This window comes from Emticicia fontis, from assembly GCF_054779675.1.
Genome location: NZ_BAAGXU010000015.1, coordinates 1 through 162,833 on the forward strand (window position 1 = coordinate 1; position 162,833 = coordinate 162,833).

The following is a 162,833-nucleotide window of genomic DNA, read 5'->3' on the forward strand; positions in this document are numbered from 1 at the left end:
TGCCAAATTATTCTAAATCGATTATGAATTATAACAAATATAATTTTTAAACATGTTCTAGTTCGATTAAACTCCGAGCAACTCGGTGCTGTACTTCGTGTAACTCTGTAGTTAAATCACTCACCCGAGCTCAATTCATAACTGTATTGAAAAAAATCTGTCACTACATTCGATTTTAACTTAGGTTAAAATTATTGTCAGGTCTATCTATGACATTTGTATCATAATCTTAACGATAACAACAGCACAGATTTTTAAACCATTAAATTCAATACTAAAATGAAAACTCAAATTACAACCAAAAACATCTTATTTATTACAGGCGCTTTCGTTCACAATTCTTCATGGCAGGAATGGCAAAAATATTTCGAAAGCAAAGGATATAATACCATTGCTCCAGCTTGGCCATATAAAGATGCGCCAACTGCAGCAGATTTACGTAACAGACAACCTAACGATACTGATTTAGCAGCCTTAACCTTAGATGAACTAGTAAATCACTATGCCAATATTGTCAAACAATTTCCTGAAAAACCAATAATTATTGGTCACTCATTAGGAGGTTTAATCACTCAGATTTTAGTAAATAGAGACTTGGCCGCTGCCGGAATTGCCATTCACCCGGTTGCTCCTCAAGGTATTATTCCTTATGAATTCTCATTTCTGAAAGCAGGATGGAAAGTACTAGGTTTATTTACATCATTAAAAAAGACTTACTTGATGTCGTTTAAAGACTGGCAATATGCCTTTGTGAATGGTATGCCATTGGAGGCGCAAAAAGAAGCTTATGAAAAAAATACAATTCCTGAATCAAAAATAGTAGCCAGAGGAGGTTTAACAAGCGCTGCTAAAGTTGATTTTGCTAAACCTCATGCACCCCTACTGATTACCTCAGGTGATAAAGATACCATCATCCCGGCTCACTTGAATATGCGTAACTACAAAGCCTATAAAGAGTCAGGCTCGGTACTGGATTACAAAGAATTTAAAGGCAGAAACCACTTTGTGCTAGGTCAACCGACCTGGAAAGAAGATGCAGATTATATTCTGGATTGGATTAAAAAACAATAATTGTTTGTGCCATAAAAGTAGAAGAGGAGAAACCTGAATGGCTTCTCCTCTTTGCTTTATTACTCTTTCAAACTCTTCAAATAAGCGATGCTCAATGGCACATTCACTAATTCTTTTTCGCTTTCATCTTCGATAAAGAAGTGTTTGATACCAACTTTGTTTGCTTCTTTAAAAATGTTCTTCCAATCTGCTTGTCCAGTGCCCAAAACTACGTCATTCTCAGCAGGTGTATGTCCTGAAAAATCTCCTTTAATACCTTTTTTCAAATCCTTTACGTGCATCAATTTCCAACGGTTACCATATTTTTTTAATAAGGCAACTGGGTCACCACCACCGTGAATGGTCCATAATACATCCATCTCGAATGAAACGTATTCTGGGTTCGTATTTTTGATGATATAGTCCATAAAAGTACCGTCTTCGTATGGTCTGAATTCATAGCCGTGGTCATGGTAGCAGAAAGTAATGCCATTTTCTTTGAGTACTTTACCTGCATAGTTGAAATCTTCTACTGCTTTTTTAGCTTCTTCAATTGTAAAATTATCACCTTTATGAGGTATCCAGGCACACATCACATAGCTTGAACCTAAAGCCTTCGCTCTTTTAACAATTTCTTCTGGTTTTCTTAACTCTTCATAACCTGTGCCAGTAGAAGGGATTTTGATTCCACGATCATCACACATTTTCTTAAATTCTTCCAATGTCATGCCTTTCGCTCCACCACCTTCAATTTCGGTAATGCCCAAAGACTTGATAAGGTCTAAAGTGCCCGGCACATCTTTTGGCATAACATTACGATAAGTATAGGTTTGTACAGCAAACGCGGCTTTGTATAATGGTTTTTTCTTTTGTGCATTTGCGCCTTGAATAAATAACAGGCTTAGGAAGCTGTAAAAAAGGATTTTTTTCATAGTGAATCAGGCGACTATCGCCAAGGTTTATTATAGTTTAAAGATTTTTCTTTTTCATTTCACTTACCGCATAGTTTGCTGCGCGAGCTGTCAATGCCATATAAGTCAAAGACGGATTCTGTGTTCCGGTAGAGGTCATACAGGCACCATCGGTTACAAAAACGTTTTTGCAAAGATGCAACGCATTCCACTTATTAAGCAAAGAAGTTTTTGAATCATTTCCCATTCTTACCCCTCCCATCTCATGAATATCTGAACCAGGATTAGATTTTCCATCGACAGCCTTGATATTGGTAAAGCCCGCCTTGGTAAACATTTCAGTAAATTGCTCTATATAATCCTGTACCATTTTTACATCATTATCAGTCCACTCGGCAGAAGTAACCAGTTGCGGAATACCATAAGGGTCTTTCAATGTTTCGTGTAATCTTACATGATTTTTCTCAATAGGTACACACTCACCCATCATCCACGAACTCACATTCCAATGATTGTTCAATTTAGGGAATAATAAATGTGTTTTCAAATCTTCTCCAATTCCTTCACGGCTTGAATAAGAACCTCTGCCGGCACCAACTCCAGCAGCATAGCCTCTTAAGAAATCGGTTTCTTGCGAATAAAGATTTCTGAATCTTGGTACATAACCATTACTCGGGTTTTTACCATCGGTAGTCTTATCCAGAAAGCCTTCATATTCTGCCGAAATTTTGCCTCTGTAATTATGCCAGGCGATAAACTTACCCAAAAGACCATTATCATTACCTAATCCATCAGGAAAACGATTCGAAATCGAATTCAGTAAAATTAAGTTAGAATTCAATGCTGAACCATTTACAAAAATGATTTTCGCATAATATTCAATCATTTCTTTGGTGTTGGTATCAACCACTCTTACGCCTGAGGCCTTATTTAGTTTTTCATCAAAAATAATAGAGTGAACGGTCGAAAAAGGTCTCAAAGTCATATTACCGGTCTTGGCTGCCCAAGGTAGGGTAGAAGCATTGCTGCTGAAATATCCACCATAAGGGCATCCCCGATTACACAAATTACGATGTTGACATTTGGCTCGACCTTGTTTCATATGAATAGGCTGAGGATCAGTTACATGTGCACAACGCCCTTGAATCACATGGCGCATATTATCATATTCCTTCGAAAGAACCTTTTTTAGATGCTGTTCTACACAATTCAGTTCAATTGGTGTGAGAAATTCTCCATCTGGTAATTCCTGCAAACCGTCTTTATTACCTGAGATACCTGCAAATTTCTCTACATGGCTATACCATGGGGAAATATCCGCATAACGGATAGGCCAGTCTACAGCAAAACCATCTCGTTTCGGCCCTTCAAAATCCAGATCACTCCAACGTTGTGTTTGGCGGGCCCACATTAAAGATTTACCACCCACATGATACCCACGTGTCCAGTTAAAAGGCTTTTCTTCTACAAAAGGCTGAATACCATCCTTCAAAGCAAAGGGTAGCGTTTCTTCTCTTAAAAAGGCCGCTCTGTTTTTGGGATATTGACTTCTGATATCTAATGGTACTTGCCCACGATGCTCAAAATCCCATGGGTTTTTCATCGCAGTCGGGTAGTCAGTAATATGTTTTATCTCTCTTCCGCGTTCAAGCACTATTGTTTTTAAACCCTTTTCACATAATTCTTTTGCAGCCCAACCACCACTGATACCCGAGCCAATTACGATGGCGTCATAAGTATTTTGTTTTTTTGCATCTATTGCCAGATTTGCCATTTTTTTAACAAGTATAGGTGAATAGCTTATTTTTTAACCGATACGCAGCCATAATAATGTCCAGGAGCCATATTATAATGCAGAAACTCAGTCTGAACATATTCAGAAGTAGTATAGCCCAGAATGGTAAGATTTTTTATAAGGCTATAAAAATCCTTTAATCTGGTATCTTCACCTTTCTCAAACCCAAGTAATATCTGTTGTTTTTGTTGAGTATCGCACTCAGCAAAAGCTTTACCAAATTGTTTTTGAGCAATTGCATCAGTAGAAATTAATCCACTCTTTACATTCTCAGATACAGGCGCTTCGTAACAGTCTTGTAGCATTTTTTGTAAGAATGCAGGTACTCCCAAAGATTTCGCACCTTTTGTATCCGATTCAGGAATGATGGTTTCGACAATAATTTCTAGCATATGCTGCTCAATAGTTTCGAAGATATTGGTGCCCATAGATAAAGAACTGGCATTCCATCCATTAGTGGCCCAAGCAGGAATTGAGACAAGCCCGCCCAAGGCTAAAGTCAGGTCTCTGATAGCTATACGTCGGTTCATAGGGAGAATATTTGGATTCCTAAATTTAATCTAAAATTTAATTCTTTTAAGTTTTTATGAGACAAAAAATAGTTTTTTATAGATAGAAGAACCCGATAAAGCATTCATAATTCCTTACAATACTTCTTGAAATCATATTTTTCAAAATGAAACCAGCGTATTAGAAAATTTCGTATTATTAAATAATTTTTTGATGTGTGTTGTGTTATTAACCTGATTAAAAATGAAATAAACTATGGAAAAATCATTGCATTGGACAAAAAAAGCTTTTAACCGAACCATTGAATTTAAGAACGACAAAGAAGAAATAGTAGGAGATGTTGCTTTCAAGTTATTCGGTAGAGAAGTGGAAGCTGTGTTAAATAATAAAAAATTCAGGTTCGATATTAATGGATTTATAAAAAAGGAGGTGCTGGTATCGGATGAAAATAATTCAGCAGTGGCAAAAATCAATCTTAGTTTTAGAGGTAAAGCAGAGGTTATGTTGGCCGATGGGGAAAGATATGCATGGAAACGCAATGATTTCTTTATGAAAGAATGGGAGTTGATTCATGACTTGCCATTTACAGATAATGACCCTGTGGCCATTAACTACGAGCGTGAAAGAAATTTCTTCAACCAAAAGGGAGATATAAGCATATTAGAATCGGGAGAAAATACAGAGTTATTGACTCTGATAGGGTTCTTTATCGGATTTTATTTTTTACGCCGAAGAAGAAAAGCTGCCACGGTTGCTGCTGTGGCGGGTTAAAACTTATTAAACCAATTTATCTCGAATTGCTTTTGTAATAGCTTCACCCTTAGAATTTACGTGGAGTTTCTGATAAATGTGCAGAATATGTTTTTCAACAGTATTGATACTGATGTCATAATGGTAGGCGATAAGTTTATAACTGTCGCCTTCAACTAATCTTTGTAGAACTTCAACTTCTCTGGTAGTCAAATCATAAGGATTGGTTTTGAACCCATGAAAACTAGAGAGTACTTTTAATGCAATTGATGGACTCATCGCACCTCCGCCATTATATACCTCTTTAATGCTTTCAATGATTTTATCGCCTGGTGTTTTTTTTAAAAGATAGCCAACGGCTCCTGCTTTAATAGCTTCAAAAATCCGGTTGGTATCATCAAATACTGTGAGCATCAATATTTTCGGCATTTTCATTAGCTTTTTAGTTAGTAAAGCTGTTGCTTCAATGCCAGTCATATAAGGCATTTCTATATCCATCATAATTACGTCCGGTTTTTCAAGTCCTACTTCCAATAATATGTTTGCCGGATCCTGATGTGTTCCAACCAGAATCATATCTTCACACGATTCAATAACCCACTCTAATGTTTCGCTCAATTGAGCATTATCTTCATAAATAGAAACTCTTATCATTTGATCTGATGCAATAATATAGTTAGCAAAATTAGGAGTTTAATTAATATGAATAAATGGCATATTTATGTGATAGAAAAACTAAGTTTTACGGAAGAACCTGATTCAGGAGAGGAAGAAATATCTATTTTGGCACCAATTTCTGTGGCGCGTAATTTCATGTTTTTTAGTCCGTTTCTGGTAGTATTTAACAAGGGATCGAATCCTTTACCATTATCCTCTACTACTACTGAAATATCTTTTTTATCTTTTAAAAAGTGCACAATCGCCTTACTTGCTTCTGAATATTTAATCAGATTATTAAGTGCCTCTTTCATAATCAGATACAAATTTCTGCGAATTTCCATAGGAAGCGCCAACTGCCCTATCTCTTCGTCTACCTTAAATTCAAGATTGATATTTTTTGATTCTGCCAAGGGCAATGCATATTCCCGAAGACGGAGCAAAAGTCCTTGCAAAGAGTCATGCACCGGATTAACAGACCAGATGATTTCATCCACGGATTCCATCATATGCTGGGAATCTGAATGAATCTTTGTAAACATCTTGTTGCTTTTGTCGTTGCTGGTATTGGCGGTCTGATTTTTAGCCATTCCACTAATCATCAGAATACTACTTAGCGTGCTGCCAATTTCATCATGTAGGTCAGAAGCAATTCTATTGCGAAGCTTTTCGGCCTCTTGTAAACGTTTCAACTTATTTCTGTTTAAAACGAATATAGTAAATAAGCCAATTAAAAGTACTAGTAATATTGCACCAATAATAATACTTTTATTTTGTAAAGATGCTTTTGCATTTTTTTCATTGAGCAGGGCTATTTCTTGTTCTTTCTGCCTGGTTTCGTACTTGGTTTGTAATTCTTCGGTGTTTTTGGCAGTTTCCAATTTAAATGTTGAGTCCTTTGCTGCATCAGATTGAAGTTTGAACTCGTATGCTTTCTGATAGTTTTTTGTATCAGCATAGAAGACAGAAATATTTTCAGTAATACTATAAAGCGTATGAATATCTTTTAATTGTTTAGCCAATTCAAAGGATTCTAAATAGTATTTTTCTGCCAATACATTTTTATTTTGTTTTGAATATAAATCTCCCAGATTATGATAAACTATTTTTAAAGATTCTGTTGCTTCCAGTTCTTTACTGATTTTCTCACTTTTTTTTAGATATACCTCTGCTTTTGCAAATTCGTTTTGAGCAAAATATAAGCGACCCAAATTGGTTAGAAAATCAGCCTGCAAGAGGGTATAATCAGCTTCTTCTGCATTTTTCAGTCCTTGTTGAAAGTAAGCAATAGCTTCTTTTGGCTTTTTCATGAGTTCATAAAGATTTCCCAGACTATTTTCGGCAATAGCAATGTATACTTTATTATTATTCTCTAATTCTATTCGATACGCCTTTTTATAATATTTCAGGGCTTCATCGTACTTTTTAAAATGCTGCAAATTGTTGGCAATCCTGTCATAAGGACTACTTTTAAGTGGTCTAATGTTATATTTCTCCTGATATTCAATCAACTGCATAGCGTATTTGGTTGCATTATCCCGGTCTCCCAAAGCTCCATAAGCTATGCTGATATTATTTAAAGCATTCTGAAAGGTTTTTTTAGGAAGTTTGTATTTTTCTATAATCGCATTGCATTTCAGGAAATAATCAAGTGCTACATCATATTTTTGCTTTGAAAAGGCAAAAAAACCTCTTGAATTCATAGCTCTGTAGAAGCCTGTTCCATAGTTGAGTTTTTTACTTAAAGTTTCTAATGCAGTAATGCCTGAATCAGCCGTTATGTACTCACCATGCTGGATGCTTTGAAAAGTAAGCTCACTCAATGCTAAAACATAAGTGGTGTCTTGCTTTTGAGTATTTAAGAAAATTTTGAGAGAATCTATTGTTTTAGGAAATTGCCCGAATAAGTGAAGGCCAAGGAAGCAAAGAAAGAAGCAGAGTATATTTGTTTTTTTCATAATAGGCGTCTATTTGGGTTCGTATCATAAACACAGGCTAATGATTCAAAAATAGAGTTTTTCATGAAAAAACTTTCATTTATGCAAAGAATTGATAAAATATAAAGCATTATAGCCAAATCACCTCAATGACTTCTTCTCTTGTTACAACAGTTGTATGTTTAACTTTTGAGTTGCGCTTTAAGACAATAGAATTGTGTTTTACCCGATGAGCATCCTGTGAGAGTACAAGATAGGGCGTTTTTTTATAGAATACCGTTACAACCTCACCTTCTTTAACGGCAATCTCAACTTGCTGCTCATTTTCAGAAATTGATAGTGTTCTGGTAATATTTCTGGTTTCTAAAGGCTCTTTGGGTGGATTCTGAATTAAATCCAGCGCTTTAGCCGCGTTTGGAATGCCGTATCCGATGAAATTATTACCAAAAGGGTAGAGGCTTGCAGATTTTTGAAGATAACTTTTGATTTCTTTATTTGTCAGTTTAGGATTTGCCTGTAACATACAAGCCACAAAACCTGTAATAACCGGAGCAGCTAAAGAAGTACCATAGAGTGAATAACATGAAACATTAGGTTTGAGGTATTCTAAAAAATCAGGGCCTATACTGCTATAACCCATCTTTAGACCAACTTCATTCGTTGCACCTACGGCGATAGTCCCTTTAACATCTGCTGGGGTAGAAATAATCCGCCAGTCACGATCGTCACCTTCATTACCGGCAGAAACTACGACTATCATGCCTTTTTCTTCTGTGGCAATTTTTGCAGCCTTCGCTATAATGCTGGTATTCCCATTCATCTGGTCAGGTTTATAATCCTCTTTAGGGTTTGAGAATCCTTTTGCGTAGCCTAAGGAAGTATTGATTAAGCGAACACCTAAACTATCCATCCATTCCATGGCTGCTACCCAATTATCTTCTTCTCCCCGAAATTCTCTGCCTCCTGTATCGGTGCGAGCCAGATAAAATTTAGCCTGTGTAGCCAAACCAAACTGAAGTTTTTCATCTTCTGATTTGCCTGTAATGGCAGTCAATACCTCTGTACCATGAAAATCTGATGAGGTCTCTTTTTCATCAAAATGATTCACTTTTTTAGGGTTTACATAATCTCTGATTCCTAAAATGCGATTTTCTGTAAACAGATGTCCTAAAGGAAGCGATTCACTGGCACCGTAGTACCCAGCGTCAATTACACCAATGGTTATATCTTTGGCATTTAAGCCAGCCTGAAGAAAACCCTCAATCCCGATCTGCTTCATCACATAGTCTACCCGTAAATCATCTTCAGCTTTCAAGTGCTGTTTATCCTGATTTATCTTAGCTATCAGGAATTTGCCTTCAATCTGAATAATTTCCTGAACAAAAGGAAGGCTTTTAATGTATTGTATCTGTGAATGATTCAGATAAGAAGAGATACCATTCAGCCATTTGGTTTCGGTTATGACTGAGATCCCGTTAGCTTGTATTTGATTAATATATTGCTTATTAACAGGAAAATCGGTTGGTTGAATTTCTTGAATACCTAAATTTCTTCTGTTTTCTTTACATTTTTCTGATATAGCAGCCTGAGCATTTAATTCTTTGTCTTTGAAAAGAACCCAGTATTTTTGCTGCGAAAATCCTTGTAAAGAAACGAGAACAAAAAAAATAAAATATTGACTAACCCTTGCCATACCTGTCCTGTAATTCATAATTTTAAAAATCCGATTCCTGCTTTGTCATGCCTGGCGTAGCAATCTATCAACAGAGTTTTATTAAAAACGATATTTAATTGATAAATTTAGCTTAAAATATTCATAAAATAAACCCAAACTACTAAGATTACCTATAAAATCACCCAATATGCGCTACGAACCAATTGATTCAACTTTATTTTTAAGCAATCGTAAACGCCTGAATTCATTATTAAAACCAAAGTCAATGGTAATTGTTTTGTCGAATGACGTGATTCCGAGTAACGCCGACGGAACCATGGGTTTCAGACAGAATAACGATTTTTTCTATTTAACCGGTATTGATCAGGAAGAAAGTATGCTGGTTTTGTTCCCTGACTTCCCCGATGAGAATTTCAGAGAGATACTTTTATTGCGTGAAACCAGCGAACATATTAAAACCTGGGAGGGAGAGAAACTGACAAAAACACAGGCAACAAATATTTCTGACATCAATAAAGTAGTATGGACTAATAGTTTTGACTCAATATTACGGAAATTGGTTTTTGAGGCAGATCAGGTTTATCTGAACATGAATGAACATGATGGGGCAGACTGGAAGTTTCAGAGCCGGGAAAGAAGATTTATTACAGAGTTTCAACAGAAATTTCCACTTCATAAAGTTGAGAGATTAGCCCCCTTATTGCGACAATTAAGAGTAATCAAACAACCATTAGAAATTGAACTGATGAAAAGAGCCGTAGAGATTTCGGCTAATGGCTTTAAAAGAATGGCTAAATTTCTGAAACCAAATGTGAGAGAGTATGAACTAGAAGCGGAATTGACGCATGAATTTTTGATGAATCGTTCTCGCGGTCATGCTTTTCATCCCATTATGGCCTCTGGTGCAAGTGCTTGTGTGTTACATTATATCACGAACAACAATATTTGTAAAGACGGAGAAGTTATATTACTAGATTTTGGTGCCGAGTATGCCAATTATAATGCTGATATTACCCGTTGTTTGCCTGTGAATGGAAAATTTTCTCCAAGACAAAGGCAAGTATATGAGTCGGTTCTGAAAATCCTGCGATTGACCAGAAACATGATTGTGAAGGGAAATACGATGGATAAATTGCGCAAAGATGTGGGCAGGATAATGGAATCTGAACTGATTGAATTGGGATTACTCAATAGGAGTGATGTGGAACGACAAAACCCCGATGCGCCTTTATACAGAAAATATTTTCCACATGGTATTTCACATCATTTAGGACTTGATGTGCATGATGTAGGGAGCAGATATGAAACCTTTAAGCCTGGGATGGTTTTTACCTGTGAGCCGGGTATTTATATACCAGAAGAAAATCTGGGTATCCGATTAGAGAATGATATTCTGATTACTCAAAAAGGGAATATTGATTTAATGGAAAATATCCCGATTGAGGTAGAAGAAATAGAAGAATTAATGAATAGTTAATGGCCAATTTTAGGCTTAATGCGAAAAAGAAATAGATTTAAGCTATCTTTGCGACCCTTATAATTTGATAAATATGTATAAGAAATTGCTTTCCTTTAAAATTGTTTACACAGCTTTATTAGTTTTCTCTGCTAATTTATTATGGGCGCAAAGTGCCGATGAACTGGTTTTTAAGCAAAAAATGGATTTGACTAAGGGAGAAACCACTGCTCAAACGGCCTTGACTATTGCACAATCATTTATAGGACAACCTTATAAAGCCGGTACACTTGATGCGCCGACCAAGGAACAATTAGTTTGTAATCTGAAAGATTTTGATTGCTGGACTTTTGTTGAAACTGTTTCAGCGATGGCTTTTACCAAGCATTCAACCAAACCGACCTTTTCTGCATTTTTGAATAATCTTAAGAAATTAAGATATAGAGACGGTCAAATAAATGGCTATGCTTCGCGTCTACATTACTTTAAAGAATGGGCCATCAGAGCGGAAGAAAATAAGTTGGTCCAGGACATGACTGAAATGATAGGGGGGATTCCTGCTGAAAAACAAATCAATTTCATGACTACCCATAGAGATTTATACCCTCATTTACAAAGCAAAGAAACCTTTTCAGCGGTTGTGAATTACGAAAACAATTTGAATAAATACGATTTTTATTATATCCCGAAATTGAATGTAAAAAAACTCGAGAGCCAGATTCAAGATGGGGATATAATCGCTATCACTTCAAATATCGAAGGGCTTGATTTTAACCATGAAGGGTTTGCCATTCGAAAAAATGGAAGAATTCATTTATTGCACGCCTCACAGGAAATGAAAAAGATAGTGATTTCTACTGAGCCTTTAGCTGATTATCTGAATAGATTCAAGAAGCATTCCGGTATCGCAGTTGTGAGATTACTCTAAAAAATAAGCCCCTCAGATTTCAAATCTGAGGGGCTTATTTTTATTCTATTACTTGTCCATCTTTCATTACCAGTTTCACATTTCGTATTGTTTTTATATTATCAGTTGGATTACCCTCTACAATCACAATATCTGCCAATAGTCCGGTTTTTATTCTGCCTACCTGTTTTTCAATATGAAAGGCATCTGCATTAATGCTTGTAGCTGATTTCAATGCTTCGATAGGTTTCATGCCGTATTCTACCAGCATTTCTATTTCGCGGGCATTGTCTCCGTGTGAAAATACACCTACATCGCCGCCCATACATATTTTCACACCTGATCTCAGGATTTCTTTAAAAGTTTCTTTTTTATGTTTGATTCTTTCAGGGTCAGGGTCAATTCCTTTTTTCCAACCTCCGTATTGTAAAATGGCGTCCCCTGCTGCAAGAGTAGGGCAGAGGTACACTTTTTTTTCTGCCATCAATTTCCATAGTTCCGGTGTACCATTATCGCCATGCTCAATCGTTTCTACGCCTCCTAGAATGGCTCTTCTCATTCCTTCGGCAGTTGAGGCATGAGCAACTGTTGGCCTGCCTGAGCTTCTGGCAATCTCAACAATCAATTTAATTTCATCCAATGTAAAAGTAGGAGCGGCTTCACCTCTTAATCCCCAACGATAGTCTGCATATATTTTTATCAAATCAGCTCCTTTACCTATCTGATTTCTTACTTTTTTTATCAAATCATCGTGTCCGTCGGCCTCTTCAGCGCCTTGTGGTACTTCAATATCAGAGCCAAATCCTTTCGGAGCATAGCTTCCGGTTGCTACCAGAGCTTTGGTAGCAATTAATAACCGTGGCCCTAAAATAACATTTTCACTGATTGCTCTTTTTAATCCCACATCATCAAAATCAGCACCCTCTGTTCCTAAATCTCTTGCGGTTGTAAAACCAGCTCTTAATGTTCTTTCGGCATGTTTCACTGCTCTGGCTGTTCGGTAAGAACGAGATTCTTTTAAAACCTGATCATTCCAGGGTGTTTCGTTATAAGGATGCAAAAACAAATGTGTATGTCCTTCAATTAACCCTGGTAGCAAAGTGCCATTTTTGAATTCGATTATTTTGGTGTCTTTACTTAGATTTTTTTCAATTTCAGTTTGTGATGCAAATTGTTCAATTTTGTCTTCTTTAATTAGCACACCATAGTTTTCATAGATTTTCTCTCCATCAAATATACGTGCGGGTTTTAAATAGGTGGTAGTTTGAGCAATTGTATCAATGAAAATCGAGAAGAATAGAAGGATTGTAATAAGTATAGATTTTAACATAAAGTTTTGATTTTATAGGTTGAGATAAAATTTTAGCCACAGACTTTAATAGAATAGATTGATTATTGCCGGAACCTTTTCAGACCTATCAACCCAATGGTTATAAAGAGAAGCCCCATGGCAAATTTGAAAGTGGTAACGTCGGGAAGAAAGAAACCGAGTGTCAGAATAATGATGCCACAAGTAATTGCCACATAGCTGGCATAGACAGTAAGCTTGTTTTTATCCATGTATGTATAGGTTAGGGTATAAATTTGAAATTTATTCAAAAATAAAATTTTATTTAATTCTTTTACCTAAAATTTACATTTTTACAAAATAATCTTAATCTCTATGCTAATCGGAATCGGAGGTGTCAGTAGGTCGGGCAAAAGTACGTTGGCTAATCTTTTAGTAAGCCATTTTCGTAAAAATGGCAAGAAAGCAATTATTTTCCATCAGGATGATTTTGTGTTTCCGGAAACCCAGATTCCTAAAATCAAAAATAGAACCGATTGGGAGTCTCCACATTCTATTGACTTTGAGTTGTTTAAAGAAGTGCTTATTCTTTTCAGGGAAAAGTTTGATGTGGTAATCGCTGAAGGTTTATTCGCTTTTTATGATGAATCTACAGATGCACTTTTTGATAAAAAACTCTTTGTGAAAGTATCAAAACGGACATTCTTGATCAGAAAATCGATGGATACAAGGTGGGGATATGAACCAACTTGGTTTATTGACCACATCTGGAATTCATTTCAGAAATATGGTAAACCACCAGTGGCTATAAAAGATATGCTTACCGTAAGCGGAGAAGATGAATTTGATATGGAGAAGGTGATTAAGTATCTGAATAAAGAAAGTGTCCAGTAAACAATTATGGGACATTGATCCGCCATTTTTTCAAAGTTTAATTTTTGAATTTGTTGGTTTTAACAGACCTTTGCACTCTCATTAAAAAACACCTCAATGAAACTTATAGACGGAAAATTAATTTCGGCTCAGGTCAAACAAGAATTAAAAGAAGAAGTAGAAAAACAAAAAGCCAATGGTGGTAAAATTCCTCATCTGGCAGCTATATTGGTTGGTAATAATGGTTCAAGCGAAACTTATGTGGCAAGTAAAATCAAGTCTTGCGAAGAAATAGGTTTTAAATCAACACTTATAAGAAGAGACGAGAGTATTACGGAAGAGGAGTTATTACAGGTTATCAAGCAATTGAACGAAGATGAGGATATTGATGGATTCATCGTACAGTTGCCATTGCCAGCACAAATAAATGTTGAGAAAGTAATCGAAACTATCGAGCCAAGAAAAGATGTTGATGGCTTCCACCCAATTAATATCGGGCGTATGGCCAAAGGTTTACCTGCCTATATTTCAGCTACGCCTTATGGGGTATTGGAGTTGATTAAAAGATATAATATTGAAACTGCAGGGAAACATTGTGTAGTAGTAGGAAGAAGTCAGATAGTAGGCTTGCCAATGAGCATTCTGATGCAAAGAAATACCTACCCAGGCAATTGTACAGTTTCGTTAGTACATAGCCGTACACAGAACCTTGCAGAAATTACCAGACAAGCTGATATTTTAATTGCAGCTTTGGGTAAACCCGAATTTATTACAGCAGATATGGTTAAAGAAGGAGCGGTGGTCATTGATGTTGGCTTAACACGTGTCGTAGACGAAACAAAGAAAAGTGGTTTTGCGTTGAAAGGCGATGTGAAATTCGACGAAGTAGCGCCTAAAAGTAGCTATATTACCCCGGTACCTGGTGGAGTAGGGCTCATGACGGTAGCTGCTTTGATGTATAATACTTTACTTTCGGCTCGAAGAGAGATTTATCAATAAAAAAATAGAGGCTTTACCGTAGTAAGGCCTCTATCGTTTTATATGAAATAATTTTAATGATTAATATAAAGTTGATGGGTGATACATTTACCTTTTGCCAGCTGTAATTCTACAAAATAAACACCATCTTTTAATTTCTCAACATCAAATTCTTGTTGGCTTCCATTCTGAAGATTTTGTTTTTGAATTACTCTTCCCTGTGAATCTTTTAGAAATGCGGTGGTCTTCATAATCGTCATCATTTTATTGTTATAAGAAAAGGAGAAGCAAAAATTTTGCCTTACTATGCTATAGACGAGCATTTGATTAAAAAATGTTGCATGGGTTTAATCAGGTAGCAAATTTTGACCTTGTGGATTATATAATTTAACGATTTAATAACTAGATTGTTTTAAATTAACCGATACATTCTGTCAAACAACCGATTCTTTTATTGGAGTCCTAAGTAGGATTGTATCTTTAACTATGTTTCAATTGAAGAATGTTTGGCTTTTTACGCATATAGTTGGCTGGATAACCGTTTTTAGTCTGACCACACTTTTTTTGTCGGAGAACAGAAGCTTAGGTGAGGTTTTACTAAGGCCTAATCTCTGGCTATTTTTTGTCATTTATATCGTATTATTCTACCTCAATACGCTCTGGCTTATTCCCCGGTTTTTCTTTTCAAAAAAATACCTGAATTATTTTGGTATTATCCTTTGCTTATTAGCCGGAATAGCGATTCTTAAACCCTTTGACAGGTTGGCTTTTCAGAGAAATAGTGGAATGAATGAAATGCATGATAAACCTCATTTCAGGGAATTTGATTCACCACCTCCACCGCCAGAAGATAGACGTATTTTTGAAGAGCCTAAAAGAGAACCTCCAGATGATTTTAGGAGAGAGCCAGGACCCTCGCCAAAAGAAAGCAGTAATAAAATTGATGTAATCAGTATTTTTTTATTTGGCTTGATTTGGGCTCTAGGAATGGCATTGAAAATTAGTGAACGCTGGCGGGAGACAGAACAAAGAGCTGTGCAGGCAGAAGCAGATAAAGCAAACGCTGAATTATCGTTTCTGAAAGCACAGATTAATCCGCATTTTTTATTCAATACACTCAATAACATATATTCTTTAGCTGTAACCAATAATAAAAATACCGCTGCTAGTATTATGAAATTATCCCAGATTATGCGGTACGTGACCGATGAAGTATCAGAAGATTTTGTGCCCCTACAAAGCGAAATAGAATGCATCAGCAATTATATTGACCTGCAAAGGCTGAGATTGAGTAAAAAAACGGAAGTAGTTTTTGAAGTGACTGGAATTACAGATTCAAAAAGCATTTCACCACTATTATTAATGACATTTGTTGAGAATGCTTTCAAGCACGGGATAAGTAATCATGAGAATTCGATCATCGAAATTAAGATATTTGCAGATGCGCAAACTATTCAATTCGATTGTAAAAATACTTTATTTACTACCTCCCGCAAAGTTGAAAGAACAGGAATAGGGCTATCAAATACCCGTCAGAGATTATCTCATTTGTATAAAGATAGGTACTCATTGAGAATTGATGATAAGCAGGATTTTTATAGTGTAGAATTAATTATTAAAGCATAATATGAAATTGAGATGTGTAGCGATTGATGATGAGCCTTTGGCTTTGGAACTAATGAAAGAATATATTTCAAGGTTCTCTGAGTTGGCATTGTTACAAACGTTTGATGATGCTATTCTGGGAAAAGAGTTTCTGAAAGAGAATCAGATTGATTTACTTTTTGTGGACATCAATATGCCAGATATTACCGGACTTGAACTGGTTGAGTCATTAGAAAATCGACCTATGGTTATTTTTACGACAGCACACCGCAAGTTTGCTGTGGAAGGTTTCAATTTAGATGCGGTTGATTATTTACTAAAACCAATCGACTTCGAAAGATTTAGCAAAGCCGTAAAAAAAGCAACGGAGTATTATGGTTTCAAAAATAATCAATCAGTTGACATACCTGATTATATCTTTGTGAGAGCAGAATACAGAATGGTTAAAATAGAGCTAAATGCGATTGAATATATAGAAGGATTAGAGGATTATATCAAGATTCATTTAATGGATGTTCCCCATCCGGTTCTTACCCTTATGTCTTTAAAAGGGATTTTAGAACAGTTGCCTGCCAACTTATTCAGCCGTATTCATCGGAGTTATATTGTATCAAATAGTAAAGTGAAATCTGTTTTAAAGAAGAATGTGCTTTTAACTTCTGGAATTGAATTGCCCATAAGTAATTCGTATCAGCAATTTGTAGAAGATTGGCAGAGGAAATAATCAATTCACCGATACAAATATTTGATTAACCGATACATCTGATTTACGTGCAATTTTATTCTTCCTTTCAACGTCTGTACTGTTATAAAACGAAAAAGAATACTATGGACAGAAAAGATTTTTTGAAAAGAGGTTTAGGCTCATTAGCTATTATCCCATTATTTGCGGCATGTAAAGAATCAGACGTAACCCCGGATACCACCAGTACAACTGGCACAACAGGTTCTACATCAGGCTCAACTAATACTGGTTCATGTACTACCACTGCTACTGAAACAGAAGGGCCATTTCCTACCCATACCCCAGGCTCTTTGGTAACAAATGATATTACTTCAGATAGAACCGGAACTAAATTGACTGTAAAAGTTACGATCCAGAACAAAAACAATAGTTGTGCAGTATTATCAAATGCCTTAGTAGATATATGGCATTGTGATGCAGCAGGAAATTATTCAGAATATGGTGGTTCGGGTATGCAAACCACTAATTATACGAATGTGCATTTTTTGAGAGGCAGACAAACAACCGATGCAAATGGTTTAGTAAGCTTTACTACTATCTATCCGGGCTGGTATTCAGGAAGAGCTACACATATTCATGTACATGTGTATAATAGCAGCGGAAAATCTTTACTAGTTACTCAAATCGCTTTCCCAGAAGATATTAGCAAAGTGGTATATGCCCAAGGCGTTTATGCGAGCCACGGACAAGCCGATACGACTAATGCCAGAGACAATGTATTCAGTGATGGAACTTCAACAGAAATGTCGACGGTAACTGGAAGTGCCGCAGCAGGTTATGTACTTACTCACACAATAGTTGTGAATGGATAATTCTTAAGCGAATGAACAAATTTAATTTTTAATCACCGCAGTGGCGGCCGCCCATTCACTAACTCACTCAATCACTAAATAGATGAACAATGGCAAAGGGAATTATTCGCTTGTGTTATAAGAAGATTATAGATGTTCATGCACAAAAACAATGGGAGAAGGCTGTTTTCGAGGATACCTTTAAGGAGTTTTTTATGCAAGCACAATTCTATAATCAGGAAGAAAAGTACCGCACTTTTCAAGAGTTGATAGCGAATGTTCCTGCTGCCGATAAGCTTCATTATTTAGTGAGTACAGCTGCAATTAATCATATCAGAAAGTTAAATGATCTGATTCCTGATATTGTCAATGCACATGAACAATTATCTCTGCCATTTAAGAATTTCCGGTTTGAAATTATACAATCGCATACAGAACGTAAAGAAGAACATCAAATAGCGATATACTTTTATAGCGAGTCTATCACCTGGATTGATACTATTGATAATCACTTATTGATTGCCTTTGGAAATAAGAATGAAGCAATAAGTAATGGAGAAGAAATTCAAACAGATTTAATGGCCTTGCAATCCATGCTAAGTATTTCATCCTTTCAAAAGATTTAACACCATGCTTACTCAAACCGAAGGGCAGATTTATCTGGCCAATAATAGAGGTATTACTAACCGAAAAACTTTCAGAAGCTTCCATACTTTTAATCATGCTGATTATTTTGATGAAACCCGTAAGCCTTTTGGCAATCTGATTGCGTGTAATGATGATACTTTGGCGCCAGGAAATGCCATTATTACAAATGTGGATAGAGCATTACTGATAATTATTATTCCGGTAGTAGGTTGTCTGGAAATCATAGAAAATCATGATAATAAGGTTTTTGTGGATGCTGGCCAGGCATATAGTTTAAGACTGAATAAAGATGACTATTATCAGATTGTAAACCCGTTTAAAGATCAACTGGTTAATTTTCTACAAATCTGGCTTGAAGGTGATTCTGTCAACGAGAACTTAAGAAATGGGCAAATAACTTTTGATATTGACACTCATAAAAACCAATTACAAGCTATCGGGGGTGATTGTTATATAGGCAAATATTCGGGTAGGGAAGAGGAGGTATTAACCATTAAAGGTAATAAAGGTATTTTCGGCTTTGTGATTGAAGGTGCGTTTGAGTTTCAGAACCGATTGCTTGAAACGAGAGATAGTATCGCCTTATGGAATGAGGATGACGAAGAGTTACAAATAGAATTTGAAGCACTCTCAAATGATGCCATTATTCTGATAACAGAAGTGGAAATTAAGGACGGAAACTCATTTTAGTGGTATAGAACTTCCCTTTCTGGAATCTGAAATAGATTCGCCCCACTCTAATCACTGTCATTTCTTTGATATTGGCAGGATTTAGTATATCGTCCTCTAAAGTATGAATACTTCCATCAGTCTTTTTAGCAATCTGTACATAGTCTGATTGGAAGGCCAGGTTTTTCTCATACGTTTCTCCGCAAAGGATGATATGTGTTTTCTTTTTTAGTTTAGAAAGATTTTTCATATCCTTCACACCACTGCTATTATCGGCTATCATCACAATTTCATCAACTTCCGGAAAGTTCTTTTGTGCAAAAAGTAATGCCTCAATATTATTCTCCGATTTGTCTTTATTGTTTTCGGTATTATTTATAGCAGCGAACATTGTATCCCACAATAGTAATTCATCTTTTTTCTTTACCATAAACATCTTGCCCGGCAATCGGCCTCTTGTTTCATTGCCCAGACTATCGCAATCAGTAAAGAAAATAATCCCTTTAATACTATTATTATCAACATTTTCCATCATCCAGTCAAACACCTGGGTAGTATACGGAAACATACTGGAGGTCATATCACAAACCAATACTACATTTTTCCATTTATCTACATTTCTGTCAAGTGCTTCATATGAAGTCAATTCGTAGGTTTTTCCTAATTCCCTTACTTTCATAATTTTATCACTCATCGAAACCGAGGACGCATTAAGAAAACGGATTTCTTTGTCTACCAATTCAGCGTGCTTTTCGGTAGGGGCAGCAATTTTTCTTGATGTCAGCTTACTGACTTTCAGATTTGTTAATGGTTCAGATTCAGTATTTTCAGTTTCTCTGGCTTGATCGGTAGATAATGGAGCCTTGGCAGTTGCTGGAATTGGATTTGATTTTTTTTCTTTAGGTAATTCTATTTTAGTATACGTCTTATCAATAGGTTCTTCTTGTTTAGGTTTAATTTCGGCGGTAGGTGTTTTCTGTGCAATAATTTCTTGTCTGGTTGGCTGAGGGTCATCGCTTGTAAACCAGTAATAACTTAGCCCGACTATTAAAACAACAACACTTGGAATAGAGAAACGTAAGAGATTATCAATCATAATTTTACGTTTCATTTTTTTCCAATCATCTGGAGAATTTTCGGGGTGGAAATTATTCAATTTCTCCCTGATAATCCGATGGAATTTTTCTTCTTCTGACATGACTACAATCTTTTTGTTAATTTCTGACGAAGTAGGCCATTGGCTAAAGACAGATTCGCTCTTGAAGTACTTTCTGCAATGTTCAACATCTCGGCAATTTCTTTGTGAGAGTATCCTTCAATAGCATACAGACTAAAAACTACCCGATAGTTGGTTGGTAAACTCTGGATAGCCTTCATAATATCTTCAGAGGAGAGCTTAGCATAAACAGACTCGTCTCCATAATTTGACTCAGCAATATTCTCGTTTAATTCTGCTGATTGTTTATGAATATTTTTTCTATAGTGATCTATGGCTCCGTTAATCATAATTCTCCGAAGCCAAGGTTTGATACTTTCAATATTATCTATTTTGTTGAGATTTTTGAAAACTTTTAAGAAACCATCATTCATTATTTCCAAAGCGTCTTCTCTGTTTTCACAATAGCTCAAACAAGCGGATAAAGCAAACCCGTGAAAATGCTCATAAAAAATTTTCATGGCTTTTTCATTGCCTTTCTGGCAGTCGGCGACAACCTCCATCAAACTATTTGAGGTCAATAGCTTTTTTCTGGTTAAGGTTTTTAAGTAAATTTCTGCTGTCTGAGTTATCACGGGAAATTTACGATTGAATAGTGAAACTATTTTTAATAAGACGTAAATAACCTGTCAAAACGCTGTGTAAAATAATTATTTTCCTTAAAATTTAGTAGAATCAGGCTGATTTTACTTTCAGAGAGATAATTATTCTAGTATATATTATGACCGAGCCTGCGGTCGGGCTATGCTTCTGCTCTTTTTTGGAAAGACATAATCAAAGCCATTCTGCACTTTCAGATTATAATCAAAAAACTCTAAAGCCCTTTGTAAATGAGAGCGGTTGATGGCGATAAAATACGGGTGCTTGCCTTCACCTCTTCTCACCAGCCGTGCGTCTAATTTAAAGATTGTGCCTTCTGGATAACTAGATACTAATTTAGCAGGGCAACTTACCTTAATGTCGCAGGGGACTTGCTGACCATTAATGGTATTGAGTCGCATACGTTTTTTACCAGGGTCATAATACGACTCGGCAAAAACGTCCAGAAAGAAAATTTTGTTAAGTTCAGGAACTTCGTCCAGTAGCGACAATTGCATCAGCTTAAGGCGTTTAGATGTCATGATACATTATACGAGTATCCATGAATAATGCAAATCTATACAAAAACTCGAAAATATTCCAAAGTGGTATATGTTTTTTTGCGCAAAAAGCGTACCTTTGCGCATCTTTTTTTGAGGCATAAACAAAATGGCAGAAGTTAAGATTTTTTCAGGTACTACATCAAAGTATTTAGCCAGTCGAGTAGCCGATTATTATGGCAAAGACTTAGGCGGTGTAAGCATCAATCATTTTGCTGATAGTGAAATTTCAGTAAGTTTTGATGAATCGGTCAGAGGGTGCGATGTTTTTCTGGTTCAGTCAACCTTTCCACCAAGTGATAATATCATGGAATTGTTGATGATGATTGACGCCGCAAGACGTGCCTCTGCTCACTATGTTTGTGCGGTTATCCCTTATTTCGGGTATGCCAGACAAGATAGAAAAGACAAACCAAGAGTGGGTATAACGGCTAAGTTAATTGCCAATATGTTGACAGCAGCAGGTGCTGACCGCGTAATGACAATGGACCTACACGCTGGCCAGATTCAGGGTTTCTTTGATATTCCGGTTGACCATTTAGAGGGTACTTCCGTTTTCGTACCTTATTTAAAAACCCAGAACCTCCAGAATCTTAAGTTTGCTTCTCCTGACGTTGGTGGGGTATCGCGTTGTCGCAAGTTTGCTTCTTATTTTGATGCAGATATTGTGATTTGTGATAAACACCGCAAAAAAGCCAACGAAATTGCTTCAATGCAATTGATCGGAGATGTAGAAGGATCAGATGTAATCCTTGTTGATGACCTGATTGATACAGGTGGTACTATCTGTAAAGCTGCAGATTTAATTCTTTCGAAAGGGGCTAAATCAGTACGCGCATTCTGTACACATGGTGTGCTTTCGGGTAAAGCGCACGAAAATATTTCTAATTCTGTATTAGAAGAGTTAATCGTAACTGATACGATTCCTTTAAAATATGATAATCCTAAAATTAAGGTTTTATCGGTTGCCGAATTGTTTGGCAAGGCTATTGGAAGAATCAGAGATAATGGATCTATTAGCACTTTATTTATAAATTATCAACAGAATTTAGGTTTCTGATAAGATTTTATTGAGAACTTAAATTCATTAATTAAATTTTAAAAAAATGAAAAAAACTGAGATTGTAGGGTATAACAGAGCGAATCTCGGACGCCAGGCTTCACAGGAATTACGTGGGCAGGGAATGGTTCCGTGTGTATTATATGGTGGTACAGATCAGGTATCGTTCTACGCTCCGGCTTATTTATTCCGTGATTTGCTTTTCACTCCTGATGTTTACGAAGTAACTATCAATATTGAAGGTAAAGTTTATACAGGTATTTTACAGGATTCACAATATCACCCTGTAAATGACCAGATTATTCATGCTGATTTCTTGGAAATCACTCCGGAAAAAGTTATCAAAGTAGCGGTTCCGATTAAATTGCACGGTCCGTCAGAAGGCCAAAAGAAAGGGGGTAAATTAGTACAGAAAATGCAAAAACTACGTTTGCAAGGTCCTGCTAAGAACATCCCAGATTACATAAACGTTGATATCAAAGATTTGGATCTAGGTAAATCTATTAAAGTTGCTGCTATTACAGAAATCGAAGGTGTAAAAATCCTTGACTCTGCTAGCAATCCGGTAGCGTTTATTTCAATTCCACGTTCTTTGCGTCAATAATCGCATTGAAATTTCTTGCTAATAGATACGATAGCGGGTTGGTAACATCCCGCTATCTTTTTTGATTAATTGCTACAACCACTCATATCTGCCACAAACGTAGCTCCAACTTGTGTCTGAAAACCATTAGATAAGATAATACTTTTATTGGCGTGCATTTTTATCAAAGATGTATTGCTCATAATCTGTCCATTAAAATTAATACTCTCAGAGGCAGAATAATCGTAATTACCACTCGGAATATTTTTTGTCAGATTCATTACAGATTGGCATTCATTGTTTTTAAGTTTCAAAATCCAGAAATCATCATCACCACGCCAGCCTGTTACGTCTCCATCACTGTTAGAGGCGGTATTCCCAGCTATCAGGTAACCATTATCAAAAGTACTTACCATACAATTGGGCTCGTCATGCCCACTACCGCCGTAGGTTTTTTGCCAGCGTATATCTCCATTTATCGGATTGAGTTTAAGTACCCAAAAATCAGCGCTGCCATGATTGCCTACCGGGTCGCCATCGCCATTGGCAGAATAAGATTCCCCAACTACTAAATATTCCCCATCTACCATTTGAAGGATCGATCGGGCATATTCATTTTTTACACCTCCGTAGCATCTGCTCCATATTTTTTGACCAAGGCTATCTATTTTTACCAGCAAATAGTCTCTATTATCAGGGTTATCAAAATCAGCATGGTTTTCAGCCGCATCTAAGTCATGCGAATAAGTTTCACCTGCAATCACAAAACTACCGTCTGAACATTGGATCACCGATTTGGCATACTCATCTAATGTACCACCAAATGTATTTTGCCATTGTATTTCTCCCTCTTTATTGAGTTTGACTACCCAAAAATCTAAACCTCCTTTATTAGTAACCCCTACTAAATCTTCAGAACTTGAATATCCAACAAAAACAAATCCACCGTCACGGGTCTTAATGATATTGTGTGCATGATCGCTTTTAGTGCCACCATAAGATTTTTGCCACAAGACATTACCAGCTCCGTCAATTTTTAATAATAGTGCATCAAATTGTCCATGATTCCCTAATATCAGGCTGTCATTAGACTCAGAATAACCTGCCACTACATAAGTATCATTATCAGCTTTACAAATTGAAAAAGCATATTCATTACTTGTGCCGCCTATACTTTTTTTCCATTCTATTGTTCCATTTTCTGTAAGTTTAAGGAGCCAGTAATCGTTATGCCCGTAATTTTCAGTAATATCATAATTGACAGAATTGGTATGACCAGCACAGATGAATTTATGATCGTTAGTTTCAATCACAGAATTAATATAATCTTCACCGCTACCACCTAAAGATTTTTTCCATTGCAATTCTCCATTTTGATTCAATTTTATCACCCAACCATCAAAAAAGCCATAGTGATTGCTTAGGTCAAAATTATCTGACTGGGAATGGCCGCCAACAAAATATCCACCGTCATAGGTTTCAACCACCGAAACCGCCTTATCATAAAAGCTACCACCATAGGTTTTTTGCCAATCGATGATTGGTTGCTGAGCTGAGGATGAAAAATAGATTAGGAAAAGGAGGATGTAGAGTAGATTTGACTTCATGCTTTGCAGAGTTGGTGTTTTAATTGAGCGCTCAATAAAATACTGGGCTGTAAATTTAGGATAACCAAAATTATAGGTAACAGTAGTATAATTTAGATTAATTCTATATTATTTATTGAGTGGCTATTTCTGATACTATTTTACCAATGAATATTTAGATTTAGGTCAAAAAAAATCTTGCCACGCAAAACGGTGACAAGATTGCTTACTACGACAGTTATTTACGACTTAAATATAAAATCTTTGTTGTGTGGATTCTTAGTATTGTAGTACTTTATTGACTTCGATCATGACAAAAGTATCATCAATCATATTTCTGAAATGTTCTAGCTCTTTGGGGGTAAACATCAGATAAAAATTGTTCATCGGTGTTCGCATACCCATTGTTCTGCCATTACAACATAAATCTCCGGCTTCAAAAATGGTGCTTTCATCGTTAAACATTCTCCTGAATTGTCTTAAATCTTCTTCCGAAAAAATGAATAACTGATTATTAAAAACCAGATTATATCTTTCACAACACTGGCATTTACCTATGTATCCATAGGCGCACGAACCGAGTATTAATAGATTGTGATTAGTCATTTTTATCGTTGTTAATTTTCTTTTTTAAAAATTCGCCAAACTTTTCTTCAGCATAGCCGCAAATCAGATAGTCGAATTGACTCAACATTGGCTTGCCTATTAAGAAAATCCGCTGATTATGCATATAGTCAATAATGTCCACGGCTTGGTTAAAAAATGACTGTCTGTCTGTTGTTTTGTGTGATTTTTCCATGAGATTATTTTTGTCTTGAACTGTGATTTACTTTATTTTTAGGATTTACCTGATTTTATTGCATTATCCTTATTCTTAGAATCGATATTCAAAATATCATTTAAGTAATCCTATGAATCATAAAATCAGGTTAATCAAAATTCAAGACATTTAATTACTCAATACTTTCTTATGCTCACAATCCAATTTCTCACAGTGTCCATATAATAATAAATCATGTTGTGTAATTTCAAACTGCATCATTTCACCTATCATTTTCTGAATCTGTTGCAGACGTGGATCGCAAAACTCTTTTACCTGCTGGCAGTCTAAACAGATCAGGTGGTCATGTTGACGGAAATTGGCTGCTTTTTCATACTTGGTTACATTATTACCAAACTGATTTTTTCTGATCAGGCCACATTCAAGCAAAACTTCCAGGTTATTATAAATTGTTGCCCTACTCACGTATTGTTTTTTATCAACCATAGTTTTGTAGAGGTCTTCTGCATCAAAATGGTCGTGGCGAGAATAAATTTCTTCCAGCATCATCATGCGTTCTGTGGTTTTTCTTAGTCCTTTTTCTTCTAAGAAAATCAGAAACTTAGCCACTGCTTTCTCGTAATGTATATCTTTCATTATAGTTTCTTTCCAAAATCACCGCTTCAGGTGGGTGTATAAGTACTTTGTTCTGGCTGTTAAACTACTTTTCTCTAGCAGCGTGATACAAAGGTAAAATCTTATTTAGAATTAATCCAAATAATTTTACTATTTTATTTTTAATTAGTCTAAATAAGGTATACATTTGCAGCAACATTTAACCACTGAAAATTTTTTGAATGATGAGTAAACAAACACCTAAAAGAATGAAGTCATTTTTTACAGTACTATTATTGATATGTAGCGGATGGGTTTTCGCTCAAAACGGAACCCTAAAAGGAAAGATTATAACTAATGATGGCAAACCTGCCGAATTTGTAAATGTTATTATCAAAGGAGCGAATAAAGGAGTAACTGCTGATACTGAAGGAAATTACCAGATTAATAATCTGAAACCAGGAGAGTATACAGCTCAAGCAAGTTTTGTAGGATTAAAAGCCGAAAATAAAAAATTCAGTATTAAAGCAGATGAAACTGTTACGCTTGATTTTGAAATGGAAATTTCGGCCAACCAACTACAGGAAGTAGCAGTCGTGGCTAACCCAAGTAAATATGTAACTGACTACCCGTCTATCTCTCTTCGACTAAAAACACCACTTTTAGAGGTTCCACAAAATATTCAGGTAATTACTAAACAGGTAATTCAAGACCAACAGATTTTTGATATGCTGGAAGGGGTAACACGTAATGTAAGTGGTGCAACCCGAGTTGAGCACTGGGATATCTATGCGCAAATTAACATGAGAGGTTCACAGATTGCAGGTTTCAGAAACGGCATGAATGTGCAGTCTACCTGGGGACCATTGGTTGAAGATATGAGTATGGTAGAGCGGATTGAGTTTGTAAAAGGCCCTGCTGGATTTATGCTGGCTAATGGCGAACCAAGTGGTTTTTACAATATCGTGACTAAAAAACCTACGGGTATCACTAAAGGAGAAGCAACTATGACCGTTGGTAGCTTTAATACTTATCGCTCAACGTTGGATTTTGATGGTAAATTATCCAAGGATAGTAAAATATTATACCGTCTGAATCTGATGGGACAAACTAAAGGCTCCCATAGAGATTATGAGTTTAATAACCGTATTTCGGTTGCACCGGTTGTAAAATTCCAATTTACTCCAAGTACTTCATTGACTGCTGAATATACGTATCAGTTCAACCAGATGTCAGTGATTGGTTCGAATTATGCCTTCTCTAAAAAAGGTATGGGAGATTTGCCTGTAAACTTTACTACGGCTGAGCCTAATATGGATCCAACTAATATAAACGATAATACATTCTTCCTTACATTGGCTCATAGTCTTAATAGCAACTGGAAATTAACAGGACAGTTGGCATATATGAAATATAGCCAACAAGGTCAGTCTTTATGGCCCTCAGGCTTTTCAGCCAATGGAGATACGCTTTATAGAGGGGCATCTATATGGGATGTAATGGGTATTACCAAAGTAGGTCAGTTCTTTGTGAACGGTGATGCCAAAACAGGTTTCGTAAACCATCGCATTTTAGCAGGTTTAGATATGGGGCAAAAAGATTTCTACCATGACTGGAATCAGGGTGGCGGATTCTCTGGCCCTAATGGCTTTAACATCTATAATCCTGTTTATGGTACGGTCCCGGTTTCCTCTTACCCTAAATATGACCGTAGTTTAAGCTTACGTCAAAGAGGAGTATATTATTCACAAAGCTATGCCGCTATCTATGCACAGGATGAATTACGTTTCTTACAGGATAAATTAAGATTGACTCTTGCGGGACGTTTCACTAAAGCACAAAACAATGACCCTTATTCAGGTTTTGTATCTGCTGAGAAATTTACACCACGGGTAGGTTTGAGCTACTCAATCAACAAAAATACAAGTGTATATGCCGTATTCGACCAGGCGTTTGTGCCACAGGCTGGCGCTGATGCCAAAGGAAAAGCCTTCGACCCAATTACAGGGGATAATAAAGAAATTGGTATCAAACGTGAGTGGTTAGGTGGTTTATGGTCATCGTCAATCTCTGCATATAATATCACTAAAAATAATGTATTGACTTCTGATCCTAATAATCAATTCTTCTCGATTCAGTTAGGACAAACCCAAGTAAGAGGGATTGAATTTGACCTTCGCGGACAAATTGTTCATGGATTAGACTTGACATTGAATTATGCCTATACTGATGGTAAAGTAACTAAAGATACTGACGAGAAAAAAGTAGGTGTACAGATACCAGGAACTTCTAAAAATGTTGCCAATGCGTGGTTGAGCTATAAGGCCACCAATGGTGTTCTACAAGGGTTTGGTATCTCATTAGGAGGACAGTATCAGGCCGGACGTTCGTCGTGGTATGTGTTTGATGGCTCGAAACAAGGCTTGCCAAACTATTTTAAAATGGATGGTGCTATTTCGTATCAGGCAAACAAATTTGCAGTTGCACTTAATGTCAATAACCTGACAAATGCCTACCTGTACATGGGTGGATATTATGAGTATACTCAGTTCTTCTACTATCAGACAGAAGCAAAAAGGAATTTACGACTATCAGTTAATTACAAATTTTAAGAGGAATGACTTTTAAAAAAGCAATTGGTAAAATACACCTCTGGCTCGGACTTGCGTCCGGGCTAGTAGTATTCATTATTAGTATTACTGGGTGTATATATGCCTTTCAATCCGAAATTCAAGACCTGACACAATCTTATCGCTATGTTAATGTTGAGAACAAACCTATGTTACCACCCTCAACATTGAAAGCCCTTGTTGAGAAAGCAGTACCCAATAAAAATATTCACAGTATCACTTATGAGCGCCCTGGTAGAGCTGCCATAGCAACTATTTTTCATTTCGAACCAACCTATTATTACCTGGTTTATATTAATCCATATACTGGAGAAGTATTGAAAACCAAGAATATGGATCAAGATTTCTTTCACTTTATTCTTGATGGACATTTCTACTTATGGCTTCCAGACTCAATCGGGCAACCGGTGGTAGCTTCTGCAACTTTAATTTTTGTTGTGCTTATGATAAGTGGAATGATTTTGTGGTGGCCTAAAAATAAATCGGCCACTAAACAAAGGTTCTCTATTAAATGGAATGCCAAGTGGCGCCGTGTTAATTATGATTTGCACAACGTATTAGGCTTCTATGCTACATGGGTTGTTATTATTCTCGCCGTCACAGGTCTTGTGTGGGGTTTTCAATGGTTTTCCAATGCCTATTATTATGCACTCTCCGGTGGTAAACAAACTAAAGAATATTATGAGCCGGAATCAGGTAAGGCACTTGTTAGTAATACAACAGAGCCTGCCATTGACAAAATCTGGAGGAAGATGATTGTGGAAACTCCAGGCGCACAAACCATCGAAGTTCACCCACCTGAAACGGCTAAATCAACCATCGTTACTGCTACTACCACAGATGCAGATGTTTATTGGAAACATGATTACCGTTATTTCGATCAATATACACTCAAGGAAGTATCCGTTTTACACCCTTATGGTCGCTTGAAAGATATTTCAACTGCCGATAAAATCATGCGTATGAATTATGATATACATGTGGGGGCTGTATTTGGCCTGGCAGGTAAAATACTTGCTTTTTGTGCCAGTCTGATTGCTGCCAGTCTGCCTGTTACGGGCGTATACATCTGGTGGGGGAGAAGAAAGAAAGCTGCTAAAGTGGTAGGTAAATCTGCTATCTCAAAATCGCAAGTTTTAAAACCTAAATATTCCTGATCCAATATATAGGTTTCCACTAAGCTAATTCACAATCATATTTAAACTTTTAAAAATAAACTTTATGAAAAATAAAATTATGGTATTTGCCTTGCTGCTAACGCCTTTTTTATCACAGGCACATGGATACTGGCTGGAAGTGAAAGGCTCGGGTAAAGTTGGAGAACCAGCAAAAATTCAGATTTTCTATGGAGAATACCTGAATCAAGGAAGAATGAAGGGCAAGTCATTAGACAAAATGAATGAAATAAAACTCTTTGTGATTGATGAGGCAGGTAATCGTATTGATGTGCCAACAGTTCAAACAGAAACACATTGGGAGGGAACTTTCACACCAAAAACTGAAGGCAACTATCAGGTGATGGGTATCAATGAAACAAGAGAGGTGCAGGATTGGGTAAAACACAATTTGGGTATCGTAAGACCTATGCAATACCTACGCACCAACTATACAGTTGGGAAAGCCACAGCTGCGACCAAACCAAACAATTATCTAGATATTATTGCGTCTGAATCTGATAATGGTATTAACCTCAATGCCTTCAAAAATAATGCACCTGCAGATAAAGTGAAACTAACAGTTATCAGCCCGGATGGTTGGGAGAAAGTAAAAGTAACCAGCGAAAGAGGTCGCGCATCATTTACCCCGAATATCAAGGGCGTTTATTTGATAGAAGCAGAATGGATTGATAAAACACCAGGTACTTATAAAGATAAACCATATGAGTCAATCCGCTACCACTCGGAGACAACTATAGAAGTAAAATAATTGAGTGAATGAGTGATTGATTTGGTGATTAAAGTTAAATTTTACAATATGAACTGATAATAACTGAGTTAAATAATTCAACTACTCACTCATTCATTCAATCACTAAATTATTCCAACAGCCATGAAATTCATCACAGATATAAATAATCCTACTCAATTGCAAAATCTGAGCGATGAACTCAAAAAAGTAGGTATATCCTCTTTCAGAATTGATTTCGGAGCGAATCATATATTAACCATTGATTACGATTCGGTAAAAGAAGATGAAATTGAATGTGCCGTGCGTAAAGCCGGGTTTAAATGTGTTTGTTTTAAAAAATGCAACTATAGAAATTGAGTGAATTAGTGATTTAGTGAACGAGTAATTATTAAAAGGGAAATCAAAGTATGTTTTCTGATAATTATTCACTCAATCACTAAATCGCCCAATCACTAAATATATCCAAATCAATATCTAAAATTAATTAATAATGAAAAAAACAGTTATCTTATTATTGGCGAGTTTAAGCTATGGTGCCTTTGCTCAGAAATCGGCCGATATTGCAGCTATTAAAGGGCAATGTGGTTGTCATGAAGTAAAGTTTGATTATGCAGAAACCTTTACTCCAAACAAAGAATACAAACTAAAAGACCAATACCATGCGAAAGGAACTGAGTATGTATTTGTAGTAGAAGAGTCAAAAGACAAAATTGTTATTCAACACTTATTGGCTATAGGCGATACAATGGTAGTGAAACACTGGCGTGAAGACTGGACTTATGAAGATCCGAATTTGTTAAGCTTCTACAAAGAAGGTGTTTGGAAATATAGCCAATTTGAAAAAGGCTCTGTTAAAAAAGGATGGACACAAAAAGTATATGAAGTAGACGATGCCCCTCGTTATGAAGGTTTTGCGCAATGGTCACATGCAAACGGTAAACACCTTTGGGAAAGCAAAGTAGATGCTCCGCTTCCACGTCGTGAGTATACTAAAAGAAAAGATTATAACGTATTGAAACGTGGTAACAGAATCTATGTAACAGACGCAGGTTATTTGCACGAACAAGATAACGACAAAATCTTAAGAAAAGATGGCACTGATTTATTAATTGTACAAGAGAAAGGTATCAACGATTATAAAAAACTGAGCAGCGAAAAAGATTGTGAAGTAACCAAAAAATGGTGGGCAGAACACGCGCCTTTCTGGGCAGATGTGCGTGCTGAATGGGCATTAGTTTTTGACCAACACAAAAACGTTACTATCAAACAATTTGTGAGAAGTAAAATGTTGAGCGAGCATTTCTCAGCTATAGAAAAAGAGAAAAACGATTCAGCGACTAATCGTAAAAAAATCAAGGAAGTATTAAATCAATTTGTAGTATACAATGATGAAGTAATAGGAAAGAACTAATCATTCAATCCTGATTTATCTGACGGTCAGAAACCTCTCGTGAATATCATGGGAGGTTTTTTTATTAAACAAAACATAAGGCATTCACTATTTTCCTTTAAAAAGTGACTCAACTTATTCGAAGCGATTAATCTGGTTTTGTAAATTATTTTTTTGCACTGAAAAACAACTATAATTGTAGAACAGAAAGGGCGTAATCGCCAATAATATAAGTCAAACTCAAATAATTAAATAAAAAACATTTATGGCTGTCAAATTAATTTTAGTAGTTGTTCTTGCACTATTTGGAATAATCAGGTTTATAACAAATACCAATCATAAACTTCAAGGTAAAAAATTTATAGAAGGGCTTGAAAATGATCCAGAACATCTGGAAAGCTATATTCAGGAGTTGACTTCTTTAAGTGGAAAACAACGGACAAATACAAATAAGCTTGACAGGATTGATACAATTTTGGTTGGAGTTAAAAGACAAATGGACGGATTAAGTATATTAAAAATCTTAAAGATTTCAGACCTTAGCTACCTTGTTCTTACGCGGATTATTCTCCATGACCACATTCCTGGAACCTCAAGAAAAGATGAGGTAATACATGATTTGCATTACTTGATTTCATTTAATCCAGAAAATGAAGAATTAAAATTAAATTCAGATTATCATTCAACTTTAGAGGATAAAAATTTAAGATTTGATTTTGCAAGGGCATTTATCGAACAATATAATCAGATTTAACCAATACCATTAAGTCCTTTCACAGGAATGTATAAGATATTCATTAAATAAATATCTTATACATTCTGCCGATCAATAAAAAAAATACGTATTTCTACGCTTGTGACTTTCGTTTTCAATAATTTTAATTCTATTTTCTCTTCAATTATGGCATGAATAATGCTAATATCTAACCAACACAATTAAGCTTTCCTGACCTATCCATCATAACAACTATTAGAAACTCATTTAAAATACTATTGCATGAGAACAAAATTATTGTTGTTTTCAAGTATACTAATTTTGTCAGGAAATTTTATTTTAGCCCAAACAATTCAGAAAGATTATATAGACGGAGAGGTCTATATCAAGCTAAAAGAATTCCCAAAAATTAATCTGAATCTTCCAAACGGCGCCGTAAATATGGTTGCTGAACTGCCTTTTTTATCCAAAGCCAATCATATTTCTAATACTCTTGAGGCTAAACGCAGCTTTTATTTCTCCAATTCAACTGATTTGCAAAGAGTTTATCGGGTAAAAATCGGAAACCCAAAACTAATCCATCAGTATATTAAAGAAATTGCGAAAGAGAATAGTGTAGAATATGTTGAGCCTGTGCCTTATAACCAGATTATTTCTGTTTCTAATGATGCAAAAAGTAATAATCAGTATTATCTCGATAAAATTAAGACTTATGAAGCATGGAATATATCACTGGGTGGAGTTGACATTGTTGTGGCTGTAATAGATAATGCCATTCAGGTAAATCATGTGGATTTGGCCGGAAATATGTTAGCCGGAACTGATATATCAGATAACGATAATGACCCTTCTCCTCCAGATTCAACTTTCTTTCATGGAACTCATGTAGCTGGTCTGGTGGGTGCTGTTACTAATAATGGTATTGGCATAGCCTCTGTTGGGTTCAACAGAGTTAAAATTCTACCCATAAAAGCCACGCCCAATAATGCTTCTCCAGAGAATGTGTATCATGGTTTTGAAGGTATTTCCTGGGCGGTTTCTCATGGAGCTAATATCATTAATATTTCATGGGGTGGAGGTGGTTATTCACAAACCAATCAAACGGTTATTAATAATGCATACGCTTCGGGGGTAATGATTGTTGCGGCATCGGGTAATAATGGGCAAAATACGACTTATTATCCTGCGTCTTATAATCATGTGGTTTCGGTTGGTAGTGTAACTTCTCTTGATGAAAAAAGCTATTTCTCTAATTATGGGACAACAGTCGATCTGGTAGCCCCCGGTAGTGGGATTTACAGTACGGTGCCAACCAATAAATATGATTATTGGAGTGGAACATCTATGGCAGCGCCTATTGTAAGTAGTGTATTTGCCTATGTATGGTCGGTAAAACCTCACCTTAATCAATCAGAATTAGAGAATCTGATTAAAAGTACCTGTGATAATATTGACGCCCAAAATCCCAATTATATCGGTTTACTAGGGAGTGGCAGAATAAATGTATTAAAAGCTATTTCCTGCATGGAAGATAATATTCAGCCTGTTATTACTCCAGCTGCTACAAGTGTTCTATGTCCAGGTGGAACAATTCAATTGGTTTGCAATACGATTAACGGAGCCACTTATCAATGGAAAAAGAACGGAGTGAATGTGGGCACGAATCAATCTACTTTTACGGCCTCCGAAACTGGACAATACACGGTTGTTATTAGCAAAAATACCTGCGGCATTGCCGCCTCTTCGGTAAAAGTAAGTGTTGTTCCAGCCACTGTTGCAATTAATGTGGGTCTTAAGATGGCTTGCGTCGGAGATTCAATTCTGCTGACTGCGCCAAATTTAGAAGGGGTAAATTATCAATGGAAAAAGGATAGCAATAATATTGGAATTAATGCTTATCAGTTTTATGCCAAGCAAAATGGTAATTATACAGTTGCTTTAACCGGAAATGGCTGTACAACCAATTCGCCTGCAGTAAGCCTTTCTTTTATCACCCTTAATCCGACTATTACTTCTGATAATTCAACTATTCTTTGTATCGGACAAACCACCCGGCTATCTGTGAATGCGGTTAATAATACTTCCTATCAATGGTTAAAGGATAATCAGATTATTAATGGAGCTACCAGCTTAACCTACGAGGTATCCGATGCAGGAGAGTATGTGGTGGAACAAAAATTGGGGCAATGTCTGGTAAAATCGAATAAATTGGTTGTGAGTATGACTACGCAACGCGCGTCAGCTCCGATGGTAACTAATAAAGAAATCTGTGAGGGTTTGAGTCTGAAAATTGGAAATGGGCTACAAGTTAGTGCGAGTACGTGTGTTGGTTCAATCACTAATACTTATGCTTATTCGGGACCTGTAATTGGTTATGATGGTAATGAACAAACGGGTAATAATCCCGCCATTACAGTAAATGATTTGGGTACAAAGGTTGTAGGCAAAGTAAGGGTTACCATTGTTTTCGATAAAAAAGACCAAGGAGGCTTAAATGATTGTGGCTCACCGCATTTGGGAAGTTTGCCCTACACAGATGAAATATCTTTCAAATTACAATCACCGAATGGTACTATTGTTACGCTTTTGGCAAGTGGTACTTATAATTATTATGTATATAACGGACAAATAACGCTTACTTTTGAAGATGGAAAACCTGCTATATCAGCCCAATCTGCCCCAACTTCGGGTTCATTTGCGCCAAATCAAGCTTTATCTGCATTAAATGGTCAATTAGCTAATGGAACATGGGCTTTGCTCCCTAATGATAATTCAAGTGGTGATCCATTATGTGTTTCTGGATTTAGCATTGATATTCAGGTAGATAATGTGAATCTACCAAATACTTTTACCTGGTGGTCCTCTTATTATGGAGGCACTTTAATAGCTTCAGGCAATGAGTATGTTCCGAATGAGACTTTATTGGGCACCTATACTTATTATGTGCAAAACCAATGTTCGGGTGTATGTCCGAGCGATAGATATTCTGTTACGCTCAATATTGTTCCGGCAAATACTACTCCTCCTTCTATTATGGCCTATACCATTAGTTCGGCACAATCTACCGAGATAAGCCCTTTGTTACAAAATGCAAACTTGAGTAGTATAAATCCAACAACTATTCAAAATGGGAATAATTCAAAGATTATTTCAGACAGGGCGCCACTGATTGACCCAATCACAATTTGTAGCGGGACAAGTATTATTTTATTAGGAGCTGATTGCAATGGTACGTTCCAATGGTCGAATAACGAAACTGGAATAGGCATTATTACTAGCCCAACCGCAACCAATACTTATTCTGTAAGGTGTAAAGAACAATCATCAGGTTGCTGGACACCGTATAAAGACCAAAGTATTTTTATCAAACCAGCCGATGTAATGATAAGTAATAGTATTCCCCAAAAAGGCTTACAGACTTTTGTCGGCAAAAATGTCTCTGCTATCAATGTAGTGGATTCACCGTCTGCAACTACAATTAAAGCTGACAACTCCATTTTATTCCTTCCTGGATTTTCGGTTAACGGCAATAGCACTTTTGTAGCCAATATTGAAAATACTTGCAGTAATGAAGAGGAATAAAGTACAAAAAAAACTTAATTAATTAATAATTTTCAATAGTTTTTCTATAAAAAGAATATTGTAATGTGTTGATAATAAGAATTTTAAGTAGATGTTCGTATTTCTGCCCTTGAATTTTCAAATTATCACATTTTCTAATTCAACTTCTTATATTAAATTTGCAGACCTTGTAAAAAAATACTTACTAAACTCAAATATTCTATTATGGATTCAATGATTGTCTATCTTGTTCCGGTGTTCGGAATAATCGGATTACTTTACACTGCTTGGCGATTTAGTTGGGTATCTAACCAACCAACCGGAGATGCCAATATGCAAAAACTTTCTGGCTATATAGCCGACGGAGCGATTGCATTCTTAAAAGCAGAATGGAGAATCTTAGCATTTTTTGCCATTCCTACCGCTATTCTTTTGGCATGGTTAGGTTCAAGCGAGGGCACTCCCGAATCCCCAATTCATTCGTCTCCAATTATCGCTGTTGCATTCCTGATTGGAGCAGTTTTTTCGGCTACTGCGGGCTATATCGGTATGAAAATCGCTACTAAAGCGAACGTACGTACAGCACAGGCAGCTCGTACCTCATTGGCTAAGGCGCTTCAGGTTTCTTTCACTGGTGGTTCGGTAATGGGTATGGGTGTTGCAGGTCTGGCGGTTTTAGGTTTAAGTGGTCTTTTTATTCTTTTCTATAATTACTTTGCGAAAGGTGAGTTGCTTACTTCAGATAATATGAAGAAAGCGATTGAAGTTTTAGCAGGGTTTTCATTAGGTGCTGAGTCTATTGCATTATTTGCGCGTGTAGGTGGTGGTATTTACACCAAAGCTGCCGACGTTGGTGCTGACTTGGTAGGTAAAGTAGAAGCAGGTATTCCTGAAGACGATGTTCGTAACCCGGCAACAATTGCGGATAACGTTGGTGATAACGTGGGTGATGTAGCAGGTATGGGTGCCGACTTATTTGGTTCTTATGTAGCCACAATTCTGGCAACAATGGTATTAGGCCAGGAAATCAGTGTGGTTGATGCCTTTGGTGGTTTCTCTCCGGTAATTCTTCCGATGATGATTGCAGGTGTAGGCTTATTAGCCTCTTTGGTTTCTACTTTCTTTGTTCGTATCAGTAGCGAAGAGTCATCTGTACAAAATGCATTGAACTTAGGTAACTGGGCTTCTATTGTTATTACGCTTATTGCTTCATATTTCCTTGTAACTATGATTTTACCTGAATCTCTAAGCCTACGTGGTCATGACTTCACCTCAATGGGTGTGTTCTGGGCAATTGTAGTAGGTTTGGTTGTAGGTGCTTTAATGTCAATCATTACTGAGTACTATACTGCTATGGGTAAACGCCCTGTATTGTCAATCGTACAGAAATCAGGTACTGGTCATGCCACTAATATTATCGGTGGTTTGGCAGTGGGTATGGAATCTACTGTATTACCAATCATTGTATTAGCAGCTGGTATTATTCTTTCTTATAGCTTTGCTGGTTTATATGGTGTATCTATTGCCGCTGCTGGTATGATGGCAACTACTGCTATGCAATTAGCTATTGACGCTTTCGGCCCGATTGCTGATAATGCAGGTGGTATTGCTGAAATGTCTCAATTACCATCAGAAGTACGAGGACGTACTGATAATCTGGATGCCGTTGGTAATACAACAGCAGCAACAGGAAAAGGTTTTGCAATTGCTTCTGCTGCATTGACTTCACTAGCTCTATTCGCGGCTTTCGTAGGTATTGCAGGTATTTCAGCAATTGATATTTATAAAGCTCCGGTATTGGCAGGTTTGTTTATCGGAGGTATGATTCCGTTTATTTTCAGTGCATTATGTATTTCTGCCGTAGGTAAAGCTGCTATGGAAATGGTAAATGAAGTTCGTCGCCAGTTCCGTGAAATTCCGGGTATTATGGAATATAAAGCTGAACCTGAATATGAAAAATGTGTCGCAATTTCTACTCAAGCATCAATCAAACAAATGATTTTACCGGGAGCAATCGCTCTTATAGTACCAGTATTAGTAGGCTTTGGATTCAAAGGTGTTTTTGAAGGAACTTCATCTGCTGAAATCCTTGGTGGTTTATTAGCAGGTGTAACAGTATCCGGTGTATTGATGGGTATGTTCCAATCAAATGCTGGTGGTGCATGGGATAACGCGAAAAAATCTTTTGAAAAAGGAGTAGTAATTGATGGTGAAACGTATTACAAAAAATCAGAGCCACATAAAGCTTCTGTAACTGGTGATACCGTGGGCGATCCATTCAAAGATACTTCTGGTCCGTCAATGAACATTTTGATTAAATTAATGTCAATCGTCTCATTGGTTATTGCGCCTTACATTGCTGTTAAATCATCGCATTCAACACAAATGGGAGAGGTAGAAATTGTTGAATCTACTTTACCAGTAAGCATCAATAAACAATTATCATCTGGTGTTACTTTAAACTTTGTTGAAGGTGGCATTGAAGATCAATTGATTAAATTCATTGAAGACCCAAGCCAGGAAGCAGGCAAAGACAACTGGTTCAATTTCAAATCATTGAATTTCAATTCTGGAAGCGCAGTGATTGATTCCACTTCAATGATTGAGGTGCAAAATATCTCTGAAATTCTGAAAGCTTACCCTAATGTAAATATTAAAGTAGGTGGCTATACAGATAGCGAAGGCGACGATGCTAAAAACCTTAAACTATCTGGTGACAGAGCAAGTGCTGTAAAAGCAGCATTAGTAGGTTTAGCTATTGCTGATGCTCGTTTGGAGTCAGAAGGCTATGGCGAACAACATCCGGTTGCCTCAAATGATACTGAAGAAGGTAGAGCACAAAACCGTAGAATTGCGGTAAGCGTTCGTAAGAAGTAATTAAAATAGTATAAATGAAAGCCCTCTGATGAATTTCATCGGAGGGCTTTCGTTTGTTATATAAACTATCAAGACCTATTCACTAATCAGCGCATCCACCAATTCTTGCTGTAAAAACACTGTTTCCGCTTACACTAAATCCTGCATTGAGTATTACCGAATTGGTTGCCTTGTAAGTAATTTGTGCGGATGTTTCAATAAAGTTTGTAGCCATAATAGTATTACCTGTAAATGTCTGAACAGAATTAGCATATACTTTATTACTAATATTAACGGCATCCGAAGGTGATACAAATAAGATATTATTAGAGGAAATAGGCGCGCAAGGTGACCATTCTTTATGGCAATAGGCATTATACCCAATAGGCGAGTACGGTGTAACCATTAACGATTGACCATTAGCACCATTATTCCAGGTAATTACATTTGTAGGGCAATCCTGTGCTATTAGTAAATAAGATTCACTGGTAGTACAGAGCGTCACCGGGCTAGTTAAAGGTGGGGTATCACCAATCGGAACATAATCAGATTGTGGATTAGAAGCATCATAAATCTGATAAATATTCTGTGCATTTTTTGTAAATCTGATGGTTTGTTTCTGGCTTAACTCTTTAAATTTAGGGTCATTTTTTGCACTGGAAGATACAGGGAAAACATAAACCTGTGGAATCGGCAATACAGTAAATTTAACAGGTATCCGAGGACTAGGACACAATCCTTCACAAACGGCTTGCACAAAGTAAGTTTTCTCTCCGATAGTTGTTGTTGAAGGATAATAATCAGCCCCAGTCGATAATAAACTTCCTCCACTAGCAGCATTCCACCAGGTGATGGCAGGAGTCTGGTTTATGCCATTAGTAGTTATAGTAATAGCAAAACCCTTTACACAGAGCGGATCTATGGCATTATCATCTTCTGGTAATAAAGTCCATATGCCACTTGGATTATCATTTAAAAATGCAGCAAATGATTCTGCTGGAGCAAAAGTGCCTGAGACTGGCACCGAGCCTTGGGGTATTGGATTGGCACCAGTTTCAAAAACCGTCGTTACAATGCCTGAGCTTGATGCTCCCCCTGAATAAACGCCGTTTGCTATTAAAGTAATAATCTTTCCGGTTGGCGACCGTAATTTAAATGAAACCTCATCATTATACGGGTTGCTTCCTCCATCTTCTAAGCCGCATGAATTTTTGTCAAACTGGTCTTTCTTTTCCCAGGTTATAGAAACTTTTACTTTCGTAATTGCACCAGTTAGACTAAAAACATTTACGGCAGGGTCATCGCCACTCTTATCCAAACCATCATAGCCTACTACTGGTCCATTATAAGTAAAAGTGGTTGGGCCACTATAGTTACAATTGATAGTAGTGGCTTTTAAACCACCGCTCTGACTAAGGTCTGTACAATAACTTGTTTCTTTATCTGTGACAGTTGGGGTACCTGTGAAATTGGCATTCAATGATATTTTAGTTCTTTCAGAAAGAACACTACAAGATCCATTGCTGATAATTACCTGATAATTTCCCACTGCGGTAGCGTTATAAGATGCCGTAGTAACGTTTGTTAGTATGCCGTCTTTAAACCATTGATACGTACTTCCTGCTTTTGCGGTAGCATTGAGTGCAACAGATTGACCTTGACATATATAAGTACTTCCACCAACTGTAATAGTTGCTGGAGCCAAGCCCATATTGGCACAGGAAATGGCTTTTAGAAGATTAACCCTTCCGCCCCCTAACTGACCTTTTAGAGTAGGATTCGCAGCATCTAAATTATCCGCAGTATGTGTCAAAATATCTTCTAATTGTGCAGGAGTTAAAGATGGAAAACAAGACCAGATATATCCTAATGCACTTGAGACCAGTGGTGTAGCCATTGAAGTACCATTGAGCGAAGCGTACGTGTTAAATGGGTAAGTACTTAGAATACCTCTACCTGGGGCTGAAATATCTACCCAGCCTCCATAGTTTGAGAACGAACTCCTCTGATCGTTATCATCTAAGCTTGCTACTGAAATCACATGTCTATAAGCAGCAGGATAACTTTCCACTGCTGTATCTTCATTTCCCGCAGCTGCTACCACTACAATTCCTTTATTATAGGCATAATCTATCACTTCTTGCTCGGTTTGTGAGAATCCTATACCTCCCCATGACAAACTGATAATATCGGCGCCATTATCCGCTGCCCATAATATTCCTTCAAAGCCAAAATAAATGCCGCGAGGGTCGGCATCGTCGGGAGTCGCTTTTACTGGTAAGACCTTCACCCGATTATTACTTGCTGATGCTACTCCCAGGTTATTATTCGAAACAGCACTAACGATACCAGCAACATGGGTACCATGACTAAACGAAGCATTGGGTGGATTTGGATTATTGTCGTTATTTCCTAAATCTTTCCCTTGTAACATATTAGCCTGCAAATCAGGATGAGTTGTCTGGATAGCATTATCAACTACGGCTACTACTACTGTTGCACTTCCCGGATTAACATCCCATGCTTCAAAAGCTTTTATCTTACTCAAGAACCATTGTGAATTAGTGCTTGGATCGTTTGGCGTAGCAATTATCTGTCTGAACCTGACTTTCTCCACAGTTGCTACTTCTGGCAATTGCTTTAGCAATTCAAGCATTTCATCAGTTTTATCGGGGCTCTTGAGTTTCAAGCGATAGATCTTCTGAAGATTTTCGGAGTTCCGGGCATAGAAAGGTTTACTGGCTTGTTGCAAAACAAATTCAGAAGAAAACTTCTGTAAAAACTGCAATTCGGTCGATAAATTGACTGTATTTGAAAGAGAGCCCGAAGGCTTTTGTTTCACTTTTAAATAAATTTCTCCATCGATAAAATCTTTATTAACTTTCTGACCGATTGAAGAAAACGTAATAAGTGTGGCAATAATAAGTAGAGTTGTACGCATAGGATTCGAATAATTTTTTATTTTTCCAACAAAGAGATACAGCAGGTAAACCTGCTTTTGCAGACTAAGTAAAACACTACGTCTACACACAGCAAAGCATTTAAATCAAATAGATATATTTGTATAGAGTAAATGATTCATTGAACAATTTTATCTGAAAATATGTAATCAGATAAGATTCTTGTTCTATAAATATCAATTGATTAACGGCCTATTTATGAAATAATATCACCTTTAACCGCTCAATTCTAAAATTGCGTAAATTTTTGAAAACAATGAAGAAAACCCTACTTTTTTTAATCCTTTTTTATTCTACGATTAGTTTCGGACAAACGAAACAAATGAGTGCCGGGGAAATTATACAAGCGATGAAACGACTGAATGTAGTAGGTAACGTATTGTATGTAGCTGCTCACCCCGATGACGAAAATACACTTTTTATTACCTGGCTTTCGAAAGAAAAAATGGTTCGTGCCGGCTATATTGCCATGACCAGAGGAGATGGCGGACAAAATCTGATTGGCTCCGAACAAGGTGAGTATGTTGGCCTTTTACGTACACATGAGCTTTTAGGTGCCAGAAGTATTGATGGAGGAGAACAGTATTTTACGAGAGCCAATGATTTTGGTTTTACTAAGACTACTGATGAGGCCCTTAGCACTTGGGGCAAAGAACAGATTTTGTCAGATTTAGTATGGCGAATCCGTAATTTTCAACCAGATGTGATGGTTAATCGTTTTCCACCAGATGCCAGAGCGGGGCATGGGCACCATTCGGCCTCGGCAGTATTATCAGAAGAAGCTTATAAAGCCGCTGCAGACCCAACTCGTTTTCCTGAACAATTGGCCTATGTAAAACCATGGCAGGTAAAGCGTGTAGTATGGAACTCTTTCTCTCCGAATTTTCAGAATAGTACTCCCGAAGGTGGGAGTTATATCAAAATTGAACTAGGCAATTTTAATCCTTTATTAGGTAAATCTTATACTGAAATAGCTGCAGAAGCGCGTAGTATGCATAAAAGCCAGGGTTTTGGTTCCGCCAAAACCAGAGGTCAGCGTGTAGATTATGCTTTGCATAAAGTAGGTGAGCCGGCTCAAAATGATTTGTTTGATGGTATTGATATGACATGGAAACGTGTGAAAGGTGGTGAAAAAGTAGAAGGATTGGTAAATGAAGTGTTGGGCAATTTTAAAGTTGAAAATCCGTCAGCCTCTGTTCCTGCCTTGATTAATATATATAATGTAATAAATGGTTTAGAAGAAAATGTCTGGACAACTTATAAAAAGAATGAGGTAAAAGACCTGATTCTGGCTTGTGCTGGACTTTGGTTTGAAGCTAATCCAGCTGATTATTCAGTAGCTGGCGGCGATAGAATTAAAGTTAATCTAAATGTAGTTTCACGCTCGAATACCAATATTGTGTTGGAAAAAGTGAGTTTTAAAGGTACAGGCAAAGATTCGGTAATGAATATGAAACTGGCTAATAATGTACCAGTTAATCAAAACTTTGATGTACAAATTCCTGCTACCACGCCGATTACTCAACCTTATTGGCTAATGGAAGAAAAAGAGAAAGGTTTTTATAAAGTAAATGACCAACTCTTAAGAGGTTTGCCAATGAAACCCGCAGACCTGGTTTGTGATTATACTTTTTCAATTGATGGTAAGCAGTTTAATTTTCAGACGCCTCTTACTTACAAGTTCGTTGAACCATCTATCGGGGAGATTTATCGTTATTTTGAAGTTCGCCCTGAAGTAATGGCGACCATTGATGAAAAGGTGTATGCCTTTGCCGATAACCAGCCTAAAGATGTTCATGTTACTGTGAAAGCGGGTAGAAAGAATGTATCAGGTTCCATATCTTTAGCTGTTCCGACAGGATGGAGAATTGAACCTGCCGCTATCAATTTTGAATTGAAAGACAAATACGAAGAGAAAAACGTTACCTTCAAAGTATTCCCATCTACTACTGCATCAGAAATAAGCCTGAAAGCGGTTGTAAAAACAGCCAATGGAACTTATAACAGAGGTATTGCTACTATTGATTATAAGCATATCCCAACACTTACGCTTTATCCTGTTTCAGAGGCAAAAGCTATTAGAATCGATTTGAAGAAAAAGGGTACAAAGCTTGGCTATATAGCCGGAGCAGGTGACGAAGTACCAGCCGCTTTAACACAGATTGGTTATCAGGTTACTATGCTTACCGCTGTTGAATTAGGGAAAGATTTATCAGGTTATGATGCCATTATCGTTGGTGTGAGAGCGTATAATACGGAAGATCATCTGAAATTCTTTCAGGATAAATTGATGGATTACGTAAAAAATGGTGGAACGGTTGTAACGCAATACCAAACCAATGCTTTTTACGGTACATCAAAAGTAAAAGAGATGGGGCCTTATAATTTTGGAATCGGTCGCGGTCGTGTAACGGATGAGAACGCCGAAGTCAAAATCCTGAACCCGGCGCACGTATTATTGAATACGCCAAATAAAATTACTCAAAAAGATTTTGAGGGGTGGATTCAGGAAAGAGGTTTGTATTTTGCTGATAAATGGGCAAAAGAATATGAAACGATTTTCTCGATGCACGACGCCAACGAAAGAGAAGAGGAGGGAAGTGTGTTGTATGCCAAATATGGCAAAGGAAATTTTGTATTTACAGGCTTAGCCTTTTTCAGAGAATTACCAGCGGGAGTGCCTGGAGCGTATCGCTTGTTTGCTAATATGATTTCGGTGGGTAAGTGATATAAACACTCTTAACCCCTAAAGGGGAATAAAAAAAGCTCTTCTACTTATTTGCGGAAGAGCTTTTTTGTTCCCCTTTAGGGGTTAGGGGCTGTGTTTTTTTAAATCACCACGTTCACAATTCTTTTCGGAACTACAATTAATTTTTTAGGCGTATTACCTTCCAGCCATTTGATTACATTTTCATTTTCCAGAACAGCTTTTTCAATATCTTCTTTACTCATATCTGCCGGGAAAGAAATAGACGTTCTCACTTTGCCATTAATCTGAATCGGGTATTCAAACGAATCTTCGATTAAATGGTCAGCATTAAACGATGGATACACCTGATGGGTAACTGTACCTTTTTCATTGCCCAATATCTCCCACAATTCTTCGGCAATATGAGGAGCATAAGAAGAAAGAACAATCACTAATTGATCAAGAATTGCCTTCTTATAAGATTTCAAATCAGATAATTCATTCACACAAATCATGAATGTACTCACCGATGTATTGAAAGAGAAACTTTCAACATCTTCTGCTACTTTCTTGATGGTTTTGTGTAAGGCCTTTAATTCTGCTTTGGTTGGTTCGGCATCAGTAACGATATATTTACCATTCTGATCATAGAACAAACGCCATAGTTTACGGATAAAGCGGTAAGTACCCTCAATACCACGCGTATCCCAAGGTTTGCTTTCTGTCAATGGGCCTAAGAACATTTCGTATAATCTGAAGGTATCAGCGCCGTATTCTTCAACAATGTCATCAGGATTAACCACATTGTAGAGTCTCTTAGACATTTTTTCTACCTGCGAACCACAAACATATTTATCATCTTCAAGAATAAACTCCGCATTCGCCAAATCCGGCCTCCAGGTTTTGAATTTCTCAATGTTTAAAACATCATTTTTTACCAAACTTACGTCTACGTGGATGATAGTTGTTTCGTATTGATTTCTCAAATTATAGGAAACAAATACCGGATTTTTGTCAGCACCTTCACTTGACTTCAAACGATAAACTAAGCTTGATTTTCCTTGAATCATACCCTGATTAATCAATTTCAAGGCATATTCTTCTTGTGGCACATAACCTCTGTCTTTCAGGAATTTATTCCAGAAACGGCTATATAACAAGTGCCCCGTGGCGTGTTCAGTTCCACCTAGATACAAGTCTACGTTCTGCCAATAATCGATAGCTTCTTTAGAAGCAAATTCGTTTTCGTTATGTGCATCCATATAGCGGTACCAATACCAGCTACTACCTGCCCAACCTGGCATAGTACTCAATTCGTATTGCTCACCGTTATAATTCCATCCCTCTGCGCGTCCTAATGGTGGTTCTCCGTCTTGTGTTGGTAAGTACTTATCAATCTCCGGCAAAATCAATGGCAAGTCTTTTTCATCCATCAAGTAAGGAATACCATCCTTAAAATAAACGGGAACAGGCTCTCCCCAATAACGTTGACGAGCAAAAACTGCATCTCTTAAACGGTAATTAACTTTACCTTTTCCAATGCCCCTTTCTTCCAACTCATCAATTAGCTTTTTGGTAGCTTCCTGATAGCCTAAACCATTAATAATACCTGAATTGATGTATTTACCTTCTTTTGTGGCATCAGCCTGCTGATCAATATCCTGCTGAGAATCTAAGATTGGTACTATTGGTAAACCAAAATGGGTCGCAAAATTCCAGTCACGTTGGTCGCCTGAGGGTACGCCCATAACCGCACCTGTACCATAGCCTGCCAATACATAATCAGCAATCCAGATAGGTACTTTTTCACCACTGAATGGATTGATACAATAACTGCCTGTAAATGCTCCTGAAACTTTCTTTACATCAGACATACGGTCTAGTTCAGAGCGTTTCTGAGTTTCAGTGATATAATTATCAATGCTTTCTTTTTGTTCTGGCGTGGTTAAATCAGCCACCCATTCGTGTTCAGGGGCTAAAACCATAAATGACACACCATAGATGGTATCCACACGGGTTGTGAAAACTTCAATGAGTGTATCAGGTTTATTTTCGACTGCGAACTTCACCATTGCCCCAACTGAGCGGCCAATCCAGTTACGTTGTTGCTCTTTCAATGAATCCGACCAGTCAATAGTGGTTAAGCCACTAATCAATCGATCTGCGTAGGCAGTGATACGCATCATCCACTGCTGCATTTTTTTCTGAATCACCGGATAACCACCACGTTCAGAAACGCCATCTTTTACCTCATCATTTGATAATACCATCCCTAAAGCAGGGCAGAAGTTCACGACTGCTTCTGAGAGATATGTCAAGCGGTATTTTAATGAAATGGTATATTTTTCAGTTTCTGAGAGCGCATTCCATTCTTCGGCGGTGAAACTTTTTACATCTTCATCACAAACTGCATTTACGCCTTTTGTTCCGTTCTCAGCAAATTTTTCATAGAGTGTCTCAACCGGCTCAGCTTTATCCGTATCTTTATTATACCAGCTTTTAAACAATTCCATGAAAATCCACTGCGTCCATTTATAATATTTCGGATCAGAGGTACGCACTTCACGGCTCCAGTCGTAGCTGAAACCTATCTTCTTTAACTGGCTGATATAAGTTGTAATATTGGCTTCTGTAGTAATAGCAGGATGTTGACCTGTCTGAATCGCATATTGCTCAGCAGGTAAGCCAAATGAGTCGAAACCCATCGGATGCAGGACATTAAAACCTTTGAGTTTTTTAAATCTTGAATAGATATCACTGGCGATGTATCCGAGTGGATGACCCACGTGCAAGCCAGCCCCTGATGGATAAGGGAACATATCTAATACATAAAACTTAGGTTTTGAATGGTCAATCTTGACTTCATAGGTTTTGTTTTCTTCCCAGAATTGTTGCCATTTCTTGTCAATCTCACGATGGTTATACTCCGACATATAATATTGAATAATTGTGTAAAGAATGCTTGAGTGAAAATTTCTGCAAAAATAGCATTTTAAGGCTTTAAATTGTTATTTTGTCAAATAATATCCCTAAAACATATCTTCAATTGAGTAAATTACTAAACTTCCTTGGCTATGATACGCAAAATTTTACTTACAGTTCTCTTATTATTCGTCTTAGGCACCTTAGGTATTTTCTATATTCTATCTGACAAATCTAAATCAGCATTAGTTTTGATAACTGATTTTGGCGTCAAAGATGGAGCAGTAGCGGCTATGAAAGGTGTAGCGTTGAAGCTGGCTCCTGAGTTAACTATTCATGACTTAACGCATGAAATTCCCACTTATAATATATGGGAAGGAGCTTATCGATTGCAGCAAACAGCACCTTATTGGGCTGAGGGAACTGTATTTGTATGTGTAGTTGACCCAGGAGTAGGAACCGGGCGCAAGTCTATTATGCTGAAAACCAAGGCCAATCATTATTATGTAGGGCCAGATAATGGACTTTTTACATTAGTGGCGGAAAGCGAAGGTGTAGAAGAAGTAAGAGAAATTTCGGCTGCCAACCGTCTACCCAATTCACAAGGCTCGTATACTTTCCATGGACGTGATGTGTTTGCTTTTTCAGGTGCTAAGCTGGCTTCGGGGAAAATCAGTTTTGCTGAGGTAGGAGAGCTTATTCCCAATAACCAATTAATAATGTTGAGCTATCCAAAGCCTAAGTTTGAAAATAATATAGTTTCAGGGGGCATTCCTATTCTGGATATTCAATACGGTAATGTATGGACAAATATTGATAAGGAAACCTTTGATAAACTCGGGGCAAAGCTAGGCGAAACTTTAAATGTGAAAGTTTTAGCAAAAGATAGTCTGGTATTTGAAGGAATTATGCCTTATGAACATACTTTTGGTGATGTAAAAGAAGGAGATAATCTATTATACATGAATAGCCTGATGAATCTGTCTATTGGCATAAATATGAATAGTTTTGCCAGTAAATATGGAGTTTCAAGTGGCAATGACTGGAAAGTAGAAGTGAGCAAATAAAGATATAATAGCAAAAAGATGTATCAATTTAATTGATACATCTTTTGTTTATAAATGATAAGATATAATTATTTCTTGGTTGCTTTAGGAGCAATGAAAACAATCATACGCTTGCCTTCTAATTTTAATTCTCCTTCAGGTTTACCATACTCTTCTAAACCTGCAATGAAACGTTTCAATAACTCTACGCCCTGATCTTTAAATACAATTTGTCGTCCAACAAAGTGAACATAAGCTTTTACTTTAGCGTTTTCTTTCAAGAAACTGATGGCATGTTTTAATTTAAAACTAAAATCATGGTCATCGGTTTGTGGACCGAAACGGATTTCCTTAATGACCGTTTTAGCAGCTTTGGCTTTTATTTCCTTCTGCTTTTTCTTCTGGTCATACTTAAATTTAGAATAATCAACAATTCTACAAACTGGTGGATTGGCTGTAGGAACTATCTCAACTAAATCAAGGCTTTGGGCTTTTGCCATGGCCAATGCCTGTTCGATGTCAACAATTCCTTGCTCAATGTTGTCGCCGACTAATCGGACTTGTGGTACTCGTATTCTCTGGTTGATACGATGTTCGTCTTCTTTCTGTACTGGTCTTCTGAAATTACGATTGAATGGTTGTTGTGCCATTTAACGATTTTAAGGTTGCTAAAAATTGAATTTTACGAAATTATAAATAAAAATCATAAAAACAAACAATACTATCGTTTAAAACGATTTTTTATTAGGGATTGTTTGTTTTTATGATCAAAATGTACGAAACATTATTTCTGCCCGAACTGCGGAATATTTTTGTTAATCTCCGCTTTGGCATAAGTAATAAATTCTTCAATACTCATAGAGCCTAAATCTCCTTCACCTTTGCGGCGAACAGATACTTTGCCTTCCTCAGCTTCTTTCTCACCTACAATCAGCATTAAAGGTAATTTATTTACTTCAGCATCACGGATTTTACGACCGATTTTCTCATCTCTATGATCCACATATCCTCTGATGTCATTTTCCTGTAATGTCAGGAATACATCGTTGGCATAGTCTTCATACTTTTCTGAAATTGGCAGGATAGCAATCTGTTCAGGCGATAACCATAATGGGAAATTACCAGCTGTATTCTCGATCAGAATGGCAATGAAGCGCTCTAATGAACCAAATGGTGCACGGTGAATCATTACCGGGCGATGTTTCTGGTTATCAGAACCTACATATTCCAATTCGAATCTTTGTGGTAACTGATAATCTACCTGAATGGTTCCCAACTGCCATTTACGACCTAAAGCATCTTTCACCATGAAGTCTAGTTTAGGGCCATAGAAAGCGGCTTCACCTAGTTCTTCAACAGTTTGTAAGCCTTTTTCGGCTGCTGCTCTTCGAATAGCATTTTCTGCGCTATCCCATGCTTCGTCTGTTCCAAAATATTTAGTTTTGTTTTCAGGGTCTCTTAATGAAACCTGAGCTGAGAAATTTTCAAACCCTAAAGCTCTGAAAACATATAATACGAGGTCAATTACTTTCTTGAATTCGTCTTCTACCTGATCTTCACGACAGAAAATGTGCGCATCATCCTGAGTAAAGCCACGTACGCGAGTTAAACCATGCAATTCACCACTTTGTTCATAACGATATACAGTTCCGAATTCTGCTAATCGTAAAGGTAGTTCACGATAACTTCTTGGGCGTGCACGATAAATTTCGCAGTGATGCGGGCAGTTCATTGGTTTCAACATAAACTCTTCACCTTCTTCCGGTGTGGTAATAGGCTGGAACGAATCCTTGCCATATTTTTCCCAGTGACCAGATGTGATATACAATTGTTTACCACCAATGTGCGGCGTAACAACCTGCTGATAACCTGCTTTTACTTGTGCTCTACGTAAAAAATTCTCTAGTCTTTCTCTCAACATAGCACCTTTAGGCATCCATAACGGTAAGCCTTTGCCTACTTTTTCTGAGAAAGTAAATAGTTCTAGTTCTTGCCCTAGTTTGCGGTGGTCACGACGTTTGGCTTCTTCTAAGAACTGAACATAATCGTCTAGTTCCTTTTGTTTCGGGAAAGTAATACCATAAATACGAGTCAGCATTTTATTATTCTGATCGCCTTTAAAGTAGGCTCCAGCTACATTCATAATCTTGGCTGCTTTAATGAAGCCAGTATTAGGAATGTGTGGCCCGCGACATAAATCAGTGAAATTCCCCTGCGTATAGAATGTGATAGAGCCATCTTCCAAGCCAGATAATAAATCTAATTTATACTCATCGCCTTTTTCTTCAAAATATTTAATGGCATCAGCCTTTGACATTGGAATACGTTGGTAATCATTTTTCTGACGAGCCAACTCCAACATCTTATCTTCTATTTTCTTGAAATCATCGTTTGATATGGTTACTCCATTTGTATCAACATCATAATAGAAACCATTTTCCAAAGGAGGCCCAACCCAGAACTTAACTCCCGGATACAAAGCCTCCAATGCTTCGGCCATTAAGTGTGCCGAAGAGTGCCAGAATGTCGATTTACCGTCCGTATCATTCCACGTCAAAAGTTGCAAGGTTGAGTCTTCTTCAATAGGTAGATTGGCGTCCTGAACTTTTCCGTTCACCTTTGCGGCCAATACATTTCTTGCCAGCCCTTCGCTAATAGATAAGGCGACATCATAACTCGAGCTTCCTTTTGGATATTCTCTTACGCTTCCGTCCGGTAATGTAATTTTAATCATAACACTTGGTTGTACTATATATATTAATAATCAATAATGGCTATACGATAGTTCGCTTAGAACTTAATTTTTCTTGTAGAATCTGTTTTTACGTTCACTTTAGCCTTTGGCTTGATCGTATTGATTCTCAGGCGTGAGGTATCTAAAAGCTTTTTGGGTTCTTCAACAACTACTGGTTTTGGTGCAGGATTCGCTGGTCTTCTTACCACACGTGTAGGTTCTGGAGTGTAATTAGTCAAACCATCATTTACTCTTCCTGAAACCCTGTTTAAAGCAATAATAGCCTGCTCATCACTCGGATTTTTCTCAACGGCCACTTTTAAAGCCTCCTCCGCCTCCTCCATATTTCCTAACTGCTCCTGGGTAAGACCAATCAGATAGTTGACTTTTGGAGTATCTTCGTTAATATCAAGTGCCTTCTGATAATTTTCCAACGCTTTTGAATAGCTTTTCCAACGGTAATAAATAGCTGCCGAATAAAGTAATACATCAGTCCTTTTGCCATCTATCGTTGCTGCCTTTTCATAATTTACGAGGGCACTGTCCAGACGTCCGAACTTGAAAAATACTAAACCTCGCTCTACAATTAAATCGGGGCTATTCGGAAATTCTACCATTGCTGATTTATTTACTACTAAAGCAGAATCATACATACGGTAATTCTGTAAAACTTCAGTTAGTCTTGAGTAGCCTTCTCTAAAGGATGGCTTCATTTCGATGGATTTATTTATCAAAGATATGGCAGTTAAAGTATCACCTTTTCTAGCTGCCAGAGTGCCTTTATAAAAATAAGTTTCACCATCGTATGGGGCAATTTGCAACGACTTTGCCAGATATTTCTCTGCAGATGCAAGGTCATTTTTTTGTTGAGATAAATCTCCCAGCAAGGTGTATAACTCTGGTGTGTCAACGTTGAGGATTTCGGCGCTTTGGGCAAATGAAAAAGCTTCATTATATCTCTTCATTTTTCTTAATATCAAAGCCTTAGTAAAGAGATATTTCCCGGTGTTTTGCTTTAATTGGTCCGCACGGTTAATATCTTCCAGCGCTCGTTCTGAATTACCTACTTTCAGAAATACTGCTGCTCTTTTAAAGTAATTCTCTGCCACACTTGGGTTACTTCTGATAGCGTCGGTCAAGGCATCAACTGCCGCAGTATTCATCACACTTTCTACCTGGAACGGAGAAGGTGGGATTTTCGAACGATCACGATTCCCCTGTCCACAAGCAGCAAGCAATACAGTTATAATCAGTAAAAAATATATGTTTATTCTTTTTTGCATCATTTCAATGACCAGCCAAGAGACGAGTCTCCAATATTTTCACAAAAATCCGAAAATTTTCTAACAATAAAAACCTTTGATAAGAATATAGGGTATGGTTTTCTGAATTTTAAATGTATTTCTTCTAATGGTTGCAAATAAGTAGTCACAATTCATCAATCGGACATTTATTGTTTGATAAAAATCTTTTCATCTTTTAAATTCAATCTCTATTTTTAAAGACAAATGATTTAGATAAGTATAAAACAATTGATAATGGAATCACAAGAAAATTCACTTAGTGCTCCGGTAAGTAAAAGAGTCGTAAATCTATTAGGGAACGAGGTTATAGAATTACTGATAAACAGTAACACCATTACACTTTTTGATATAGATAGTACTCATGAAACTAAAAATAAGACAATAACATCTACTCATTTTTACGGATATAAAATTAATGAGATTATAAAAGAACCCGTTCTGACTACTCAAGAAGATTTAAAAAGCTTTTTTCTTGGTTTAGCTACATATAACTGGGCAGGACCAGTTGCACCTTGTATAATTGAACCTGGATTTGCCATGGCATTTGGTAATTTGGAAGGTGAAAGCTTACTAAATATATTTATATGCTTTAGATGTGGCAAACTCCAATTTCAATGGGGAAATGGGAAAAACGAGATTGAAGCTTATTTTTATGGTTATGATATTCTGCTAATTATATTAAATGAAGTGTTTAAAGAATCGGAAAAAGTTAAGTCAATTATGTCTCAATTTTCAATTCACTATGATTCCAATGAGGATGATTTACTTTAAACCGATGCAAAACGATAAAATACTCCAAGTGGCAAACGTTTCTGAAAAGAATCCTGCAAAACCAGTTCTCCCATTTCAGGATTGGTAACGGCAGGATAATTTTGCTTGATAATGGTTTCAGCAATCACTGCCGAAAAGCCCATAGAATAGAGGTTCAGTATAAAAAAGAAGTTCTTGTCATCAATTAACTGGAGGCAGCTTTTAATTAACTCGTTAATTCCTTCTTCCAAAATCCATTTTTCACCGTCCGGACCTCTGCCATAAGCAGGTGGATCAAGTATAATTCCATTATATTTTTTGCCTCTTTTTACTTCTCTTTTTACAAACTTTAAGGCATCTTCAACCACCCAACGAATATCTTTTAGCTCGCTTATTTCCATGTTTTCTCTTGCCCATGAAATCGTTTGTTTGATAGAATCCACATGAGTCACATCAGCACTATTCCCTTTAGCTACAATTGAGGCACCGCCTGTATAGGCAAAAAGATTCAAGACTTTGGTGTCTGGAATACTCATTTTCTGCAATTTATCTTCAATATATTGCCAGTTTTCAGCCTGTTCGGGGAAAATACCTACGTGCTTGAATGAAGAAAGTGAGAGCTTGAATTTATATTCCCGGCCACCTTGTTCGTAGTTCATATACCACTTTTCCGGCATTTTTTTTAGATTATGCCATTCGCCTCTTTCATCCGGGCTTAATTGGTCTTTGCCCTTAGTTTTTCTGAAAATGGCCGAAGCTTTCTTTTCCCACGATTCTTCACTTAAAGATTTATCCCAGACAGCCTGCGGTTCAGGGCGTGCAAGGATATAATCGCCGAAACGTTCCAGTTTTTCAAAATTGCCCGAATCTATTAATTCGTAAGAAGATATTTTTGGATGAAGAAGTTGATACAAGGTTAATAGGTTTTAATGAAATCGAAATTACTGAATCTTACTCAAATAAATAATTTTCTTAATATTTGTCTGAGGCATTTGTTGCTGCCCTTTTTTACGCTTGTTTGGCTTTTCTTTGGGAGCATCCAAATCTTTAATGGCCTCAAATTTAATACGACTTCCGTCAGCAATAAAATAATTTCCGTACCAATTTCGTACACCATGATAATTTGGCACAAATTGAATGTTTTTTATATCAATTTGCTCTTCCGAAAGCCTGTAAGTAGCAGGTCGAGCAAATTCTGCCAGATTGTTGATGGTTAATGCTCCTTTGATACAAACAGCGGTTGATTTATCTTCTGAAACAGCCAAGGCTTCTTGTACCTGAGGCGAAATCAGATTCATGTCTATGCGATGCTGTGAAATGAGATTGCCTTCCAGATCGAAACTAGCTACGAAGCCGTTTAAATAATTATAGCCCTTGAAAACCTGTTTTGATTGAGTTCGGGGATAATTATAATTAGAACTGGCATACCGACCGTAGCTAGGGTAGGGGTCATAGCCATTATAATAGGGTGTACTTGTAGTAACTGTCTGAAAATTTGCCTGAAAGAAAGTACCTCCAATGGTTAGCGAATTATGACTAAAAACTGGTTTGATGGGTAATAAAACGAAGTTATCAATTATTTTCTTGACAGTAGCATCATCAATGACAGGAATACCCTTCAATAATTGGCGATAATCGTAAAATTTGGTAGTAGTGGTTTTGCCATCTTCTACCTTAGAAACATACATTCCTTTTATACCCGAATTTGATTGATAAGTACCTGAAATGAACTTGGTAGAAGGAGAAATTTCAGTCAGGGTGGCTGTTAATGGGAAATTACCAGCATTAGAAGCAATTGTGTTTTTAATAATCAGCTTGCCTGTGGTGTCATATTTGGCATAAACTACATATGCATCTTTTATAAATTCTCCTTTCTTTTTCTTCGCGTTAGTATAGGCCGATTCTTTAATAGACCACAGGCTTTCAATGATGTTCTTCCCGGCATCATAGTTGAAGTATTGCACTTGTGCTTTACCAATGAGTTCGGCTGAGATGAATTTACCTAAATCTGCATCAAAATTATAATTATAAAACACTGCCCCTTTTTCATTGACTCCAGCCATTAAAATGCGATTCTTGAAAAAGACATAATCCTGATCCTGAAAAAACTCTCTTAGCTCAAATCCATTATTATTAAATTTTCCGTCCTTTAAAGATATACTGAAAACCTGATAATACATTCCCTTGTTTTCGCTGAACATAAAGGTAATGCGTTCATTATCAATTGTATAGGAAGAAGGCTTTTTTTCTACATCAAGAAATATTTCAGATTCCCACAACTTCTTTAAATCAGTATCGAATCTGACAATAACGGCCTTGGTAATATCTTTTTTTGCAAATAAGATAATACCATCTTTGCCAAGCGGAATTAATTGTTGCCAGGTTGGCCGACCATTAACTTCAAATTCTACTGTTTTTAAAACTTGTGCAGAAACATGAATGTAATTTAATAAAAAAATAATAACCAATGCTTTTCTCATCAATACTAGAATTGAGCGACCGACGCCCGGTGAATTAGTGAATTAGTGATTGAGCGGTCCGCCGCTGCGGTGATTAAATCATAATTCATTCGTATAATGAACTACTCAGAATTGAGTTCTGCTAAAAAGCAATCTTATTCAGATAAAATACTTTTCTTGAACCACCTGTTTTATTAGCGATTTTCTGATACCCCCAAGCTAAATAATAGTTTTGATGCCAGTATTCAAGATCATCGGTAGCCGTATCTCTTACTCTATCTCCCTCCTGGTCAGTACCTACTTCAATTACCTTATTGCCTTCTACTACCTCATTGCCTCTTACTATTTTGCTTGATAACTTGCCTTTATTGCTATACACCAAGGTAATATCATTGTTGCTATCCATTTTAATTTTAACTTTCTCTTTCAGTTCCTGACTTTTTACATTATCGAAACTGAAACTATTATCCCATACAAGGTTGCCTTTCTCATCAAAAGCTGCTACTACCGCATGGGTATATTTAAAGCCATCAAACTGCTGGTTATTAAATCCTCTGCTACCTCCATATAGCCAAGGATTCCATGCCCAAGAATTCAAGCCATAGTATCGGTTAAAACTACTAAAACTGTTAAATCCGTAAGGGCTATAAAATGAGCTTCCGTACATACCTGACCCATAGAAATTATTGTTATTCCTGAATTCGGGGTAAAATACCTCGGCTACTAATATGTATTGATTGTCTTTTTGAATAATGTCGTGCACCAATACCCGATAATTCAATCGTAAGTCGCTTCCCTTATCACGTTTTTTTGTAATCTGTCTTTCAATTCTGTCCTGCTGCTTCTGTGACATAAACTTGAAGAAATTCTTGAATTCAGTAAAGCTATGCAGTTTTAAGTACTCAGGATTTTCTTCATCAACCTTACTGATATACAAACCTTGTGACATAGGTACACCGTTCGATTGATAACCTTTATAACCAAAATTGCCAATCATCAATTGAGTACCATCGTTTAGTGAGAATAGTTTCCCTGTCAAAAGACCATAATCATCTTCCGGCTCTACTGTTAATTGTTCTACAATTTTTCCATTCGGATTTATACGCTTAACAGCCATATAGCTTGAACGGCCTTTTTTTACTGAATAAGAAACTACCAGAAAGTTATTTTCATCATCAAAATCGATGGATGAAATACTGGCTGTTCCTTTCAAGCCTCCTGCTAAAATACGGGGCTGTAATTTTTGCAGGTTTACGCTCATCAACACAGGTTCTTCCTTTACCATTCCGGCCAGGTAAGCAAAATCATTATGTACTTTGAATTCTGATACCTCAAAGCGTGAGATATTTTCAAAGAAGAATTTCTGCATGATGCCTATGCCTGTCGATACTTTGATAATCTGGTAAAGATCGCTATTGAACCTGCTGAAAAGAAAATAAATATCACGTCCATCACGAGAATAGTCGACATATGACTGGTTTTCTTCCAGATCTCCGTTGACAGACCAGGCTTGTTGCAAATCTGTATCAAACTTGGTGATGTTGAATGTTTTCTTCGAAGTCTTTGACAATATCAATAAGCCTTCTTCACCTAAAGTAATTACCTGATATTTGTTATCATCTCCATTGGTTGGTATTTCTATGCGTTTAACACTCTGTGCCTGAACAGCAGTTAAGGTTAAAAGAAACGTCACGCTTGCCAATATACACCGTTTTACAAAAGCTAAAGTATTGGGTGAATAGTTGGTCTTTTCATGTGCAAATCTGTGATTGTTATTCATAACTTTTAGCGACTATAATGTCGAACTCCTCTTTTTTTACTGGTTGAACCGAAAGTCTGGATTGACGGATTAATGCCATATCCTGAAGTCTTTCGTCTGCTTTGATTTGTTGTAGCGTAACACCCTTTGGCAGTTTTTCGACTGCAGTTAAATCAACAACTACCCAACGAGTATCATCAGTGGTTGGGTCTGGATATGCTTCTTTGACTACTTTCGCGATTCCAACAACATCAAGACCAAGGTTTGAGTGGTAAAAAAGCACAAGGTCGCCAACTTTCATGGCAGCCAGATTATTGCGTGCCGCATAGTTTCTAACTCCATCCCACATCCCTACGCCTTGATTAACGAAATCATCCCATGAATATTTGAAAGGTTCTGATTTTACAAGCCAATAGTTCATTTTAACCAATAGTTTTAAGTGATGGGTAAATATAAAAAAAGCCCCAATAATTGGGGCTGAATAGCTAAAAATATTCTTATGGAAACTTAGGGAATTTTTTAAAGTCAGGCTTACGCTTTTCTAAGAATGAACGGAAACCTTCTTTGGCCTCATCAGATAAATAATAAAGTAAAGTCGCATTCCCTGCCAACTCCTGAATACCTGCCTGTCCATCCAGTTCAGCATTGAACGATGATTTCAACATTCTTACTGCCAGCGGAGATTTTTCCTGTATTTTTCTACACCATTCTACAGTTACTTCTTCCAGTTGCTCTAATGGCACTACCTTGTTTACTAAGCCCATATCTAATGCTTCTTGTGCATTGTACTGATCGCACAAATACCAGATTTCACGTGCTTTTTTCTGACCTACGATACGTGCTAAATAACTTGCACCAAAGCCACCATCAAAGCTACCTACTTTAGGGCCTGTTTGTCCGAAACGCGCATTTTCGGCAGCAATAGTCAGATCACAAACCACGTGCAATACGTGCCCTCCACCAATTGCCCAACCTGCTACTGATGCTATGACAACTTTAGGGATCGAACGAATCATTCTTTGCAGATCAAGTACATTCAGGCGTGGAATATGATCGTCTCCAATATAACCACCGTGTCCACGAACTGATTGGTCTCCACCGCTACAAAAAGCTTTTCCACCTTCACCTGTCAGAATAATTACTTCAATTGAAGGCTCTTCACGACAAAATGCCATCGCATCAATCATTTCTTTTACGGTCTGTGGACGAAAAGCATTATGTTTTTCAGGACGATTAATACTGATTTTAGCAATTCCCTCTAAAAAACTAAACTTGATGTCTTCGTACTCTTTAATTGTTTCCCAAGTCATAATATATATACAGAAATATAATTAGTAAAAAATAATATTTGGTTTTGTAATTGCAATGTTTGGTATTAGCGAAAGTTAAATTATGACCTGAGGAACTCAGTTAATCTAATTCATCGAGATCGATAGTATCTGTCCGGTCGTCTTCCTGAAAGAATTCAACTTTCCAGGTATGATCAGCCAATAAGAAAACTCTTGCTAAAAACTGGTTGAAAGGAAAAGAACGACCCCATTCGGACGGAGCTACCATTGATAAGATATCTGAGCCATTTTTCTTCTCATATAGATAATAGGTATGATTGATAATAGGTTCAAATCCGATAGCAGCGTCATAAATTCGTTCAGAAATATCAATCCGGTTTTTTATTTCTTTGGCTTGCTGTGCCAGCAATTCCATTTGTTTGTAAATCTTGCCTAATTGTTCATTGGTTTGCTGACGCATAGCCAATTGTGCTTTACCTTTCACTTTTCCGACATCTTCCGGGCGTATTACAGCACTACCTGCTGTATGCGCATATTCCATTAAGCCAGGATTATCGGCAACCTTAATTTTGTCTATCGGATTCTTTTCCATCGTGCAAATTTATTTTGAAAACTTTGTTTCCGTACTAAATATTTAAAAAATAATGATTTTAGATTGTGAATTTTAAATTTACTTGCTATTTGTCAAAACCAAAATATATACTTTTGAGTTTTAATTGAAAAAATAATATATACATTTCTTTCTGCAAATATATCTGATAATAGATAATAAAAGAAGCAAAAATTAAAAATAATAGATTAAATATCTGCTAAATTTAGAAATAATAGATTTTATAACTTTTTGAACGGTTAATTTGCGACCTTTGCTGATATTCTTACGTCTTAAATACAAACACAACATGAAAAACTGTTTCCTACGTTAATTTAAATCTTAGAAAATAATACTATGATCCCAGCTACAGACAGTAAAACAATTGACAGAAAAGAATTCATGAAACAAGTAGGAATCAGTTTTGGAGCAATTATGCTCATGAACTGTATTCAATCATGCAGCGGAGGAGATGCACCAGACCCCAATCCGGGTGGAAGTACAGATAAAGTAGATTTTACTTTAGATCTGACTAATGCTACTTATACAACCCTCAAAAACAAAGGAGGATTTGTAGTAGTAAAACCACAGAATATTATTGTAGCACATACCAATGCTGATGCTTTTATTGCTGTAAGTGCAATTTGTACGCATGAATCGGCTACGATTGGTTATAGAGCTGCCACTAATGACTTCCTATGCCCAAATCACCAGTCCGAATTCAAGGCTGATGGGACTGTGCAAAAAGGCCCTGCGACAACAGCGCTAAAGAAATATTCAGTTTCTTCTGATTTAACCAATAGTACTGTGCGTATTTTTGAGTAATTTTGTCTCATAATCTTAACTAAACCCTTCTTAATACAGTTAAGAGGGGTTTTTATTTTTGCTTATATGATATTTTTAGAAAAAGATGGAACGCTCATCAATACTGCTCCCAATAATATTTACTACAACAAAGTATTGAAATTTAAAGAAGCGTGGGACTCAGGGCAACAAACTTTCACAATACATACATCTGGTTCAACAGGTATTCCCAAACCCATAACCTTTACACGCCTACAATTAATTGAATCAGCTTATCTGACAGCCAAAACATTTGATTTGCACGAAGGTGACACAGCCTTTTGCTGTTTAAGTGTTGATTATATTGCAGGCATGATGATGTTGGTACGTGCCTTTGAAATAGGGATGGACTTAATGATAGTAGAGCCTAATTCAAGCCCATTTACTGGTATTGAAAAGCATTTATACCTGCTTAATTCAAATCGAGGAAAAAACTTCTTTGCCTTTGTTCCTTTGCAGATTCAAACAATTTTAGAAGAATTTGATAAGTTTTCAGATACACTCAACTCAGCAAAAGGAATCATTATAGGAGGCGCGGGCATTAGTGAATCAGTTCATGAGCAGATTCAGAAAATCCATGCACCTGTTTATGCTACTTATGGTATGACAGAAACGCTAACTCATATTGCTATTAAAAGACTTAACGGCCCGAATCAGGAAGGTCTTTTTAAGGTTTTAGAAGGTATTAGCATTGCTCAGGATGAGAGGGAATGCTTGAAAATTAAGTCTAAATCAACTGATGGCGAATGGATTTTGACCAACGATATTGTAGAATTAGTCGGAGAGAATCAGTTTAAATTAATTGGCAGATACGATAATATTATTAATAGCGGTGGGGTTAAAATTCAATTAGAAAAAGTTGAAAGCGTAGGGGAGGAAATACTTGCCAAACTAAAGTTTCGTGGGAGGTTCTTTGCTTACGGCGTGCCAGATAATAAGCTTGGGCAGAAACTGATTCTGGTTGTTGAAAGTAAAAAGCCACTTTCGAATGGAAATGAATTAGGACTCAATTTTTCTGAAAAATTACCTAAATTTGAGATTCCAAAAGAAATCTTTTTTGTTGAAAAAATGATTGAAACACCCACCGGAAAAATCGATAAAACTAAAACCGTCAATGTCTACGTTCTCCCTCAAATATCAAACCTCTGAAAATATACCACCGCCGTTTGCACACGCGATTGAGCTTTCAGGGGAAATTGTACAAAACAAAGAATTAAGTCTTTCATTTGAATTAACTTATCTGGACAGAGACCTTCTGAGTGAAGAGGAAATCACTGATGAGGGTTTCTCTGGAAATGATGATTTTAGCTGGCAAGGAACTCTTCCGGATGTATGGAAAGATATTTTATATGGAAACCTGAAATCGGCCAAACCTTTAAAAATTAAAGGGCTTGAGCCGCATCAGGATTTCTGGCAGCTTGATCTGGATGGACAAACATTTTATCCCTCAAATGCTGAAAAACTGTCCTATATTATGGAAGAAATACAGCAGGCGGTGTTTGAAAAAGCCAAAAGAGAATTACCCTTGCATCTGATTTTCTTTAAGAATCAATCAGGTGAAACAAAGGAAGTAACTATTAAGGCTTCGTTTGTGGAGAGAAGTGTTGAAATAAGCCGAAAGGAAAATGATCAATCTGAAAAAACCTCATTTTTGCCTTGGGAAGAATTGAATTTTATCCTGAAAAATACTTTTTCAGGAGAGTTTATTATAGATACAGCCTTTAACCAAAAACCTGCGCATAAAGGTACTTTTGTGAATATTGGCGATGGCTATTGGTATGAAGTAGGTAAATCTTTATTAATCGAATCTTATAAAATTCAGAAGTTATTTAAACTTTAATTGTGGGCATAAAAAAAACTCATCTCTAAAATTTGAGATGAGTTTATGCATTATCTATTCAACCTATGATTATTAATTCGCTCCCTGAATACGGGTATACTTTGTAAAGGTTACATCCTTATAAGTACCCGTCCAACTCAACAAAAGGGTTGTGCCTGCTTTCGGTGCACTTATTCCCAAATCGGCCCATGATTTTGTCAATGTTGCCATCCCTTTGTCATTTGTTGTCAAATTTCCAATTTTTGCTCCCCCTCTAATTGATAAGGCAATGGGTAGAGACTTTACTGCAATAGAATCTATACCTTTGGTATTATCCAGAATATTGGTTTTATCCAGCTCAACTAATTTAATCGAGAAGGTTACATCCTTCGTAATCTTGCTCGAAACCGTTGGCTCGGTAGTTAAACCAGATGAAGCAACTCCGCTTTCATCTATTACTAAAAATAGTAAAGGAGAGACTACTCTATCTACGAAAGGATCTTGTTTTTCGCAGGCTGATACCAGTATGATTAGCCCTAAAAATAATATATATGCGGTCTTTTTCATGTTCTTTTTAGTTTTAATTGATAAATTCAGTTTGCCGAAAATCATTTTTCAGCCCACCAGAGTTTTGTTCTCATATTATCTGCACCACCATTGGTCGAAATCCCTTTATCAAGACTAGCTTTATTCAATGAATATTCAGTGGTAGGGTAGGGTAAACGTGTAGGTAGAACACCTTCATTCTCAAAAACCGCTCTAGGGTCTTTGGCTGGTAATACGGGGAAACCCGTGCGACGATATTCCGTCCAGGCCTCTACTGCGTTGCCAAATAAGGTTATCCATTTTTGATCCAGGATTTTTTCTCTGGTGGCTGTTCCATAGTTTTCAAAATAATTAGCAGGAACAGTTACTTTATACTGATCATAAGATGCCTGAATGCCTTTTTTCATGTAGGCATCTGCATCGCCTGAAATATCGCCATCAATAGCCGCTTCAGCCAGAATCAATTGTAGTTCACTATAAGTCATGATTACACTAGGTGTTGTTGCTTGTGTAAAATAACTACCTAATGTTGAAGCTGAGCTTAAAAATGTGGTAGCAATTGCATCAGGCAAACCATTTGGAATACCTTCATATTTACCTGCGCCGTTTGTATTAGCAAATACTGATAAGCGAGTATCTCCGATACTTGTCAGTTTATCAACAAAGGTTTTGCTCATGCTCCAGTCAGTACGGCTGCCCATCACCATTACCTCATGCCATTCGTTATTACTTGGGCGGGTAGCGGTATTTTTCAAAAGCGCATTGTCGTCATTGCTTGTGAAAATTGGAAATTTTGTTGCATCACCTAAAATTTCAGTCATCACAGCTTTTGATTCAGCTGGTTTCTTTGCTGCCTGACGATTGGCTAAACGGAGTCTTAAAGAGTTGGCAAATTTTTTCCATTTCAGAATATTGCCCTCATACAAAATGTCTCCTGAAATAGCAGGGCCGGTAACGCTTAATTTTTCGTTTGCCACCTTTAAATCGGCTAGTAAGCCCGCGTATACTTTATCCATTGAATCGTATTCTGGTGTATAGATAGGTGTACCATCTGTGCCTTTAAGTGCTTGTGAATAAGGAATGGCTCCATAAAGGTCGGTCAATACAGAAAATATCCAGCTGCGCATTACAATAGCAGCACCTTCATAATTTGCGTTAGGCGTTTTACTATCAGTACCTGCTTGTTTAATAATACTGTTGAAATTTACCAAGCCATCATTGAAAAACGACTTCCATGTATTATTGTAAAAAGTTGGGGTAATTCCATAATTATCTCCTTCATTTGAGTAGATATTTCTTGATAGGTACTGAATCCAAAGCATAGCACCATCGAGGTTCAGACGTTCAAATCTGATATTACTTCCCCAATATCTATCCACCGATTTTTCGATGGCATATGGCAATAAATATTGCGGACTTATGCTTGTCGGGTTATTTGGGTCAGTATTCATTTCGTCGAATTCTTCTGTACACGAATTCAAAGAAATACTCAATAAAACCAGTATTGAGGCTAATATTTTATATGATTTCATAAGATTCAAGTTTAGTAATGAAAAACTAATTCCTCTGATCAGAACCCAAGATTCAAATTGAATCCAAGACTTCTTGACGATGGTAATTCACCATAAGCAAACCCTTGTGAGTTGCCACCGAAACGGTCAACTTCCGGATCGATGTGAGGAGCGTTTTTAAATAAGATAGCCAGATTTCTACCTACTAAAGAAAGTTTCGCATGTTGGATTCTTACCTTTCTTAGCATTGATTCAGGCAAACGAATACCTAATGAAACCTCACGTAGTTTGATATAGCTACCATCGAAAATAGCTGCTTCATGGTATCTTCTTGGGTTATTATAGCCATAGAATTGATTGGCAGCTATCATTACATCATTCGGTACATATTGTGGATTTTCAGCCGTACCCACATTTTTTACCCCTTTACCAATAACACCTTCTTCACGTCCAATAGCTGTTTCGGCATATTGGCCTGTCCAACGAGCTGTTCCTGTTCCTTCATCGAAGAAATCACCCCCTTTTTTCACGTCAACCAAAAAAGTCAGGCTTAAACGTTTATAAGATAATGTGTTCGACATACCGCCAGTCCAATCAGGTTGAATGTTTCCTAATACTCTTGGGGTGGTTTCAACAACAGGCAAGCCATCTACATAAACCAATTGCCCATCAGGTGCATGTTTGAAACCGATACCATACAAGGAACCATAAGGTTGACCAACTTGCGCTATCGAAATCAAACCTCTGCGTTCTTGTAAGGTATAAGTTGTAAGTCCTTCCGCCAATTCAACAACCAGGTTTCTGTTTCTGGCAAAGTTGAGGGCCACATCCCACTTAAAGCCGCTAACTGTTTCGAATGGTGTACCTGATAAGGTAATCTCAATCCCTTTGTTGTTGATTCTACCTGCGTTGAGTATACGTTTATCATAACCGCTGGCTTTAGAGATTTCAACACCGAGAATCTGGTTTTTGGTTGCCTGGTCATAATAAGTGAAGTCTAATCCCACTTTGTTTTTAAAGAAACGAAGGTCAAGTCCTAGTTCAATTCCTGTCGTAATTTCAGGTTTAAGGGTTGAGTTAGAGATGGTTATGTTCTCATAGTACTCAGGAATAGAGCCATTCCATGAGCCACTGGCACGGAAGGTTTGTGCCAACTGATAAGGATCGGCATCGTTTCCTACTTGTGCTAAACTGGCTCTTACTTTTCCGAATGACAGGATATTCTTAGGAATATTTATCAAATCTGTGATAACAGCACTGGCTGAAACTGATGGATAAAAATAAGAACGGGCGTTGGCTGGTAAGGTGCTTGACCAATCGTTTCTGGCTGTAACGTCCAGGAAAAGGGCATTCAGGTAACCAAACTGTACGGAACCGTATAAACTTTGCACATTTTGTTTTTCGATACGGCTGGCTACCGAGTTCTGGCTTGGGTTAGAGTTAGACAAGTTATACACTCCGTCTACTACCAGTTCACCTACGTTTGTGAAATTTCTCTTGTAATAATTGGTTCTGAGCGCTCCTCCGGCTTGTGCAACTAAAGAGAAGTTTTTGCCAAAGCTTTTATCAAAGCTTAATAAGAAATCATGATTGCTTTCCTGACGACGAAGCACTTCTTCAGAATACGTACCCGGAGTTTTGTTTCCGTTACGTACTCTTTCAAAGTTAGCAATGTTAATTCTTGTGTCAGTCCATAAATCAGTTCCTGTTCTTAACATTAATTTTAGGTAGGGTAGAATTTTGGCGTTGATGGCGATATTTCCTACAAGACGGTCTTTATCGTTTCTATTCGGTAAATATTCGTTCGTATAATAAGGGTTAGTAAAATAAGTATGTTGCCAGTTCGGTGGGTCATTGTCAGGCAATTTACCGGCAACTGCTCTCTGGATATGAACATCTTTATAGTCGGCATAATTAGCCAGTTGATCCCACGAAACGTGTCTGTGCGACCAGATGAAAGTATCACCATTCTGATAAGTACGGTTACCACCAGACTTGATATACTCTCCTGATACTGTGGCAGAAAGATATTTAGTAAGATTATAATTTGAATTGACCTTGAAGTTACTTCTTTCAAAATCATTGGCATAAGCAATTCCTTTTTGATTCAATCTGTCGAAAGCCACACGGAAACTTCCTTTTTCATTGGCTCCAGATAGGGCAATGTGATTGGTAAATGAAGTTCCGGTTTCCCAGAACTCATTCCAGTTATTCGGTTGTGGAGTCAATGGAGCAACTTGTTTTCCTGTAAACCATTGGCGAACCAAACGTCCGTCCATTGGTGCACCCCAGCTCTCATCAGTTCCGTCTGTACCGGTAGTTCTTCCCGGATTTACGAAGCCATAAGCCGCTTTATATTGGTCATAGGCATCTGGTTGAATCGTACCGCTCCAACCATCCGAATACCAGGTAGTATAGCCATTACCGCCACCATAGGTATTCTGAAAATTAGGTTTTACCAGTGGACGCTCTGCTGTAAAGTTGGCATTATATTCAACACCGATTCCTTTAGAACCTGCACCGTCTTTTGATGTGATTAGAATAACGCCATTAGCTGCTCTTGATCCGTATAGAGCTGCGGCATTAGGCCCTTTAAGTACAGAAATATCTTTAATATTATCAGGATTTATTTCAGAAATCCCACCTCCGAATTGTTTATCATATTGTTGTTGAAGAGGCACACCATCTAATACAATTAGTGGCTGATTATTACCTGAAACGGATGATGAACCACGAATCTGGATGGTTGAGCCACTACCCGGCCCACCATTGCTGCTGATCCTTACACCAGCTATACGTCCGGCTAATGAATTAACTACGTTATTTGAACGAGCTTCAACCAGATTATCCCCCTTTACTTCCTGTTGAGAGAAGCCTAAAGATTTTTTCTCACGCGAAATGCCCAGGGCTGTTACTACTACTTCATTTAATGCTCTAGAATCAGCCTTCAGTGAGATTTCATAATTTGTTCTATTATCTATTTTTTCTTCTAATGTGGCAAAGCCGATGGCGCTGAAAACTAAAATTCCACCCGATGCTGGTACTTTAAGAGAGAATTTTCCGGTAGCGTCAGTTAATGTTCCTATGGCTGTTCCTTTTAAGGCAATTGAAACCCCTGGTAGTGCACCTTCTTCGATTGAACTTACAACCCCAGTCAGAACCTTGTCCTGAGCCAGAATGCTTAAGGGGAGAAGCAACATAACTGTCAAGTAGTATAAATGTTTTTTCATAAGTGTAAGGTGTTAGTAAAGGTTTAATTGAAACAATAGGTAAGTGCGCTTTACGAAGCTGTCCGACTCAATCAATCGCCCGAAGTTCCGACCGCTCAGTTTCGAGGTATGATTGAAGTCGGGAGCCACGTCAGCAAGAGAGGTGCAAGCCTGTCTCTTCTAATCTTTAAGGTTTAGATATTTAGTTTAATTTATTGACGTCAAATGGGTAATAGATGCCCTGTACATGCCGGAAATGGTCATGTAAATAAATTAATAACTCTTTAAATGAGTTTTCTGAATATATTAAAATGGTATTCAGCAATTGCCAATAGTCGTTAATCTTAGATAGACTATCAGCCCCGCAACTTCGCTAATGAGAAGTTTCTATGTTATAGGGTTTCAGATACTCGGCTTTTTGCGGTCGGAAGAGAGTTTCTGATGAAGTGTTATTGTACTTTTCTAATAATTTCTACTGCAATATAATAAGTTGTAAAAATCACTTGCAAATTATTTTAATAAAAATTTAACTTAACATTAAAAATAGTTCAAATTATCAAATAATAACTTGAATATGTACAATATTGAAGAATATTTGTTTATAAATGGTGTATTTGATAAAATATATTATAAGTGTAAAAATTAACTAAAAAATAAATAAAAATTATAAAAAGCTAATTTATATGTTTAAAATTGTATCAAATAATTAGAAAAAATTAAAAAATTCTAAAAAATGAGTTAAAATTTAATTGAATAAAATTTTGCTATTTTGTTGTATTATACTACTTTTGTCACAGTATTACTTTTCTACAATTTCTAAAAAAAACATTGAAATACTCAGCAATATTTCGATGCCAATGCAAGCAAGCCAAATCTTCTGAATTTATCAGTTCAGTTACAATCATCCACTGTCTGTTTAAATAACATACTTATTACGATCAAGGTTAATAAAACTAAACAATTTTATACTCTTTAAACAATCTATCAGATGAATCAGAATATTGACAGACGCAATCTTTTAAAATCAGGCTTGATGACATTGGGTGGTATGGTAATCGCCCCACAATTAAGTATGGGCGCTTTTCCAAATACACCTGTTCAGTTAGATAGTAAAAACAGATTATATTATACTCCTTTAATGCGTGAACACTTCATCAGCACTCCACCTGATGTAACGAAATTAAAGGCCCGTTTGAATGCCAATGAAAATCCATATGGCCCGCCAGCCAGCGCAAAACAGGCAGTAGTTGATTCTGTAGCATTAGGTAACCGTTATGCGTGGAAAGAGTTGAGCGATTTAATTGGTAAAATTGTGAAAAAAGAAGGGCCGGGAGTAACTCCTAATCATATCATGATGGGGCCGGGGTCGTCTGACTTATTAGAGAAAGTAGCGATCGTGCAATTTATGCATGGCGGTAATATCGTGTCGGCTGACCCTTGTTATATGTCATTAGTAAGTGTTGCAAAATCTGTTGGTGCAAAATGGAAAGCTGTTCCATGTAAAAGTGACTGGTCTCATGATTTACCAGCTATGGAGGCTGCCATTGACGCTGATACTAAATTGGTGTATATCTGTAATCCAAACAACCCGACTGGTAGTATTACATCAGGTAAAGAATTATTAGATTTCTGCTCCCGTGTGTCTGAGAAAGTTCCAGTGTTTGTTGATGAAGCTTATCTGGAGTTAGCAGAAGGAACAGGTACTGAAAGTATGGTATCTTTATTAGGAAAAAATAAAAACGTAATCATTGCCCGTACATTCTCTAAAATTATGGGTATGGCAGGTTTACGTGTAGGTTATATCGCTGCTCAGCCAGCTTTCTTAGACAAAATTCAGAATATTACCAGAGGTGGTATGGGTATTTCTTATACTTCTGTACTAGCAGCTTCGGCGAGTATTGAGGACATGGAGTTCCAGACTATGACCAAGAAGCTAAACTCTGAAGTAAAAGCCTACTTATGTTCTAATTTGGATAAGATGAATTATAAATACATTCCTTCTTATACAAACTTTGTTATCTTCCCTATCTCGATGGACGGTAAAGATTTCTTAGCCAAAATGTATGCAAAAGGCATTGGTATCAGAACTTTCGATATCCAGAAGAAAACGTGGTGTAGAGTGAGCATGGGTACTATGGACGAAATGAAACTCTTCGTTAAAGCCCTGGAAGAAATCAGCTAAATCTTGTCCCTTTATTTATTCATTGATGTTTGGGTAAGGCAAGCCGGTTTAGGCGTCTTATCCGAACATCACAGGAAAGTATTTTCCTAAATTCCCAATTTCTTATGGCAGTCGCACTTCAAAAAACATTGATACTCATATTACTTATAGTGATAGGTTTGGGGTTAAGGTCGAAAATCAAAGGTAAGACAGAGCTGAATGGAATTAAAGAATTGATTCTTTCAGTCGCGCTTCCCTCCACAGTTTTTGTGGCCTTAATGGGTGTCAAAATAGATTCATCCTTATTAATTTATCCACTCATCACGTTGGCATTTAATTTCTTTATTTACTTGTCAATGCCATACATTCTGACGCTCTTTAAACTGGAAACTGATAGTTCAATCGGGCGTACATTAACTATGCTGATGCCTTCATTAGCACCTGGTTTGTCAAGTTTCCCATTTATTCATGAATTTCTTGGAAAAGAACCTCTAGCTAAAGCCGCGATGGCTGATGTAGGAAACAAATTTTTTGCGTTGAATTTCCTTTATTTTGTTGCCATGAATATGTATCTCAAAAACAACAAAACTAACGAAGTAAAAGAAGAAGGAAAATTGAAAAGCTTATTATTGAGTCTCGTAAAGGAGCCAATAAATATCGTGATGCTTTTAGCAATAGGATTTTTGAGCTTTGGAATTAGCTTTGAGGACTTACCTCCTGTTATTTCAGAAATCTTTAATCGTACAAGTGCTTTGATGACGCCAATGGTACTTATCTATATTGGTTTGGCAGTACAGCTAAAAGAAGGTAAAATCAGATTAGCAAGTTCGATTTTATTGTTCAGAGCGGGAATAACCATACTCTTCAGCGTTTTGATTATTACTATTTTTCAGATTTCAGATCCGACCATAGTATTATTAGCTGTAGTTGTGCCTTTAAGCTCATGCAGCTTCTGGCCTTTTGCCCATATGTCAGCTGTTGCTTTGAAAGAAGAGAATAATCATGTGCCGAAAGATAAGCGAACATTCAATATTGAGTTTGCTGTATTAATTCTGGCGTTTTCTTTACCATTTTCTACAATTCTGGTGATGGGTATTCTAACAGCAGGGACATTCTTTGCACATACAGAAACACTTATCATGACAGGGCTAGGGTTAATTGCCATTAGCTTTGTGCCTAAGTATATTGCTAAAACCGCAAGGGTAGTGAAGGCGAGAGTTGAGAAGGTTGAAGCTTAGAAGAACTCTATCCCAACGGCAGCGGCCGACCGTCCTTCCCCAACAATGGGGAAGGGCTTAGAAACGCCTCCGCTATACCTTATAATCTACACAATCTTTCTGCTGCTTTTTCCAGCATTTCATCATCTTTTGCAAAGCAGAATCGCAAAATCTTATTATCATATCGTTCATGATAAAACACAGAAATCGGGATAGATGCTACACCAATTTCTTTTGTCCAGCGTACAGCTAAGTCATAATCTGATTCCTCTGTAATTTGTGTATAAGAAACCATCTGGAAAAAGCTCCCCTCGGCAGGTTTCAATGTAAATCTCGAACCTTGTAGCCAATTAATAAATTTATTGCGTTTATCCTCGTAAAAACCTCTGACTGATAGGTAGTTATCCGGGTCTTTCATAAAATCTGCAAAAGCGTATTGCATGGGAGTAGGAGACGCAAAGGTAATCCACTGATGTGTTTTCCTGAACTCTGCAGTTAATTCTTTAGGGGCTAAGCAATAACCTAATTTCCAACCGGTTGTGTGAAAGGTCTTCCCGAATGAGCCACATAAAAATGTTCTATCTTTTAATTCCGGATGAGAAGCAGGCGATAGATGCTGTCTATTGTCAAAAATAATATGCTCATATACTTCGTCTGAAACAATGAAAATATTCGTTCCTCTCACAACCTCAGCAAGCTTAGTCAAATCTTCTTGCGTCAGGCATTTTCCGGTTGGATTATGAGGGGTTGTCAGCATAATTGCTTTAGTGCGCGAAGTGATTTTGCTTTTCGCAACCTCCCAATCAATTGTAAAATCGTTTTCGGCAGTTAAAGTTACGTAAACTGCTTTGCCACCATTTAATTCTATTGAGGGTACGTAGCTATCATAAGCGGGTTCAAAAACTATTACCTCATCGTCTTTATGTAAAATAGCTGCCATGGTAGCATAAATCGCTTCTGTACAGCCGGATACAATCGTTATTTCATCGTTTGGGTGATAGTGTAGATTATATAAATCGGCTGTTTTTTGCGCTAATATTTCTCTTAAAGGCATAATACCCGCCATTGGCGCATATTGATTCATGCCCTTCTGCATATAATGATTAACTAATTCGATGAGCTTGGGAGAACAATTATAATTAGGAAAACCCTGCGAAAGATTTAATGCTCCAGTTTCGGCAGCCAACTGCGACATAACCGTAAATATGGTAGTACCCACATTCGGTTGTTTAGATGTAATCGTCATTTTTTAATATTTCACCTTCAGGATTGGTGAATAGGGTAATTAGATAAAATAATTTATTCAGGTTCTATTTTTTCAATCGGTCTAGCTCAAATTTCATTTCTCCAACCAGATGGTTTAGTTTATCAAAACCGGGGCTAGGCTCTGGCAACTGATAGCTTAAAAACGCTTTTATTTCCCAGGTCTCAATCACATCGTTGATAGATATTTCGGTGCTCGGGAAACGGTGATTGTCTGAACTTAATAATAGCGTACCTTTGATTTTGACCTGATTATAAACCCGGCGATAAATGATGCCCTGAGGTTTAGTAACCAGCACATAGTTTTTACTATCTGATATTTCGTACCAGTTTTTAACCAGTGAACCAATTAATAAAGCACCCTCAAACGCAAAATCTTCTGCTGCCTCAAACGCTCTGTATTCTCCAACGGGTAAGGTAGGCAAGTGAAATTCTGTTAAAGTTTTCAGGAAACTCAACTCTTTATTTTTCATCAGATAATCGTTGAATTGAAAACGACGAACTATCTGAATGGTGTTTTTGTATGATGGTGTTTCTTGATGATACTTAGGTGTCGGTTCGATATATTCAGGTTGCGCAGGTGCTTTATAAGGCTGATTATCAGGCACAAACTTGGGTGCAGGCTCTGTGTAGCTAATGATTGGATTAGGTTTAGGTAATACATTCGTAATCATCGGCTCAGGCTCAAACTGCATTTTATCAGCTGGTTTCAGCATTACCTTTTGCGCTACCATTTCTGTGTTTTTTTCTTGCGATGGCTGGTCGTCACCCAAAAACTGATGCATTAAATCTCCGATAGAAGGAGGGAAGTCAAAAGGATCATCCTCTGGCTCCGGTGCCTCATCGCTATAAGTAGGCTTTGGCTCAAAACCAAAAGTTAAATCAGGCGTTTCTCTTAATTTGCGTATATCTTTTTTGACAAAATCATCAACACTGATGCCAAAGGTATTGGCAATGATTTTAAGTGTATCAACCGGAGGAACAGCACGGGCTTCTTCATAGGCACCTACATTGGCTCTTTTGGTGCCAATCCGACGGGCAAACTGGTCTTGGGTTAATCCGTTGATGCGTCGGAGGTATTTCAGATTATTACTTATGAGTGACATCTGGATTTGTTTTCAGGTATGGATAGAATAATTATCAGGAATATGTTATCTCATAGTGAGATAAAAAGCACAAATACTACCCGAATATCTAAAAATTTTAGTAATTCACCAAATTGCATTGGTTTTTGAAAGTTTTTTGTATAATTAGAAGAATTTTTTTGAATTTTGCGTCTATCTCCTTAATAAGAAACCAAATGACTTCTATACCTTCAACCATTGATACAGACGTTGAGGCTTTGTTTCAGCTTCAAAAGAAAAATCTTTTAAATCTTGGTGCAACTACCTCAAAAGAGCGCATCGTGAAGATAAAAAAAGTGATGAACTGGGTAATTGAGAATCAGGAGCGCATGGCTGATGCCTTAAGCGCTGATTATCAGAAAAGCCTTTTCGAGGTTAAGGTAAGCGAGGTGATGCCCGTAGTAAGTGAGGCAAAATATATTATCAAGCATCTGGATCAATGGATGCGTCCTGAAAGTGTAGAAACACCTTTAAAAATGTTGGGTACCACCAGTAAGATTGTTCATGAACCGAAGGGTAATTGTCTGATTATGAGCCCGTGGAATTATCCTTTCAATCTTACATTAAAGCCTTTATTACAGGCAATTGCTGCTGGAAATGCAGTAATTATCAAGCCGTCGGAAATAGTAGTCAATGCCTCAAAGCTATTGGCCGATATGGTTCGGGAATTATTTCCAACAAACGAAGTAGCAGTGGTAGAAGGAGATGCCAAAGTAGCTACATTATTATTGAATCTACCGTTTAACCATATCTTTTTTACCGGGAGCCCCGCTATTGGCAAAGTAGTGATGCAGGCGGCTGCCAAACACCTGGCATCGGTTACTCTAGAATTAGGTGGAAAATCACCCACCATTGTTGATGAAACAGCCGATATTAAGTTTGCTGCGCAAACCATTGCCGCTGAGAAATTCCTGAATAACGGACAAACCTGTATAGCGCCTGATTATATCTTTATTCATCGCTCAAAAACCGACCAATTTGTTGATGAAATGGGTAAATACATTCAAAAAATGTATGGGAGCGATGTTTCCAAATCACCTGACTATTGCAGAGTGGTCAATAATAAACATTTTAATCGGGTAAAGGGATTAATTGACGATGCTGTTGAAAAAGGAGCAAAAATTGCCATTGGTGGAAATACAAGCAATGCAGAGAACTTTATTGAGCCAACCGTGGTTAGTCACGTTAATGCTGAAATGCGAATTATGCAGGAAGAGATTTTTGGCCCTGCATTACCAATTCTGGAGTTTACAAATCTGGATGAAGTGAGCACTTATGTTAATGAAGGTGAGAAACCGCTGGCATTGTATATATTTAGTAAAAAGAGAAGTAACATTGATACTATCGTGCAGAATACGTCATCTGGGGCAGTAGTAATTAATGAAACAACCATTCAGTATTTACAGAATAATTTGCCCTTTGGTGGCGTGAATAATTCGGGTATAGGCAAATCATTCGGGAAATATGGTTTTGAAGAGTTTTCAAATAAAAAGGCGGTAGTAGAAAACAAATTTTCAACTTTTAGTATGTTTCATCCGCCTGCTACCAATAGAGTGATGAAAATGCTCGATTTGGTTATAAAATGGCTTTAACCGATTAACACTATGAAACTTACCAGAAGGGCATTTATTAGTCTGTCTGTTTTTATTGCCCTTGCGGTAACAAGTACAATTATATTTATGCAACAAAAATTTTTCGGAAAAAATCCGTTTGGCGAGAGGCTTAAAAGGATTCTGAAATCACCTCATTATAAAAATGATTCTTTTCAGAATATATCAGCTACTGAAGTAATGAAAAAAGATGCTTCTTATATAAAAATGATGAGGCAGTTTTTTAGTAAACCAAAGGATATAAAGCCAGCGGTCACTTTACCATCAGTAAAAACGGATTTAGCAAATCTAAAAGCTGATAAGCCTACCATTGTCTGGTTTGGTCATTCTTCTTATTTTATTAAATCGAAAGACATAACGATTCTGATTGACCCTGTGCTGAGTGGTTCTGTTTCACCGATTGGAGGGTCTTTTGCGAGTGCTTTTGATGGAGCTGATATTTATAAAGCCGAAGATATACCCGAAATTGACATACTTTTTCTCTCGCATGATCATTATGACCATCTCGACTATAAAACAATTGTTAAACTTATTCCCAAAGTCAAAAAATTCTATGTTTCGTTCGGTGTAGGTTCGCATCTGGAATTCTGGGGTGCTGATCCTTCAAAAATAGTAGAGTTTGACTGGTGGGATAAGCATAAGATAGGCCAGGAAATAGAAATTATTGCAACGCCGGCACGTCATTTTTCTGGTCGTAGTCTGACACGTGGTAAAACTTTATGGTCTGCGTTTATCCTCAATATTCATGGCTATCAATTGTTTCTGGGTGGAGATTCAGGCTATGATACGCATTTTAAGGAAATTGGCGATAAATACGGCCCTTTTGACATTGTGATGTTAGAAAATGGGCAATATGGTGAAGACTGGCCTCTGATTCATATGTTTCCTGAGCAGACTGCACAGGCAGCCATTGATTTAAAAGCTAAACTTTTGTTGCCCGTTCACTGGGGAAAATTCGTTTTGGCCAATCATCCCTGGAATGAACCAATAAAAAGATTAGTGGTAGCAGCCGAAAAGAATAATTTACCAATCACCACTCCGCTCATAGGCGAGCCTGTGGTGGTCGGAGATAAGAACCCCGATAAGGTATGGTGGGATATTTAATTAATTGAAGGCTATTAATAGATTGAGCTATAAACAAAAGAGTCTGTCATTTACAACAAATGTAAAGACAGACTCTTGTTTTTTGAGAAATTGGTTCTCAAAAATTCTTAAGATTTTATGAATGGTGAGGCAATTGCCAATACCTGTTCTTTTGTTAATGGCTCATCAAATGCTTCAGAAATAGCTTCAGGAGATTTTCCTGCCAAACCAGTCAGATTTACGCCACCTTGCATTAAATTGTCTTCACCTGCGTAAACGGCAGCCGGAGTTCCCTGATTCAAAGTAATCCAGCCTTTAGCACCTGGTACAAAACCTTTTGTGTTCAATAAGCGTCTTACTACCGAGGCGTGGCGGGCTTCCACTGAGTGAATTTGAAGAGCTGCTTCCAATAAAGGTTTATCTTCTGCTGCCATCAAGTTACCTGCCTGACCTTTATATGCTCTTACCCCTGTATCTTCCAAGGCGTGAGACACGATTGCAAATGTTTTATAGTTTGTCATCACATCAGCAAATGCACCTTTACCAGTTACATCAAAAGTTGGTTTTGCTATTGCTTTTGCGCCAAGCGCTGTTTTCAAGAATGCTACGTGCGCTGTTTCGTGCTTACTGATTTGTGCAAAGATTGGTCTTTCTGCTGCCGGAATCAAATTGGCTGCTGCAAGACCTGCTTTATAAAAGTCGTCTTCTAAGTATTCAAGAGTTAGCGCAAAATTCAATACATCAATTGCTCCCGGAGTAGCAGCGTATGCTTTTTGAAGTGTTGCAGCTAATACAGCCGGAATAGCCAAAGCCGAAACTTTTTTGCCTAGTGTATTGAACATACTGCGTCTTGAGATATGTTCTAGTCTTTCGTGAACATCCGTGTCCACTTTCTCTAATTCTGATATTATATTGAAAAGATTCATTGTCTGATTGGGTTAAGCAGTTGGAAGATTTGATGCTGTAATGGTTGTTTTTACATAAGGTTTTACCGCTGCTAAAATTTCTGCAGGTTTTTTGGCAAAGTCAAGGCCATTGGCATTCACAATATCATCGCCAGAAAAAGAAGCAGAATTTGGAGATAAAATATCTCTGATAGCTGCTGCGTGACGAGCTTCTACTGAAACAATTTTACCTGCTAACAACAAATAACCACCGTCTTTGATAAGATTACCTGCACCATTATACGCAGCTACACCTGTATCTTCAAACAATTTGGCTGCTCCCAAAACACTATCCCTTTTAGTAAAGTCAATGCTCGAGAAGTTTACTTCAAGGCCAGGTATGGCATTAGTGCCTAAGGCTGCTTTGAAGAAATCTCTGTGAATAATTTCATGGTCGCGAATGTCAGTAAGTAAGGCTTTTTCGTCAGCTGTCATTCCAGAATATGGAGTAGCAACTACCTGAGTGTAAAAAGCAGCTTCGAGTTGTTCGAGTGCATAAGCATAGTTAAGGATTCCAACATCTCCACTTCCCAAATCCACAGATCCGGTGGCTGGCGTCATGTCATCATCTTTATCGCAGCCAGCTAAAAAAACAGCACCTGCTACGGTTGTCATTCCGGCACTTCTTAAAAAGTTGCGTCTGTCTACGGATTTAACGGATTCATCTTTTGATTGCGCTAGTGGCGATGAACCCAAATTAGGTGTTTCCATGGGCATGAAATTGTTTAAATGATATAGCCTTTGAAAGCTATGAATTGGATTTAATTTATTTATTGTAATACATGAATTTACGAAGTTTTCATCTAGTCGGATTTCGTAAGTGGAAGATTTTTTAAAAGAGTGTTAAATCTTATTTTTATTATTCTTTACTTTTCCAGATTTGCCGAATATTGTTTGTTAAGGCATAAAAAACTATACCAGCAGATTTGATTAAGTTAAAATTACCGAATAGGGGAAATGTTTGTGTATTTACGGTGGTATTAATCGACTTATGTGGAATAAATATCTCATATTCATAAAAAAAGTCTTATACCAGTGGCATAAGACTTTAAAAAAAATATTTTTAATTTTAATTACAACCTCCGGTTTCAGCCCTGAAAATTGTTCCTGAATCAGCTTTAAAGCCTGCGTTTAATTCTACGGCTTTTGCCTGATATGTCGCCTTAGTACCAGAACCTGTTACATAGTTGGTAGCTGTTATTTTACCATTGGTGGCTGAGGCTTGTTTGGTGACATTGCCTGAGGTGATGTTGTCTGTTGGGTTGACAAGCACGACATTATTACTGCAAGGGGTATTACCTGTGATAGTAACATTAATAAAATTATCGCTTAGTTTGCCGCAGACTGTGTTATTATTCAATAAGGTCTGGAATGAAGAGAAAGATGTTCCTTTATAAGAATCTAAAGATAAACCTCCCTGATACGATAAGCCATAAATGCGATATGAACCTGCCGGATAAGTAGCTTCTATTGATAAATTAGGGTCATCCTCAAAATTTATAATAGTACCTGAGTTAATATCATAAATTAAATAGGTATAGGCATAAGGCGAACCTATTACAGGATCAAATAAATCTGCGCTTGCTGGCTTTGAGGTTAAATTAATAGTATAAGAAGCCGGATTAGGAACACCGCTGAACCCTGTAATGACCATTTTATATGTTGTAAATGCCGTAAGATTTACAGTTAAATCATTATTTGTATAAACGAAAGATCCGTCATAATTTGCACTTGAGCCTACCCAATTAGTACACCTGCTATTAGGGTTAAAGCTTGTTTGATAAATACTTAATAATTTATTTCCGATATTCGAAAATTTATAACTACCTGAAACACTAGGGATAAATGTGAATATATCATAATAGGTAGCATTGCTGAATTGAGTACAGTTAGCAGACTGATTTCTAACTGTGATGCCCGTAGGAGAATCCGTGTTAGCAATTGTACCTGAAAAACTATTAATCACGGTTCCAACTCCTGTAAGCGACAAATTAAGATTGGCAGAGCCAGCAGGTTGAGAAACAGCAGTAGATGGAATAATGTTTGAAGTTTCAGGCGAACAGGTATTGGTAATAGTAATGTTAACATTATTTATATCAAAAAAGATATTCCCGATAGCTTCAACTTTTATCCTTCCTGTTGAGGTTAAATTATTTGGAATTGTAATGATTTGAGAACCATCATTGGGTGTACTTGCTGCTAATACAATAGGAAAGGTCTGCCCCCCATCTGTAGAGAATGAGATTTTTACATTGGCGCAACTAATTGGAGCTAAATCTGTATTATTTTTAGACCAGGTTATATTGGCTGTATTGGTGCCGTTGTAAATCCATAGAGTTGCAGAATTTTGGGAGGTAATCAGGAAAGGCCCGGTATTACTTACAGTTACAGTGGCCTCATCTGAATCTACTCCACCTCCATTCGCTTTATTATCTCTAACTGTTAACCTGAATTTCATCGTTCTTGCTACTTGTGGTAAATCCTCTCCCTCATTATCTGCTGGATTGTTGGCGTTATTGAGGATAAAATTTAAAGCAGGGAAGGTGCGTGAAGGAACATTCGCAATTTTACTTCTGAACAGTGGAGCACTAGCTGTACTATTCACAGCGGTGTAATTTCCAAGACCTTTTATATTGCTACCAAATGCGCCTTTATCGCTGCCTGTAGCAATATCGTATTGTTCCCAAGCATAGCTTAAGACGTCTGTGCCATTTGGGTCAGTTCCTGAACCTGTTAAGGTAAAAGGAGTGCCCTTTGGAATTGTATAATTATTGCCAGCATTTGCGCTTGGCGGGCTATTTCCTGTATTAGAACTGGTATAGCAGGTATTAAAGTTATTAACAGAATTGAGTATCTGCTCAATACTTTTGGTATGAAAATAAGATTCATTGTTTGGGGCGGTCAACACGTAACTTGAACCACAATTACCACTATAACCCATTAACGTAGACCCACTTCCAGGTTCAATAGCTGTCTCATCATCCCATCCACTAGTACAAAATCCACTTGGCCCATCGTAAGCATTGTAGGTATGCCAAGCCATAAACTGATGCCCTGTTTCATGTGCGAATATGCTTACAATCATTCCTAAAGCAGCATTGGTAGTAAATTCTGTCCACCCTCTAGCCTTGCTATTGTCAACACAAGGAGTTGGTCCAGCCTGTCCCCTGCCAGAATAACTTCCATTACCGGGGTTTGGTAAAGTATTAAATACATGTCCAATGTGATATTTACTATAAAGTAATGTTCCATTATTATTTAATGTCGTGAAACCTGTTTGGGCGTTTCCGGCATTAGCAAAATTAGGGTCAATCGTAAAAGGATCAGCCGCAGATGAGTTGAAGATAATTGACATGGAAGTAGTGGTCTCAGCAATCAAAGAAAATCGGATGGCTACCTCAACTTCATAAATAAGGTTTACAGCATTTATAATTGATACAATTTTATCTCTTGCCTGGGTTTGACCTCCCAAACCAGTTGTCATGGTATAGGTAGCGGCAGTGGCCATATTAAATGTACGCAATTGTGAACCAATAGGAAAAGGGGAGACACTTAATACCCGTCCATTTTTATATTCCTTTAAAAAAGTTTCATTTCCATTTACATTACAACTCCCTTTGGGTACTTCATTTATATTGTATATTCTGTATGCACCAGATTTCCCTTCAATAGGTTCAATAAAATAATACCCATTATTATAGCGCATGATGGCGGTAAATCCTGAAGGAGTAATAGTGATGCGTATTGGAATATTTTTATCTAGTGTCTCGCCGCTATAGGTTTTAATTTCGCTTAACTGATTCTCCATAATTGGCGAGGTCTTGATTCTGAAAAGCATCGAACTCCCACCAGGCGAAGGAAGACTCACAACGGGCAGTAAATCATCAGTGGTAGCATTGGCATTTTGTAATTGCTGAGTCAGTTGATTGAGGTTGATTTGTACTTCACGTCCAAAAGAAACTGGTTCTTGTGCAAGGACAGTGAATTGTATACTTAGAAAAAGAAGGCAGGATAAAATTTTCTTCATATAAGATGAGTTAAGGGCGATGAATTGCTATACTTCATTAGAATAAAAAATGCTTCCAACAAAATTACATTTAGTTTAGGAAGCATTATCATTGCAATTTAACACTAAAAAATAGCTTAATTTTAATTTAGAATTACTTTTTATCGAATGGTTTCAGGTCTGTATTACTCCTACGTTATACCTTTTAGAAATAGGCGCATGATTAGCCGCTTCAATACCTGCTGAAATGATTTTTCTTGTTTCTAATGGGTCTATTACCCCATCTACCCAAAGATTTGAGGCTGCATAGTAGGGGCTCAATTGTGAATTATATTTATTGGTAATCTTATCTAATAATTCTTTCTGCTCTTCTTCTGAGATCTCAACACCTTTAGATTTCAGGGCTGCCTCTTGTATCTGTAAAAGGGTTTTTGCGGCAGAAGCTCCACTCATAACGGCCATTTGTCCTGTTACCCATGAGTAAATCAGTCTGGGGTCATAAGCCTTGCCACACATCGCATAATTACCTGCCCCATAAGAATTACCAACAATAAATGTAAATTTGGGTACAACAGAATTTGCCATTGCATTCACCATTTTTGCTCCGTCTTTTATGATTCCGCCATGTTCTGAGCGACTGCCTACCATAAAACCCGTTACATCCTGTAAGAAAATCAAAGGGATTTTTTGTTGGTTACAATTCATAATGAATCGGGCTGCTTTATCGGCTGAGTCTGAATAGATAACCCCACCCATCTGCATTTCACCTTTTTTTGATTTTACTATTTTTCGCTGATTGGCGACTATTCCAACAGCCCATCCATCAATCCTGGCTAATCCGCAAAGAAGGGTTTGTCCAAAGCCTTTTTTATACTGGTCGAATTCCGAATTATCTACAATTCGCTCGATAATCTCCACCATATCGTAAGGTTTTGTTCGATCAACAGGTAAAATAGTATAGATTTCTTTTGGGTCTTTTAGTGGTGGGAGAGAGGTTTTTCTATCGAAACCAGCTTTCGTATTATGGCCCATTTTATCGAATATCTTCCGTATTTCGTCCAGACAGGCTGCATCATTCGGAAACTTATTATCTGTTACGCCAGAAATCTCGCAATGGGTAGTAGCGCCACCTAAAGTTTCATTATCAATATCTTCGCCAATAGATGATTTCACTAAATAAGATCCTGCCAGAAAAACGGAACCTGTGCCTTCCACAATCAGAGCATAATCAGACATAATAGGTAAATAGGCACCTCCAGCCACGCAGCTCCCCATAATGGCTGCAACTTGCGGAATACCCATTGATGACATTTGTGCATTATTACGGAATATTCTGCCAAAATGCTCTTTATCAGGAAAAACCTCTGCCTGCATGGGTAAATAAACTCCTGCCGAATCAACCAAATAAATAATTGGTAATTGGTTTTCCATGGCAATTTCCTGCGCTCGTAAGTTTTTCTTGGCAGTAATCGGAAACCACGCACCGGCTTTAACTGTGGCATCATTGGAAACAATCACACACATTTTGCCACTTACGTGGCCAATTCCACAAACAACCCCACCATTCGGGCAACCTCCCTCTTCTTCATACATTCCCTCTCCAGCAAAGATACCGAACTCTATGAACTCCGAATCTTTGTCAATCAGATATTCAATTCGTTCCCAGGCGGTCATTTTACCTTTAGCCTTGTGAGCCTGAATTTTTTTTAAACCTCCGCCCAGTTTTATTTGTTTTTTCTTTAAATTCAGTTCCTCAACCAATGATTCCAGATTTAGCATAATATTTGTGTATTTTCGTTAGTAGAACAGAATAATGATATTAAATCTTATTATTAAACAATTTTTTGCAAATATGATAAATAGTTGTCAAAAAAATAATTAGTATTGCAACTAATTTCAACAACCAACTAATAAAGATATGACAGTTTTTGAATTAGATACAGATGAGCAATTAGAAATGATTCGTCAAAGTGCCAAAGACTTTGCTGAAAACTATATTCGACCACATGTGATGGAGTGGGATGAAACTCAGAAATTCCCGGTTGAACTCTTTCATAAAATGGGTGAATTTGGTTTTATGGGTGTGTTGGTGCCAGAAAACTATGGTGGCTCAGGTCTGGGTTATCAGGAATATATCACCATTATTGACGAAATTTCGCAGGTTTGTGGCTCTATTGGTTTGTCTGTTGCTGCGCATAACTCATTATGTACTAATCATATCCTGACTTTTGCGAACGAAGACCAAAAACAGAAATACTTACCCAAGTTAGCCAGTGGAGAGTGGATTGGTGCCTGGGGCTTAACAGAAACAGGAACGGGCTCTGATGCAGGGGGAATGGCAACTACCGCGGTTGAGGATGGAGATTATTTTGTGTTAAATGGTTCGAAAAATTTCATTACTCATGCCATTAGTTCAAACGTGGCTGTAGTTATTGCCCGGACAGGTGAAAAAGGTGATTCTCATGGCATGACTGCCTTTGTGATTGAAAAGGATACTCCGGGTTTTTCTGCAGGTAAAAAAGAAAATAAATTGGGTATGCGTGCAAGTGAGACAGCTTGTTTGTTTTTTGATAATTGTAGGGTTCATAAAGATAATATTCTGGGTAATGTGGGGGATGGGTTTGTGCAATCGTTGAAGATTTTAGATGGCGGACGTATATCCATTGCAGCACTTTCATTAGGAATAGCTAAAGGTGCGCTGGAAGCTGCTTTAAAATATGCTCAGGAGAGAGAACAGTTTGGCAAAACTATCATTAATTTTCAGGGGGTTAGTTTCAAACTGTCTGAAATGGCAACAAAAGTTGAAGCATCAGAACTCTTGACGCGTAAAGCGGGTTATCTGAAAGACCACGGAAAAAAAGTAACAAAAGTATCGGCCATGGCTAAGTTATTTGCTTCTGAAACGGCTGTTGAGGTAGCGAATGAAGGAGTCCAGATACATGGTGGCTATGGTTATACCAAAGATTTTCCGGCGGAAAAATATTATAGAGATGCCAAGCTGTGTACCATAGGAGAGGGGACGTCTGAAATTCAGAAGGTGGTAATTGCCAGAGAAATTACCAGAAAATAAAAGTAGAAAGGGCTACTAATCAGAATTATGAAGATAATTGAGTGTCCGAGAGATGCCATTCAGGGGCTTCATCATTTTATACCAACTGAAAAGAAGATTGCTTATATTAATGAATTATTGGCGAGTAATCTTTTTGATACGATTGATTTCGGGAGCTTTGTTTCACCCAAAGCTATCCCCCAAATGGCCGATACAAAAGGTATACTCTACGGTGACTACCTTTTTGAATCAAAGACAAAATTGTTAGCGATTATTGCCAATGAAAGAGGAGCTCAGGAAGCATCGGCTTATGAGCGAATTAACTATTTAGGTTATCCATTTTCAGTTTCGGAAACTTTTCAGCTAAGAAATACCAATGCAACTATTAGCGAATCACTAGAGAGGGTAAAAGGCATTCAGGAGATTTGTGAGAAGACGAGCAAGCAATTGGTTTTATATATATCTATGGGTTTCGGTAATCCTTATGGTGATGTCTGGAATGCTGAGATTGTGTTGGAATGGGTAGAAAAACTGAAACAATTGGGTATTAAAATATTCTCCCTCTCAGATACTGTTGGGGTGGCAAATCCGGAAAGCATCAGGTATTTATTCGAAAATCTAATCCCTAAGCATCCAGATCTGGAGTTTGGGGCGCATTTACATACCACGCCAGATACATGGAAAGAAAAAATTGAAAGTGCATATGGCGCAGGGTGCAGAAGATTTGATGGGGCTATTTTAGGTTATGGAGGTTGCCCGATGGCGGCAGATGAATTAGTGGGAAATATGCCTACAGAAAATTTGCTTTCTTTCATCGGAAATACAGATTACGAAAAGATTGATTCTTTAAAACTTGCTTTCCAAAACCTGATTAGCTGATGTATTTTACTGAAAACGATATTGCTGCTTTCCCGAATGTTGAATTGGGACTGATTAAAACAGGACTCAAACAAAATCTGTTTACTATTCAACTTAACAGACCAGAAAAGCGAAATGCCTTTACACCCACCATGGTGCACGAAATTGCTTTTGCATTAGCATATGCGAATAATGAGCCTAATATATGGTGTGTATTATTAGAAGCAGAAGGGTCGGTTTTCTGCGCTGGAATGGATTTAAATGTTTTTCAGAATCCAGCGCTTGACATAGTAAATGAGAGTTTGCCCAGATCGAGTAAAGAAATTACTTTAGGTGATGCTTTTAAGAGTCTTTCTAAACCTTGTATTGCAAAAGTAAAAGGAGATGTATTGGCTGGTGGATTTTTATTAATTGGAGGTTGTACTTTTGTTATAGCTACTGAAAATGCCAATTTTAGTCTACCAGAAGTGAAAAGAGGTATTTTTCCGTTACAAGTAATGGCAACGTTACTGAAAATTATGCCTCAGAGAAAGGTTTTAGAGATGTGTATATTAGGTAAAAAATATAGTGCTAAAGAAGCGTTAGATTTAGGGCTGGTCACTCATCTCTCAACAATTGAAACAATTGAATCTGATACGAATAAGCTAATTGAAACTATCTTGAGTGGGTCACCTTTTGCAATAAAGAAAGGTATTGAAGCCTATCAAAGTTTATCAGATATTCCCGAGGCTGAACAATATCAATATCTGATAAGTTTATTAAAGGAGATTCGGACTTCTGAGGATGCCCAAGAGGGAATACTGGCCTTTAGAGAAAAAAGAAATCCGGTGTGGCAGAATCAATAAACAGCATAGCATCTTTCTATTCTATAAGTTTCAGGAATATTTTTGAAAGAAAATATTTCAAATTCTACCTTTAGACGGCATTCCGATTGCCGCAAATTTGCAGTCCGGAATTTTAATGTTATTTTTGGCGAAAATTAAGAGTAGTGCTTATGAATCGTAATGAGCTAGAGAAAATTGTCGACAATTTAGATACAGTTTTTAGAGGAGATGCCTGGCATGGGCCATCGGTTATGGAGTTTATTAACTCAATGCCTTTAGATGTTGTTGATGTAAGAAAAGAATATTCTAAATACACAATCTGCCAGATTACCTATCATTTAGGTATCTGGAGAAAATTTGTCTTAGAAAAGCTAAACGGCAATATCAGGTTCGATCTGGTGAGTGAAGACGACAATTATGGAACGGATGAAGACATAAAAAAAACTAACTGGACTAACTTAGTTGAGCAATTGAAAACTAATCAGGAAGAGTTGATGAGCAGATTAGAAGAGTTTGATGATGATTTGCTCGTAAAATTAGTACCAGGCCAGGATTACGACTATTATAAATTATTAACCGGATTAATTCAGCATGATACCTATCATTTAGGTATGATTTGGGTTTTATGGGAATAATAAGAGTAGGTTTTAATATTATTATTCTGACCGAAAAGAACAGATTTTTCAGCTAGACCAGGCGCACTTTGCAGGTGTAGCTAGCAGCTGCATCGAAATGTGGAAAGAAGTATAGCTAAAAAAGATGGCTTTGAAGGTCAAGTCATAATATTAAAATATACTCTATAACACAATTAAACGTTAGCAATAGAATTAGATTTAAAATATAATGGAAGAACTACAAACTAAAGAGATAGACAGAATTAAAACTTTATTGAATGCCGCTTTTCACGGTGGCTCATGGCATGGCCCCTCAGTTTTGGAGAATGTCAAAGATATAAAGCCTAAAACTGCCGGAAATCGTCAGAAAGGAATTCATACTATTGCCGAATTAGTTTACCACATGACAACCTGGAGAATCTTTGTTTTAAAGAAAATTCAGGGAGATGCTGACTTTGATATCAAAACTGAAAAGCAAAATTGGGGAAATCTGAAAGAGATTGATGAGTTTGAGTGGGAAACCCTTCAAATGGAGTTAACTCTTAGCCATGATGAGCTAATGAGTAGCTTGGAAGATAAAACAGATGATTTTCTTGTTGAATTAGTGCCTGGGAGTGAATATGACTTTTATACTTTGCTGCACGGGATTATCAACCATGACCTTTACCATAATGGACAGATTGGTATTCTGAAAAAAATGGCTCCTAAAACTAGCAAATTTGATGACGAAGATGATATGAAAAGCAGTCGATATTATAGCGAAGGCTTTGATGATGAGTATTGATAAATAAAAAAAGTATAGTAAAAACTTGGAAATGTATAAATATATCGTTTAATTTTGAATAATAATACATTCACACAAAATTATACGACTATGTTTCAAATCACAAAGTGGGCTGGAAAGCATCCGGTTCTTGTCCGTTTTATTATTCTCCCGGTTTTATTTTATATCCAATGCCGCATGGCGTTCGTCCTGGGGGCAGAAATGTTCTTTCAGGGGACTTCGCTATCAGTCGCTTTTTTATTGACCACGGTGGTCATTAATATAGGTGTTTGTATGGCATATCCATTCAATGCGAAAGAGTTAATTCATAAGTTTTATTATAGGCTCAAAGTAATGCAGTTGGTGGCTTGTTTATCTGCCGCTGCTTTATGGGGCTTTATCGGCAATCAGACTGCTGCTTATTTTGAGCACGTTCGAATGGCTGAATTGAGTGTTAAGCCAACTTACAGCTACCCATTTGCTATTCTGGCAGTTACACTGTCTAGCACGACTGTAGGCGAATCTGAGAGTTCGATGTTGACGACTAAGACCATTTTTAAGAACTATTTTAAAAATGCGATAGCTAAAATTAAAAAGTCAAGTTTGTTTCGCCCAAAGGCAGATTCCGCGGCAAAGGTTTTATTGGTGATTTTAGGAATAATTTTGGTTGGATTTGGAATTGTAGTACTGGTTTGCGGAATACAATGCGGAAGTGCAGCAGGCTCGGTGGCATTAGGAGTGATTGGTGGCTTAGCATTGATTGGTTTAGGTGTCTGGGCTTTAATTGGTGGTTTTAGAAGGGCATTCAGAATGATGCGGAGACTTGTTGTTAATTAGGGAATTTTCGTCACATAATAAATCAAGAAGGCTCTAAATCAAATTAAGAGCCTTCTTATATTATTCCCTCCAAATCAATGAGGAATATTTACGGTTTCTAATCCTTTAATACTAACTTTATTACCCTCTACTAATACAGATATCGGAGACTCAGAAAGATTCTCGATAGTAATATGGTCTTGATAAATAGCGATTTTTAAGGCATTTTTTCTGAAACCAACTCTGAACGAGAAACTTTGCCATTGTTCGGGTAGAAATGGGTTAAAAAAAAGCATATTGTCTTTTACTCGCATTCCTCCAAAACCTTTGACTACGGACATCCATGTGCCAGCCATTGAAGTGATATGAAGCCCGTCTTCTGTATCATTATTATAATCATCTAAATCTAACCGGGAGGTTCTAACATACATTTCGTAAGCCTTGTCCTTTTTACCTAACTGAGCAGCCTGAATTACATGGACGCAAGGGGATAACGAAGATTCGTGGACCGTCATTGGCTCGTAAAAATCAAAGTTTCTTCGCAAATCATCAATAGAAAAATCATCTTCAAAGAAGTATAAACCTTGCAATACGTCGGCTTGCTTAATAAAACAAGACCTCAGGATTCTATCCCATGACCATTTCTGGTTGATTGGGCGTTGTTCTGCAATATCATTTACAGTCAATAATTCTTTATCCAGGAAACCATCCTGCTGCAAAAATACTTCGCGCTGTGGGTCATATGGGAAATACATATTCTTGATGATATTTTTCCATTTAGAGGTTTCGGCAGTTTCATCAAAACTGGTAATACTAAGAATATCTTCAAATCTGAAATGATCTTTTTTGACTTTTTCTATTGCTTCCAGTGTATATTTTAAACACCAGACAGCCAGATAATTGGTATACCAGTTATTGTTGACATTGTTTTCATATTCATTCGGCCCTGTAACTCCCAGCATCACATACTTTTGCTGCGAAGACGACCAGTTGATGCGCTGTGCCCAGAATCTCGAAATTCCAATCAGAACTTCTAATCCATACTCATTCAGATAATTTTCATCACCTGTATATCTGATATAATCATAAATAGCGTATGCAATAGCTCCATTTCGGTGAATCTCTTCAAAGGTGATTTCCCACTCATTATGGCATTCTTCGCCGTTCATCGTAACCATAGGATACAATGCTGCTCCATTAGAAAATCCTAATTTTTCGGCATTTTCAATAGCTCTTTGTAAATGATTGTGTCGATAAACTAATAGATTTCTGGCTACTTTCTGTTCTGAGGTTGCAAGATAAAATGGTAAACAATAAGCTTCTGTATCCCAATAAGTAGAGCCGCCGTATTTTTCACCTGTAAAGCCTTTAGGTCCAATATTCAATCTGGCATCTTCTCCTGTATATGTCTGCTGTAAATGGAAAATATTAAATCTGATACCCTGTTGTGCTGCTATATCTCCATCAATTTGAATATCGTTACCTTCCCATTTGGTTTTCCATGCCAGTTTTTGCTCTTCCAGCATTTGGTTAAAACCTTTAGCTGCAATTCTTTCAAGGTATTTTTTTGTCTCTAAGGTCAGATTTTCGGTAGAATAGTTTTCAGAGGATAAGTTGACTGCATATTTGTAAATAATAGTCTCCTGATTTTGTTTCAACGGTGTTCTTAACTCATTGGCTACATACTTATCTTTTTTGATTGGAAAAGTCTGGCAATCAACGGTTTCTCCATTTTGAAAACAATCAAACCTCATACCTGTGCAAACCTGAAAAGTAGGTACAGATTCCCATATAGATTTTTTGGTTTCGAGCGTCAGATATGCTTCGCTATGAGCAGTTTCCTTGCTTATTTCATTCCAGAATTTTTGGCCATGATTGGAGTCTTTATTAGAAATATCTCCATCTAAGTAGACAGTTATTTTAGCCGAGGCTGAGAAATTCAAAGGAGTGATTGAAAAACGAATGGCACCCGACTCATCATCCTTTAGGCTACAAAAGCGTAAGGTATTTACTTTAAGAGATTTGCCAGAAGGAAGTGTCGCTGTAAAAGAACGCTCAAGTGTTCCTTCACGCATATTTAATATTCTATTAAATCCGCTGACTTCACATTTGGCTATGTCCAGTATTTCTCCATCTATTTCAAGGTCTATACCTGTCCAGTTACAAGCATTTAATACTTTAGCAAAATAATTCGGATAGCCATTTTTCCACCAGCCTACACGGGTTTTATCAGGGAACCATACTCCCGCTACGTAATTGCCTTGTAAGGTTTTACCTGAATACTTTTCTTCAAAATTACCTCTGCCTCCCATTCGGCCATTCCCTAAACTCATCAAACTTTCAGTAATTTCATTGTATTCAGGATGGAATCCCTGTTCAATGATACACCATTCATCATGGACAATATAATTTTTCATACGAGTAGCATCGCGATTATTCGCCTATTTAAGGTTAAAGTAAGTGCTTATTTTATTGAGTAATTCAGTGATCATTTAATTAATTAACTTTCGCTAGTAATTCATGAACATCAACACCTAACAGGTTTTCCAAAACTATATCTGCATTTGTTAAAACTTCTTTTTTGCCAATGCCTACGGCTTTCATACCACCTTTTTTTGCAGCTTCAACCCCCGCAACAGCATCTTCAAAAACCAGACACTCATTTGGGGAAACATTTAGTTCTTGTGCGCCTTTTAAGAATACTTCTGGATCTGGTTTACCTTTCGCTATTTTTGTGCCATCTATAATAGCATCAAAATCATCGAGCATACCAATTCTTTCCAGGATCAATCTCGCGTTTTTACTTACTGAACCTAAAGCTGTTTTAATATTTTCTTTTTTTACCTGTACAAAAAAGTCACTTACTCCTGGTAGAATATCTTCTGGACTCATTTTGCTTACTAAATTGAGGTAATTTTCGTTTTTCTTTGTCGCTAAAGATAATTTTTCCTCGTCACTTAGTTCAACTCCGCCGTGGGCCAGAATAATATCTAATGATTCCATCCGGCTGACACCTTTTAGTTTTTCATTGAATTCTTCTGAAATATCAAAACCTAAACCATTGGCCATCTGTTTCCATGCCTGATAATGATAAATGGCAGTATCAACAATGACACCATCTAAATCAAATAAAAATGCTTTAATCATGTTTTTCTTTGGTAGTTATTATCACACTTGATAGTAATTGAAATTAGCGTGATTTTACAAATTAACTAATAGTTTTTCTAAGAGCAATTTTCATTGAATAGAAAATTGCTCTGAAATGTATTTTTTAACGTGTTTAGTTATTAATTTCTAATACCAAGGCTGTCATAGGAGGAACTTTGATTGTTTTTATATCATTTAGGGTTTCGTCTGTCATGATATTTTTAGCAGATTGAGAAGTCTTTAATATCTCAGCAAAGTTCTGAGTATTTACTTCTTTTTGTACATTATTTGAGTTACTGATAACCATTACGCGTTGCTTATCAGTATATCTGAAGTATACATAGATTCCGTCAAATGGCAGAAACTGCATCATTTTCCCTTTAGTAATTGCTTCTGATGTTTTGCGATAATTCAGCAGTTTCTTATTCCATTCAAACGCCTCATTCTCCTTCTCGTTTCTTCCACTGGCTGCAAATTTGTTTTCTTTATCTTCTTTCCATCCACCCGGAAAATCTTTGCGAACCTCTGCATCTGTTGGGTTTTTAAAATTCTTCATCAGGATTTCGGTACCATAATACATCTGCGGAATGCCTCGTAAAGTATATAGCCAGGTTAATCCCATTTTGTATTTATTAAAGTCTTCACCAATTACCGAGAAATATCGGTCACTATCGTGGTTTTCTACAAATGGTACTAATCTTTCAGGGTTCTGATAAACCATATCCTGTGCAATTACCTGATAAACCCGATTTACTCCCTCGCTCCAGCCAAATTTTTCATTCAAAGCAGTATTAATCGCATTTTGTACCTGAAAATCACAACTAGATGGTAGATTACATTTGAACGGAATATTATAATTATTTTTAGTGAAATACGACTGACTGACAACTGAGCCTACTGCTGATTCTCCAAATAATAGCATATTCGGATGCTCATCCAGGATTGCCTTATTGCATTTATTCATGAATTCCATATCATTATAAATATAGGTATCAATGCGCCAGGCATCAATGTTAAAATATTCAATCGTCCAGAGGGCGTGTTGGATCAAGAAGTTTGCCAGAAAAGGATTTTTCTGATTTAAGTCCGGTAAAAAAGGCACAAACCAACCATTTACGGTAACTTTTCTATCGTAGTTTGAAGCATGAATATCAAATAAAGGCTGATCTTTATACGAAGTATTGGTGTAAGTATCCCATTGATTCAACCAGTCTTTTGAGGGCATATCTTTTAAAAACCAGTGATTGATTCCTACGTGATTATAAACGGCATCCTGAACTACTTTGAGTCCATTTGCATGAGCCTCATTGATTAATTTCAGATAAGCTTCATTACCACCTAAACGTCTATCGACATTATAGTGGTCGGTAAATCCGTAACCATGATAGGCACTACGCATAGTCCCACCCTCATTGGTAACCGGCTGATTATTTTCAATTACAGGAGTAAGCCAAAGTGTGGTGGCACCCAATTCTTTAAAATAATCTAAATGATTGATTATTCCTTGTAAATCTCCTCCGTGTCTCAACCAGGGATTTTTTCGGTTTGAATTATTATCAATCATTTCTGGAAATTTATCATTCGACTCATCTCCATTTGAGAAACGGTCAGGCATAATCAGATAGATTACATCGGCTTGTGTTACCGCTTGTGGTTTAGCTGAGCGAGTTTTTAGTTCATAATCAACTTTAGTAATATTTGTACCACTGCTAAGGGTAAATGTTAGTTTCCCAGCTTTAGTTGCTTTGGCAATTTCTAAATCAACAAATAGGTAATTCGGATTTTCTACTTTATTTATTTTTTTAATTTTTACGCCGGCATAGGGTTGAAGGATGAGTTTTTGTGTTGCTATTCCCTTGCCATAAAGTAAGATTTGGAGATTGGGATTTTTCATGCCTACCCACCAGTTTGAAGGGTTGATACGCTGAATGTCAGGTTTTTGTCCAAAAAGTTCTATAAATAATAATAGTTGGACAAAAACAAGAATAATAGGTTTTACGTATATTTTCATTGAGTTAAAGTGATTCGTTAATGAGGCAAAATAACACAAACAAAGTTTTTTTTCATAAAAAAATACTCATTAGATTTGAAAACACTTTAATCTTAGGATCAGATGTATAAGAAAATATGCTTTGTACTGATATTGTTTTGTCAGATAGCAATAGCGCAAACCCCAATTAAAATAACCAAAGAAAAAATGAAAATTGAAAAGTACACGGATAAAATGGTGGTGTACCAGATTTACACAAGGCTATTTGGAAATACGAAAACCACAAACAAATTCAATGGCACTATTAAAGAAAATGGCTGTGGGAAATTTAATGATATTAATGATGCGGCCTTACAGGCATTGAAAAAATTTGGCGTGTCGCATGTGTGGTATACAGGTGTAATAGAACACGCAACCATGACTGATTACTCTAAATACGGCATTCCGAAAGATAATCCTTTAGTTGTTAAAGGGATAGGCGGCTCACCCTATGCTGTAAAAGATTATTACGATGTTGACCCTGATCTGGCAGTGAATGTAAAAAACAGAATGAAAGAGTTTGAGGCTTTGGTTCAGAGGAGTCATAAAAACGATTTAAAAGTCATTATAGATTTTGTGCCGAATCACGTAGCTCGCCATTATCATTCTGATGTTAGACCCACAGGTGTCCGAGATTTAGGCGAAGATGATGATAAATCGAGAAGTTTTGCTGTCAATAATAACTTTTATTATATAGAGGGGCAGCAATTTATAGTTCCTGAAAATGTAAACCCACCCGTAAAAGCTACCGAACCATTTATAGAAAATCCAGCAAAAGCAACTGGAAATGATGTGTTTATGTCAAATCCTAGTATTAATGACTGGTTTGAAACGGTAAAGCTAAATTATGGTGTAGATTATCTGGATAATAGAACTCATTACTTTGATCCTGTGCCTAATACATGGATGAAAATGCGAGATATATTGCTTTTCTGGGCAACTAAAGGTGTAGATGGTTTCAGATGTGATATGGCTGAAATGGTACCGAAAGAATTCTGGGGTTGGGTGATCCCTGAGATAAAAAAAATAAATCCTCATGTCATTTTCATTGCAGAAATCTATAATCCAGCAGCTTATTGGTCTTATATTAATGAAGGGAAATTTGATTATCTCTACGATAAAGTAGGTTTATATGATGGTTTGAGAAGATTGATGCAGGGTGGGGGTGATGCAAATGATATCACGAAGGTTTGGCAGAATGAATCTGGTAATTTCGCCAATCATATGATACGCTTCTTAGAAAATCATGACGAACATCGTATCTGCTCAAAATTCTTTGTGGGGGATGCTTTTAAGGCAGTTCCAGCAATGATTGTGAGCGCCACTTTGCATTCAGGACCAGTTATGCTATACTTTGGGCAGGAATTAGGTGTGAATCCAAATGTGGCGGAAGGTTTTAGTGGTGATGATGGGCGCACAACTATTTTTGATTATTGGGGAGTGCCAGAATTTCAGAATTGGGTAAACGACCATAAATACGATGGGGGTAAAATGACACCGGAGCAAAAGAAGATTCGGAAATTTTATGCTGATTTATTAAAATTTGTGAATAATAGCGATGCCGTTCAGAATGGACAATTCTTCGATTTACAATATGTCAACAAAAGTGGTCAATCAAAAAATTATAACGATCTCAAAATATTTAGTTATTTAAGATTCACTGAAAAACAAAAATTGTTGTTTATTTGCAACTTTGACTTGGAAAATTCATATTCGACTGCAGTTAATATTCCGATAGGTGCTTGGGAAATGATGAAATTAGAGCCATCAGAAAAGCATACCTTTAAAGGAGTTTTTGGCAATAAGTTGGTTTTAGCTGACCAAAGTACTGACAAAATAAAAGTGGAGATTCCTAAAAATACAGTTTTGATTTTTGAAATAAAGTAACAAAATCAGCCCTTTAACCTATATAAACCCTTTACATAATGGCGACGAATGTCAATAAAGGCAAGCCACTTCTTTCATTCTTGCAGATCTGGAATATGAGTTTCGGATTTTTTGGTATCCAGTTTGGATTCGAATTACAGAACTCGAATGTGAGTCGTATTTTTGAAACTTTGGGTGCAAATAAAGATGAAATTCCCTTACTTTGGATTGCTGCTCCTGTAACTGGTTTGATTGTACAACCAATTATCGGGTATTTAAGTGATCGCACCTGGCATCCATATTGGGGAAGAAGAAGACCATTTTTCTTTATCGGAGCCATTTTAGCTACGATAGCGCTTTTTGTTATGCCAAATTCATCAGTGCTTTGGGTAGCAGGCGGTATGCTTTGGATTCTTGATGCTTCTATAAATATTTCAATGGAGCCATTTAGAGCATTTGTAGGTGATAAACTCAATTCTAAGCAAAGAACAACAGGTTTTGCTATGCAGAGTTTCTTTATAGGAGTGGGGTCAGTCATAGCCGCCTTGCTTCCTTGGATGTTTACTAACTGGTTTCATTTTAGCAATACGGCCTCGGCTGGAGAAATCCCGGATTCTGTGAAATATAGCTTTTATATTGGTGGAATAGCCTTCATTACAGCAGTATTTTATACAGTTTTCACAACTGATGAATTCCCTCCAGAAGATATGGAGGCATTTAAAAAAGAAGTGAAAGAGGCCGGTTTCATGGATGGCTTTAAGGAAACTTTTGTAGGTATTTTCAAAATGCCTAAAACAATGGCTCAACTGGCAGTTGTACAATTTTTTACATGGTTTGGACTTTTCGCTATGTGGATTTACAGTACCAACGCTGTTACGAGTACCATATACAATATGAAAGTAGAAAAGGCTCTTGTAACCAAAATGGAGACAGCCTTACAAGCCAAATTGCAATCATCACAATTGGATAACAAAGAATCTAAAATATTCAAATCTTTGCAGGCAGATATTAACGAAATAAATGAATACAGGGCTAACCAGAATCCTGTCACTATTTCGATTAATCTCGCTAACTATTTTGAAGAAAATAAAGAAAATATTCTTAGTGCAGAAGAAATAAGTGAATTGCTAAGAGTAAAACACGAGTATAATGATGGGGCCGATTGGCTGAATGTTTGTTCGAGTGTCCGAAACGGAGTTGCTGCCTTGTTTGCGTTTATAATCCCACTCATTGCTGTAAGAACCAATCGTAAAGTAACACACATGATTTGTTTGATTATAGGTGGCATTGGCTTAATTTCAATTTCATTTGTGACCAATCCTCAATTAATTATTCTTTCTATGGGAATGGTTGGTATCGCCTGGGCAAGCATACTTTCAATGCCTTATGCAATCCTTTCAGGGGCTTTACCCGCAAATAAAATGGGATATTATATGGGCGTATTCAACTTCTTTATTGTAATCCCGCAAATTGTTGCAGCAACAATACTAGGTTTCTTTACGATGAAAGTTTTTGGAGCTAATACCTTGCATACCCTTGTTTTAGGTGGAGCATCGATGATTTTAGCAGGATTACTAGCACTCAGAGTTGAAGATAATGATTAATTCTTTAATTGTTTTACCATAGTATTAAATCCGGATGGCCATATATTGAAAACCATCATTCGGTATATGGCTTTTTTATAAATATTTCTGTGATTTTTATCCTTAAAGTAGCGCATTTAGCTATATAAATTTCATAAATAATGCTGTAATACGAAAAAATTGTAGGTCTATACAATTTTAAAAATGGTCTTATTCCACTACTACTTTATCTTAAAAGTATTTCTGTATACTTAATTAATTATAAATTGTATTGAAAACCCGAACAAATGTTTAAAAATAGGTATTTATATCCAATTCTTCATATCATTCTATGGTTTGGCTACACTGCTTTACCAGTATTAAACGCTATTCAGCGTGATACATCAAAACCGCAGACTGTTGCTATTACCAACCCATATTACTGGACATACGTATCATTTTCATCCGTTTTGCTATTCTATTTACATTCCGAATATCTTTTTCCTAAGGTCTATAAAAATAAACCATTCCGCTATTTTTTATATCTGATCCTGACAATTGCTGTGTTATTAGTTGGAAGGTATGCAGCAAGGACTTATTTTGTAGGAAATGATATTAATAATCAGGCACTTTTTTATCTCAATAGCTTTATTCAATATTTGTACATCTTCGGCATCAGTGCATCGTATAGTTTCTTTACCGATTACCAAAGACAGCAGAGTACCAAACGGGATAATGAACATGAGCGTTTGAAATCCGAACTTTCTTTCTTGCGTTCACAGATTTCCCCACACTTTATGTTCAATTTACTAAATAGTCTGGTAGCACTGAACAGGAAAAAGTCAAATCTGGTGGAGCCGGTTCTATTAAAAATGTCTGATTTATTGAGATATATGCTTTATGAAAAAGACGATAAACAGATTTCACTGGACAATGAAGTAAAATATCTTCAAAACTATATTGACTTACAAAAATTGAGATTTGGTGATTATGTTGATATTGATTTTACAGTGAAAGCACCAACGTTCAGTAAGAATATAGAACCTATGTTATTGATACCATTCGTTGAAAATGCATTTAAGCACGGTGTAGGTATGATAGAAAAACCTATTATCAGGGTTGAGCTGCAAACGGTTGAAAATCAACTGTTTTTTAAGGTAACAAATAAGTTTAATACGGATATTCAGGAAGTAAAGGATGGTGCTTCAGGCATAGGACTTACTAATGTCAAAAGAAGATTAGAGCTACTTTATCCTGATCAACATACTTTAAATGTAGAAGAAAATGAAAATTATTATATCACTGAGTTGAAATTAAACTTAAGACAAGTAGCCTAAAACTTATAACTTATTTAATTTTACATCAATAAGAGATTTAATATTCATTTTAATTTCAATAGGTTTGTATTATGATTACTTAGAGAAATTTTCGTTTCTTGTGCGGAATTTTCATCTGAAAACCAGAAAACCCTAATATTATGCGTTGTATAGCCATTGATGACGAACCACTTGCGTTAGATTTATTAGAAGACAATATCAGACAGGTTCCCTATTTAGATCTTGTCGGACGATGTAGAAATGCTTTTGAAGCTATACAGTTAATTCAGAAAGAAAAAGCTGAATCTCGTCAGATTGACTTGCTTTTTTTAGATATACAAATGCCCGGTATTACTGGCGTACAGTTCTTGAAAAGCCTCGTAACAAACCCGATGGTTATTTTTATAACTGCTTATGAGCAGTTTGCTTTGGAGGGCTTTGAACTGAATGTCATTGATTATCTTTTAAAGCCTGTATCGTTTGAGCGTTTCCTGAAAGCTTGTAATAGAGCCCATGAATTATACCAATTAAAAAATATTCCACAGCAGGTGCCTGCTCCTGTAGTGTTGGAGGAACATTTTTTTGTAAATGCTGAATATTCTTTAGTAAAAATCCGATACAACGATATTCTCTACATAGAAGGTTTGAAAGATTATATCAAAATTTACCTGGGTACTCAAAGCCGCCCGGTTATCACACGTATGACAATGAAAGGTATTGAAGAAAAATTGTCGACACTTCCATTTATGCGTGTTCATAAATCTTTCATTGTTTCCCTCAATAAAATTGAATCTATCAGGAACCTTAAAATAAGCATAGGTACCCACCAAATACCTGTTAGTGAGCAATTTTCAGAAGAGTTAATGCGAAGAATTGGGGGTAAATAACGTCGCAAAAATCCGGTGTTTTGTCGAAAGTATTTTCTCGAAGGTACATATATGCTTAATTTTGTGCATCCCTTTTGAAATAAATTACGTCTATATAATATAGAATATCAAAAGGAGTTCTCCTGCATACAGTGTAAAAGAGATTTGAGAATTTCAATTCTCGGATGAAAGTGGAGAATTCAGCTAGATGGTGAGCTTTAAACACGTTGTTGTTTAAACAAATATAGCTGAATCAGAAAGTATGTAAGGATTTTGGAATTTGGAGTAAATATCTACTCATAAATAATAGGTTAGTACGTAAAACTCGCGAGCTTTGCTTGCGAGTTTTTTTTATCTCAAATTTGTGCCAAAAATTAATCTTTAGAATTTAATCAAAATGAATCATCGACAAATTTTCTTACAAAATATTGCACAAACTTCTGATTTCCCATTAGCTCTTGAAATTGAGAAAGCTGAGGGCATTTATTTATATGGAAAGAATGGTGAAACATATATGGATTTAATTTCGGGTATCGGAGTAAGTAATGTAGGCCACCGTCATCCGAATGTTATGAATGCAATTAAGGCACAACTGGATAAATATATGCACCTAATGGTTTATGGTGAATATATCCAGCAACCTCAAGTTCAGCTGGCTGAAGCTTTGGCAAGAACCTTAGCGAATTTTAAAGCTCCGTCTGGATTAACATTAGATAATGTATATTTTACCAATTCAGGTGCAGAGGCTGTAGAAGGAGCTATGAAACTTGCAAAGCGCTTCACTGGTCGGACTGAAATCGTTTCTTGTTACAACTCCTATCATGGTTCTACACAAGGTGCCTTATCTTTAGGAGATGAACATTTTAAGAGAAACTTCCGGCCTTTAATCCCCTCAATTGTTAAGATTCATCGAAACCAATTAGAGGATTTAGAGAAAATAAATAAAAATACTGCTGCGGTTTTCTTTGAGCCAGTGGGAGGAGAGTCAGGTATTCGTCCGGCTAATCCTATTTATTTAAAACAATTAAGAAAGCGTTGTGAGGATGTGGGAGCATTATTAGTATTTGATGAAGTCCAATCTGGATTTGGGAGGACAGGTACATTCTGGGCTTTTGAACAATATGAAGTTGTACCCGACATTTTATTATGTGCTAAAGGCATGGGTGGCGGCATGCCCATTGGCGCTTTTATAGCGCCGCAAGCAATTATGTCTGTTTTTAAAGATAATCCGATTCTGGGGCATATAACTACCTTTGGCGGCCATCCTGTAAGCTGTGCTGCGTCATTGGCAACTCTTAACACGATTCTGGATGATAATTTAACTGCTCAGGTTGATAGAAAAGCTGATCTTTTCAAAGAACTACTAGTTCATCCGAAAATTAAAGAAGTCCGGAATAAAGGTTTGATGATGGCCGTTGAGTTTAATGATTTTGAGATATTGAAGCCTATTATTGATAGGGCAATTAGTCGAGGTGTTATTACTGACTGGTTTTTATATTGTGATAATTCCATGCGGATAGCTCCGCCATTAATGATTACAGAAGATGAGATAAAACAGGCGTGTGAAATTATTCTGGCTAGTATTGAATAGTTTCATAGATTATCATAAAAAAGCTCATTCTGATAATCTAAATAAGGTTTTAGAATCAGACAGCCTTTGATAACCTCTTGCGCGAAATCTTTGGCAAGCACCTCCTTATCTGTAAATTTATGATAGAAGAATAATTGCTTGTATTTCAATAATTCTATCTCGGGGTGATCTGCTGAATAGCCTTTAGGCATATTCTTTACTTTTTCTCCAGAGATATTAGGATAATAGGCTTTGAAATTTTCGTCCTCAATAATCCTTTTTAAATGTTCAGGATTATAATCAATTTCTTGTCTGAATTTGGCTAAATGGGTGGCGGTTGGCTCCCACATTCCCCCTCCCAGCGTTGATTGATTACCAGGCTGAATCTGAAGGAAAAAATCAATTCTGCCTGATGACCTGCCACCTGGTCCAAAAGCTGCTGAAAAGAATTTTTTATAAGGTGATTTGTCTTTTGAGAAACGTATGTCCCGGTTGATTCTGAAGATACAATCCTTAACCTTTGTATTCACCAAATCTTCTTGAAATTTAGATAAACCACCTAGAATTTCCTGACATAGTTCTTCAAAAGTGGCTTTTGCCGTTTCGTAATCTTTTCTATGTTCCTGAAACCATTCTCTATTATTATTTTCTTCCAGATTTTTTAAAAATTGAAGTGTATGTTGAGTAAGCATTATTAATTTGTCTATTTTTGCCTCAAATTACATCATATTATCGTAACAATTATCAAAATTTTATGACAAGAATTCTGACAGGTATACAAGCTACTGGCCGCCCGCACTTAGGTAATATTTTAGGCGCTATCTTACCTGCAATGAAGCTTTCTCAAAAACAGGACACGGAATCTTTTTTGTTTATTGCAGATTTACATTCATTAACCGCAGTTAAAAATCCACTGACATTGGCTGAGAATACTCGCGCCGTTGCTTCTGCATGGCTTGCTTGCGGTTTTGATGCCGATAAAAACTATTTCTACCGACAGTCACGTCTGGCGGCTTACCACACAGAGCTTTTATGGTATTTGTCGTGCCAGACACCATATCCGATGCTTGCCAATGCGCACTCATTCAAAGATAAATCAGATAGATTATCTGATGTAAATGCAGGATTGTTCACTTACCCTGTATTACAGACGGCAGATATTGTATTATATCATGCTGATTTCGTTCCTGTTGGTAAAGATCAGAAACAACACCTGGAGATGTCAAAAGATATAGCCTCTGCCTTCAATAGAACTTATGGAGATGTTTTTAAATTACCAGAGCCATTGATTGATGAGAGTGTGATGGTTATTCCAGGTACTGATGGTTCAAAAATGAGTAAATCATATAATAATTATATCGATATCTTTTTACCTGAAAAGCAATTATTGAAATCAGTTAAATCAATTATTTCTGACAGTACTCCTCTAGAAGAACCTAAAAATCCTGATACTGATGTCACTTTCAAGCTGTATGCTTTAATGGCTTCTGAGGCTGAGACAGAAACCCTGCGCCAAAATTATCTGACCGGTGGCTTTGGTTATGGTCATGCCAAACAAGCTCTTTATGAACTCATCTTAAAAAGATTTGAGAAAGAAAGAGAGCTTTATAATTATTATATTGAGAATAATGAGGCACTTGAGAAAAAGCTAAAAGAAGGAGAGGAGAAGGCTGGAGAAATTGCCAGAAAAACTATTGATGATGTCAGAAACGCACTAGGTTTTAATTAATATGATTGAAAGTGTCAGATATGCTGAATACGAGTGGTTCCTGTGGTTGAATAGCTTTCATTCACCGTTCTGGGATATAATTATGTATTGGGTTACTTATCGATTTACATGGATACCCCTTTACCTTTTCCTGATTTATTATATTCTATTGATTATCCGAAAGAATGCTTGGTATAAGCTTTTTTTTATTGTGGCTTCAGTAGGATTAGCAGACCGAATTACCTCAGGAATAATGAAACCCTATTTCATACGATTTCGGCCATGCCATGACCCTGCTATTGAAAATCTAGTACATGTAGTTGGAGGATGTGGGGGACAATACGGTTTTGTATCAAGTCATGCCGCTAACAGTTTTGCCTTGGCTCTGGCATTTGTCTTAATAAGCGAAAAGGATACAAAATGGAAATATTTTCTTTTTTTATGGGCAATTTTAGTGTCTTATAGTCGTATATATGTAGGGGTACACTATCCAACCGATTTAATAGTTGGAGCCATTGTGGGTATGCTTGTAACCCTTATCATCTATTTTGTTATCAAAAAAATCAATCAATCATTACTAACTTAAAACTGAGGGATTTCTCAAATTAACACATGAAAAAACTATCTTTATTTGTCGTTTTACTCTTACTTTCAAAGTTTTCTTTTGCTCAGGATATTACCCAAGGTACTTGGTTTAATCAGGAGAAAAGTGGTAAAATACAGTTTTTTAAACAAGGCGATAAATACTTTGGAAAAATTGTATGGCTAAAAGAACCGAATGACGGAGGTAAGCCACGAACCGATAAACAAAACCCTGATGAAAAATTAAGAACCACACCTCTGATTGGTTTAGTAAATCTTAAAAATTTTAAACAGGTTAATAAAGATACATGGGAAGATGGAGAAGTTTACGACCCAAAAAATGGTAAGACGTATTCTTGTAAAATGACATTAACCAGCCCTACTAAGTTAGATGTAAGAGGTTTCATCGGTTTGTCAATTATTGGCCGTACTGAGCATTTTACGAAAGCAGATTAATAAAGAATACTATATAACAAAAAACTCCCTTAGTGATAAGGGAGTTTTTTATGCAATCTAAGGCCAAAGACTTATTTTACTTCTTCGTAATTTACATCAGTCACCTGATCATCATTACCACCACCTGCTGGTCCACCGCTAGTTGGTTCTCCCGTTGGTGTAGCACCTGCGGCGTATATTTCCTGAGAAGCTGCCTGCCATGCATTATTTATTTTTTCCATTGAAGCATCAATAGCTGCAATATCTCTTGTACCATGTGCGGCTTTTAATTCTGCCAAAGCACCCTCGATGGCCGATTTATTACCTGCTGATAATTTATCACCATATTCTTTCAGCTGTTTTTCAGTTGTGAAAATCATGGTATCGGCAGCATTTACTTTCTCAACTTTTTCTCTTTCAGCTTTGTCTGCTTCCTCATTAGCCTTTGCCTCATCACGCATTTTCTGAATTTCTGCATCTGAAAGGCCAGAAGAGGCTTCAATACGGATTTTTTGCTCTTTACCAGTACCTTTATCCTTAGCCGTTACATTCAGAATACCATTCGCATCAACATCGAATGTCACTTCAATCTGAGGTACACCACGTGGTGCTGGTGGAATACCATCTAAGTGGAATCTACCAAGCGTACGGTTCTGGCTAGCCATTGGGCGTTCACCTTGCAAGATATGAAGTTCTACTGAAGGCTGGTTATCAGCCGCAGTTGAGAATACTTCGTTCTTTTTGCTAGGAATAGTTGTATTAGCCTCGACCATTTTTGTAAAAACACCACCCATAGTTTCGATACCTAATGAAAGCGGAATAACGTCTAGTAAAAGAATGTCTTTTACTTCACCAGTCAATACACCACCTTGAATCGCAGCACCAATCGCTACCGCTTCATCCGGGTTAACACCTTTAGATGGTTTTTTGCCAAAGAATTTCTCAACTTCTTCCTGTACACGAGGAATACGAGTAGAACCACCTACTAGAATTATCTCATCAATATTATTAATATTAAGACCTGAATTCTTCATAGCTCTGCGACAAGGCTCCATAGCTCTTTGGATAAGGCTATCTGCCAATTGCTCGAATTTCGCACGGCTAAGGCTTCTTACCAAGTGTTTTGGAATACCATTTACCGGGAAGATATATGGCAGGTTGATTTCTGTTTGTGCAGAGCTTGATAATTCAATTTTAGCTCTTTCCGCAGCTTCTTTCAAACGTTGTAATGCCATTGCATCCTGACGTAGATCAATTCCTTCATCTTTCTTGAACTCATCTGCTAACCATTCTATGATTACCTGGTCAAAGTCGTCACCACCTAAGTGTGTATCACCATCAGTCGCTTTTACTTCAAATACACCATCACCTAATTCAAGCACTGAAATATCGAACGTACCACCACCTAAGTCAAATACGGCTACTGTCATATCTTTGCCTTGTTTATCAAGACCATAGGCTAAAGCAGCTGCTGTAGGCTCATTAATAATACGTTTTACATCTAAACCTGCAATCAAACCAGCTTCTTTAGTAGCCTGACGCTCAGCATCGTTAAAATAAGCAGGAACAGTGATTACAGCCTCACTTACAGTTGTTCCTAAGTAATCTTCAGCAGTTTGTTTCATTTTTTGAAGAATGAAAGCTGAGATTTCCTGTGGAGTATATTGGCGATCTCCTATACGTACACGAGGCGTATTATTTGGGCCTTGTTCTACATCATAAGAGATAGTTTTCATTTCGGCACTTACTTCATTGAAACGTTTTCCCATGAAGCGTTTAATAGATTGTATAGTGTTTTTAGGGTTGGTGATTGCTTGGCGCTTAGCAGGAGCACCTACTTTTTTCTCACCATTTTCTAAAAACGCAACGATTGAAGGAGTTGTGCGGGCACCTTCGCTGTTAGCAATAACAACCGGTTCGTTACCTTCCATTACGGCAACGCAAGAGTTTGTTGTTCCTAAGTCGATTCCAATGATTTTTCCCATATTTTTTATTTATCAGTAAATTAATTCAGAATGTTTTACTTCTTTATTATCAATGGACGTGCCAAGCATATTTTTGGCAGAAAAAACTGACAGATTGGCAGTTTATGAATCCCGATTTAACCCCAAATAAAGCGATTTTGGCGTAGAAGGTAGGTTTCTGAAAGAATTAAAATGGATAATATGTCACATAAGATTTTAATTGTTGCAACCAGCAATCTGAACCCTGAAAACTGTTCCATATTCGACCTGAAAGCCAGGTTGTAGGGTAACAGATTGAGCGGCCTGGTACATGATTTTAGCATCAGGTAAAATGACATTTTTAGCAGTAATAACGGAAGATGCCTTAAAAGCTAGATTTATATTTGATCCATAGAAGTCGTCGTTAGGGCTTTCTAAATTATAAGAAGTAGCACAATTTGGAATCACCTTAACGGTTATTTTTACAGGATTGCTGATACAATTGCCAATTTTACAAGAAGCACTGTATTCAGTAGTAGTCATAGGGTTAACGGTAACCATTTGAGTTTGAGCAGTAATACCAGGACTCCATATTACATTGCCAGTGCAACCATAAGTTTCTAAAGTAACAGATTGACCCGCATTGATAGTTTGCGGAGTTGCAGCAATCAGTAATCCGGATGAAGTAATAATCTCTGCCATATTGCTGAGACCTGATGCATTACCTGAAAAATCTTTCGCTTTTACTTTAACTGTATAATAGTGCAATGGGTCTAATCCTTGAACATTGTAACTAGTTGTTGGAGCATCAACGGTACCAACTAAAACATCATCAAGATATATCTCGTACTTCTCAACTTCCATATTGTCAGAAGAAGCATTCCAGACAATAGTAGCGCAATTCTGACCTACCTGACTTACATTCAGGTTTTGTGGAACTGTTGGTGCTTGATTATCAATACAATGTACTCGTGCGCCTGCCCAGTCAGTATGGTCAAAATTAAAGTCATCTGGACCCTGGTTGGTGATTAATTTTAATTCCTGAACTCCTGTCACATCAATATTTAACTTGATGGTAGGGCTAGTATTGCTTAGGAGCGGGCTCTCGTACCGAAGTGAATTATCAGCATATACTCTGAAATAAACTGATCCACGGGTGGGAGGGGGGGCAATCTCATCGTCAATACCAATATCGGTAATAAATCGACCGAAATTTCCATTCAATTTATAGGTAATTTCAGAGTTGGCATGGCAACCGATACCCTTTGCATAAGTTGTACCCTTTAATTTTATAGGAGCTCCATCCTGGCTTTGGTTGTATCTGACAGAATTTAAACCATTAATCGCCGTACATGCTACCATATCCGACAAGTAGGTAACACTATTACAACTTAATGCGCCTAAACAACCACAAACAACCGGTTGAGTAAAAGTGATATTCCCTTGTCCATCAGTTAAATAACAACGATAAGTACCGCTGGTTCTGCTTATCATTTGTGAATTTGACTCTGCAGGATCTTCAAAATCAGCGTTGCCTATATCTAATCTTACCCATTTATAAGTTGTATAACCTCCAGGAGCAGTTAACTGAAATTCTGAGTTTACCTGACTTACAGTTACAACTGGTAGTGTTTTTGCTGATATTGGAGTAGCATTATTGAAGAAGTTATCATTCAATGCGGCATTCCATAAGTTTGATAATTCGATAACACCACTTTGATTGAAGTGAACATCATCTTGTCGATAGGATGCATTCAGACCATCAGTATCAGGGCCTGAGAAGATTTTGTTCCCATTGTCATTTCCTAAATTTTGTTGGGCAACCCTGATATCAGCTTGTGTTTCGTTATAATTAAATAATGTTGCTTTTGAAACAACCCATGGAATGAGGCTTCCAAAATCACCGCGGCTTTTACCGATAACATAAGAAACATTATTCTGATATTCGCTCCCAACTGTATTGATAAAATTATCTGTTTCTCCATGATGCCACAAAATTGCTCTGACACCAAAAATAGAAGCATAATAATTCATCACTTTCTTTAAATTAGAATAAGGAACACCTAATTGATTACAGAAGGTGGGTTGGCTGGGATTATAATGATTTTCAGTTGCTTGTCCATCTGAACTTTGTCTCCAGTTGATACTTGAGGTTGACGTGGCAGCAGCATTAAAAAAGGCTACCGGTACACCTAATCTACTAGTAAGTAAATCTCCTAATCTGCCATATGCCCATGAACTAAGACCTGTTTTAGAAAATCCACTCGAAAGTTGCGATAATGAGGGATAATTAGGGAATTTATTATCACATTGTCCCGCGTTATTATCATACCATGATACCTCACTATGTGTCACCACCCGCTCATCAATTGCACCAACACCAATTCCCTCTAAACCTTGTGCATTTGATTGTCCAGCAATCAGGAAAACCTCCCCAATTCCAACACGATTAACGGTTGAGGTTCCATTAACTGATTGTCCTACAAAACTTCTTACCTCTAACCTAAACCAACCACCAGGTATACCAAAAAGAATCCCATTAAATACGCCTCCAGATGGGTTATTCTGAATTGTTGTCCAACCAATCACTTCACTTTCATTGTTGGGATTGATAAGACGAGCTTCGACTCTACTTAAAGAAATATTGGTAGGGAAAGTACCTGCAATGGATAGATTTGCCAGATTGTTCTGGTTTCTTTGAAACACTGCCTTTTCCATTGGAAAAGAGATACTTATTTGAGCATTGGCACATACTGCAGTCAGCAAAAGAATAAACAGTAAGTAAGAGGATTTAAGATTCATATTTTATATGTTAGACACTGCTAGATCATAAAATTAAAACTCCTCTACTCAAAGTATATAATTGCCTGACTTTCAGACGAAAAGAGTAGATTATTAATCAATGGTTCAACAGTTTACGCTTTATTACTTTCCAGGTACACAAAACCACCGCAAAAATATTAAAAAACAAAGACCAAACCATAAAATCGAAGCCATAAATGATTTAACGGCAGTGATTTTATAATTTGGTCTTTTTATTTTAAAATTTAAATTTATTTTCCGCCAAACAGGCCACCTAAAAGGCCGCCAATTCCGCCATTACTACCACGTTGTTGTCCGCCACCCATAGCACTTCCGGCAATATTAATCAAATCATTCATATCTAATTTGCCATCAGATAATGCTCCGGCGCCTTGTGTAAGAATACTACCGAAATCAATGCCAGAAGTTTTACCGCCAGACAATACATCCATAATGCCTCCTGTATTCACTGAATCATCATCCGGGTCGTTGGCTTTATTAATTAAGCTTCCTAAAACAGAAGGAAGCATGCTTGCTACCACACCAGCCGCAGCAGAATTTGATAAGCCAAATTTTTCCATAAGGTTGCTGATTACACTTTGAGCAATGTTACCAACAATTGGATTTGACATCATACTCTGACCAGAACCCGCACCTCCACCAAGAAGACCTAATAAGCTTCCTAGCCCACCTTGGCTATGTGCCTGGTTAGATAAACCACCCATCAATCCCTCCATTACCTCGTTCATCACACCTTCATTGTGCTGATTTGGTACAGCAGGATTGTTAACTACGGCGCTTTGGCCATATTGTTGAATGAGACCTTGCAAAACTTCTAACATTTTCTTGTTTTTTTATGGTTATTAAAGGGTATGTAATTAATTTTTTCTTAAATTTAAACCTGAATCTGGTTTAAATATGCGATGTTTAGACTATTAAATTTTTGTAAAGTAACAAAATGGAATCAGAAAAAAATAGTATTGAAGCAGAATCTTCTAAAGAAACAAGCGTAGCTCAAAAACCGGTAGTTGAACTGCTAAAAGAAAGTGTTGTAGACTTATTATATCCAAGTGAATCTGATGAAAAATTAAAGGTGATTGACTGGCAGGCAGATCATCCAGCCCCTTTTAATACGATCCTGTTCAGAAAATACATCGGACTAACCCCTGCTGATAGGGTTGAGACTTTGCCTTGGGAAAAATTCTTCACTGTAGTACTTGACAAACAAGATTGGTGGACTGATTTTGAAACTGAAAGAGCGGAGAAGTTTGCCAAAATTAAAACGATAATGCAAGACAACCTGAAAGAGCTTGAATACCTAAGAGCCGGACGGGTTGAAATTGAAGCTTATCTGATTGGGAAAGACTTTGAGGGTAAGTGGAAAGGTCTTAAAACTCTGATAATCGAAAGCTAATTGTATAAAATAAAGAAGAGGTACCAATCTGAATTGATACCTCTTATAACAGAGAATTGAAATCTGCTGCTTATTTTACTTTCTCAACTACTGCTCTGAACGCCCCTGGGTGATTCATCGCTAAGTCGGCCAATACTTTTCTGTTTAATTCAATGCCTGCCTTGTTTAATTTATCGATTAAAACAGAGTAAGATAATCCTAATGGACGAACCCCAGCGTTAATACGAACAATCCACAAACGGCGGTAACTTCTTTTCTTTTGCTTACGACCTTCATAAGCATAAGCTAAACCTTTTTCAACGGCGTTTTTAGCAACCGTCCAGACGTTCTTACGACGTCCGTAATAGCCTTTGGCTAATTTTAAAACTTTCTTACGTCTTGCTCTTGAGGCAACGTGATTGACACTTCTAGGCATTTTAATTTTAGTTTTTTGACTTTGGCGGCTCAGTTAATCTGAACTCTTCGGTGCCATTCATCGGGTGAAACAATTGAACCAATGTAAGAGTCTTGCGACTACAATTACATACTTAGTAATGACTCGATACGGTTAGTATCAGCCGAACTTACTAATGTAGCAGAAACTAAGTTTCTTTTACGTTTGTTTGATTTTTTTGTCAGGATATGGCTATGGAAAGCGTGTTTACGCTTGATTTTACCAGTACCTGTAATTTTGAAGCGTTTTTTTGCTCCAGAATTGGTTTTTTGTTTTGGCATTGTACTGAAACTTTAAGTATTGAACAAAAAAAGTAAATTGGGGTGCAAAAATACAAAATATTTGATTTAATTACAAATTTGAGTCTAAAAGTTTGTTTAAGCGTATTACCGATTGCACCATTGAACGTACATCATGATAATTTATCTTCCATGAATGGCTCATATGCTTCCAGATAGGCTCTCCTTGTCGGGTTAGTAACGGCCACCATTCACCTAAAGCATGGTTAATCATCTTATCAAATACAAAACGGTGCACATTCACATAGGCATTCCAGTATTTTTCATCTTTCAGGTATCTGAATGCATCCAACATACCAATCAGCATTTCAGCCTGTTGCCAGAATTCTTTCTCACGGTCGTATACCTCTCCGGCATGAGAACCCTCAACATACACACCGCCATATTCCCAGTCAACCCCGTTATCTACAGAATGACTAAACGATTTTATTATTTGCTCACGGTGAGTATCGTATGGTAAACCTAAAATATCTAAAGCGTGCATAAGCAACCACGCAAATTCAGAATTATGTCCATAACTGGTATTGTCTTCTGCTGAGGCTTTTTGACCATCTTCCGAGAATCTATCCCAACCCCAGACAATATCAAACTTGATTTGAGGTGCTACTGACCAGTCAGCCCAGAATTGTGGAATACCTGTTCCATATTCAGGATGCATGATTTTGTTGTTAAGTAATTCTATTATTTCTAATAATTTACGTCTGTGCACTTGTTGACCAGTGCATTCATAAAGCGTTGTAAATGCTTCCATCAAGTGCATGTGTGCATCTAGTGTTTTCCTATCACCACCAGCCGGACCTGGACCTTTCAAGTTCCAGTTTCTTAAGAACATTTCCCAATATCCACCGTAATAGGTATCTACTGCGTGTTTTTGTAATAGATCAAAAACCTTTTCTGCATATTCCTGTCCTCTAGGATCTCCAGTAGCCAAAGTATATTCACTTAAACTATAGATAGCAAAGCTATGTCCATATATGATTTTCTCATCAATTGTTACTTCCCCTTTACGATTTACCATCCAGTAGAAACCACCGTATTCATGATCCCACATTTTATCTAATAGGAAGTCGACACCATGTTTGGCCATTTCTGCCAGTTTCCCACCACCGTACCCGGCTCTGTGTGCAGAAGAATAAGTGAAAACCGAACGGGATTGTGCAATTAAGGATTTTTCGTCTTCCCCGGAATCATTCCCGAATTGATCAAAATGAGTTAAGAATCCCCCATATTGATTGTCAACAGTACGAGTAATCCAGAAGGGTAGAAGACCTGTGTTAAGGTAATTAATTATTTCATCGCGAAGTTGAATAGCGGTTTCTTTTGAATACATAGGTGTGTTATATAGTTTGAATTGAATTTGCTTGATAAACTGCCAAAATTTCTTCTAAGTTTGCTGTTCCTGTTTGTCTGAGTTTCTGAACGGTTACAGCAGCCGCCAGATTAGCTATTTCTAAAGATTGTTGGATAGAGGCGCCTGCTCCTCTGCTTGCTGAAAATGCAGCTACTACTGTATCACCTGCGCCAACAGTATCTATTTCATTTTTGATTGGGATAGCTTTTACATTTTGTGTTTTTTCTTTATCCAGGTATAAGATGCCATATTCTCCACGCGTTACGATTAGGCAATCGCCAATTTGCGCTTGTAACGTTTTACCATGCTCAATACAGGCACTTTCATTTGCTTCATCTACTTCCTTGATGTTAAGTAATCTAGCCATTTCTTCGGTATTTACTTTTAGAATGGTGTTTTTGATACAATAACCATAGGCACGTAAATCAGAAACAAAAAGACAATTGGAAGACTGAGCAATCAGAGAATTTAATTGTTCTATGCGTTTCGGATTAAGAAGTGGATTTGGGAATTGCTGATTGATAACAAGTACATCTAATTCGGGTAGTGCCTGCTCCAATGTTTTCAACAATTCATTAAATAATTCATCAGCTAATTGATTGTTAGTGCCAAAGTCCAAACGGTTAGATTCTCCATCTTTGGTCAGGGGTTTGGTATAGGTACAGGTGTCCCAATCATGATTGAGTACTTTTAAATGTTGGGTGTTTGCTCCGATAGCATGAAAAAGGCTTTGCATTTCCCGGCCGTAAATATCATTGCCAATACAGCCAAAAACCTGGATATTTTTAACACCTAAGGAGCTTAAATTATTCACTACATTTCCCGCAGCACCTAAAGATGAATGAGGTTTACTTGCCCAGAATACTTCTTTATTTGTTTCAACCGAAAATTCTCCGGTCTGATAATTAATATCATAATAAAAATCGACTGCAAAATCGCCAATGACTCCTATACGCAGATTATTAATTCTTTTAAAGATGGATTCAATTTCACTTTTGATAATAGGCATTATTCAGGATATTAAATTCTTGCTAAGATTTATGATAATAATACAAAATGGATGGAAAGGGTAAAATTGCTAAAAAAATGGTAAATAGAAATTAAAAACCTGAAAAACTTATTACATCTGAAAACAGTCTTTTTATAAGACTGAAAAAATGCCAAAAACGACTACTGAAATTCAGGGTTTTATTGTTTTGTTGAAAAATAATCAATGATGCAGATAGATTTTTTTAGTAATTTAGTGTTATAGTATTATAAGTAAACCCCATATATGAAGTTTTCCCATTTACATAACCACACCCAATTCTCACTCCTTGACGGTGCCTCTGATATAAAGAAATTATTTGCCAAAGCAGAAGCTGATGGTATGCCCGCAATGGCCATTACTGACCATGGTAATATGTTTGGCGTTTTTGACTTTGTGGCCACAGCCGGAAAATATAATGTAAAACCAATTGTTGGTTGTGAGTTTTACGTAGTGGAAGACCATACCCGTAAACAATTTACCAAAGAGCAAAAAGATCAGCGCTATCATCAGCTTTTATTAGCAAAGAACCCAACCGGCTATAAAAATCTGACGAAATTATGCTCACTAGGTTTTATTGAAGGTTTATATGGTAAATATCCACGTATCACCAAAGCTTTAATTGAACAATATAAAGAAGGATTAATTGCTACAACCTGTTGTATTGGAGCTTCGGTACCTAAAACGATATTGAAAAAGGGAGAGGAAGAGGGCGAAAAAGAATTTAAGTGGTGGCTTGACAGATTTGGAGAAGATTATTATGTAGAGATACAAAGACATGATATTCCGGAACAGATACGAGCAAATGAGGTTTTATTGAAGTTTGCCAAAAAATATGGAGTAAAAGTAATTGCCTCTAACGATAGCCACTATGTTGACCAGCAGGACTGGGTAGCACACGATATTCTACTTTGTGTCAATACCAACGAAAAGTTATCAACACCCTCTGCAAAAGATTTTAATGACGACGAGGCTACTTCCAGAGATACCCGTTTTGCCTTCTTCAACGATCAGTTTTATTTCAAGAATACGCAGGAAATGACCACACTTTTCAGCGATATACCTGAATCCATTGATAATACAAACGAAATTGTCGATAAGGTAGAAACACTGAAATTGAAGCGAGACATCATGCTTCCGAATTTCCCGATTCCCAAAGAATTCAAGGTACATGAAGATGATGTAATGAATCAATGGGAGTATCTGAAACACTTAACTTATGAAGGCGCCCGAAAACGCTATGGAGAAATTCAATCAGAGGTACAAGAACGTCTGGATTTTGAGCTTTTCACCATTAAGTCAATGGGTTTTGCTGGATACTTTTTGATTGTAGCAGACTTCATTAAGGCAGGACGTGATTTAGGGGTAATGATTGGCCCAGGTCGTGGTAGTGCTGCAGGTAGTGCAGTTGCCTATTGTATTGGTATCACTAATATTGATCCTATTAAGTACAATCTGCTTTTTGAGCGCTTTCTCAACCCAGATCGTAAGTCAATGCCGGATATTGATACCGATTTTGACGACGAGGGTCGCCAGAAGGTAATCGATTATGTGGTACAGAAATATACAAAAAATCAGGTTGCGCAGATTATTACATATGGTACAATGGCAACCAAATCGTCTATTAAAGATGTTGCCCGTGTGATGGAATTGCCCTTAGCTGATGCCAACTATATTGCCAAACTGATTCCGGATAAGCCAACTTATGGAATTGATTTTGAGAAATTGATTAAGTATCCATTGGATGGCCCAAAGAGTCTGTCTGAAATTGGTTTACAACCTGATGAAATTGAAAATGTAAAGAAAATAAGGGCCTTGTATAATGGTACCGACCTAACAGCTAAAATTCTTCAGCAAGCGCATAAATTAGAAGGGACTGTACGAAATACCGGTATACATGCCGCAGGTATCATCATTGCTCCAGAAGATTTATATAATATTCTCCCAGTTTCAACATCTAAGGAGTCAGACCTGTTAATTACACAATATGAAGGAAAGATTATTGAGGATGCAGGAGTAATTAAGATGGACTTTTTGGGTCTTCGTAACTTAACGATTATTAAAGATTGTCTACGTATGATTAAAGAAAATCATGGTGTAGAGATTGATATAGATAATATTCCGCTAGACGATACCCTTACCTACGAATTATTTCAGAGAGGAGAAACCAACGCAGTATTCCAGTTCGAGTCTGACGGTATGAAAAAGTACATGAAAGATCTGAAACCTGACCGTCTGGATGATTTGATTGCCATGAATGCATTGTATCGCCCAGGTCCGATTGCGTATATTCCTGACTTTATTAAACGTAAACACGGGCTACAAGAAGTAAGTTATGACTTAGATGATATGGAAGAGTATCTGGGAGAAACTTATGGAATTACAGTTTATCAGGAACAGGTAATGTTGCTCTCGCAAAAGCTAGCTGGGTTTACCAAAGGTGATGCCGACGTATTGCGTAAAGCAATGGGTAAAAAAGACCGTAAGACGCTGGATAAACTGAAACCTCAGTTTTTGGAAGGAGCGAAAGCTAAAGGTCACCCTGAAAAAAAATTAGAGAAAATATGGACTGATTGGGAAGCATTTGCTTCTTATGCCTTCAATAAATCTCACTCAACCTGTTACGCCTTTGTTGCCTACCAAACGGCCTATCTGAAAGCCCATTACCCGTCAGAGTATATGGCAGCTGTATTAACTTCGCAATTGGGCAATATTGAAAAGATTACCTTCTTCATGGAGGAATGTAAAGCCATAGGTTTACCAATTTTGGGACCTGATGTGAATGAATCTCAAAAACAGTTCAGTGTAAATAAGAAAGGAGAGCTTCGCTTCGGTATGGGTGGTATAAAGGGTTCAGGCGATGCAGCTGTAGATGCTGTAATTGAAGAAAGAACAAAGAGAGGACCGTTTGCTGATATATTTGATTTTATAACCAGAGTAAATCTTAGGACAGTTAATAAAAAGACCCTCGAATCTTTTGCTTACGCTGGTGCATTTGACTGTTTTGAGGATTTACATAGAGCCCAATATTTTGATAATGCAGATGGCAGTACCCTAATCGAGAAACTTATTAAATATGCCAACAAACATCATGAAAATGCCTCTTCAGGGCAGAACTCTTTGTTTGGAGCAATTGGGGGAAGTGGATTTGATATTGCCAAACCTAAAATAAATCCTTGTGAGAAATGGGGAGACATTGAAAAACTTCGCTTGGAAAAAGATGTGGTTGGTTTCTATATTTCTGGCCATCCTTTAGACGAATTCTCAATGGAAATGAAACGTTGTACTCCTTTAGACGAGCTTTTTGAAGCAAATAATCAGAATAAAGAAATAACCATTGGTGGGGTAGTGACTAGCGTTCAACACAAACAGTCTAAAAATGGTAATCCATTTGGGATAATGAAACTTGAAGATTACAATTCAAGTAGAGAGTTTTTTCTTTTCGGACAGGATTATGTCAATTTCTCAAAGTTCCTAAATATGGGCTTATTTCTTTTCATAAGAGGAAAATTAATGAACAAATGGGGGAGAGAGGATGAATGGGATTTCAAGCCAGTTAGCATGGAGTTGTTGAGTGAATTAAGGAATAAAATGTTTAAGGAAGTCAAAATTATTCTGGGCTTACAACAAATCAATGCGCAATTGATAGAAGAGATAGATGCTACAGCAACGCGCTATCCGGGAACTTTTGATTTTAAATTATCTGTAAAGGATCCTGATGAAAAACTGGATGTTTTATTACTATCAAGGAAAGCGAAAGTGGCTTCTACCAATGATTTTGTAAAAGAATTAAAGCAAATTGTGGGTGATGAAAATGTTGTGTTTGCCTGATGGAACTTTTATTAAATGCGGATTTGTTAGACCTATAACGAACAAAATAATAAATAAAAAGCCTTGACGCCGAGCGCGTAAAAAGGAACTAAATCTTTATAAAATGGCACATAAAGCAATTGAAATCACGGATGCAAACTTCGCTGAACTGATTAACTCTGACAAACCTGTATTAGTCGATTTTTGGGCAGAATGGTGTGGACCTTGTAAAATGATCGGGCCAGTAGTTGAAGAAATGGCTGGCGACTATGAAGGCAAAGCAATCATCGGTAAAATGGATGTTGATGCGAACTCAAATGTTCCGATGAACTTCGGTATCCGTTCTATCCCTACTTTGATGATTTTCAAAAATGGTCAGTTAGTTGATAAAATTGTTGGAGCAGTTCCGAAACACATACTTACTTCGAAATTGGAAGCACAGTTGAACTAATTATATACGCATTGAAAAAGGCTGATTCTCTAAGTGAATCAGCTTTTTTTATTTTGGTGTTGTATAAAATTAATTGGTTAAACTCAAAGCCTTTCCAAAATCAACTGTCGTATCGTCAATTTTCTCAGCTCTTAGTAAATCTCTGATTGGTTTTTCAACAGCGTGATTATCAGCAATATTAGAAAAACAGACGAATAGAAATTGCTTTCCGGGTACAATATTCACCACATTGCTGAATCCGCAAGTGCTACCGGTATGGTATAATTCTATATGTTTAACATCATAACCATTAAACCAGCCTAAACTATAATTTATATTTTTGGTGCCTTCTATCTGATGATTTATCTTCTTTAATTCTTTATCAATATCAATTAACCTGTTATTGATTATAGCCTCATACCATTTTGAATACTCTTCCAAAGAAGTATACACACAACCATCCCCTTTTGTAGCGCTTGTTATACTTTGGTCTGAAAAAACAAGTTTCCTTTCTTTGTTTCGTGCATAACCCATTGCTCTATTTGGTAAAGGCCTACCCGCCTCATATATTGTGCTATTAACCATGCCCAGTGGTTCAAAAATATTGGCTTTAATAAAGGTAACAAAATTCTGTCCTGATGCCTTCTCAATAATCTGCTCTAATAAACAAAATCCAGAATTGCTATATCGGAATTTATCACCTGCTTTAAAGTAAGTTTTGGATTGATTTTTCAAGAACTGCAATACATCTGCGTCAGCTAATTGTTCTTTCTGCTCATCAGGAATGAGTTCTTCGTAATCTAGAATGCCAGAAGTATGGGTAAGCAAGTGCTTAATTTTTATTCGAGAACCTACTTCTTTATTAAAATCGGGAAAGAATTTCAGAAGATTATCCTCATAGCTAAGCTTTTTTTCGTTTTCAAGCAAAATAATACAAGCTGCCGTAAATTGCTTGGACACCGATGCCATTCTAAAATTCGTTTGAGGAGTAATTGGCACTTGTGCTTCAATATTCGCTAAACCAAAACCATCTTTATAAAGTATTTTTCCATTTTTTATTACTAACACAGCCATTCCTGCCTCATCCTTTCCAATATGAGCCTGCAAAAGAGAGTCTAATTTTTTCTGAAAACTTTGTGCAAACGAAATATTTGCCATAATCAGGAGTAAGAGGATAATTCTCATGAAGATAGTACTATTTAGGATATAGAGCTTATTGAAAATCCCGAATCAAAATCTCAGCTAATTGAGGAACACCAATGGTAGCTGTTTCAGTAATAAAACTGATGTTTCTAAAATTAGAAGAAACATCAGGGATATGTGGGTCTACAATGAACTTAGGAGCAAAACTATCTACATAATTTATTAATCCAGCAGCCGGATATACTTGTAAAGAAGTCCCCACTACAACGAAAATATCCGCATTCATTGCTATATCAGTGGCTGGTTCAATCATCGGTACTGCTTCTCCAAACCAGACAATATGAGGGCGCAGTTGATGTCCATCTTCTGCCAAATCACCAATTTCAATGCATTCGCCACCAATATCTTTAATTAAAAGCTGATTTTTTACACTTCTTACTTTGCAAAGTTCTCCATGCAAGTGTAGAACATTGGTTGAACCTGCTTTTTCGTGAAGATTATCTACATTTTGAGTAATGATACTTACCTCAAAATATTTCTCAAGTGCAGCCAGTGCTAAATGTCCCGCATTGGGTATAGCTTCGTTAGCTCTGGCACGTCGTTCATTGTAGAATTGCAAAACAAGGGCTGGGTTTTTACTCCAGCCTTCTGGTGTAGCAACATCTTCAATTTTATGGTTTTCCCATAAACCTCCGCTATCTCTAAAGGTTTTTATGCCGCTTTCTGCACTAATGCCGGCACCTGTTAAAACAACCAGTTTTTTCATGAGATAGAGTATAGATTTATGATTTTAATACTGAAGTTGTTTAGGATTTTCGTTTCTTTTTAAAAATAGGGGTGTTTTGAGCGAGCCAAATCAAATGATGAAATCATAGCATCGCTATGGTTGAAATTATTTGATTTGGCGCAGCCAAAAAACACATTTTTAAATGAAAGGAATAATTCTAAACAACTTCACATGTAAAGTTTATCCATTCGCCAGTTTCTTGCAATCTTCTAAGGTTAAGGAAGCGGGATCTGTACCTTTAGGTATTTTTACATTGCGTTTACCAACTTTAATGTAGGGGCCATATTGACCATTCAATACCTGAATTGTCTTATCCTCTGGGAATTCTTTAATAATTTTATTGCTTTCAGCTGCTTTTTTTGCTTTAATGATCTCAATCGCTTTCTCAATTGTTACCTCGGCAGCAACGATACCTTTTTCAATATTATAATATTTATCACCATGTTTTACGTAGAAGCCAAATCGTCCTTTACCTACATTTACAGCTAATCCTTCGAAAATGCCTAAATCTTTTGGTTGAGACAAATCTCCGCTATTACGCTTAGCTTCAATAATTTCAATGGCTCTTTCTTCTGTTACCAGATAAGGGTCCTCACTCTTTTCCAGGTTGTAAAACTTCTCGTCATGTTTGATATAAGGGCCGAATTTGCCAATAGCTACAACCAAAGGTTTATCTTCATAAAATCCTACTTCGCGAGGTAGCTTAGGCATTTCAAATAAAGCCAGGGCATCTTCGAGTGTAATGTTATCGACCAATTGGCTTTTCAATAAACTAGCAAATACAGGCTTTTCTTCATCATTAATATCTCCTAATTGTACATAAGGGCCAAATTTTCCGATTTTAACCGATATCTTCTTGCCGGTTCTTGGATCTGTACCTAATTCTCTTGCGCCTTTTGTAGCCTTTACACCATCCGCCTGCTCTACCTTATGATGGAAATCTTTGTAGAAATCGCTAATCATTTTCTGCCATTCTACTTTTCCATCTGCCACTTTATCAAAGTCTTTCTCAACATTTGCTGTAAAACTATAATCGATTACATCGTCAAAGTTTTCAACTAAGAAATCATTAACTACTATACCTATATTAGTTGGGAATAACTTCGCTTTTTCTGTTCCATAAGTTTCTTTACCTATTTTTTCGGTAATGGCATTATTTTTTAGAGAGAATTCTTTAAAGTTCCTTTCTTTGCCAGGTCTATCTTCTTTTACTACATAATTACGCTTAATGATAGTTGTAATAGTCGGTGCATAAGTAGATGGGCGACCAATTCCCATTTCCTCTAATTTTTTAACCAGACTAGCTTCAGTAAATCTTGCAGAAGGTTTTGTAAATCTTTCAGTAGCTTTCATTTCTGAAAGATTCAGTGCCTGACCGATAGTTAGTGGCGGTAACATACCTTTACTTTCCTCATCCTCATCGTCACTCGATTCTAAATAGACCTTGAGGAAACCATCAAATTTAATTACCTCACCAGTTGCTATTAATTCTTCCGGCGTTGTTGAGATGCCAATAGTGGCGATTGTTCTTTCTAATTCTGCATCTGCCATTTGAGAGGCTATTGACCGTTTCCAGATTAACTCGTACAAACGTTGTTCGCTTCTATCTCCATCTACTTTGTCAACACTAAAATCAGTTGGCCTAATGGCTTCGTGGGCTTCCTGAGCAGATTCACTTTTCGTTTTATATTGTCTGACTTTTACATATTTCTCACCATAAGCATTCTCAATCTGAATCTTTGCTTTCTCAATTGCCTCACCAGATAAATTAGTCGAGTCAGTTCTCATATAGGAAATCTTACCAGATTCATAGAGTTTCTGTGCCACTGTCATAGTTTGTAACACTGAAAAGCCTAATTTTCTTGACGCTTCCTGCTGTAGAGTGGAGGTTGTAAAAGGAGCCGCAGGTGATTTTTTTGCGGGCTTTACCTCTAAATTTTTAATTTTAAAGATAGCATCAATACACTTTTCTAGAAATGCTTTTGCCTGCGCTTCTGTTTCAAAATTTTTAGGTAACTCAGCATTTAATACTTTGCCTTTTTCGACTAAGAATTGAGCAATTACCTTAAATGATGATTTCGAATTATGATTATCAATCTCCCTTTCTCTTTCAACAATTAATCTTACTGCTACCGACTGAACTCTGCCGGCAGATAAATTGGTTCTTTCTCCGGTTCTGATTTTTTGCCATAATACAGGCGATAATTCAAAACCCACCAAACGGTCAAGGATACGGCGTGCTTGTTGCGCATTCACCAAATCCATATCAATTGTGCGCGGATTCTGAATAGCAGAAGTTATCGCTTTCTTGGTAATTTCTCTGAAAACAATTCTAGGTGTCGAATCTTTCAAACCTAAAGATTCTTTTAGATGCCACGAAATGGCTTCTCCCTCACGGTCGTCGTCAGTTGCCAGCCATACTGTTTCAGATTCTTTCGCCAATTTTTTTAACTCATTAATTACCTTTGTTTTGTCTGACGAAATAGCATATTTGGGTGCAAAGTTTTTGCTGACATCAATTCCTAATTCCTTCTCTGGTAAATCTCTTACATGACCAAAACTAGATTTGACAGTAAAATCTTTTCCGAGATAACCTTCAATGGTTTTTGCTTTTGCTGGGGACTCAACTATTACTAAGTTCTTAGACATTCTTTGGCCTTTAATTTTAATTTTTGTGCGATATTAAGATATTAATGCAAAACAGAGCACAAAAGTTTTAGAAAAATTATTAAAAAATTATAAAACGGAAAAGATTTGAACAAAAAAGCATGGCTTTTGGGTTGTTCTTATAGGTGCCTTTCAATGAAAAACGCTTTTAGATATGTTTAAGCACATATTTTTAGCAATATTTAAAAATTTACTATTTATAATTTGACGATGTTTTGTAATTTTGGCGCAATCCTTCATCTTATCAATCCGGATTGGAGTTTTTAACATTTAAAATTTTCTTTAACAAATGGCAGTTTTTGATTTAGATATGATTAAGAGCGTATATGCTCGCATGCCTGAAAGAGTAGAGGCCGCTCGCAAAATTGTGGGAAGACCTTTAACCTTGGCAGAAAAAATTCTTTACTCACACTTATGGGAAGGAGCTCCTGCAAAAGCATATAACAGAGGGGTTGATTATGTAGATTTTGCTCCAGACCGTGTAGCCATGCAAGATGCCACTGCACAGATGGCCTTATTGCAATTTATGACTACCGGGCGTCCAAAAGTTGCCGTTCCTTCTACTGTACACTGCGACCACTTGATTCAAGCAAAAGTAGGTGCAGCTGACGATTTAAAAGTTGCTAACGAAAAAAATAAAGAGGTTTACGATTTTCTTTCATCGGTTTCTAATAAATATGGTATCGGCTTCTGGAAAGCAGGTGCAGGTATTATTCATCAGGTAGTGATTGAAAACTATGCTTTCCCTGGTGGTATGATGATTGGTACTGACTCTCACACGCCAAATGCCGGTGGTTTGGGTATGGTGGCGATTGGTGTTGGCGGCGCTGATGCCTGCGACGTTATGTCAGGCCTGGCATGGGAATTAAAAATGCCAAAATTAATCGGTGTTAAATTAACCGGAAAACTAAAAGGATGGGCTTCTGCAAAAGACGTAATTCTTGAAGTAGCTGGCCAGTTGACCGTAAAGGGTGGAACAGGTTATATTGTTGAATATATAGGTAAAGGTGCAGATGCTTTATCAGCAACCGGTAAAGGTACTATCTGCAATATGGGTGCCGAAATTGGTGCAACCACTTCATTGTTTGGTTATGACCGTAAAATGGCTGCTTATTTGAAAGCAACGGGTCGTGCAAGAGTTGCTTCTTTAGCCAATGGTATTAAAGACCTACTTCGCCCTGATCAGGAATGTATTGATAACCCGGAAGCGTACTACGATCAGGTAATTGAAATCAACCTTTCAAGATTGGAACCACGTATCAATGGTCCTTTCACTCCAGATTTAGCATGGCCTCTTTCTAAATTCGCTAAAGCCGTTAAGAAAAACAAATGGCCTGAGAAATTGGATGTAGGTTTGATTGGCTCATGTACAAACTCTTCTTATGAAGATATGACACGTGCCGCTTCGATTGCTAAACAAGCTGCTGATAAACACATTGTTGCAAAAGCAGAATTTACTATCACCCCAGGCTCAGAACAAGTTCGTTATACAGCCGAAAGAGATGGTATCTTAGAAACCTTTAACTCAATTGGTGGTGTAGTATTAGCTAATGCTTGTGGGCCTTGTATTGGTCAGTGGGCAAGACATGGTGCAGAAAAAGGTGAAAAGAACTCAATTATTACCTCGTTTAACAGAAACTTTGCTAAACGTGCCGATGGTAACCCGAATACTCACGCATTTGTGGCGTCTCCTGAAATCGTAACAGCATTTGCTATTGCAGGTAGCTTGACTTTCAACCCTGCGAAAGATACTTTGATAAATGAAAAAGGTGAGCAGGTAAAATTAGATCCACCACTTGGTGTAGAATTACCTCCGCTTGGTTTTGACGTGAAAGATGCCGGATACCAGAAACCTAAAAAAGATGGTAGTGGTGTAAAAGTAGCTGTTAGCCCAACATCTGACCGTTTGCAATTATTAGAGCCATTCAAAGCATGGGAAGGTACTGATTTATCTGGCTTGAAATTATTAATTAAAGCGAAAGGTAAATGTACAACTGACCATATTTCAATGGCTGGTCCTTGGTTGAAATACCGTGGTCACCTTGATAATATCTCTAACAACTTATTGATTGGTGCTATTAACTTTGCTAATGGTACTGCCAATAAAGTGAAAAACCAATTGACAGGTGAGTATGGTGAAGTGCCTGCAGTACAACGTGCGTATAAAGCCGCAGGAGTTGGAACTATTGTGGTAGGTGACGAAAACTACGGCGAAGGCTCATCTCGTGAGCACGCTGCTATGGAGCCACGTCACTTAGGTGTTCGTGCAATTGTGGTACGTTCATTTGCACGTATTCACGAAACAAACCTGAAAAAACAAGGTATGTTAGCATTGACATTTGCTGACCCAGCTGATTATGATAAAATTCAGGAAAATGACACTTTCGATATCTTAGGTTTAACTACTTTTGCTGAAGGAGTGCCATTAACTTTAGTAGCACATCATGCAGATGGTTCAAAAGATGAAATCAAATTGAACCATACGTATAATACAAGCCAGATTGGCTGGTTCAAAGCAGGTTCGGCCTTGAATCTGATTGCAGCTGAGGTTTAATTCTTAAGAATTATATATTATTTGAAATATCCTGTGCAAACGCAGGATATTTTTTTGGCTTTCTTGCAAGTTTTACTAACACTATTATGCTATTTACAACATCTTGATTATTGGCTTATTTTGAGAAATTAAAGAATAACTCATAAAATGAAAAACATTCCGATTATTTTCATATTTCTCTTTTTAAGTATAATAAGTATAAATTGTATAGCGCAAATCCCTCAACCTAAGTCAGTTACTATTGATCCAGGTGTCAATAATATACAAGATATCAAAGGAAATCTTAAAGTAACAGGTTTTACCGAAAGTAACTCAGTCAGAGTCAATGGACTTTCTACAGGAAACCCATATATTGCCAGACCAGTTTATGCTAACAATGATGGGTTTTTAGTTACAGGGTATGTAACGGGTTACTTTAGTATCCATCCTTCGGCTTTCAAATTAAGTTACAATATTAATTCAGATGGAGCATCCACCGCGTATGGATCAGATTTTACTTATTATGCTGATCACTATGTTATATTTTTAGAGCCAAGTACAAACAGGGAGCTTTATACTCCACTTTTCTTTCCTCATAAAAGTAAACTAAGTGGCATTAAGTTTTTGTTTAGTAACAGTAATACTAATTCAGTATCAATAACCGGGGAGATTATTCGCGCACCAGTAGATAATTTTAATGGGGCTACAAGTATTTTTACTTTTAACACTCCTGTGTCTTCTAATTCCTCCATTGTCAGTATTAATATTCCAATAGACTTATTGGAGATAGATAACGAAAACTTTTCTTATTCATTAAAACTAAGTTCTTCTACCCAGAGCTGGAAGTTAATTATTATTGGAGGTGCTAATATTGAGTATAGAGATTTCTAGAATGAGCTTCTTTAAAAAAACAAGTACCCAATTCTAAAAAGTAGAAATAAATTATGGCTTCGCAAAATTCTTAGAAGCATCATCTAGAACCAGCACCCAATCCTGTCCATAACCTGAACGTGGTGGACTAAATTTCTGAGTACCTTTATTTTCAACTTTATTAATTTCCTGAACCTTGCCGTTTCTAGGATCAAACCAATAAGCGTTGAGCTGAGTACCTGATATTTTACCTAAATTAACCGTAAAAGGTTTTCCTGCTGCAGAATAAATAAAGGCATAATCTTTCCCTCTGGTTGCCTGAATGCGCTCGCTTGGCGCCTGATTATTTTCAACTATCAACGATTGATCTGGAACTCTATCAAGAAAAGGATGGGATTCGATTAATCTTCTGGCATGTTGCATTTGTTTAGCACCGGGTAAGTCCAGTGCCTGTTGCCAATAAATATGTGGGCCATTTACAGCTTCTCTATTTGGAGAATACATCTGCCAGATGTCATGACAACCATAGGTATGACCAAATGCTCCAGCAAAAAGGTCTAAATACGCATATTTTCGCACATCATAGGCATTTGAAGTACCTAAATCATGGGCATTGAAACAAACCGGATGATCTTCATAAAGAGGTTCTCCATCAATAACCGGCTTTACTAAAGCTCTGTCGTAGGAACCTTTTATATTATCATATATAGGGGTATCTCGACAATGCCCGTTCTGAAACATATTGAAATCGAACCAATCATCTGTATGAAACCATTCACTTGAACCCTCTTTATTAGGTTGTGGATGATAGGTTATTAATGCTTTATCATTGCCGCCAACGCCTTCAACAATTCCGGCTGCCATAGCTCTCCAAACTTCTACATCATTTGTATTGGCTCTAGGTTGTCTGTCTCCGCCTAATATCCAGATAATATTCTTTTTGTTTTTATATCGAGTGGCCAACCATTTGCCGTATATTCTGGCATTGTCTACATTAAATACTTCAGGACCTTTTCCCCAGCTTGACTTATTGAGTTTGTCTCCCCAGGTTGGTAAAAAGCCAATTGTTAAATTATATTCCGCGGCTTTATCAATGATATAATCTACGTGCTTGAAATAAGCCTCGTTAGGCTTGGTAGGATCGTTATTAACTAAAGGTAAGTCTCCGTAAGTATTAGGCACTCCCAAGCCATCAAATTCAGCTAGAGCTACAGCTTGTATAACAGTATAATTTTGTGACGCGCGTTTTTTGAGATAATAATCCGCATCATCCCTATCAAGTCTGTGGAATAGTTCCCATGCTGTATCTCCTAACCAGAAAAATGGTTTGCCATCTTTAAGTAGAAAGCGCTTGTTTTCACTGACTGAAAAGGTTTGTGCTGAAAGGCTAAAACCAATAAAAATTAATAATAAAGTTAAATAGAGTCGATTTGATTTCATATTGTAATAGGAATTCGTGATTGAATAGAAATCCAAACTAATGAATAAAATCGAAAAAAATAAGTGCTTAGGAAAATATTATAAAAATGCCGATAAGTACTTTTCTTATTTATCGGCATAGAATTTATTTATTGAATTAGGTACTTATGTTGCAAGGAATGATTTCTTACGAGATACAGAGTATCAGTAATTTTAAAGATGTAATATTTCTCCTGGTTTTGCTTGTTTTAACTTTTCAATAATTTCGTATCCATGTTCTTCTGAGCTACAAGGAATTATGATTTTGTTAGGTGCATTTTTGATGTCATTGATTACCGCAAATTTTCGGCCACCATTAGTTGTATTTTGAGGGTTCCGATAATTTTTGGTCTTTTTAGTCTCATCTGTTAAATTAGTTTAATGAGGATAAAAGATGTCTTTACTAATAAAGACTGATAATCATCTAGTCTAATCAATCCTCAAAAAACACACAACTGCCACCAACCCAATCAAAGTTCTTGTTGAAGTTTACACCAATCATTTCTCCCCGGCTTAATCTGGCCAGATTAGTGACTAGGGTAGGGCGTGGTGCTGAATCTTCCCAGGCAAATAGCATTCTAATTTCTGTTTTTATGAGGTTACCTTCCGGGTCTTCAATGATTGGCTCGTATTTAACTTTACGTTGAATCAGGAAGTTTTCTTTGTCTTCAATAGCATTTAAATCTTCTTTCGTAAAATTGAGTTTTACCCCACTTCCGGCAAATGAAAACAGAGGTTTCAATACATAATTTTCTAAATCAGCAGGGTATTCTTTTAAATCAGATAAATATTCACTCTTAGGTACAAACGGACTTTTGAGTAGGGGCAAAGTAAACTTGCTGATTCTGAAAAACCAGTTTGGATGTGTCACCCATTTTACATCTACATCATCAGTCAACTTAAACTCTGTTTCTAAATCCGGAAAGTTCTGCAATAAATCATCGAAAATCAAACGGTTATAAATACGTTTGATTTCAATTTTTCTGCCGTCTTTTTCGTAGTATAAATTTCTGCCTTCTTTTTTGATTTTAGTTAAACAAACAGGTTCAATTCCCCATAATTGCTTGGTTATTTCAAAATCCAAACGGGTCTTTTGTTTTTCAGGATAAATCTCCAGAAGAATTACATTCTCAGCCTTTTTACCTCCTGAAAAAACCTTTTTCATAAACTCTACATAGCTTGCCATATTCAGGCGATTAAAGTATTGGTTGAAATTCTTTGGATGATAAAAGAATTTCTTATACTTCTGTCCGATATACCATTGATAACCAAAGAGGGATGGGAAGCCTTGCAACTCAATCAATTGTGGGCTTAATTCTCCCTTTTCATCTTTGCAGACTGCAAAATCAATCGCTAAAAAATTAGGATGATTATCTTCATTCGGCACATTTTGATTGGCTGGAATAGCTCTATCTGTTTTAGCCTTAAAATCTTCTTTGGTGAGTGTATCAATAATATCGTTACAGGCCTGTAATATTTTGATTTTGAGCAATTGAGGAACAAACACAGGTGTTTCTGCAACGCGAAAATCTAATTGTGACGGGAAATCTTTTTCAATTTCGGCTAGAAGTGCCTGATATTTTTCTATTGAAAAACTTTCATTGAATTGATGACGGATTTCAGGAATCATAAATTATTGGGATTATTGTGGCGGTGAATTTAAAGATTGTGCCAAGAAAACACAAACAAATTGATGAATGATATAAAACAAAGAGGTTGGTCATTCCTTTCCAACCTCTCTATCAAATAATTTACGCCATTTCTAATATATTTTCGGCGGCATTTCGAAGGAAAGTAGGAATAATGACTGATTCAGTGAGCATAATTTTATCAGGATCATCTAAACGATCAATCATTTCTTCATATTTTTCTGAACCATATTCCTTGATAACGGCCAGCATTTTTTCAGGTTGCTTGAAATAGTGCATCATCCCTTCTGAATCTGCTTCCGGATGAAACTGTGTACCAAAAACTTCATTAGAGAAACGAATGGCCATCACTGCACGCTCTAAAGGTACATAGGGACGAACTTTCTCCAGACATAACACTTTTGCACCAAATTCATGTATTTTCTCCCAATTGGGTTGAACTAATTGATAATCTCTTGAATCAACTGCATAGAAAAGTTCGGGTAGTTTATCAAATAAAGGTTCATTTTCTCCATCTTCAGTTCTATGAATCGGCATAACCCCAAACGAAGTAGATCTTCTTTTACAAACTTTGCCAAATCCTAAATGGTTGCTTGCAATCTGGAATGAATGGCAAATCAGAAAAAGATATTTCTTAATTTCATTTTGCTGGTTATACTCAAAAATATCATCGATAAAATTATTAAATTTTGCTTCCCAGAGATGACCTTCCGGCAATGGATTTCCAGGGCCACCAGTAGAGATAAATATCTGATATGCATTTATATCAGGGATTTCATTTTTCTGACGTACGTCAAAAATATCATAGCGACCACCAACGCCTTCCTCCGACAAAAACTGGTCGCAAATCATCTTTATACAACGCATACCTTCATTAGGCCTGCCTTCGTACATGTCTAAAATTGCAATATTCATAATCAAAACAGGCTTGTTTTTTTATCAACAAGGCTCATATTAGTAAGAAATTAACACAAATTTAATAAAAAATTACTGATTTATTTATTCGGATTATCATTAAAGAAACAAATCCTGTAAGCATTATACTTACAGGATTGATTCAACCTAAAACGAGATAACATTTTTAATGAGTTATTTCATTCAATATTTAAAGGCCTACTCTAGTTTCTGAAACTATATAGTCAACTACAGATTTTAAATCATTGGTTTCTTCAAATACTCTCAATTGTCTGTCTGCTCCACTTCCCATTTTTAAGATTTCATGGATGTATTCTACCTCCTTGCGGCTTCCCAGTTCATCCAGTACATCGTCTACAAATTCCATTAACTCTTCTGCCAGATGCGAATAAGGAACTTCTGCTTCTTTACCAAAGTCAATCAGGTTTCCCTGAATACCGTATCTAGCTGCACGCCATTTGTTTTCACTGATAAGCATTCTATGATAAGTGCGGAAGCTTAGATTCTGTTTATGGAGTTTATGAATTTTGGCAATGATTGCCTGCATTAGCGCAGCTAAGCAGATGGTCTCATCAACACGCATCGGAATATCACAGATTCTGAATTCAAGTGTTGGATAGAACGGGTGCAAACGAATATCCCACCAGATTTTTTTGCCGTTATCTATACAATTGGTTTTAATCAATAGATTGACGTAGTTATCATATTCGGCTACACTTGAAAAATAATCCGGGATACCCGTTCTTGGGAATTTATCGAATACCTTAGAACGATAAGATTTAAAACCAGTATTGCGCCCACACCAGAAGGGAGAATTGGTTGAAAGCGCATAGATATGCGGCAAAAAATACCGTGCTGTATTCAATATCTGCATACCCTCTTCCCGATTTGGAATACCTACGTGTACATGTAGACCAAAAATTAGATTTCCACGAGCTACGTCACGCATATCGTCAATCAATTTCTCATATCTTTCGTTTGGTGTTATTAATTGGTTTTGCCAATCTGAAAACGGGTGAGTTCCTGCTGCAGCAATATGAAGGTTTTGTTTGGCAGCCAGATCGAACAACATTTTTCGCAAATAGGTTACTTCTTCTCTGGCTTGTTGAATGTTTTCGCATACGCTCGAAATCATTTCAACTACTGCCTGGTGCATTTCCTGTTTAATTCTTTCCTGCAAAATTACCTGACCTCCCTCAACTAATTTAGACATATGTGAACGAAGTTCACGTGTTTTTGGGTCAATTGTCTGAAATTCTTCCTCAATACCTAATGTAAATTGTGACATAATTTTCTTAGTTCAGGGGGTTAACAGTGGAACAGTTTAGTAGGGTTGGCAATAGATAGGGCTATTGCCAACCGAGTCAATCGCTTATTTTTTCTTAGCTGCTTTTTTAGGCGCTTCTTCTTTTGCTGCGGTAGCTTTCTTAGCTGGTGCTGCCTTTGGCGTTGCTTCTGCTTTTTTTTCTGTTGCTACTTTTTTAGCAGGAGCCGGTTTTGTCTCTGTTGCTGGAGCAGCGGGAGCAGGAGGTACACTATTTCCAACGGCAGAGCCTACAAATGTGCCCCATGTACAGTTATTTTGACCAGGTTTCTGCTCAATGGCTCTTTCAATTGCCATTTTCGCTGCATTCTCTACAATCCATTCAAAATTTTGTTGACCTACTGAATTAACATCAGCATCAGGCGCAGGATTACAGAAGTCAATGGCATAAGGGATACCATCACGAACAGCAAACTCAACTGTGTTGAAATCGTAGCCTAAAGCATTATTTAATTTCAAAACATAATCGGTAATCGTTGCCATCAATTTTTTATGCTCTTCACCTTGTGTTTTAGGTTGCGTTGCATAACGTAAATGATGCGGATTACGTGGTTCGTATGGCATGATATGTACATATTTGCCATTTAAGCAATAACAACGGTAATAATCTGTAAATATGATTTCTTCCTGCAATAGCATCACTAATTGTCCAGTCTCCTCATGTTTTTGCCATAGATCATTTGCATCATAAACTTTGTATACGCTTTTCCAGCCTCCGCCTGCGTGAGGTTTCATATAGGCAGGGAAACCGATTTGACCAAACATATATTCCCAATCCATCGGGAATTTCAGGTTTCTGAATGATTTCTCAGTTGTATCTGTTGGTCTTTCTTTGGAAGGCAAAAGTACTGTTTTAGGTACTGGAACCCCTAATTGCACCGCTAGGCAGTTATTGAAAAACTTTTCATCAGCACTCCACCAAAATGGATTGTTAATAACTGCTGTACCACAAAGTGCCGCATTTTTTAAGTATGCTCTATAAAAAGGCACATCCTGCGAAATTCTATCTATAATTACAGCATAATCTGTCGGCACACCTTGTTCTACTTTAGCAATAGATACAGGTTCAGCAATGATTCCGGCAGGAGCGGTTTTATTTACTTCATCAATAAATGCCCACGGAAAAGTATCTTCCATGCCAAAAAGAATTCCTATTTTTTTCATAAACAAGTCTTAATTAGATAATTACGTTATTTTTTTTTAAAATGTAATGAATCAATTTATTATCTGACTTTTCAGTTATTGATAAGTCAATTTTACAATTGTCCGGCTATCATCTTGCCAACGTACTCAGGGAACATCATACGCCACAAAGGCCAGTCGTGCGAAGCCCATTTTTTCTCATCATACGAATGCGGAATATCTCTGCTGGCTAAAATGCGCGACATATTGATATTATCTGCCTTACAAATATCCCAATCAGAAGTACCTAAAACAATCTTCATATGGTTATACTTCCATCCATCCTGATTCTGCATATAATCAATCGGGTTGTTGAAATAGACATTGTCATCAAAATAACCTTTCATGAAACTTTTAATTTCAAAAGCTCCACTTAGACTGAAACAATAATCAACCACATCTGGATATTTCAGCGCAAAATTTGTGCAATGATAACCCCCAAAACTACAACCTGCTACCGCAATTCTGTGTACACTGCATTCTCTTTGAATAGATGGAACTAGTTCCTCGCGTAGAAATCTTGTATAGAGGTTATAATTGAAAATTTTGACATTCGGTGATAAGCCTTGTGCATAGAAACTCTGAAAATCTATACTGTCAACATTATATAGTTTTACCTTACCCTCATTCACTAAATTGGCAACAGAGTTATTCAATCCGAAATCACGGTTTTGCAGATAATTGCCCATGGAAGTCGGAAACATAAGAATAGGATAGCCCCAATGTCCGCTAATTAATATGTCGATATCTCGACCTAAAAAATGAGAAAAGAATTTAATATGTTTTTCGTCCATACAGCTTAGAATGCTTAAAAAGCCCGTTGTTTCAGAGCAGTTTTTTTGTTTGATGAAATAATTTAATGCAAAAATCGGAGTTAATTCTCTAACGAGAAAATGTTTTGCAAAATAAAATTCTGATAAATCCTTATTTTAAGCGTTCGTATAAATATAAAATTTTGTAAATATTTTATCTGAAAAAATAAAATATTGTTTTGTGCTGGTTTGGTGTTTTCGATTGTTGAATTTGTATTTTTGTCAGAATAAAACATTTAACTGAAATATTAGTCGATTTTAATCAAGGAAACAAATGATTCTCAAAAATTTTGTTCTCACATTCGGACTAATGGCTTTTTTATCAGTCTTTTTACCAATTAAAACCTATTCACAAGTGCATCAGATTTCCGTTCAGAAAAACCTTAAAATTCGTTCAGAATACCTCAATCGGGAGGTTTTTTATGATATAATATTACCTCCTCATTACTACGTTAAACACAACCAGAACAAAGTGCTTTTTATGAATGATGGTCAGGATTTAGAAGCACTCAATATGGAGCAAATTCTTCAGGACCTTTATCAAAACAATGAGATTGAACCTTTTGTTTTAGTGGCCATTCGTACCAATGAGGATAGAATTAAAGAATATGGCACTGCTGCGATGGCAGATTATAAAAATAGGGGTAATCTGGCTGGAAAATATAATAATTTTATAATAAATGAATTGCTGCCAAGTATTCATCAGACTTATCATACTTCGACGCACAAACAAGATAATTTCTTTTGCGGTTTTTCATTAGGTGGGCTTTCTGCTATTGATATTGTTTGGAACAATCCGGAAAAATTTTTGAAAGCAGGAGTATTTAGTGGGTCGTTCTGGTGGAGAAAAAAAGCTTATGAAGAAGGTTATGATGATGATAAGGACAGAATAATGCATAATATTATAAAAGAAGGCAAGTACAATAATGGGCAGAAATTCTGGTTTGAATGTGGTACAAATGATGAAAAAGATGACCGTAATAATAATGGAATTATAGATTCAATAGAAGACACGCTTGATTTAATTGCAGAATTAGAAAACCTTGGATATAAAAAAGCCGTTGATATAGAGTATTATGAGGTAAAGGACGGAGAACATAATCTGAAAACATGGAGCGAAGCAATGCCTGTTTTCTTGAAATGGCTGGTCGGAAAATAAAACCTCTTCGTGCGTTAATTCACTTTTAAATCTTTTATGCTCAGACTATCATTTATTTATTTTTTCTTCTTTTGCTATACTGAATTATATGCAGGTGGTATAAAAGGGGTAATTACGAATACAAAAGGCGAACGATTGCCTTTTACCTCTATCATTGTTAAGGGACAAAACTCCGGTACAATGGCAAATGCAGAAGGCGAATATCTGATGAATCTGAAACCGGGTACTTATGATGTGAACTTTCAGTTTTTAGGCTATAAAACTTTAACCAGACATATTTCTGTCGGTCAGGATTTTATTGAGCTAAATATCAAATTAGAAGAGCAAACGGTTTCGCTAAAAGAAGTTAAGATAAGTTCAAAGGAAGAAGACCCCGCCTATACCATTATGCGGAAAGCCATAGCTAAAAGTAAAATTCATCAGAAACAGGTGATTAGTTATCAGGCGAAGGCTTACGTCAAAAATTCAATTCTACTCAATAAAATTCCTCTGGTTTTAAGAAAAGACCTTAATAAACAGAATATCAAAGAAGGGGTACCATTTCTGTCCGAATCGGTCATGGAAATTAGTTTTGCTCAGCCTAATTCAAAATATACAAAGGTTTTCGGGCAGAAGAGTACTTTTGAAGGACTCTCTATGTCGGATGGCTTTTATCTTTTCGATTTCTACGACCCCGGCACTAATCGTGTTTCTCCGCTTTCTCCTTTGGCATTCAAATATTATCGATTCGAATATGAAGGGTTTTTCGAAGACAGAGGCTTAATCGTCAATAAAATTAAAATCATTCCAAAATCATATGGTGATGGCGTATGGCAAGGCACTATTCATATCATTGATAATTATTGGAATATTCATAGCGTAGATGTAGAAACGATTGACAATGGATTAAACCTAAAACTGAGCCAGTATTATGGCCCGATAGAAAAAGTCTGGCTACCTATTAATCAGCGGCTGGATTTTTCGGGAAAACTATTTGGTTTTGATTTCCTGATAAAAGCGCAAGTGAATGCTAATTATTCTACTGTTAAAACCAACCCGGCTTTTGTAGAAGAAATCAAGTTAGTTGATGAAACCAAAGAGGGTAAATTCCAGAATCCACTTTCAAAGAAAGCATTAAAAAACTCAAAAACAGAAGAGTTACTGAAAGATCAGAAAGAGTTTTCGCTTAAGAATATGAAGAAAATAATGAAAGATTTTGAGAAAGAGGAGAGGGCAAGTGCCAAAGAAGAAAATCGAGATTTAGGTATTCTTAGTAGTGAAGTAATTGAAATTGACCCGCAAGCCAGAACAAGAGATACCACATTCTGGAGTACGGTCAGAAATATTCCGTTGACCTCAGAAGAAAAGAAAAGTTATAAATATGGAGATAGTATAAAGGTAGCCCATGTTTTGAAGAGAGATAGCCTAAAGAGAGACTCTATTCGAAAATCGTGGCAATATTTTATCATGAATTATGACTTCAAACTTAAAAATGGTAATTATCTGCATTTCGAACCTCCTTATATGCCATTTGTTGGGTTGAATTATAATTCGGTTGAGGGTTTTGTGACAGACTTGGGTTTAGGTTATAAAAATTATGCACTTTTTAGTCCAAGAGCTAAATTCAGATACAATGTATATGGTAATATACGTTATGCTTTTGAGGAAAAAGGCGTAAGGGGTAGATTAGGGTTTGACTTTGAAAAAGCTGCCTCAAAATTGTCGATAGGTTTAGGGAAATACATTACTCAATTTGACCCAAATAGTTATATTTTTGAATGGATGAATTCGGTGACTACGCTTTTCAATGAACAGAATTTTATGAAAATATATGATAAGAAATACTTCAATCTGGTTTATACTTTTGAAAAAGATGCCCGATTGTCGTTATCTACAAATATTGAAATATCAGAACGATCTCCCTTGGAAAACCTTAATAAAATTTATAGAGTCAAGGATTATGCAAAAAATGGGTTCTCTGTCAATAACCCACCAAGTATTGAATTAGGTAATGGCGCTTTTGAAAGAAATACGGCATTTATCTGGCAAGGGCAAATTAGATGGACTCCATCATCTAAAATTATTGTCAAAAATGGTGTGAAAAGGTATCTGATGGGTAAAGCTCCTGCAATTACCCTTACTTATAAAAAAGGAATGCTTGATACAGATTTTGATTATATAAGCCTGAATGTGAAACAAAATATTAATCTAGGCCAATTAGGTAAACTGGATTATATGATTGAGGCAGGTGATTTTCTGAATAGCAGAAAGATTTATCTGATGGATTTGAAACACATCAATAATAATTATCTGAATGCCTTGCAAACGGGCCTTTTTGCGCGTTATCGTTTACTTGATACTAGGGTACCCGTTGAAGGAGAGGAAGGCATTACCTATCTTAATCCATATAGATTCAGCACTAAGGGACGCTATTTGCAAGGGCACGTTATTAATGAATTTAAGAAATTACTGCTTACGCAAGTCCCAATTGCACGTATATGGGGTTTAAAGGAAGATATTTTTGTGAATTATCTGAACTCGCCTACCTTAAAGAATTATGTAGAGATTGGTTATGGGATAGATGGAATATTGAAAGCGCTTCGTATAGAAGCTGTGATGAGCTATGAAAATGGAAAATACCAAAGGTGGGGAGTAAAATTGGGTGTAACCATGTAATAAACACTATATGAAATTCTTGCTGCTACTTATGCTGAGTATTTTATCCTTTACTTCAGAACCAGATTTTTTTAAGAAACAATTAGAATTCCCCAGAGTTTCGAAAGCCTATGAAACCAAAGGAAAAGAGGTTGAGAAACTATTAAAATCAAATGGTATTCACACTTCAAAGTTCGATTTGTTTCTGCGCGGTTTGAAAAAAGAACAAAAATTGGAAGTATGGGCAAAGAATAAAAATGCGACTACTTTTACTTTAATTAAAACATACGATTTCTGTACTTTCTCTGGTAAACTAGGACCTAAAAGGCGTTCTGGTGATTTGCAAATTCCAGAAGGAGTGTATCATGTAATTAATTTCAATCCTCAAAGTGCCTATCATCTTTCGTTCAAAATTAATTATCCCAATAAATCTGATCTGATTTTTGCCGATAAGAGCAATCCTGGCAATGATATTTACATTCATGGTGATTGTGTCTCAATTGGCTGTATTCCTCTAGGTGATGATAATATTGAAGAATTATATTTATTAGCAGCGAAAGCCAAAAATGCTGGTGGTATGATTCAGGTATATATCTTTCCCTCTCACCTGAATACAAAATCCTTCTCAAAACTCAAGTCGGAATATGCTGATAATAAAGAATTATTATCATTCTGGACGAATCTAAAGCCTATTTATGATGTCTTTGACAAAAGTAAGCAATTGCCATTGGTGCGAGTTAATGCTAAAGGAAAATATAAGATAGATTGAAACTAACCAGATTCTTCTCAAATTGGTAATATTTAAACAATTCTCATTTCGTAGAGTATTATCTTTAATAAAATACCGTTATTCTAAAAAAGAACGATGCGTTTTGCTTAGAAAAAGGTATATTTGATTTAACAACTACATAACTCTATGAAAACTTTTAAAATCTACTTTGGTAGACAAACTATGCTCGTGCTTATTTTGTCTCTCCTGTGCTCATTTCATTGCTTTTCTCAGGTTGAATTTCAGAAATTCCCTACCAATAATCAGATTCTGCAAAGAGATGAAAAGGATGACGCTATTATCCATGTTATCGGAACAGTCAATGCAGCTACAAGAGGTAAACTCACGTTAAAAATATGGCAGGAAGAAAAACTGTATTCTGAAAATGAAATCATTCTAAACGGTCAGACACAAATTAGTTTTTATCCCAAAATCAAGGCAGGCGAATTCAATTATTTCATCAAGCTTTATTACAACGATAACGAAATAAAAAAAGCAGATAGGGTAGTAGGGGGAGATATTTACCTGTTTTATGGGCAATCAAATGCTCTGGGGTATAGTGGCATTAATGAATACCAGCCTTTGAGGAGCGTCTTTCTCCGCTACTTTGTTATGTATAATTTTAATAATAAGGATAGCGAATGGCTGGTGCCATTTGAGACCTCACAATGGCCTGGTACAGGGCTTTTTCCATTAGAATTGGAGCGAATGCTTTATCAGAAGCATAAATATCCAATTGGAGTTGTAGTGGGTGCTGTAGGGGGAGCAGATATTGCAACGCTAAGTAGCAGAAATCCTGCAAACCCAACGGATGTTCATACAGATTATGGAAAACTTTTGACTCAGGTAAATGCGAGTGGTATAAAAGATCAGGTAAAATATTTGATTTTCAGACATGGTGAAAGTGATGCAACATTTTATGGTTTATCTGAAACTTATCCGCATCAGTTTACAAAACTGCTTAATTATCTGAAAACAGATATTCCTCACATAAAAAAAATCTATAATTTTCAGATTAATATTCTGAATACACATAATACTAAAGCAGGTTTTCTGAGAGAATTTCAACGGAATTCTGAAAATGTATCTTCAATCATAACAAATATCAGCACAGTTGGCACTAAGGGCTATGATGGACTTCATTATAACACTGCAGGCTATCAGCAAACAACTTTTGAACTTTCAAGAATCCTGGACAAGGAAGTTTATGGAGGCAAAGAGTCTGCAGAGATATATTCACCTGATTTGAAAAAGGCTTATTGGGAAAATAACCAGTTGGTCTTAGAATTTGATGAAAACATGAAAATGGTATATCCAAAAGATACTACTATTAATAAGCACCTCTGGCGAATGAAGGATTTTATTTATATAGATGGAAAAAGTGGTTTGGTCAATTCAGGCTATAGTGTTAATAATAAGATTTACCTCAATACTACTGCCAAAGGCTCTACTGTATCATATTTACCATCTTCTTACGGTTCGCCCTCCCCACTTTCTTTTTATGAGGGCACGCACTTTACGAATTCACTAGGTATGCGGGCCTTTAGTTTTGATAATGTTAGTATTAAAAATAATCCTATTGAAGTTTCGCCGCATCTAGGGCCATTAACACTTTATGTAGATACAACTACTAAATGTATAGGCAACCAGGCGGAGGTTTTATATACGACCTATGAAGATTTATCAGATACTATATTTAAAGTGCAGTTATCGGATGAAAATGGATCTTTTACGTCGAGTAAAATAATAGGAGAAGGAAATACTTCTCCTATTCTGGTAACTTTTTCAGAGGATGTGAAAACAGGGAACTATTATAAAATTAGACTTATTGCGGATAATAAAACCAATGAATTAACGACTAATAGTTTTGCTATTCAAATAAAACCGTCGGTTACTATTACCACAAAAACACCACAAATTAATGAAGGCTCTGATGGAAGTCTTAGCCTTAAATTTACAGGATCACCTCCGTTCGATTTTATGCTTTCTGACTCAACAACGCATAAATCAGCCAAAAATGATTTAGATTTAGTTGTAAGACCCCTTGAAACATTCGCTTATTCGGTAATTAATGTAAGGAATATATGTGGTAACGGTAAAACTGAGGGTGTTGCAGATATTGAAGTGAAAAAGGTTATCCTAGTCAATGAACCAACTAATAACCATTCTATTAAGGTATTTCCCAATCCGGCAACGGATCACTTCATTATTACGACAACCAGCAAATTAATGACTGATTTTCGACTATTTGATGCAAAAGGCAGACTAGTTGAACAAACACATTTTTATGAACAGCAAAAAATCTCTACCAGAAATTTACACAAGGGTGTTTATATCTATAGGATGAAAAGTGGTAAATTAATAAACTCAGGGAAAATAGTTATAGAATAAACAAACCATTATATCGCCCGGATAGTTAAGCTTTTAAATTGCTGATTTTGCCATCTGAAAATTTGGCACGTTTTTTTCTGAATTAATAATCAAATACATATATCAGAAATCATTTATTTGTGTTTAAACCAGGCCATTTTTACCAGAAGAAGAGTTTTCTAAAACTTGTGTTGCCAATAGTATGCTGTTGGCAAATGACTTATTCACAGATATCGTATCAGAAATTTCCACTTTCGAATCAGGTTCTTCAACGAGATGAACTGAATGAGGCAACTGTTAATGTAAAAGGGCTGGTTACTGAAAGAAATCATTCTACCATTACTTTAAGAATATTTCAAGACGAAAATATTTCCTATGAAAACACCCTCAATATTTCAGGTGTTTCTCCTTTTGAATTCTCGCCAAAAATCCGTGCAGGCAAGTATAACTACTCTGTCAAGCTATATCTTGACGGGAAAGAGGTAAAATCTGCTTCAAGAGTAGCTGCCGGAGATGTGTTTTTAGTATACGGACAATCAAATGCTCTGGGTTACGGTGGTATCAATGAATATCAACCTGCCAGAGACCCCTTTTTAAGGTATTATGTGATGTACGATTTTAATAGTAGTACAGGCGAATGGTTGGTGCCATTTGAATCCTCACAATGGCCAGGAACGGGTTTAATAGCTTTGGAATTGCAAAGAATGCTTAGTCAGAAATACAATTATCCGGTTGGTGTAGTTGTAGCGGCAGTGGGTGGGGCAGCAATTAAAGCGTTAAATGATAGAAACGCACAGAATCCGGCTGATCCTAATAATAATTATGGAAAAATGATTATTCAGGCTAATGCCAGTGGATTAAAGGATCAGATTAAATATTTAGTATTCAGGCATGGAGAGAGCGATGGCTATTATTTTGGAGATTCAGAAGCATATCCTGAGCAGTTTACAATTTTGTATAATTACCTGAATAATGACTTTCCGAATCTTCGCAAAATTTATAATCTTCAGGCAAACATCTTGACTCAGGCCAATAATAAAGCCGGTTTTTTAAGAGATTTTCAGAGACGAAGCAAGTATTTATATCCTAAAATTAGTACGCTTAGTACAGTTGGAACCAGAGGATACGATGGACTACATTATAGCTTTGATGGTTATCAGCAGACTGCCATGGAATTATCAAGAGTTATAGGCAGAGAGGTTTATGGGAACTATGAATCAAATGAAGTTTATTCTCCGGATATTCAAAGGATTTACTGGGAGGGCAATCGATTAGTTTTAGAATTTGATGCAGGTATGCAGATGATTTACCCAAAAGATTCTACAGCAAATTCTACCCTGAGAAGTATGAATGACTATATTTATGTAGATGGTAGAAATGGTGTAGTTCAGTCTGGCGAAGGCATTGGCAATAAGATTTATTTGAATCTTGCCAATATCAGCAATCCCAAAACTGTTTCGTATCTACCGGATTGGTTTGCTGATAATACTTATCCGTTTTATAATGGTGTTCATATTAAAAATAGTTGGGGTATGCGGGCTTTTAGTTTTGATAATGTTCAGATTGGAGGGCAGGCGCCAGAAATACCTACAACTCCAGACCCACCAACCAATCCGGAACCCCCAATAGTGACACCGGATCCACCGACTAACCCTGAGCCTCCGGTAAATCCACCAATTACCAATAATCCTGATTCTTCGGTTACCCCGACATCTTTGGATTTAACAGTTAGTCCACATGAGGAGATTATGGTTAAGCTAACCTGGAACGGAAATGCGCAAACCAAGTATCATATCTGGCGTAGTGTCAATAATGCAAATAACCTGTCGGAGATTGGGACAATTAACGGTGATAATTACTATGATACACAAGTAGAGCTGAATAACCGTTATTATTATCAGGTTACGGCTGAAACGACTAACGCTGAAAAATCTGCGGTAAAAGATATTTTATTAAATTGTCTGGATAATGTAATCTTAAAAACGATAACCCAGTTGGCTTATATTGGGGCAAATAGCTCAATTTCTGCATTCATTTCGTTAAATAGCACAAAACAACTAACTTTGGAAGCAAATAAATTTATAGATCTTAATCCCGGTTTTGATGCTCAGCAAGGAAGTGTTTTTTCAGCACAGATTGGTGGTTGCAAAAACGATTAAAGGTCTTATCATCATTCTGTCATATAAGTTCATGCTTCTTTTCTTTCAGCCAAATATTTCTCAGAATCACTTTCTTGATATTGAAGACTCCCGTCATTGTGTAAAGGTCTTAAGAAAAAACACTAAGGATATTATACATATAGTAGACGGTGTAGGGGGATTGTATACCTGTGAGATTACTAAGGCAAATGATAAAAAGTGTGAATTTAATGTCATTTCGGAGCAACAAAACTTTCAGAAAAGAGAAAGTTATTTGCATATTGCGATTGCCCCAACTAAGAATGCAGATAGGCTTGAGTGGTTTATTGAGAAATGTGTTGAAATAGGGATTGATGAAATTTCGTTAATACAAACAAAACATTCAGAGCGAAAGCATCAAAAAGTAGAGCGGCTTGAAAAAATAGCTATTTCTGCCATGAAACAGTCTTTAAAGGCATATTTGCCTAAGATTAATGAATTGATACCTTTTGACAAATTTTTGAAAACTGTTGAGCAGGAACAAAAGTTTCTGGCTCATCTGACGGATGATTCGAAACCTTTAGTAAGTTTGTTGAAACCCCAATCATCGTATTGCATCATGATTGGCCCGGAAGGTGATTTTTCGGCTGACGAAATTCTGCTGGCAAGGCAAGAAAAATTTGAATGGGTTACATTGGGGAATTCCAGATTAAGAACAGAAACCGCAGGCATGGTGGCTTGTGCGCTAAGCAATAACCTACCCGGATAAAATAAAATTAACCGCTATGATTGATTCGATGAAAAAGATTATTAAAATTTCACTACTTGGACTAGTGTTATGCTTTACACTAATCATCAAGGCATTGGCCCAACAACCAACTCTAAAAATTGCTAAACTTCGTTATGGTGGTGGTGGAGACTGGTATGCTAATAAAACGTCTTTGCCAAACTTGATTAAGTTCTGTAATCAGAATCTTAAGATGAATTTATATCCCGAGGAAGACATTGTAGAAGTTGGGAGTGGAGATATTTTTCAATATCCGTTCATTCATATGACAGGGCATGGAAATGTGGTTTTTACAGATGCCGAGGTTCAGAATCTTCGGAAATATCTGGTTTCAGGAGGATTCTTGCATATTGATGATAACTATGGATTGAATAAATTCATCCGTCGGGAAATGAAAAAGGTATTTCCTGAATTAGAATTTATTGAACTACCCTATAATCATCCAATATATCAACAGAAATATAAATTTCCGAATGGCTTGCCTAAAGTGCACGAGCACGACAATCTACCACCGCAAGGCTTTGGCTTAATCTGGCAAGGTAGATTAATTTGTTATTTTAGCTATGAATGTGACTTAGGGAATGGCTGGGAAGACCAAAGTGTTTACCATGACCCAGAAGAATTGCGCCAGAAAGCATTACAAATGGGAGCCAATCTGATACAATACGCTTTTACCAGTTATTAGATATAATACAAATAGGATAATTCTTAGAAATAGTTTAGGATATTTTAAAGAACTTTCTCGTTTCTTTTGCAACATCGTAACATTTTTAAGAATTATGGCGTTTAGAATCTATATTTGTATTTTAATCTAATTACTAAACATTCGAAAAATGGTTGCCGCATTATCCTTTTTTATTGGACACTGGTACTTATCATTGTTTAGCCAAACATTCTTTTTGCACAGATATTCTGCGCATAAAATGTTCACAATGAATAAGTTCTGGGAAAAATTCTTTTATTTTCTTACTTACGTTTCACAAGGCTCATCTTATCTTAATCCACGCTCATATGCCATTTTGCATCGCATGCACCATGCTTATAGCGATACTGAAAAGGACCCACATTCACCACACCATACAGAAAATGTCTTTACAATGATGTGGAAAACAAAAGAGATTTATAATGCCTTATTGAATTATAAGTATAAAATTGAAGAGAGATTTGAAAAGGATTTACCTGAGTGGAAAATCATTGATAAAATCGGTGATACATGGATTTCAAGAATCAGTTGGGGAGCAAGCTATGTATTGTTTTATATATTAGGCTTTTTCTATTTGAATATTCACTGGGGATTCTTCTTCTTATTGCCAATTCACTTCCTAATGGGACCAATTCATGGTGCTATTGTAAACTGGAGTGGACACAAATACGGATACCAGAATTTTGATAATAAAGATGAATCTAAAAATTCTCTATTTTTTGACTTTTTGATGTTAGGCGAATTGTTTCAGAATAATCACCACATGCATCCAATGTCAACTAATTTCGGTAAGAAATGGTATGAAATAGACCCAACTTATCCAATTATCAAATTTCTGACCTGGACAAAGATTATTAAGCCGAAAAAAGCGGCAAAAAAAGCTGTTCATAGTCATTAAAAAAGAATGGGCTTTCTTAACAAATCGCTAGAAAGCCCATTCTTTTTAATTTATTTCCAATCCCGATTATTGAGGATTGTTTTTCAATTCTTCTTCCAAATGTCTTTTCAGACTTCTGCAGGTACTCTCTAAAATCTCAATCATCTTCTTATCTCCTGTGGAATCAGCCAACAATTGAGCTACATTTCCTACAATATCTATGGCAAAATGTTTCATTTCGTCAGAAGGCATATCTTTTGTCCAAAGATTAATTCCTAGTAAACCTTTGTGATAATGGTCCCAAACACTGATTGAAATGGCTTTGCTTTCGTTGATTCCCTCATTAGGATTTTCAGTAGCATCCCAAAAAATTTTCTCCGGAATTCTGGTTTCGTCTAATTCGACAGTAAAATTGATTTCTGATTTCTTCATTCAAAATTTTAGATAAGTGAAACGGCCGTGGCTTTATTATGCTAAGGAATAAGCTGATTATTGTATCAATACTTTAATCATAGTTGTAAAATTATTTTTTCAATCAGAAAGTTCAAAATCTAGGTAAAATTCTGATTAAGAGATTCTGAATTTTACGAATGATTCAATTAGAATGTAACTTTTCTATGAAAAAATTTAATTAACGTGTGTGTGCATGAGAGGATAATTCGATATAATCTGTATATTTGGAACAAGGATTTACCCTGATTACCTGATGATTAACCTTTCACGAATATTTAAAATTTGTTTATTTCTTATTTCTCCATTGTTTGTCTTTGCCCAGAAGATTAATCGCGAAGCATTGGTTGGCAGGCATAAAGTAATAGTAAAATCATTAGATACCTTATCTTCTCTTACAGTCGGAAATGGCAGTTTTGCCTTTACAGTAGATGCTACCGGATTGCAGACTTTTCCCGACTATTACGCCAATGGAATTCCCTTAGGCTCGCAATCAGATTGGGGTTGGCATAGTTTCCCAAATAAAGAGAATTATAGTATTGAAGAGGGATTTAAAGAGATAGATAGCCATGGTCGGAAAGTTATTTATACGCCACAAGTATCAGAGCCAGAAAGAAAAAGAGAAGCGGCTAATTTCCTACGCCAGAATCCTCATAGAATACACCTCGGAAATATTGGCCTGGAATTATATAAGAAAGACGGTACAAAAGCCAATATTAAGGAGATAAATGAAGTCGAGCAATCGCTTGATCTTTGGACAGGTGAAATATCCAGCCATTTTGTTTTTGACGGACAATCAGTCGATATAAAAACAGTTTGTCATCAGCAGAAAGATGCAATTGGCATTTCAATCAATTCTCCTTTAGTAAAATCAGGTCAGTTGATGGTACGAATCAGAATCCCTTATCCTACGGATAAATTCCTGGATAATGGCAATAACTGGGCTAATTCGGATAAGCATAATTCAATCATTACCAAGCTAGGGGAAAAACGAGTGCTTGTTCAACATAAAATTGATAATCTGAATTATAGCATCAGTCTTAATTCTGATTTGAATCTTAAATCTCAGATTAAACAAGCACATTATTTTATTATTCAACCAGCAGTGCAAACTGAGAAATGGTCATTTACCTGCGATTTTGCTGAAAAAAACTCTTCAAGCACTCAATTGAATTTTTCAACTGTAGAAACCAATAGTCAACAAGGCTGGAATAAATTCTGGAATTCTGGTGGGGCAATTGATTTCGCAGGGAGTACTGATAAACGAGCTAATGAATTAGAGAGACGGATTGTCTTATCTCAATATCTCACAAAAGTTCAAGGAACTACCAATACTCCACCACAGGAAACCGGATTAACCTATAATAGCTGGTTTGGTAAACCTCATCTGGAAATGCATTGGTGGCATAGCGTGCACTTTGCTTTATGGGGACGAATAGATTTATTAGAAAAAAGCCTTGACTGGTACAGGATTGCCTTACCAACTGCAAAGAAAATAGCACAAAGACAAGGTTTCAGAGGTGCCAGATGGCAAAAAATGACTGATAATAAAGGCGGTGAAACTGGTTCATCTGTTGGCGCTTATCTTATTTGGCAACAACCACATATTATTACTTTTGCTGAATTGTGTTATAGAGAAAAACCAACAAAACAAACCCTTGAAAAATATAAAGAACTGATTTTTGAGACTGCCAACTTTATGGCTTCATATGCTTATTTTGATAAGCAGAAAGGCAAATACATATTAGGTAAAGGTTTGATACCTGCTCAGGAGAGATTTAAACCGGAAGATACTTATAACCCGACTTACGAGCTTAATTATTGGTACTGGGCTTTGAACGCAGCGCAGGAGTGGAGAAAAAGATTAGGCTTAAAACCTGATAAATCATGGCAGGATGTAATTGATCAATTAACTCCGCTTCCGATAAAGGATGAGGTTTATCTGGCAACTGAGAGTGCGCCTGATTCTTATACCAATCCTGAATTATTGACTGATCATCCATCTGTATTAGCTACTTATGGTATGCTTCCTGAAACTGCCATACTTGATAAAAAAATCATGAAAAATACTTTTGAAAAAGTATGGAAGGTATGGCATTGGGAGGATACGTGGGGCTGGGATTTCCCGATGGTTGCTATGGCTGCCACTCGACTTGAAATGCCTCAACATGCTTTGGATGGGCTTCTGATGAATATCAGAACAAATACTTATTTGAACAATGGTCATAATTTTCAGGATCAGCGCTTAAGATTATATATGCCCGGAAATGGTGGTTTATTGACAGCAGTTGCCTTGATGTGTGCAGGATATGATGATTGTAAGACTACAAATCCGGGTTTTCCAAAAGATGGACGCTGGAAAGTGCAATGGGAAGGATTAAAAAAGTTTTTTTAAATAAATACTTATGATGCAGAGAGTTGCCCTGAAAATGAAATTGCATGCCGGACAAACAGAGGAGTACAAACGCCGACATGATGAACTCTGGCCAGAAATGAAAGAAATGTTAAAAGGCATTGGTGTAGAAGACTATGCGATTTTTCTGGATGAGGAAACCAATATTTTATTTGCTTCACTGAAAATTGAAAACCCTGAACTTCTGGATACTTTGCCGGTAACAGAAACTGTTAAACGCTGGTGGGCTTATATGGCTGATATTATGGATACTAATCCTGATAATTCTCCTGTCTCAATACCTTTAAAAGAAGTCTTTTACTTACCCTAAAATATTAACCTCTATGAACGCAATTCTTGGTATTATTTTCCATTTTATCGGGGGCTTTGCTTCCGGTAGTTTTTACATCCCTTATAAAAATATTAAAAAATGGTCGTGGGAAAGTGGTTGGATTATTGGAGGCGTGGCTTCGTGGATTATTGCTCCCTTGCTTTTTGGTTTTCTTACTGTTAAGGATTTAATTCCCAGTATCCAGTCAGCTGATACTAAAACTATTGGTTTAACTGTTTTATTCGGTGTTTTGTGGGGCTTTGGCGGCCTTACTTATGGCCTTACGATGCGATATTTAGGTGTTTCATTAGGTGTGGCGGTTGCGTTAGGATTTTGTGCAGCATTTGGTACATTAATTCCGCCGATTTATGAAGGACATTTTGGTGAACTGGTAGCTACAAGTTCAGGACAAATCACTTTGGCTGGTGTATTGCTCTGTGTAGTGGGCATCTTTGTTTGTGGTAAAGCTGGAATGATGAAAGAAAAAGAGTTAGATACTACCAGCAAGCAAGAGACTGTTAAAGAATTTAATTTAAAGAAAGGATTATTGGTAGGTACTTTTTGTGGTATCATGAGTGCCTGTTTTGCTTTTGGTTTAGCTGTTGGGGCACCGATAGCTGCTCAGGCCGAAGCTAATGGAACAGATCCTTTATTTAAAAATAATGCTATATTACCGGTATTATTAATTGGGGGATTCGCTACTAATTTTGTATGGTGTATGATTCTGAACTTTAGAAATAAATCTTTTAGCGATTATACAAATAGCGAAACTCCATTGAAAACCAATTATTTGTGGGCTTTGTTAGCAGGAGTAACTTGGTACTTCCAATTCTTTTTCTATGGAATGGGACAGTCTAAATTGGGTAAATCTTTAGATTTTGCATCATGGACGCTTCACATGGCTTTCATTATATTGGTTGGTACTTTATGGGGACTATTTTATAAAGAATGGAAAGGGGTGAGTAGCTCAACTATGCGCGTTTTATATTTGGGTTTATTGATAATTGTACTTTCTTCGGCTTTTATCGGAATGGGAAGCTATTTCGTTCATTAAACTATTATTTATATGTCAAAACTTTTGAAACTGATTGCTATTGGTTTGGCAATCACATGGCAGGGTTATGCCCAGGTTCAAGCGCCTGCCGCTACCTTACATTCTGATGCGCTACATACCGCCAAGCCTGATTATCCTACTTTATATGGTACTACTAAGCCTGAGGATATTATTGCTGTAATGCATAGGGTAAAGGATTATTTAGACAAAGCAACGCCTATTAAGGTAATAGATAAAAATACTGAGGCCGAAATTACAGATTATTCAAAAATTAATACCAATTCGGTTGTATTGAAGGGTGATTTTAGTTTAACAAGCTATGAATGGGGGGTAACTTATGAGGCTATGCTTCTGGCTGGTGAAGTAACCGGAGATACCTCCTTTACGAATTATACTACTAAACGATTTAAGTTTCTGGCTGATGTAGTGCCTTATTTCAGAGAGGTTTATAAAACAAATCCCCAGACTTCTCTTCGACAAATCATTGCTCCCCATGCACTGGATGATTGCGGTGCCATGTGCGCTGCCATGATCAGGACAACCAAGAGTGGTTTGATGAAAACCACTAATCTCAGACCTATGATTGATAATTATATCAATTATATTTTCACTAAGGAATTCAGATTAAAAGATGGAACATTAGCCCGAAATAGACCTTTGCCAAATACTTTATGGCTGGATGATATGTTTATGGGGGTTCCTGCTATTGCGCAAATGGGAAGCCTGACTGGGGATAAAAAATATTATGATGATGCGGTGAAACAAGTTTTACAGTTTTCAAAACGGATGTTCAACAAAGATTTAGGCATTTTTATGCATGGCTGGGTACAGGAAATGGAAACCCATCCTGAATTTCATTGGGCAAGGGCTAATGGATGGGCAATTCTGACAATGGTTGAGTTATTGGAAGTATTACCAGAAAATTATCCCGGCAGGGCAGATGTGCTCAATCAACTGAAAGCGCATGCTAAAGGCTTAGCAGCTCAACAATCAGGCACAGGCTTCTGGCATCAATTGCTTGATCGACATGATTCTTATTTAGAAACTTCTGCAACAGCTATTTATACCCATAGTATCGCCAAAGCTATTAACCGCGGTTGGCTGGATGCAACAACTTACGGACCTATGGCTCTATTAGGTTGGAATGCTGTTGCCACTAAGGTGACAGAAAAAGGGCAGGTTGAAGGTGTTTGTGTGGGTACAGGGATGGGATTTGACCCTGCGTTTTACTATTATCGTCCGGTTAATGTTTATGCGGCTCATGGATATGGTCCGGTTTTATTGGCAGGTTCTGAGATGATAAAGCTATTAAAAAATAAGAAATTCATGCTAAATGATAGTGCGGTGATGTTTAGTAAATAGAAAACTTTACGATATCAGGCAATAAAGAAGGACACGTTTATGGCGTGTCCTTTTTGATAAATTGCAAAGTCTATTAAATAGAACCAAATACTTTCTTCAACAAATCGGTGGTTCTTGCCCAAGGATTTTCTCTGATTTTGGCTTCTTCATTTTCTACAAGTATAAACAATCCATCAATCGCTTTTTGGGTTGCGTATCCTTTCAAATCTGGATTTACCTTTTGGACAAATGGTAATTTGTTATAGGTAGTTGCTAAGTCGGTATAGTAGCGGGTTGCCTGAGTCTTTGCCAAGGCTTTTTCTACTACTGGCGAGAATTTAGCAATCAATTGGTCTGAAGTCGTACGTTTCAAAAACATGGTAGCCGAATTTTTTTCTCCTCTCAGAATGGCCCAAGCATCAGAGAAATTCATGCTTAAAATGGCATTGATGAAAATTGGTTTCGCTTCTTTAGCTGCTTCTTCTGCCCCTCTGTTTAACGCCATCACAAATTTATCGACTTCTCCACCTAAACCTACTTTTCTTAAAGCTGACTCAACTCTTTCTACTTCCGGAGGAAAAGGGATCTTAATGATTGGGTTTAAATAATAGCCATTTACCTGAGATGCACTATCTGCTCCCTTATTAATTCCAACCTGAAGTGCTTGTTTTAAGCCAGAAATAACTTCATCTGTGCTCAAACCACCACTTTGGGTCGATTTAGAAATATTGTCTAAAACTTTTCCCAGATTTATTTTCTGCCCCGCACAACTCTGTATGCCTAAAACACTAATAATCAACGAAACAATAACTAATCTTTTCATTTTTGACGCTTTTAAAATTGTTTTTTTAGAATTAATAATTGTCTTACTAACGAATGAACACCGAAAATTGTATTTTTGTGCAAATTAAGAAATTGTTGATTTAGATTCCTGAATCAGAATGATTGATGCAACAAAGCGTTTATTTTTGCAAATATATTTCATTTTGATTGAGACAATTTAAACAGTTGATGGTTTAATTCACACTTGAGAGATAACAAAACCCAATGTCATATATATGAGACCGATTTTAGCGGAAGTAGTAACAATTGGCGATGAAATTTTGTACGGACAAATAACCGACACAAATACACAATGGATGAGTACCGAACTGGATAAGATAGGTATCAAGACAGTGCGAAAGTCGTCGGTTGGAGATCAGGAGGATAAAATTTTACATATACTCCAAGAAGCAGAGTCACGGGCTGATATTATATTATTGACAGGAGGTTTAGGGCCAACAAAAGATGATATTACCAAGAAAACCCTTTGTAAATATTTTGATGATGAATTAATCATCAATGAAGACGCTCTTGCCTTTATTACCGAATTCTTTACAAAAAGAGGCCGCCCAATGACTGAACTCAATCGTCAACAGGCAATGGTTCCGAGCAAATGTACTTATCTGGCCAATAAAACAGGTACAGCACCGGGGATGTGGTTTGAGAAAACGACCGATTCAGATAGAGGCAAAATCTTCGTTTCAATGCCAGGTGTCCCTCATGAAATGAAATATCTGATGTCTAATGAGGTGATTCCAAGATTGAAGAAATACTTCGAAACACCGATAATATATCATAAAATGATTCGTACGATAGGTGTAGGCGAATCCTTTTTGGCAGAGAAAATAGAAAAATGGGAAGACAGTTTACCATCTCATATCAAATTAGCTTATTTACCGAGTTTTGGACAAGTACGCCTAAGATTGACTGGAGTAGGAGAAAATGAAGAGATTCTAAAACAAGAAGTACATAATGAAGTTGATAAAGTATTACCTATGATTCAATCATTTGTTTTCGGATACGATAATGATGATCTGGAGGTAGCTTTAGGAAAATTGTTGAATAGCAAAGGCAAAACTGTTTCGGCAGCAGAAAGTTGTACAGGTGGGTTCATCTCACATTTATTTACCAAAGTACCCGGAAGCTCAGCTTATTTTATGGGTAGTGTAGTTAGCTATGATAACTCCGTTAAAATCAATGTCTTAGGAGTAAAACCGGAAACTATTGCGGAACACGGGGCTGTAAGCGAAGAAACTGTTACACAAATGGCAGAAGGAGCAAGAAAATTGATGAAAACCGATTACGCCATTGCAACCAGCGGCGTAGCAGGCCCTGACGGAGGAACTCCCGAAAAACCTGTGGGGACGCTTTGGATTGCTTGTGCCATGGAAGGGAGAACAATAGCCCGGAAAATTCAAATGTCTAACCAGAGAGAGACCAATATCAATTATGGCAGTGTGGTTGCCATGAATCTTTTAAGAAAAATGCTGAATGGTGATTACGAATCTTAATTTGACATCAACAAAATCTAAAAAATAGACTATGGCGCTTGTAGAAATGATAATGCCAAAAATGGGTGAGAGTATATTTGAATGTACTGTCTTGAGTTGGCTGAAAAATGTAGGAGACAAAATAGAATCAGATGAAATGATTCTGGAGGTAGCTACTGATAAAATAGATACAGAAATAGGCTCAGCATACGATGGTGTTCTGAAAGAAATACTGGTACAAAAAGGTGAAGTAGCCACTATTGGTAAACCTATTTGTATTATTGAAACAGATGTTGAGAGTGTACCCGTTACTAAAGATAAGCCGTCTACTGAAACTACAGTTGCAGAAGAAAAAGAAATAGAAAGTGTAGTAGTTGAACTTGAAAAACATTCAAATCTGACTTCGATTCTGGTTGAAAATGCGGAGCCAAAGGCTAATTCTTTATCCGGACGTTTTTATTCTCCTCTGGTACAGAATATTGCGAAAGAAGAAAATATATCAGGTGAAGAGTTGGAAAGCATTAAAGGCTCAGGCGCAGAAAACCGTGTGACAAAAGATGATATTCTGGCTTATGTAAAACTGAAAAAAGAAAACGGAACACAGGTTGTTAGTGCTCCTTCAATTGCTGCACCAACCCCGGCAACCACTTATATTCCGAATGCTACTGACCAGATTATCGAAATGGACAGAATGCGAAAAATGATTGCGGAACGTATGGTTGAATCAAAACGAATTTCAGCGCACGTGACGTCTTTTGTTGAGACAGACATGACAAATATTTCTTTTTGGAGAGATAAAATCAAACGAAAATTTCAGGATGAAACTGGCGAAAATATCACTTTCACTCCTTTATTAATTGAAGCAGTTGTAAAGGCAATCAAAGACTTTCCTTTAATCAATATTCAGGTGGATGGTGATAAAATCATTCGCAAAGGAAAAATTAATATCGGAATGGCTGTAGCCTTACAATCAGGAAATCTAATAGTACCGGTAGTGCATGAAGCAGATTCTTATAGTCTGATTGGACTTACGAAAAAAGTAAATGATTTGGCAAGCCGTGCAAGAGCCAATAAACTAAAAGCAGATGATTTGTCGGATGGGACTTTGACTGTTTCAAATATTGGTTCGTTTGGTAATATTGCTGGAACTCCGATTATTATGCAGCCTCAGGTATCTATTCTTGCTTTTGGAGTGATTCAGAAAAAAGTTTCAGTGATAGAAACACCATCCGGGGATACCATTGGAATCAGACAGAAAATGATTATTTCTCATTCTTACGACCATCGGGTAGTTGATGGCTCGTTAGGTGGGCAGTTTGTGAAACGCATATCTGATTATCTTGAAAACTTTGATTTAGACAGGAAATTGTTTTGATTCTCAATGAAAGGTCTGGTGAGCATCAGACCTTTTTTGTTTTCTACACTTTTTATGGAGAACAGTTTGATTTTATCAAAAAACTCTCAAAACTCTTTTAAAACATAATTCTAAGTCGCAAATTTGTCGATGTAAAGGTAGCAAGGTGTATATTTAAAAGAGTAATTAACTATACAGGCATTAAAGTTTTTATTCAATTGGAATAGGAAAAGGTTACCAAAAAGATGCGCTTATGGTGGGAACCTTTTTATGAGTGTTTTATAATAATCAGTTTAGTGATTGAGAAAGTAAGGCTACAGCTATTGAGTAAGACCAATTGATTATCAAAACGTGAAATTTATTTTATAATCTAATATTAAAGCAAGAACTTTGAGTCTTGAACTTTGAACGCCCTTAAGATGCTTTTTAATTCGCTAGAGTTTCTCATATTTTTTCCAATTGTCACACTTCTTTATTTTGCTATTCCGCATAAATACCGATGGTTTCATTTATTAGTTGCGAGTTGCATCTTTTACAGCTTTTTTATTCCGTATTATATCCTGATTCTTTTCTTTACGATTATCATTGATTATTTCGCAGGAATCTGGATTGAGCAATCACAGGGAAAACGAAGAAAATGGGCATTGATCATGAGTTTGGTTGCGAATATTGGTGTATTGGCTGTATTTAAATATTATAACTTTTTCATTGAGAATTTTAATACTGTTCTGTTCAAAATCAATCCTGAAAAGCTCCTTCCTTATTGGAATATTATTTTACCGATAGGTTTGTCTTTTCATACTTTTCAGGCGATGAGTTATACGATTGAAGTGTATCGGGGAAATCAAAAAGCGGAGCGACATTTTGGCATTTATGCCTTATATGTAATGTTCTACCCTCAGTTAGTCGCAGGACCAATTGAACGCCCACAAAATGTAATTCATCAGTTTTATGAAAAACATGATTTTGATTATGAAAGAGTGGTGAGTGGACTACGTTTGATGCTTTGGGGAATGTTCAAAAAAGTGGTGATTGCCGATAGGCTCTCAAAGTTTGTGAATCTGGTTTATAACAATCCAACTGAGTATCAGGGTTTACCTCTCATTATTGCAACATTATTCTTTACTATCCAGATTTACTGTGATTTTTCGGGCTATTCAGACATTGCACTGGGTTCGGCGCGAGTAATGGGTTTTGACCTAATGAAGAACTTTGACAGACCTTATATGTCAAAATCGGTAAGTGAATTCTGGCGTCGCTGGCATATTTCATTATCAACCTGGTTCAGAGATTATTTATATATTCCATTAGGTGGAAATCGTGTTTCTAAACCTCGTCAATATTTTAATCGTTTCTTTGTTTTTATGGCTAGTGGATTGTGGCATGGTGCCAACTGGCATTATGTTATCTGGGGGGCTTTACATGGGTTTTACCTGATTGTTGGTCAAATGACTGATAAATTCCAAAAGAAAATTACAGGGGTTAAAGGCTCTCTGAATCAGGCTACTGTTCCTCAGAAACTCATTCATGGGTCTATTACTTTTGTATTAGTCGCATTTGCCTGGATATTCTTTAGGGCTAATACCAATACAGAAGCGATTTATATTGCTAAAAATATTTTCAGACATAGTTCACACTCTTTAGACCATGTGATATACATGATTGGCAAAAATGAATTATATTTAATTATCATTTCAATGGTTATCATGGAAACTGTTCAATGGTTGCAAAGAGGTAAAAATTTGTCGACATGGATTGATGTTAAACCACGTTGGCAAAGATGGGGTGCATATTATCTGATATTATTTATGATTTTGTGCTATGGTGTCTATAACAATTCACAATTTATTTATTTCCAATTTTAAATATGAAAAACGAAGGATTTGATCCACAAGAAATAGCTGAGTTAAAAGCTGAATGCCAACAGGAAGGCCAAAACTATGTAATAGTTGAGGATGAAGATGGCATGAACGATTCAGGAGAGTTTGCCCATTTTCAATTTGTAGGTAAGCATGATGGCGAAGAAGTAATCTATGACGCCGTAATGGGAACATTACGTTTAAATCACAGTAGTCTGGTTTTTGAAGAGGCTGAGGCCAGAATGAAAAAATCTTTCCCAAGCTATGTTGAGGTTGATAAGCGTAAACCAAACTATAAGGCGAATGAGGATATGGAATTGATGCTGGAAGAAATCATCGAAGAGTTAGAAGAAGAAGAAGTAATTCAGGTAGCTGAATTTGTAGAAATTGACGAAGATTTTGAGTATGGTATCGGTTTGGATATTGCTTTGAATGTTGAAGAGATTGATGATGAGGTGATTACCAAATTCGTCAATGAATTTAATGCAGGTACTTTAAAGCTTGATCCGACCTTATATAGTTTTACAAGCGAAGAAGAATAAGTGTGATAGCTAAATAAATTATGGCAGGCAATTTCGATAAAAATAATAGTTTTTCAGGTACATCAAATTATGTAGCGACCCGTGAACTGCAAACGGCAGTGAATGCCTCTATTGCGCTTCAAAGACCGCTATTGATAAAAGGAGAGCCGGGAACCGGCAAAACTCTTTTAGCTTTCGAGGTTGCCAAAGCCTTGGGTAAGCAACTCTTTACCTGGCATATTAAATCTACTACGACTGCTCAGCAAGGTTTGTATGAGTATGATGCTGTTTCTCGTTTGCGAGATTCCCAACTTGGGGATGATAGAGTAAATCATGTAGAAAACTATGTAAAGAAAGGAAAAATATGGGAGGCATTTGATTCTGATGAGCAAAGTGTATTATTGATTGATGAAATTGATAAAGCAGACATAGAGTTTCCGAACGATTTATTACAGGAACTTGACCGGATGGAGTTTTATTGTTATGAATTAAAACGAACGATAAAAGCCAAGTATCGGCCGATTATTATTATTACTTCTAATAATGAAAAAGAACTGCCGGATGCTTTTCTGCGCCGTTGCTTTTTTCACTTTATCCGATTCCCGGATAAAGAAACGATGCAGCAAATTGTTGATGTACATTATCAGGGTTTAGAAGAGACTTTACTAGCTAATGCGCTAAAAACTTTCTTTGGCATCAGAGAAATCAAGAACCTGAAAAAGAGACCTTCAACAAGCGAATTGATAGATTGGTTGAAACTATTGTTAGTCGGTAAAGTATCAGCCGACAATCTAACTGATTTGAGTAAGATTAACGAAATACCACCATTCTTAGGAGCTTTGCTTAAAAATGAATCAGACTATGATTTATATAAAGCTTTAAGAGAGAAAGGGGTAAAATAATAGCACTAAAACATCTACTAAATTGCTCTTAGATTTCTTCTATCATCTGAAAAGTAATAAACTTCCGGTTTCAATAAGAGAGCATCTGACATTATTAGAAGCCCTTGATATGGAAGTTATTGCTTACAATGCAGAAGATTTTTATTTTTTAAGTCGGGCTATTTTTGTCAAGCATGAGCAAAACCTTGATTTGTTCGACAGGCTTTTTGGACAGTTTTTCGGTGATTCTGAAAGCATCCCAGTAGAGAAAATACTGGCTAATATTGATGAAGACTGGTTAAAAAGCCATTTGCTCAGAGAATTGTCGGAAGAAGAAAAAGAAGCTGTCAAAGCTATGGGAGGCTTAGAAGAATTGCTGAATAGATTTAAACAAATATTAGAAGAACAACAGGAAAAGCACGAAGGCGGAAATAAATGGATTGGTGTAGGTGGTACTTCTCCTTTCGGTAATTCAGGGTATAACCCGGCAGGCATCAGAATAGGAGGGAAAGGTGGTGGTAAAAGTGCTACCAAGGTCTGGAATAAAAGAGAATTCAAAAATTACGATGATGACCTTGAACTAAATACGCGGAATACTAAAATGGCATTAAGGCGCCTTCGGATATTGACACGGGAAGGAGCAGAAGATGAGTTGAATTTGGAGGAAACCATACATAAGACAAGTGAAAATGCAGGACTTCTGGATATTCAGATGCAAGCCTCTAAGCAAAACCGGGTTAAAATCTTATTGTTATTGGATGTGGGTGGATCGATGGATGAATATGTGGAAGAGTGCTCAACGCTTTTTTCTTCTGCCAAGTATCAGTTTAAGCATCTGGAGTATTATTATTTCCATAATTGTGTCTATGAAAACTTATGGAAAGATAATAGTCGGCGCTATGAAGATAAGGTTTCTACCTGGGAAGTGCTGAATAAGTATAATAAAGACTATAAGGTTATTTTTGTAGGAGACGCCTCTATGTCTCCATGGGAATTATCAGAACCCAGAGGAAGTGTAGAACATTATAATGAAGAATCGGGTTTAACCTGGCTTGCAAGATTCAAAGATAAATTCCCAAACATTGTCTGGCTAAACCCGATTAATGACGGCTACTGGCAATATACAAGTACTATTAAACAAATCAGAGAGTGGTCTGATGAGCGCATGTTTCCTCTAACCATTAATGGCATTGAAAAGGCTATGAGATGTCTTAAAAATAGTAAATTGAAATTCAGAGATTAGATATTTTTCAGGAATTCTATTGTATTGACACCATCCGCAAAGTCATTCAATTGTGGCGATTGTGCTTCTCCGAAATCAAAACTGTTTTCAAATTCTCTGTCTTTTGAGACAATGCATTGAATTTTCTCCTGATGATTGGCAATTAATTCCTGCAAATGAGTTTCGCTTTCATAATGTTCAAAATGACAAACAGATATGGCGGATACGAGTGCATCATCCTCTTTCAATAATAAAAAGCCATTATCAAAATGGAGTGTTTTATTAACAAGTAGTATTGACTTATTATAATCGTAGTTATTATTATATTTATGATGGATACGGATTGTGCTCCAATATTCGATAGATTCATAGAACTTATCAAATGTGTAACCCTTTGGTATAAATAATTTTGACACGTTTCTGCAACCTAATCCGAAATACTGAAATATGTCATTACCGAGATTGGCTAAATCTGTTCTTGATTCTTCGCCTGTCAGGATTGCGACAGATGTTCGGTTTTTACGAATAATGTGCGGAATTTTTGAAAAGTAGTATTCAAAATGTTTGGCAGTATTATCGCTCCCAGTTGCTATTATTGCCTCTGCTGCATTCAATTTATCAACTACCTGAATTAATTCTTTAAGTTCAGGATTAATTTCGAAAAGTTTGTGAATAAGAAAACGCATCAAGACTGAATCACTTGAACTTAGTTTTATCAGTGCAATATTTCCACTTAAAACTACGCAAAGTAAATCATGAAAACCGACGGCGGGGATATTACCAGCCATTACAATCCCTACTTTTTTGGGATTGATATTTGTTTGAATCGTATTAGCGTAAGCAAAGTTTTCTAACAATTCCTTATTCAGATAAAATCTGGCTGTATTATTGAGAGCTAGTTTAACGTTATCTTCTGTAAACCAGGCATTTTCGTTGCGAGCAGTAAAGGACCATTGTTTAATCAGTTCAATATTCTTTTCATCAAGTATGAAGTCCCCTAATTGCGAAAATGTAAGTATAAGGTCTTTTAATTGCATTATTTTTAGAAAAAGTGATTTGTTATTTAAAAACCTACAAAAATACGACTAAATTGAAACTTTGAAGCCGTATATTTGTTGATTATTTGAAAACTACTAAAAATATAGAGAGAGTATGGCAATAATGATTACAGACGAATGCATCAACTGTGGAGCATGCGAGCCTGAATGCCCGAATACGGCGATTTATGAAGGTGGGGTTGAATGGACGTGGGGAGGAGGAACAAAGTTGACAGAAGTTGAACTGGGAGATGGTTCGATTATCGGTGGTAAAGATCCGATGTCGCCTGTATCCGACGAGTTTTATTATATAGTAACAGATAAGTGTACAGAGTGTCATGGTTTTCATGAAGAACCACAATGTGCAGCCGTTTGCCCGGTTGACTGTTGTGTACCAGATCCTGATAATGTTGAAGATGATGATACGCTTGCAGCAAAAAAAGCGTGGCTTCATGCTGAAGCATAATTTTTGATACTGATTCCATTTGGCTCTCCATATTGATGCCTGCCTGAGAAATTGGGTAGGCATTTTTTTTGCCTTAATTTTATAGCCTTTTTATTTTATTATTCTCAGATGGAATAGTGCATAACATTAAATCATTGAAGTATAATTATTCGCTTTCATATATTCGTCAATTATTTAAAAACGACTAAATATAGAAACGCTATGGCGATAATGATTACAGACGAATGTATCGATTGTGGTGCATGCGAACCAGAGTGCCCAAACACGGCGATTTATGAAGGTGGAGTGGAGTGGACATGGGGAGGAGGAACAAAATTAACAGAAGTAGAATTAGGGGATGGAACAATTATCGGTGGAAATGAAAGGATGTCACCCATTACCAAAGAGCTTTATTATATAGTAACAGATAAATGTACAGAGTGCCATGGATTTCATGAAGAACCACAGTGCGTAGCTGTTTGTCCGGTTGACTGTTGTGTACCCGACCCTGATAATGTTGAAGACGATGATACACTAGCTGCAAAAAAAGCATGGCTTCATGCTGAAGTATAATTTTTCACATAGACACTCATTTAGCTTTATGTATTGGTGCCTGCTCGGTTTTTTCGAGCAGGCACTTTTTTTGTCAATCTTACAATTGTACATATTTAAGAAATAATTGTACTTCGGAATATTATACTGTATAATGATAAAAATACAATAGATTATTTGTTTTAATTATTTATTGTATTTTTTCAATAAATTATATTTTTTAATACATACAAATAGTTGAAAAATATTTTTTTTAAGAAATTATTATTTTTTTTGAATATAAAATTTGGAATTAAAATATTTTTGAAGAACATTTGTAATGAAATTTAATTTCAAACAATCGCCACTTAAACCAAAGATTATTATGAAAAAATTGATTTTTACAGTATTATCGTTGTTTTCAATAGCAGTGACCCAAGCACAAGAAAGTACAACAACCACAGAAGAAAAAAAGAACCCCCTTACATTCTCAGGCTACGTTGACACTTACTTTTTTGGTAACTTAAATAATCCTGCTTCAAGATCAAATTTAGGAGTATCAGGCTTCGAACGTATATTCGACCAAAAACCAGGTCAGTTCCAGTTAGGTCTAGCTCAAACTAAATTATCTTACTCAACAGACAAAGTTGATGCAGTAATTGATTTAGTATTTGGTAACCACGCTGACCTAGGTAACTACGGCAATATTATTAGCCCGGTAACTGGAGCAACAAGTACAGCATTAGCCATTAAACAAGCTTATATTACCTGGAAAGCAACAGATAAATTCTCGATCACAGCTGGTCAGTTCGGTACCCATATCGGTTATGAAGTAATTGATGCCCCTGTAAACTATAACTACTCATTATCAAACCTTTTTGGTAATGGTCCTTTCTATCATACTGGTGTAAAAGCAACAGTAGCACTTTCTAGCAAAGCGTCTTTGACTGCTGGTTTGGTAAACGGTATTGACACGAAAGATGATAATAATGATAAATTAGGTGTTATGGCTCAGTTTTATGTTTCACCTGCTGAAGGATGGAACTTATATCTAAACTGGTTAGGAAGTGATGAAGGTGTAGATTCAAAATCATATTATTCAATTTTTGACCTGACCACTTCGTATCAAATCACAGAGAAATTCTTGCTAGGCTTAAACGCTGCTTATGGCTCGCAAGGTGTAACAGATCCAACTTCTAAAAAAGTAACAACATATACCTGGGGCGGTGCTGCTTTATATGCACAAGTCGCTTTTACGGATAAATTTGGCTTAGGTGCTCGCTATGAGTATTTCGATAATACAAGCGGTATCCGCGGTTTAAGAAACCCTTCAAGACCTGATGGCGGTACTTCAGTAAATTCATTTACTTTGACAGCTAACGTTAATATCTCTGAAAATCTATTATTCAAACCTGAATTCCGCCTTGATAGCTATGCTAAAGGAGTAGGAGCTAACGGAGAGCAATTCCAGGATAGCGATGGTAATTTCACTAAGAGTTCTCAGTCAACACTTGGTGCAGCACTAATCTTCAAATTCTAATACACTTTGTCAATAAACCTAAACTAAACTTTTACATTAATTTTTTGTACAACACTTAAACCCCAAACACATGATACGTAAAAATCCTCTTCCTCTGATTATTTTGCTTGCCATAGCAATCGCGGGAGTGTTTATGCCAGCTGTGCCATCAACAATTGTTACTGAAGGCATTAATGGCGCGGATACAGCTTGGATGCTTGTAAGTACTGCATTGGTTTTGATCATGACACCTGGATTAGCTTATTTCTACGGTGGTATGGTAAACACGAAAAACGTTATTTCTACTATGTTGCAAAGCTTTATTGCTATGGGTGTAATCTCTATTCTTTGGGTTACAGTTGGCTTTAGCTTGGCATTCGGAGATTCTATCGGTGGTTTCGTTGGTAATCCTTCAACATTTTTTATGTTCAAAGGTGTTTTAGAAAGCAAACCTTGGTCTTTAGCACCAACTATTCCACTAGTAGTTTTTGCTTTCTTCCAATTAAAATTTGCCGTTATCACTCCAGCATTGGTTACAGGTTCATTAGCTGAACGTATCAATTTCAAATCTTACGTATTGTTCATTATCCTGTTCAGCTTGTTCATCTATGCTCCTCTAGCACACTGGACATGGCACCCAGAAGGATTCTTATTCAAATTAGGTGTTCTTGACTTCGCCGGTGGTACTGTTGTGCATATGTCGGCTGGTTGGGCTGCCTTAGCAGGAGCTATTTACCTGAAACGTCGTCGTGCACACGTTGAAGGAAGTTTTCTTCCTCCAGCAAATATTCCATACGTATTATTAGGTACTGGTTTACTATGGTTTGGTTGGTTTGGTTTCAACGCAGGTTCTGCATTGAGCGCAGGTACTTTGGCTGCTTCAGCTTTCGCTACAACTAATACCGCTGCTGCTGCTGCTGGTTTGGCTTGGGTATTGTTTGATGCTGCTCGTGGTAAGAAAGTTTCGGCACTTGGATTCTGTATCGGTGTAGTAGTTGGTTTGGTAGCTATCACTCCAGCCGCAGGTTTTGTAACCATCCCTCATTCAATCTTTATCGGTGCAATTGCTTCTTTAATCTCTAATTACCTTGCACACTTAAAAACCAAAACAGCTTTGGATGATACACTAGATGTATTCCCTTGCCATGGTGTAGGTGGTATGGTAGGTATGATTATGACTGGTATCTTTGCAAGTAAAGGCGTTAACTCAGCTGTTGCTGACGAAGGTTTATTCTTTGGTGCATCAAAATTATTTGTGAACCACATGATCGCCTTAGTTGTTGTTTCAGTGTTTGCATTTGCGATGTCATTTGTTCTTTTGAAAGTTACTGACTTAATTCTTCCTTTGCGTGTATCTGATTCTGACGAGAAAGCAGGTCTTGATGTAAGTCAACATGACGAGTCTCTTGTTGAAGCTGGTGTTGTTGAAGAATTAGCATAAACGATATTGTTTATTTGTAACAAAATCACAATTGCGGGTTAAACCGTACTTTTATTGTGGTTTTGTTGTACTCCATAAGTTAAAATGCCCGCTATATTAGTGGGCATTTTCTTTTGTTAAAACTGAGTATTCAAGACGTAGCTTCTGTAAGGTTTTATGTAATAATTGTATACCTGAACTCTAATGAAGCAGACTATTTAATTCTTGCATATTTAACTCTTAATCCGCAAGATTCAGCGATTAGTGTATCAGAATCTAAGCTTAGAATTGACCATTCTCTGCATGGTATACAACTCATTTGTGGACAATCTTGTACCTCTGAAAATTTAATGATATTATCCAAAACTGTGAATTTATTCCCGGCAGTACAACACTCAGCTCCCGGTTTCCCATCTCGCAGATAATTTCCTTTGGCTGTAAATTCTATAGGAGGATTAGCAGTTATATTGACAAATGTATTACATGGCCCCCAGCCATCAGCAATTCTATATTGAACCTGATTTGTATGAAACCATTTTCCAACTAGTTTTTCCGGAACAATAGCGTCTGATTTGCAAGCAAAGAGTGAGAGCAAAGTTGCAAGTGTGATTAATAGTTTTTTCATAATTAATTTTGTCTAATGGAGTATTTTAGGAGAATCTTTAGAACTTAATTTAATAAGAAAAAAGGCATATGAATTTGATTTAATAATTCATATATTTCGATTTAAATGATTTGGTTGTAGATTCAAATGTATGATGAGTTGAATAAATAAAACAAGGGAGCGAACTTT

132 protein-coding genes are annotated in these 162,833 nt (G+C 36.8%); 72 read left to right on the plus strand and 60 right to left on the minus strand.

All coding sequences use genetic code 11. The features are described from left to right. Window positions 1-279: 279 nt before the first annotated feature. Window positions 280-1,071, plus strand: coding sequence for an alpha/beta hydrolase (locus ACYVFA_RS08545; RefSeq protein ID WP_460471400.1), 792 nt, complete (start codon window positions 280-282; stop codon window positions 1,069-1,071). A gap of 59 nt (window positions 1,072-1,130) precedes the next feature. Here the strand turns inward: ACYVFA_RS08545 and ACYVFA_RS08550 are convergent, their stop codons facing one another. From ACYVFA_RS08550 to ACYVFA_RS08560, 3 genes are read right to left on the minus strand one after another with little or no spacing between them, the layout of a single operon-like run. Beyond that, window positions 1,131-1,982, minus strand: a complete 852-nt coding sequence (locus ACYVFA_RS08550) for a sugar phosphate isomerase/epimerase family protein (RefSeq protein WP_460471401.1) — start codon at window positions 1,980-1,982, stop codon at window positions 1,131-1,133. Between the two features lie 37 nt (window positions 1,983-2,019). Next, window positions 2,020-3,735 (minus strand): GMC family oxidoreductase, encoded by a 1,716-nt coding sequence (locus ACYVFA_RS08555; RefSeq protein WP_460471402.1) that lies wholly within the window; start codon window positions 3,733-3,735, stop codon window positions 2,020-2,022. 26 nt (window positions 3,736-3,761) lie between these two features. Further along, window positions 3,762-4,286 carry a gluconate 2-dehydrogenase subunit 3 family protein gene (locus ACYVFA_RS08560; RefSeq protein ID WP_460471403.1) on the minus strand — a complete coding sequence of 175 codons (525 nt, stop codon included), beginning with the start codon at window positions 4,284-4,286 and terminating at the stop codon, window positions 3,762-3,764. A gap of 235 nt (window positions 4,287-4,521) precedes the next feature. Here ACYVFA_RS08560 and ACYVFA_RS08565 point away from each other — a divergent pair, with 235 nt between their 5' ends. After that, a complete protein-coding gene (locus ACYVFA_RS08565; protein WP_460471404.1) occupies window positions 4,522-5,037 on the plus strand; it encodes a hypothetical protein in 516 nt (171 codons plus the stop codon). Between the two features lie 6 nt (window positions 5,038-5,043). Here ACYVFA_RS08565 and ACYVFA_RS08570 read toward each other — a convergent pair whose 3' ends face one another. The 3 genes from ACYVFA_RS08570 to ACYVFA_RS08580 form a co-directional block, all read right to left on the minus strand. Beyond that, window positions 5,044-5,670 carry a response regulator gene (locus ACYVFA_RS08570; protein WP_460471405.1) on the minus strand — a complete coding sequence of 209 codons (627 nt, stop codon included), beginning with the start codon at window positions 5,668-5,670 and terminating at the stop codon, window positions 5,044-5,046. 65 nt (window positions 5,671-5,735) lie between these two features. Next, window positions 5,736-7,631, minus strand: a complete 1,896-nt coding sequence (locus ACYVFA_RS08575) for a tetratricopeptide repeat-containing sensor histidine kinase (RefSeq protein WP_460471406.1) — start codon at window positions 7,629-7,631, stop codon at window positions 5,736-5,738. Window positions 7,632-7,740: 109 nt separating this feature from the next. Beyond that, window positions 7,741-9,321 carry a S8/S53 family peptidase gene (locus tag ACYVFA_RS08580; RefSeq protein ID WP_460471407.1) on the minus strand — a complete coding sequence of 527 codons (1,581 nt, stop codon included), beginning with the start codon at window positions 9,319-9,321 and terminating at the stop codon, window positions 7,741-7,743. 151 nt (window positions 9,322-9,472) lie between these two features. On the opposite strand from ACYVFA_RS08580, the gene ACYVFA_RS08585 reads away from it, so the two are divergent. Further along, window positions 9,473-10,762 (plus strand): aminopeptidase P family protein, encoded by a 1,290-nt coding sequence (locus ACYVFA_RS08585; protein ID WP_460471408.1) that lies wholly within the window; start codon window positions 9,473-9,475, stop codon window positions 10,760-10,762. 73 nt (window positions 10,763-10,835) lie between these two features. Further along, on the plus strand, window positions 10,836-11,669 hold the full coding sequence (locus tag ACYVFA_RS08590; protein WP_460471409.1) for an N-acetylmuramoyl-L-alanine amidase-like domain-containing protein: 834 nt from the start codon (window positions 10,836-10,838) through the stop codon (window positions 11,667-11,669). A 40-nt stretch (window positions 11,670-11,709) separates the two neighbouring features. On the opposite strand, the gene ACYVFA_RS08595 is transcribed toward ACYVFA_RS08590, so the two are convergent. Together ACYVFA_RS08595 and ACYVFA_RS08600 are read right to left on the minus strand one after the other, a co-directional pair. Further along, window positions 11,710-12,978, minus strand: a complete 1,269-nt coding sequence (locus tag ACYVFA_RS08595) for a metal-dependent hydrolase family protein (protein WP_460471410.1) — start codon at window positions 12,976-12,978, stop codon at window positions 11,710-11,712. A gap of 62 nt (window positions 12,979-13,040) precedes the next feature. Then, entirely contained in the window at window positions 13,041-13,208 is a 168-nt protein-coding gene (locus ACYVFA_RS08600) for a hypothetical protein (RefSeq protein WP_460471411.1), read from the minus strand. Between the two features lie 103 nt (window positions 13,209-13,311). Between ACYVFA_RS08600 and ACYVFA_RS08605 the strand changes: the two genes are divergently transcribed. Together ACYVFA_RS08605 and ACYVFA_RS08610 are read left to right on the plus strand one after the other, a co-directional pair. Continuing rightward, window positions 13,312-13,830: a uridine kinase family protein gene (locus tag ACYVFA_RS08605; RefSeq protein WP_460471412.1), complete on the plus strand. Its 519-nt coding sequence runs from the start codon at window positions 13,312-13,314 to the stop codon at window positions 13,828-13,830. A 96-nt stretch (window positions 13,831-13,926) separates the two neighbouring features. After that, window positions 13,927-14,808 carry a bifunctional 5,10-methylenetetrahydrofolate dehydrogenase/5,10-methenyltetrahydrofolate cyclohydrolase gene (locus ACYVFA_RS08610; protein WP_460471413.1) on the plus strand — a complete coding sequence of 294 codons (882 nt, stop codon included), beginning with the start codon at window positions 13,927-13,929 and terminating at the stop codon, window positions 14,806-14,808. A gap of 53 nt (window positions 14,809-14,861) precedes the next feature. On the opposite strand, the gene ACYVFA_RS08615 is transcribed toward ACYVFA_RS08610, so the two are convergent. Further along, window positions 14,862-15,038 (minus strand): T9SS type A sorting domain-containing protein, encoded by a 177-nt coding sequence (locus ACYVFA_RS08615; RefSeq protein WP_460471414.1) that lies wholly within the window; start codon window positions 15,036-15,038, stop codon window positions 14,862-14,864. A 235-nt stretch (window positions 15,039-15,273) separates the two neighbouring features. Here ACYVFA_RS08615 and ACYVFA_RS08620 point away from each other — a divergent pair, with 235 nt between their 5' ends. The 5 genes from ACYVFA_RS08620 (at window position 15,274) to ACYVFA_RS08640 (ending at window position 19,266) form a co-directional block, all read left to right on the plus strand. Beyond that, window positions 15,274-16,413 (plus strand): sensor histidine kinase, encoded by a 1,140-nt coding sequence (locus ACYVFA_RS08620; RefSeq protein ID WP_460471415.1) that lies wholly within the window; start codon window positions 15,274-15,276, stop codon window positions 16,411-16,413. A gap of 1 nt (window position 16,414) precedes the next feature. Then, the gene (locus ACYVFA_RS08625; protein ID WP_460471416.1) at window positions 16,415-17,116 is read left to right on the plus strand and encodes a LytR/AlgR family response regulator transcription factor; all 702 of its coding nucleotides are present in this window, start codon (window positions 16,415-16,417) and stop codon (window positions 17,114-17,116) included. A 104-nt stretch (window positions 17,117-17,220) separates the two neighbouring features. Continuing rightward, window positions 17,221-17,949 (plus strand): peptidase associated/transthyretin-like domain-containing protein, encoded by a 729-nt coding sequence (locus ACYVFA_RS08630; protein WP_460471417.1) that lies wholly within the window; start codon window positions 17,221-17,223, stop codon window positions 17,947-17,949. Window positions 17,950-18,038: 89 nt separating this feature from the next. Beyond that, the gene (locus tag ACYVFA_RS08635; protein WP_460471418.1) at window positions 18,039-18,554 is read left to right on the plus strand and encodes a hypothetical protein; all 516 of its coding nucleotides are present in this window, start codon (window positions 18,039-18,041) and stop codon (window positions 18,552-18,554) included. 4 nt (window positions 18,555-18,558) lie between these two features. Next, the gene (locus tag ACYVFA_RS08640) at window positions 18,559-19,266 is read left to right on the plus strand and encodes a pirin family protein (RefSeq protein ID WP_460471419.1); all 708 of its coding nucleotides are present in this window, start codon (window positions 18,559-18,561) and stop codon (window positions 19,264-19,266) included. On the opposite strand, the gene ACYVFA_RS08645 is transcribed toward ACYVFA_RS08640, so the two are convergent. The 3 genes from ACYVFA_RS08645 to ACYVFA_RS08655 form a co-directional block, all read right to left on the minus strand. Then, window positions 19,244-20,443 carry a hypothetical protein gene (locus ACYVFA_RS08645; protein ID WP_460471420.1) on the minus strand — a complete coding sequence of 400 codons (1,200 nt, stop codon included), beginning with the start codon at window positions 20,441-20,443 and terminating at the stop codon, window positions 19,244-19,246. The genes ACYVFA_RS08640 and ACYVFA_RS08645 overlap by 23 nt on opposite strands. A gap of 2 nt (window positions 20,444-20,445) precedes the next feature. Continuing rightward, window positions 20,446-21,036 (minus strand): RNA polymerase sigma factor, encoded by a 591-nt coding sequence (locus ACYVFA_RS08650; protein WP_460471421.1) that lies wholly within the window; start codon window positions 21,034-21,036, stop codon window positions 20,446-20,448. A 144-nt stretch (window positions 21,037-21,180) separates the two neighbouring features. Continuing rightward, window positions 21,181-21,558: a hypothetical protein gene (locus ACYVFA_RS08655; RefSeq protein WP_460471422.1), complete on the minus strand. Its 378-nt coding sequence runs from the start codon at window positions 21,556-21,558 to the stop codon at window positions 21,181-21,183. 151 nt (window positions 21,559-21,709) lie between these two features. Between ACYVFA_RS08655 and ACYVFA_RS08660 the strand changes: the two genes are divergently transcribed. Both ACYVFA_RS08660 and ACYVFA_RS08665 read left to right on the plus strand, forming a co-directional pair. Then, the gene (locus tag ACYVFA_RS08660; protein WP_460471423.1) at window positions 21,710-22,660 is read left to right on the plus strand and encodes a ribose-phosphate pyrophosphokinase; all 951 of its coding nucleotides are present in this window, start codon (window positions 21,710-21,712) and stop codon (window positions 22,658-22,660) included. Between the two features lie 46 nt (window positions 22,661-22,706). Next, window positions 22,707-23,264, plus strand: a complete 558-nt coding sequence (locus tag ACYVFA_RS08665) for a 50S ribosomal protein L25/general stress protein Ctc (protein WP_460471424.1) — start codon at window positions 22,707-22,709, stop codon at window positions 23,262-23,264. 65 nt (window positions 23,265-23,329) lie between these two features. On the opposite strand, the gene ACYVFA_RS08670 is transcribed toward ACYVFA_RS08665, so the two are convergent. The 4 genes from ACYVFA_RS08670 to ACYVFA_RS08685 form a co-directional block, all read right to left on the minus strand. Beyond that, window positions 23,330-24,850 (minus strand): 3-coathanger stack domain-containing protein, encoded by a 1,521-nt coding sequence (locus ACYVFA_RS08670; RefSeq protein ID WP_460471425.1) that lies wholly within the window; start codon window positions 24,848-24,850, stop codon window positions 23,330-23,332. A gap of 258 nt (window positions 24,851-25,108) precedes the next feature. Next, window positions 25,109-25,435, minus strand: a complete 327-nt coding sequence (locus ACYVFA_RS08675; protein ID WP_460471426.1) for a DUF6686 family protein — start codon at window positions 25,433-25,435, stop codon at window positions 25,109-25,111. After that, a complete protein-coding gene (locus ACYVFA_RS08680; protein ID WP_460471427.1) occupies window positions 25,428-25,628 on the minus strand; it encodes a hypothetical protein in 201 nt (66 codons plus the stop codon). The genes ACYVFA_RS08675 and ACYVFA_RS08680 overlap by 8 nt, the downstream gene beginning before the upstream one ends. A 150-nt stretch (window positions 25,629-25,778) precedes the next feature. After that, complete coding sequence (locus ACYVFA_RS08685; protein ID WP_460471428.1) at window positions 25,779-26,246, minus strand: Fur family transcriptional regulator; 468 nt, start codon at window positions 26,244-26,246, stop codon at window positions 25,779-25,781. A gap of 227 nt (window positions 26,247-26,473) precedes the next feature. Between ACYVFA_RS08685 and ACYVFA_RS08690 the strand changes: the two genes are divergently transcribed. The 8 genes from ACYVFA_RS08690 to ACYVFA_RS08725 all read left to right on the plus strand — a co-directional run bounded on the left by ACYVFA_RS08690 (window position 26,474) and on the right by ACYVFA_RS08725 (window position 39,285). Next, entirely contained in the window at window positions 26,474-28,816 is a 2,343-nt protein-coding gene (locus ACYVFA_RS08690) for a TonB-dependent siderophore receptor (RefSeq protein WP_460471429.1), read from the plus strand. A gap of 5 nt (window positions 28,817-28,821) precedes the next feature. Then, complete coding sequence (locus tag ACYVFA_RS08695) at window positions 28,822-29,991, plus strand: PepSY-associated TM helix domain-containing protein (protein WP_460471430.1); 1,170 nt, start codon at window positions 28,822-28,824, stop codon at window positions 29,989-29,991. A gap of 64 nt (window positions 29,992-30,055) precedes the next feature. After that, entirely contained in the window at window positions 30,056-30,760 is a 705-nt protein-coding gene (locus tag ACYVFA_RS08700) for a DUF4198 domain-containing protein (protein WP_460471431.1), read from the plus strand. Between the two features lie 123 nt (window positions 30,761-30,883). Further along, window positions 30,884-31,099, plus strand: a complete 216-nt coding sequence (locus tag ACYVFA_RS08705) for a hypothetical protein (protein WP_379790681.1) — start codon at window positions 30,884-30,886, stop codon at window positions 31,097-31,099. 133 nt (window positions 31,100-31,232) lie between these two features. Beyond that, window positions 31,233-32,153 carry a DUF6607 family protein gene (locus ACYVFA_RS08710; protein WP_460471432.1) on the plus strand — a complete coding sequence of 307 codons (921 nt, stop codon included), beginning with the start codon at window positions 31,233-31,235 and terminating at the stop codon, window positions 32,151-32,153. Between the two features lie 244 nt (window positions 32,154-32,397). Further along, entirely contained in the window at window positions 32,398-32,886 is a 489-nt protein-coding gene (locus ACYVFA_RS08715; protein ID WP_460471433.1) for a hypothetical protein, read from the plus strand. A 243-nt stretch (window positions 32,887-33,129) separates the two neighbouring features. After that, window positions 33,130-36,429, plus strand: coding sequence for a S8 family serine peptidase (locus ACYVFA_RS08720; protein WP_460471434.1), 3,300 nt, complete (start codon window positions 33,130-33,132; stop codon window positions 36,427-36,429). A gap of 204 nt (window positions 36,430-36,633) precedes the next feature. Beyond that, complete coding sequence (locus ACYVFA_RS08725) at window positions 36,634-39,285, plus strand: sodium-translocating pyrophosphatase (RefSeq protein ID WP_460471435.1); 2,652 nt, start codon at window positions 36,634-36,636, stop codon at window positions 39,283-39,285. Between the two features lie 82 nt (window positions 39,286-39,367). Here the strand turns inward: ACYVFA_RS08725 and ACYVFA_RS08730 are convergent, their stop codons facing one another. Further along, entirely contained in the window at window positions 39,368-42,205 is a 2,838-nt protein-coding gene (locus tag ACYVFA_RS08730; RefSeq protein ID WP_460471436.1) for a S8 family serine peptidase, read from the minus strand. A 275-nt stretch (window positions 42,206-42,480) separates the two neighbouring features. Here ACYVFA_RS08730 and ACYVFA_RS08735 point away from each other — a divergent pair, with 275 nt between their 5' ends. Further along, window positions 42,481-44,952 carry a PIG-L family deacetylase gene (locus tag ACYVFA_RS08735; RefSeq protein WP_460471437.1) on the plus strand — a complete coding sequence of 824 codons (2,472 nt, stop codon included), beginning with the start codon at window positions 42,481-42,483 and terminating at the stop codon, window positions 44,950-44,952. Window positions 44,953-45,053: 101 nt separating this feature from the next. On the opposite strand, the gene leuS is transcribed toward ACYVFA_RS08735, so the two are convergent. Then, window positions 45,054-47,846, minus strand: coding sequence for a leucine--tRNA ligase (gene leuS, locus ACYVFA_RS08740; RefSeq protein ID WP_460471438.1), 2,793 nt, complete (start codon window positions 47,844-47,846; stop codon window positions 45,054-45,056). Window positions 47,847-47,987: 141 nt separating this feature from the next. Here leuS and ACYVFA_RS08745 point away from each other — a divergent pair, with 141 nt between their 5' ends. Further along, window positions 47,988-48,902: an SAM hydrolase/SAM-dependent halogenase family protein gene (locus ACYVFA_RS08745; protein WP_460471439.1), complete on the plus strand. Its 915-nt coding sequence runs from the start codon at window positions 47,988-47,990 to the stop codon at window positions 48,900-48,902. Window positions 48,903-48,970: 68 nt separating this feature from the next. On the opposite strand, the gene infC is transcribed toward ACYVFA_RS08745, so the two are convergent. From infC to ACYVFA_RS08760, 3 genes are all read right to left on the minus strand, one after another. Continuing rightward, complete coding sequence (infC, locus tag ACYVFA_RS08750; RefSeq protein WP_460471440.1) at window positions 48,971-49,531, minus strand: translation initiation factor IF-3; 561 nt, start codon at window positions 49,529-49,531, stop codon at window positions 48,971-48,973. A 134-nt stretch (window positions 49,532-49,665) separates the two neighbouring features. Beyond that, window positions 49,666-51,615 carry a threonine--tRNA ligase gene (gene thrS / locus ACYVFA_RS08755; RefSeq protein ID WP_460471441.1) on the minus strand — a complete coding sequence of 650 codons (1,950 nt, stop codon included), beginning with the start codon at window positions 51,613-51,615 and terminating at the stop codon, window positions 49,666-49,668. Between the two features lie 56 nt (window positions 51,616-51,671). Then, window positions 51,672-52,853: a tetratricopeptide repeat protein gene (locus ACYVFA_RS08760; protein WP_460471442.1), complete on the minus strand. Its 1,182-nt coding sequence runs from the start codon at window positions 52,851-52,853 to the stop codon at window positions 51,672-51,674. 300 nt (window positions 52,854-53,153) lie between these two features. Here ACYVFA_RS08760 and ACYVFA_RS08765 point away from each other — a divergent pair, with 300 nt between their 5' ends. Continuing rightward, complete coding sequence (locus tag ACYVFA_RS08765) at window positions 53,154-53,690, plus strand: hypothetical protein (RefSeq protein ID WP_460471443.1); 537 nt, start codon at window positions 53,154-53,156, stop codon at window positions 53,688-53,690. On the opposite strand, the gene ACYVFA_RS08770 is transcribed toward ACYVFA_RS08765, so the two are convergent. From ACYVFA_RS08770 to ACYVFA_RS08795, 6 genes are all read right to left on the minus strand, one after another. Continuing rightward, complete coding sequence (locus ACYVFA_RS08770) at window positions 53,687-54,583, minus strand: class I SAM-dependent methyltransferase (protein ID WP_460471444.1); 897 nt, start codon at window positions 54,581-54,583, stop codon at window positions 53,687-53,689. The two genes, ACYVFA_RS08765 and ACYVFA_RS08770, sit on opposite strands and share 4 nt — an antisense overlap. Window positions 54,584-54,610: 27 nt before the next feature. Beyond that, entirely contained in the window at window positions 54,611-56,149 is a 1,539-nt protein-coding gene (locus tag ACYVFA_RS08775; RefSeq protein WP_460471445.1) for a hypothetical protein, read from the minus strand. A gap of 121 nt (window positions 56,150-56,270) precedes the next feature. Then, window positions 56,271-57,908: a hypothetical protein gene (locus ACYVFA_RS08780; RefSeq protein ID WP_460471446.1), complete on the minus strand. Its 1,638-nt coding sequence runs from the start codon at window positions 57,906-57,908 to the stop codon at window positions 56,271-56,273. Continuing rightward, the gene (locus ACYVFA_RS08785; RefSeq protein ID WP_460471447.1) at window positions 57,901-58,308 is read right to left on the minus strand and encodes an EVE domain-containing protein; all 408 of its coding nucleotides are present in this window, start codon (window positions 58,306-58,308) and stop codon (window positions 57,901-57,903) included. Before ACYVFA_RS08785 ends, ACYVFA_RS08780 begins: the two co-directional genes overlap by 8 nt. 76 nt (window positions 58,309-58,384) lie before the next feature. Beyond that, window positions 58,385-59,197: a 1,4-dihydroxy-2-naphthoyl-CoA synthase gene (gene menB, locus ACYVFA_RS08790; RefSeq protein ID WP_460471448.1), complete on the minus strand. Its 813-nt coding sequence runs from the start codon at window positions 59,195-59,197 to the stop codon at window positions 58,385-58,387. A 100-nt stretch (window positions 59,198-59,297) separates the two neighbouring features. Next, window positions 59,298-59,768 (minus strand): DUF2452 domain-containing protein, encoded by a 471-nt coding sequence (locus ACYVFA_RS08795; RefSeq protein ID WP_460471449.1) that lies wholly within the window; start codon window positions 59,766-59,768, stop codon window positions 59,298-59,300. Between the two features lie 354 nt (window positions 59,769-60,122). Here ACYVFA_RS08795 and ACYVFA_RS08800 point away from each other — a divergent pair, with 354 nt between their 5' ends. The 3 genes from ACYVFA_RS08800 to ACYVFA_RS08810 all read left to right on the plus strand — a co-directional run bounded on the left by ACYVFA_RS08800 (window position 60,123) and on the right by ACYVFA_RS08810 (window position 62,448). Further along, a complete protein-coding gene (locus tag ACYVFA_RS08800) occupies window positions 60,123-60,590 on the plus strand; it encodes a QcrA and Rieske domain-containing protein (RefSeq protein WP_460471450.1) in 468 nt (155 codons plus the stop codon). 66 nt (window positions 60,591-60,656) lie between these two features. Further along, entirely contained in the window at window positions 60,657-61,757 is a 1,101-nt protein-coding gene (locus ACYVFA_RS08805; protein ID WP_460471451.1) for an acyl-CoA synthetase family protein, read from the plus strand. Next, window positions 61,723-62,448 carry a hypothetical protein gene (locus ACYVFA_RS08810; RefSeq protein ID WP_460471452.1) on the plus strand — a complete coding sequence of 242 codons (726 nt, stop codon included), beginning with the start codon at window positions 61,723-61,725 and terminating at the stop codon, window positions 62,446-62,448. The genes ACYVFA_RS08805 and ACYVFA_RS08810 overlap by 35 nt, the downstream gene beginning before the upstream one ends. Window positions 62,449-62,520: 72 nt before the next feature. On the opposite strand, the gene ACYVFA_RS08815 is transcribed toward ACYVFA_RS08810, so the two are convergent. From ACYVFA_RS08815 to ACYVFA_RS08825, 3 genes are read right to left on the minus strand one after another with little or no spacing between them, the layout of a single operon-like run. Then, complete coding sequence (locus ACYVFA_RS08815) at window positions 62,521-62,994, minus strand: hypothetical protein (protein WP_460471453.1); 474 nt, start codon at window positions 62,992-62,994, stop codon at window positions 62,521-62,523. A 41-nt stretch (window positions 62,995-63,035) separates the two neighbouring features. Further along, complete coding sequence (locus ACYVFA_RS08820) at window positions 63,036-64,505, minus strand: RagB/SusD family nutrient uptake outer membrane protein (RefSeq protein ID WP_460471454.1); 1,470 nt, start codon at window positions 64,503-64,505, stop codon at window positions 63,036-63,038. 38 nt (window positions 64,506-64,543) lie between these two features. After that, window positions 64,544-67,684, minus strand: a complete 3,141-nt coding sequence (locus tag ACYVFA_RS08825; RefSeq protein WP_460471528.1) for a SusC/RagA family TonB-linked outer membrane protein — start codon at window positions 67,682-67,684, stop codon at window positions 64,544-64,546. Window positions 67,685-68,681: 997 nt separating this feature from the next. Between ACYVFA_RS08825 and ACYVFA_RS08830 the strand changes: the two genes are divergently transcribed. Both ACYVFA_RS08830 and ACYVFA_RS08835 read left to right on the plus strand, forming a co-directional pair. Continuing rightward, window positions 68,682-69,875: a pyridoxal phosphate-dependent aminotransferase gene (locus tag ACYVFA_RS08830; protein WP_460471455.1), complete on the plus strand. Its 1,194-nt coding sequence runs from the start codon at window positions 68,682-68,684 to the stop codon at window positions 69,873-69,875. A gap of 104 nt (window positions 69,876-69,979) precedes the next feature. Then, on the plus strand, window positions 69,980-71,092 hold the full coding sequence (locus tag ACYVFA_RS08835; protein WP_460471456.1) for an AEC family transporter: 1,113 nt from the start codon (window positions 69,980-69,982) through the stop codon (window positions 71,090-71,092). Window positions 71,093-71,171: 79 nt separating this feature from the next. Here ACYVFA_RS08835 and ACYVFA_RS08840 read toward each other — a convergent pair whose 3' ends face one another. Together ACYVFA_RS08840 and ACYVFA_RS08845 are read right to left on the minus strand one after the other, a co-directional pair. After that, window positions 71,172-72,317 (minus strand): pyridoxal phosphate-dependent aspartate aminotransferase family protein, encoded by a 1,146-nt coding sequence (locus tag ACYVFA_RS08840; RefSeq protein WP_460471457.1) that lies wholly within the window; start codon window positions 72,315-72,317, stop codon window positions 71,172-71,174. A 64-nt stretch (window positions 72,318-72,381) separates the two neighbouring features. Then, window positions 72,382-73,440, minus strand: a complete 1,059-nt coding sequence (locus ACYVFA_RS08845; protein WP_460471458.1) for a helix-turn-helix domain-containing protein — start codon at window positions 73,438-73,440, stop codon at window positions 72,382-72,384. A gap of 194 nt (window positions 73,441-73,634) precedes the next feature. Between ACYVFA_RS08845 and ACYVFA_RS08850 the strand changes: the two genes are divergently transcribed. Together ACYVFA_RS08850 and ACYVFA_RS08855 are read left to right on the plus strand one after the other, a co-directional pair. Then, the gene (locus tag ACYVFA_RS08850; RefSeq protein ID WP_460471459.1) at window positions 73,635-75,050 is read left to right on the plus strand and encodes an aldehyde dehydrogenase family protein; all 1,416 of its coding nucleotides are present in this window, start codon (window positions 73,635-73,637) and stop codon (window positions 75,048-75,050) included. Between the two features lie 12 nt (window positions 75,051-75,062). Further along, window positions 75,063-76,172: an MBL fold metallo-hydrolase gene (locus ACYVFA_RS08855; RefSeq protein ID WP_460471460.1), complete on the plus strand. Its 1,110-nt coding sequence runs from the start codon at window positions 75,063-75,065 to the stop codon at window positions 76,170-76,172. 107 nt (window positions 76,173-76,279) lie between these two features. Here the strand turns inward: ACYVFA_RS08855 and ACYVFA_RS08860 are convergent, their stop codons facing one another. The 4 genes from ACYVFA_RS08860 to ACYVFA_RS08875 all read right to left on the minus strand — a co-directional run bounded on the left by ACYVFA_RS08860 (window position 76,280) and on the right by ACYVFA_RS08875 (window position 82,880). Next, complete coding sequence (locus ACYVFA_RS08860) at window positions 76,280-77,077, minus strand: ferritin-like domain-containing protein (RefSeq protein ID WP_460471461.1); 798 nt, start codon at window positions 77,075-77,077, stop codon at window positions 76,280-76,282. Window positions 77,078-77,089: 12 nt separating this feature from the next. Next, window positions 77,090-77,806 (minus strand): ferritin-like domain-containing protein, encoded by a 717-nt coding sequence (locus ACYVFA_RS08865; protein ID WP_460471462.1) that lies wholly within the window; start codon window positions 77,804-77,806, stop codon window positions 77,090-77,092. A 358-nt stretch (window positions 77,807-78,164) separates the two neighbouring features. Further along, window positions 78,165-81,122, minus strand: coding sequence for a reprolysin-like metallopeptidase (locus ACYVFA_RS08870; protein ID WP_460471463.1), 2,958 nt, complete (start codon window positions 81,120-81,122; stop codon window positions 78,165-78,167). 153 nt (window positions 81,123-81,275) lie between these two features. Continuing rightward, complete coding sequence (locus ACYVFA_RS08875) at window positions 81,276-82,880, minus strand: acyl-CoA carboxylase subunit beta (protein WP_460471464.1); 1,605 nt, start codon at window positions 82,878-82,880, stop codon at window positions 81,276-81,278. Between the two features lie 139 nt (window positions 82,881-83,019). On the opposite strand from ACYVFA_RS08875, the gene ACYVFA_RS08880 reads away from it, so the two are divergent. From ACYVFA_RS08880 to ACYVFA_RS08905, 6 genes are all read left to right on the plus strand, one after another. Then, complete coding sequence (locus tag ACYVFA_RS08880) at window positions 83,020-84,171, plus strand: acyl-CoA dehydrogenase family protein (protein ID WP_460471465.1); 1,152 nt, start codon at window positions 83,020-83,022, stop codon at window positions 84,169-84,171. A 27-nt stretch (window positions 84,172-84,198) separates the two neighbouring features. After that, a complete protein-coding gene (locus ACYVFA_RS08885; RefSeq protein ID WP_460471466.1) occupies window positions 84,199-85,029 on the plus strand; it encodes a hydroxymethylglutaryl-CoA lyase in 831 nt (276 codons plus the stop codon). Next, window positions 85,029-85,853, plus strand: a complete 825-nt coding sequence (locus ACYVFA_RS08890) for an enoyl-CoA hydratase/isomerase family protein (protein WP_460471467.1) — start codon at window positions 85,029-85,031, stop codon at window positions 85,851-85,853. The genes ACYVFA_RS08885 and ACYVFA_RS08890 overlap by 1 nt, the downstream gene beginning before the upstream one ends. A 149-nt stretch (window positions 85,854-86,002) precedes the next feature. Next, the gene (locus ACYVFA_RS08895; protein WP_460471468.1) at window positions 86,003-86,467 is read left to right on the plus strand and encodes a DinB family protein; all 465 of its coding nucleotides are present in this window, start codon (window positions 86,003-86,005) and stop codon (window positions 86,465-86,467) included. A 208-nt stretch (window positions 86,468-86,675) separates the two neighbouring features. Then, a complete protein-coding gene (locus ACYVFA_RS08900; RefSeq protein ID WP_460471469.1) occupies window positions 86,676-87,230 on the plus strand; it encodes a DinB family protein in 555 nt (184 codons plus the stop codon). Between the two features lie 90 nt (window positions 87,231-87,320). Next, window positions 87,321-88,046, plus strand: a complete 726-nt coding sequence (locus ACYVFA_RS08905) for a hypothetical protein (protein WP_460471470.1) — start codon at window positions 87,321-87,323, stop codon at window positions 88,044-88,046. 74 nt (window positions 88,047-88,120) lie between these two features. Here ACYVFA_RS08905 and ACYVFA_RS08910 read toward each other — a convergent pair whose 3' ends face one another. From ACYVFA_RS08910 to ACYVFA_RS08920, 3 genes are all read right to left on the minus strand, one after another. Next, entirely contained in the window at window positions 88,121-90,442 is a 2,322-nt protein-coding gene (locus ACYVFA_RS08910; protein ID WP_460471471.1) for a family 65 glycosyl hydrolase domain-containing protein, read from the minus strand. Window positions 90,443-90,521: 79 nt separating this feature from the next. Continuing rightward, complete coding sequence (pgmB, locus tag ACYVFA_RS08915; protein WP_460471472.1) at window positions 90,522-91,172, minus strand: beta-phosphoglucomutase; 651 nt, start codon at window positions 91,170-91,172, stop codon at window positions 90,522-90,524. Window positions 91,173-91,305: 133 nt separating this feature from the next. Next, complete coding sequence (locus tag ACYVFA_RS08920; RefSeq protein WP_460471473.1) at window positions 91,306-93,183, minus strand: glycoside hydrolase family 13 protein; 1,878 nt, start codon at window positions 93,181-93,183, stop codon at window positions 91,306-91,308. A 186-nt stretch (window positions 93,184-93,369) separates the two neighbouring features. Here ACYVFA_RS08920 and ACYVFA_RS08925 point away from each other — a divergent pair, with 186 nt between their 5' ends. The 5 genes from ACYVFA_RS08925 (at window position 93,370) to ACYVFA_RS08945 (ending at window position 100,402) form a co-directional block, all read left to right on the plus strand. Then, window positions 93,370-95,088 (plus strand): alpha-amylase family protein, encoded by a 1,719-nt coding sequence (locus ACYVFA_RS08925; RefSeq protein ID WP_460471474.1) that lies wholly within the window; start codon window positions 93,370-93,372, stop codon window positions 95,086-95,088. 38 nt (window positions 95,089-95,126) lie between these two features. Beyond that, window positions 95,127-96,671: an MFS transporter gene (locus ACYVFA_RS08930; protein WP_460471475.1), complete on the plus strand. Its 1,545-nt coding sequence runs from the start codon at window positions 95,127-95,129 to the stop codon at window positions 96,669-96,671. Between the two features lie 266 nt (window positions 96,672-96,937). After that, the gene (locus ACYVFA_RS08935; RefSeq protein WP_460471476.1) at window positions 96,938-97,966 is read left to right on the plus strand and encodes a sensor histidine kinase; all 1,029 of its coding nucleotides are present in this window, start codon (window positions 96,938-96,940) and stop codon (window positions 97,964-97,966) included. Between the two features lie 140 nt (window positions 97,967-98,106). Then, window positions 98,107-98,832: a LytR/AlgR family response regulator transcription factor gene (locus ACYVFA_RS08940; protein ID WP_460471477.1), complete on the plus strand. Its 726-nt coding sequence runs from the start codon at window positions 98,107-98,109 to the stop codon at window positions 98,830-98,832. A 376-nt stretch (window positions 98,833-99,208) separates the two neighbouring features. Continuing rightward, entirely contained in the window at window positions 99,209-100,402 is a 1,194-nt protein-coding gene (locus tag ACYVFA_RS08945; protein WP_460471478.1) for an aspartate aminotransferase family protein, read from the plus strand. A gap of 2 nt (window positions 100,403-100,404) precedes the next feature. Here the strand turns inward: ACYVFA_RS08945 and ACYVFA_RS08950 are convergent, their stop codons facing one another. Further along, entirely contained in the window at window positions 100,405-101,073 is a 669-nt protein-coding gene (locus ACYVFA_RS08950; protein ID WP_460471479.1) for a DUF2461 domain-containing protein, read from the minus strand. Window positions 101,074-101,135: 62 nt separating this feature from the next. On the opposite strand from ACYVFA_RS08950, the gene trpS reads away from it, so the two are divergent. Genes trpS through ACYVFA_RS08965 form a run of 3 tightly spaced genes read left to right on the plus strand, consistent with a single transcriptional unit; the run spans window position 101,136 to window position 103,127 of the window. Further along, window positions 101,136-102,110, plus strand: a complete 975-nt coding sequence (trpS, locus tag ACYVFA_RS08955) for a tryptophan--tRNA ligase (RefSeq protein WP_460471480.1) — start codon at window positions 101,136-101,138, stop codon at window positions 102,108-102,110. A 1-nt stretch (window position 102,111) separates the two neighbouring features. After that, on the plus strand, window positions 102,112-102,675 hold the full coding sequence (locus ACYVFA_RS08960; protein WP_460471481.1) for a phosphatase PAP2 family protein: 564 nt from the start codon (window positions 102,112-102,114) through the stop codon (window positions 102,673-102,675). A gap of 26 nt (window positions 102,676-102,701) precedes the next feature. Next, entirely contained in the window at window positions 102,702-103,127 is a 426-nt protein-coding gene (locus tag ACYVFA_RS08965) for a DUF2147 domain-containing protein (protein ID WP_460471482.1), read from the plus strand. Window positions 103,128-103,198: 71 nt separating this feature from the next. On the opposite strand, the gene dnaK is transcribed toward ACYVFA_RS08965, so the two are convergent. The 3 genes from dnaK to ACYVFA_RS08980 all read right to left on the minus strand — a co-directional run bounded on the left by dnaK (window position 103,199) and on the right by ACYVFA_RS08980 (window position 108,693). After that, window positions 103,199-105,091, minus strand: a complete 1,893-nt coding sequence (dnaK, locus tag ACYVFA_RS08970) for an Hsp70 family protein (RefSeq protein ID WP_460471483.1) — start codon at window positions 105,089-105,091, stop codon at window positions 103,199-103,201. A 195-nt stretch (window positions 105,092-105,286) separates the two neighbouring features. After that, window positions 105,287-107,851 carry an NPCBM/NEW2 domain-containing protein gene (locus tag ACYVFA_RS08975; RefSeq protein WP_460471484.1) on the minus strand — a complete coding sequence of 855 codons (2,565 nt, stop codon included), beginning with the start codon at window positions 107,849-107,851 and terminating at the stop codon, window positions 105,287-105,289. 251 nt (window positions 107,852-108,102) lie between these two features. Next, window positions 108,103-108,693 (minus strand): DUF937 domain-containing protein, encoded by a 591-nt coding sequence (locus tag ACYVFA_RS08980; protein ID WP_460471485.1) that lies wholly within the window; start codon window positions 108,691-108,693, stop codon window positions 108,103-108,105. A 116-nt stretch (window positions 108,694-108,809) separates the two neighbouring features. On the opposite strand from ACYVFA_RS08980, the gene ACYVFA_RS08985 reads away from it, so the two are divergent. Next, window positions 108,810-109,265: a nuclease A inhibitor family protein gene (locus ACYVFA_RS08985; protein WP_460471486.1), complete on the plus strand. Its 456-nt coding sequence runs from the start codon at window positions 108,810-108,812 to the stop codon at window positions 109,263-109,265. Between the two features lie 70 nt (window positions 109,266-109,335). On the opposite strand, the gene rplT is transcribed toward ACYVFA_RS08985, so the two are convergent. From rplT to ACYVFA_RS09005, 4 genes are all read right to left on the minus strand, one after another. Then, window positions 109,336-109,680 carry a 50S ribosomal protein L20 gene (gene rplT / locus ACYVFA_RS08990; RefSeq protein ID WP_460471487.1) on the minus strand — a complete coding sequence of 115 codons (345 nt, stop codon included), beginning with the start codon at window positions 109,678-109,680 and terminating at the stop codon, window positions 109,336-109,338. A 104-nt stretch (window positions 109,681-109,784) separates the two neighbouring features. After that, window positions 109,785-109,979, minus strand: coding sequence for a large ribosomal subunit protein bL35 (rpmI, locus tag ACYVFA_RS08995; protein ID WP_460471488.1), 195 nt, complete (start codon window positions 109,977-109,979; stop codon window positions 109,785-109,787). Window positions 109,980-110,049: 70 nt separating this feature from the next. Beyond that, the gene (locus ACYVFA_RS09000; protein WP_460471489.1) at window positions 110,050-111,327 is read right to left on the minus strand and encodes an AGE family epimerase/isomerase; all 1,278 of its coding nucleotides are present in this window, start codon (window positions 111,325-111,327) and stop codon (window positions 110,050-110,052) included. 7 nt (window positions 111,328-111,334) lie between these two features. Continuing rightward, entirely contained in the window at window positions 111,335-112,357 is a 1,023-nt protein-coding gene (locus ACYVFA_RS09005; RefSeq protein ID WP_460471490.1) for a bifunctional heptose 7-phosphate kinase/heptose 1-phosphate adenyltransferase, read from the minus strand. 264 nt (window positions 112,358-112,621) lie between these two features. Between ACYVFA_RS09005 and dnaE the strand changes: the two genes are divergently transcribed. Next, window positions 112,622-116,206, plus strand: coding sequence for a DNA polymerase III subunit alpha (gene dnaE, locus ACYVFA_RS09010; RefSeq protein WP_460471491.1), 3,585 nt, complete (start codon window positions 112,622-112,624; stop codon window positions 116,204-116,206). A 103-nt stretch (window positions 116,207-116,309) separates the two neighbouring features. Further along, window positions 116,310-116,636 carry a thioredoxin gene (gene trxA / locus ACYVFA_RS09015; protein ID WP_116984318.1) on the plus strand — a complete coding sequence of 109 codons (327 nt, stop codon included), beginning with the start codon at window positions 116,310-116,312 and terminating at the stop codon, window positions 116,634-116,636. Window positions 116,637-116,705: 69 nt separating this feature from the next. Here the strand turns inward: trxA and ACYVFA_RS09020 are convergent, their stop codons facing one another. The 3 genes from ACYVFA_RS09020 to topA form a co-directional block, all read right to left on the minus strand. Continuing rightward, on the minus strand, window positions 116,706-117,800 hold the full coding sequence (locus ACYVFA_RS09020) for a serine hydrolase domain-containing protein (RefSeq protein WP_460471492.1): 1,095 nt from the start codon (window positions 117,798-117,800) through the stop codon (window positions 116,706-116,708). Between the two features lie 28 nt (window positions 117,801-117,828). Continuing rightward, complete coding sequence (locus ACYVFA_RS09025; RefSeq protein ID WP_460471493.1) at window positions 117,829-118,524, minus strand: SIR2 family NAD-dependent protein deacylase; 696 nt, start codon at window positions 118,522-118,524, stop codon at window positions 117,829-117,831. A gap of 201 nt (window positions 118,525-118,725) precedes the next feature. Further along, complete coding sequence (gene topA, locus ACYVFA_RS09030; RefSeq protein WP_460471494.1) at window positions 118,726-121,194, minus strand: type I DNA topoisomerase; 2,469 nt, start codon at window positions 121,192-121,194, stop codon at window positions 118,726-118,728. Window positions 121,195-121,501: 307 nt separating this feature from the next. Between topA and ACYVFA_RS09035 the strand changes: the two genes are divergently transcribed. Then, the gene (locus ACYVFA_RS09035; protein ID WP_460471495.1) at window positions 121,502-123,766 is read left to right on the plus strand and encodes an aconitate hydratase; all 2,265 of its coding nucleotides are present in this window, start codon (window positions 121,502-121,504) and stop codon (window positions 123,764-123,766) included. A gap of 147 nt (window positions 123,767-123,913) precedes the next feature. Further along, a complete protein-coding gene (locus tag ACYVFA_RS09040) occupies window positions 123,914-124,636 on the plus strand; it encodes a hypothetical protein (RefSeq protein WP_460471496.1) in 723 nt (240 codons plus the stop codon). 51 nt (window positions 124,637-124,687) lie between these two features. On the opposite strand, the gene ACYVFA_RS09045 is transcribed toward ACYVFA_RS09040, so the two are convergent. From ACYVFA_RS09045 to ACYVFA_RS09070, 6 genes are all read right to left on the minus strand, one after another. Further along, window positions 124,688-126,055 (minus strand): glycoside hydrolase family 140 protein, encoded by a 1,368-nt coding sequence (locus ACYVFA_RS09045; RefSeq protein WP_460471497.1) that lies wholly within the window; start codon window positions 126,053-126,055, stop codon window positions 124,688-124,690. Between the two features lie 451 nt (window positions 126,056-126,506). Continuing rightward, window positions 126,507-127,703 carry a hypothetical protein gene (locus tag ACYVFA_RS09050; protein WP_460471498.1) on the minus strand — a complete coding sequence of 399 codons (1,197 nt, stop codon included), beginning with the start codon at window positions 127,701-127,703 and terminating at the stop codon, window positions 126,507-126,509. Between the two features lie 121 nt (window positions 127,704-127,824). Further along, on the minus strand, window positions 127,825-128,637 hold the full coding sequence (locus ACYVFA_RS09055) for a type 1 glutamine amidotransferase (RefSeq protein ID WP_460471499.1): 813 nt from the start codon (window positions 128,635-128,637) through the stop codon (window positions 127,825-127,827). Between the two features lie 190 nt (window positions 128,638-128,827). Next, window positions 128,828-129,925, minus strand: coding sequence for a carboxylate-amine ligase (locus ACYVFA_RS09060; protein WP_460471500.1), 1,098 nt, complete (start codon window positions 129,923-129,925; stop codon window positions 128,828-128,830). A gap of 84 nt (window positions 129,926-130,009) precedes the next feature. Then, window positions 130,010-131,125: an ATP-grasp domain-containing protein gene (locus ACYVFA_RS09065; protein WP_460471501.1), complete on the minus strand. Its 1,116-nt coding sequence runs from the start codon at window positions 131,123-131,125 to the stop codon at window positions 130,010-130,012. Between the two features lie 92 nt (window positions 131,126-131,217). Continuing rightward, a complete protein-coding gene (locus ACYVFA_RS09070) occupies window positions 131,218-131,937 on the minus strand; it encodes an alpha/beta fold hydrolase (protein ID WP_460471502.1) in 720 nt (239 codons plus the stop codon). Window positions 131,938-132,229: 292 nt separating this feature from the next. Between ACYVFA_RS09070 and ACYVFA_RS09075 the strand changes: the two genes are divergently transcribed. From ACYVFA_RS09075 to ACYVFA_RS09110, 8 genes are all read left to right on the plus strand, one after another. Further along, window positions 132,230-133,114, plus strand: a complete 885-nt coding sequence (locus ACYVFA_RS09075) for an alpha/beta hydrolase (RefSeq protein ID WP_460471503.1) — start codon at window positions 132,230-132,232, stop codon at window positions 133,112-133,114. A 36-nt stretch (window positions 133,115-133,150) separates the two neighbouring features. Then, a complete protein-coding gene (locus ACYVFA_RS09080) occupies window positions 133,151-135,769 on the plus strand; it encodes a DUF5686 and carboxypeptidase regulatory-like domain-containing protein (RefSeq protein ID WP_460471504.1) in 2,619 nt (872 codons plus the stop codon). Between the two features lie 10 nt (window positions 135,770-135,779). Next, window positions 135,780-136,517 carry a L,D-transpeptidase family protein gene (locus tag ACYVFA_RS09085; protein WP_460471505.1) on the plus strand — a complete coding sequence of 246 codons (738 nt, stop codon included), beginning with the start codon at window positions 135,780-135,782 and terminating at the stop codon, window positions 136,515-136,517. A gap of 147 nt (window positions 136,518-136,664) precedes the next feature. Beyond that, window positions 136,665-138,908: a T9SS type A sorting domain-containing protein gene (locus tag ACYVFA_RS09090; protein WP_460471506.1), complete on the plus strand. Its 2,244-nt coding sequence runs from the start codon at window positions 136,665-136,667 to the stop codon at window positions 138,906-138,908. 194 nt (window positions 138,909-139,102) lie between these two features. Then, a complete protein-coding gene (locus ACYVFA_RS09095) occupies window positions 139,103-141,046 on the plus strand; it encodes a sialate O-acetylesterase (RefSeq protein WP_460471507.1) in 1,944 nt (647 codons plus the stop codon). Between the two features lie 31 nt (window positions 141,047-141,077). Beyond that, window positions 141,078-141,773 carry an RsmE family RNA methyltransferase gene (locus ACYVFA_RS09100; protein WP_460471508.1) on the plus strand — a complete coding sequence of 232 codons (696 nt, stop codon included), beginning with the start codon at window positions 141,078-141,080 and terminating at the stop codon, window positions 141,771-141,773. Between the two features lie 28 nt (window positions 141,774-141,801). Continuing rightward, window positions 141,802-142,476, plus strand: coding sequence for a DUF4159 domain-containing protein (locus ACYVFA_RS09105; RefSeq protein ID WP_460471509.1), 675 nt, complete (start codon window positions 141,802-141,804; stop codon window positions 142,474-142,476). A 148-nt stretch (window positions 142,477-142,624) separates the two neighbouring features. Further along, window positions 142,625-143,392, plus strand: coding sequence for an acyl-CoA desaturase (locus tag ACYVFA_RS09110; RefSeq protein WP_460471510.1), 768 nt, complete (start codon window positions 142,625-142,627; stop codon window positions 143,390-143,392). Window positions 143,393-143,458: 66 nt separating this feature from the next. Here ACYVFA_RS09110 and gldC read toward each other — a convergent pair whose 3' ends face one another. Continuing rightward, entirely contained in the window at window positions 143,459-143,803 is a 345-nt protein-coding gene (gene gldC / locus ACYVFA_RS09115; protein ID WP_460471511.1) for a gliding motility protein GldC, read from the minus strand. Between the two features lie 274 nt (window positions 143,804-144,077). Here gldC and ACYVFA_RS09120 point away from each other — a divergent pair, with 274 nt between their 5' ends. From ACYVFA_RS09120 to ACYVFA_RS09135, 4 genes are read left to right on the plus strand one after another with little or no spacing between them, the layout of a single operon-like run. Beyond that, window positions 144,078-146,216, plus strand: coding sequence for a hypothetical protein (locus ACYVFA_RS09120; RefSeq protein ID WP_460471512.1), 2,139 nt, complete (start codon window positions 144,078-144,080; stop codon window positions 146,214-146,216). A 10-nt stretch (window positions 146,217-146,226) separates the two neighbouring features. Beyond that, window positions 146,227-146,544 (plus strand): L-rhamnose mutarotase, encoded by a 318-nt coding sequence (gene rhaM / locus ACYVFA_RS09125; RefSeq protein WP_460471513.1) that lies wholly within the window; start codon window positions 146,227-146,229, stop codon window positions 146,542-146,544. Window positions 146,545-146,557: 13 nt separating this feature from the next. After that, window positions 146,558-147,598 (plus strand): L-rhamnose/proton symporter RhaT, encoded by a 1,041-nt coding sequence (gene rhaT / locus ACYVFA_RS09130; RefSeq protein ID WP_460471514.1) that lies wholly within the window; start codon window positions 146,558-146,560, stop codon window positions 147,596-147,598. Window positions 147,599-147,610: 12 nt separating this feature from the next. Next, window positions 147,611-148,960 carry a glycoside hydrolase family 88/105 protein gene (locus ACYVFA_RS09135; protein ID WP_460471515.1) on the plus strand — a complete coding sequence of 450 codons (1,350 nt, stop codon included), beginning with the start codon at window positions 147,611-147,613 and terminating at the stop codon, window positions 148,958-148,960. Window positions 148,961-149,033: 73 nt separating this feature from the next. On the opposite strand, the gene ACYVFA_RS09140 is transcribed toward ACYVFA_RS09135, so the two are convergent. Further along, complete coding sequence (locus ACYVFA_RS09140; RefSeq protein ID WP_460471516.1) at window positions 149,034-149,762, minus strand: DUF4197 domain-containing protein; 729 nt, start codon at window positions 149,760-149,762, stop codon at window positions 149,034-149,036. A gap of 235 nt (window positions 149,763-149,997) precedes the next feature. Here ACYVFA_RS09140 and ACYVFA_RS09145 point away from each other — a divergent pair, with 235 nt between their 5' ends. The 6 genes from ACYVFA_RS09145 to ACYVFA_RS09170 all read left to right on the plus strand — a co-directional run bounded on the left by ACYVFA_RS09145 (window position 149,998) and on the right by ACYVFA_RS09170 (window position 157,109). Beyond that, window positions 149,998-151,272 (plus strand): competence/damage-inducible protein A, encoded by a 1,275-nt coding sequence (locus ACYVFA_RS09145; protein WP_460471517.1) that lies wholly within the window; start codon window positions 149,998-150,000, stop codon window positions 151,270-151,272. A gap of 31 nt (window positions 151,273-151,303) precedes the next feature. Continuing rightward, a complete protein-coding gene (locus ACYVFA_RS09150; RefSeq protein WP_460471518.1) occupies window positions 151,304-152,626 on the plus strand; it encodes a dihydrolipoamide acetyltransferase family protein in 1,323 nt (440 codons plus the stop codon). 398 nt (window positions 152,627-153,024) lie between these two features. Further along, window positions 153,025-154,470 (plus strand): MBOAT family O-acyltransferase, encoded by a 1,446-nt coding sequence (locus ACYVFA_RS09155; protein ID WP_460471519.1) that lies wholly within the window; start codon window positions 153,025-153,027, stop codon window positions 154,468-154,470. 2 nt (window positions 154,471-154,472) lie between these two features. After that, window positions 154,473-155,006 carry a hypothetical protein gene (locus ACYVFA_RS09160; protein ID WP_460471520.1) on the plus strand — a complete coding sequence of 178 codons (534 nt, stop codon included), beginning with the start codon at window positions 154,473-154,475 and terminating at the stop codon, window positions 155,004-155,006. 20 nt (window positions 155,007-155,026) lie between these two features. Beyond that, window positions 155,027-155,887 (plus strand): AAA family ATPase, encoded by an 861-nt coding sequence (locus tag ACYVFA_RS09165; protein ID WP_460471521.1) that lies wholly within the window; start codon window positions 155,027-155,029, stop codon window positions 155,885-155,887. 22 nt (window positions 155,888-155,909) lie between these two features. Then, a complete protein-coding gene (locus ACYVFA_RS09170; RefSeq protein WP_460471522.1) occupies window positions 155,910-157,109 on the plus strand; it encodes a vWA domain-containing protein in 1,200 nt (399 codons plus the stop codon). Here the strand turns inward: ACYVFA_RS09170 and ACYVFA_RS09175 are convergent. After that, the gene (locus ACYVFA_RS09175; protein ID WP_460471523.1) at window positions 157,106-158,125 is read right to left on the minus strand and encodes an acyl-CoA reductase; all 1,020 of its coding nucleotides are present in this window, start codon (window positions 158,123-158,125) and stop codon (window positions 157,106-157,108) included. The genes ACYVFA_RS09170 and ACYVFA_RS09175 overlap by 4 nt on opposite strands. A 115-nt stretch (window positions 158,126-158,240) precedes the next feature. Between ACYVFA_RS09175 and ACYVFA_RS09180 the strand changes: the two genes are divergently transcribed. The 4 genes from ACYVFA_RS09180 (at window position 158,241) to ACYVFA_RS09195 (ending at window position 162,061) form a co-directional block, all read left to right on the plus strand. After that, window positions 158,241-158,591, plus strand: a complete 351-nt coding sequence (locus ACYVFA_RS09180; protein WP_379976725.1) for a 4Fe-4S dicluster domain-containing protein — start codon at window positions 158,241-158,243, stop codon at window positions 158,589-158,591. A 201-nt stretch (window positions 158,592-158,792) separates the two neighbouring features. Then, window positions 158,793-159,143 carry a 4Fe-4S dicluster domain-containing protein gene (locus tag ACYVFA_RS09185; protein WP_460471524.1) on the plus strand — a complete coding sequence of 117 codons (351 nt, stop codon included), beginning with the start codon at window positions 158,793-158,795 and terminating at the stop codon, window positions 159,141-159,143. Window positions 159,144-159,486: 343 nt separating this feature from the next. Continuing rightward, on the plus strand, window positions 159,487-160,641 hold the full coding sequence (locus ACYVFA_RS09190) for a porin (RefSeq protein WP_460471525.1): 1,155 nt from the start codon (window positions 159,487-159,489) through the stop codon (window positions 160,639-160,641). A 70-nt stretch (window positions 160,642-160,711) separates the two neighbouring features. Then, complete coding sequence (locus ACYVFA_RS09195) at window positions 160,712-162,061, plus strand: ammonium transporter (protein ID WP_460471526.1); 1,350 nt, start codon at window positions 160,712-160,714, stop codon at window positions 162,059-162,061. Between the two features lie 193 nt (window positions 162,062-162,254). Here the strand turns inward: ACYVFA_RS09195 and ACYVFA_RS09200 are convergent, their stop codons facing one another. Continuing rightward, window positions 162,255-162,665, minus strand: a complete 411-nt coding sequence (locus ACYVFA_RS09200) for a hypothetical protein (RefSeq protein ID WP_460471527.1) — start codon at window positions 162,663-162,665, stop codon at window positions 162,255-162,257. Window positions 162,666-162,833: the final 168 nt, after the last annotated feature.

Bases quoted from the DNA above. Each gene is read 5' to 3' on its own strand.
- ACYVFA_RS08545 (WP_460471400.1), top strand. From the start codon at position 280: ATGAAAACTCAAATTACAACCAAAAACATCTTATTTATTACAGGCGCT.
- ACYVFA_RS08625 (WP_460471416.1), top strand. From the start codon at position 16,415: ATGAAATTGAGATGTGTAGCGATTGATGATGAGCCTTTGGCTTTGGAA.
- ACYVFA_RS08730 (WP_460471436.1), bottom strand. From the start codon at position 42,205: ATGCGTACAACTCTACTTATTATTGCCACACTTATTACGTTTTCTTCA.
- ACYVFA_RS08830 (WP_460471455.1), top strand. From the start codon at position 68,682: ATGAATCAGAATATTGACAGACGCAATCTTTTAAAATCAGGCTTGATG.
- ACYVFA_RS08565 (WP_460471404.1), top strand. From the start codon at position 4,522: ATGGAAAAATCATTGCATTGGACAAAAAAAGCTTTTAACCGAACCATT.
- ACYVFA_RS08665 (WP_460471424.1), top strand. From the start codon at position 22,707: ATGAAAAAAACTGAGATTGTAGGGTATAACAGAGCGAATCTCGGACGC.
- ACYVFA_RS08840 (WP_460471457.1), bottom strand. From the start codon at position 72,317: ATGACGATTACATCTAAACAACCGAATGTGGGTACTACCATATTTACG.
- dnaE (WP_460471491.1), top strand. From the start codon at position 112,622: ATGAAGTTTTCCCATTTACATAACCACACCCAATTCTCACTCCTTGAC.
- ACYVFA_RS08925 (WP_460471474.1), top strand. From the start codon at position 93,370: ATGAAAATTGAAAAGTACACGGATAAAATGGTGGTGTACCAGATTTAC.
- ACYVFA_RS08705 (WP_379790681.1), top strand. From the start codon at position 30,884: ATGAAATTCATCACAGATATAAATAATCCTACTCAATTGCAAAATCTG.
- ACYVFA_RS08715 (WP_460471433.1), top strand. From the start codon at position 32,398: ATGGCTGTCAAATTAATTTTAGTAGTTGTTCTTGCACTATTTGGAATA.
- ACYVFA_RS08895 (WP_460471468.1), top strand. From the start codon at position 86,003: ATGAATCGTAATGAGCTAGAGAAAATTGTCGACAATTTAGATACAGTT.
- ACYVFA_RS08950 (WP_460471479.1), bottom strand. From the start codon at position 101,073: ATGCTTACTCAACATACACTTCAATTTTTAAAAAATCTGGAAGAAAAT.
- ACYVFA_RS08615 (WP_460471414.1), bottom strand. From the start codon at position 15,038: ATGAAGACCACCGCATTTCTAAAAGATTCACAGGGAAGAGTAATTCAA.
- ACYVFA_RS08825 (WP_460471528.1), bottom strand. From the start codon at position 67,684: ATGTTGCTTCTCCCCTTAAGCATTCTGGCTCAGGACAAGGTTCTGACT.
- ACYVFA_RS08630 (WP_460471417.1), top strand. From the start codon at position 17,221: ATGGACAGAAAAGATTTTTTGAAAAGAGGTTTAGGCTCATTAGCTATT.
- ACYVFA_RS08645 (WP_460471420.1), bottom strand. From the start codon at position 20,443: ATGTCAGAAGAAGAAAAATTCCATCGGATTATCAGGGAGAAATTGAAT.
- ACYVFA_RS08795 (WP_460471449.1), bottom strand. From the start codon at position 59,768: ATGGAAAAGAATCCGATAGACAAAATTAAGGTTGCCGATAATCCTGGC.
- ACYVFA_RS08595 (WP_460471410.1), bottom strand. From the start codon at position 12,978: ATGTTAAAATCTATACTTATTACAATCCTTCTATTCTTCTCGATTTTC.
- ACYVFA_RS08805 (WP_460471451.1), top strand. From the start codon at position 60,657: ATGATATTTTTAGAAAAAGATGGAACGCTCATCAATACTGCTCCCAAT.
- ACYVFA_RS09095 (WP_460471507.1), top strand. From the start codon at position 139,103: ATGACTTATTCACAGATATCGTATCAGAAATTTCCACTTTCGAATCAG.
- ACYVFA_RS08600 (WP_460471411.1), bottom strand. From the start codon at position 13,208: ATGGATAAAAACAAGCTTACTGTCTATGCCAGCTATGTGGCAATTACT.
- ACYVFA_RS09195 (WP_460471526.1), top strand. From the start codon at position 160,712: ATGATACGTAAAAATCCTCTTCCTCTGATTATTTTGCTTGCCATAGCA.
- ACYVFA_RS08575 (WP_460471406.1), bottom strand. From the start codon at position 7,631: ATGAAAAAAACAAATATACTCTGCTTCTTTCTTTGCTTCCTTGGCCTT.
- ACYVFA_RS09200 (WP_460471527.1), bottom strand. From the start codon at position 162,665: ATGAAAAAACTATTAATCACACTTGCAACTTTGCTCTCACTCTTTGCT.
- ACYVFA_RS09065 (WP_460471501.1), bottom strand. From the start codon at position 131,125: ATGAAAAAAATAGGAATTCTTTTTGGCATGGAAGATACTTTTCCGTGG.
- rpmI (WP_460471488.1), bottom strand. From the start codon at position 109,979: ATGCCAAAACAAAAAACCAATTCTGGAGCAAAAAAACGCTTCAAAATT.
- ACYVFA_RS09060 (WP_460471500.1), bottom strand. From the start codon at position 129,925: ATGTCACAATTTACATTAGGTATTGAGGAAGAATTTCAGACAATTGAC.
- ACYVFA_RS08930 (WP_460471475.1), top strand. From the start codon at position 95,127: ATGGCGACGAATGTCAATAAAGGCAAGCCACTTCTTTCATTCTTGCAG.
- ACYVFA_RS08560 (WP_460471403.1), bottom strand. From the start codon at position 4,286: ATGAACCGACGTATAGCTATCAGAGACCTGACTTTAGCCTTGGGCGGG.
- ACYVFA_RS08570 (WP_460471405.1), bottom strand. From the start codon at position 5,670: ATGATAAGAGTTTCTATTTATGAAGATAATGCTCAATTGAGCGAAACA.
- ACYVFA_RS08670 (WP_460471425.1), bottom strand. From the start codon at position 24,850: ATGAAGTCAAATCTACTCTACATCCTCCTTTTCCTAATCTATTTTTCA.
- ACYVFA_RS09040 (WP_460471496.1), top strand. From the start codon at position 123,914: ATGAAAAACATTCCGATTATTTTCATATTTCTCTTTTTAAGTATAATA.
- ACYVFA_RS08960 (WP_460471481.1), top strand. From the start codon at position 102,112: ATGATTGAAAGTGTCAGATATGCTGAATACGAGTGGTTCCTGTGGTTG.
- ACYVFA_RS09145 (WP_460471517.1), top strand. From the start codon at position 149,998: ATGAGACCGATTTTAGCGGAAGTAGTAACAATTGGCGATGAAATTTTG.
- ACYVFA_RS08580 (WP_460471407.1), bottom strand. From the start codon at position 9,321: ATGAATTACAGGACAGGTATGGCAAGGGTTAGTCAATATTTTATTTTT.
- ACYVFA_RS08905 (WP_460471470.1), top strand. From the start codon at position 87,321: ATGTTTCAAATCACAAAGTGGGCTGGAAAGCATCCGGTTCTTGTCCGT.
- ACYVFA_RS09105 (WP_460471509.1), top strand. From the start codon at position 141,802: ATGAAAAAGATTATTAAAATTTCACTACTTGGACTAGTGTTATGCTTT.
- ACYVFA_RS09185 (WP_460471524.1), top strand. From the start codon at position 158,793: ATGGCGATAATGATTACAGACGAATGTATCGATTGTGGTGCATGCGAA.
- ACYVFA_RS09160 (WP_460471520.1), top strand. From the start codon at position 154,473: ATGAAAAACGAAGGATTTGATCCACAAGAAATAGCTGAGTTAAAAGCT.
- ACYVFA_RS08885 (WP_460471466.1), top strand. From the start codon at position 84,199: ATGAAGATAATTGAGTGTCCGAGAGATGCCATTCAGGGGCTTCATCAT.
- ACYVFA_RS08695 (WP_460471430.1), top strand. From the start codon at position 28,822: ATGACTTTTAAAAAAGCAATTGGTAAAATACACCTCTGGCTCGGACTT.
- ACYVFA_RS08745 (WP_460471439.1), top strand. From the start codon at position 47,988: ATGATACGCAAAATTTTACTTACAGTTCTCTTATTATTCGTCTTAGGC.
- leuS (WP_460471438.1), bottom strand. From the start codon at position 47,846: ATGTCGGAGTATAACCATCGTGAGATTGACAAGAAATGGCAACAATTC.
- ACYVFA_RS09020 (WP_460471492.1), bottom strand. From the start codon at position 117,800: ATGAGAATTATCCTCTTACTCCTGATTATGGCAAATATTTCGTTTGCA.
- ACYVFA_RS09000 (WP_460471489.1), bottom strand. From the start codon at position 111,327: ATGTATTCAAAAGAAACCGCTATTCAACTTCGCGATGAAATAATTAAT.
- ACYVFA_RS08605 (WP_460471412.1), top strand. From the start codon at position 13,312: ATGCTAATCGGAATCGGAGGTGTCAGTAGGTCGGGCAAAAGTACGTTG.
- ACYVFA_RS09085 (WP_460471505.1), top strand. From the start codon at position 135,780: ATGAAATTCTTGCTGCTACTTATGCTGAGTATTTTATCCTTTACTTCA.
- ACYVFA_RS09080 (WP_460471504.1), top strand. From the start codon at position 133,151: ATGCTCAGACTATCATTTATTTATTTTTTCTTCTTTTGCTATACTGAA.
- rplT (WP_460471487.1), bottom strand. From the start codon at position 109,680: ATGCCTAGAAGTGTCAATCACGTTGCCTCAAGAGCAAGACGTAAGAAA.
- rhaT (WP_460471514.1), top strand. From the start codon at position 146,558: ATGAACGCAATTCTTGGTATTATTTTCCATTTTATCGGGGGCTTTGCT.
- pgmB (WP_460471472.1), bottom strand. From the start codon at position 91,172: ATGATTAAAGCATTTTTATTTGATTTAGATGGTGTCATTGTTGATACT.
- infC (WP_460471440.1), bottom strand. From the start codon at position 49,531: ATGGCACAACAACCATTCAATCGTAATTTCAGAAGACCAGTACAGAAA.
- ACYVFA_RS08900 (WP_460471469.1), top strand. From the start codon at position 86,676: ATGGAAGAACTACAAACTAAAGAGATAGACAGAATTAAAACTTTATTG.
- ACYVFA_RS08940 (WP_460471477.1), top strand. From the start codon at position 98,107: ATGCGTTGTATAGCCATTGATGACGAACCACTTGCGTTAGATTTATTA.
- ACYVFA_RS08690 (WP_460471429.1), top strand. From the start codon at position 26,474: ATGAAGTCATTTTTTACAGTACTATTATTGATATGTAGCGGATGGGTT.
- menB (WP_460471448.1), bottom strand. From the start codon at position 59,197: ATGACTTGGGAAACAATTAAAGAGTACGAAGACATCAAGTTTAGTTTT.
- ACYVFA_RS08850 (WP_460471459.1), top strand. From the start codon at position 73,635: ATGACTTCTATACCTTCAACCATTGATACAGACGTTGAGGCTTTGTTT.
- ACYVFA_RS09140 (WP_460471516.1), bottom strand. From the start codon at position 149,762: ATGAAAAGATTAGTTATTGTTTCGTTGATTATTAGTGTTTTAGGCATA.
- ACYVFA_RS08860 (WP_460471461.1), bottom strand. From the start codon at position 77,077: ATGAATCTTTTCAATATAATATCAGAATTAGAGAAAGTGGACACGGAT.
- ACYVFA_RS08935 (WP_460471476.1), top strand. From the start codon at position 96,938: ATGTTTAAAAATAGGTATTTATATCCAATTCTTCATATCATTCTATGG.
- ACYVFA_RS08785 (WP_460471447.1), bottom strand. From the start codon at position 58,308: ATGAACTATTGGCTTGTAAAATCAGAACCTTTCAAATATTCATGGGAT.
- ACYVFA_RS09120 (WP_460471512.1), top strand. From the start codon at position 144,078: ATGATTAACCTTTCACGAATATTTAAAATTTGTTTATTTCTTATTTCT.
- ACYVFA_RS08555 (WP_460471402.1), bottom strand. From the start codon at position 3,735: ATGGCAAATCTGGCAATAGATGCAAAAAAACAAAATACTTATGACGCC.
- ACYVFA_RS08945 (WP_460471478.1), top strand. From the start codon at position 99,209: ATGAATCATCGACAAATTTTCTTACAAAATATTGCACAAACTTCTGAT.
- ACYVFA_RS09100 (WP_460471508.1), top strand. From the start codon at position 141,078: ATGCTTCTTTTCTTTCAGCCAAATATTTCTCAGAATCACTTTCTTGAT.
- ACYVFA_RS09165 (WP_460471521.1), top strand. From the start codon at position 155,027: ATGGCAGGCAATTTCGATAAAAATAATAGTTTTTCAGGTACATCAAAT.
- ACYVFA_RS08835 (WP_460471456.1), top strand. From the start codon at position 69,980: ATGGCAGTCGCACTTCAAAAAACATTGATACTCATATTACTTATAGTG.
- ACYVFA_RS09005 (WP_460471490.1), bottom strand. From the start codon at position 112,357: ATGCCTATTATCAAAAGTGAAATTGAATCCATCTTTAAAAGAATTAAT.
- ACYVFA_RS09150 (WP_460471518.1), top strand. From the start codon at position 151,304: ATGGCGCTTGTAGAAATGATAATGCCAAAAATGGGTGAGAGTATATTT.
- ACYVFA_RS08640 (WP_460471419.1), top strand. From the start codon at position 18,559: ATGCTTACTCAAACCGAAGGGCAGATTTATCTGGCCAATAATAGAGGT.
- ACYVFA_RS08775 (WP_460471445.1), bottom strand. From the start codon at position 56,149: ATGAGAAAAGCATTGGTTATTATTTTTTTATTAAATTACATTCATGTT.
- ACYVFA_RS08550 (WP_460471401.1), bottom strand. From the start codon at position 1,982: ATGAAAAAAATCCTTTTTTACAGCTTCCTAAGCCTGTTATTTATTCAA.
- ACYVFA_RS08680 (WP_460471427.1), bottom strand. From the start codon at position 25,628: ATGGAAAAATCACACAAAACAACAGACAGACAGTCATTTTTTAACCAA.
- ACYVFA_RS09180 (WP_379976725.1), top strand. From the start codon at position 158,241: ATGGCAATAATGATTACAGACGAATGCATCAACTGTGGAGCATGCGAG.
- ACYVFA_RS08735 (WP_460471437.1), top strand. From the start codon at position 42,481: ATGAAGAAAACCCTACTTTTTTTAATCCTTTTTTATTCTACGATTAGT.
- ACYVFA_RS09050 (WP_460471498.1), bottom strand. From the start codon at position 127,703: ATGATTCCTGAAATCCGTCATCAATTCAATGAAAGTTTTTCAATAGAA.
- ACYVFA_RS09175 (WP_460471523.1), bottom strand. From the start codon at position 158,125: ATGCAATTAAAAGACCTTATACTTACATTTTCGCAATTAGGGGACTTC.
- ACYVFA_RS08870 (WP_460471463.1), bottom strand. From the start codon at position 81,122: ATGAAGAAAATTTTATCCTGCCTTCTTTTTCTAAGTATACAATTCACT.
- trpS (WP_460471480.1), top strand. From the start codon at position 101,136: ATGACAAGAATTCTGACAGGTATACAAGCTACTGGCCGCCCGCACTTA.
- ACYVFA_RS08675 (WP_460471426.1), bottom strand. From the start codon at position 25,435: ATGACTAATCACAATCTATTAATACTCGGTTCGTGCGCCTATGGATAC.
- ACYVFA_RS08845 (WP_460471458.1), bottom strand. From the start codon at position 73,440: ATGTCACTCATAAGTAATAATCTGAAATACCTCCGACGCATCAACGGA.
- ACYVFA_RS08720 (WP_460471434.1), top strand. From the start codon at position 33,130: ATGAGAACAAAATTATTGTTGTTTTCAAGTATACTAATTTTGTCAGGA.
- ACYVFA_RS08880 (WP_460471465.1), top strand. From the start codon at position 83,020: ATGACAGTTTTTGAATTAGATACAGATGAGCAATTAGAAATGATTCGT.
- ACYVFA_RS08980 (WP_460471485.1), bottom strand. From the start codon at position 108,693: ATGTTAGAAGTTTTGCAAGGTCTCATTCAACAATATGGCCAAAGCGCC.
- ACYVFA_RS08710 (WP_460471432.1), top strand. From the start codon at position 31,233: ATGAAAAAAACAGTTATCTTATTATTGGCGAGTTTAAGCTATGGTGCC.
- ACYVFA_RS08890 (WP_460471467.1), top strand. From the start codon at position 85,029: ATGTATTTTACTGAAAACGATATTGCTGCTTTCCCGAATGTTGAATTG.
- ACYVFA_RS08810 (WP_460471452.1), top strand. From the start codon at position 61,723: ATGTCTACGTTCTCCCTCAAATATCAAACCTCTGAAAATATACCACCG.
- ACYVFA_RS09110 (WP_460471510.1), top strand. From the start codon at position 142,625: ATGGTTGCCGCATTATCCTTTTTTATTGGACACTGGTACTTATCATTG.
- ACYVFA_RS09045 (WP_460471497.1), bottom strand. From the start codon at position 126,055: ATGAAATCAAATCGACTCTATTTAACTTTATTATTAATTTTTATTGGT.
- ACYVFA_RS09035 (WP_460471495.1), top strand. From the start codon at position 121,502: ATGGCAGTTTTTGATTTAGATATGATTAAGAGCGTATATGCTCGCATG.
- ACYVFA_RS08815 (WP_460471453.1), bottom strand. From the start codon at position 62,994: ATGAAAAAGACCGCATATATATTATTTTTAGGGCTAATCATACTGGTA.
- ACYVFA_RS08910 (WP_460471471.1), bottom strand. From the start codon at position 90,442: ATGAAAAATTATATTGTCCATGATGAATGGTGTATCATTGAACAGGGA.
- ACYVFA_RS08820 (WP_460471454.1), bottom strand. From the start codon at position 64,505: ATGAAATCATATAAAATATTAGCCTCAATACTGGTTTTATTGAGTATT.
- trxA (WP_116984318.1), top strand. From the start codon at position 116,310: ATGGCACATAAAGCAATTGAAATCACGGATGCAAACTTCGCTGAACTG.
- ACYVFA_RS08875 (WP_460471464.1), bottom strand. From the start codon at position 82,880: ATGCTAAATCTGGAATCATTGGTTGAGGAACTGAATTTAAAGAAAAAA.
- ACYVFA_RS08780 (WP_460471446.1), bottom strand. From the start codon at position 57,908: ATGAATAACAATCACAGATTTGCACATGAAAAGACCAACTATTCACCC.
- topA (WP_460471494.1), bottom strand. From the start codon at position 121,194: ATGTCTAAGAACTTAGTAATAGTTGAGTCCCCAGCAAAAGCAAAAACC.
- ACYVFA_RS09070 (WP_460471502.1), bottom strand. From the start codon at position 131,937: ATGGACGAAAAACATATTAAATTCTTTTCTCATTTTTTAGGTCGAGAT.
- ACYVFA_RS08655 (WP_460471422.1), bottom strand. From the start codon at position 21,558: ATGCAATTGTCGCTACTGGACGAAGTTCCTGAACTTAACAAAATTTTC.
- ACYVFA_RS09075 (WP_460471503.1), top strand. From the start codon at position 132,230: ATGATTCTCAAAAATTTTGTTCTCACATTCGGACTAATGGCTTTTTTA.
- ACYVFA_RS08920 (WP_460471473.1), bottom strand. From the start codon at position 93,183: ATGAAAATATACGTAAAACCTATTATTCTTGTTTTTGTCCAACTATTA.
- ACYVFA_RS09135 (WP_460471515.1), top strand. From the start codon at position 147,611: ATGTCAAAACTTTTGAAACTGATTGCTATTGGTTTGGCAATCACATGG.
- ACYVFA_RS08620 (WP_460471415.1), top strand. From the start codon at position 15,274: ATGTTTCAATTGAAGAATGTTTGGCTTTTTACGCATATAGTTGGCTGG.
- ACYVFA_RS08610 (WP_460471413.1), top strand. From the start codon at position 13,927: ATGAAACTTATAGACGGAAAATTAATTTCGGCTCAGGTCAAACAAGAA.
- ACYVFA_RS09190 (WP_460471525.1), top strand. From the start codon at position 159,487: ATGAAAAAATTGATTTTTACAGTATTATCGTTGTTTTCAATAGCAGTG.
- ACYVFA_RS08765 (WP_460471443.1), top strand. From the start codon at position 53,154: ATGGAATCACAAGAAAATTCACTTAGTGCTCCGGTAAGTAAAAGAGTC.
- thrS (WP_460471441.1), bottom strand. From the start codon at position 51,615: ATGATTAAAATTACATTACCGGACGGAAGCGTAAGAGAATATCCAAAA.
- gldC (WP_460471511.1), bottom strand. From the start codon at position 143,803: ATGAAGAAATCAGAAATCAATTTTACTGTCGAATTAGACGAAACCAGA.
- ACYVFA_RS09025 (WP_460471493.1), bottom strand. From the start codon at position 118,524: ATGAAAAAACTGGTTGTTTTAACAGGTGCCGGCATTAGTGCAGAAAGC.
- ACYVFA_RS08700 (WP_460471431.1), top strand. From the start codon at position 30,056: ATGAAAAATAAAATTATGGTATTTGCCTTGCTGCTAACGCCTTTTTTA.
- ACYVFA_RS08585 (WP_460471408.1), top strand. From the start codon at position 9,473: ATGCGCTACGAACCAATTGATTCAACTTTATTTTTAAGCAATCGTAAA.
- ACYVFA_RS08865 (WP_460471462.1), bottom strand. From the start codon at position 77,806: ATGGAAACACCTAATTTGGGTTCATCGCCACTAGCGCAATCAAAAGAT.
- rhaM (WP_460471513.1), top strand. From the start codon at position 146,227: ATGATGCAGAGAGTTGCCCTGAAAATGAAATTGCATGCCGGACAAACA.
- ACYVFA_RS08590 (WP_460471409.1), top strand. From the start codon at position 10,836: ATGTATAAGAAATTGCTTTCCTTTAAAATTGTTTACACAGCTTTATTA.
- ACYVFA_RS09055 (WP_460471499.1), bottom strand. From the start codon at position 128,637: ATGAATATTGCAATTTTAGACATGTACGAAGGCAGGCCTAATGAAGGT.
- ACYVFA_RS08635 (WP_460471418.1), top strand. From the start codon at position 18,039: ATGGCAAAGGGAATTATTCGCTTGTGTTATAAGAAGATTATAGATGTT.
- ACYVFA_RS08685 (WP_460471428.1), bottom strand. From the start codon at position 26,246: ATGAAAGATATACATTACGAGAAAGCAGTGGCTAAGTTTCTGATTTTC.
- ACYVFA_RS08855 (WP_460471460.1), top strand. From the start codon at position 75,063: ATGAAACTTACCAGAAGGGCATTTATTAGTCTGTCTGTTTTTATTGCC.
- ACYVFA_RS09090 (WP_460471506.1), top strand. From the start codon at position 136,665: ATGAAAACTTTTAAAATCTACTTTGGTAGACAAACTATGCTCGTGCTT.
- dnaK (WP_460471483.1), bottom strand. From the start codon at position 105,091: ATGGGAAAAATCATTGGAATCGACTTAGGAACAACAAACTCTTGCGTT.
- ACYVFA_RS08725 (WP_460471435.1), top strand. From the start codon at position 36,634: ATGGATTCAATGATTGTCTATCTTGTTCCGGTGTTCGGAATAATCGGA.
- ACYVFA_RS08985 (WP_460471486.1), top strand. From the start codon at position 108,810: ATGGAATCAGAAAAAAATAGTATTGAAGCAGAATCTTCTAAAGAAACA.
- ACYVFA_RS08975 (WP_460471484.1), bottom strand. From the start codon at position 107,851: ATGAATCTTAAATCCTCTTACTTACTGTTTATTCTTTTGCTGACTGCA.
- ACYVFA_RS08800 (WP_460471450.1), top strand. From the start codon at position 60,123: ATGATCCCAGCTACAGACAGTAAAACAATTGACAGAAAAGAATTCATG.
- ACYVFA_RS08965 (WP_460471482.1), top strand. From the start codon at position 102,702: ATGAAAAAACTATCTTTATTTGTCGTTTTACTCTTACTTTCAAAGTTT.
- ACYVFA_RS09155 (WP_460471519.1), top strand. From the start codon at position 153,025: ATGCTTTTTAATTCGCTAGAGTTTCTCATATTTTTTCCAATTGTCACA.
- ACYVFA_RS08660 (WP_460471423.1), top strand. From the start codon at position 21,710: ATGGCAGAAGTTAAGATTTTTTCAGGTACTACATCAAAGTATTTAGCC.